We start from the raw sequence: 167475 nt of genomic DNA on the forward strand, positions 1-167475 counted from the left end.
TGCGGAGTTGCTCAGCCATGGGCGCGTACTGATCTTGTTCCAGAGCCTGGCGCAGGTCGCCGAGGGCGAGCTCGAAGGCGGCGTCCCGGCAGGTGTGGTCGAGCATCAGGCAGCGTTCGAGGGCTTCGCGGAGGCCGGCGCCGGGATGGTGGGCGTCGAGGACGCCGAGGAGGCGGGGCAGGCGGGTGGCCATGGCCTCGGGAAGTGCAGCTGGGTCCTCGGTTGCTTCGTCCATGGCACCGAGGAGGCGTGCGGCCTTGGTGACGCCGGCCAAGGTGAGCTGGACGAGACAGTCCGCAGCTTCCACCCCGATGAGGGCCGCAGCGAGGTCGTCACCGGCGTCCTGGGCCTGCTGGAGGCGGGCGAGCAGCACGCGTGTCAGTGGAGTGCCGAGTTCACGTGCCAGGGCCGGGCGGCTGGCGAGGGCGTCGGTGGCGCTGGCCATGGCCGTGTGGTTGTTGTTGGTCCGCAGGCCGTCGAGGACGGCGTCGTACAGCGGTTTGCACGCTTCCGTGCCGAAGGCTTCGAAGTGGTGCGCGGTCGCCTGGATGAGGTGGGCCAGGAAAGGGCCTTGGGCGAGGTGGTCCGCGGCGGCGAGTACGGCGTCGAAGCCGCCGAGGTCCTCCACTGTCGGGCCGGCGCGCAGTTGGGGGCGGGAGGCGTGCGCGGCCCACTGGGCCAGGCGCTCGTCGATGACGTGCACGATGCCCTCCGCCTCTCTCGTCGTTGCTGGATAGTCCTGGTGGCCTGGCCTAGAAGAGATGGCGTTTGTCAGGACCGGTCACGGTACGGTCCTCGGGGTAGAACTCCCAAACCGCGTCGTCGATCGACGTGATCACGATCTGGATGCCGGGGTCGTCTGCCGCGGTCTCGTAGAGGGTCTTGATGCACTGGCGCGCGTTCTCGTGGGATAGCTCCTCGGCTGTGGGCGCGTCGATGAGCAGCAGACCGGGGTGGGACATGATGCCCCGTTTACGGCCGACTTTGATCATGCCGACGATGGCCGCGATACGCATACGCAGGCGGTCGGTAGGGCTGAATGCTTCAAAGGGGTGCTTTTTGCCGGTCTTGCGGGCGTTGAGGTGTCCCGCCAGGTTGAGGTCGACGCTGGTCAGGTTGGCCACGCCCAGGTCGTGGGCGATGGCGACGATCTCACTGTTCAGGTCGGCGAACAGGGCCTTGCTGTGGTCGGCGACCACAGTCGACAACACCTCGGCGGCCGCCTTCAAGATGGCGTCGCTGTCGTCGGTGTCGTCCTCGGTGTCCGACGGGCTCGTCGTTGCGGTGACGTAGTCACCGACCACCTCCGGCAATCCGGTCCCGTTGCCGGTGGCGACTGCCAGAGCGCCGCGCAGCTGGTAGACGTCCTCCCGGGCGGATTCGAGGCGGGTGTACCAGTTGCCGGAGCGTGCCGCGGTAAGGCGGGCGTTCACCAGGTCGTACGCGGCACGGCTGTTGTCGCAGGCGACGCTGGCCGTCTCGACAGCCAGCCGGGCAGTGTCTTCAGCCGTGCGGGAGGCGTTCACCCGGTCCTCCAGTCGGCTGAGCAGCGCTGCCCGCGCCTCTGGGTCGTCCTCCACCTCCGGCAGAGGGCTCGCGCACACCGAGCACCGGTGTTCGCTCTCTTCCGCGGTACGCCGGGCGTCATCAATCTCGTGGTCGCAGCGCGGGCAGGCCTCCGGCTCCAGCGCTCCCAGAAGGGCTCGGGCCGCACGGCTTTGCTGGGCCCGGCGGACGGCTCGTTCGTCCTTGAGACGAGCCTTGTGCGCGAGGGCGTGGCTTTCTTCAGCCTCCTGGAGAGCCGCCTGGTCGTGGGCGAGCCGTCGTGCGGCGGCATCGACGTCGGCGAGCAGGCCCGTCAGGTCAGGCTGGCCCGCTTCCAAGGTCGCCGCCTTCTCCTCGGCAGCCCTGAGCGCCTGGCGCAGCGGCTCGGTCTGCTGCTCGCGGGCCTTGGTATCCTCGCGTGCCCGGCGCTGAACGCGGTTGCTCTCCTGGGTGTCCTTCTTGCGGGCCGTGTTGAGCTGGGTCAGCTCGGACGCGTAGGGGACGTCGAGGAAGAGCTGCATCAGCTTCACGGGGAGCTGGTTGTACGACGTTGGGCCCAGCAGGGTGCTGGAGTTCCCTGCGTTTAGCGCAATGGCATAGAAGTAGCTCGCCCAGCCGTGCACCTGCTCCGTGCTGTCGCGGTTGCCGTCGGCGTCTTTCGGAGCGCCCGCCTCGGCGGCCCACAGGGACAGCGGTCGCAGTCCCAAGCGATCGAGCATGAAGCGGTCGATGAGCTCCTTGACGCCGCCGGGCTCCGCAGTGGCCGCCACGCGTACGCCGGGACCGGTCTCCTGGGAGCCGTCGAGGGCTGTGAGGTGCTCGAGGGTGTCGGCGCTCAGGAGCCGGCAGCTGGGGCGCTCGGGTTTGTCGAAGGTCAGGCGGATGGAGGCGACGACGCCGGCGACCTCGATATCCGCACGGATGTAGGAGAACCAGTCCACTGTCTCCGACCGGCGGAAGGGCTTGAAGCCGTCCCCCCGCAGGGCGTAGCTCAGCGCCCACAGAAGGCTCGACTTGCCGGCATTGTTCAGGGTGCTGGCGATGGCCCACGGGCCCGGCCCCAGCGTCATGTCGACGGTGAAGGGGCCGTCGTTGTCGTCCGTATCGGTTTTGATGCCCTCGCAGTACAGCCGATGCACGACCAGGTGCCGGCGCGCGGGCAGCGGGCTGGTCAACTGGATGCCGTGGGCAGACAGAACGCCACGGGCCCTCTCCACGTCAGCGGACGGCACGCGGGCGGCGATCTGCTCGTACAGCTCACCGTCGGACGGCACGGGCAAAGGCTTTGTGGTCACGCGGCGTCCCCCTGCTCTGTTTCGGCGCGCAGCCGGGCCAGGCGCGCGCGGGCCCGGTCGGCGATCGACGGGATGAACTCGTTCAGCGGGGTCTCGGCGTAGTCGCGCTGCAAGTACTGCCGTTTACGCAGCGCCAGGGCGGAGTGCCCTGTGGCCTCGGCGAGCGCCCGGACGAGGCGGGCGCGCTCGGTGTACCAGGCGAGGACCGGGAACTGCTCTGTCGCCCGTTCGGCGAGCTCGCGGCCCTTGGCCGTGAGGTAGTAGTTGTCCTGCAGCACCCGCTTGGCGGTGCGCCGCGGCACGACCACCACCAGCCGCGGGACAGCCAGGATGCTCATCGCCAGGTCGATGTACTCGAATGCTCCGAACAGGTAGCGCAGCATGGGGATTGCGCAGATCTCCGGCTCGTCCGAATCCAGGATGCTGCCGGCCAGCTCCAGGTTGATGGGCTCCTTCTCGCGCTCGTAGTCGTTGAGAAGCTCATCGGCCAGGTAGTCCGGGTTGCGGAGCCAGAAGTCGAGCTTCTGCAGGCGGCCCTCAGCGCGCAGCACGGCCACCGCATCCTTCGGTGCGGCCTGCTGCTCTGCTTCGTTCAACGGATCGGATACCGCCGCGATGAGCAGCAGAAGCCGAATTGCGTCGGAGAAGCGATCCCCCTCGTCATCATCCACTCACACACCGTAATGACTCGCGGCGTGGTTGATCAATGCCTCTGCACAGGCCGCTCAGGGCGTGTAGACGGCGCTTCGGATGGCCTGGTCGACTCGTCGGTCGTCCGCCAGTTCGTGAAGGTGCCGTGCTCCTTCCGGTTGGGCGCGCAGCGCGGAAGCAACGACGTTCGCGGCCTGCCCCGTGAGCTCGCGCATCCAGTCCTTGATGTCGTCCTGCGGTTTCCACCGGTCGAATCGACCGTCCCAGTCGCACATGCCCTGAACGGCCGTGTCGAGCAGGGCCCACTTCTTCTCGCGTCCTGCGAGGCGGGCGACATCGAGTAGCCACCACACGGCTCGGTCAGCCTCCTGCCAGGTGGGCCAGTCGTCGGCGGCCGCATGCCGAGTGAGGGCCTGGACCACGGCGGCCGTCTGGTCGGCGTTGTCGAGCAAGGCTTTCCTGGCGGTCGTGACCTTCAACTTGGTGAGGACGTCCAGGTACAGCTCGTAGGAGTCGGGCTGGTCGGCGGCGAGGGTGAGCAGCTGGGAGGCCGCGACGGTGTCGTTCGTCTTGTCGGCGGCCTCCAGCAGGCGCTGGGCGCGCACGATGGGCAGTTCGCTTCCGGCATCCGTCTCGCGGTCGACTAGATCGAGGAAGGCACGCATGTCCTGGGGGCGGCGGTTGGGATCAAGCTGGGTGGCCTGGCGTACGACGCCGTACCACGGTCCCGGTTCGGGAAGCAGGGGCCTGTTGGTCTGGGGCCAGATCCCGGTGAGAATCCAGCCGATGAGCTGGCCGACGCTGTAAATGTCGCTGGCGGGAGTCACATCGTGGCCGTCGATGAACTGTTCCGGTGCCGCGAAACCGTCGGTGCCGATACCTGTGGTGGTCAACAGGCCGGCTGTGCTCGTCTGTCCTCGGGGGCGGCGCACGATCCCCCAGTCCGCGACCACCCAACGCCCGTCCAGGAGCAGGATGTTGCCAGGCTTGATATCACGGTGAATCCAGTCGTGCTGGTGCGCATCGGCCAGGCCGGCGGCGACGGCCTCCACCATGGCTCGCAGCTGGCCCGGCTCCTGCAGCTCGAGACGTCTGTCCTCGACGTTGTCGTCGGCCTTCGGTATGACGAACCATTCGTAGCCGGGATCGAAATCGAGCACGGGCATGACGTGGGGGTTGGCGCCCAGCCGCTGGGCGATCTCCACTTCGCGGTGCATACGTCGGATTCCGCGCTGCTTGAACAAGCCCTTGCGTCGCTTCAGCATGCCAACAGGCCGAATACACGCCCAACGAAGATCAAGAGGAGTGCAGGAGGTCATCACCCATGATCATGAAAGATCGAGGCTAACGTTCATCGCAGCACAAATATTTACCCGCAGCCCAATTGTAGTAGTGAGGCGTGAGCAACATCTGGTTGCATTGAGGGCAAATAGCCCGAGTGCTCGGATTGACCCGAATTACCGAGGTGGTGTCATTGAGTTCCAGAATCGCTTTGATCGCCTCCATTCCGTGTTCATGAATGCCCTGTTGTATGAACTCGAATGCGCCATACATGGCTCCACAGGAGCATTGAATATTATTGGAGTAGAGATCTCCAATGTCTTTCACGTGGAGCTCAGACTCAATCCTTTCTTTTTCTCTTTCCGAGACAAGCTCTATTCCTACCTCGGCGATTCTCCTGGGGGTCCAGTACCAGCGCAGTATGGCCTGACCTTGCGTCCGAGAAACATAAAAAGTCACAGACCTTCCGCTCCTGATCGCCTCCTGAACCATAGCTATGATGCTACTGTCGTCGCCCGATATTACCGCCTTTTTGCCGGCGACAACGGATTCGATGTCAATCAGTGCGGACTTTGGATCGGACGGGTGTGCGGTAGAGAGATTTGTGGTCATTTGGCGATTCCTCCATCTCCTGTGAGGTCGCTTTTCCCGTCGGAGTCGCACCGATTTCGGTTTGACGACCGCTCTCTTGCCTATTGAGGAAGGCCTGCATCGAGACCCGCTCCCTGCCCATAGCGTGAGCTTGGCCTGCTTCGCTCGCACGCGGGGATGGTCCGTCGAGTGGCAACATCACTAGGAGACATGATGAGTCGGTGCCGCGCACGCGGGGATGGTCCTTCCGCGTAACGCCTCTTGGATGTTGGGGGTAAGTCGGGCCCCGCGCGCGGGGATGGTTACGTTCTCGACCCGATGTGGCACGGTATCCAAGGGTCGGCCCCGCGTACGCGGGGATGGTATATCCCCGGAGACGTACCGCCCGACCCCGGCTCAGACATGGAAATCGTAATCAAGCCTACTGACGTCGCGTATGAGACATTACCGACGCCATCCTGTTCGCTCGGGATCTTACCGAGGAAGCCCCAGCGGGCTGGCCGCGGCGTCGCCGGGCGGCTACAGCCGCGGTTGGGTGAACAAGCCCCTGCTCGGTCTCGACCAGGATTCCGCGCTCCGTCAGCCGCTTTAGCTTCAGTCGGGTGTTGTTGATGTTGCTGGGCGCGATCTCCATGTCCATCGCCTCGCACGGCCTCTAAAAATGTACGGAGTCCCACGCCACGGACTGGACTAGCGGCGTCGACACGATATCGATGAGTAGTTGGGAAAAATCCTCGTCCGACTCCCCCTTGCGCCACTGGCCGTACAGCCCCAGCAGCCCACGCCCCCGATCCTCCACCCTGCTGATTCCCCCTCGTCTCCCAAGCGTGTGCCCCGCACGGCCGCATCACCGACCGGCCATGCTTTGTGAGCCTACGGCCCGTGATGGTTGCGACGCCTTGAAATAGCTAGCGCTCGCTGACCCCATTCAGGGCATGGGCGTGCGTATGACGGGCTCGAGGAGCCGGGTCACGTCCGGGGGAGCCACCGTCCAATCGGATTCCCATGCGTACTTTTGCATGATGTCCACCAGGTGCTGCCGGTCTTCCCCGGAAGGCGACGCCTCTTCGAGGTACACGACGAGGTAGGTCAGCAGAGTGTCGTAGCGCGCTTCCAAGGTTTCCAGTGCGGTGGCCACGGCCTGGGCGGATGGCCGACCGAAGACCTTGAACCAGGCACGGAACCAGGGTGCCAGAGGCTCGTCGTCGATCCCGCAGGCCCGCAGAAAGGCGACGTACTGCCGGAAGTCTCGGGGGACGGTACGGCCGGTGGTGATGGCATGAACGGTGCTGCGCGGCAGCCGCCTGGAGGACTGCTCCATCCTCCGCGACTCCGGGCGGCCCTCGTATGCCCAGGCGTCGCGCAGGGCGCCGCTGAGATCGGCGACGTCTCTGACGAACTGCGGCTTGGGCCGGACAGTGGACCGGCGGGAGTCCTGCTTGGCCTGCGCCACTGCCTTCACGGCCTCCCAGTAGCAGAGCTCGGTGATCACGGACGGTCTGCCCCCCGTGCACGCCCCCACATACGCGAGCATCACCGGGCGAGCAGGCAGGATTCTGCCGCTGGCCGCCCGCTTGAGATGGGCGGCCGAGTAGTTGGTCCGTACGGCGAGTTCATCGTAGGAGGGAAGGCCCGCCGTACGTCGGAGCTGGCGCAGGTGCTCGGCGAGCATGCCGAGGGCGGGCACGGTGTGGTCGACCGGCGTTTCCGGACGTGCCATGATCGTCCGCCTGTCAGTTGCCGGAGCCGGGTGTCAGCGCGGCCTTCAGCACGCGCCGCAACAGGCCGCGTCCCCCGCCGCCGCGCGGGAAGCCGACGGCGAGCAGCACGGCGACGCCGATCGCGCCGGCGGCAGCCAGCAGCGTGACGGAGTCGTGCATGCTCATGCCCGCGGCCAGGCGCAGCACGACGGCGGCCGCGACGAAGCCGAGGAGCACCAGGGCCTGCGGCATGCCGAAGCGGGCCGGTACCGCCGGGCTCGGCGACGTCGCACCGTCGGAGATGGGATTGGACGCGGACGTCTCGGCGTTCTTCTGGGGCATGAGGGCCTCCTGAGTCAAGGGGGCGGCCGCGGCGGCGGCGCCCTTGCTGCTGACATGGCGAATCTGGGGGATCGCAGGGCAGTTGGCGTGCCGCCCCGGGCGCGATCGCGATTCGGGTGGTCCGTGCAGCCTCGGAACTGATGGCGAACAGTCCGGTGCAGTGGCGTGGGGACCGCCATGAATCAGACTGCCGTAACTGGAGCGCCTTCACGGACGCCTCTGGCCTTGGCTCAGCATCCGTCTACGTCTTGGCGGGGACTCTGACCTGCTGCTTCGTCCATGTGGCAAGGGTTGGCTCCAACTTCGTCCCCGCTAGCAGCAGGACGGGCGCCTAGATGTGGACGCATCATGGACAGCGTTGCTCGGGCGGCCGGACGGTCCCGCGAGCGCAGCCCCTGAATTGCTGCTGACACGTCAATCCGGGGATTCATCGGGCCGCGATTGGCGCGCGGCCAGAGAGATTGGGCCGGTGGCCGCCGCCTGGCAGCGGCGCTCACCGGCCCTCGTCGTCTCCGGAACGGACCGGGGTCCGGGTTCTGTTCTACGGCGAGCCGCCTCGCCGTTGGGCACACCCGCTCGCTGAACACCCGCCTGCTGCAGGCAGCAGTTCGATTGCTCAGCGTGTGCTGTTACCTGAGTTCGACGGAGTACAAGGCACCGGGAAACTCCCATCCGTCGGTGCCTTCGCCGATGTCCGCCACGATGATGTCGTCGACGAAGTGGTCTTCGAACTGGTCATCGGTGAGCTCGCCGGCCAGCCAGAGTTCCTCGATCTCGTCCCAGTTGCCCCGGCTGCCGTCGATACGCAGAGGTGCCGCCCGCCGGTTGCCACGCTCGCGTTCGTCGTCGCCCGTCTTGACGATGCCGCTGATCTCGAACTGGCCCCTCTTGACGTGGTCGGGGATCGGTTCGGCGGGGACGACGGCGGCGTTCTCGTAGGCGGTGTGGATGAGGTCCCGGTAGCTGCGGCGGATGTTGTACTCGGGGTCCGACAGCCAGTTGATCAGGGTCTTGGTAGTCACGTGGAGACCGGCGTCCTCCAGGGCCTGGTAGCCGCGATGTGTTGCGGTCAGCTGACTGAGCTGGGCGTGCCAGTGTTTGGCGGTGTAGGAGGACAGCCGGTGACGGGGGGTGACTTGGGAGCGCAGGAGGTCGTTGAGGGCGGCGCCCAGGGAGTCTCCGTGACCTGTGGGCCCGGCCATCAGTTGTCACCTTCGGGGATGATCTCGCCGGGTTGGACGAACTTGGCCTTCACTTCGCCGAAGCCGGTGCCGATCCGGTACGTGGCGGGCGGGGTGCCGTCAGGCGTCCAGAAGACGGCCGCGTCGACGTTGCGCAGCGCGAGGAGCGTGTGGCCTTCCTGGACCGCCCTGAAGGCCACCGACCAGTGACGGACGGATGCCTCGGCGACCATGCTCATGCGCCAGTCGGGCCGCCAGAACGGCGACCGCTGTTCTGCGCGCTTGGGCCACAGCAGGCGCAGCGCAATGGACAGCCGGGTCTTGTACGCCTTGTAGGGGTCGCCGCCGGCCTGGACGAGCTCGGTCCGTGCTTTGCGGGTGGCTTCGTAGAAGGGCTTGAAGAGCGACTCGTTGGCTTTCCCGGTCCAGGAGTCGTGGATGGTCGGCGCGGTGGCGAGGTGGCCTTCGCGGACGAGTTTCTCGAGCTGCTTGATGTGCGGGGTGGTGACCCACACGCGGCCCTGCTTGTCGGACCGCTCGATGAGCCGCCCCAGGGGGTGCGGCATGTCGGTGCGGGGCCACTGCGGGATGTCGATGAGGTAGATGCCGGCCTGGGTCTTGTCGAAAGCGTCGAGGGGGCCGGTGTGCAGGAGCTTGTTCGGGGCGAGGGGAACGGCCGAACAGGCGGACGGGTAGCTGCCGTTACGGTCGATCAGGCACAGCACGCCCTCGCCGAAGGAGTCGGGCACGTCGAGTTGGTCGCGCCGGACGCGCTTGCCGTTCGCCTTGATGTGGGGAACGCGGGTGAGGGTGACGTCGGGGTGGACCCAGCGAGGCTCTGGGGATCGCTGCTGGCCGACTTCAAGCGGCTTGGTGCGCTGCCGTCCGCGCACAAGCGGGGCTACCAGTTGGAGGCTCTGCTGGAGCAGTTGTTCAGGCAGGCGCACTTCCGGGTCGAGCGCAACCCGTCCGTCGCCAAACCGCGGCAGACGGACCTGATGGCCCGCTACGGCGACACCTGGTACGTGATCGAGGCGAAGTGGCTCAACGGGCCGGCCGACGTCGACGTCTTCGACGGGATCCGGTCACGGATGGACCGGGCCGCCTCCTCTGCCGTCATCGGCGTCATCATCAGCGTGAACGGCTTCACCAACGATGCGGTGGAAGACCTGCGGGTGCGTCGGGACAAGGGGCCGATCCTGCTGCTCGGCGAAGAGGAGCTGACGCGGGTCCTGAGCACGCCGAGGTCGCTGGTCAACCTCCTGCAGGTGAAGCGGGAGGAGCTGATCACCCACGGCCGCGTGCACCTGGCCGCTGCCCCGAAGCCCCGGCGGCGTCGTCGGCCGGCGGCAGGCCTGCCGGGTGCCGAGGTGCGGCTGCTCGACGCCGACCTGCAGCTGCTGCCGTACGTCACATCCGGGGGCGGGTTCGGCGAGTTCGTCTTCGTGCAGGAGCTACCCGACGTGGACTGGGCGTTCGGCAGTGGCAGCGGCGTATGCCTCGACGCCGCGGTCAGCCCGTTCAACGAGGACGGCATCGTCGAGCTGCTGTACGGGCTGGACTCGATGGGGTGGACCAGTGCCGAGCCGCGCTGGAACATCCAGCAGTCCGGCGCGAACTGGCACGGCGTCGGTGCCCGGGAGTTCGTTGAGGCGCTGCGTGGCTGGAAGAAGCGCGAAGAGAGCCTGGACAACGCGCATCACACCGAGCAGGTCACCTACTTCGACACGTGCCCGGGGGGAGGCTTCTACACCCTGACCGCGAGCATCGCCGCCCACCACTTCCGATCCGTCTACGCCTGTCATCTGTCGTTCCAGTTGCCTGGCGTCCCCGTGGACCTCCAGCCGATCCGGCACCTCTTCGAGCAGTTCGACGCGGCGGCGTTCAGCTACTTCCGTCCGCTGAGCAGTCCGGCAGTCATTCGGCATCACCCCGAGGAACCGGTTCCGCTGGAGGTCGTCGGTTACGTCGTTTCGCACAGCGACCTCGAATTGGAGGAGGCGCATTCCGACGACGCGCCAACGGAGTGGGTCACTGGCCTTGTCGTGAGAAATCCGCACCGCGACAAGGACGGTAGGTCGACCTCGGAAGAGTGGCCGGGCCGAGTAGAAGAAAGCGAACTGCTCGTCTGTGCCCTGCGGTCGCACCACCCGCTCGACGATCCCAAGGCGGCGTACCACCTGTACTCGTGGGAATACGCGCGCACCTCTGAGGCGCTGGCCCTGCGGCCGGTGGCCGATTGGTAGCCGAGTCCGGAGCGCAGTGTGACGTCCTGGCGACGCCGCAGGCCCCGAGCGCAGGGTGAACAGGATCTCCAGCACGACTGCCGATCACGCCTCCGGTGCCGCTTGGGCGGTATAAGCGTCCTCGGCATGCCTGCGCGCCGGCTCCGCGAGGACCGCCTCCTTCACGAGGCCGAGGCCACCGGCGGCGATCCCCGCCGGATCTGCGATCTGTTCGGCCTGACCGTCGGCGCTGCCCTGCGGTACACCGCCACCGTCGACCAGGCTGGCCTCGTCGAATACAACCTTCGCAACGCTGGGCCACGTCCGAAGGCCCGAGTCGACGACAGCAGTTGAATGCCGACGAACCGTCGCCTGCACGTTCGAAACGGCTCCGCCATAGTGCGATACCGCAGGCCCGGCCCCACCCGAGTGGACTACTCCAGAAGGCCGTCACCCATATGGCTACTTATGGTTACGAATAGTTACTCTGAGTGCAGCCCCTTCGGAGGGACGACCATGAGACCAAAGCCGCCGCGAATACGCCCGGCCCGTGAAGTAGCCCTGACCACGGTGACCGGTTTGACGGCCAGCGCCATGATCTTCGCATCCAGCACCCCAGCCGTAGCCCAAACCCCCAGCCCTACCCCGTCGACGCTCGTAACCGCAGAGCCGCCGGTGACATTCACTCCCGAAGGCCCGTCGACGCCACCCCCGCCGGAAGAGCAGACAACACCGCCCCCCCCCGAGGAACACACGACGCCACCGGAAGAGCGCATCACGACCCCTCCGCCGCCGGAGGAACACACGACCCCTCCGCCGCCGTCGACGTTCGTGGCTCCGCCTCCGACGACGTCTCCGCCGCCGCACACCGTGGCTCCGCCCCAGCCGCCTCCGCCTTCAGCCGTCCCCCCGCCGTCTCAACCGCCCTCGGTGGCGCCCCCGCCGTCCACGCCGCCTTCTGTGGCACCGCCTAAGCCCTCGGCGCCAACCACCCCGACTCCCACAACGTGCACAACACACACGATCATGAGCGGTGACACACTGTGGGACATCGCTGGCAAGTACCTCGGCGATCCCACGAGGTGGACCGAGATCTACAACGCCAACCGGGAAGCGATCGAAGCAGCCGCTCGTGAACACCCCAGCCCTCCGGTGAACGGGACGAGTGACCACGGACACTGGATCTTCCCGGGGGTCCGCCTGCAGATTCCGGGCATGGCATGTCCCGCCCCCCAGACGCTCCCGTCCACTTCAGGCCTTCCCCTGGACTGCTCGAAGCCGTTGGTGATCGGCGTGCGAGGCTCTGGCGAACCCGCTGTGCAGAACCCCTACGACCTGAACCTGGGTCCCAACGCAGGCGCTATCGCGGAAGACCTTAAGGGCAAGGGCGCGCTGGTGTACGGGCTTCCCTACGCGGCGGCCCCTGTCGCTCCATTCGAGTCGCAACCCAACCAGAGCGAGTTCGAGAAGCAGGTCTGGCAGTACTGGCGCATGGCAGGAGCGACCGAGGGCAATACCGCGGAGGCTACAGCTAATCTCGTCTCGTGGGCGAAGAACTATGCTGACAGCCTGCGCGGAGGCGTAGAGCAACTGGAGGGTGACATCGTCACCCGGGCAACTGAGTGCTCCACCCAGAAGATCGTCCTCACGGGATACTCTCAGGGGGCCTGGGTGATCCGCATGGCCTTGGACGTGCTCTCGCGTCGCCCCGACTGGAACCGGATCAAGGACCGAATCTCAGGCATCGGGCTGCTCGCAGACCCGTTCAACGACTTCTTCGGGCCGAAGGTGCCTTCGGGCACAGGTCCAACGTTCACTGTCTGCGCGCCAGAGGACCCTGTGTGCAACAACCCGTTCACGACGCCTCACAGAGACCGATGCTTCCCCACCCTCACCATTCTCTGCCCCCATCTCCGATATGGAACAGAGACAACTGTTGGAACCAGCGGAAGAACCGGAACTCAGGCCATCGCTGACCTCCTGAGCAAAAAGCTGTAGACGGCCACGCTCCCACAGGTCGGGTTGCCGTGCCCCGGGCCAAGGGCTCCGACCTGTGGGAGCCGCGTGGGGACCCGAGCAAGAAAGACACTTCGACAGATCATCCAAAATGGCTCCATGGCGAAGCCGACGAACCCTTCGGCCCCTCAGCCGGCCTTCGTACTGCCGCCGCCGATGGACGAGGGCGTGACGGCTCCGCGGGTGCGCAACGCTGTCAGCGGGTCGAACTAGCATCCAGGGCATGAGCACTCCCGCCCCAGCAGCCGAGGACAAGCCGTTCAAGGCGAAGGACTTCCCGAAGGACCTGCTCGCCGCTCAGCTCCGGCTTGCCGACCTATACGCCGCGCTCCACGCCCACCAGGCCCGGCTTCCCTGGTCCCGGGAAGCGGACGACGGATGGCCGGATGAGCGGGAGCGGTGGCACCGTCGCGGGCGTCCGGCGACGACCGGTTGGGAGGCGGCCGACGCCGAGACGTACGACCGGCTGTGGGAGGACCTGCGCAAGGCGGCCGAGGCTGTCCAGGGACACGAGCACTGGAGGCTGTGCAAGCAGCACGGCGTCGAGGGCGCCGATCTGGTCGCCGCGCGGCAGGCCCTCAAGCAGGCCGAGGGCGCCGTGCTGGCGCCCAAGAAGGACGAACCCGCTCTCGACCAGGACGACGTCGAGCGGGCCGCCTGACACTCCCCCGGAGTCGCCCGGGAGGATGGTTGGGAAGGATTGCGCGGCGGGTCGGAAACTGACCCGCCGTGCTTGTGTTGCTCAACTACGCCACGAGGCGCAGCCACTCATCCGCGCGAGGCCATACCCGTGGGTTCATGGCTCCGCGAAGGTTGAGCCGGTCTGCGCACTTTCCCTCGATGGCGTTGAGCGCGTCGCCCGGGGTGTGATCTTCGAGGTGAAGTACTCGTACATGGGTGAAGACGGCTCGCTTGTGCGGGTTCCGCCGATGCTCACCCAGGCGCGCGCTGAGGTCGTCGTCGCGACTGGCCTGCCCGAGCCACCGGATGTGATTCTCGGCATCGGTGACCAGGTAGATACCGGTCACCACGCCTAGGTCGGTGAAGACCTCGTAGTCGTGGAAGGGGACTGGTGTCGCGTAGGCGGCCACCAGATAGCGGCCGGCCGCCAGGGGCAGCGCCCCCAGAGCCCGATGCGTGAGAACGGGGCCCACCGGAAGGGCCGTCGGCCCGGTCACCGACCGGCCTCCGCGTCGAAGAACACCGCGCATTCTGAGACAAAGTCCGCGGGGTCGCTGCCGCCGTGCTGAAGGACCTGCAGCACCGTTCCCAGCCCTCGTAGGTCCTTCCGGGCGGCGGCCAGGGCGTCACCGAGGACCTTGGTGACGGTGTCGGTGAGGTTGTCCGGCAGTGCGACAGCGCTAGCTTCGGTCGCGGCGTCGTCGAGCTCCTTGGCCGTGCTGAAGACGTCCGCGAAGGCCTTCACGAGTCCGTGCGTGACCGCCGCCTCGAAGGTGTCACGCGCTACGAGGAGCTTCTGCTCCGGCGTGGGGTCCGGCTGGCCCGGGTTGTCCGAGGGGCCCGGACGCGGCCCGCGACGGCGAGTGGAGGTCTTCGGGAAGGCCTCGTCGAACCAGGCGCGCGACGCGCGGGTGCCGTCCAGCGGCTGACCCTCCACATCCACTTGCCTGGGCTCGCTCCGGGTGTTCGCCGCGTGGGCGAGCTCCCGCATGAGACCGATGGTGCGCTTCGGCTGAACCTTCAGGGCGTCCCGCACGCTGATCATCGTCCGGCGGATACGCCGGGTTTCGGCCTCGTCGTCGACCTCGTGGGTCTGCGCTCCGACGGAACCGCGGTCGGCCTCGACAATCTTGTGTTCGGCGAGCCAGTGCATGCCTCGTGTGACGATGAAGGTCTCCAGAGCCTTCTCATCTCCTCGGTCAGCACTGGCGAGGAGGTCAGCCCAGGTTACGTCGGGCGCGTAGGTCGTGCCGTCCTTGATGCTGCTGGGCCGGAGAAGTCCGTCGAGGACACGGGGGTTCCACCGGTGGCTGTAACTGTCGCTGACCACTGCCGAGATCATGCGCATGCGGTTGTCCACATGGCGGCGGCCGGTCTGGCTGGGGGCAGGTTCTCCCAGGACCCTCCGGATGAGCTTGCGCCGCTGCGGCGAGTTCGGGAAGACGATGTCGTACAACGTGCGGTCCCGGCGGTCTCGGGCATCGACGAGGTCCTCGCCGGCCTTCGGCGCCGGATCCGGGGCTTCGCCTGCGAGCCACGCCCTTTCCGGCTCATCCAGTTCGCCGTAGTTCACGGCCTCGCGGAGGATTGCCCGGAGGTCGGACGCTGCCTTCTCGGCCAGCTTGTAGTCCAGGGGCGGGCGACGGTGATCGACCCGGTTGGGGTCGAACACCGAGTTGTGGAAGCCGTTGAGGTTCCCGGCGCCGACGATGATCTGGATCGGGACGGTGGCGACGTTCTGGGCACGCACGGCGATGGTGTGACCGGGGTGGTCCGGGTCGTCGAACGCGTCCTTCAGGAGGCTCGCGAAGATCGGGACCCAGTAGGTCGGATCCGCGGACCTGGGGTCGTCCGCCCGCGAGATGCCCATGTGCGCGTACGGGCGGAGTCCGAAGACGATGTCCCGGACCGAGAGTCCGAACAGGGCCAGCCGGGCCCTGGAACGGTTGGCGCCCTTGATTGCCGTTAGGTCGGGGACGGCACGAATGCGGCTGCCGGTGTCCGTCTGCTCGCTGATCTGCCGCACGAACGGGGCGTGCAGGGTGACTTCCTTCTGCCCGTAGATCTCGATGTCCTCGACGAGACGGTAGCCCCGGTCACCGTCGGCCGTGTTGAGGGATGTGTCCATCAGGTCCAGCAGACGCGCCTGCCGGTTGAGATCCACGGGATCGGTGGTGGTGAGGAACGGGGCTGGCCGCCCGGCCGTACGGCCGGTGGTCAGAGGGGGCAGGACGTGGTCCGGTCGCGCGTCCGGACGAAGAGGAGAGTGGAAGTCGCTGCGGATGCGTTCGTTGTACTCGCCCGGGCTGCCGGCGAACCCGTGGACCCGGACACTCAGGATCTTGAGCCCGCTGTCCTCCTGCAGCGTCTGAGGCTTCAGACGGTAAACGCCGTCCTGACGGTGCAGGTACTGCTTGGGCTGAGGCACGTACGAGGTGATGGCGTCGATCAGTGACCGGGGCAGGCGGGTGTCGGCCTCGAGCGCGTCGGCGAAGCGGTCGGTCCACTCCTTCTTGTCGGCGCCCGGGTAGGGATTGGCCCTCCCGGTCGACGAAGGAGTGATGTCCTCGTCGTCGAAATCGGACGAGGACGGGGTGGTGATGGTCACGAAGACCTCCGAAATGGCGATGCCAACACCTGGTTGACATGGTCCGGGCTGCCCAGCCGGTTGGTCCGGGCAGAACACAGGCCCGGACTCCGCAAGTTCTCGGAGACCTTCAGTTCCGCTCATCGCTCCGCGTCTGCGGCACGCGCGTCGGTTCCCGTCCGCGTTTTCACCCTTCGCCGCCCCGCCCCTCGGCCGCTGTGCAGCTTCGGGGACGGTATACGGACTCTCCCGGCCTGACGGCCACTGGGAGTCGGGGCTGAACCCGGCATTGAGCCTGAATATGTCCGCCCATGCTAGCGCCCGATGCGGCGCATCGGCGGGGTTCGCAGGGACCACGTCGGCGGGAGTGCGACCGGTGCTCCGTCGCGTACCTTCTCCCCTAACCGGTCGGTCTCTCAGGCGACTTGGAGGTGGGCTTCGGCAACTCGGTTTCGTCGATGTTCGATTCATCCGAGGCGCAGCCGGGTGACCGTAACTACGGCGTGCCGGGTCGTCCCGGCCAGGACCTCAACTACCAGCCCGGGAGCGGCGGTGGTGTAGGTCTCCCCCGCCCGGGTGCGTGCGCTTCGGGGTGGACCGCTGGCAGCGAAGTGCACCGCGACCTGGGCAGCGAGCGGAGCCTTCAGGGACTGAGTGAGCGCGATCCGGCCGCCCGGGAGACGGACCGCGAGTGCCCGCGGCCGCGCCGCCGACCCGGTGTAGCCCACGACATCGGCATCCACGGTTTCGGCATGCCTGATCTTCTTCCAGATCCGGCCCGCCTTGTAGACGGAGGTGGCCCGCTTGGCGACGATGCCCTCGACGCCCTGCTCCGGGAGTTGTTGGTACCAGGTCATGGCCACCGTGGGGTCGTCGGTCATCGGGACCAGCTGGAGCGGCGGCTGGACGTCGTACTCCTGCAGCAGGTCGACGAGCAGGGCCCTGCGGTCGTCGTACCGGCGTGCCCGGACGTCGCCGTGTTCGGGGTGGAGCAGGATGTCCCAGGCCACGAAGTGGGCGGGCAGGTCCTCGGAGAGACGGCGCGCCCGGGCCGGGGTGGACAGGGCGCGCGACTGCGCGGCCGCGAAGTCGATCCTTCCGTGGGCGTAGATCACGGCTTCGCCGTCAAGGACCACGCCCGGCGGGAGTATCTCGAAGGCTGCGAGGGCCAGGTCCCTCCACACCGCGGTGACGTCGCGCCCGGAGTGGGCCTGGAGCCGGACGGTGTCTTTCTCGCGCCAGACGACGGTCCGGTGGCCGTCGAGTTTCATCTCGTACCGCCAGCCCTCCCCGACTGGCAGGGGCGGGACGAGTTCGGCGAGGGCGACGTCGACGGGGAAGTCCACATCATCAGACTCCGGCCGCCGTGCCGCGCGTGCATGCGGACGGGTGCCAGCGGAGCAGGGGGATCAGCGCCTTCGTGACGCGTGTCCTGCGTGGCCAGCGCGGCACCGTAGGCGATTGATCAAGGTTTCGCTTGGCACGGTGCAGGGCATCGAGCGCGGCCATGCGGGCGCCTGGGGCACCAAGCCCTGGAAGAAGCCCGTCGCGGAGAAGAAACGGCCGAGCGGTGAGTGAGACCGCCCGGCCGCAGCGCACCAGAGCATGGAAAGGCGCTGTCGTGAGCCTAACGAACGAGACACCCGCGACCCGCCGCGCGGCGGTTGACCGCGCGCGAACAGCAACCGATATCCCGGCCCTCGACGGCAGGGGCAGGGGCTCAGTCTCTCTCACGGGGCAACCGGCGCGGGTGTTTTGGGGTTCGGTCAGGCGTGGCAGGACTACGACCGAGGCCGTGCCGGCGAGCTCCCGTGCGCCCGCTCGGCTGCTCTGACGCTTTCCTCCAGTGCTGCCATCAGGTCCAGAACCGGTGCGGGCTGCGCCGGCTCTACGAGCGCACCGCCGGTGATCTTCGCGTCTACGAGCTGTTCGAGGGCGTGGGCGTATTCGTCGTGGACGTCGCTGACGTTGATGCCGGTGAGTTCCCGGATCAGCAGCTCGGCCAGCTCGAGTTCCCGGTCGGTGACCGGGGTGGAGGGTGCGAGGTCTCCGGGATCGCGCAACTCGTCCTGCCACAGGAGTGTCTGGAGGATGAGCATGCCGTGGCGGGGGCGGAGGAGGGCGAGGCGTTCCCGGCTGCGCAGGGCGATCTTGGATATGGCGACGTAGCCGGTGCGGGCGAGTGCCTCGACGAGCAGGGCGTAAGGGCGGTCGGCGCCGGGTCCGGGGCCCGCGTAGTAGGGCCGGCCGTAGCTGATCGGGTCGATGTCCTCGAAGGGGACGAAGCCGAGCACGTCTATGGTGCGCCTGGTGGCTAGGGGCAGATGGGCCAGGTCCTCGTCCGTGATGGGCACCATGCGTCCGTCTGCCAGGGCGTAGCCTCTGCCGACTTGGTCGTAGGGGATCTCTCGGTTTTCGGCCTTGCAGAAGCGGCGGTGTTCGACGCGGCTGCCATCGGCGATGTGGATCTCGCGGAGGCGTACGGGGTGCTCCTCGGTGGCCGCGTACAGCCTGATCGGCAGGGCGACCAGTCCGAATTGGATCATCCCGGACCAGGTGGCCTTCATGCTTCCAGCGTCGTCTGTCGGCAGATGGTGCGCATCCCGGTTTGTGTTCGGCGTGGGGCAGCATCAATTCACTCTTTCGTACGCTTGTGCGATTCCGGGGTATGGTGGATACCTGGAGAGGACACAGGTCAGGGAGGGGCACGCGAAGGACGGGAGGTGTGAAGCCGTGGATTTACTCATCTGCGTGTGGCCTCCGGTTACAGCGCCCGCTACGGCGCCTCCCTCCCCGACGCCTTCGTGCAGCGCGCCGCCGAGCGTGGGATGACGACGCTCGCGCTGACCGACCGCGACACCGTCGCGGGCACGGTCCGCTTCGCCAAAGCCGCCACGGCCGCCGACATCCGCCCCGTCTTCGGTGTCGACGTCGCCGTCACCCCGCTCGCCCCGCCCGACCCGGCCGCCGGACGGCGGCGTACGCCAGTGCGTGGCGGCGCGCACGTGATCGAGCCGCCGCTGCGGATCACCCTGCTCGCGCAGAACGCGGCCGGGTGGGCACGGCTGTGCCGCCTGGTGTCCGCCGCGCACACCGAGGCCGACGGCGCGGCGCCGGTCGTGTCCTGGCCCGCCCTGCGCACGTACGCCGACCAGGACCTGGTGGTGCTGCTCGGCCCGGCATCCGAACCGGTGCGGGCCCTGTCCGCCGGCCGCCCCGACCTCGCCGAGCAGATGCTCGCGCCGTGGCGGGAGCTGGCCGGAGAGCAGCTGCGGCTGGAAGCCGTATACCTGGGACGGCAGGGCACCGGCGCGGGCTCACTGCGGCTGGCCGCGCGCACCGTGGGCCTGGCCGACCAGCTCGGCGTACGCACTGTGCTGACGAACGCGGTCCGCTACGCCGACCCCGACCAGCACCGGCTGGCCGACGTTCTCGACGCGGCCCGGCTGCTGCGGCCCGTCGACCGCCGTCACCTGGACGGCGGCGAACGCTGGCTGAAGGCCCCGGACGCCATGGCGGCGGCAGCCGACCGCATCGCCCGGGCCGTCGGCGATGACCCCGCCCGGGCCGTCCGTCTGCTGGCCGAGACGGCCGTGGCCCAGGTCGTCACGGACACCCGGGCGCTGGGGATCCGGGTCGCCGCGCGCGGCTCCGGCGCTGGCTCCATGGTCAACCACAGCCTCTTCGTCGCCACCGCCAACCCGCTCGAACACCGGCTCCTGTTCGAGCGGTTCCTCAGCGAGCGCCGTACGTCGTTGCCGGACATCGACCTCGACGTGGAGTCCGAGCGCCGCTTGGAGGTGTACGACGCGATCATCAAACGGTTCGGGAAGGAGCGGACCGCGGTCACCGGCATGCCCGAGACCTACCGGGCCCGGCACGCCCTGCGGTTCCCTGTCAAGTTCTGCGTGTTGAGGGTCAAGCGTCGCCCTGAAGCAGAAGTACCGCTGGGCCCCGGCGATTCGACTTGTTGGCGCTGCGGTATGACCTGATGGTGCTCGAACTGTGCCGGGCGTGCGTGGTACGAGCAGCTCCGTGCCAGGAACGCGAGAACGCCCCGCCCTCCAAGCGGGGCGGGGCGACTGAAAGGCACAAGACGCCTGTGAATCGGACTCATCCGATCAATATGAGTCAGAGCCGGGAAGTTACGGCGACACTCCTGGACCTCGGCGGCGAATGGCACTCTCATAGGAGGGGCTGAGCAAGGGACCGGGGGGCGATGCAGTGGGTCTGGAGCACGAGCGCGCCGGGGCGAGTGGGCAGCAGTCGGCGACGTCTCCCGAGGGCGAGCCTTCAGAGCCTACCGAGAACGCCTTAGCGCAGCAGACCAAACCGGATGAGCCTGGCGGCGGAGAGAGGTCCAGCGGTCATTCGTTCCAGGCGCTGGAAGGTGATGCATTCGCCGACTTCGACCGGCTCGTCTGTTCGCAGTGCGACTATGCGTGGCCCGTACTCGATGTCGGAGATCCCGAGCCGTTACCCGAGCGGTGCCCACGCGATGGTGCCTCTTTGACGTACCGGACAGCCGGGTGGCGTCCCGGTGCTGAGTGACTTCTGGAAGGGAGTGGGCGGAAAGCTCGCCGAGCGCTGGTTGACCGCGCTGTTCTCGCCAGCCTGCCTGTTCTGGCTGGCCGGGGTTGGCGCCTGGCTGCGGGGCGAGGGGTGGGGCACTGTCCAGAGGCTGGGCTGGTTGGGTGCAGCGAGGGTATGGACGGCCGGGCTTACGGATCTGCCCGTTCTGGTTCAGGGCATCGCTGTGGTGGGGTTGTTGCTGCTGCTCACCCTCTCGGGCCTGCTGCTGCGGTTCTTCTCCCGCCCGATCGTCCGCTGCCTGGAGGGGTACTGGCCTGTCATCGGCCCGCGCCGCTGGCTTCGGGAACGTCTTAGCCGACGCGCCGACGCCGATATCGTGCATCTGCGTCCCCTCGCCGCCCGCCCCGCAGCCTCCCTCGATGCCGAGGTGCTAGCGGAGCGTGTCCGGCTGGCCCGACGGGTGCGGTCGGTCCCGTTTGACCCGAAGCGGAGGATGCCAACCCGATTCGGCAACGTGCTGCGAGCCTCGGAAGACCGGGTGCGCGCTCACTACGGTCTGGATCCCGTCGTCTGCTGGCCCCGGCTGTGGCTACTGCTTCCGGACGCGGTCAAAGACGAGATGATCGCGATCCGCCGGTCAATGCACCTCACCACACAGGTATGGGTTTGCGCCGCTGTGTCATTGGTCTGGTCGGTGTGGACTCTCTGGGCGATTCCCCTGTCTCTGATCGCCGCCGCCACGACCTACTACGGCTTTCTGCTGTCCGCCGCCAGGGTGTATGCGGAACTCGTCGAGTCCTGCTTCGACCTTTACCGGCAGCAGCTTTACACCTCCTTGCGCTGGCCTCTTCCCGAGCACCCCCTCGCGGAGCACGACGCGGGCCAGCGTCTCACCACCTACATCTCCGCCGGATCCCGTAGGCCGGAGCCGACCTTCACCTCACCCGACAGCGCCCAATGACCTAGCCGAGAGTGATCGACCATGCTGACCGAGCTCTTCCGCCGAGCCATCCAGCTGCCGAATGACGCTGCCACGGACACGCTCGTGGAGGCATGGGAGGCGGTCATGACGCATCCCGACTTCCGTACTCTGCCGCCCACCGAGCGTTGGTCGACGCTGGCGGCCCTGGGTACAGCCCGCATGCAACGGCACGACCGGGACGGCCGTCTGGAAGATCTGGCGGGGGCGCTGACCTGTCTGGAGAGCGCGCTGAGGCTGGCCGGGATTCCCCCCGGCAAACGGGCCGTGGGGTACTTCAACCTCGCCCAGGGCCAGATGCGCCGGTACGACATGACCAACGATGCCGAAGACCTGCTCACGGCGGCACAGACCATGTGGTCCCTTGTGGACGACCCACCACCCGGCACCGCTTCCCGCGCGGTGTGCGACTGGGTATTGACGCTGATCGACGGGCACGCCGGCGAGCTGACAACTCCACTGCGACGGCTGCGCGTCACCGTGCTGGAGCGACTGCTGCAGGAACCGAACGATCCGAACTCCCCCCGCTATCGGCTGGCCCTGGCATCCACGCTCGTCACCCTGCTCCCGGTGAGTCCTGCGGCCACCCATCGGGCCCTGACGTTGCGCGCGGTACGGCTGGCATCGGAGAGCGAAAGCGGTCTTCCCGAAGGTCCGGAGCGCCGGACCGCGGGCGAACTGCTGGCGAAGCTACGGGCGCTGCAGGGCTGGGTCGAGGAGAACGCTCCCGAGGAGACCGCACCCGAGGAGCCCCGGCAGATGGACGCCTACGCCTTCCTCGCCGCCCTGGAAGGGATCCCCGACCGCGATGCACGAGTGGCCAGGATTCGCGAGGCGCGCGCCATGAACCCCTACGAAACCGACAGGAACGCTTGGGTGCTCCTGTCCGTAGCCTTGTCCGACGAGATCCTCTCGGTACACACCAACGGAAAGATCGTCACGGACGAGGCCATTGAAGCCCTGCAGGCCGTTCTGAACCTCCCCGAGACCACCGCGTACGGTGTCGGCCTGGAGGCAAGGTACAACCTCGGCATCGCCTACGCCCGGCGCCGGGGCGGGGACCCCGTGACCAACACGGAAGAGGCCGTGGCCCTCTTCGAACAGTGCCTGTCCGAGGTGCCTCCGGACCATCCCCTCTGTCCGAAGATCGCCAACTCCCTCGCTCAGTGTCTGCTCGACGGCGACGACCACACAGACCGACCCGGCGACATCGACCGCGCGATCGTCCTCTGCCGCACCGCACTCGACGCGATGTCGGCGGACGCCGACCGCACGGGGCGGGCGAGTCTGCTCAACACGCTGGCCCGACTCCTGCCCCGCCAGGCTGTCGGTGATCCGGAGCGGAACGTCGAAGAGGCGATCACCGCGGCCCACGAAGCTCTCGACCTAATCGATCCCATCACCGACGCCGTGCGCTGCGGGGACGTACACCACAATCTTGGGAATCTGTACCGGGACCGGGTCGCGGAGGGCCGCGAGGCGAACCTGTGGCGCGCCATCGAGTACTACCGCAAGTCCCTCACGGCCCAGCCCAGGGGTGACATGCCGCTGGACTGGGCCATGTCCCAGACGGCCCTTGGCGTGGCCTACAGCATGATGCGGGGCAGAGACGTCGAAGCCACCCAGCAGCTTGCGGTAAAGGCCTTCATGGACGCTCTCTCCGTCCTCACCCTCGAAGAGCACCCGATGCAGTGGGCCCACGCCGAATTCGGTCTCGGGGTCGCCCTGGGGAACGGCGAAGTGCGCGCCGAGCCGGACCTGGACCGCGCGATCGCCCACCTGACCTCCTGCCTCCAGGTGTTCACTGAGGAGGCCTCCCCCCGGCAATGGTCGCTGACGCACACATTCCTGGGGGTCATGCGGATGCAGACCTACGAGCCGGCGCAACTCGCCGCCGCAGTGGAACATTTCCGGTCTGCCCTGCGTGTGCTGACTGTCGAGAACAGTCCTCGGAACTGGGCGAACGTCCAGCTCAACCTGTCGCAGCTGGAGCCACCCCAGGACCGCACCGCTCACGAGAACACGATCAAGGCTCTCATCGAGTTCGGAGAACGCAATGAGGCATACAGGGCGTCCATCCTCTACCTGAGATTTCTCAGAGACGAGGAGGACTGGCAGACAGCGGCGGACGTGGGGGCACGGGCCGCGGAGCTGCACGAGAGTCTCTACCAAGAGGCGCTGCTCCGCCAGAGCCGACAGATGGAGCAGCGCGCGGCGGCACGGGACGTCCTGGAGATCGTCACCGTCATGAACAGGGCGGGTCGCACGATGGACGCAGTTCTCCTTCTGGAGCGGACCCGGGCCCGGGAACTGGGCGAGATCCTGCAGCAGGACCAGGACGCACTGCACAGGGCACGGGAAGCCGATCCCGACGCCTACAACGCCTACCGGGCGGCAAGTGACCAGCTCGCGAAGCTCGGGGCCGCCGAGCGGTCGGTGCCCGTCAACTTCGGCACGGACTACACCGAACGGATCCAGTTGACACTGGTACGGGCGATCACCAAGGCGCGCAAGCAGCGGGACGCCGCAATCGCTCAGCTCACCGGGGCCGCCGAGGTGCTGCGCCCGCCCGGCGTCGGTGAGCTGTCGGCTGCGTCGCCCCCGCACCGGCCCTTGGTCTACGCGTACCTGCACCGGCAGGCCGTGCATCTCTTGCTCGTCCGGCGCAGCGGCGAGGGCGGTCTCGACATCGACAGCCGTACAGCGGACGTGCCGGAGGCCCCCGGGGACAACGACGTGGTCGTCGCGCTCGAGAAGCTCACGGGCACTCTCGCGGCGTGGCTGCGCGCACTTGACGTCGAGCAGGTGACCCTGATCGGGTGTGGGCCCCTGGGCGACTTGCCGCTGCATGCCCTCCCCAACGACGACTGCTGCCTGCTGGACGAGTTCACGGTGTCCTTCGCACCGTCAGCGGCGGTGCTCGCCCGTCGGCCCGTCTCCCGGACCGTGGCCCCCGCCTTGGCCGCGGTCGGCAACCCCACGGACGATCTCCGCTTCGCCTCGGTCGAGGCCGCCGCCGTCGCCGCACTGGGCCCCTGGTCGCGGTGCGTGGTGCGGCACGGTGCGGCGGCGACCGCTTCCCTCTTCCTCAAGGAGGACCTGCCCGGTGCGACGCATGTGCACCTCGCGTGTCACGGTGTCTTCGATGCCCTCCGTCCATTGGAGTCGGCCTTTGTCCTCGCACAGGGCACCCAGATGACGCTCCACCGGATCATGGCGGACCACGCGTTCCAAGGCGTCCGTCTGGTTTTCGCGTCGGCCTGCCGTACGGCGTCCACCGACCAGTTCCTTCCGGACGAGGCCATCGGACTGGCCTCGGGGCTCCTCCAAGCTGGAGCGACGGAAGTGATCGCCTCGCTGTGGAACGTGAACGACTTGGCGACCATGCTCCTCGCGACCCGCTTCTACCAAGAACTGCCCTCTGGCGCCGCCCACGCCCTGCGCACGGCACAACTGTGGTTGCGGGACTCCACGGCCGAGCAGCTGTCCCAGTGGTGCACCGGCCTCCTCGACGTCGTACGGGATGAACCGGCCCGTGCCCGCCTGCGCGAGGCCGTCACCTTCCTCGACAGCCGTCCTCGGCAGACTCGCTGCTACGCGGAGTCCCGTTTCTGGGCCGCGTTCATTCACCTAGGCGCGGGCCTCGCATGATCCGCGCGCGTCCGCGGCATGTTGCTCAAAGACCTGCCCCGGCGGAGTGAGCGTTTACGTGACTCCAGTCACCACACACCTCATCCCGTCAGTAGAAAAGATCCCATCTAGCGGTTTTCGCGGCTCTCCATGGTATTCATCTTGATTCCTCTTTATACGAGAGCTTCGGAGGTCACCCGGGCTTGGGCGGTGTTTGCTGGACGGGAAGGACACGGACAACCGGGTTGGGGACAGAGTGCAGATCACGCAACTGTCGGTTTTCCAAGGTCAGCTGGTTGATCACCCGGACGAGCCCTTCGACGTCGGCGCGGAGTTGTTCGAGTTCGGCTTTGTCTTTCTCGCGGAGCTCCTTGAGCCGCACGACCTGCTTGCGCAGCCGGGCCTCGGCATCTGAAGGGTGCCCACGCTTTTTGACCTTGGCGTAGAACTCGTTCTTCAGGTCGAGGTGGCGCTGGGTGAGGGCGTTGCGGGGGACGCCGGCCTCGATGGCGAGGGCCACGATGGTCAGCGCCCCGTTGGAGTGCTCAGGGCGTCCGGCCAGGATGCGGTCCATCGCGGCGCGGATGCGGTCGCGTTCGTCGGGTGCTCCGCTCATGCGGTGGTGTCCTTCAAGGTGATCCGGGTGCGGTCGTGGGTGTCGGCGATGCCGCGGAGACGTCCGGCGTGGTCGCAGAGCCGCTCGCTGATCGGTTGCGGCGCGTGCGCGGCCTGTTTGACCAGCGCGTCGGCGCGGTCGCGGAGGCTTGCGGCGTGTTGATCGGTGCGGACGACGTTGCCGCAGCGGGGCACACAGTGATCGAGCCGTGGGGTGTCGCGGAGCCCGATGCGGTGGCATAGGGCCTGTTCCCGCTTGTAGTGGCACAGCAGGAGCGCCTGGGGATTGTCGAAGAGCAGGGCGTTGTCGTTGGCGAGGAGCCGCCGGGCGGTGGTGGCGTTGATGACGGCGCCTTCGAAGCGCGGGGCGCGAGCAGCAGCCTTGATAGCCCGCCGGGCGGCCGGGCCAGAGACACCGCCGCCGCCCTCCAAGTCCTCGTTCAGGTCCGCGACGGTGTCGGCCACCGCGCGGACGGTCTCGATGTCGATCAGCTCGTGGATGCCGTCGCGACTGCGTGCGGCGTATCCCTCGGAGACCAGCGCGGTACGCAGATGGCCGTACTGGATGGCCAGGGCGACCAGCCCGCCCGGACGGCGGGCAATGTGCCAGGCCAGGGTGCGGCGGAAACGCCGGGTGCCGATCGCACCGTGCGGGTCGGGCGGAATCACCTCTCCGGGCAGGCTGTGGCGGGTGGCTTCGTCGTTCGCCCAGGCGATGAAGTCTTCGATGCGGGTGCGCACGGCCGAGGAGCGCAGGGAGCCGGTGCTGGGGCCGGCCATGGCGCCGTGCACGGCGTGGCTGAACAGCAGTTCGCCGGGCGCGACCATGCGCTCCAGCACCCGGATGGCGGTGACGACCGGGGTGATGGCGACCCATGGGACGTCGCGTTCGCGGCCGGCGGAGTGGTGGTTGCCTCGGTCGTCGGTGGCGTTCTTGTACTCGTGTCCGTAGATCAAGTGCCGACTGGTGCAGCCTGACTCGTCGGGTTCCGGGTCGGGACAGCAGCCTCGGCGCAGCCCGAGCACTTCGCCCGGGCGCATCCCAGTGAGGTAGGCGATGACGATGAAGCACGCGGTGACCAGCAGCCGGATCAGCCCCGGGGTCTCGGCGAAGTCGAGGGCTTCGCGCCACGGGCGCCCCGCGATGCGGCCGGTGATGGGGGTGGGCAGTGGGCAGGGGCCACCAGGCCGTGGCGCTGAACGTACAGGGCGACCTGGTGGCGGGAGGCGCCGGTGATGCCGCCGACGTAGTACCGGGCGAAGCCGTACCCCTCGTGGCCCTTGAGTCGTACGGCGGGCAGCGGTGACCGGGCCGCGACCAGCGGATCCAGGTAGGCCTCCAGGGCGGACTGGCCCGCCGGGGTGCTTGGGATCGTACGGCCGGCCTCCGCCAGGCGCTTTGTATCGGCGAAGCTGGCGAGGATGTCCTCGGCGAAGTCGTCGACCATGCGCAGGGCCCAGACGAGCAGCGGACCCATGGTCTCCTCGGCCAGCACCTCGCTTGTGTTCTCCCCGCCGCCAGCAGAGGAGGCGGCGGGCAGGAAGTCGTCGGCCCCCAGCTCGTCCCACGGCGGCCGGGCGATGCCGGCCGGACGAGCGGAGAGCTGGTCGAACGCCCAGAGTCGGGTCAGACAACCGAGGATGTCCAGCACGCGGTCCCGGCTGGACCCGGCAGCGAGCAGGTGCTGGTCGTAGGCGTTCCAGACGGCGGTCGTGCACTGGGCGAGCGAGGCCAGCCCGCGCTCCTCCAGCCAGGCCGCTAGGTACATCCACTGCCGTACGGCCTCGGTGATGTCGCTCAGGCTGAGACGGGCGCGCAGCCGGCGTGCCCGTGCGGCCAGGAAGGTGGGCCGCAGCTCTCCATTGATCATGGTCCAGGCGGCGAGCCGGAGCTCGTCTCGGAAGGTGGCGGGACATTGGCGCCATCGGATGCTGGCCTTGTTGCTGCTGGGATTCTCCGTCAGCGCGGCCAGGGGCCAGGTCCAGTCCCGGTAGTGGCCGTTGATGTGCGCGTGCATGGGCAGGACGCGGTGCAGGAGAACGACAGGCGTGTCCGGCGTGGGCATCGGCAGGATGTAGAGGTCGTGGTGGGGTGCGGTGGTCACGCGTCGAGCACTCCGGTCAGCAGGGAGTTGATGAGGTCGCGGTCGGTGTCGGTGACGCGGCTCAAGGCCTGGGCCCAGACGGCGTCTCCAAGGCGGCGTTTGAGGTCTTCCAGACGGGCGTGGGCCTCGCCCCAGTCGGTTTCCCAGGCCGTCGGTAGCTGGGCCGAGCGCAGGTGGGACAGCGCCCGGTGTAGGTGGGCCAAGCGCGGGTGGTGGCCGGGGTGGATGCGGGCGTTGGCACAGCCCAGGCACGTCAGGAACGAGGCGCGGCAGGCCTGGCTCGGGCCGGTGATGGGGCTGTTCGCGAAGTCGTGGCAGTCGGCCGTCGCGCAGGCCGGGGACGCCAGGTGTGCCCGCTTCCTGGAGGGCCTGGTATCAGCGGACGTCCTCCTTGATGAGCAGCTCCAGGAGAAATCCGTCGGCACGATCAACAGCCATCTGCGGGTTGCCGGGGTCGAGTTGAGAGTGACCGGCAACGATGGCGGCTATCCGGTGTTCACAGTGGTGTCGACGCGACTGCTCGGCAACCGGCGGCCGAAGAACATCATTTTTGCCTCGTTCACCAAGCCGGACATCCGCTTCCGGTCCTCGGTGGACAACGACATCGAGATCGTTGGAGGGAGCCCGGACGACACCCTCGTCTATGACCGTGAGATCCCTATCGAGGGCCTGCGCTGGCGTGATCTGCATGTCTGGTGGCAGGACACCCGCAAGATCAGCAGTGAGGCCGAGGCCAGAGGGGGCCTCTACCAACGACTCCTCAAAAGCCTGCCGGACAACTCGGAAGGCCAGAAGAACCTCTTCATCGCCTACCACCAGATCCTCGGGCCTTCCCCCGGCGATCCCGCTCTCCTGCCCGAAGTGTGGCTGCACTGGGACCACAGGACCGTTCAAGAACGCGGCCCTGAGGCGTTGCTGCGCTCTCGCATGGACTTTCTCCTGCTGCTGCCTCACGGACAGCGCGTCGTCCTGGAGGTCGACGGATCACAGCACTACACCCGCGACCGCGGCCGCACTCCGGATACAGGCAAGTACGCGGACATGGTCGCCGCTGACCGAGATCTCAAGCTCAGGGGGTACGACGTTTTCCGCTTCGGCCACAACGAGCTCAAGCGTCTCGATGGCGCCCAGTCCCTTCTGCGGCAGTTCCTCCCGGACATGTTCCGCCGCTTCAGAGTGAGCAGCTGACGCTCTCGGAGCAGCGGAGGGTCCTGCATGGGCAAGCGCCCAGTCCGATACCCGCCGCGCTCCTCAGGCCAAAGGCAACTGACCGAGCGGCCGGCCGCGGTCGGTCTGCGCCTCCAGCAGAGCGGCCACGTCCGGGCTCCGCGTGAAGAAGGGACCGTCCCAGTACGCCGGGACCGCCACGGGTGTAAGGCGCACCTCGGTGCCGTGGACGCGCGCGGCGTCGAAGAGGGCCTGCAGCATCTCCACGCCCGCCAGGTCGAGCGCGCCAAGGCGGGCATGCCACGTCTGGGTCTCCGGATCGTACGAGGCGATCTGGCGGAGCCTGTCGAGTTGCTCCTGCCATTGAGAGTGGGCGGCTGGCGCTGTCCGGATGGTGGCCTCCAACACCCATGCGCTCTTGGGGGAGTTCGGCGAACTGGTCATGCAAGGGACGGTAGACGTCGCCACTGACAACTCGCCCAGTCGGGTGAATCCCCAGCCTGAACAGAACCCCAGCCGGGCACGAACACGTACTGACAGACGTGGACCCGATCCGAGAAGCACACCTGTGCGAACCCGGCCTGCTCGTCATCGACGTGGCGGGCTTCGACGATGACACCGTCCTCGCTTTCCAAGCCGCGATCGCCCGAACTTGGGGGACGGCGACCGCCGAGCGCACCACCCGGGCTCCCGGCCAGCCCGGGGTGCGGCTGCGGATGTACACCGACCTACGGCAGGTCCTCACGCAGACCTCCCCGCCGGAGCGGGTACTGGAGACCGGCAGAGAATGATGCCTGGTCCGTCACCACGGGGGGAGTGACGAACCAGGCCTCACGTCAACGGTGCCACACCCGTTTCTAACGCGCGCCCGCTCTGGGCTAAGTCGTCGCAGGAGGGCTCTCGGTGGAGTTGGTGTACTACTTGCGGGCCCGCAGAACGAGGACTGCGCCCGCGTAAGCAGGGGCGGCAGGAGTCGAACCTGCGGCATCCGGTTTTGGAGACCGGCGCTCTGACCTCTGAGCTACACCCCTTCGGTGGGTGACAGCTTGGCACGCCGAACAGGTGGATCTCCAAGGGATTTCCGTCTTCTCAGAGCACCCGCAGAACGCCGACGACCTTGCCGAGGATCTGCGCGTGGTCGCCCGGGATCGGCTCGTAGGCGGGGTTGCGGGGCATGAGCCACACTCTCCCGTCCTGTCGGCGCAGCACCTTGACGGTGGCCTCGTCCTCCAGGAGCGCGGCGACGTTCTACGGGGTTCCTGCAGGTGTGGTGTGACGTGGTGCGGGTGTCCCTCGTTGGTGCTTGGACGCTCGTACTCGCGGGGTGTGGCTCTGTGGCGGGTTGTTGCATGATCCGTCAGAGTACCGGAGTTTCACATGCGGGCTTTCTGTCCAGCCGCACGCTGCGGCACCTGACGAGGCAACTGGCCGCTCACCGGCGGGAGACCGTCCGGAGGGCCCGCGAGGAGACACGCGCCGCGGACCGGGCCATGCGCGAGGCCCGCCGCCGGGCCGAGGACACGGCCGCCCACGCCCGCAGAACCGCCCGACGCGCACACCATCCCGCCTGATACAGAGAACCGGAAGCAGGTCATCTGCCCCGTTGGGAAGGCGGCCTCCTGACATGAGACTCCTGGGCCCTTCAGTCGAAAGCGTGGACGATCATCTCGAAGATGGCGTGCACGCCGCTCCAGTCGCCACTGCTGTGCTGCCCTGATCGGGCCGCCTTCACCTTCTTGTCGAACGCCTTCAGCACCAGGACCTTGTGTGCAGGCGACAGCGACCCTTGGTGGCGCTGGACGGCGGGGATGAAGCGTCCGATGTGGACCGGGGCCAGCGCGCCGTCGACCGTCAGGACGTCTTCACCGAGGTACATCTCCAGGGATCCAGCGGTGCCGTTCACGTCGGTCAGTGCTACGGCGGAGGATGCCGGCTCGAAGATGGGGTAGCGGGCCAGCAGGGGCAGCTCCGGGTAGTGCAGCACCCGACAACCCGCCGGCAGCCTTTGTCTCTTCAGCTTGGCGAACGCCTCGTGCCCGCCTGCGTCGTTGTCGGCGATGGCCACGAAACGGTTGGCCACGCCGGCCGCGATGAACGCGTTCACCATGTTCGCGAGCGCCCCGACGCTGCCCTGGGGCTTCGTGTCCGTGCCCGTGTAATCGATGAAACGGACGAAGTCGACGAGGTGCGGGTGGGTGACGTGCATCGCCTCGGTGAGAACCCTGGAGTCGGTGCTTCCCTCCGTGAGCACGATCAGTGGGGCGTTGTCGGGCAAGGCCGCGATCTGCCGCTCACGCGTCGGACCGGCGATGGGCTGGTCCGTGTCCAGGCCTACACAGCAGCCGGTCAGCCCGCTCACGTCCAGCCCGACCCTCACCTGGTCGGAGGCCTGATCGAGAATCAGCCGTACGAGGTTGCGGTCCTCGACGAACCAGCGGAGTTCTTCGACGTCTGCGGCGGTATCGGTGACTTCCATCAGGTACGAGACGTACTCCTGACCTGTGGCGAACGAATCCTGCGGCCGGCGCGGTCCGATCGCCACGCGGATGGCCGCGAGGAGTTCGGCGGGTTCACGCGGGGGCCGGGCGAGGGTCTGGTACACCTGCTCACCTCGGGCCTCCTGTTCGCGGAGCCCGCTCTGATCGTCGTATGTCTTCCGCCATCGCTCGACGCCCTCCGCCAGGTCGGCGAGAGCGCGACGCGAGGTGAAACCCTGCACGTTCAGGCGCTGCCGCAGAGCGCTGGCGGTGGTGTAGTAGCCGAACGCGATCTCCTTCCCGTCCCAGTCGTCGTCCCACGTGTCGGCGGCGTCGGTGACGGCCAGCTCGCGGTCGTTCTCGGTGAAGAGCGCTGCCAGTTCCTCGTTGTAGTGATCGCGGGTGTAGAGGAACTGGTATTCGCCGACGACCAGGTAGGAGTGATGCCCCATCCCCGTAGGATCCCATCGCTTCGAGTACCGCGCGGCCTGTTTTCCAGCGGGAGCCGGGCCCGGCGGATGCAGTGGGTCTGGGCCGGACCTAGGCGGCTGCAAATGCGTCGACCAGCTGGCGCAGCGCAAGCAGCGCCGGCTGCGCGGCCGAGGTGTCGGTCAACTTAAGGACCGGCGCCGCCGGATCGAGTACCTCGACGAGGCGGCCGGCGCGGACGGGTTCGGAGGTCTCTCGCAGCGCGGCCGGAACGCAGATCCGCTCCAGTGGGTCCGGGCCAGTCCTCCGGCGAGCTCGAACTCTGCTTCGGCCGGGCGCCAGCTGCCGTCGGCATACGCCGCCAGGAGCGTGCGGGCGTCGCGTTCGAGTGCGCCGGTCATTGCGGTGGTCGTCACGTACGGCCCAAAGATCCGGGCGATGTCCGTTGACTGAACCGTCGCGCCTTCCTGCGGAGCCGGCCGGGCGGCCAGCTGGTTCAGGTGGCGAGCGTCAGTCTGTCGCCCAGTGGCGATGGGGCTCGAACCAGCCCCCGATCCGGGTACCAGGCCGCGTCACCGCGCAGAGCATCGCACCTGCGCCCCTGACTGAGGTGCCAAGGACCGTGGCGCCGTTACCTGATCGGGTGATAGCGCCACACCTGTTGCGCGCGGTAGCGTCCTCGCACTGCTGCTGAACTGCACCGATCCTCATCGGATCACACTGCACAACGGTTGACCCCGCTAGAAGCGACGATGTCCCCATGGTCGGCGCTGTCCTGCCGCCGTACGGTCACGATGTCGCCGTCGCAGATCGACGCGTCGATCATCGAATCGCCGGAGACCGTCAGCGCGAACAGATCGCCCTCGCCTACCACCTGGCGTTCTGTGTACGGTCGGCGTGTTGCTGTAGGTCGTGTTGCCGTACAGGGGGCGTGAGTTGTGGCCGAGTGGCAGCTGTTCTGGGTGGGTGATGGCGGTACGCCGGCTCCTGACTCCCGGCTTGGGCGCTGGAGCGACCTGGAGGCGCGTGAACAGTCCTTGGGACTGCGCGAGGGCATGCCGATCCTCGTCTCGCCGGACGGGCGGGTCGACCCTCGGCTGAGCGCGGTGCTCCGGCACCGCGACTTCATGCGCAAGGCAGAAGGCACTCGCGAGACCTACGCGCCATGCTTTCGGGTGTTCCTCACTTTCCTGTAGCACCGGGGCCGGAACTGGGATCAAGCCACGAGCGCGGACCTGGAGGACTGGGAGGACTGGCGCCAGAGGGGCGAGGGGAACCCGAGCTTGATCGTCGGCTCGACGTGGAAGAAGGAGCTTGCCGCCCTCCAATTGCTGTACGGCATCGCGAAGAAGCTGCGGTTCATCGCCGAGACGCCTGTGGTGATGCGCCCGATGTCGCTGCCGAACGGGATGGTCGTGGAGTCGCCTGAGCTCGCCCCGGGGGACGTGCGGAATTCGTGCGTGAAGTGGCTGACGCCGCGGGCCTTCCGGCTGTGGCGTGATGTTGGGCTGGCCGGGTTGCTGCCGGACGGGATAGAGCGGTCGGGGTGGCCGGGGCGCAACGACGGTCGGGACGTCGCGTTCGCGGATTTCGTGTACTCGTCCGGGCTGCGTCGTCGTGAGGCCGGCACGGTGCTCACTGTGGAGTTGCCGGAGCTGGGAGCGCGGTCGTACTACTCGGGCTGGGTGGGCAAGGCAGTCGCCAAGCGGGCCGGGCGCTTCTACTACGTCAGCCACGCGGCCCTGCAGTCGGTCGAGTTGTACCAGGTCTCCACCCGGCAGGCCGCGATCCGGCGCGCCCAGCGCGAGGGTTCGTACGAGCGCATTCCCGGGCTGCGGGTCGTCGAGGAGGTCGGGCGCAGCCGACGGGTGCGGTGGAGTGAGCCAGACGGCCGGTTACGCGAAGGACACCTGAACGAGCTGACGGCCGCGCAACGGATGCGGATGTTCGTGCGCGGCGAGGACGGGTTGGAGCCGGCGATCGTGTGGCTGACCGAGACGGGTATGCCGATGGCGTACCGCAGCTGGACGAAGACGTTCGAGCGGGCGAGCGACCGGTGCGCGGCCGCAGGGGTAAAGGTGTTCGCGACGCCGAAGATGCTGCGGCATTCCATGGCCTTGCGAGTGCTGGTGTCGCTCCACCATGCGCTGGACCGGCGCATGGGTCTGTCGCCGTCGCAGCGGCGCCTGTACGAGGACGCGTACGGCACCGTGTGGACGGTGGCGAAGGACCTGCTGGGGCACCGGTCGGAGGAGACAACGCGGGACATCTATCTGGAGCCGGTGCGCGGTCTGCAGGTGGAGACGCTACTCGAGGACGCGGACAACCCGCGCAACGGCGAGGCGCTGGCGCGGCTGGCCGAGCGCACCGGCCTGGTGCTGGACGTCGCGTGAGCCGGGGCAGTCGCGTCGTGCAGCCGGCGGCTGACTACCGGCGGCCGGAGCTGGTGGATGCCTCTGGACTGGTGGTGCGGGTAGTCGGTCAGGACGGCCGTGAATTGGGGACGTACGACTTCAGCAAGTGCCCGGGGCCCGAGCAGCTGAGGAAGGCGCTGGTGGCCGCGTTCGCCCGGTGTACGCGGGTGCGGTGGACGAGCGCGCGCAGCTGCAAGTCGTACGCCAATGACCTGAAGCTGTTCTTCAAGGAGATCGCGGCGCGTAAGCGGCCAGTTAGGACGATCGCGCAGCTCACCCCTCGAGTGTGGGAAGACTGGCTCGCGCCGAGCATGGGGCGGCGTCGTCTGTCGAGCGTGCTGCTGGAGGTGAACGGACTGCCGGCGGACACTCGGTATGCGTTGACGATGCGGCGCGTGGGATCGGGACACAAGCCGTCGCGGAAGCAGGGTTACACCAAGTCCGAGATCCGGCAGGTGCGGGACGCGGCCGCGCGGACGGTGCGAGCGGCGCGGCTGCGGATCGAGGGGAACGTCCGGGTTCTGGAACGGTGGCAGTCAGGTGACTTCGCCGCGGAGAATCCCGACGGGCGCTGGGGCGAGGTACTGGACCACGTCATCCGGCACGGAGATCTGCCGCGGCAGCCGTGCGGGCACGTCAAGGCGTGGGCGAAGCGGGAGTTGCAGGCCCGATTCGGTGCTAGGCATCTGCCGCAGGGACTGGACTCGTTGTTTCCTAGTCCGGCCGAGATCGGCGCCGCCGCAGTGCTGCTGATCTGCCACGAGGCGTGGAACTTGTCGGTTCTGCAGGAGATGACGGTGCCCCGGCAGTGGCCGAACGCCGACCAGGACAGTCCGGCGCCGGCGATCCACCGGGTGGACACTGACAAGCCGCGGCGGGGAGCGCGCCGGCGTCACAACAGCCACAACCTGGTCGACGCCGGTGAGCACACCGCTGGCTGGGTCATGCAGCAGGTCCTGGCGATGACCGACCCTGCGCGGAAAAGCGCCGCGCACTTGGGACGTCCTTCGGACGCGCTGCTAGTCACACGGCGCCAGCGGACCGGGAGCGAGCAGTCCAGGATCGGGGACGGGACGGTCTACCTCGGCGATCAGATCGCTTCCTGGGTGGCCGGCGAACAAGCGGCCGGCACCGGTCTCCCGCCGGACCTGACGGCCGTGCGGCTTCGGCACTCGGTTCAGGTCTTCATCGGGCCGCGCAACAACACCCAGCGCGTGCACGAGGACTTCTACCTGCGGCGCGATGAGACGGTCACCGAAGAGGCCAAGGACGTCATCGAGGTCGGGCTGACCAAGGCCGTCTCCGCGGCCTACGACCAGGTGCGCATGCGGTTCATCGCATCCGTCGACGGCGAGCCGGAAGCAGGGCATCTCGCGACTGCGGCGGGAGTCTCCACGGAGACAGCCGAGCAGGTCCTGGCCGGCGAACTGGACACCACGGTGGGCGCATGCGAGGACTTCGAGCACAGCCCGATGACACCGGATGGGCCGTGCACGGTGTCATTCCTGATGTGTTTCGCCTGCCCCAATGCGATCGCGACCGCCCGCCACTTGCCGCGCATCGTCTACCTGTTCCAGGCCCTGGAGCAACTGCGTGCGGCCGTCGATGCGGCTGTCTGGCGCGCCGACTGGGCGGGACACCACGCCCGCGTCGGTGACCTGGTCGGTCGGCACACCGACCCCTCCCGCTGGTCCGGGCTGCTGGCTACGCTCGGCGAGCGGGAGCGTGACCTTGTCGACCGGATGCTCGCCCGGAGGCTCGATTCATGACCACCAACCTCCGTCCGCGCCGGTTCCGCCTCGCCGATCCGGCCTGGGACGCGGTCGTCCTCCCTCTGCACCGGGTGCGGCCCGGTACGCCGGTCAGCTCGTTGCCGCGGCTGCGGGACAACATCTGGCAACTGTCCTACCTTGATCACCTGGACACTGCATCCAGCCTCACGTTCTCCTGGTGGGACGTGCCCGAGGAGCTGCGCGGGTCGCTGAAGAGGGTCGCCTTTGCCGTGCTGAACCTGTCTGCCCCGGCGGTGCTGCTGGAGCGAGGCGCTACCTCCACACGCCCGACGCTGTCGGCGTCCTCGGTGCTCAAGATGCTGCGAGCCTGGCGCGACTTCGCCCGCTGGCTCGACGAGGGCCAGGTGCACCGGCTGGAGGACGTGGATAGGGCCTTGCTGGAGGAGTACGGCCAGTTGGTCACCAGGCGGGTCCGGGGCGTGAGGCAGAACCGACGCGAACTGTACGAACTGACCCGGGCCTGGGCCTACGCTCCTTTCCTCCTCCCGTGTGACCGGCTGGTGATGCCGCCGTGGGAAGACGAAGGCGCCGCCATCACCGACTTCTTCGACACTGAGGACCTCGATGTTGGAGAGTGCGAGTCCGCGGTTATCCACCCGGCGACGATGTCGCCGCTGCTGGTATGGGCGCTGCGGATGGTCACCGACCTCGCGCCGGACATCCTCGCTGCCTACCGGGAGTGGCGGGGGCTGGACGCCAACGCCGCGGCCGCCACCACGCCAGAGGGATACGACCAGCTACGCGCCTACGTCCAGCAACTACATGCCTTCGGCCGGCCCTTCCCGACCTTCGCGGGACGGCAACGGGCCGCCATCCAACGGCGCTACGGTCGTCCACCGCTGGCTCGACGCTACGTGGCCGGCCTCCTGGGAATCTCCGTGGGCACCATCGACAACCTGGTGCACCGCGAGCCTGACCTGCTGCACGGGCTGGACTTCGGCGACGGCGCCCCGCTGGATGTGCCCGTCACTGCGCGGATCGGCGACCGCCCGTGGACAGCGGCCATCGACCACGCGGACGCGATCGGCCTGGCCGTCCACCTGGCGACCGCCGCAATGATCACCACCGCCTACCTGTCAGGTATGCGTCCAGCCGAGGTCCTCCACCTGCGGCGCGGCTGCGCGACGCAGGAGGAACGCGCGGACGGAACCATCCGCCATACCCTCACAGGACGGCATTTCAAGAACGTGCTCGGCCCGGACGGCCACACCGTCCCCGCCGGGGAAGTGCGCCCCGATCCCTGGGTCGTAACCGAGCTGGTGGCCCGCGCCGTGCACGTCCTGGAGGAACTCACCGACGACGAACTTCTACTGCCGCGCAGCCTTTCCGAGAACCCCCGGGACCGGGATGCAGGCCACCGCGGTGCCGCCGTCACCTCCCAAGTGGCCAACAACCGCATCCAGCTCTTCACCGCGTGGGCCAACCAGACGGCCACGCGTCTGGGCCGCCACCACGAGACGATCCCCCTGGACCCCGCCGGGCCAGTCACCATGCGCCGATTTCGACGCACCGTGGCCTGGTTCATCTACCGTCAGCCGGGCGGCCGGATCGCACTCGGTCTGCAATACGGGCACGTCGGCCGCACCCTGGCCACCGCCTACGGCGGCCGGACCAAACAGGACATGCTCAAGGTGCTCGACTTCGAGCGGCAGTTAGCGCTGGCTGACACCCTGGCCGAGGCCAGCGATCGCCTCGCCGACGGAGAAGGCATTAGTGGCCCAGCCGCCGATCGGTACGTGGCCGCCGCCCACGAGTTCGACGCCCATTACGCTGGCGGCTTTGCTACCCGCGCCCAGCTCCGCGCCCTGACCAAAAACCCGCGCCTGCAGATCTATGAGGACCCCGACGCGCTGCTGACCTGCAGTCACGACCCGTACAAGGCGTTGTGTGACCCGGACCGGGGCCACGGCAAGCCGCTGGGCACCCCGAGCTTCGACCGGTGTCACACCGCCTGCGGCAACATCTCCCGCACCGACACCCACATCGACCGCGCCCACCGGGAAGCCGAACGATTGCGGGCTGAGATCACCGACGGGCTGCACCCGGCGCCGCTGGCCAAGCGGCTCAGCCAGCGCATCGAGACCCTGGAGGCGATCATCCGCCAGCACCAGACCACCCGGCGCATCCCCCGGCAGACCTAGCCATGACCGCCCCCACCGACACGGACGCGGCCGCCGAGCAGCCGGCGGCGCAGATCGCCACCGTCGTCGGCGCTGCCATGGCCGCCTCCGGCACTGCGGGCGGGCGCAGCTCGGCCGACGCTGCGGAGATCCTCGCCATCACCGACGCCATGGTGCGGCTACTGATCGGCGTCCCCTTACGCTCGGACGGACAGCTCACCATCAAGTCCCTCGCCGAGGAAGCCGGGCTGAAGCGCAACAAGCTCACCCACAAGCACACCGGGCTGAAAGACCTCTTCTACGCACTCGTCCGTGCCCAGCACGGTCGCCCGCAGAACGTCGACGCCCTCCACGCGAAGCATGAAGAGCTCAAGGCCAAGGCTCAGGCGCTGCGCGAAGAGCGCGACCGCCTCGCTCTCCAGGTCCAGCAGTTCGTCCGCGTCGTGCAGGTCCTGGAGTTGGAGAACGAGCAGCTGCGGCAGTCCAGCACACACCCGGTCATCCGGCCCCTGACTCGACGCTGACCGGCCGCCGCCCACCCACGCGCGGCGGCCGCGTCAATCTCGGACACGGCTCGACAGCGCGAGGACCGCGCCCAGCCCTGTCTCTCGGGGAAGACCAAGGACTTGAAGACGTCAATATCCGCCGAGTGGAGGCAGACATCGCCGAAACACAGCTACGAACGCTCGCACCAGATGACCTGAACGGTCCGGGTCAGTGCTGCGTCGTATGATTCCTGACAGCATCAGCCACTTGCCGGGAGCCTAGGTAGTTCTTGGCGAGGTGGAAGTCGAAGGCGGCGATAACAGTGTGCCTGTCGACATCGACCCCTGAAAACGAGCGAGACACGCCGCCGGGCGGGATCGCGATCACGTCGCCAGGGTCGGCGAGGTTGACCCATCTCTGCGCACCGGGCGGGCGCCCGGGCACCCCTTGGCCAGCACTTGGCTCAAGCCGGGGGAAAACTGCATGGGGCATCGCCAGAGGCGAACCAATGGTGAGCAGCAGTTCGACAGCGAGGTCCTGCCGAGCCCACAAAGCCTCGTAGGCGACTACAGAACCCAAGGAGTGTGCGATGAGAATCTGTGGTCGATTCCGCTCTAGAGCCTCAACCACTCTTGCGCGGACTGCGGTGCGCGTCTCACTAACTGCCTCTCGGAGATACGAGGCGACCTCAGAGAAGAATTGGGCGACGAACCGCTCGGTTGCAGCCTTGCCCAGGTGTCGGGTTCTCGCAACCCATGTCACGGCCTGACGGATCGGCCACGTCCCCGGCCCAGCGGCAATTGCTTCAGGCGGATCCAGAGCATTGATCCACTCCCGCACGAGTTCAAGCTCGTACTCATCCAAATCATCCAAACTGGTGGCGGCACCTTGCGCTCCGGCTCGCTGCAACAAGTCCGCATAATAGGCGACTTCCACTTCCAACCCATAGCCCATCAGCCGCTTATCCAGCGCCGTGGACCAGACGCTTGACAGCGCCGTTGCTGCCTGAACCGGGTCCTCGCCTGGGCGGTAGTTCCACACGCCATGCACCCCCAATACTCGCATACTGCTACACGCCTCCAATGCGTTCCATTACGATGACTTCGAACCCGCACCCTACGGTCAAGGTGTCGCCTGGCCCGGTGGCTAGGGCGCTCACAGGCTTCGGCATGTACAGCACGTCCATGCACCGTCCGTCGTGCAAGTCCCAGATCCGTACAGTGCGGTCGATGCTGCCGGTAATGGCAACCGGGCGCCCATCGAGGGTGGCGCAGGTGATCGCAGTTACGGCTCTGGTGTGGCCGGTCAACGTCGCGTGGGCGGATCCACTGTAAAGCCCGTATACCGATGTCATCCCATTATTGAAGCCAATCACGGCCAGGGGCTCGTCATCGGCATCGACACAAGCGGCAGCGGTTACTGGCCCGAAGTTTTCTCCTTCTTCCGTCTGCAACGACCAAGACGCCCCAGTAGACATGTTCCAGACCAACAAGCCAGCGAGTGCCAGGGTTCCGTGTGCGGTGACGAGGCAGGCTAGCGGGGTAATCTCGGCATCAGGCCGTCCAATTTGGGGCCCCTGAAGCAACTTCTCACCGCTGGAAAGATCCCACATCGTGAGCGGTAGACCTGACTGGCTAGTCACCACGACTGACCGGTCGTCGTGGCTGGAAGTCGCTACTGCTGCTGCACCAACAAAGGGCGTGTGCCCGCCGAGTTCGCAAGTATTCTCCACGTCCCAGCGGCGCAGCCGTCCATCACTAACCGTGGCGATGATCGGGCTACCATGCAGGTAGCAGAACGCAACCTCGGTGAGGTTGCCCGTAAGTTGCCAGACTGTGTTTCCTTCGGCGACTCCAGCTAGCGGGGTGATGTGAACCGTTCCGTCGCCGCTGGCGCTGATCACTACCGGTTGACCTTCCGGACCTTGGGCAACAATCAGACCCACGATGTCGGAGCTGTGACCGATTTGAGGCTCGCCCTGTTGGTGGCCCAGAGCAAGGTCCCAGATCCTCACCCTGTTGTCTCCAATGCCGCCGACGGTGACAGCCACTGAACGTCCATCCATCTCGGAATGATCAACAGCGGTGATACCCGCCGGGTGTCGGGCGATGACCTCACCGACACGGCGCCCTGTTGTTGTGTCGAGAACATCCACAGATCCACTTTCGCGCGCGACCATCACAACGGGAAGCCGTCCGACTTCGGCACAATTGAGGGAAGTCACCTTGGCATTAGCGATTTCATACGAGTCTCGGATACTTGACCACTCACTCATACTTCCTCTTGCCGATGACAGGTGCCACAGCTGCACCTCACCGTCCCAGTGGCCAGTGAAGAGCTGCCCTTCTGCAGAGGCTTCTAGAGCCGTCACCTCGCCGGGGCCAGTATGAAGGATGTTTCCTGATACTGGGTTACCGATGTCCCAGATGCGGACAGTGTCGTCGCCGGCAGTGATGGCCGCTGGCCGATCGTTCAGCATCGTACAGACCAGTGCGGAAATGCCTCCTGTGTGACCCGTGGCGATGACTTGACTCGATGATTGGTTGCGGAGGTCCCGGATGCGGAGGGTGTTGTCGCCGGCGCCGCCAGCACTGATTGCCTTTGGTTGGTCTCCGAAAGTCATGCACGCTACCGCTGACACATTGCTCGAGTGAGCATCGTCCTCCCATCGCAAGGAAGCGACTGTTCGGCCTCCAATGTCGAGAAGGTCCCACAGACGAACGCTTCCGTCCCAGTGGCCTGTAACACAAAAAACCTGCGCACCGGTGTACGCCAAAGCAGCGGCTGAAACCTCCGGGCCTTCAAAGTCAAATTCTGCCTCAGAGGCGGTTTCCGTGGTTAAAATCCAGAGCTGGGTAGTTGGTCCCCCAAACGTCAGCACGAAAAGTTTGCCATCGGCCCCTGTGGTGCAGGCCGCTCCATGGATTTCACCCTCTGCGGAAGGTGTTTCCATCAGTAGGTTGCTGGTCACCTGTGAGCCGGTTGCCCACCGCACCTGCCAGTTGTCAGGCCGGTGGTCTTCGGAGAGAGCGCGGACCAACTCCACAGAGCCAAATCGAGCTGCATCGACGGCCAGGAGGGACCTGCGCGCGTGAGGGGGGAGTCTCCGGTGCAGTCCCAGGGAAGCGCGGAACACGGCTACGAAAAGTTGGGCTTGCTCGGAACGGGCATGGGCCAACACAGGGATGAGCGGTTCGGGCACAGCGCAGGTAAGGAAATGAGGGTCGGTGAGTAGTTCGTCGACGCGACCTGCGTCGAGAGCGTGCTGGATGGCATGGCGGAGGGTGTACTCGGGCGCCGTGTCCCAGCGAGGCCTGCCGGTTGGACCAGTGATTTCCTCCAGAAGCAGTTGAAATACCTCGTTTGCAGCAGGGATCATCATGACCTACTCGCCTCGTCAGAATCGGCGTTTGGGGGAGTCTTTGGATACTGGCGGAGATAGTCGGCCAGACCTTGATGAAAGAGCCTATACAAACCAGTGCCGTCCCGGTCGACGCTGCTACGCAGGTAGAACATCGCCTCTCCAATTAGGGGGGATCGCGACATCTCGATCGGCCCAGAGTGGAACTTTTCGGCCAGCTTGAATCCGAGCTCAAGCGGCATGCCCTCGCCTTTTGCGTGGGCGAACGCGGCAAGCAGCGGTCTAATTTCTGTTAGGGCGGACGGACGAGCTGCAAGATCCAGTTCCAACACCTTGGGCAACGTCCGGGGGACGGCGGCCCCCAGAGCTGCGGCTGCTTTGACATTGGCTGGAGCGGTTCGAGTACTGAGATAGCGGTAAAAAATTCCCGCAACCAAGAAGGCGCCCCACTCCTGACCTGCCACTTCAGTGAGCCGCGCGGCCGCGCTATTGGCGAGCGCTTCCCGTACTCCGCGCTGCTTCGCTGCGCTGTACCCATCGGTCGCCGCAAGCAACCGAAGCAGATATGCTCGCAAGTCGGCGCGTTGCTCCGCTAGGGGAACTCGGTCCAAGTCGATGAGGCGCTGGTTTTCAACGGCCAAGCTTCGTAGCGAGGCGAACTGTCCCCAGGGACGCATTCCGACGAAAAGTCGGCATGCATGTCCCCCGTCGCGCTTGCGTGCCAGGGCGAGTGGTTTTAGCAGGTCATTGGCGGTTACTTCCGGGGCGACAGCCTCGTCCAGGGCATCGATAACAATTGCAGGGGACTCCTCACCGCGTTCCGCAGAGGCTGCGACGGCGGCAATGAGAGTGTCGATTTCCCAGACAGCTGCTGGGGCCGTGAGTTTCAGCTGTTTAGCGATTCCCGTCATAATTTCGTCGATCGTACGCTGGCGCGCGTGGACTGCCGCCAGGACCTCGTTAACTGAAGGGAAGCTTTCGGGATCCTGGGCCAGAAGGTGCTCCCGCACGTTGGGTCTCGCCTCAGCCAACTCGGGATGGGCAGAGCACACCAATGCGCCCAGGACAGCGGACTTTCCTACACCTGGGCTACCCGTGACCACACATAGTCCCCCGCTAGTTGCATCATCGAGCCACGGTGCCAGTTTATGAAGTACGCTACGTCGGCCCACAAAATTCGTTCCAACGCGGTCGAGAAAGTGATGGGCGTCAGCTTCTTCAATGCCCTCAAGGTCGTAAAGGAAGGCGCGTACCGAGGGATCAACCTGCTGCAACTCGCGCAGACCAGGATTGTCGTCGTGCTTAGGGTTTGGGAAGAAAGGGAGCTCAGGCTCCTCCATGCTGGGATCCAATAGATTGGCTTGCACGTCCTGGGGCATACCACCCATCTCGTTCAGTCGACGCCCGATATGTTTGGCGACATTGGAGAACGCGACAAACGGGAGCGTAGGGTGCGTTCCTAGACCGTCACTCTGAAGTTTCTCCAAGACGGCAACCAAGGCCTGCGTGAATCTGCCGTCGTAGGCATCCTGGTCACGTCCAGACGCCGCAATTACCCAGCTGTAGGTATCCGAATCTGCCTGTTGCACTAGGAATGGAAGCCTTGCAGTTCGACCAGACCGGCAGAGGTCGATCGTGAATAGCGTATACCATTTCTTCTTCTGTGCCGTTGATACCCATTCAGAGACGTTAGTCCCAATACCGACGTTGGTACATGATGGGACTACATCGAGTCGCCCCGGATTTTGAGGGTCAATGTCTCCATGCGACATGACATGAACAATGCGAAACTTGCGGGAAATGGCAGAATCAACTGCCTCCTGCAGCTCACCTGCATCTGGGTCGGCGCACTCTTCCACTGTGTACCCACAAAGTCGCAATCGATCTTCAACCTGGAGTAGAAGCTCAGATACGAAGGGCAACTCCCTCCATGCTCGCGCCTCTGAAGATGGCTCTTGCCCCTCGGGCACCCGCGCCGAAAAATGACGCACGCCGATTACCAGAGCGTTTCTATTTTCCATCGAGAGCTCCTTCCTGAGCGAAGCATCTAAGGCAACAAGCATCGCCCAATGTCCGCTCTACTCCTAGGCGCCGCTTCGGTGATGGAGTAAGTAGTACCCGCAGCACGGTTGTCGAGGCCGGTTCTCGTGACACGCTTGCGGATGCTGTCTCACGGCAGGAGATTGCCGAGCGGGCGCCGGTATACGCCTCCGGAGTGACCGCGTACCGCTTGAACAATAGCTAACACAATGAGATGGATGTGCTCTGATGGCCGTGCCAGGGCGAAAGTTGAGCGTTCGATCCGGTGTGGGGATGCGCCAGGCATTCCCACTGGGTCCCGGTATGTAGAACGTACAAGATGCCGCACAGCACTTCGCGGTCGCGCAATGCCTTGCGGACCGGATACCGGAACCTGCGCTCACGCTGCGTCAGCAGCGGTTCGAGACGGTCCCACGGCTCATCCGAAACGATGCATGTGGCCAGCCAAGGGCGTTCGAACGGTTTCTAACGCTCTCCGGCAACACGCACGGAGTTGACACAGAACTGGCGGGGCAGGGTGTAGACGTCCTCGATCATCTCCTCGGCGAGCAGGGGTGCACCGGCGGAGATCCGGCCGACGAGCGGCACGTCGACGGGTGCCTCGCTCCTGCCGTCGAGGTCGGGGGCCCGCGAGGGCCGTACCCGGTAGGCGCGGGGACGGTGCGGGTCTCGGTAGAGCACGCCCTTGCGCTCGAGGGCCATCAGCTGGTGAGCGACCGAGGACGTGCTGGCGAGATGCACGGCCTGGCCGATCTCCCGCATCGATGGCGGGTAGCCCTGTCGGCGGACCGCCTCCGTGATGCACCGGACGATCGCCGCCTGGCGGCTCGTGAGCTCCCCCTCGGCAGTCCGGATGCCCGGAGGCATTCAACGCGGCCTGCTTCTCACGGGTGGGCAGCGATTCGTGGGCCGACTGGCCGGATGCCTCGGACATGGGTGTCACCCTCCGTGCCTGAGGACGAGGGGGACGAGGAACGCGGCCACCACCACGGCGGTCAGGAGTTGGGAGCACCACTGGCGCCCGTCCCGCGGCGGCCGAATCACAGGGACACCTCACCGGGCGGGACGACGGCCCGGACCGTCTTCGTACGGCCGTCCTGGGCGAGAAACCAGGTGACGTGCGCGTGCAGGAGGCGTACGTACTTCAGACCGCTGCCTCTCTCCCCCGCGATCGCGGCCTTGCTGTCGGGGAAGTGGGCGCTGGGGTCCTGCACGTCGACGAGGAGCACGTCGTTGCTGTCGACGGCCAGACGCACCGTCATCTGCGCACGCCCGGGGTCGGTCGGCTGCGCATGGACGACCGCGTTGTCTGCGAGCCGGGACAGAACCTCGATCGCCGTGACGATGTCGCCGGGCCACCCCAGCAGGGTCAGGCGCATGCGCGCATCGTCCCGGAGCCGGCGCAGGCTCACCGGGGCCATGGCGTAGGAGTGGGACCATTCCCGGTCGACAGGCGCGGTGAGGACGGACTCCGGGGCGCCGGAAGCCTGCTCGGCGGACGAACGCGCTATGTGGTGCGCGGCGTGGGGGTAGGCGGCGAATGCGGGCAGGCTCAGCAGCCACTCGCGCAGTGCTCTCTGCTCTGCCGGGGTGTTGGCCACCTCGTGCTCGGCCGGTGCGACCAGGCCGGCGGTCTCGCCGGTGGCCAGAAGCCGTTGGACGGTGCGCCAGCCTGTGCGCAGTCGGGCCGGGATGTGCAGCGGGGCCAGGTCGTATGCCTCATGCGCGACGGTCCATCCCTGCTGTTCGGCGAAGTCACGCAGGGCCGCGAGCGTCTGGGTGGCGATCCGGGAGTTGACGCTGGTCGTGTAGAGCACGACTTCGGCGCCGGCCGGGGCGCCCTCCGTGGTCGTCCGGGGCGGGCCGGAAGCGGTCGGTGTCGGATGCGTCATGCCGTCAGCTCCAGAGCCTTCGCGGTGATCGTTCGGCGCGGTGCAGCCGACGGCGGCCGGTCGCGGTGCGTGCGGTGCGCGGGGTAGGTCACGGGGTTACGCCTCCGGTGGCGGCCGTCTCGATTTCGGCCCAGATGACGGAGGTGCCGCTGTGCTGGACGCTGTGCCCGAAGCGGTCGGCGGTGCGCATCAGGAAGGCGAGCACGTCGAGGCGGACCGCTTCGCTGAGCGCGGCTGGCACCGGCGCCGAGACGCGCAGACCGGTGTCGTTGGCTTCGGTGCGGACGGCGTCCGGATCGTCGTCGTCCAGGGGTACGCCGAGCGCGGTGCTGAGCATGGAGGCGATCGCGGTGGCCCTGGTCGTCGGCGAGCTCACGGATCTCCCCTGTACACGCGTGATCACGTAACGTATATCTGATGCATTAGCTTGAACCTGATGCATTAACTTGTCAATCGAGAGCCGTGAACCGGCACCGAGAACAGCCGCCGACCAGTACGGAGTCCGCGCATGGGCAACGCCGAGCCGCCGCCGCACCAGGTGGTCGCAAGCGACCTGCGGCGTCGACTCGCGCAGGGCGAGTGGGAGGTGGGCGCGAGGCTTCCCTCCCGCGCACAGCTCGCCCAGCACTACGGCGTGGGCCCCAACGTGCTGCAGAAGGCCATGGAGCGCCTCATTGTCGAAGGGCTCCTCGAGGGCCGCGCGGGGTCAGGAACCTACGTGGCCCCGCCGCGCGAGCGGCGCCGGATGATCCGCTCCCGGCACCGCGAACGCCGCGGCGGCAGCCCCTTCCGCGCCGACATGTACGAGGTCGGCAGCAACGGAACCTGGGAGTCAGCCTCCGAGGCTCGCACGCCCGCCCCGGAGCGCATCGCCCGGCGCCTTGGCATCGAGCCCGGCGACCCGACCGTGCGCACGGCGTACGAGTTCCTCGCCGACGGCAAGCCCGCCCAGCTCTCCGTCAGTTGGGAGCCCATGGCCATCACCGGCGACACACCCATCCTGCTTCCCGAGATGGGCCCCCTCGCCGGCAAGGGCGTGGTCGAGCGGATGCGCTCCATCGGCGTCGACATCGAAACCTGGCTGGAGATCCCGCGGCCCGCCCGCGCTACCCCCGAGCAGGCCGACTTGCTCGGTCTCAGCGCCGGCGACCTGGTCCTGGCGATCGAGCGGACGTACTTCGCCAGCGACGGCCGCGCCGTGGAAACCGCCGACATCGTCGTCCCTGACCGCAGCTGGGAAGTGGCCTACGAGTTCGCCGTCGACCCGCCCACCGACGGGGCCCGGTAGCCATACGACTGTGCCCTCGGGTTCGCCTGCGGGCCGAGCTGGTGACAGGGCGGTGGTGAGCAGACGATCATGTGCGTGGTGATTGCTCGGTACCGATGGAGAAGAGGCCTCATGGACCGCGAATCTGACGACGTGGTGGCAGAGGCCGGCACAGCCGTGGGCACGGCCCAGGCACACCTGCCCTCTCCCAGCCTCACGGTCACGGCCGAGGTCGCCAAGGCGGTTGCGGAGGCACCTGAAGAGCCCGGAAATCTCACCAGACTCGAACTCACCAAACTGGGCCGTCGGCCGTACAACGCCGGGGAAGTCGTGCCTGCCTGGTGGAGGCTGAAGAGCACCCACGAGAGCGTCACCGGCCTGTTCGACACCCTCCACCTGGTCCGGAAGACCCGAGCGGCGCAGAACAACAAGAGCACACGCGGGCGCCTGCACTCCGATGCGCAGGATCTGCTGCGAGCCGCCATCGTCTTCACGTCTGCCGGACTCGACTCTGCCGTCCAGGCCCTGATCCATCACGCAGTGCCCGTACTGATCACCCAGCCGGGCACCCCCCGGGACAAGTACGAGGCCTTCATCGAGAACCAAACCAGAGCTGCGAACGTGGACAAGGAGTTCCTGACCGCCCTCAAGGAGCAGGACCCAGGTACTGCGTTGGTCGACCTCTACATCGCGAGCAAGACGAAGGCGAGCTTCCAGGGCAGCAACGATCTCCAAGGCCGCGCCGCCGGATCGTTGGGGATCACCAACCGGCAGATCCCGAAAGCGCGTTACACGGCCCTCGACGACTTCTTCACCGCCAGGAACGATGTCGCGCATCGGCTGGACATGGAGAACGTGAGTGAAAGCACCACGAAGCCGCCGAGGAATCTCCGCACCCAGCAGTACGTACTGGAGATGTGCGACCAAGCCCTGCTGCTGGTCCGCGACCTGATCAAGGGAACGGCAGTGAACCTGGCCGCCTGCAAGTGAGCGCCGCCGCTTCTCCGTACGAGCGGTTCCCGCAGACATGTCTGCGCGTCGCGCTGCAGGCGGCCCTGCCGCAGCGTAGAGGTGTCTGCGTGGACCCTGACTTCGACATGAGCCTCACGATCGCGATGGGCGAGCGGTTCGCCCATCCTGCGGAAGGGTGGCCGGCGAGCACCCGGTACGTACACCCCTATCTCGGCATCATCGTCCGCAGCGTCGGCCCGGAGCAGGCTGGCACGCCGAACGGCGCGACATCGCTCCGTACGAGCTGACGCAGTAGGCATGATCCTTCACGACGTACGCCGTCGGGGCAGGTGAGTTCTCAGGACAGGACGATGGGCCGCTTCGGGACGCGCCCTTCGGCGACGGCGACAACCAGATCAGCAAGGCCTACGGGGTAGACCGTCTCATCCGTGGCCCGCAATTCGGCGATGGTCCACCAGCGGTGCTCGCGGATGTTGTCGGGCTGTGTGGCGCGGGTCGGGTCAACGTCGTCCGCGGAGACCCGGATGAGGAAGTACTTCTCGACCTGGCGGACTTCGTGGCCGCCGACCAAGTGGTTCTTGCTCCGCTCCGCGAGCTGGGGTCCGAGCTCGACTGCCTTCTCGTCGACGCCGAGCTCTTCTCCCACTTCGCGGAGCATCGCTTCGCTGTAGTCCTCCCCCTCCTCCAGCGAGCCGCCGGGTGTCGCCCAGAAGCCGCCATTCTCGTCGTAGCCGAGCAGCAGGACGCGATCGTCGGCGTCGAGGAGGACGGCGCGGGCGGCTTCCCTCAGCGGCGGAGTGGAGGTCGTCATGCCCACCAGTGTGGCAGTCCCCGGAAGGGGGTCAGGACCGCTCGACGAGGTAGGAGCCGATACACGCCGCGTCCAGATCGCACGCCTGGAAGGTGGCGAGCGCGTGGGCGGGAGTCTCGACGATGGGCTCGCGGTCGTTGAAGGACGTGTTCAGGACGACGGGCACTCCCGTGAGCTGGTGGAAGTGCTCGATCAGCGCCCCGTAGGCGGGCGCAGCGGCCGGGTCGACGGTCTGGACACGAGCGGTGCCGTCGACATGCACGACTCCGGCGATCTTGTCGGCGTGGTCGGGGCGTACAGGCGGGGCGAGCAGCATGAACGGGCTGAGCACGTCGAGATCGAACCAGGCGCCGGCGTGGTCGGCGAGGACGCTCGGGGCGAATGGCCGGAACGGTTCGCGGTGCTTGATCCTTTCGTTCAGGGCGTGGGAGCTGGCTGTGGTGCGGGGGTCAGCGAGGATGCTGCGGGCGCCCAGTGCGCGGGGTCCGAGCTCGCTGCCGCCCTGGAACCAGCCGATGATCTTCCCGTCGGCGATCATCTGGGCGGCCGTGCGGGCGATGTCGCTCTCGCGCCGCCATGTGAACGGTGTCCGGCGGCGTTCGACCAGACCGGAGCGCGGATCGCGGCGCAGGGCCTGCTCGATCTCCTCGCTCGTGTAGTCGCGGCCGAAGTAGTCGCTGGACAGAGGCCGCCGGGGCAGGTCTCCGGTGAGCCGGTGCCAGGCATACAGGGCGCAGCCCAGGGCCTGACCGCGGTCGCTGGCGGCAGGCGGGGCGAAGTAGCCGGTGACCGTGTCCAGGCGGTGAAGCTTGTCGGCGGCGACGCAGTTGAGGGCCACGCCGCCGGCGAAGCACAGGTTGCCCAGCCCGGTCGCGGCGATGGTCTGCTCGGCGAGCGCGCACAGGGCACGCTCGGTCTCGGCCTGGACGTATGCCGCCGCGTTCTTTCCGAGCTCGTGCGCGCCGCGGCTGTCGTACGGGCCGAAGTCGAAGCCAGTCCGCTCGGCGAGATCGGCGACGCCGGAAGCGTGGGTACGGGTGAGGCGTCCGTAGACCTGGGTGTCGACGACATCGAAGAGCGGGGCGAGGTAGAGGGACGAGTCGCCGTACGAGGCGAGCGCCATGGTCTTGCCGGCCTCCTGCTCGTGCCAGCCCAGCCAGTTGGTGAACGCTTCGTACGTCGCGCCGATCCCGCCCGCGCGGGGCCGGGTGGACGGGTTGCCGCCCAGGCGTTCGATCCCGTCGGGGGTAGCCCGGTAGTAGGTCTCGGTGTCGTTGTTGTTGCCGCCTCCGTCGACGACCAGCACGGTCGCCTCCTCGTACGGGCTGAGGCAGTAGGCGGTGTAGGCGTGGCTGAGGTGGTGGTCGACAGGGAGGATCCGTTCGCCGTCGATGCCGAGGTGAGCGAGGCCGGTCTCGGTCCGGGCAGGCGGGGTCTTGCCGATGCCGCTGACCGCGACCAGGTCGATGTCGGCGAGGGTGAGGCCGGCGGCGCGCAGGCAGTACAGGAGCGAGGCTTCCCATCCGGGGCTGTAGCGGCTGCGGTTGAGGCGTTCCTCGCTGATCGCGACCATCACGGTGTCGGTGATCAGGGCGGCGCCGCCGTCGTGACCCACGTTGATCCCGACGACGCACGGCGTGCTGCTGCTCATCAGGCGGCCCTCCTGTCGTGGGCGGCGAGCGGGTTCCACAGCCGGGTGTGTCCGGCCGGGTCACGGTGCAGGGCGCCGAGTTGGCAGAGCTGGACGGTGCCACCGCGGTGCGCGATGGCCGGGGTGAAGGGGTGCCCGAAGGCTTCCAGCCCGCCGAGCTGGGTGTAGGCGTCGACGAACTGCTCGTCGACGGCCGGCCGCGCGGTGGGCGCGGGTGCGGAGGTGAGGCGCCGCGCGGTCTGGTCGAGGCCCGCGTCCGCGAGCACACCGGCGACTTGCGCGAGGACCGCCTCGCGGGTGGCGCCGTCGGTGTCGATGATCGCCGGTGGGATCGGGCACAGCGTGGGCGCGATGTCCGTGTAGAAGGTGTGGAGCCGCTCCAGGAGGCCTTCGTCGAACCACTGCTTCCACCTGGGGAGTTCGGCGACCTTGCCCCGGCGGGTGAGGCTCTGGTCGGGGCTGACCAGGAGGATCGCGGTGCGGACCGTCTCCGGGAGTTCGGGGGCGATGCGGCGGGCGTAGAAGTCGCGGGCCGTGCGATAGGGCAGGGAGTCCTCGGCCCGGGTCGCGTAGCAGTAGGCGAGGGCTCCGAGGTGATTGCGGTCGGAGATGATCAGACGGGTGTCCTGGTCGGCGGCAAGGCGCCGCATGGCGCGGGCCTTGGCGAGCTCATGCCGCAGGAACCACAGGGAGTGTCCGGCCGGGCTGGGGTGCACAGGCGCGGACAGGCCTGCGGCGAGACGCGCGTTCGGCTCGCTGAACCAGACGGTGTCGTCGCCCAGGGCGCACACCATGCGGGCGAGCAGGGAGGTCTTGCCCGCTCCGGGCGGGCCATCAAGGACCAGTACGGGGGCGTCGTGGGCCACGATCAGGTGTCCTTCCGTGTGCGGGTGCCGGGTCGGGCGAGGCCGGCCAGGGCGAGGGCGAGTTCCTCGACGCGCAGCGCGAGGTCGGCGCTGGTCGGCAGGTCGGCGGGGTGCTGCCCGGACAGGCGGGCGTCGACGGCGTTCCACATGGCGGCGAACGGGTCGTCGAAGCCGCTGGTGGTGCCGTCGGCAGTGGTGAGCTGGGTGGTGGCGGTCGGCTCGTAGGGGCGGGCGAAGTCGATGGTGGCGGCCTCGACGGTGTCGGCGAGGTGGATCTGTTCGCGGAAGACCCCGGCCGGGGTCGCGCTGATGACCAGGGTGAACGGCTCCCCCGCGGGCCCCTCCAGGAGCGCGTGGAGGGACTGCCCGGCCGGATCGAGGCGGCACGCGCTGGCGGTGATGCCGGGGACGGCCAGTACGAGTGCGGTCAGCAGGTGGTAGCCCTGCCACAGCAGGACCTGCAGCGCCGTCACCTGGTGCGCGTCCAGGTGCTCGGGAACGGGCTGGGGCGGGTCCTGGTCGAAGGTGTAAGGCGCGAATCCCGGCGGGAGCAGGCGGCGGCGCGTGGCTTCATCGACGCCGTCGGCTTTGACCAGCCAGCCTCCGGTGGGCTCCGGAACGTGGGCGAGGGCCGCGTGCACTGCCGGGTCGTGGGCGCGCATCGCGCCGACTTCCAGCAGGAGCCCCGCGTCCTTGGCCCGGGCTGCGAGCTTGCGGGTGCGGACGGCGTCCAGGCAGACCGGTTTCTCGGTGACGACCGCGACGCCGGCGTCGAGGGCCTCCTCGATGAGGGAGTCGTGCACGCCGGTGAGGATCACCAGCACGTCGGCGTCGGCCAGGAGGTCGCCGATGCGGGTCGCGGTGCGGGGCACGGCGAACCGCCTCTGCGCGGTGCGGGCCCGGGCAGGGTCGCGGTCGGCGACGGCGATCACGTCGAACGCGTCGGATGCCGTGAGCAGGGGGAGGTGGAGGCCGAAGGCGGCGGCGCCGCATCCGGCGACGGCGAGCCGCCACGGCCGCACGGTGGTGGGGGTCATCGGGGTGCCTCCGCGAGGGTGAAGCAGTGGGTGGCCGCGTGGTGGGACAGGCGGGCGATCTCTCCTGCGGGCAGTGCCCGCAGGTTGGGGTTGAACAGCTCCACGCTCACCGGCCCGGCGTATCCGGCCCGGGCCAGGGCGTCAGCGAAGGACGGCCAGGCCAGCGCGCCGTCGCCGGGGAAGAGGCGCTGGCTGTCGGTGAGTTCGCCGGCGGGACGGCCGGTGGGGGTGTCGGCGATCTGCACGTGCGTGATGCGACCGCCGAGCGCGGTGAGGTGGGCTGAGTCGGCGCCGGCGGCTGCCCAGTGGAAGGAGTCCACCAGCAGCCCCGCGGTGTCCGTACCGGATTCGTCGAGCAGTTCGGCGAGCTGGGGCAGGGTGCCTGCGACCGGGTGCGGGCCGTCCAGCTCGGGCGGCAGCCCGGTGCGGATGCTGACCGCCTCGACGGCGAGCCGCACGCCGTACGTGGCGGCCGCGGTGGCCAGGTGGGCGATCCGCTGCCGCGCGACGGCCCGCGCCTCGGCGGTGCCGAGCGGGGAGCGGGGGTTGAGGACGGTCGTGGCCACCGTGCAGCCCAGCGCGGCCATGGCCTTCAGCCGTTCGTCCAGACCGTTCAGGCAGGCCTCGTACGTGACCTCGTCGACCAGCAGCGGGGCGGGCAGGACGGGCCCGGCGGGCAGGATGCCGCTCGCGGCCGCCACGCTCACGCCCATCTCCACGAGCAGCTCGTGTAACGGCCCGGTGCCGTGGGCCTGGGCCTGCTGGATGGAGACCTCGACCGTGGGGAATCCGGCGCCCGCGGCCAGGGCGAGGAACTCCGGCAGCGGGAGGCCGGAGACGGTCGCCGGATTGAGGCAGGGCACGAACCGCGCGGCGTCGTCGATGGCGGCCGCGGTCATGCCGTGGCCAGCTTTCCGTCCAGCAGCTGCTCGCGCAGCATGCCCAGGTCCTCCATCACGTCGGCGATCACCTGCCGGACGCGTCCGGCACCGATGGGGTTGGGGCCGGAGGTCTGCACGATCGCCTGCCAGGGGTCCGTCAGGTCCCGGCCGGACTGGGAGACCAGTGCGACGGCGCAGTCCAGCCCGGTCTCCTCGTGCAGCCGGCGCGCGGCCTCGGCGGCAGCCAGGTTGTAGAGCTTGCCGACGTGGTAGACGGGGTTCTTGCCGGAGACGCCCTCGGCAGACCAGGGCCGCAGCATGCTGATCAGTCCGTTGGCGCGGTTGCCGCGGCCGACGACGCCTTCGTCACCGGACTCGATCGACGAGCCGGTCGCCGTCAGGTACAGCTCGGGACGGCTGTCGTCGTCGCGGGTGTTGATGGAGACCGTGACCTGATGCTCGGGCGCGATCCGGCCGGCGATGTCGGTGATCAGGTCGCGGGCCAGGGTGCGGCAGGAGATGTAGCTGTCCAGGTCGGGGATCTCTTGGGCGATCTGGGGCACGCACGCCGTCAGCTGGACGCGCGGGCCGTGCCGGACGACCATGAGCTTGATGTCCGTGCCGTAGTAGGGGTGTTCGGCGCGGAACGCCTCGCTCGTGAGCTGCTCCTCGATGCCGAGGGCGAGCTGCTCGCCGATGCCCAGCGGCCAGGAGGCGACCCCGGCTGAGGTGTCGTTGCTGAACAGTCGGTGGCGTTCGGCAAGGTCGTCCAGGTTGCGTGGGGCGAACCATCGCTGCCGGGAGGCTCCCCGCTGGGCGGTGGCCGGGTCGCTGACGGCTCCGGGGCTGGAGGCCTGCGTCAGTCGCGTCCGTACCTCCACCCACCGTTCGGCGTTGAGCAGCGGGAGCGCGCTCGCGAGGTAGTCGCGCGCGGCGGTGGTGACGATGTCGGTGACCGGGATGGCGTGGTCGCCGAGGGCGGCGGTGATGCGGCCGTTGACCAGGACCTGGACGGGCGCGGTGAGCTCGCCGTGTCCGAAGCGCACGTCGGCGGCCCCGCCGAGCAGGGACGTCTTGTCGGTGTTGTGGTGCAGGATCGCGCCGAACTCATCCAGGCAGTAGCGGCTGTAGGCGCGGGAGATGGCCTCGGCCACGCCGTCGGCGAGGGTGTCGGGGTGACCGGCGCCCTTGCGCTCGACGACCTCGACACCCAAGAGGGCGGAGGCGGCGGACAGGCCGGTGGTCGTGATCACTTCCATGCGAGGGACTCCTTCGTCGGGGCGTGCTGGGCAAGAGCTATGGGGCGGCAGCCGCGCAGCCGGAGCCGGCCGCGTTCGAGGTGGTAGGCGCCGATGCGGACCAGGTCGCGGGCGGCTTCGACCGCGCGGGAGCGGTCCAGGAAGGTCCACCCTGCGGCGAGGTTGATGACGGCGGCGTGCACGGCTTCGCGGTCGGCCTGGATCGCGGCGGGCTCCACCGTCACGCTCAGGTGCATTCGGGCGACGCACACGCCGTGCCCGGCGCCCTGGCGGACGAAGTAGCGGAGAGTCGTTTCCGGGCGGTAGACGGGGTGCGAGACGATGGCGGCCGGTTCGATGAGGGTCTGGTGGCCGGCCTGGCGGGCCCGGTCGATGAACTCGAGGTCCTCGCAGTCCCCCATCCACCGGCCCCGGCGCCCGAGGTCGGTGCGGAAGAGGCCGATGTCGAGCGCGGTCTGCCGGTCGAAGAGCAGATTGCAGCCGGTGACCCAGTACGGCCATACGGCCATCTCCCGGCCTTCGGGCCAGTCCACCGCGCCGTGGCACTCGCGTAGCGCCTTCGTCAGCGCGGTGACCTGGCCGCCCGGGTAGGTGACGTGGGTGCGGCCGCCGACGGCGAACACCTTCTCTTCCTCGATCGCGGTGACGAGGGCCTGCAGCCAGCCGGGTTCGGGGGTGATGTCGGGGTCGGTGATGGCGATGTACGTGCCGCGGGCCGCGCAGATGCCGCGGTTGCGGCCCGCGCTCAGCCCGGGGGTCGGCTCGTACAGCACCCGTACGGTGAACGGCCAGTCGCCGTCGCGGACCGCGTCCGCGATCGGCCGGACCGGCCCGGGCAGGTCGTTGTCCACGACGACCGCTTCCAACTGCGCGATCGGCAGCGTCTGCCGGGCCAGGGCGTCCAGCAGGTTCCGTACGTGCTGGGTGTTGCCTCGGGCGCTGACGACCACGGAGACCAGCGGCGATTTCGGATCGGGCATGGGCACTCCCTCCTCGCTCGGAGATCAGGGGGTTGCCGTTCATGTCACCGCCCGCACCCCACCGCCGGGAAGGAAAAGGCTGTTGCGGAGGTGTTGCGGACCGTGCGCCGAAGTTCTGCACAGCACGTGCCCGACTGGCTACCGTGACGGAGCATCAGGAAGTGCGTGTGGAGGGGGACCCACGATGTCCGACCAGCTGTTACCTCACCCGCTGGCCGCCTTGCGCGCCGAACTCGGGCTGACCGGCGAGGGGTACCTCGACCGCCTCGACGACGTGCACTTCGCCCTCGGCTACGGCCGGATGGCCAAGAGCCGGCAGAAGGTCTCCCGTTGGGAGAACGGCGTCAACTCCCCCGAGATGCCCGCCCGGTATGCCATGGCCCGTCTCCACGGCATCCCCCGCGAGGCCGTCACCGAGCTCGGCTGGCCGGATTTTCTGCTGCTCGCCTTCCCCGATGACCGTCCCGTTCTCGACAGCCCCTGGACCCTGGCGGGTACCGTGGCAGCAGTAGCCGCTGCCACCCGGGGAGGCTCCATGCAGGATCGACGGGGATTTCTCATCGCCAGTGGAGCCTCACTGACCGGCCTGGCGACGAGCTGGAGCCTCGCACTAACCGAACCGGCCGAAGCCGTACCCGATGTCCTGGCCGGCAGCACTCCCACGAGCCCCCGCCTCACTCGGGCGCTGCTGGACACCCTGGAGCAGCGCCTGGACGACCTGCGCCGGCTCGACGACGTCCTCGGTGGCGCCCGGCTTCGCCAGACAGCTGTCGCCGAGTACGACCTCCTTGAGGGGCTCGCCAAGCAGACCGGGCAGCACGGACCGCTCGAGCACCGGTTGCTGTCCCTGCTCGCAGAGTCCGCCCGTATGTGCGGCTGGCTCCAGTTCGACTCCGGACGACACGCCCGCGCCCAGCGCTTCTACGTCACCTCGCTGCGTGCGTCCGCGAGTGCCGGCGACCACCAGGTCGGCGCCAACACCCTTGCCTTCATGGCGATCCAGGTCTACTCCGAGGGGAACCCCCAAGACGCCGTCGCCCTGGTCCGCACAGCCCAGGACGCCACCGTGCGGCGCTCCACCCCGCGTGTGAAGTCGATGCTCCACGCCCGTGCCGCCCGGGCTCTGTCCAAGACGGGCGACCGTACCGGGTGCTGGCGGGAGCTGGACGCCGCACGGACTGAATACGCCCGCGGCCCTCACGACGACGACCCTTCGTGGTCGTACTGGCTCAACCCTGGCGAGATCGAGATGCTTGCTGGATCCTCCGCACTCGATCTCGACGACCCGCGTCGCGCCCTGACCCACTTCGAGCAGGCGCGCCATGTCCAGTACTCGGCCGACGGATACGCACGCGACCACGTCCTCTATCTCACCCGAACCGCCCGCGCCCATCTCCGGCTGGGTGACCTGGACGCCGCTTGCGCCGTTGCAACGGACGCCTTCACACAGAACGTCACCCTCAACTCCTCCCGTCCGTCGGACGCGCTCGATGACCTGCGAGACGAGTTGTCTTCTCACCGTCACGTCCGGGCTGTGCGGGACTTCCTGCAGCTGAGCGCATAGGGAGATCGTCGCGGGGGTGCCCGTCACATCGATCGAGGGACTGACCAGGCCCTCGCCGCTGCGGCACACTGGCGGCGTCGACGAGGAGACGTCGGCGCATATCGCGTGGGCGGAGAGCTTGTCGGCCGACGTACTGGAGGCCGAGATCGCCTTGTTGGAGGCTCATGAGGCCCGGGCCGCCCAGGACCTCGCCGACGTCACGTGGACGCTGGAGATGTTCCGGGACTTCTCCACTGCCCCACCCCCGTTCGATCTCGACTGACCCGCGAGTCGTTCCGTAGTCACTGGGTGTGGGAGCCCAAGAGGATCCCGACGAACGCGCCGGCCAGGAGGAAAGGGCCGAACGGGATCGTCGTCTTGCGCCCGGCGCGGCGCGCGAGGATGAGGCCGACGCCGTACACCGCGCCGAACAGGTACCCGGCGAAGGTGCCGATCAGCAGGATTCCCCAGCCGTACCAGCCCAGGACGGCCCCGAGCGCAGGTGCGAGTTTCACATCACCGAAGCCGAAGCCCCTGGGGTTGATCAGGAACAACACGAGGTAACAGGCCCCGAGCGTGAGAGAGCCGAGCAGTGCGGTGCGCCAACTGCCGCCGGCACCGGGCAGCAGTGCAGCCCCTCCGAGCCCGGCGAGCGCGGACGCCGAGAGCGGCAGGGTGACGACGTCGGGCAGCCGGTGCACCGCGAAGTCGACGGCGGCGAGCAGCACGGCAATCGGCGCGAGCAACAGCCACACGAACAGCTCGGGACGGCTGCCGGTGGCCACCGCCAGCACGGCGCAGACCACGGCCATCACCAGGGCGATGGTGGGCGTGCTCGGCCCAAATGTATCCCGGTCGGTGCAGCGGGCCCGCCCCAGCCACCCGTCCCCGATCCCGTCGAGAGGGTGCCCCGCCGGGCAGTCCGTTCGCCACGGCTGCTCCGGCGGCACGGAGAGCCGGTACGCGGCGCGCGGTATGAGCAGGCCCGTGCCAGCACCCCACAGGACGGCCATCGCGGTGATCCAGAACGTTTCCACCGGACGGAGCCTAAGCTCAGCTCCGTTCGGATGTTGCGGACGGTCCGCACCGTGAGGAGCACGTGCATGCTGTTGAAGCCCGGCACCACTTGTGAGCAGGCGATCAAGCTGCTGGAAAGCCTGACCCATCAGGGGCTCAACGACGTCCAGAACAGCGTCCCGCACTTCTTCGGGAATGCCGTGCCGAGCATGTCCCAGGAGGACTGGGAGCAGGCCGCCAACCGCGTGGTGCGCGAGTACGACCAGTGGACGCTGCGGGCCGCGGCCGAGCTCCTGGAGGCGTTCGCCGACCGGTCCGTGGCGGCCCGGCTGCGGGGCGAGCGGTACAACGCGATCGTGCACGGCCAGTTCACGCCCCAACGCTGGACGCTCCTGATCAACACTGAACTGAGCGAACTGCGCACCTACTTCATGGACCTGGCCAACGAACTCCGGCTCACCCTCGACCGGTTCACCGGCCACAGGGGGCGAACCGTCGTGCTCGACACCAACGACCTCCTGCACTACATGCGGTTCGACAAGATTCCCTGGCAGAAGCTCTTCGGCCGGGGCACCTCCGTGATGATCCCGCACGTCGTGATCGACGAGATCGACAAGAAGTCGTACGACACCCACGACACCGGTGTCCGGAAGCGGGCACGCGCCGTCTTCGCGCTCCTGGAACAGGTACTCACCCAGATCGAGACGGATAGCCGAGCAGTCGTCAACAACGGGGAGACCGTCATCGACGTTCTGCGGGACGAGCCCGGACACGTGCGGCTGCCGAACAACGACGACGAGATCGTCGCGCGCGCCTGCTATCTACAGCAGGCCATCGCCCCGGCCCCGGTCACGGTGGTCACCGGGGACAACGGGATGCGGGCCCGCGCTCTGTCCTGGGGGCTGAAGGCCCGCGTCCTGGACGAGAAGTACAAGATCGAGCGCCTGAGTGCCGCGGAGAAGGCGGACAACGAGCAGGCCATCACGTTCGCGGTGCCCGACGATGACAAGAAGAGGTAGACCCGGCTGCGGCCAAGGGCCTCAGCCGGTGGACCAGCCACGCAGCTGTGCGGCGACCTCCTGGACCCGGGCGCCCTTGTGCTTCGATCGCATGACGAGCGCGAGGGCCTCCTTCGGCTCGTAGTTCAGATACTGGCCGTTGGTGTTGAGGAAGGTCTCAGCGACCAGCCACGCGAAGAATTCGTTCTTCGCCTCCAGCGGCTCGTGGAGCGCAAGCGTCTCCATCATGGCCGCGGCCTTGAGCCAGTCACTCCCGTACACGTCGCGGCCCATGTAGTGGGCCTGGACCCGGGCGCAGGCGGCGTCCAGGACACCCAGGTCGAGACAGGCCGGGTCGCTCGGGAGGGTCTGCGCGATCTGCAGAAGCTCTTGCGGAGTGAGGAACCGGGTCACGCGGCGTTGCCGTGCTGCTGGCTCTCGTAAAGGTCGCGGCTGCTCATGGGCGCAGGGTCGGGCCAGGTGGCCGTGCCGGTGTCGGCTGCGCGGGTGTCCTGGGTGGCGAAGACGTCGGCGAGCTGCGGAACGCGGTCGCGGGTCTTACCGAGGGCCTTGACGAAGGGGTCGTCGGCGGCCGCGAGCGCCGCGTCGCGGACGAAGTCCTCGGGGGACTTGCCGAGGAGGTGAGCGGCCGCTGTGACGCGCTCATATTCCTCCGGCGCGAAAGGCGGCACCTGGGGTCCGTTCTGGTCCATACGAGCGACGGTACCAGCGGGTCCAGCCCCGGCCGAAGCCGTTCGGGCAAGAAGAAAGGGGCAGCGGCCGCGGGGACGGCGGGTGCCCCTTCTATGTCTCCAGCGAACGTACCAGGTGCTCGTTCGCTCAAGCGAGGTACGTGGTCACGGGCTGGTTCGCGCGGTCTCGGAGTAGGTGTCGAAGAAGCGGTCGCCCGTGAGCTTGTGGTGAGCGAGCTGCTCGGCGACGGCTTGCTCGTCGCCCCACCGCCCCAGGTCGCTGGCGAGCGCGACGGCGTACTGGACGACCGCCTGCGTCAGCAGCTCGTACTTGGCCGGCGTCACCACGCGCATACCCGGCTGCGGGGTGGCCTTGGCATCGCAGACGCGGGTGGGGTGCACCATGACGGGCAGGGCCTTCACCTCGGGGTTGTGCTTGTTGAGCCAGCGGACACTGCCCCCGAGCTGGTCCGCGTCCTTCTTGGCGATCGTGTCGGTGACGCACCCGGTCTTCAGCTCGATCACGGCCTGCCGCGCGGCCGACAGCGCCCAGAGATTGTCCGGGCCCGTGCCGTAGAGCTTCTCCGGCCGGGTGCTCACGAACCCGAGGTGGCGGCCCAGGCGCTCCCATGCCCGCTCGGCGTCATCGGAACGTTCCTCATCGCCCCACACCACCTCTTCCAGCAGTGCCTTCACGCCGAGGACCAGGTTGACACCGTCGCCGTACTCGGCGGACAGGAACCGAGCGGCCTCGCGGGCTTGCACGACCGCCGCCTTGATCTGCGCCGGCTCCACGCCGCCCGCGGATTTCAGGACGAACTGGTTCTCGTCCAACGCGCTGGCCAGGACCTTCTGGGCAGCGACGGGATCCGTCACGTGCAGGTAGGCGGCCTTTTGTTCCTGCAGCCAGCCCCGTAGCGGCTTGTCGTCGAGGTCGTTCACGGTCCGCTGGAGGCGATCGGCCGCCGCGGTAGTCCGTCCGGTTGCCGCCAGGTCAAACGCTTCACGCAGAGCGACGGCCTCCGGTCGTACCGTCCCGCGCGGGGCGTACCGCACCTCGGCCAGCGCCCGCCGGCTGCGCTCCGTCCACTGAGGCGCCCGAGCGAGGCAGGCACGCAGGGCCTGGCGCACGGAGTCCAGGCCCTCGCCCTTGATCTGCCGCGCGATGTCGCTGCTGAGCTTGAGCTGGGCCTGGGTGGCGGGCGAGAACAGGCTCAGATGACGCGGTTCGTGGATGGCGACACCGAGACTGGCACCGAGCAGCAGCACGGCGCAGTAGTCCTCGCTGTCGCGCACGCCGCGGCCCATGCCCTGCTCGATTCGCTGGACCTCCCGGGCCAGGCGGACCGAGCTGTCGGCCAGCGCGACCGCCTCACGCCGCTCCACCGCGTCCAGAGGACGCGGAATCCCGTCGAGGATCAGCAGACGGCAGGCGTCTCCGGGCAGGTCGACGCCGTCGTACTTGTTGACCAGGACCACCAGGCCGACGTGGCCCGCCTGCAGTTGCTTGACACCCACGGCGAGGTCGCCGACCCGGTAGGTGCGGTCGGCGTAGTTCTCCCAGGCCTTCGCAGCCTTCTCACTGGGCACCAGGACCACGACGTTGACCGGCTTGTCCTCGGCGACGCCGTCGCCGTCCCGGTCTCCGTCGGCGAACTGACGGGCCAGCTGCCGTACGGCCTCGGAGTCGAGTTCCCTGTTCAGCGCGACCGGCGCCAGGATCATCCGGTCTCCGAGGTCAGCCGCGCTGCCCGGAGTGACGGGCCGGGTGACGAGAGCGGGATCGGCATCAAGGTCGGTCACGAGGGCGCTGTCGTCGGAGAGCGTCGCGGTGAGGTAGACGCGCCGGCGCGCGCGCACGAAGGAGGGGATGCGGTCGATCGGCGGGCAGGAGGGCCTGATCTCCACCGACTTCGCTGTGGCCGTCGCGGTGCACAGGTGCAGCACTTCGGCGATCAGCGGCCACGCGAACTTGAAGTCGTCGTGGAACCGGTGGGGGTGGAGGACCTCCATGACCCGGGCCTTCTTGTCCGCCCACGCCCAGAATGGAATCGGCGCCAGCGCGGTGGGGTCCTTGGCCTGGAGCTCCGCCCACGCGTTTGCTGACTGGTGCTGCAGGTCTTCGGCGAACAGGTCCAGCAGCTTTTGGTACGCCTCGTGGCTTGCTGGCACCCGCAGCCGGAACTGGTCCTCCGCCGTTGCGAGGGCGGCGTGCGCGTCGTCGACGACGACGATCCCCAGATCGATCGGCTCGCGCCCGTCACCGACGACACCGAACACCGATTTGCCGTTGATCAGCTTGTAGTAGTTCGTCACCAGTACGGCCTGCGCGGCGAGGAACGCCGGATCCTGCGGGTCGTCCGTGGTGGCGATGCTGAGCCTCGCGGCCTCCTCGCGGACCTGTCGGACCAGGTACTTGTCCGGGGCCAGATACACAGCCTTGCCGATGCCCTCGTTCAGGGTGCTCTGTGCGATCAGCAGGCCGACGGCGGTCTTGCCGCCGCCGGTGTTCTGTTTGATCACAACATCGCGGTCATTCCGGCGGTGGTCGAACCACTCGTCCAGCACCTCGCCCTGCTCGTGGCGCAGATAGGCCCATGGACGGTTGGCCAGCCCCGCGTAGATGTCCCGGGGGCGCAGGATTGCCTCACTGTCTCCCGCGCCGATCCGGTCCCAATCCAGCGCCATTCCGGCACTCCTCCCCCACGCGGGCGGCTCGCCGCGCACCCAGACGCCACCATTCTCTCCCGGCCCACTGACCTGGCGCGGCCCGAATTCGATCAACGGCCGGTCGGAGTCAGGGTTTCCAGGTGCGCAGGAAGGAGGCGATCCGGTCGGCGGTGCAGCGGGGGTTGTTCAGCTCGTGGGCGAGTGCGGTGAGCTGTTCGCGGGTGGGGGTGACGGGAATGTTGCTGGCCTCGAGGTACATGACGGCGACGGCGCAGGCGACGGTGAGATTGGAGCGCTCCAGCCACCGGCAGCGGCCCAGGGTGTGCACCAGGGCGGCGGCGCGGGCGAACGCGCCGTCGTAGACGGGGGTGTCGAGGAGTTCGCCGCGGTGGCGGGCGACGGCGGCGATAGGCACGCCGTAATCGTCGGCGGCCGGGTCGCGGTGCCCGGCCCGTTCTGCTACTTCGAGGATCCAGGATTCGTCGACGTGCAGGATCACGCGGCGGCGCCCGGCTGCTGGTCGTACGGGGCGTCGAGCTGCCGCTCCAGGTCGTCGAGGAACGTGCCGTGCTCATCGATGAGCCGCTGGGCGGCCGTCATGCCGGCGGCGCGGGCGCCGGTGGTGTCCTCGATGATGAGCCGCTCCACGTACTTGTTGAAGTCCAGCCCGCGAGCGTGCGCTGCGCCCTTGCCGGCCGCGAGGACGTCCTCGTCTAGCCGGACCTGCGTCTGCTTCTTCGTGGAAGTCACACCCACATGGTAGCAGGGTGGTAGCAGGCGGGCCGGTGCACAGTGGCGCCGCGCGTGCCTGCAGATCCCGGCCGCCTGCTACGACGGAACTCGCCGGTCACGCGCTCGGATCGGTCCTCATTGAGTGAACGCCCCACCGAGCGGCGGCTCATCGCGCCTGGGCAGCCCTACGATGTCGCCGATGGCTTCCTACGCAAAAGACCCGCGCTGCATTGCCATGGCCGAGGCCGTGGTCCCGTTGCTGCGCCGCTCCTGTCCCGAGGGGGCCGGCGGCTACGGCGGCTCCTACCAGGTGAACCTGGACGACGAGGAGGCCGTCGGACTAGGCGGAGTCGAACTGATCAGGGCCGCGATGCGCAAGGCGGCCCGACAGCTCGACTGGAAGGTCGAGACGATCGGGTGGATAGGCACCCGCTTCGGCACGATGATCGCCATTCAGGACAGGCGGGAGGTTCCCGAGGAGTACCGGGCTGTGGTCGACGCGGCGATGTACGAGCGGATGAGTGCTGCGGTGGCCAAGGTGTCAGGCGAACCGGGCGAGGCTCCCATCCAGCGCGGCTCGGTCGCACTGATGACGCAGGAGTTCCGCGCGGCTGTCGCCGCGGCGAACGCCTGACCCGACACGTCCCGCAGGCCTTGCAGATTCCGGTCGGCGCGACGTCTCGCACACACGGTCTCCTCGGGCGGAGGTGAGCCGATGATGTACGGATGGCCTACATAGCTCCCCCCTCGTGGCCGCCACCGGATGGGTGGCCGCCACCGTCCGACGACTGGACACCGCCGACGGGTTGGAGGCCGGACGCGCGCCGACCCGTCCGTATTCCGCCTGACGGACACGGTGTGCTGCTGCCCGGGCCGCCCGACGCTGAGGGGCCCTCCTCGCTCGAACCACCGGCCGACGTCGCGGATGCACGCGACCGCCTCGTGGTACGGATGCTGGCCCTGTGGGCGCGATCCGTCCAGCGTGACGCACACAGCTACTACCAAGCCGCGAGCAAAGCCGTTTGGACGGACCGGGCGATCGACTACGGCGAGGAATGGTCACCCACTGAGGATGATCTCGCACGGGTGCTCGAGGACGTCTGGGTCCGGGGCTACCGGCTCGTCATGTCGGCATACCAGATGGAGCGCTGGTCGCGGGCCTACCAGGAGATCGCCGGCGGCAGCGAGCAATCGGACGATCAACTGAGGATGCTGCGCAACACCATCGAGCACCTCGACGAGGCATCCTTCACCGACCTCGTCGCACAGAGGGGCCCGCTCGATCCGAAGAACAAGAGGAAGAAGTGGTCCATCGACGAGCTGCCCGGCAAAGAACTCTTCCTCGGGTTCGATGCCGGCTTTACCGAGGCCGCGTTCGGCCTGGTCAACCTGCGGGACGTGACGACGCGAGCGCGACTGTACGCCCAGCTTGATGCGCCCGACGAGCCGTCGTTCGACGACTACGTGCCCGAGTCGTACGAGCCGGAAAGCGACTGAACCGCACCCCTGCCGAGTACTTGAAGACGGCAGGCTGCGACGAGCCTTCGGCAACTGCCGCGTTGTTCCCGGCTCGCGGGAACGAACCGGTCAACGGCCGGAGCCCCGCACGAGGCGGGGCTCCGGATGGGACGATGATCCAGTGTCCGGGGCTGTTAACGGCAGTCCCGGGCACGCTTTACTTCTGCTGGCTCCCGGGCCTGGCGCTGTTCTCTCGCAGCGTCAAGACCATAGGACGGGGCATCCTGGCACGGGTGGCGATCTCGCTGTCGCTGCGTCCCCAGCCGATCGCCGCGGTGACCAGCGTCATGCGCTCGGCGTGCTTCGGCTCCAGCTCGGCGTCCACGAGATCGGCCTCGCCCTCCAGCCATGCGATGTCTGCGCCGACCACGGCCAGGCGGTCCCACTCCAGGGCGCGCAGGTACTCCCGGTAGCCGGCGGCGGCCGCTTGCGTTCCGAGCAGGCGCCACCCGTGACGTGCGGCGCGGTCCTCCTCGTGGGCGGTCCAGGTTGCCAGTTCGGCGTCCGTGGTGGTGGAGGTGATCTCACCAGCGGCCAGGCGGTCGTGCTGGGCGTCCCAGTCTGCGAATTTCCGCGCCGGCCGGTGGTCTCCGTTCATGAGGACCGTGCGGTACCAGGCCCGCACGCCCAGCACCTGCAGGTTGATGCCGCTCCCGTCGTGGTGCGGGATCCCGAAAACCTTCTTGATCTCCTCGTGCCAACGGTCGTTGCAGCCGAGGAACCGGGTGACCCACTCGCAGCCCCTGGCGAGCTTGTCCAGGGGGTGGCGCAGCAGCTCCGGCTGGTACACCTGTGGGAAGCGGGTCACGATCACGCCGAAGTCGACCAGGTCGCTGTCCGCTTCGGGACCTGCGGCCTTCCGGTGGCGCGAGACGAGGCGCTGGATGGTGCGGCCGGCGCGGGCGGAGTCGGCGGACCAGTCGAGGTCTCCACCGCTGTCGAACAGGCCGTCCATCAGGTCCTGCGCGAGAGGGGTCAGCTCCTGAAGCAGTGTGTTGGCGGCCGCGACGTTCAGGTAGGGCAGTTCTTCGACGCCGGAGTCGACCGTCCAGGACAGTAACTGCGGTACCGGCCCGAACCACATGTGCGGACCGTTGGGCAAGAAGCCCGTTCCCGGGTACCAACGGCTCCACGTCTCGCGCGGCACGTCGGTGCTCGACTTCCAGGCCGGGTTCCACGGCTCCAGGTGTCGCGTGTTCTCGTGGAACCGCAGCTCACCGGTCCGGGTGTCGAGCAGCACCTTCTGGTATTGGCCCGGCGTCGAGCGCCCGTCGAGCGGCTCCGGCGAAACCACCTCCGTCACCGGCGAGACGCTGATCTGCGGCGCCGCGTACCGGGCCACTTCGACCTCCGGTACGGCCACGTCCTTGTTCGTCATTTCGGGTCTTCCTTCCTGTCATCGGAATACCTCCCAGAAGCTGGCTGCGCTGCGCCGGGAGGCTGATGGCGCACCACGAGGAGTGCGTGGATATGGATCAGCCCGGGGTTGGTTCCGCCGGGCTGGTCTCGTCAGGAGTCGTGAGTGATGCCGTCGAGGTCGAGCGCTCCGGTTTCTCCGGTCTCGCAGAACAGGGCGTCGTCGTGCCGGACACCTGTCGGCCACAGGCCCACGCCGGAACGTTCGCCGGTCACCACGCACCCGGCGTCACTCAGGAAGTACTGGAACCAGGCGCAGGGCCGCTCTTCCCGCACCACGGCGCCGATGACGGAACTCGTGTCGGTCCAGGGGGAGACGGCGCAGGAGCCCGTGGTCGTGGCGCCGTGCTCGTCGGTGATGGGCTTGACGGCCCCGATGCGTACCTGGACGCGCATGCAGACGGTGCACAGGCAGTGGGGACGGACGTAGCGGTCTGCGCCACTGCGACCGTGCACCGACCACACGGGCCAGTGATTGGTCCGCAGCCCCCAGCCCGCCTTCTTCTGCGCGCGCACAGTCCGGGCGCACGCCTGGCAGTTCCTCGGGATCCGGCCGTGCGCGGCGATCATCCGCTCGTACTCGTCCCGGGTGTCGGGCATCCAGAAGCTGGCGAGGTCACCGCCGAAGCCGGAACCCCAGGTGGGCTTGCCCTGGTGGGTGAGCGGCAGCAGCACCGGCTGCTCGGATGCCTGCAGTGCGAGCGGCAGCAGCGCCGCGGCGTCGGCCTCGCGCGGCCACACGCCCCCGGGCAGCGCGGCAGCCACTTGCGCGGCCGCGGCCTCCGCATCCGGTCGGGTGAGGTAACGGAAGCGGGTCGCGCGGTGCCCGCAGGGGGTGGAGATGTGCCAGCACTGGACGCTGCCGCCCTCGTAGGCGGGGTGCTGGCGCAGTCCCGGCGTCTCGCCGTGCCGCGGATACGACCAGCCGGTGTGCACGACAAGGCCACCGGGCTGGAGATAGCCGACGCCCGGCTTGACTTCCGCGTCTCCGGACAGCGCGGGGGCGAACTCGATCTTGAGCCCGCTGGCCGTGCGGCTCTCGGCGTTGGTGATTGGGTCGGTGCCCATGCAATCCCCCTCCAAGAAAGTGGCTTGCCACTTTTAAGGTAGCCCCTGGCCTTGAAAGTGGCAAGCCACTTGATGGAAGGTTCTCCGTATGAGTAGCCAGCACCGCGACCCACCCCTGACCGTGCGGCCACCCGCCCCACTCAAAGCGGACGCCCAGAAGGAACTGACCGATCGGGGCCGCGAGATGAAGGCCTTCGTCGTCGCCTGCCTCAACGCCCTGGTCGCCGACCCAGACAGCTTCCTGAACCTGCTCAACGAGCACTGGCCTGCGGAAACGCCCCGTGGGCGGCCCCGGAAATCGCCAGAACCGCAGCCGTCAGCTCCCCCCGAGGGCCAGCACCCCTGGGACGAAGACGCCCCGAGCGCCTTGGAGGCCCCCCACCCCTCGTGGGACGGTCGGGACGAAAGCGTGCCAAACGCCTTTGACGTCCTCAAGGAGACAGCTGAGGACTGACCGACCTGCAGGGGATCCGCACGGAGTTGCGGGGCTAACCCCCTGGCCCTCGAAAGTCGGTGCGGCTCGCCAACCGGCCAGCCGCACCGACACTTTGGAGGCCGTCCGTGTCCCCTGCCCCCGACAACCGCACCGCCCTCGCCGTCGCTCTCTTCGGCTCCGGTCTTGTGGTCCTCGTCGCCGTGCAAGCGCCCGCGCTCGTCCCTGCACTGTCCCTGGGCCTGGGCGCATGGGCCGCGCTGTACCTGTTCCTGCGGCTGTGACAGCCCACCGTTCACGACGGCCGGGGAGGATGCGCGGCAGAGGCGAGCCGACTGCGTGTCCTCTCCGGCCGGCCGGGCCAGCGCCTGCTTGTTGACAGGCGGGCTCCGGTGGGTGCCCACGACCGCCGGAAGCCGCTAGGAGTATCACTGTCAGTGGTGGCAGGCAGGATGACGGGCATGACGACACCAGTTGCGCAGATCGTGGATGCCGCTGCCTACGCGCAGGCGGTCGAGACCGTGGTGAAGGCCGCGGCCGCCTACTACGCGGACGGCACGTCCCCGCTGGACGATGACAGCTACGACCGGCTGGTGCGGGGCATCGCCGCGTGGGAGGCCGATCATCGCGATCAGGTGCGGCCTGATTCGCCGACCGGGAAGGTCGCCGGCGGTGCCGTGGAAGGCGACGTGCCGCACACGGTGCCCATGCTGAGCCTGGACAACGTGTTCTCGCCCGAGCAGTTCACGGCCTGGACGACCTCGCTGGCGCGCCGGATCGGACACGAGACGGAACGCTTCTGCGTCGAGCCGAAACTCGACGGACTCGCCATCGCCGCGCGCTACACCCGCGGGCGGTTGACCCGGTTGATCACGCGCGGCGACGGGACGGCCGGGGAGGACGTCTCGCACGCGATGGGAACCGTCGAAGGCCTGCCCGAAACGCTGTCCCAGCCGGTCAGCGTGGAGGTGCGCGGCGAAGTGCTCATGACGAACGCGCAGTTTGAGCACGCCAACGAGGTGCGTACCGCGCATGGCGGGCAGCCTTTCGCCAACCCCCGGGGCGCGGCCGCCGGCACCCTGCGGGCCAAGGACCGCGCCTACACGGTCCCGATGACGTTCTTCGGCTATGGCCTACTGCCGCTGCCCGACACCGACGACGCCCTGGCCGACCGGCTGGGCAGCCTCGCCCACAGTGAGCTGATGACGTTGGCCGCAGAGCTGGGAGTGAACACCACCGCCACGACAGCGGTACCCGGCATCACCGCAGCCACCACCGGCGAGGTCCTGAGCCGGGTGCAGGAGATCGCCGCGCTGCGCGCCGGGCTGCCGTTCGGGATCGACGGCATCGTCGTCAAGGCCGACCTGGCCGCCGATCAGCAGGCCGCCGGATCCGGGTCACGGGCGCCGCGGTGGGCGATCGCCTACAAGCTGCCCGCCGTCGAGAAGATCACCCTGCTGCTGGCAGTGGAGTGGAACGTGGGCCGCACTGGCATCATCGCCCCGCGTGGCGTTCTGGAGCCGGTCCAGATCGACGGCTCCACGATCACCTACGCCACGCTGCACAACCCGGCGGACATCACCCGCCGTGACCTTCGTCTGGGCGACCACGTGATGGTCCACCGCGCCGGTGACGTCATCCCGCGCATCGAGGCCCCCGTCGCCCACCTGCGCACCGGCGACGAGCAGCCGATCGTCTTCCCCGAGGTGTGCCCGCGGTGCGGCTCCGGCATCGACACCAGCCAGGAACGCTGGCGGTGCGAGCAGGGCCGCAACTGCCACCTGGTCGCCTCCCTCTCCTACGCCGCGGGCCGTGATCAGCTGGACATCGAAGGCCTGGGCGCCACCCGCATCGTCCAACTGGTCGAGGCCGGCCTGGTCACGGATCTCGCCGACTTGTTCACCTTGACCCGCAACCAGCTCCTCGGGCTGGAACGGATGGGCGAAACCAGCACGGACAATCTGCTGGCCGCGCTCGCCACGGCCAGGACACGGCCGTTGTCGCGGGTGCTGTGCGCGCTCGGCGTCCGTGGCACGGGCCGCTCCATGTCCCGCCGTATCGCCCGGCACTTCACCACCATGGACAACATCCGTGCCGCCGACGCGGACGCCCTGCAGCAGGTCGAGGGTATCGGCGCCGAGAAGGCACCCGCGATCGTCGCCGAACTCGCCGAACTCGTCGGGCTGATCGACAAACTCACAGCGGCCGGGGTGAACATGAGCGAACCCGGTGCCACTCCCCCATCCGTACTTGGTGAGGCCACGTCCGGGGTCGGCGAGGACCCTGGTGGTGTTCCGGCTGGCGGTCCGCTCGCCGGGATGACGGTGGTGGTCACCGGCACGATGACCGGACCGCTGGCGCAGCTCAGTCGCAACCAGATGAACGAACTCATTGAGCGGGCCGGGGGACGCTCCTCCTCCAGCGTGTCGAAGAAGACCGCCCTCGTGGTCGCCGGGGAAGGCGCCGGATCCAAGCGGGCCAAGGCCGAAGATCTCGGCATCCGCCTGGCCACCCCCGACGAATTCGCCGCCATGGTCGCCGACTACCTCAACTAAGCCTCCCCGTAGGAGTGTTCCCCAGCTCACACCGGGCCTCCGGGCTCTGCGGGAACAACCCAAGACGGTTGACCGTTCACCTACACGTGGCTCGCGGAGGGGACAGTGTCCCCGGGCCTCACCTATAGCCCTTGGGGACGATCGTCCGGCTGAAGCCCCATGGAGCCTTCCGCCGAGAGGCGACCGCCCTCCGCATGTCACCGCCTTACGGCCCCGGCTGGTCTCCCCCGTCCAGCCGGGGCTTTTGGGTGCTTACGGCGGCGCGCAGTCCTGTGTGACTTTCCGGCTGTGCGGGTGAGCCGAACAATGATCGCGGGACGGGACGCAGGCCGCCCGGCCCCATGAACACGCTACGAACGCAGCACTGACACTCTTGGTCTGCTTTTCCGTGTCGTGTCGGCTTGACCTGATATGGGGTGGTGTCTTTGGATCAGCGCGGGCCTGTGAACGCCCGGCCGCGCGACGGATGACGCCCCCGCAAGCTCCGTTGCCGAGGACCGGCCAGAAGTGTCACCACGCACGGCATCGGACGCACAACCACGCAGACACAGCGCCGATCGACGGGGGCCGGCCGGCGCGGGACAGGCATCAATGAGCCACCAGACAGCTCTGGCCGCGACTGAGGACCGCCGTCGCTGCACGGGCGAATCCCATCAATCTCTGCACCCGCTGGTCAGCTCCGCAGGAGAAGCGCTGGCCATCCCTGCAGCGCGCCATCCCGAGCAGGCGGAACTAGAAGCCGCCGTGTTCCTCGCCGCCTGCAAGATCGGCGGGGTTTCGCACGACCCCCTGGGGATCGTCAGCGTCCGGCCGGAACCAGAGCTGCTCGGCATTCGGATGCTGGCCGAACCGTACGTGATCCGGTACTGGGCTGACATGCTGCTTCCCCGCTCGGTCGCGGACGACAGCAGTGACCCCCACAACCTCGTCTCCGGTGTAGCCGGCCTCCGCTATCGTCGCGAGCACGGCGGCATCTGCCTGTACCGCCCGGCAACGCCGGCCCGCATCCTGCTCACCGGCTTCAACCCCCGATGGTGGGAGCGCGTCACCGACCTGCTGCGCAACGACTACCAGCTCCTGCAAGACCACGCGGACTGGACCCCGGACGAACGAGCGACCCACACCGCAGCCAGCGCCTTCCCAGTGAAACCGGCACCCATCTTCTCCCCCCTGCTGCGCCGTATCCGTGCCACCGCAGGACCGGGAGAGATCAACGCAACCGACGCATGGAGCTCCATGGGCGGCTTCCGGCTGGAGGCCACCGACGGCCCGCCCTGCCCTGAACTGATCCGCCTTCTAGGTGACGGGCCGACCGGGCTGGGCTGGGAAGTCGATCACAAGACGTGCACCTGCCTATGCGATCACATCCGCGGTGGCTGCAACATGGACTTCCGCGACCCGACCACGGGCTACTTCGTGTACTACTCGAACGGAAAGTGGGGCCGCACCAACGACGAGCGGCACCGCAGCTTCATGGCCAATGCGAACCGCGACGCCTTCACCCGCTGACCGCTGATGCCGGAGGAAAGGCGACATGCCTGGCCCAGACCTACCACCAGCTGAGGTCCCTATGGCCACGGAGGCACGACTGAGCCGGTGACCGACCGCAGCACAGAAGGTGCAGATCATTCACGGCGTGCTCGTTTTCACCGGTGACTTCGACGAACGCGACCTGGAGACGGCGCGGCGTACCTACCCGGGCCGTCATCCGGTGCTGAATGCCGACAGCGGCTTGGAGGTGCACCCCGCCGGAGTGGGTGCTCCGACGCCCCTGCGGGCACAGGAACGTGGGTGACCGGTCGATCGGCGGCGTGACCGGAACCGGCACCTCGTGCAGGGCTCAGCAGCCACAAATGTGAGTGCCCGCCCGTACCCGGAGCCGGGATCATGAGTGCATGAACGACGAGGACACCCCGGGCGCAGAAGACGGCGAAGAAGACTTCGACCAGGAACAGGAAGCGGAGCCGCGGCAGGGCGCCGGCGACATCGGCCTTTCCGGGCTCATGAAGTCCGCCAGGCAGACCGCGGCCTGGCTCAACTCCTACGACAAGCAGTTGGAACCGCTCCGCCGCCAACTCCGCATGCTCGAGTCCACCCGTCGCTCGATCGTGGAGGCCATGGGACCGGCCAACGCGGCGTATCAGGCTGCCCTGGACGCCCAGCGCCGGTATCGGGCGATCGCCGCGCCCGTCCTGGCTCTCCAAAGCGATCTCAGCGACATCTACGACTGGCACCGCCAGATCAACGACGTCGTGCGCAGCGTGTCGCTGCCCCGCAAACTGCTCGACCAACTCGCTGCGGCAGCGGCCCTTTTCCTGCCGGCGAACCTCAGCGGCCTCGACACCAAGGACCTCTTCGCGATCCCGGAGATGGGCGAGGACGACGGTCTGTCCCTCGCGTGGGCACCGCGGACCGAGATCGTCAAAGCTCTGCTCCCCCTCGGCACCCGCCCGGAGCGCTACGCCCTCCTGCTTGAGCGCCGCGAGGACGTTCTCGACGACGTTGACGCCAGCCTCCAGATCGTCACCCACCTCAAGCTCACCGGCATGGTCACCATGTTGAGCGCTGCTACCCGCACCGCGCGGGCCGGCTTCGACGAGGGCGCCCAGGCCCTGGCGGGCAACGTGCTCGAGACCGCGATGAAGAGGCACGGCAACGCCTGGATCCGGCGCTCCTTCCCGCAAGTGACGTACACGAAGAACGGACATCACGGCACCATCGGCAGTGCCCTGGACGATGCGGACGGCTGGGGCGACCTCACTCTGCTGCAGTTCAAGCACTACCTGGTGCTGGCGGGCATGAGGAACACCTTCGGGCCCGGCGCCACCCAGGACACCTTCAACCGCCACCTCGGAGCGCACGAGGCCTCGCCCGACACCTACCGTCCGGAGTTCGTGCTGCCGGCGATCCTCCTCGCCCACGCGCTGCTGCGTGCGCTGAACCAGGACCTCGAACGTCCCGACGACGAGGAGGACGACGCGTAGCTGCTCTTCATTGCCCTGCGCGAAGCTGGCCTTCGTCTCGGGGGACGCGTCCAGTCGCGCACCAGGACCACGATGCGCAGCGGCGGGTCCTAGGCGGCCTCGGAGTCGATCTCGTCGCGTGCCTGACATACCAGGTCCCACAGCTTCAGTGGAGAGGCGAGGTCGGCGTCCGCGGTCTCCGTGGCCCCGCCGTGGCGCATGTGACCGGTGTCGAGAAACGGCGGAACGCCCATCTCGTTGCGTAGCCGGTACAGCACCGCCTGCTCGACGTCGTAGGCGTCCGCGCCCAACTCGAAATACTGCGTCCGGATCACCAGGCAGCCATCACGCCGGTGATCGGCCAGCCGTGTGGTTCCCATGTTGGTGATCCCCACCTTCACCGCGCCCCAGCGCGGGTGATGCAGGACGTTCACGAGTGTGGGCAGCGCGTGCTTCGTGCCGAAGGGACGGCACAGGCGGCACCCTCCCGCGCCTTGGAGTGCCTTCGTGACCACGGTGTCGCAGGTGCTGCACTGCATGCGCCACACGGCCTGCAGTCGTCCCGGGTACGGCTCCAAGGCCTTGAAGCCCAGAACTGTCAGCCTCGCCACGGCCTGGTGAGGTTCGACGAGGGGACTGCCTGAACACTGGCGGCACACCCCGCGCCCGTACTTCGCCAGGTGGTGGACCGGGAAGACGACCCGCCCGCATGCGACGTGCCGACTCTTCCATCGTACGAGCGTCCCCGGGCACGGCTCCAACGGCTCCAGCCCTACCGCCCGCATCTCCGCCTCGGCCTGGAGCGAGACGTTGGCCCGGCGGGTCGCCGCCGCCACGACCTTCGAACACGCCAGGCACCCGCCGCCCCTCCGCCCTGTGGTGAAGCGGGGCTTGACCGTGTTGCCCGCAGGCACTGACACAGCCACCTAGGGCCAGAAGGGCCCCAGGCCGAAGACGTCGTCCGCGGCGGCTGACGCCCGACCCGAGTCCCGCATGATCCACCATGTAGAGTGGCATCACCGACGCGGGGTGGAGCAGCTCGGTAGCTCGCTGGGCTCATAACCCAGAGGTCGCAGGTTCAAATCCTGTCCCCGCTACCAGAAGTAGAAGGGGCCTGCGCTTGCGGGCCCCTTCTGCGTTGCCCCCGCCGAACGAGCAGCCGACATGTACTGGGCAGTGTCGTCGCGACCTGGTCTACCGCTCCGCGAGAGATGAACTGCTGGTACTGGGCTGGCCAGACTCGACCGTAACGAACGTGTCCACTCCCTGTCGGGCTCGACGCAGTGAGACGCCCAGTCCCTTCAGCGCCAGTTGGTAGCCGTCATCGCCGTCGCCGCAGCAGAGCTCGAGGCCTGGAAGCCACACCCGGAAGGGCTCCCCCTGCGCTGCTACGCGGTATCCGCGCTGGCGGTACCAGCGCATCACTCCGTACTCCCCGCGGGCGATCTTCGCCATTACCACGCGGCACCCCCGGTTTGCCAACCACCCCTCGGTCTCATCAAGGAGTGCACTGCCCACTCCTTGTCGGCGGACGTCGGCGTCGACGGCCAGCAAGTCAATCTCTGCCAGCATCCGGGCCAGAGCACGCAGCGCGGAACGTCCGTGCTCAGTGTGCTGGCGCATCAAGCGAACCGGGGGAGTGACGAAAGCCAGCCCGCATGGTCCACCTGCCGACTCCCTCTCGGCCACCACGGCTCGCGCTTGTCCGAACGGGGGTACAGAGAACTCGCCACCATAACGATCCACGATCGTTCCAAGCGGCTGGTCCTCCGGCTGCCGCAAGGAGGGGCGACCTCCTATGGCGATGTCTGACAGCCGGTTGAGATCCTTGCTCTCACCGCGGCGTGCGGTGCGAATGGCAAGCACCGAATGTTCTCTCATCATCTGCGATCAGGTCCGTCCCTTACGTGCTGCGGGCGTTCCGTACAACGACGAACCAACTGTTTTGGGCACACAACAGCCGTATTCCTGCCGCGGTTCCGTCCAGGGAAGAGCTGTCTGCGGTCGACCGACGGCCCCAGCGTCGTTATGGACGTGACATTCACCCCGGCCGGCCCTGAACGGGCAGGAAGCATCCTGGCCTCTGCCCGAGTAGGCCGGAGCGCCTTACTTCTCCGGCGATGTCCTTCAGGTTGGCAAGCCACGCCAGGTGTGCACTGCTGTACTCGCCGCTCTAGCCTCCTGGCCGCCGCTGTGCCCACCATCTGCCGCACTACGAGGTCAAGCTCGGCATGTCCGGGGTCACTGTCGGGATGCTCTGCGTTGTGCAGTTGTGGAGGGCAGGTCCCCCCAAAGACGTCGATGAAGGGCATCGGCTGCGCCCGCCATGTGCGCATGGTCGAGCGGTTCGGCTTGCGGGTCCAGGACGGTGGGGGGATGGTCACTGTGCCCTCGGCCGCGAATAATCAGACCATGGTCGGGAAAACGGCCGAGTACGGGCGTTCCGTAGCGCGCCAGTTGCTCTTCGACGGCCAAGTCGAATTCGTCCGGTGCGGCAGCTTCGCCGGACTCGGTGAGAAGCAGTAGCCCGTTCAGAGGGTGGGTGCATACCGACCGGCCTAGATGCTCCGACCGCCACAGGACGGCTGACTCGGTCGGTGTGAGCACCACACCATCGTTGGCATGTGTGGTTGTGCCCGTGGTCTTGCCGGGGAATGGGATGTGGCGCTGGAAGGGCCGGGCGTGATGCACGAGAATCCGTAGGTCGGCGGCCCACTTCGGGGACGCCACCTCCTGCATCCAGCCGTCGTACTTGCCGATCAGGAACACCTGGTCGAAGGTGCGACCGTGCTCAAGCGCGGCGCCGATCGCGTCGCTGGTATTGGGAACCATCATCGACCACAGCTGGCCAGGTGGGGGAGCGAGCCGCAGCCGTGTCCATCTGCTGACGGCCTTCGGCATTGAGGCCGTTACCCACTCTGGACGGCCCGGATCGCCGCGATGGAGACCCATGCTGCTTCCTTCCACGAGAAGGAGCCCTGTGCGTAGGCCACGGGCAGCCCAGGCGGCGGCGATGCGCTCGGCCACTCTGGCCAAGTGGTCCCGCCCCAAGCCGCCGGACGGCGCATCGACAAGCTGGACGACGCGCGAACGCTTCAGACCGTCTGCCTCCGTGCCGTGCTCTCCACGCCGGGGCCGGCTGACATTGCGGCCATCACCCACGACCGTCAACGACCGTGGACCAGGGATCGGGCTGGCCGGGGCCGCCGGTACACGACTGCTGCGAATCGTGAGCACGCCGCGACAGAAAGACCAGCGGGGTGCCATCCTCACTGTGCAGTCATCGGGCCCGCATGTGTGGTCCAGCAGGCGTAGCCCGCACCCCACGATGTGGTCCTCGAGTACCTCGATCAGCCGTTCCTCGTCGAATCCGCCACCTGTCACCTGGCGTTCGATCAACCAGTCGAGCCCGTGGTCGGCCATCTCGGTGCTCAGCCGTACACCCGCGTACCCGGTGAGGCTGTCCCACAGGCGTGGGCGTCGCAGCAGGGCGCTGCCCATTGTGCAAGAAACGATGAGCCGACGCAGCGGACTGCGGTCCACTGGCTCTCGGCGTCCAGGGCCTTGCTCATCATGCAGCGGATCCCACTGCACGACGTGACCGGATGCCGTGACCTGATCGGTGTGGGCGCCCAGCATCGCAGAAAGATCTTCCCTGTGCGGTCCGCTCACCCACACCGCCGGTGCGGGTGAGCGGTAGGACGCCTCGAATGCCCAAGGTCGAAGACCGAAGCGCAGACGCGCACCGTCCATCTGCGCGGTCAGTCCACGTACGCCACGCCACGGGCCCTTCTTCGTACGGCACGGCAGCAGTCCGAACAGGGACTGCACGTCCGCAGGCCGCTCTAGGCGCAGAACCAGCCCATCCTCCGTGGACTTGGCTTCCCTGACGCCGAACGGCCGTGTCTGACCATCCACGTTGCCGAGAGCGGAGACCAGTACCGCCTCCAGAAGGGCCTGCTCCCCTGAAGGCGACGGAACGAGCTGATCGAAGCGGTCGAGTCTGCTCAGACGGCGTCGAACGTCCTCCAAGGACTCACCGGTGAGCTCGCAGGCGGCGTTGCTGAGTTGATCCATGCAGTACATGCGTGTTCCTCCGAGAAGCCCCCCGACCTGGGCAACGAAGGCTCTCCACAAACAACTGCGGGATCCGGCAATGGGCTCAAGACGTTGGTTCTCTGACGATGCCGCGTGGTCGGGTCGAGCATCCAGAACTGGCCGCGTCCGAGGCCAGGCGCGAGAAAACTAGCCCGACGGCTCCATCAGTTCCACCCGCCACGCCGACAACGACCGCTGGCCCGCCGCCATGTCGCCACGAACATACGCTCGATCACTCCTCGCCGAGCGAGTGAACCGTACTCGGCACGCGGTAGAGATCCCCCACAGCCACCCGGCCATGCTCTATCAGCGGGACATGACAGACGTCCTACTTGACCGCAAAGCCAGGCTTGGCGGCACGGTCCCCACGCGGGTCTTCGAAGCGTCCTGGCGCGCCTGAACGGTGGTCACTTTGGTTCGGTGTCTTCGGCCTGGAAGGGCACAGCCCGGAACGGACCAGCAGAGCCGGCTACCACCGGCGCAGGTCCTTGGCGAGTTCGCGGTACCACTGGGTGCGGCGCGACCCGTACTCCTCGGGCTCCGGTCCCAGAGCGACGACCTGATCCGTGATCCCGTAGGTGACCCGGTAGGCCAGGACCTGAGTGGCGAGGTCCATCCACTCCTGCGTCTTGTTCGCCGGCGGCACGGCACCGAGCACGGTCACGAACCACACGGGCATCAGGGCGCGTTTGCGGATCGCGTCGGCCAGACGGCCGCGCAGCAGCCAGCTGAGCTTCTTCTCCGCCCTCTCGCCCTGCTCGATCAGCGTCGACTTCGCCTGCCGCAGCACATCGTCTTGAGCGAGGGCGGCCTCGGCGGCCTGGGCCGGGCCGGCCAGGCGCTGGGCCCGCTGTTCGTTGCTCTCCGCCACATTGCGGGCCATGCCGAAGTCCATGACGGCCTGCTTGAACTCGCGTGAGGTGCGCGGTGTGCTGGCCAGGATCCCGGCGGCTTCCACCACCTTCTCCCGGTGCTCGTCGCGCTGATCCAGAGCACCGTTGTACTCGCGGACCTTGAGGCGGTGGGCCTCGCGCTGGTGCCTGCTGAGCAGGCCGGAGCGCACATGCCAGCCGTGATCGGCAGCCCTGGCCAGCTTCTTCCACTCGGGGTCGATGGTATCGAGGTCGGCATGCGGGGCGCCGTTCGCGGCGAGAAGATGGGCTTCGAGCGTCTGGACGCGGCCGATCAGCCGCTTGAGGGACTGCTCGGTGTCCTGGACCTGGCCGCGCACGTCGTCGTCCAGCTCGTTGAGCTCACTGCGGACGGTGCTGAGGTCGTCCTGGACACTGCTGATGTCGCTGCGGATGTCGCGCAGCTCGTAGTCGAGGTCCTCAACGTCGCCCAGCTTGGAGCGCAGCGAGTAAAGCTCGCTCTCCACCGAACCGGTCCGCGTCTCCAGGCGACGGACCTGGTAGCCGTAGTCGTCGCTCACTGCCGCACCCCCTTCTTGCCCGCGTCCGTGCTGTCCATCGAGGCACCGGCGACGAACATCCAGCCCACGGCGACGGCGAAGAGGAACCACCGGCTAAGCACGCTCAGGCTGATGAGGGCCACCAGGAGCGCGACCACGTGCAGGGCGAGGGACGCGGCACGTCGGTCGCGATGCTGCTCGGCGTCGACCTTCTGGAAGCAGCCAGCCACCGTGCCCGCAAAGTGCGGGACCAGCAGAATCAGCCACCACCCCGAGCGGTCGAGGACGAAGACGAACGCGATCAGCACCGCGCCGACGACCGCCTGCCCACGCCAGGACCATGCCACGATGCGCTCACTGCGCCTGCGATCGGGCTCCGCCAGCCGCTCGGGGATCGTCTTCTCGAACTCGATGAGCTTGTCGGCCGCGTCGACCAGGTGGGCGTACTCCACCGCGAACTGGTCGTCGTCAGCGGAGCGCTTCAGCACTTCGGCCCGGTGCTTGCCGACGTTCTGCTGGAGCTGGGCGAACTGCTGGCCTAACTCCTGCTCGGTGTTTCCCACGGAGCTACCCCCACCCTCTGCATCGACGACTCGCTCGAACACTTCCCACGCCTCGGCCTGCGATCACCACACAAAGCCAGCCGACCGTACCGGCCGCTGTCGGCTTCGGCTACGCCTACGAGTTGAGGCTCGTTGTCTTCTTCCTCGCGATGTTCCCCAGGGGGAAGGCATTGCAGAGCGCGACGGAGAAGCAGGAGGAGGCCCTCGCCGACACGCTCGAGGCACTCGCCCACCTTCTCCTCACCACTCTAAAAAGGAGTCCTGCTGAGCTCTGTGCAGTAGAGTGGTTAGTGATCGTGTCGCATCGTTCAGAAGGAGACCCGCGTTGCCCACCGTGAGCCTGCACTTCGACTCGTCCCTGATCGCCAGCTTGGCCGCCGCGGGGCCGGAAGAGACCGTTCACATCACCCTGTCTCTCGACCTCGCGCCCCACGGGGCCCCAGAGGGTCCTGCCTCCGGTCCCGGACGTGCCGTGGCCCCGCAGGGACCGCTGGCTGAGCTGCTGTTGAAGGGGCTGCTGCAGGCCGGGGAAACGCTGTCCTTCCAGCAGCGGCGGGCGGGCCGGGAGGCAGTGGCGACGGTGACCGCTGACGGGCGGCTGATCGTCGAAGGTCAGGCGGTGCCGTACACCTCGCCGTCGAAGGCGGCCTCAGCTGTCACCGGGACGGCGTCGAACGGGTGGGTGTTGTGGCGGACCGCGGACGGCCGCACCCTCGATGCGCTGCGCCAGCAGCTGCAGCAGGACTCATCGACGGCTCGGGCCTAGGCCGGAGCCAGGGCTCCCCTACACCGCTTGTCACCAGTTCGTTCGTGGAGGAGTACGTGAGTGCGCCGCACCGCCCCCATCCCGCGCCGCCGCTGGCACAGCCGCCGGGCACGGGCCCGGCGGCGTCTGGTGTCGCAGTGCCCGCCGGTGATTGGTCCGAGGAGGTCCTGACCGGAACCGTCCTGCCCAGCGTCCTGGGCGGCGCAGTGCCGCAGCCGGAACCGGTGCGCCCGGTGGTGGTGTTCGTCGCCGGGCAGGCAGGCAGCGGCAAGACGCTGGTCGTCGACCTAGTGCACGCCGCGCTGGAGCGGCGAGGCGGTGCGGTGCGGGTGGACCGCGACGCCTACAAGAACATCCACCCCCACTACGCGGCCTTGCTCAGCGAGGACGTGCGGACCGCTGGGGTGCGGGTGCGGTCGGAGACCTACCGGTGGCAGGCCGAAGTGGAGGCTCGGGTGCGAGCCGGCCGGTATGACGCGGTGGTGGAGGCGCCTTTGCCCCACCCGCAAGAGTTCCTGGCCGGGATGGCCGCGTACCGGCAGGCGGGCTACCGCGTCGAGCTGGTGGCCCTGGCCGTACCCGAGGCGGTCAGCCAGCTCGGCATTTTGGACCGGTACCTGCGCCTCGCCGAGGAGGGCCGGGCCCGGTACGTCTCCTGGGACAACCACGACCAGTGCGCTGCCGCCCTGGTGGACACTCTCAGCATGGTGGAGGCCGCGCACCTGGCGGACCGGGTCTTCGTCGTCCGACGCTCCACGGAGACGGCGCTGGAGGCCGTGTACGACAACGAACTTACAGCCGGGCAATGGTGCCGCCCGGCGGGCGCGGCACGCGCGGTGCTCGCTGAGCGCAGGCGCCCGTGGGACGCCAGGGAGACGGGCCGGTTCCGCCGTCAGCTCGCCGACGCTGACCGGCGCCTGACCGATCCCCGACTGCCGGAGGACTGGACGCTGGCGGTCCGCCGCGACGCCGAACGCGCCGCTGCCCTGGCCGAGCCAGTCCGACGCACCGCCCAGCCGCGCCGGGAGCCTCCCGGGGTCGACTACCACCGGCTCTCCGCAGAGGAACACCGCTGGATCTTCGACGAGTTGATCGTTCCGCTGCTCGGACGGGTCACACCGCAGGACAGACCCGTCGCGGTGTACGTGATGGGCCAGCCCGGCGCCGGCAAGACCCGGGCCTCTCAGATGGTCCGACGCACCCTGCGCGACGGCCCCGCCCACATCACGGGTGACGACTTCAAATTCTCCCACCCGGACTACCTGCAGCTCTTGCGTGAGGAACCGCGCACGGCCTCCGCGCGGATCCGCGCCGACTACCGGGCCTGGCAGGCTCAGGCCGAAGCGTACGTGCGCGAGCGGCGCGGGGACGTGGTCATCGAGATCACCCCGGAAAACGCCGCCGCCTTCATCACCAGCGCGTCCCTGTACCGGCAGGCCGGATACCGGGTGGAGCTGCTGGTCCTGGCCGTGCGCGCAGCCGATTCCCGGCAGGGCACGGCCGTCCGCTACGCCACGGTGAGCCAGCGAGGCGTACCCGCACGGTTCACCACCGCCGCCGGGCACGACACTCACTTCGCCGTCCTCCCCGAGGTGGTGACGGCTGCCGAGCAGCTGTCCGTGGTCGACTCGGTCACGGTGATGCGTCGGGACGCCCACGTCCTCTACCGCAACAAACAAGACACCCAGGGACGGTGGGCACGGCGCCCCGCCGCCGCCTTCGCCCTGGTCGCGGAGCAGTCCCGCCCCTACACCACCGAGGAAGCCGCGCGGTTCTGTGCCGCCCAGCGCTGGCTGCGTTCCGCGATGCCGCAGTACCGCGACGAACTCATCGCGATCGGACGCCTGGCATACCCGTTAATGCCCCCGGCCCTGCAGCCGCACCGGCTCGACGCGCATGCCCCCGTGGCCGCGCTCCCCATGCCCGCCTAGATACGGCGTCTCACGACATTGGTCCACGAGTTCCTCGAACGTAAGCTGCTGCGGAACCGTGCCGAGTGGTGCCGGCGGCTGTCAGCGGCGTGCTGTAGCTTGATCGGTAGGCGCGGGGCCTGCGCGGTCGAGGTGCGACCGCTGGAGAGTCCAGGAGGACTCGTGCCCACAGGCCGCGTCAACGCCGCGAAGTTCATCGCTCGCCTTCTGCCAGAACCGCACGAGACGGATCTCGGCGGCGAACCCGCCCACCACCTACTGGCCACCACTCACGCCGACCGGGTATGCCCACCGTCAGGCCACAACATCGGCTGGCCGGACTGCTACGCCAGCGCGGACATGCTGCCTCTGACCCATAAAGCGGATCTGCTGCTTGAGCCGAACGGCAAACCAAGGTCGATTCCGGATCATCTGGTCGGCGAGGCACGTGAGCGGGCGGCGCGGGTCGGCCGCCAAGCGGCGTGGATCCGTCAGGAAGCTCACCGTCGCGGACTTGACTGACGCCGCCCGTCGTCCAGCGCCCGCCCCACCCCGGGGCGGGCGTTTGCGTGGTCAGTCCCCGTATTCGCGCACTGACCAGCCGTCTGGCACTTCGCGGACTTCGAAGCCTGGCGCGATGATCTGGTGCAGTGTTTCGCCGTCGGTCCAATCGTTGAGCGTGTCGGCGAGAGTGGTGATCAGCGGCTCGTCCACGTTGTCGAAGAGGATGACGGGCTCGACGGCCAGTTGTGCATCGGTTCGCCGCATGCCGTCGACGGGGGTGGCCCAGCCGACGATTGGCATCACCAGAATCACGCCGTCGTCGGGGCATTTGATCGCCACTCGCCACCCGTCCGGGGCGGCAGCAAAAGGGAACGGGACTGCGGTCATAACGGCAGACTCTAGCCTCGTGGTTCGGGCAGCTGCCCGGGCGTGACAGGTACGTTGGCGCCGCAGCTACGACTCGGGCTGCGCCTCGCTGGCTTCCAGCTCCTTCAGGCGTGCGGCATAGACAGCGGCGATGCGCGCGATCTCCTCAGGTCCGGCCTCCCTCAGCCGGCTCTGGTCCTCCACGCAGTCCTGACGCCGCGCCTTCAGTTCCTCCAGGCGCTGCTCGTCCCCAGAGCGCCGCGCGAGGAGGAGCTGCCGGCTGTACCAGGCGATGACGTTCCCCACGATCTCGTGCGCCATCTCGTACCCGACGTCGCCGCCGTCCGGGTCCCAAGCAGGTCCCGACGATGGTGAGCGTGGCGGTTCCGGGGAGGACGATGCAGGGTCGTGCACGGAGAACCACCTCGAGGCGCGTTGAGAACCGGACGGCGAAAAGATCATTGTCCGGCGTGGGCGGGAACCAGTCCATCACCGGCTCCTCTCGGCCTGCATATCCCGCCGGGGCTGCCGCCGGCCACCGCCCGCAGCATAAATTGGGAACGCAGGTGATCACTTCGGGGGGACACACCACATGACCGACCTTCGTGCGCTGTTCAGCTCCAATGATCCCGTGGGCAGCAACGAGGCGTTCACCAACCGCCAAGACCAGTGGGATCTCGTCGCCACCGCCATCGAGGAGCACCTGCGGCACATCGCCGCTCCGGCCTTCAACGTTGAGGACCTCGAGGCCCCTCGCAACAACGTGATCGTGTTTCACGGGGTGGGCGGCGTCGGCAAGTCGACCCTGCTGCGCAAACTCGAAGCCTCGCTCACTACAGCGGACCAGCGTCCCGTGCATTGGGGTGCCCCCGCCTGGGCGGGTGAGAAGATCCTGCCCGTCCGCATCGACCTGGCCCGCTCGGCATCGACCGGTTCGGACTTCGAGCGCGTCGTGCTGACGATCCGTCTGGCCCTGGCTGCCACCGTCGGCCGCCCCCTGCCCAGCTTCGACCTCGCACTGCGCCGCTACTGGGATGCCCAGCACCCCGGTGAGCCGCTGGAGGAGTACGTCCGGCGCACCGGCCTGGTGGGGAAGTTCGGGCAGATGCTGCCCGGGCAGCTGCAGGCCGCGGTCAGCGAGGCCATCGGCGCCCTGCAACTGCCCGGCCTGGTGGGCTCGGCGGCCGGGCAGGTCACCACTGCGCTCGTACAGGCCCTGCGGGAGCGCCGCGAACGGGCGCGGGCCCTCGCCGGCTGCGCCCGCACCGCCGCGCTGCTCGAGGCCGAACCCGACCTGGAAGCACTCTCCTTCTACCCGCATCTGCTGGCGTGGGAGATCAGCCGCCTGCCCGCGAAGAAGGCGGCCGTGCCGGTCCTCCTGCTGGACACCTTCGAGGACACCAGCGACCGCCACCGCGACACAGAGCGGCTCCTGCAACGCCTCGTGTGGCTCATGCCGAACTGCTTCTTCGTCATCAGCGGCCGCAACCGTCTGCAGTGGGCCGATACCGCCCTCCAGGGCCAGCTCGACTACACCGGCCCCGCCGCCTGGCCCGGCCTGACCCCCCAAGTGGGGCAGCCGGCATGCGCCGCCGGGCAGGGCGGCACTCGGCAGCATCTGATCGGGGACTTCTCCGAACAGGACTGCGACACCTACCTCGCCCACCGCCTCACCCAGGACGGCCAGCCGCTGATCAGCCCTGACATCCGCGCCGTCATCACCCAGCGTTCGCACGGCCTGCCGCTCCACCTCGACCTGGCCGTCGCCCGCTTCCTGGAGATCCGCCGCACCGGCCGCACCCCCACCCCGGCCGACTTCGACCACACCTTCCCCGCGCTCATCGCCCGCACCCTCTCCGACCTCACCGCCGACGAGCGCCACGTCCTGCGCAGCGCCAGCCTGCTCGATGCCTTCGACCTGGACCTGGCCACCCACGCCGCAGGCCTCACCCACCAAGCGGCGGCCCGCAGGCTCATCGAACGGCCCATGATCACCGAAGACCCCTACGCGATCTGGCCCTACCACCTCCACGGGGCCATCCGCACCGCACTGCGCACCGCCGACGACCACACCGAGGACCGCTGGACCCCCGCCGACTGGCACCGGGCCGCCGAACGCGCTCTCGCCGCCCTCGGCCAGCAGAGGCAGGACGGCCGCGCCGACGTCCCCGGCCGGACCCTCCTCGTCGCGTGCCTGCGCCAGGGCCTGCGCCTGGCCCGCGACCACCGTCTGGATGACCTCAGCTGGCTCACCGACGCCGCCTTCGCCTACACCGACGACTCCGTGTGGGAACCCCTCGCCCCGCCCACCCATGCTCTGGTCTCCGCGTCCGGCACCGGCCCGGATACGGGTCCGGACACGCCCGCAGACGCTCTGGCCGAACTCCTCGTCGCCATCGGCCGCCGCCAGCACGAACACCGCGAACGCACCGCTGAGCGCCTCACCGCCGTCCTGGGCACCGGCCTGCTGTCCGGCGAACTTGCCAAACTCGCCCTGTACTACCGGGCCAAAGCCCACAAGGACCTCGGCCGCACCGACGCCGCCGCGGACGGCATGCGCCAGGTCGCCGACGCCGGCGGCCGGCTCGCCGTGCGCGCCCGCCGCGGCCTGGCCAACCTCGCCCGCATCCGCGGCGACTTCCCCACCGCCCTCGCCGCCGTCCCCACCCTGGGCTGGAAAGGCCGCCACCACCGCGTCCTGGGCCACATCCGGTGGCCCCACGGCGACATCGACCGCGCCGCCGCCGCCTTCGAAGCCGCACGGACCGAGGCCGAACAGCACGACGCCCCGGGCGAGCGGGCCATCGCCCAGACCCACATTGCCCTGGTCACCGCCTTCGCCGACCCGGCCCGTGCCGACGACGAGCTCGCCCTCGCCCACCAGCTCCTGGCCCACCTCGACCAGCGCGCCACCACCCTCCTCGCCCACGTCGTCGGCCTCGTACGCGACGCCGGCACCGACCGCGACGTCACTGACCGCGCCGCCGTGCTGCGCACCGAGATCACCGTCGCCGGACTCGCCTGGCTCACCCCGCTCCTGGAAACCGCCCTCGCCTTCCACCACGCCGCACGCGGCGCACAGGACGACCTGGCGGCCACCCTCGACCGTCTGCACGAGGCGACCGCGAACGGCGACTTCGCCTACTACCGCCACATCGCAGCCGCCATGGGAGACCTGCCCCAGCCCGCCGGGCCCGCCATACGCTGGCTCGACGATGAACCCACCGTCCGTACCCGCTGGCGCGCCCTCGTCACCGCCCGCCAACAGCGTCTACACGGCACTCAGTAACGGCAGGTTCAGCCGCCGTCCTCGTCCTCGGCGTACGGCTCCGCAAGGCGCAGACCGAGGTCGTCGAGCCAATGCCGGACCCAGGCGCGCAGCTCGGCGATGTGGACAGGGCTCATGTCATACGCGGCGTATACTCGCGGTCGGAGGTGAAGTCGACCGCTTCGAGACGGCCGTGCAGTTCCTCCAGGTCGAACTCCTCATCGTGCTGCGCACCCAGACGCTCGAGTTCCCCGATGGTGTACAGCTCGCGGGCGCTGAAGACGTCGATGACGTCGCGGGGGAAGCCGCGGTCGTGCAGGGCACGGACCTTCAGCCCCACAGCGTCGTCCCGGGACAGCGTGGGCCCGGCATCCGTCTGCGCGGGAGGCCTGTGGAAGATCTCTTTGAGGATGTCCAGCTCGCAGGACGCGCCGGTTGCCGCGTCGGTGGCGAGCAGACGGGCCATGCGCGGGGCGACCTCGACGATGCGGATCACCCAGCCCTTGTCCTCAAGGCCGGCAGCAACGGCGCCGGTGATCTCGTTCATGCCCGCAGGAGCGTCGGTGGCCAGGTCCAGGTCCTGGCTGGTGCGGCTGACCAGCTCATGAGCCTGGATGGCATAGCCGCCGGCCAGCACCAGCCGGTAGGCATGACCGCTGTCCAGGGCATCACTGAGCAGGCGCCGGTGCAGGTCTGGAAGTCTCATGCCGCAGCGGCGGCCGCCACCAGCTCGGGAAAACGCTGCTCCCAGCAGGTGCGGACCGGCTTGCCCAAGGCGATCCGCAGCCGCGGCCAGTGCCTCACGAGCAGTTCGGCGTTGAGGTAGCTGGTGAGGTCCTCACGCAGGCCGTTCGTAAGCACGATGCGGTACAGGCCCAGCAGCAGCTTCTCGTCACTCACCTCGAAGTGTCTCAGCCCAGACCACGCCAGATGCAAAGGCAGCTCGACCGTCCCGGTCGCCGGGCCAGACAGCTCGTCGAGGCGTGCGGGGAGGCGCTCGGCCACATGAGCCCAGCGGGAAGCGGCGGCATGGTGCACGGTCACAGCTTCAGTATGGCCCCTCATAAGAGGACCCATCTCCAATCAGAGGAAGCCGATCATGCGCCAGCGCGTCCGGCCCGAGCCTGCCGCCACCCGGCAGTCGTCAGGATTCGGGCCATCCAGCTGCTCACGCTCTGTGTCAAGGTGATCAACCGTCGTGCCTGCGAGGCCCATGGAACGGGCTCGCGTCCGCGAATCGCGGACGCGAGCCCGAGGACGTCTCTGAGGCGGCCCGGTCTACCCGGCGCTGTGGGCAGGCTGCAGGCGGGCGAGCAGGCCGCGCGTGTCCTTCGCGGAGAACGCGGTCACATCGTCCTTGTCCGCGCCTTCGACGGCGATGTTCCACTCACCGTCGCCTGCCGCCGCCATGTGGATGGGCGGCTGCGCCAGAGCTGTCGGGACCATCCCCGCGCGCGGGGGAACAGTTGATGTCCCGGAGGAGGACCTCAAGCATGTCGGGACCATCCCCGCGTGCGCGGGAAGCAGCCCACCTACAACGAGACGCAGCTCGCCGCCGCGGGACCATCCCCGCGCGTGGGGAGCAGGTCACGTCTCCCCTCCACCTGGCGCGGCAGTCGGCGCAACGGATGCGTCCACTGCCGCGTTTTGGCTGTGGGTTCACTCTCACCCGGGTCGCTGGCTACGACGCTACCCCCGGACGCCGACGGCCACTCTTGGGCCAGACCATCGAGGAGCGGCTTCCGGTTCGACCACATCGTCAACACTGCCGCGCAGGGCGGCAGGTGCGTGGCTGCACCTGCACCCCTTACCCCACTCCCGAGGGGAACGGGCTGACCGACCACTCGGACAGTCCTTGTCCTCGCCCTGCAAAACCCACAGCCACACCTGCACCAAGCATCGGCGTTTCGGCCAACCTCAGCCCTTCGGGAAGCCCTACAGCACCGGGACCGTACCTTCGACGCCCCCAGATCCCGGGCTTCACCAGCGACCGGAATCGAGCGTGTTCGATTCGCTCCAAACCTCGTTGAGCCAGGCACCGCCGGACCATCCAGGCACGGCGCCAACCCCAAGGAGGGATGCAGGTGCCCCTGACCGCCGCCTCTGCCGAAAGCTCCGAAACGCCTCCTCCCCCACCGCCGGCCACCATCGTCTACGAGGGCAAGTTCGGGAAGAATCCGCTGGAAGAAGCCGACTTCCGCAAGATGTGCGCCCGTCTGCCCTCCGTGCTCAGCGACACCACACGGATGGCGTGGGCCGTCGACCCGCGCGGGGTCGTGCTGCTCCTCGCCTGCCAGATCCTTACCGGAACTGCGGCCGCCGTCGTCCTCGGATGCACCGCGAAGGCCATGACACACCTCCTCGGCGCCGGCACGGTGGCCGAACGCCTTGACGCCGCCCTCCCCGCCCTCGCGGTCGTTACGGCCGCGGCGGCGGTCGGCCGAATCAGCAGCGCTTTCGCCTCGTACGCCGACGGCCGGATCACCCCCCGCCTGGTCACCGAGGCCGACGTCGCCCTGGTCTCCGCCGTCTGCCGCGTGGAAGCCGCCGCCTACGGAAGGGACGGCTTCGCCGACCGGCAGGAAGCCGCCGAGGTCGGCGTCACCCGCACCACCATGATGGTCAAGGACGCCCAGCGGTTCATGTCCGCCCTCATCCGCATGATCGCCGCAGCCGGTGTGATCACCGCACTCCACTGGCTGATGCTCCCACTGCTCCTCCTCGCCGTGCTTCCCGCCGGCGCCGGGGCCGTGCTGTCCGCCCGCATCGACTACGAGACGCACTACGCCAACGTCGGCGACCGCAACGTCCGCGGCATGATGCGCTGGTGGGCCACCTACTCCCGCCACGGCGACGAGGTCCGCGCCAACGGGATGACGGGCTACCTCACCTACTGGTACCGATCCCTGTCCGAACGCATCGATCAGCGCACTCTGACCGCGGCGCCGCGGATGCTCCGTGTCGTCCTGGTGACGTCCTCCGTCGGCGGCTTGTTTCTCCTGCTTACCTGGGCGGCGCTCGCCTGGCTCGCCTCCACTGGCCGGGTCGGCCTACCGGTCGCCGCCACCGCCGTGGTCGGTGTCCAGACGGCACTCGCCGCCCTATCGCAGGTCGTCATCCACGGCGCCGCCCTGTTCCACACGTCCCTCTACCTCGCCGACATGCGGTCCTTCCTCGACGCCGCCGCCGAGCAGGCCCCCAAGCGCGGAGACCTGACCCTCCCGGAGCATGTGGACGAGATCCGTCTCGACGAGGTCGTCTACCAGTACCCCGGCAAGGACGAGCCCGCCGTGGGCGGCGTCTCTCTCACCCTGCGCCGCGGCGAGATCCTGGCCGTCGTCGGCGAGAACGGCTCGGGCAAGTCCACCCTCACCAAGCTCATCACCGGCATCCTGCTCGCGGACAAGGGCCGCGTCCTGTGGGACGGCATCGACCTCGCCGACGCCGACCCCGAGTCGGTGTGGAAACGCACCGCACTGGTCCCGCAGAACTTCGCCTGCTGGCCCCTGCGCGCCCGGGAGAACATCACGCTCGGCCAGCCTCGAACCTTTAACGACGGCCCCGTATGGGATGCCGTCGACGCCGTCGGCATGCGCGAGGCCATCGAGAAACTGCCCCACCAGCTCGACACGCTCCTTGCACGCGAGCTCTTCGGCGGCGCGGAGCTGTCCGGCGGCCAGTGGCAGCGCCTGGCCTGCGGGCGCGCTCTCTACCGGCGCACGCCCCTGCTCATCCTGGACGAGCCGACCTCTCAGATGGATCCCCGAGGCGAGCACCAGATCTTCCTGGAGATCAAGCGCATTGCGGCCGAGCGGATGACCATCGTGGTCACCCACCAGCTGGAGAACACCCGTCTCGCAGACAGGATCGTGGTCATGGAGCACGGCCGGATCATCGAGCAGGGCCGGTACGTAGACCTCGTCAACGCTGGTGGCCTCTTCGCCGAACTCGTGGCTCTTGCCCAGGACCGCTGACCTGTCCCCTCGCCGCACTCACGCCCAACATAGAATCGAGCGGCACGTGAACGACACCTGGAAGACGATCGCCCGCCTTGCCACCCGCCTGGAGCAGCATTCCATACTCCCCCGAGAACAGCGGATCCTCCTGCAGCTGCTCAAGATCCAGGAGGAGGCCGGCGAGGTTGCAGAGGCCGTGATCGGAGCGATGGGACAGAACCCTCGCAAGGGGCATTCCCATACCTGGGATGACGTCGAGGCGGAAGTATGCGACGTCATCGTGACCGGCATGGTGGCGTTGATGCGTATGAACCCGGATGCTCCCGACGTATTCGCCAGGCACATGAAACGCATCCGAGGGCGAGATTTGGGCGAGGCCGCCGAAAGCTCGCTCAGTGATCAAGGGTGATTCACCGCCCCCGCGGGTTGGTGCAACGCTCGTTCACAGTGCAGATGTGTCTGATGGCATCTGTGAGATGAGTCGTTCGCGAAGCTGGGCGATGTCAAATCCGAGGCGATCGGTGATTTCGGGTAGTTGGATGCGTGGGATGGTTGAGGCCAGTCGGATGGCGTCGTCGTCCCACGCGCACTCAAGTGCAGTGCCGGAGAGCAGGTGGCTTCTGGCCTGTGCTGCAGCGTCGGTGATGAGGGCATGCAGCCGATCCGCGTGAGGGGCCGGGGCGGGCGGCGGCGGCCATGACCGTGCGGCTGTCTCCGTACTGCGGGGCGGCACCTGGAGCAGGAGCATGCGGAGCTCCTTCACTCCCAGGCGACCGGCGCCGGCCCTGACAGCCGCCTCCGCCGCCACTTCGGCGGGCATGTGACGGTCCACGCACGCCGTTTACAGCAGCCGACAAAACACCTGGGGCTCCAGCGCCCCGAGATCCACGCGTGAACCCGGACGCGGCACGCCGGCCGACTGGGTTGGAGGAGGAGTCGCCATCATGAACCTTCGGGGAGACCAGCACGTCACCGTGCGAGCTGATGCGTTCGCGATCAGCCGCAAAGGTGCCTGACAGCACCGTCGTTGGCCTGCGACACGGTGTGTTGATCTCTCTGGAGTACCCGGACGTGTTCAAGCCCTGAGACAGGTTGACAGACGCTGTTGGCGACCGAACTGCCCGGACATGCCGTTGTGAGCGTCGCCCAGAGAAGTTGTTCTGGACCTTGTGGGACAGAGGATCAGCTGTAGATGTCTCGGCCCGGCGCGCACAGCGGGTCCTTCGGGGCGGCGTCGCGGCGGATGAAAATGGCGACTTCGCCGCCGTTAAGTGGGGTCACCGAGCAAAGCTGATAGTGCTGGCGTAGGACTTCCCGCTTGGTGATCTCGGCTGGAGTGTTGTCCTGGGGCTGGCCAGGGCGATCGCGTAGGACGTTGATCTTGCGGTGCCGGAGCATGCGCTGCCGGATCACGTCCGGGGACGCCTCGACTCCGTACAACGTGCCTGAGGCAGATGGCGTCTGCTGCAGCGCAATGTCGTCGAGCGGTCCGAAGACGGCAGGCCGGGCCAGGACCCATGCACGGCGGCGGGCTGGCTGGAACAGGACCGGTTCGGGGTGGCCTGCAAAGGTGGCGGTGAGCCCCCAGTAGCTTTCCACGGTGTCTGTGCGACTGGCCGGGAGGCGCATATGCCAGTACGAGGGGCCCAGAGCCGAGAAGATGACGAAGCCGGTGGCTGCTGTGGCATACAGGCGGCGCCGTCTGCGCGCTGGGTCTGCGTCGGCTCGGAGGATCAGCTGCCAGTGCCGTAGTGCTTGGCCGACGAGGAGCGCCAGTCCGCACATGCAATAAAGGACGTAGCGGTCGACGTACCACGGGTGCACGAGGGACACGGTGAGCAGGAAGCCGGCTGGGACGATCAGTAGCGGGATGCCCACGGCGTGAAGGGTCACTGCACGAGCTGAGTCACTACGGCGTCGGCGAACCGGCTCGCCCAAGGCGACTGTCGCTGCGGCAGGAAGAGCGAACCCCAGCCACTGTTGCGGGCCCGGCCGGCCAAGCCAATCCAGCTGCGCTGATGCCTGACCTGCACTGACGACGGCGAGCGGAGCCACGGCACAGCCGACGAGCGCTGCCACGGACAACCAGCGCGGCCCGAGGCGGCGCAGGCGTCCGCTGCTCCAGAGCGTTACGGCGTGCGCAAGGAGGACCAGCAAGGCGAACACGTGAAGCCACCCGGCCAGCAGGAGCAACCCACCGTACGCGGCCCACCAGCGTCGCCGGTTCTCCTGCAGCGCGCACACGAAGAACCAGGTCGCCCACACCACTGCTGCGCTCACCAATGCGTACGAGCGGGCCTCTTGCGCGTAGAACTGCACCTGTGGGACGCACAGGAAGGCAACCCCGGCCAAGAACCCGGTCGCCGGGTCACCCAGGCGGCTGCCGATGGCGTAGACCCCCAGAACGGCGATCAGCGTGCCGAGTGCCGACAGGACACGCAGTGTCAGAACGCCGTCGTCCCAGACAGCAAGCAATACGTGGGCGAAGAAGTAGTACAGGCCGTGGACAGCGTCGATGTTCTGTACCAAGTGCCACAGCTCGCTCAGGGAACGGTTTCCCACGGCATAACTGACGGTCTCATCTCGCCAGGAGGTTTCGTCACGGTCCAGCTTTCACACACTCACCAGCCCGTCCAGCAGGACAAGAAGGACCACGAGCAACGACCGATACCAGCGGTTCACCCGATCTCGATCGTGCACAGGATGCCGCAGGTCATACGTCCCCCGCATCTCCAGATGTCTGAGCGTCGCTGTCGCTGGGGCTCGCAGCCGAGACGTTAACGCCCCTAATGCCCCAGCCCGGCCGTGACGACCTCCACGTACACGAGCTCCCCCCACTACCAACCTCCCTCGCTCCGTTCCTGGTTGTGCTGAACAAGCTGCACCCAGAGGGAAAGTACCGGCTGCTAGTGCTCTGACCGTATAAATGCGGCGGGTTGGCGGCGTCGGTGCTCGGGCTGGCTGGACTCGGTGTGGGAGCAATGTGAGCGGTCGCTGAGCCGGTCGAACTGCGGCAGAGCAGGGCTGGCAGGTCACGCGCAGCTCGTTCGCCGACGTTGGGCAGCCGCCACGCCTCGCGAAGCGGATCGGGTTGGGAGAGGCCTGCAGGGTACGCGGCTCGGGGGTACGCCCACGGCATCCTCGCTATCGCCCAGCCGGCCATCACGACCGACAACGAGACGTACGGGCGCGTCGTGGAGCACCCTTACCTGCGCGGTGTGTTCCTGGCCTACCTGACCACAGTGCCCGAGACCGCCGCCTCGTAGCTCCTGCTCCTCGCCAGGCGCGTACGGAGTCAGGCGAGGAGCAGGGTCCAACGCCCGACGCAGGGCTGTCGTTCCCCGGACGGCCCTGCATCGGGTCCCGACACCATTTTTCTGGAGAACCGCGGAGGACTGTATGACCGCCGCACGACCGATCATCACCGAGGGACGGGCCGCGTCCTGCTACTTCCGAACCACGGTGGACCATGGGCACCGGAAGGCTCTCATTCAGGTTTGTGAGCCCTGCAACGAGAAGTGCGCGCACTGTTTCGTCTCGTACTGGCCACTCTGCTCAGGGCCTGAGTCGGTCTCGCTGCACGTCGAAACAGACCAGCCCCATCGATTCGGCCAGGGCTGCCGCGTAGGCCGATGCCTCCTCGGCCATGCTCCACCGCATCGGGAAGTAGATGAGCGGACCGCTGGCCTCGCCGATCAACGGGCCGGTCGACCAGGGAGAGGTGTCCTCCTCGTCCTCGGTGATGTCGCACCATCGCTGAAGAAGGGCGGTCACGTAGGCCGCGATGCGTTCGGTCGCAGGTTCCTCGACCTCGCTGTTGATGTAGCGGTCGTATAGGTCACTGAAGACCTGGCCAGCGGTCTTGTCATCCGCCGGCCGAACGCCTTCCCACACCGCCAGGTCGTAGCTCATGGCTGGAGCCTCTCACACGACGCTGACACACATCTGAGCCATTCAATAGCACGCGGTACAGCCATAAGAACGAGGTCTTATTGCCACGCCTCCTGCCGTGACGATCTCGGTCGGGGGAGTGCTGGTGCCCTGACAGGCGATTGTGTGCGAGTCTTTGTCCTGTCGTTAATGCGTCTGCCAGGTGGAGGGGTTTGTGGCAGTGGGAAGGGCCGCTCGTCGGGGGGAACGCACGGCGAGGGTCGAGGGGGCTGTCGGGAGGGACGCGGCTCCTGCGGCACTCGACCTGCTGGAGCTGGTCGAGTTTGCGTGGCATGACTGCTACGGCGATGTCACGCCGGGCAACGAGGTGGTTGAGGACATTTTGACGTGCTCGCAGGGTGATCTCGCGCAGATGATCCGATTCGCCCGGCTGGCTGTCGAGGACTGGCGGGATCTACGGGTGGCCGCCGATGACATCAGGTCCAGCGAAAGCGCTAAAAACTGACTCTCGCCTTGGCCCCATGACCGCTGTCGCGTACACGAGCGACGAACGCCTTCAGATCACGGATTCTTGAACAGCTTCTCAGCTTGTTCATTAACCTCTGAGGCTGTCGCGCTCGATGACGCTCTCGGGTCGTCTGGTCGTTTTCCCGACGTCGTAGCGGGCGGAGGGCCGCTTGTTCTTCGAGCCAAGTGGTCGTCCAGGGCCGGGGTGAGCCGGCCGGGCTCGGTCGGCCTCTCCCAGGGGGGACGAAGATCCGCTGCGGCCTCACGGGTGAGCCGGAGCTGGCTGTGGGCGGCGATCACGAGCCACGACCAGCGGTCTCTGACCTCGGGGGTGCGGAGCTTTGGCCGGGTCCAGCCCAAGGCTGCTTCATCAGCCGGAACGGGTGCTCCAGGCCGAACCTGCGCAGGAATGGGTGTGTAGGCGAACTCGACGTTGTTGGCCGCGGCCCAGTCACCGACTCGGGTGTCCTTCTTCGCGGTCAGGTGCGGGTAGAAGTTGTCGAGCACGATATGCGGATTTCTGACGGGTAGAGGCTGCGTAGGTAGCGGCAGAACTTTAGGAACCTCGTCCGGTGGCCCGATTCACATTATGTGAATCGGGCCAACCCGGGGGACACTCATTGCCATGCCACGTCGCGCCCGGAAGTCCGCTTCACCCACAAAGCCGCTGTTCAGAACGCCTCCCCGTATCGGCAAACTCGACACCGCAGCGACCATCGGCCAGTTGCGCCAGCTTCACGAAGACGCCGAAGATCCGCATGTTGAGCGGATGCCCGAGGACGAGGAGCTCTACCGGGCTCTCCTCTACCTGGAGACGCACGCCAGCGTTTTGAAGAACCAGCAGGCGCAGCGCACCGCCGCGATCCAACGAGTGACGCTGTGGCAATACCTCCGTGAACAGGCAGACATTCACCAGGGCAAGGCTGTCGCCGATGCGCGAGCAGCCGGAGTTGAGTGGGCGGACTTGATGCCGGCTCTCGCCGTCAACACGCCTAGTGCGGCCTACAACAAAGCGACGCGGATGCGTGCAGCCACGCTCTCCGCGGCCTCTCACGTTGAGCAAGCGGTACGTCGGACACCGGAAGCTGTCCTCGCAGCCGAGCGGCATCTCAAAGCCCGGGCCGCCGCCGAGCTTCGTGCTCAGGAGGAGGCTTCTCGTCGCCACGCACTTCTGGTTCCTGTAGCGCAACGGTTGCTGAAGTGCCGAACTGCGTTTGGTGATGATGAGGACGTTGACTTCTGGCTCGACCAGATTGAGGCGGTCCTTCCCGACTGCCACACTGCAACGCAGATGGTCAGCCTCGGCACCTACCTGGAAGCCCTCGTTCGCGCTCTGAGACAGATCGAGCGGCACACTGCGCAGCCAGTCGGCTCCACCGACGAAGCGCGACTCGCCTACGCGGCTGCAGCAGAACTGCTAGTCCGCTAACTGGAGCATGGCCGGCTCCATGGAAGGACCACTCCCCCGTCCCGAGGTGGGTTCTCGCACAGCCCGACCTCCTGTCACTAACCGTCTGCGGTGACCAGTGGGCCCGCAGCGACCTCGTATGGAGAGGGCTCAGGGCTCGCCTCTTCGGTCCGGCTCTTGTGCCAGTCGAGCGGTCTCACTCGCCTAGCGTTCCTGAGACCAAGCACTGGGTCCCGATCACGTCGAGGCGTCAAAAGCCGTGGGGCGCTGCTGAGTCCCTGACGGGGAGGTCTTTACATCGCTTGGTGTGGGACAACTGCTCGTAGGAGCAGGCACCGAGCCTGTCTGCGGTTCTGGCACTCTCGACAGGATCGGCGTCCTGCGGTCTTGTTACCGGCGCTGCCAGGCATCCTGAAGTTCTCGTTGACAGGCCGATGGCCCTGTCTCTCCCTGGTGAGAGCGACAAGGCCATTGGTGTTCAGCAGACGCAGGTGATTGCCCCGCAATCACGTTCACCTACGCGTGAACCCCAGTGCTTGAGTGACAAGGTAGTAGTCGTCGGTGGCGGACAAGGCGGTCTCCGGCTTGAGCTTCGACGGGTTCTCCGTCACCGGGTCATAGAAGCGCAGCACCTTCTGGGCCGCGTACGCTTCGGGGATTCGCGGGCTCCTGCGTACCGTGGGGAGAACGAGCTCCTCGTATGCTTCCTTGGCCTGCTGCTGGCTGTCGTCGTAGACGGCCCCCTGGTTGCGCGTGGTTGGGCAGTCGACGATGAGGATGTTTGCCAGTGCGGCCCGCGCCCCCATGACGGAGAATGTTTCGCTGATCTCGTCGATCTTCGCTTCCATGCGTGTCAGGGCGCGCAGTTCCTTCCAGCCCGGCTTCACGCATGCCACGACGTCATCTGCTGCGACGATCGCGTTGACGACGATCAGACCGAGGTTGCCCGGGCAGTCGATCAAGATCAGGTCGTAGGTGTCGCGGATCCGCTCGAGCTGGGTCTTAAGCCAGAACTCTCGGCCGGTCTTCGGAGCGAGCAGCTGTTCCGCCTCCTCGAGCGCGCTGGAGCCGAGTACGACGAAGAGGTTGGGGATGGGCTTGGTTCCGTCTTCACCGTAGGGGCCGGCCATTGCCTGTACGACGGCGTCCTCGATTTTCGCGGCCCCGGTGAGGACGTCGTAGAGGTTGGCCTGGTTGGGGATGTCGTCGGGGTTGTCGTAGCCGACCGCGGCAGACGCATCGCATTGTGCGTCAGCGTCGATCACGAGCGTGGTGAAGCCGAGGTCGGCTGCGCAGGCTCCGATGTTCACTGCAGATGTTGTCTTTCCGGCGCCGCCGCTCTGGTTTGTGAGGGCTAGAACGCGGGCGATTCGACTCGCGGTCTGAGTGGCGGTGCGGTTGCGGGACGAAGTCATGAGTGAGCCTCCACGAAGTGATTGCGGCGCAATCACTTGGCAGTGAGAGTTTGCGCGCGATATGTAACAGGGCGCACGAACGCAGATGCGGTGGGTCGACGGCCGTAGCGGCGGCCCACCCTCTGACGTTGCCGCCCGAGGTAGTGGTGTCGATGGCGCGAGTTGATTGCGCCGCAATCGGGGGCCTTCCAAGGACGATGCCGTGCGTCGGTAGTAGACCTCGGAGGCGATGCGATACCGGGGCGCAGGTTACAGGGGAAGGCGCTACAAAAACTAGTCGCCCCACCGCTCGGGGCTGGTGGGACGACTAGGGGGAGGTGTCAGGACGAGAGCAGCGCCTTCAAGTCCTCGATCTCTGACTCGTTCAGGAGGTCCATGATGCGGAGCGCCAGCTCCTCGACACTGCGTACTACGATCACGCCTCGCGGGTCCTCAGCAGTCGCTACGGAGGCACTTGCAACCTCGGCTTGCGGTGCGGGCGTCGGGGTGGCTGGCGTATCCGCGATGCGCTGAGGTGCTTCACGCTCGGGCGCCTTCGGTCCGGGTGTCATCGGCGTTGTTGTGTGCTGCGGAGGCTCGCTGGCGCGCGGCTCTGGCAGTGATGGGGGCGTCGGTTCTGCCGCGGTGATTGCGGCGCAATCATCAGCAGGCTCAGCCACGGGGAGTGCTTGTTGATCGGCTGGGAGCTTGCTGACCGTGGCTGCCTGTGCTGCGGTCAGCTCGCCGCGGACGAAGGCTTGCTGCAAGTCTGACCGCAGACGGGAGTAGACGGTTGCTGCCTCACGCACGGGCAGCATCAGGCGTGCGTCTGTACTGCCTGGTTCTTGGGCGGAGTCGAGGAGCTGCTGCTCCTTGAGCCAGTGGTCAATGACCGCTTTCTGCAAGTCGGGGATAAGACGCAGCAGTGCGACGCGGTGGGAGACGTAGGTCTGCGAGCAGCCGACGCGCTTGGCGAGTTCGCGCTGCGAGAGCTGCTTTCCTGCTTCGTCCTTCTCGTCGAGGGCCTCTTGGAACTCGACAGCCTCCTCGATGGGGTTGAGGCCCATCCGCTGGAGGTTTTCCTGGATGGCGGCGATGCGCAGGCTCGGTACCTCGCGGCGGACGAGGATCGGGACCTCTGGCAGGCCGGCCTTCAAGGCGGCGGCCAGTCGCCGGTGGCCGTGGTGGACGACGAAGAGGATCCCTTCGGCGACTCGTGCTTCAACGGCCTCTTTGTGCTGGGGGTATAGCTCTACGTAGACGTCGGGCGGGATGACGGTCATGGCCGTGTTCATGCCGTCGGTCCGCAGGGTGTCTGCGAGCTCGTCGATCTTCAGGAGCTTCTTGCGCCCGTTCTCGGGGCTGGGCATCAGTTGGTCGGGGCGCACCGTCGGCAGTCCCTGCGGCACAAGGCGAGCCTGCTGGGTGGCGGCCTTACGTGCTGCCCTTTCGGCGGCAAGGTCTCGCTTGAGGCCGGGTTTGTGAGGCATGGGCTTCTCCGTAGGGTGCTGGGACTGACGCGGACGCGAGCTTATCGGCCTGACAACTCGGGTCGGTGCTGTAGGGAGTGATTGCGCCGCAATCACTCCCCCGGTCGGTACGAGAAGAAGCAACTCGCGTGGAGTGTCAGGAAGATTCCTTCTGTGTGCAGATGACCATACCGTCTAGTTGATCTTCTGGTGTTGCTAGGAGAGTCAGCGCTGCGGTCGCCATCGTCTGATCACTTTTCGTTGACGATTTGCCGTAGGCGTCCGGCAAGTAGCCCCAACGCAGGACGGGTCGTGCGAGTGTGAGAGCTGCTCACGAAGAGATGACACGGCAAGGGAGTGGCAACAGACGTGACTGCGGTGGGGAACGGCGCGCGGCCGGTACTAACCCGGGCCCACCGGATCCTGATCGGGGTGGTCGTGGCCGGCGCCGTGATCATCGCCGGTATCGGCTTCGCCGGTTCGTACGCGGCCGTCCGTGAGCTGGCCATCAAGAAGGGCTTCGGGAATTTCTCCTACGTGTTCCCGATCGGCATCGACGCGGGCATCTGCGTCCTGCTGTCCCTGGACCTGCTGCTGACCTGGATCCGCATCCCCTTCCCGCTGCTGCGCCAGACGGCCTGGCTGCTGACGGTGGCGACGATCGCCTTCAACGGCGCCGCCGCCTGGCCGGACCCGCTGGGCGTGGGCATGCACGCGGTGATCCCGGTGCTGTTCGTGGTCGCGGTCGAGGCCGCTCGCCACGCGGTCGGCCGGATCGCCGACATCACGGCCGACAAGCACATGGAGGGCGTCCGGCTCACCCGCTGGCTGCTCTCCCCGCTCCCGACCTTCCTGCTCTGGCGCCGTATGAAGCTCTGGGAGCTCCGCTCCTACGACCAGGTGATCAAGCTGGAGCAGGAACGTCTCGTCTACCAGGCCCGCCTCCGCTCCCGCTTCGGCCGCGCCTGGCGCCGCAAGGCCCCGGTCGAGTCCCTGATGCCCCTGCGCCTGGCCCGCTACGGCGTCCCCCTCGCGGAAACGGCCCCCGCGGGCCTGGCGGCAGCAGGTATTGACGACCCGCCCATCCAGTTCACTGTCGAACGGGCTTCGGTGCCGGCGCAGCGGCAGAGCCCCATACCCGAGGCCACCGCCAAGCAGGAGAAGGAGCCTGCGCAGCTGAGTGACGCCGAGCCTCAGCCGATGCAGCAGGCGCCAGCCGCAGACCCCGGCCCATCGCACCGGCCAGACGGGGGAAACGAAGGGCGCGTCCACCATCTCGCCGACGCCTACCAGGCCTGGCTCGCTGCCTTTGGATTCGAACCCACGAGCGCGCAATTCGCTCGCTGGCTCCAAGATCAGTACGGCATCGCCACCGCTGCCGGCGGGCCGCTGTTGGACGAGCAACTGGAGCCGCTGCTGCAGGTCCTCAAGCGGCGTCAAGCGGCCTCCGCCGGAGAAGAAGCTGAAACCGGTGCCGAAGACGGTCACCGCTCGGACGACGAACTGACGTGGGGCGACTACTTCTACAACGCCTGGCTCATGTACGCCCAAGAGCACGGTTCTTCTCCCGATGCTGCCGCGCTTGCCCGATACGTCTACGAGCGCGACGGCATCACAGGCGCCACCGGCCAGCCCGTCACCGCAGCCGAGATGCAGACCTATGTTGCCGCATTCGAAGACCGCGAGTACGGCATCGCCGGACCGGACGCCGCTCAGTCTGCCGAGGACGAGGCCGACATTGATCCCAGTGATCAACTGGGGACCGGGCCCGGGCCGGATCCGGAGGCTGAGCAAGAGACCGCGGCCGTCGGCGCCCATGCGGCCAAGGAGCAGCGTGGCCCCAGGATCGACGCCAAGGTCGACGAGCAGCCCTCGCCTCAGGACCCCGCCGGGGGAGGTGGCCTTACCGTCGTCGACCGCTACTACCTCGCATGGATGGAGTATCAGGCTCAGCACGGCGACGAACCTGCCCCTGATGAGCTGTCCGCCTTCCTCGCGAAGAAGGGGATGCTCGGCCGAGGAGGCAAGCCCGTCAGCCCCTCTACGCTGCGCCGCTACCCGCTCCAGTTCCGCACCTACAACGTCTGGGCGGAGCACCGCGTGCGCACCGAAGCGCCTTCGCCCGACGCCGTTGCGCAGGACTGCGCAGCCCGCGGGATCACCGCTCAGTACAACAAGCCACTCACGTCAGTCCAGATCACTGAGCAGATTGAAGACTTCGAGCGGCGCTGGCACGCGCTCACCCGGTATCACGCCGTTGCGCAGCAGTAGAGAGCAGCCGGACCGAATCCGAACCCGGTCAGCCCCAAGCAGGATGCGCAATCGGTAAAACCCCTGATCAGGCACCCAATGCGCAGCCAGATTGATCACTGCGCAGGACCTGCGAACCCTGCGGGCGGCCTGCGCACTGCGCACCTGCTCGATACGCATCTCCGCCTCAGAACCGGCCAGGAGAACTCAATGCGAGCAGTGTGCGCATCGGCCCTGACATCACGCTCACCGAACTCGCCTTGCCGGTGCTCGATGCGCACTCCGCGATCCGCGAGCATGTCGGAACGAGCGGAGCCGTGGACCAGGCCGTCTACCACCGCCGCGCACTCCTGCACCTGCACGGTGAGGGCCAAGTGGTCGGGCTCGGTCAGAGCCTTGCCGCCTGGGCCCTGGCGAGCGCCTGGCGCGGCATGCCTCTCTACCCCTTGCGCGGCCCCGTCGTCCTCACCGGCCGTATGGAAAGCGGGGGAGTGGCAGCCCTACGACGACCTGGTGCAGCGCCCACGCCGTCACGCAGGCCGTCCGCGAGACCATGGTGGGGTGGCAGACATGGCCTCCCGCATCGAACGAAGCCGCCGCCAACGCGTTCCTCACTTACGCCGTACGCGACGTCACCACTCCCCGATATCCGATCGCCGTAGCTGCCTTGGAACCTGTTTCCGCCCCGCAGGTCGGCGCCGGACATCAGGACTGGCAGGGCGAGGCACCATTCGCTGAGCGGTCACGGTGACGGATATGCGAACGGGATGCAGTGGTGCCTGGTGCGTCTGGGAGCAGGCTGTATTGGTGGCCGACAGGCGTTTCCCTACGGCGTAGCGAAAGAGGTTGGAGCGGCTGTCGGGATGAGCACCGTTCGCAGTCGACTCGCCACTGGCTCGCGCAACGACCAGAGCACCACGGTGAATGATCGTCTGCGCCTGCTGCCTGTCCGGAGGGCACCACCGGCTGCTGTCCCGGGGACAGACGACCACGTCCAGGACGTCGGCCATGCTCGCCAGCGTTCCCGTCATGAGCTCTCGTGGACGTGACCGTGCGTCCTGCTTACTCCTCTTCTGGACGCTTCGGGCAGCAGCACTTGTACTTCGCGCACATGACAGCGCCGAAGCGCCCGACCTCGAAGGCGTACTCAACGCGGGCTTGCCGTCCTTCTTCGTGAGGCCGACGCGCGCGGCGTTCATGCGGATGTGCCGGAACTTCTCGGAGATGACCATCTGACCGTTGTACGTCGGGTGCTCGGGGCTGCCGGACGAGATCGGGATGGTCTTGATCGTCTTGCCGTTCCGAACCACGGTCATGTGCTTCCTCCCGGCGTCGACCGTGCTGATCTGGCTCCGGCCGACCTTGAACGTGACCGTCTTCTGGGTGCCGTTGCCGGTACGGAACGACCACTGCTGTTTGCCCGTATCGGCGTCCAGCACGTGCAGAGCATCCTGTATCACACCGGCGTAGATCAGCCCGCCGACCGCCGTCAGGGAGCGCAGCGCGTGTGGCGTGCGGATCTTCCAACGCTCCCTGCCGGTGGTGGTGTCGACCCTGTTCTCGTCGTCCCACCGCATGCCACCCAGCACCAGCATGCCGCCAACCAGCGTGGGAAGGGTGGGGTCCAGCGAGCCGTCGACCACAAACGTCCAGCGCCGTTTGCCCGTGGCCGCGTCCACCGCGTACACGGTGTCGCCGGCGCAGGAAGCGTCACCGTCGGAACCGATGTCGGCGGACCACCGCTGTGTCCCGGTGGCGGCGTCCAGCGCCCGCACACGTCCACCCTCGGCGAGGGCGTAGACCAGGCCGCTCACCACGGTCGGTGGCCCGGTGATGTCTGCGGGGAGGGAGACGGTCCACCTCAATGCCGCCTTGCCCCCATGGCCGGACAGCGGGTTGCTGTCCGTGTCGTACCTCTCGGCCACCGCCGCGATCGCCGTGCTGACTCCTGCGGCGGCGGTGACACCGGCGACGGCGAGCAGGAGGTGCCGACGGGTGGGCCGGAAGGGGGCGGAGGCGGACGCCGCGGCTGGCCTGAGCGTCACCGTGGCGGTGGTCTCGGGCGGCTCGGACGGGGTGGGTTGCTCGGTCAGCTCGAAGGGGGTGGACGGAACGGACTCCGGCTGCGGCGCGGACTCGGGCGGCGCCGGAACCGCAGCCGGTGACGCGGGGGCGGGCACGGGGCCGACAGCCGGGTGCGCAGCTCGCGGGCGACGGGGGTGGGCAGCCAGTCCGTGTCGGCGAGGGAGAGGGCGCTCACCGGGTCGTCCCCGTCGAGGCCGGTCAGCTGCTCCAGCAGTTCGGGCAGGGCGGGGCGCAGGGCCGCCTCCTTTGCCAGGCAGGACTTGACCAGGTCCCGCAGGACGGGGGGGCATGCTGAAGTGGCGTAGCTCGCTGCCGGTGGCGCTGGTGGCTGCGCTCGTCTGGACCGTGCTGCGGTGGCTCTTCTTTGTCCGGACAGGCTGAGTAGGGCAAAACGTGGTGTATAGGGCTGGTGCCTTCGCCGTTACGGTAGACCGTACGCGGTTGGACCCAAGTAACAACACCAAGCTCCAGGCCGGGTCGCTGCCTGGTACCGCGCCCGGCGGCCGAGGGCCTGATCACCCCCGTCCCTCTCGGGCGCCGGATCCCTGTGCTTGCCGCATCGTCAGAGCACCGTCCGGCGGCCGACTACTCCGGCATCGAGGTCGACGATGACGACGAGGGCCAACAGCGACTCGGCCCCGCTGCTGAATATGTAATCACTCGTTGTGTGGGGCGCGGAAGGTGCGCCGGTAGCCCTGAGGTGTGATTCCCAGCCGTCGGACGAAATGGTGGCGCAGGTTCTCGACAGTACCGAAGCCGCTGCGCCGCGCGATAGCGGTGATCGGGTCGTCGGTTGTCTCCAGGTGGTGCTGGACGAGCAGGACACGCTGTCCTGTCAGCCATTGCAGCGGGGTGGTTCCGGCTTCCTGCTGGAAGCGGCGGGCGAAGGTGCGTGGCGACAGGTGGGCGCGGCGGGCCATTGCCTCGACGGTCAGGTTCTGGTCGAGGTTGGCCTCGATCCAGGTCAGGACGGGGCTCAGTGAGCCGGTGCCCTCCCGGGGCTGGGGGCGTTCGCGGTACTGGCGCTGGCCGCCTTCCCGGTGCGGGGGTGCGACCATGCGGCGGGCGATGGCGTTGGCCACGGCACTGCCGTGCTCCTTGCGGATCAGGTGGAGGCAGGTGTCGACGCCGGCGGCGGTGCCGGCCCCGGTGATGATCGGGTCCTCGTCGACATAGAGCACGTCCGACTCGACCCGGGCCTGCGGGTGGCGGCGGGCGAGTTCCTCGGTGTACTGCCAGTGGGTGGTACAGCGCCGGCCGTCCAGCAGGCCGGCCTGGCCGAGGAGGAAGGCACCGGTGCAGATGCTCAGGACGCGGGCGCCGCGCTCGACGGCGGCACGCAGTTCCTCGGCAAGGCGGTCGGACTGGCGTACGCGCAGGTCGTAGGCCGGGACACAGATGAGGTCCGCGGTGGCAAGCCGCTCCGGGCCGTGCGAGGCACGCACTTCGAAACCGTGCCGCGTGGGCACGTCCTGGCCGGTGGCGGAGACGAGGGCGAAGTCGTAGCGGGGCAGCGCGTCGCCGCTGCGGTCGATACCGAAGACCTCGCAGAAGACGCCCAGCTCGAAGGCGTGTGCGCCCTCGAGGACGATGACGGCGACATCGCGGAGCATCAGATGGTCCCTTCGCGGTCGAGGACGATGGCAGGAATTCCAGTGTACTCGTCGTTTCTGCCACTCCTGTGGGGCAGCTGGCACTGGAAGGCTCACAGCCGTACGCCAACCACCCAGAAAGCCGGGCCTTGCCATGACTGCACACGAACTCGCCCAGGTGAACATCGCTCGCCTCAAGTTTCCGCTGGACTCAGTGGAATTGAAGCCCTTCGTGGACGCGCTCGACCCGGTCAACGCGGTCGCCGACGAGGCCGACGGATTCATCTGGCGGCTCAAGAGCGCTTACGGTGATGACGCCAGCGACCTGCGGGTATTCGACGACGACTGGATGCTGGTGAACATGTCGGTGTGGCGGGACGTGAACGCTCTGACCGCGTTCATGTATCAAGGGCGGCACCGCGAAATGATGTCCCGCCGTTATGAGTTCTTCGAACGGGTCGACGAGGCGATGGCCACGATGTGGTGGGTCCCGGTCGGCCACCGCCCGACGGTGGAGGAGGCCGAACAGCGCCTCCTTCACCTGCGCGAGCAGGGCCCCACGCCGTACGCCTTCACCCTCCCTACGAGGTTCCCGGCGGGGACCTCGACACCGGTTGTCAGGACAGCCTCATAAGCGTCCGTAGGAAGCCTTCGGACGGGCCTGGCAGAACTGGGAGAAAGTATCCGGCTACGCGGACCAGAGGCCTGGGTGCGCCTGCCGTATCAGGGTGAGCGTCTGGCGGAAGGCGGTCAACCGGCTCACGGCCCACCGCCGCCACGGCATACCCGATGGGATCCCCGATCAGCCCTGACTACGTGGCGATCGTCGCCGCGCTGCGGCGCATCCCTTACGAGCAAGGGCGGGCGATCGTGCTGCATCACCTGGTCGGGTTGTCCGTCGAGGAGATCGCACGTGAAACCGACGTCGCGCCGGGAGCGGTCAGGGTCCAGCTGTCGCGCTGGCGCAAGACGATGGCGCCCTTATGCGTCCGACTTCGCGGGTGACCGCCTGGGCGGCGACCCTCGGCCCATCCGGTTTGCGGTCGGTGGTCGCGGCACCCGGCATTGCTCCCGCTGTCGCGACCGACACCCTCGTCTCCACCGACCAGAAGGTGGACCACCATGGTGAGGCTCGGTCACGCGCACAGCTGCGTGCTGGTCCTGCTCGGGGTGCGGCTCAACGGCACGAAGGAGCTGATCGCGCTGGCCGAGGGCCTGCGGGAGTCCACCGAGTCGTGGGCCAACGGCTGGTCGAGTCCGCTCAGGAACGCTGGCGTGCCATCACCGGAGCCTCCCTTGTTGCTCTGGTCCGCTCCGGCGCCAGGTTCACGAATGGCGTCCTGGTCGAGCGCGAGGAAGCCTCCGCAGCGTGAGCAGCAGGGCCTATGCTGCCGGGATGATCAAGCCCATTGAACTCGTCATATTCGACTGCGACGGCGTGTTGGTCGACAGCGAGCGCATCGCCGCTCGTGTCCAGGTGGCCCTCGGAGCCGAGCTGGGTTGGCCGTTGACCGAGGACGAGGTCGTGGACAGGTTCATCGGGCGCTCGCACGCCGCCATCCACGAGCAGGTCGCCGCTCAGCTCGGCCCGGACACGGCCGCGGTCTGGTCGCAGAGGTTCGAGCAGCTCCATCGGGAGGCGGTCGACGCTGAGCTTGCCCCCGTCGATGGCTTGCCGGAAGCACTCGACGCGCTCACCCTGCCGACGTGCGTCGCCTCCAGCGGCTCCCACGACAAGATGCGGCACACCCTCGGCCGCACCGGGCTCTACGAACATTTCGCAGGCCGCATCTTCAGTTCCACCGAAGTCTCTCGCGGCAAGCCCGCCCCGGACCTCTTCTTGCACGCCGCTCAGCAGATGGGCGTTGACCCCGAAGCCTGCGTGGTGGTCGAGGACAGCCAGCCCGGCGTCCACGCTGCTCGCGCCGCCGGCATGCGAGCCTTCGGCTACGCTGGCGGACTCACTTCGGCCGAACGCCTCGAAGGCCGCGACACCACCGTCTTCTACGACATGCGAGAGCTGCCGACCCTCATCGCCGAGCGGCAGCCGCCTCTCCATCAGGTGCCGTCCACCCACGAGATTTGACAATGGCTCAGCGGAAGGCCGGATAAGTGCTGCCGCGGACAGCACGTGGCAGGCGACTCCTCTTGCACGGTGCCAAGGATGGGGCCGTCACTGGCTGGGCTCGCTTCGCGTGCGGCACCGTCGAGTTCTGCAGGCAGTGGACAGCAACAGCGGTGCCGAGTCTCGGGTGGTTACTGCCGTGACGATTCAAAGAGCGGAAGCGTGGCTGGCCAGAGTGGGAGGTGACGGTACCTCCGCTCGCCGGCAGGTAGCTGCGCCACTGTGGAAGTTGCTGTTCGGTGGTGCAGGTGAGTGGTGGGTAGGCAGTCGGTTGAAGCAGATTGTCAACGTGCGGTGCCGACCGCCTGTGTGCCGTCGCATCGAACCGTGTGCGGACACGTGCAGCGTCGGGTGTGCTCTTAAATAAGAGGAGCGCCCGCCTTCACCTCTCTGACCTGGGACTTTGCGAGAGTGGTAGTGCTCCAGAGAGCACATTTGAGGCTCCGGGATGTCAATGCGGCGGACACATCTGACGCCAAAACTCAAGCTGTAGTTGATTTTTTCGGGAGTTTCCAGGGCGGGAAACGCTGCAGGTCACGGGCCTGCAGCGAGCTTGCGAGCGCGCCCGCCGACGAGGTCGGGCCCGTGGGAAATGTGCCGCGATAGGGACACAGGAAATCAACCAGGGCTTGATTCGCGGTGCGTGTCGACCAGAAAAATCAAGCTGTAGTTGACTCTCTGATCGCCTCGGAGCTGTGTGGGCCTTCAGTGCTGCCTCTCGGCGCGCCGATGCGTCAAAAGACAAGCCGTGCTTGATTTTTGGGCTAGTCTCTGGATCGCCTGAGTATCAAGGGAGGTCCTGTGACATCTGATCCACCAGCACGTCGACAGCCCCGAGCTGTCCCTGACGCCGCATCGGGGGACGCGGGCTTCGACGACCTGCTCCAGGTCCTCGGAGAGCAACTTGGCGAAGCTACCCAGAGCGCTGATCCCCGCGGCCGCCGCAAGCTGAAGAACGTCACGTTCGAGTACGAGCCCGACCGCACGGCCGTCCACGACATGGCCGGAGACGCCGGCTATAGCCTGGCCTCGAACTGGTTCACCCAGCTCCTGGCCCAGCTTGCTGTAGCCAACTCCATCACCAAGTCTCAGCTGTGTGTGTTCCTCTACGTCGCTGGCGGCCAGCAACGTGGTACGGGCATCGCCCAGTACACGCAGCAGGAGATCACTGACGGCCTCAACCAGCTCGCTGCCAGGGAGGACGGCAAGCGCATCACCCGTTCCACGGTCAATCGCGCTATCAAGGCCCTGGTCGGCTACAAGTGGGTAGAGCAGCTCGGCAACGGTCTGATCCAGCTGAACGTACGCCTGTGGTTCCACGGCAACAGCACTGCCCAGCACGCTGTCCTCGAGCAGATCGCCGTCCAGCACGGCCGCGATCCCGAGGCCTTCCCCCACGCCATCGGACCCGACATCCGCCAAGAGGAGCTGGACCTCGACCTTACGCAGAACCCGCACTATGGAACGGGAAGGCGTACAGGGTGATACCCATTTACCAACCGCTCTGCTGGCCCGTACGAGGAAGGGATACTGATGGCTGAGGTCATGTCGCCGGTCGTGTCCGAACGCATCTGGGCCCTGCCCGTTTCCGGGGCCACGGTCAAGCTCCTGCAGTACCTGCTGTACCGCTCCGACTTCGGCGGCCGTCTCCCCGTGCGGCAGAAGGACATGGCCACCGAGTACGGCGTCACCCCGCAGGCCATCAGCAATCTCATCGCCCCTCTGTGCGAGCTGAACATCGTCCTGCGCCCGAAGAACGAGGACGGCAGCCGCGGCAGGGGCAACTCCTACCGCCTTCACCCCCTGGCCGCGAAGTACGCCAGCCACCACGACATGGAAGCCGCCTTCCGGGCCGCCATCGCCAGCATCAAAGCCGGCGACCTGCCCAACCTCAAACTGCCGGCCTACCGCGCGGTCCCGCCTGCCGTAGGCGGCCAGCCCAAGCTCCAGGTCGCCTAACCGCGGCACAAAAACAGGGCCCCACCGAAGCATCGGTGGGGCCCTGCGCCTGAGTAAGAGGTCGTGCGAGCACTATACCCAGCTACCGCCACCTCAGCGCGTCGAAGCAGCCAGCGACGACCGCAAGCCGCCGTAACCGCAGAAACGGTCCCCGGCCGTGTGACAGGCGGCTTCGACGCGGGCCGGGTCAGCCGTGGTAGGTGATGTAGCCGTTGCCATCAGGGTCGGAGCCGGCGCTGGTGTAGGAGTGGGTGTCGGCGTGGGCGCCCGACGCCTTGTACAGGTAGATGGTGTCCTTATCGTTGTTCCAGATGAAGTTGCAGTTCTGGCGGTAGACGACGTTGTTGGCGTCGGAGTCGGTGCCGTGACCGCCGCGGAGCTTCACATAGTCGCCGGGCTGCAGGTAGTGGTTGGCGGGGAAGGTGAAACGGTTACCGGCGGCGTCCTTGACGACGTAGCCCTTGAGATTGACGGTCGTGCTGCTCGAGTAGTTCTTGATCGTCAGGTACTCGTCCTTGGTGTTGCCGCCGCTGCACCGGTTGGAGTCCGGGCCGGGCGCGTTGTACTGCACGCCCTTGACCTTCAGGGCGGAGCTGTACTCGGTGGCGTGCGCCGGTGCGGCGGCGAGCACGGCGGTCAGGGCGGCGGTGGCGACGGCCGCCAGAGCGTAGCGGGTACGCATGAGGAATCCCCCCTCAGTGGTGCGAATGGAGCGCCAGGAGCTTACACAGATGTCGACCGCAAGGTGACGGTGCTGTGCAGACAGGGTGTAGGGCAGGTGGCCGGATCACGTGCGGGATACGTATCCAGCACCCGGTGGCTCGCATGCGTCGCGGCGGTGTCCACCGCTGCCCCCTGGACGGCCGTCCCCGTGATCGCTGGGAGGTGACACTGATTGCCAGGACCCGGCAGCACGCCAAACCCTCGCGGGTGGCAAGCTGCCGTGTCAGGGGCGCGATGTCGAACGTCCTAGCGAAGGCGTATGAGCAATGCGTCACACCCTGATCGCGCGCCTCAGCAGACCGCCTCATACGCTGCCGTCATGGCATCTACTCCTGTTTCTCCTGCTCAGGCACTCGCCGCCCTGCTCGCCGGCAACCAGCGCTTCGTTTCTGGGGCCCCACAGCACCCCAACCAGGACGCAGAGCGGCGGGCCGAACTCGCCCCGGCCCAGAAGCCCTTCGCGGTCCTGCTGGGCTGCTCCGACTCACGCCTGGCCGCTGAGATCATCTTCGACCAGGGCCTGGGCGACTTGTTCGTGGTACGGACCGCCGGCCACGTCTTGGGCCCGGAAGTCCTTGGCAGCATCGAGTACGGCACGAGCGTCCTTGACTGCCGCCTCGTCGTCGTCCTCGGACACGACTCCTGCGGCGCCGTCGCAGCCGCCCGCGCCGCCGTCGAAGACGGGCTGCCGGCCGCCGGATACGTCCGCGACGTCGTCGAACGCGTCACCCCCAGCGTGCTCGCGGCCCGCGCCGCCGGCCTCACCGCGGACAGCGACTTCATCGACGCCCACATACAGCACACTGCGGACCTGCTCCTTGACCGCTCCCGCGTCCTGGCCAACCAGGTAGCCTCCGGCCAGACTGGCGTCGTCGGCCTCGCCTACCAGCTTGCGGAAGGCAGCGCTCGGATCGTCACCGCCCACGGCATCCCCACGGCAGCGACCACCGCACACACCGCTTGATCACCCGCACGGCTGAAACCGGCCGCAGTGTCACCCAAGGGCGCGGGGCATCGCGCGCGCCGCGCGCCCTTGCCCCGTCACGGCGGAGGCGGGCAGGTCGCGCCTCCGTGAGAGCCGCCTCCGGTCCGGCAAGTTGGCGGGCGTCCCTGTTCCGAACGAGCGCGGCCACTGCCTGGGCGCGGCTCGGGTAGGAGTTGCGTTGCCCCAGTCGCCTTGTGCACGGGCTCGCCGGAATGGGAGCGCATGGGCGTGGGCTGGCCGCACAGCGTGCAGGGGAGGTCCTGCCAGCGGTCGAAGTGCTGGCCGTGGCGCCAGACGAGAAGTTCGCCAGGAGCCGGGATCAGGCCCGGCTCGAACGGCTGCTTCTCCTTCTTGCGTCCGGTGCCGGTCACGGCCGGAAGTCGGGCAGCTGCTGGAACACCTGCGCCAGTAGGTCCAGTGTCGGCTTCCAGGCCGGAAGCGCGCCCGTGGCAGGCACGGGCAGGGCGAGCTCTTGGACGTCCTCGAGGACCAGGTGGTGCGCGCCGCGCTCCGCCCAGAGGCTAGTGCACCGAAACCCCGGGGAATTGCGTCCGATGCACGATTCGGAGTCGTCCGAGCTGGGGATCTGCGGCATCAAGTTACCTCCTGTAAGGGCTGGTAGCGGGCTTCTGACCTGCACTCTTGCTAGACATCGTTCATTTGATGCATGATTCGCGCACCTAGCGGGAGAGGGGTGCGTGACAACGACCGACCTGAGTGAGGGCTCCGCCCGGCTAGTGCTGCTGAACGGCGTGACGCTGCTGCACCCCGAAGACGCCGTGTTCGAGGCGATGTTGGAGGGCTGGACGCGTCAGCAGCGCGGAGGTCGGCGTCTGCAGCCGAAGACGATCAACGACCGGCTGCGCGTGGTGCGGCAGTTCAACGACTTCGCCGAGGCGTATCCGTGGAACTGGTCGGCCGCCGTCATGGACGAGTGGACGACGTACCTGATGGCGGAGCTCCACCGTGCGGAGTCGACGATCCGCGGCTATCAGACGGCCGTGCGCCTGTTCTGCGACTACATCACCTCGCCGCACTACCAGTGGCCGCAGGAGTGTGAACTGCGGTTCGGCACGCACCCGGTACAGATCTGCCACGAGTGGAACACCGCTGCCCATCTCGTTGACTACGAGGGGGAGGCGAGCCGGCGGCCGATGACGCGGGAGGAGATCCAGCTCTTTCTCGACTACGCCGACGCTCAGGTCGACCGCGCTATCAAGCTCGGCCGGAAGGGGGCGCTTGCCGCCTACCGGGATGCCACGGTCTACAAGGTCATCTACGGGTGGGGGCTGCGGTGCACGGAGGCGTCGAAGCTCGATCTCGCCGACTGGTACCGCAATTCCAAGGCCCCGGAACTGGGCCGGTTCGGATCCCTCCACGTCCGGTACGGCAAGAGGTCGAAGGGTTCGCCGCCGAAGCGACGGACGGTCCTCAGCGTCATGCCCTGGGCCGTGGACGCGGTTGGCGACTACGTCGCCAACATCCGTCCCCGCTACCGGGCTTCAGCCGGAGCGGCCTTGTGGCCGACCGAGCGCGGCGGTCGGCTTCAGGCCCGGGAGATTGAGGACCGCTTCGCCGAGTACCGCGATGCTCTCGGCCTAGATTCCGATCTTGTGCCGCACTGCCTGCGGCACAGCCACGTCACCCACCAGATTGAGGACGGCGCGGACCCGGCGTTCGTCCAGCGGCAGGTGGGGCACCGCTTTGCCTCGACAACCGCGCTCTACACCGGCGTGAGCAGCGACTTCATGAACACGATGATGCGCAAGGTCTTGGACAAGGCCCTGCACAACGGCCAGTAGGGAGACGACGTGACAGTAGACCTGGACTACCGGTGGCATCTGCGGGAGGTGATGGCCACCCGCGGCATGTACTCCACCACCGACCTTCGCCCGCTGCTGGCCGAGCGAGGAATCGACCTGTCGCCCAGCCAGGTCTACCGGCTGGTCGTGGAACGTCCCGAGCGCTTGAGCCTGAAGACACTCATGGCCCTGCTCGACATCCTTGGTTGCTCGATGGACGACCTCATCGAACCGGTGACCGTCCGAGCCTCCGGCCGCAAGACGGCAACCGCGGGCAGCGCAGACAGCGCACCAGCGGGACCAGCCGCAGGGGTTGGAGAGTTCCGGCCCAAGCGCGCCCGTATCGTCCCCACCGAGGAGTAGTCCGTGGACGTGTCTCTGCCACGGCACGCGGTCGAGCCGGAATCCGTGATCGCAGAAGTGGTCCGCACCATCGAGCCAGACCTTGACCAGGACCTGGTGGAGACGGTGGTCGCCGACACCTTTCGCTACGGCCCGCAGCGCAGGCAGCTCGCCTCGCTGCTCCAGCAGGACCCCTCCTGGCTGACGGGCGGGCGGGCGGAGTCCCCTAAGGTCGTGGAACGGTTCGTCCGTGCCCTGCGCAAGCGCGGTGCTCAGCACGTCCAGCCACCGCGTTGCGGAATGTGCGGACAGCCCCGGCGTCTGAGGGGCAAGGCTGCGGGCAGTGACGCTCGGATCTGCGGACGATGCGCAGACCGCCAGTGGCACCGTGCCAATCCGTGCGCCATCTGCGGCCGGCCGGAAGTATGCACGCGTGACCGCCAGGGACGCCCGCGTTGCCGGTTCCACCCACCGGATGGCGGCGCCGATCCGGTGGAGTCGATGTGCCGACTGATCCAGCAGGTGAGCCCCGCGATGTCCGACGAGGCCATCGCCGATTCCGTTCACACCGTTGAACCGGTCAGAGCCAGACAGCGGCAACTTCTGTGGGCCCTGGAGGGCATTCCCGACCTGTTGACCGGCCAGGGCGCATACGGCCCCGCGAAGACCCTGCCGCTGATCGAAGCCCTCCAACAGCGCGGCGCCGCGAACCTGGTGGTCCCGCCGTGCCCGCAGTGCGGGCGGAACGTTCCTCTCTCTAACGTTCGTGACGGGATCCGCTGCTGCTACGACTGCCGCAGGGCCTTGGACGCGGAGCCGTGCCACCGCTGCGGACGCACACGTCCGGTGATGGGCCGTACCCACGACGGCCGTCCTCTGTGCGACTCCTGCCGGTACCACAACCCCGTTACTCACCAGGTGTGTTCGAGGTGCGGGGAGCGTCGGTACATCCAGGCCCGGGACGGCGACCAGCTGCTGTGCGAACGCTGCCACCAGCTCCCGACTACCGGTCTGCTCCGACTGCGGCGAGGAGCGCCCCTGCATCCACGCCGCCACCGACGCGCCCTTGTGTGATTCGTGCAAGAGGAAGAGACGCAAGCGCGAGGTGTGTGTCGTCTGCCGACGTGAGCACATCGTCAGCTACCGAATGGCGGATGGAGACCCGATGTGCACCGGGTGCGGTGCCACGCCTCAGCCGTGCGCCGTGTGCGGACGAGTCATGCGCATCCACGTCCGCACGCCGAACGGCGACGGACTGTGCGGAACCTGCTGGAACAAGCACCCGGCAAAACGCCAACCCTGCCGCGAATGCGGTACGACTACGCGGCTCCACCACCGTGGTCTGTGCCCTGGATGCGCAGTGCGCCACCGACTCCACGAGATGCTCAGCGTCGACGGCCGCATGCGTCCCGATCTTGAGCCCGTGTTCCACGCCTTGTTGCAGCAGCAGCCCGTCAGTCTGTTGGCCTGGCTCACCCGCCGACCGGGCCGTGCAACCATCCTGCACGCTCTTGCCGCCGGTCACGGACCCGTCACCCACAACACGCTGGATCAGCTCCGCCCGCCCAAGGTCGTCGAGAACCTCCGCATGCACCTCGTCGTCGGCGGGGCCCTGCCGCCACGCGACGAGCGGCTCTCTACCTTCGAGCGCTGGCTGCCGGGCAAGATCGCAGAGGTCGAAGAGCCAGAGAGCCGCAAGGTGCTGCACGCGTACGCCACCTGGCATCTGCTGCGCCGGTTGCGCACCGTCTCGCGACGCCGCCGTGTGACCCACGGACAGGTCCACGGTGCCCGCGCCTACGTCACGCAGGCGATTCAACTGCTCAACTGGCTCAGCAGTCAGAACATCCCGCTCAGCGCATGCTCCCAGGACCTCATCGACGCCTGGCTGGACGAGAACCCCGCCCGCGGGCCGCGCGTGCAGGGTTTCCTCGTCTGGACCACCCGTAAGGGTCACACCCGGCAGCTGGGCGTGCCCCTCGGCACTCCCGTTTTCACCGGCCAACTCATCGCCCAAGACGTGCGCTGGAGCCTGGTCAGTCGCCTCATCCACGACGAGGAGATCCCGATCGTGGACAAGACCACGGGCCTGCTCGCTTTGCTGTTCGCACAGCAGCCCCACCGCATCGCAGAACTCACTACCGACGATGTACACGTCACCGCCGACGCGGTGGCACTCCGGCTCGGAAGCATCCCAGCCCAGATGCCCCCGCCCCTGGACGAACTCCTGCGCGCCCTCCACGCCGACGCCATGGCGGCCGCCACTGCGGCCGAGCGCTGGTTGTTCCCCGGCCGATACCCGGGCCGGCCCCTCAGCCGCAGCCAGGTGATGCGCAGACTGCACGCCGTCGGTGTCCGGCCGCGGATGGCACGGAGCACCGCGCTGGTCGAGCTGGCCTCTGAACTACCTGCCGTGGTCGTCAGTCGCCTGCTCGGCATCCATCAGAACACCGCCGACGCCTGGCGGCATATCGCTGGGCTGGACAACGCCTACGCAGCGGTCCTGACCTGTCGATAGCCAAATGGCCCCGCAGGAGGAGTTGGCCTCAGGGGAGCGACCAAACAGGAGCCTGCCCTGGCGCCCGAAACATCCGGCACAAGGCTGTACAGCACGGTCATCAGTTATCAGCGTTTTGACAAATGTTCCCATCGAAGTACGGCGTGTCCGTCTACAGATAGATTGGCGGTATGGGGCGGTCGCGTGCTGAGCGGATTGCGGAACTGGCGGGCGAGCAGCGGTTCGAGGAGGCACTTGCGGAGGCTCTGGAGCTGGCTCGTGAGGAGGAGAACCCGGTCACACTTGGGCAGGTCGGGTTCCTTTTCGAACAGCTCGGCCGTTGGGCTCAGGCCGAGGACTGGCTGCGGCGGGCACTGAACGACGACCCTGGCTACATCACGCGCTACCTCCCGGTGGCGCTCTACTCCCATACTTCGATGTCGGCCGATTTGCATCACATGCTCGGCAGGGTGCTCCAGCGGCAGGGGAAGGCGGAAGAAGCCAAGCTGCACTACCACCTGGCCAAGCGGTCTGACCCGACGGTGGAGCTCGACCCCCTCTATTTAGAGATCATGAGCACAGCGGATCTGGAGGACCATCCCGGCTACGACCGGGTGCAGCCACAGCCGCCGGCCGGGGACGCCGAGTTCGTCGAGTACCTCCTGACGCTGGGTTCGCCGGAGGAGGTTCGGCAGGCTGTGGTGCATGCACCGTTCGAGGAGGTCGGGCAGACGATCGCGCTTGTCGCCGAGGCCCTGCAACGGCAGGGGAGATTCTTTGTTGCAGCTCGGCTGCGGGTGATTCTGGATGTCATAGCGGGCGATCCGGTGGCGGTCGACGCTGAATGGGAGACGTTACAAGCAGAGCACATCCGACAGCTGCTCGACCTCGCGGAGATGCGGCAGGACCAATCACTAAACGCTGAGGAGGCGGCAGAATTGGCCGCCGGGGTCGTGGTGCCGCCCGAGGAGACAGACAGACTGATCCAGCTGGTCTGGCGGTTCATACGCAACGACGCCCCAACAGGCTTGGTGATCGCGGTCACGGTGCGCTCCGCGCTGGCCGCTGCAGGGCGGGATCCGCACGCCGCCATGCTCGTCGGCCGCGCGCAGTTTGGCGCTGGGCATCTGGGGAGGGCCGCTGGGACGCTTGGCGCAGCCGTCGAGGAGTTGCCAGATGGCGACCCCTGGCTTGACGAAGCGCTCCTGTCACTGGTGGTCGTCCATGAGCGGCTCGGCAACGACGCAGAGGCCGCCGCGATGATGCAAAGACTGGAGTCCTTCCCATCCGCAGACTTCGGCACCTCCGACTCGGACCGCCACATGGACTGGGCCGAGCAACTCATAGCGGACGACTGCACTAACGAAGCACTTTCCCTGCTCGCCGATCTATTCCCTTCACCCGGAAGCAGCGCATCTGTCAGGAAATGGGTACTGATTGGCAACGCACATGCCGCGCGGGGTGATAACGAGCAGGTCGCCAATGCCTGGCAAACAGCCCTGTTCATGGCCCGGCTCTCCAGCGGGCTGGCCGACCAGTGGCCAATCCTGATGGGACTCGGCCGGGTCAGCCTGGCCGCCGGCGACCGGACTGCGGCCCGAGAGTACTTCGAGGCTGCCCTAGAGCAGTCTCGCCACGACCCGGAACGTCAAGGTCAAACCCTGCTCAATCTCGGCCACCTCCAAGTCGACGACGACCCTAATACAGCCATCGGGACCATCACACGAGGCCTCGGCATGCTCCCCGACGATGACTCGGTCGGCGACGAGGAGACTGCGCCCCGCCGGCCGTCTGTGTGGCAGCGCTTGAAACAGGGACGGCGACGCAAAGAACGCATCAGCTCCGCAGCTGCAATAGCCGAGTTCGAACGGGTCCACCGTCTTCTCCCTGAGTTCGGCCATGCCCACCCAGACGACCCCTTCATCGACGCAGAGATCCTCGGATTCCTCGACATCGTCGACGAACTCCTGCCGGTGATCGACTCACCAAGCAGACGCGCATTCGCGGCCCTCGTCGCGGCGGACCTTGCCGACCATGTAGGGGACCTCGCCTTCGGCATCGAGCTGGCAGAGCGAGCCCTGGCAATCGCTACGGAAGAGCTCAGCGATCCGAGCATCGAACTGGCCGCCCGAGCAATCCTCGGTCGGCTGGTCAGACTCAACGGGGACTTCGAAACAGCGCGCGCCCACTTCGAACGTGGTGCGGTCTGCGCCCGGGCAGTGCACGACCTCGATGGCGAAGCCGACATCCGCAGCCGACTGGCGATCACCCTGCGCCAGCTCGATCTCCCCGACCTGGCAGTCGAGCACTACACGTTCGTCATAGACGTCGCCGAACGCTGCGGCAACCTAGCCACCGCCGCACTCAACCGGCTCAACCTGGCGCAGTCCCTGATCCTGCTTGCCCGACCGGAGGCAGCGGTCCCGGAGATGGAGCAGGCCATCCGTGGCTTCCTCGAAGTCGGCATGGAGGACCTCGCCGCGTTCGCTATACGTGTATCAGCCGTCCTGCTGCGTGGCCGGACGTTCGCCGAGGACGTCCGGGAAACCCTGGCCGGGCTTGAACCCACAGTGACCTCGGAGTTCGCGAGCAATGAATGGACCTTCGAGCATCTCCACCTAGCCCTGACCCTCGTCAATCGTGGTGAGCACGAGGCCGCTCGCGGCACCCTCGCAGACATGACTGCAAGCCTGGAGCGGGCCGCCAGCGCGGAGATCACCATCATCGGCCTGGTCGAGTCCGCCCGGATTCTCGCCGAGAGGTACCCGACGGACGCCTGGGAGCTGGCGGAACGTGCACTTACAGCAGCACTGAACCGCACGTCCCAGCAACGGCTGATCACCGACTGCCGCATGGTCCTACTCGACATCGCACTCGCCCAGAACTGGGACGAGCGAGCCGCTCCACTCATTCCCGCGCTGCTCGCCGACTGGAAGGAGCTGCGCAGCAAGCTCTCCTTCGACGTCATGCGGATCGCGCTGGCCGATCACATGACCGCGCATCTCCACTCGGCGATCGGCCGTCTCCTCCAGCGAGGCCGAACCGCTCAGGCCTTTCAGCTTTGGGACGCTATGCAGGCCCCGGCGTTCGGCGACCTGCTCGACTTGGTACGGCCCGAAGGGACAACCGGACCAGATATTGCCGATGTCACCGACCTCGCTGGCGTGCTGGCCCTCGGTGAGATCAGTGGGCAGATCTTCTGCTTCGCGCACCGGCCCCCTTTCAGGGAAGCACCCAGTGCTGTCCCCACTGGGATGTCCGCCATCGACCTGGACAAACTTCTGCGCGTGTTTCGCCGCGAGGTCCACCTCTTCCAAGGCCACGGATCGCAGTCATGGATTCGGCTGTCCCAACCGCTCCTCGCCGCCGTTGCACCGCGGCTGCCGGACCAGGGAGTCATGGTCGTGGTGTTGGACTCCGCTTTGCAGGAGTTGCCCGTCCATGCCGTGCCCCTGCCCGGCGGCGGGACACTCGCCAGCCGGTTCAACGTGGTGCACACACCCAGCCTCACCGGGTTCACGGCGCTGCGCGGGCGATCGCGAGCTCATCCGGAGGACGCGTGGCCAAGGCTGTTGACAATCGGTGTCGCCTTCCCCGACGAGGCGCGGGCCCTGGCGATCGCGCACGGCGGGCGCTGCCTGTCGGGACGGACGCTGCCCAAGGATGAAATCAATCAGTCGATGAACAGCGCCGATGTCGTGCACTTCGCCTGCCACGGCTTCTTCGACGCCCAACGCCCGCTCGATTCAGGCCTATTGCTGACAACCCGGTCCAGCGCGCCCGATCGTAACCGGATCCTGTCGCTGCGAGACCTCGTCAATTGGCGGATCACTAACGGTCTGGTCGTACTCAGCGCCTGCGAGACAGGCCTCGGCCATCCCTCACCCACCGATTACCTCGGTCTGGCCCGCGGGGTGCTGGCGGCGGGCGCAGCGGCCGTCCTTGTCTCCCTCTGGAAGATCGACGACTCTGCCACGCAACGATTCATGCTCGACTTCTACCAAGATCTGTGGCGCACAGCAGGTGACGGGCACCTCGATCTGGCGGGCGCCCTCAGTCGAACCCAGCGCTCCTGGGCCAAAAAACGCCCAGCACAGGAGTGGGCGGCGTTCCGGCTGGTGGGCTGCCCGAAGCTGTCCGACGGAAGGAACGCATGAGTAACGAAGAGATCATTGAGCTGGAGCCGATTGATCAGACCGCCCTGCGCTCGGGTGAGGGCACCAGTGTCTGGGAGACCGTCCGCGGCCGGCGCAACCGTATCTCGATTGGCCACCAGCCCCTCACCGATCCCGCCGGACGTCTCGACGCTGCGACCTTGACTGACCTCGAGCGCGCCTACCCATCCCCAGCGCACACGCTTTCCCTCCTCCCGCTGTCCCTCACGCTACTCCCGGACCGGGATTGCCGTTTCGTCTCCGCCGACCTCATCATGATCGCCGAGGAAGCACCGAACGAAGCTCTCTTCGTCCGGCTGGATCCGGCCGAACGCGCCTCCACAATCGAGGTGACCACGGCGAAGGCGGCGTTCGGCGGCTCCCTGACCGATCCGCTGTTCTCCGCGGTGAGCGCCGAGCTAACGCCCCGCACGGAGGAATCCAAGCTCACCAAGACCGAGGTGGCCCTCGAGAGTTTCGGGACCGGCACCTCTGAAGCAGGCTGGCGTCTCACTGTGACCAGCGCCCGCGAAATCCCTCTGACCACAGATGGTCTGCTGGCAGTCCTGGCACGTTCCCGGGCCCATTCCGGCGCCGTCCGACTGAACGTGGTGGCCGAGATCGAGGTCCGTACATCCGGCGACCGCTGGCTCACTTGGATCTTCAAACGCCATGACCCACCCTCGGTCACCCAGACCATCACACTCAGCTGACCTCGCGAGAAGCTCCCGGCCATCCGGCTTCGCCGCATCCGTGCCGGGCTCCGCGGATAGGTGTTCTAGCTAGTCGACCTTCGGGCCCACGGCGAAGACGACCCGGCTGTTCCTGCGGTCGGGGTAAATGGCGCACTGTGGCGAGGCGCCCGACTGGTGTGGCGTCGCCGGGGCTGGACGGGATGGAGGACGGCATACGTGTTCCGCACGTCGCCGTAGCGCTCGGAGCCTCTGCGAACTGTTCAGTGACCACGCCGTGCCGCACTGTCGGGCCCCGCCTTGTCCGGGATATCAGAGGCCCATTCCCCGGGTTCTGATAGCCGGACCTACCGACAGCGGGACCCCGGTCGAAGTGGCAGCCGGTGAGGCGGGCGACGCCGATGACCGCGCCCAGGTGCAGTTCGCGGCCGCGGATCGCGGTGGCGACCAGCGGTTCGCGCAGCACGGCGGGCTCCGGCTTCTTCTTTCCGGCGTGGATCAAGACCCAGCCTTTCCACGGCCAGTGCACGGGCCTGTTCTCCGGGCTTTTCCCGGCGAGGATGCAGGTCGCCCAGGGCTGGCGGTTCGTGATGCCGCGGATCCAGTCGCCCTGGGGCAGGGTGGCGATGCTCATGCGGCTCGCCCCCACGCCGCCGTGCCTGGGCGGCCCGCGCGCCGGCCGTTGATGGAGGGCACGATCGCGTGCTCCTGGGTGGCGAGGTGCGCGCGACCGGAGTGCTTGCCGTCGTAGAGCGCGGCGTCGGCGACCCGCTGCAGCACGTTCAGGTCCCGGGTGCTGATCGCGTCCGGGGTCGCTGCGCCGACCGACGCGGCGACGTCGACGGTGCGGCCGTCGTCCAGGGTGACTGGGGTGTGCAGCATGCGGAGCAGCTGCTCGAAGCGGCGGCCGCGGGCATCGGCGCGCAGCTCCAGGACGACGGCGAACTCGTCTCCCCCGAGGCGGCCGGCCACGCCGTGCGGGCCCACCCACGCGGTGATCCGGGCGCCGGTTGCGGCGAGGACGGCGTCCCCGGCGGGGTGCCCGAACGTGTCGTTGATGGCCTTGAAGTGGTCGAGGTCGACCAGGACCACAGCCGCGCGGTCGCCGTGGCGGGCGAGGATCCGGCGGGCCCGGGCCGTGTAGGCGTCGCGGCGCAGGAGACCGGTCAGCGGGTCTTTGCGGGCTGCGGCGAGCCTGCGGTGCAGCGTGTAGACGTGGACGGTCCAGCCGGTCAACGGCACGGCGGCGGTGGTCAGTAGCAGGGTGCGCTGTCCTATCCGGGCATGCGCGGGTAAGGCGGAGGCCATACTGGGGTTTCCCTCTCGTCTCGTACGGGATGGGTGACCCGGGCAGGCGACTGGTTTGGACGCCTTGCGCCTGCCCCGGGGCGGATCTACAGGGCGAGGCCGGCGGCCAGCGCGGTCAGGATCAGGTCGATCGCACGCTGCAACAGCACGTACTTCCGTACGGTGATCACGGACAGGATGCGGATGCGGGCGGCGCGGGTGTCGCCGCTCATGCTGGCAAGGACCGCGTCGTCGTCCATCAGGCGTGCCCAGTACGGGAACGACGCGCGGTCGGCTCCGCTGAGGTGGGGCCGGACAACCAGTAGTAGCAGCACGGCCGCCACGGCCAGGGCGAGGAGGGCGGCCGCGCCGAACACCATCGTCAGGAACGGCAGATGGTCGTCGACGGTGGAGCCGAATCCGGCGAGGACGGCCCCGACGAACGCCAGTAACAGGCTGGACTTGCTGTCGGTTCGGGTGATCTTCCCGTCGGTGTCACGGACGGCGTCGTCCAGGGCCTGGTCCAGGGTGTACGACGTCGGGGTCCCGGTGTCGGGCAGGGTCGTCATGGGCGGGGTGTCCTTTCAGGTCAGGCGGCCAGGCGGTGCGCGGCCGCGGGCAGGGTGTAGGTGGTCGGGTCGGCGGGCGTGCCGTCGTAGCACTCCAGGCACATGCCGAGCGTCCGGAGCGGAAGGCAGTGGTGATAGCGCCGGCCACAGGGGCCGGGGCACGTCTGGCGGGCCGCCATCGCCCGGTCCAGCGCCCACTCCTGCGCGAGCGTCGCCGTCCTCTTGGGCACGGCCAGGTCGACGCTGAACAGCCAGGCCCGGGTCGGGTGAACGCAGGCCCATTGCGGCCGGTACGAGCACCACTTACAGCGCAGGACGGCAACCGGGTCGTGCCCGCCGGGGCTGAGACCGAGGTCCCGAAGCTGGCGCCGGGTGACGAGACCCTCCGGGACAGCGCTCCGGTCGTGCTCGGAAACCAGCGGGTTCGAGGGATCTGGACGGTGCTCCGGCGAGAACCCGCTGGTGGTGTGGTGGTCCTGGGAGGGAGTACCGCGCGGGTTCGCCTTCGCCGTCTGGGACAAGATGGGGCCTCCGATCTTGAGGGGGCGTTGGGATGGGTTACGACCTGCAAGCAGTGATCGCCGAAGGGGAGGCGCTGCGGGGTGTGGCGCGGGCCCTGCCTGCCGCTCGGCTGGCGTCGATCGGACAGGGCCTGTCGCTGATGCCGATGACGGACGCCCTGTTCGATTCCGTCGCAGACGGCAGCGGCGTAGGCGCGTTGGGGTTCTGGCGGTTGCCAGGAGGGTTCGAGAAGGCCCTCGCTGCCTGGTCAGCCGGTGGGCCGGTGGCCTACGTGGAAGCTGAGTACTTCGGCGGCGTGGGCGAGCAGCGGGCTGCCGTGTGGGATGGCGGCACCATCGTGCTGGGCCCGCTCCATGTGGGGGAGGGCCAGCCCTTCCCGCGAGCTGGCAGTCCGATCTCTCAATCGCTGCGGCAGTTGGGCGTAGTGGCAAGCGCCGGCGAGGACGAGTTCTCAGCTGTGGGGTTGGACCGGCATCGACACGGCGAGGCGTGGATTGACTGACGTGCGACTTCCGGATTCGCGCGCTCACGGGCAAGTTCCCGGCTCAGCTGGCGGAATCTGCCCGTGAGTGCGAGAACCTCGTGCGCTCGCTGATTCGCCCGGTGCAGGGTGCTCACCTGCGTACTTGCACGGATGCGACCGCGGTACGTCTCGAGGAACCCGCGTGAACTCCAGTTGGGAGGCGGGTCGCCTCACGCGGTATCCGCTGCCTAGTTTCGCGGCGGCGGCGCTTCCTGACGCGGGGCATCACCGCGTCCAGGCGAGGGGCAGCCGCACTGGGCGTGCGGGGTAGCGGGTGCCGGGGCGCGGCGGGCGGGGCCGGCCGATCCGGCGGCGCGGGCGCGGGGTGAGCACGAGGTGTCCTCCAGACGTCGGGGGCGCAGCAAGGGTGTGCGCCCTGCCGTCGCGGGTGCGATGGCAGGGCGCGGGGCAGTGGCCTGTGGCCGGGCTGCCTGGCCCGCATCCGGCCGCGTGGGTTCGGGTGCGAGGCAGGAGGTCCGGAGGCGGGCTTAGAGGCCGTGGGCGTCGGCGAGGCGGGCGGCCTGGTCGACCATGCGGATCGGGGCCCGGCCTGTGCCGTGTGCGTCGTTGAAGGACGGCACAGAGTCGACGTCACCGAACTCTCTGCGGATCGTGTCCAGGAGCACGGCGGCCGCGTCGGCTTCCAGGCCGCGGTCGCCGCGGGCCTCGATCCGGATGGCTCCGAGCATGCAGCGCGCGCCGTCTTCGTCGACCAGGGCGTCCTTGCACCAGCCGCCGGTGATCAGGCGGTGGTGGGCGCGCTTCAGGAGCGCTGCGACCGGCGTCGGGTACAGGTCCGGCAGCGGCTGGGGCTCGATGCTGACGGGAGCGACGGGGGCGGTGACGACGTCGGCTAGGTCGACGGGCTCGGTGGGGATGTGCGCGGTGTTGACCTCGTAGGCGAGGGCGGCTTCGTCCAGCCGTACGGTCATCGCCGCGTCGACGAGCGCCAGATGGTCCTCGAGGGACAGCTCCGCCGGCAGTGCGGCGGTCTGGGTGAGGTGCTCTGTGGTGGGGGAGGGGGCGGGGCGGGTCATCGGGGCTCCTACGAGGAACGCCGAAGGGCGCCGCCGGGATGGTTCCGGCGGCGCCCTTCGGCGTTGTGCAGCAGGTGAGTTGGGGCTGGCATGCGGGTAGTCACCGCACCTGCGCCCCGGGCATCCTCGATCCGACAGGCACGGGGAAGGGGATCGGGTGGAGTTCGTCTTCGAGTGCGGATGGTGCGGCGGTGAAAACTTCTTCGTGGGCAAGCAGGTCGGCTTCTGGGTCGACAAGTGGGAGGTGCCCTCGGAGTGGGACTGCCGCTTCTGCGACGGACTCAACTACACGCCCGACCCGCCTTGGACAGAGGCGTAGTCAGAAGCTGGAGATCAGTCCGGCGAGCGAGGCGAGGCCGCTGTTGATGATGGGGGCCAGGCCGGTGGCGGCGAGGGTGAAGCCGAACAGGCTGCAGGCCAGCGCGGAGCCTGCACGGACGTATCCGCCCTTGAGCAGGACGAAGACGATGATGCCCAGCAGCACGGCGGCGGAGATGGAGAGGGCCACGGCGGGTGGTGCTCCTTCGCGGGGGTCGGGTGGGGCCGGCCGTGCTCGGGCGGGCCGGTCCCGGGGATGGGTGGGTGTGGTCAGGCGTCGGTGAGGCTCTTGATGGCCTCCAGCGCCTGGCGGGGAGAGGTGACCTGATCGGAGCGGCGACCGTCGCCCTTGGGGCCGCGCCCGCCTCCGCCCTTGCCGCCGCCTCCGCCGCCGCGCCGGCGGGACCGGCCCTGGCCCTCGTCGTCCTCGTCGGGTTCGGGCCAGAACTCGCCGGGTCGCGCGGGCTCGTTCCAGTCGAACCACAGGCCGCGCTTCTCCAGCTCGCTGATCTCGTAGTCGGTGAGCCGGTTGACCTCGTCGGGGAACAGCTCGGAGAGGTCGGTATCGAAGTCCGCGTACAGCGACCGCATGAGGACGGCGCGACCGTTGTCGAGGACGATGACCGCGACGCCGCCCGTGGAGACGCCGTTCTCCGGGTCGGCCTCGCCCTTGATGGCCCGCTCGATCGCGGAGCCTTCGCTGCGAGAGTAGCGGGCCGGGATGGTCGGCACGTCGTAGGCGTTCTCCATGGTGCCCTCCGCCGCCTTGCGGGTGGCGCCGGGCGAGCCCATGTTGAAGATGACCGGGCGGCTGTTCTGCCGCAGGTTGTCCTTCATCTCGGTGGAGAACCCGTTGTGCGCGAACGGCGACTGGCCCGCCGGGTTGAAGCCGATGCCGTACTTCAGGCCGGTGACCGTGAGGTCCTCGCCGTCCTTCTGGATGAACTCGCCGAAGTCCCCGTCCTGCGCCGCGGTCATGAACTCATCCGCGTACACGTTCAGCTGCCGGTACGGGCAGCGCGAGTCGCCCGGCTTGTAGTCGTGCGGCTGGCCGTCGTGCGGCCAGGGCATCTCTGCCCTGATCTCGCAGAGTGCCTTCGCTGCGCGCAGCTGGCGGGCCATCCACAGGGCGTTGGAGCCCTGCCGGTCGATGTACCGGCCCAGCGTGGTCGTCTTCTCGTCTTTGCGGACGGTGGACAGCCACACCACCTGGCCGTCCAGGGACTGGGCGGCCATGTTGATCGCGAAGTACTGCGTCTTGCCCGACCGGCTGACCCCGAGGGTGAGGCCGTGGGCCGGGGCGTTCTTGTCGTGCTGGTACACCATGGTCTTCACCGGCTGGCCGGTGATGGTGAACCCGCACACGTACATGCCCTTGTCGTCCGGGGTGAGCAGCTCGCGGGTGGCGGGGAAGATCGCGCTGAGCGGCGGGGTGTCGAACGCGCTGATCAGGAACTCGTTGCCGTCGATGAGGACGAACACGCAGGAGTCGTCCTCGGGCAGGTTTAGCGCGCGGCAGACCTTGGCCAGGTCGATGCGCGGAGTGTCGGTGGAGTCGGTCATCTTCGCCCGGTAGAAGGTCACCCCGCGTTCGTCGTCGCGGGTCTTGTGGACCAGCTCGGAGCCGGGGGCGCCGCCCTTGGGTCCGCCGACCCGGTCCGTCCAGCGCTCCTGTGGGGTCGGCTTGGTGCGGCGGCGCTGGTTGGCGTCGGGGGTGATGCGCGCCTCCATCCAGCCGGGCCCGCCCTGACGGCCGGGCTGGATGGCGACCTCAGCCAGGACGACGTCGCCAGAGTGCACGCCGAACGGGGCGGCGACCGCAGCCTCCGACAGGCCGGTGATCGGCCGTCCGGTCTCCGAGGCGCGCAGCAGGATCGTCATGTCGTGCTGCATGCCGGGGTGCCGGGTGGCCTTGACGATGTGCGTGCGGCCGGGCATCCCGGCCTGCTCCCACAGCACCCGCGCGTCGCGGGTGAGCAGGTCGGCTCCGTCGTCCGGCCGTGCCGGGGACGGCTCCGGGGCTTCGGCGGGTGCCGGCTGCGGGGCCGGGGCCGCGACGGCGGGGCGGTGACGGCGGCGGGTGTGCCGGGAGAACGGCATCACCAGGTAGCCGGCCGCCGCCCATCCGGCGGCAAGCAGCCCGTCCAGCCAGTACGGGCCGGAGCCGGTGGTGTGCCCGGCGGCGACGTCGACTGCGGCGGCCAGGACAAGCGGGGACCAGCGCAGGATCTTGCGTCCGGCCCCGGGCTCATCGCTCTTGGCTGCGAGGAACCAGCCGCCGATCCCGGCCGCGCCGGCCAGTTGCACAACCTGGTTGACGGGGCTGTCGGGGCAGAGGTTCGGGGCCACGGCCAGCACAGGCGCGGCGAGGGTGTAGGCGAGGCGTTCGAGCACGACACTGCGCGGCGTGGTCACCGGTGTCACTCCTTGGGGAACGGCCGCGGGCGGCCCCGCGAGGTGTGCGGGGCCGCCCGTGGCGGGGTGGGTTGCGGGGGCTTAGCGGGTGAGGAAGCCCGGCCTGGGGGTGCGCTCGCGGCGGTTGGAGCGGATGTCGTCCAGCGCGCCGTAGAGCTTGGAGTGGGTGTGCTTGGTCTCGTAGGTGAGGTCGGCGGCCTCCCGCGCGGTGTCGTGCAGCTTGCGGACCTGGATGGCGGCGCCGCCCAGGGCGAGCGCCACGTTGTTGGTCAGTTCCACGAACTTCCCGTCGAGTTCGGCGTTGGCGATGTCGCGGGCCACCCCTTCGGTGCGGGTGGCGTTGGCCTGCATGCTGCGCCGCAGGGACTCGAGTTCGAGGGCGGCGTCGTCCATGGCCTTGCCGAGCTTGTCCAGCTTGGCCTGGACGGCCTTGTAGCGGTTGTCGCCGTCGGCCGGCGCGGGCGCGCCGCCGCTGGTGCTGGGGGCAAGGTCGCTCATCGGCGAGGTCCTTCCGGCTTCTAGTCGTGGTGGGCGGCGGCCGACGCGTACGTGAGGCCCGCGTCTTCCTTGGCGGCCATGTCCTGGCCGTAGACGCGGGCGACCATGGCGGCCGCGAGCTTGGCGGCCTCGTAGGCGATCGCGCACTCCTGGGCGCAGCGTTCGGCCTGGAGTTTCATGCGGGCCGCGGCGTCGGCGAGGTCCGCGACCATGTCGGTGACGGTCGTGGTGACGTTGTGGTCGCCGACCAGGTCGGCGGCCATGTCCCGCAGGGCGTCGGCGACCTTGCCGAGCGCTTCGGCGAGGGCTTCGGCCCGCTCCTGGTCCAGGCCGGCCTGAATGGCGATGCGTGCCATCTCCATCAGGTACTCGTCGAACGTGATGTCCGTGCGGTGCTGAGTGGCCAGGCCGCTCTGCCCGGACGGCCTGCTGACCTCCGCGCTGCTCACGCTGCTCCCTTCGGTGCTGGTGGGTCGGCTGCTGGTGGGCGGGCGGCCGGCGACAGGCCGCTCGGTCTCGCCGGGTGCGTCGGTCGTGTCCGGACGGCTGGTGCCGGGGCGCTTGACGACCCCCCGCCTGGCGCGCGGTTGCCTGGGTGCGCGGGGCAGGCCGGCGCGGCGGGCGGCATGCCAGCCGAACGGGTCGCTCTCGTCGTCGACGATCACTGCGTCCGGGATGTCCTTGCTGGTGTCCGACTGCGGGGTGGGACGGTGCGGGCGGCCGTCGGGCCACTCCACCGTCGGGACGGATTCATCCGGCTCGAACAGGCTCTCCCACGGCTCCCGGCGTCGCTTACCGCGGCGGGTGCGCCGGCGCCGGAACCGGCGCCGCTTCGTCGAGCCGTCAGACGGCCCGTCACCGGCCTTGGATGCCTTGCCCGGCTCGTCCGCCGGGGCGTCCTTTGCGTCGCTGGGGGCCTCGTCAGTGCCGTCCTTGGCGGTCTTCTCGCCCTTGCCGTCGGTGCCCTTGTCCTTGGCGTCCTTGTCCTTGGTCAGGGTCACCTTCTCCGCGCCGGCCTTGCCGTCCTTCGCGTCCTTGGCGTCGGCGCGGCGCTTATCGAAGCGGCGCTGGGCTTCCTCCGCGACGGCCTGGCCCAAGGTGGTGCGGCCGGGGTCGGCCGGCGCCGCGGCTTCCCGCTTCGCCTTGCGCGCCGCCTTCCGCTCCTGCCGCTTCGCGCGGCGGTCCTCCCACGCCTGCTGCCGGTTGGCGCGGGCCTGGTCACGGTCCTTGGACCGGTCGGCGATGCCAGCGGCGTGCTCGGCGCTGCGCCTCGCCTGCCGGGCGGTCTGCCGGGCCCCGGCGCGCTCCTGGCGGCCGCGGGCCCGCTCGGCACGGGCGCTGGAGGCAGGGCCGTGTTGGCCCCGGCCGCCGTCGCCCTTCGAGCTGCCAGAGCCCGTCTGGGAGCCTTTCGAGCCCCCGGACGGCCCGTTACGCCCGGAGCCGCTTGCACGGCCGCCAGAGGACCGGTCATAGCCCTTCCCGCCGCCCCCGGTCGACCCGGACCCCGAACGCCCGACGCTCCCACCGGAGTTGGAGCCCCGCGACCCGGGCCCCTTGGAGCCGGGACCCGAGTTGTTGCGGGAAGGACCGCCGCCGCTGCCGCCCCCGCCGCGCGAGGACCCGCCGCCGGCCTTCGAGCGGCCCTTGTCCGTGCCCAGGCCTGAGCTGGACGACTTCATGCGGTCGGCGTCGGACTTTCCACGCGCCGCCGCTTTGTCGCCCTTCGCTTTCATCATCGTGGCGTGGAGCTTTCCGTTCTGCTCCATCATCGCGACTTCCTGCGCGGTCCGGCCCTCCAGCAGCGCGGCCTTCCGCGCTATTTCAGCCTCACGGAAAGGCGCTTCGCTTTCATGATTAGCCCGCGCCCTTTCCAGCCGGAATTCGAGCCAGTCACCGAGACGGTCAGCGAGAGAACGAGGCTGGACGTATTCACCTTCCTCGTATCCTCCGTCCTCTTCTTCGGTTTCCGGTGCCGTAATTCCGTCCGAGTGCAGTGCCGTCGCCGGGTCCGGAGCAGCCGGAATCGGCGGCAGTTCCATCGTGGTCTCTTTCGGCGACTCCGGCGGCGCGGGGGAAATGTCCTCCGGCTCCGGAATGGTGTCGGCGTAGTCCGGGATCGGCGGTGGCACGTACGAGGAATCACCGCTCCAGGGGCCGCGGACCAAGGTCCCGCTGCCGTCCTCGTCGGACACGGTGCGCCTCCCTCCTGGGACTTGACAGAGCGTGAGGACTTGTGTGCACGCGTGTGCACGTGCACGTGTGCACGCTTTACGCGCGCGAGGCCCCGCCGCAGCCCGGCGGGGCCTTCGCTGGTGACGTTCAGTGACGCGGGGGGTGCTTCGCCACGACCTGCTCCGCGTACTGCAGGAGGTCGTTCCAGATCCGTCCGTTTCCCTGCGCTCGCTGGTCCATCGCCGTGATGAACAGGCGGCAGATCAGCGCGAATCCCGCGTAGACGTCGCCGCGACCGGCTTTGACGTCCTTGGCGATTCGGGATCGTGCCAGGCGGAGCCAGAATTCCATCTGCCCCGCCTCGCCGCGAGATTCGCGGGCTTTGTCCGCCTCTTCCTTCAGCCAGTTCCTGCGCCGTTCGATGGAGCGTTCAGCGCTGCTGAGGGGGCGGTTCACGCCGACTCCCTGTTACCCAGGTCGTAAATCGACGTGGGACTACCATAGCCGGGATTCTGACTCTGCGCACCCCGCTGCTGGGGCTTTCCCGGGGCGGCCTGGAGCTGCGGATTCTTCTTCCGCCGCTTCTCCAGTTCCTTTTCTTTTCGCTTCTGCGGGAGTTCCTTCACCTCGTCGGTGAAGGCGTTGCGCTTGTAAGCGGTCTTTTCCAGCCCTTCGGTCAGGCCGTTGACGTGCTTGAGCACGTCCTTGAGGGCCTTTTCGACGGGCAGGGCGCGCAGCCGGGCGTGGTACCAGCGGTCGCCGTCCACGTGCGTGCCCCGGCAGTGCACGCGGGTCTCGATGGCGAGGGTCTCCAGGTTCTTGCCGATGTCCAGCAGGACCCGCTGGATGTCGGCCAGGTACCGGGCAGTTGCCTCGGGGCTCTGCGCAACGTCGCGCAGAGGTGCGTGATTCGGGTCGTTGCTGGTCACGGTGAGATTTCCTCCTGGTGTACTCGGTGTGCTGTCGACTGGCTTCCGGCAGTCGCGGTGAGGGCCAGCCCAATTTGGGTGGGCTGGCCCTCACCGGTGTATGCCGGACAGGTGGCTCAGGAGCGGTAACCGTCGGCGAGCAACGCGACGGCCTCCTGGCGGTACTCAGAGGCGGTGCCGGGGGAGGTGACCGCCAGCTCGCGCTGGATGTCGGCGAGCAGCAGACGGTCGGCGTCACCGCCGGCCGCAAGGATCATCCGGGCGACCCTTCGCACCGCGCGCTCACGCGGCTTGAGCTTCGCGGCGTCCTCGGCTTCGACCGCACGCCGCTCGATTTCGGCAGCAGCCCGCCGCGTTTCGGCAGCAGCCCGCTCGGCTTCGGCGGCCTCCTTCTTGGCACGCGCGGCATCGGCGAGAGCCACCTCCTGGAGGCGCTCCTCCTCAGCCTTCTTGCGGTTGGCTTCGGCGGCGGCCCGCTGCGTTTCGGCGGTGGCCTTCTCTGTTTCAGCAGTACGCCGGTTCGCTTCGGCAGCGGCCTTGCGGGCTTCGGCGATGGTCTGGGTCTCGATCGCGTGTGCCTCCGCCGCGGCTACCCGGTCGGCCTCCGCCGTGAGCTTCCGCTTCTCGGCTGCCTGGCGCTCCAGCTCCGCCGCCTGGAGGTCCGCGGCGGCCTTGGCCTCGCGCTCGTCGGCCTCCTTGCGCTCCGCCTCAGCCTGGCGGGCGCGGGCTTCGGCGATGACGGCCGTCTCCAGCGCCGCCTCCTCGAGCGCAGCGGCCCGCTCTGCGGCGCTGACCTGGGCTCGGGCGTGGGCTCGGGCCTGGCCGGTCTGGCCGTCGACCTCCGCACGGACTGCCTCCACCTTGCCCTTGGCGCGCAGGCGCTCGGCTTCGGACGCGGCCTTGGCGACCTCGCTGCGTGTCTCCGCGTCCAGGCGCCGCCGCTCGGCTTCCTCCTCACGCTCCTGGGCTGCCTGTTCCTGCTCATCGGGCATGGCCAGGGCCTGGTCAACGGTGTAGCCGTAGGGGGCCATCTTCATCGGCAGCAGCTCGTCTTCGCTGGCCTGGGAGATGTCGCCCTTGTACTTGCGTTTGAGCCACTGCTCGTAGGCGATGAGCTGCTGGTCGCGGCGGATCATCTCCGGGTAGGAGGTGACGCCCCACAGCCGCATCCGGCGGAAGATCCGGGCTGTCGCGACCGGGGCAAGGATCCACCGCAGCCACGGGATCGAGTCGCGTTCTTCCTGCTCAGGCCGGACAACGCGGTCGATCGCGGTGCGCCCAAGTTCGACGACCGTGATGAAGAGGACCGGAACGACGCCGTGGGCGCCGGCGGCGACGTAGTCGAGCAGCTTCCAGGCCCCTTCCGGGGCGCCGGAGGCGGCGTTGAGGACGACGGTGGCGGCCGTCAGCAGCCACACCGGGTAGCGGATCCAGCTGATGGGGCGCTTGAGCCAGGCCATCAGCAGGTCGACCGCGATCATCACCATGATGCCGACGTCGACGCCCACCGCGAACAATTCGCCCTTGCCCAGCGAGCCGAAGCGGAGCTCGGTGAAGGCGAAGTCCGCGACGTGCTCGAAGGACAGGTACAGGCCGATGCCCGCGAGAGCGAGCGCGGCGATGACGATCGCTGCCGCCGTCCACTTCTGGGTGCCGGTCAGCTTCGCCGGGGAGGCATCTGTTCCGGTTCCGCTTTCCGTCTCCGAAACGGACTCCGGCGCATCCGAAACAGTGCCGGGCGTCCGCGAAACCGGCTGAGGCGTTCCCGAAACGACGGCCGGTGACGCCGTCTCGGGGTCGGGGCCAGCCGCGGTTCGCGGCCAGTCGGTCAACGTCATGGGGGCCTCCGGAAGGCATCGTTCAGGGCGTGCGCGAAACGGCGGGGACCGCTCCCGAAACGCAGGCGACTGCTGCCGAAACGGCGGTCGGCGTCGTCGAAGCGGCCGGGTAGCAGCGGCACGGGGCGTACGGGGTCGTGGTCAGTGCGGTCACGCGGGGATCAGGGCGGCGACAGCCGGGGTGGCCCGGTGCGGGGCGACGGTGCGCCCGTCGGGCAGCAGATCGCCGGTGTCGTCGAAGACCAGGACGCCGTTGCATAACAGGCTCCAGCCCTGTTCGGGGTGGGCGGCCACGGTGCGGGCCGCTTCCCGGTCGGCGCTGGTCGCTGCGGGGCAGCGGGGGGTGTGGCGGCACAGCGAGGACGGCTGACGGGTGGGGGCAGAGCGCATGGGACTCTCCAGTGATCCAGTCGGTTCTCAAGATTCGGGGGTGCCTCGCCCTCGCCCGTACCGGCAGGGGGCCGGTACGGGCGAGGGAGGCCACCGGCAGAGGTGGCGATGCCGGTGCGGGGCGACGGCTCAGCGGCAGGCGTCGCAGACGCCGCCATCCCAGTCAGGGAAGGTGCCGCCGCAAGACGAGCACTGACCGCTGTTCTTCGCGGTCGGCTCCAAGGCCGCGTCGGCCGCCGCGAGGCGGGCGCGCATCTCCGCGACGGTGCGCGGCGCGCGCCGGTGCGCGGGGATCGCGGCGTCCTGGCGGCGGACGACATCGAGGAGGTGGGCGCCCAAGCGCCGGTTGGCATCCGGGCCTGCCGGGGCGGGCCGGGGGCGTGGCATGCTGTCGATCACAGGGCCTCCTATTCAGGTCCTGTACTGGCGGCCTCGGAAGGTCAGAGCTCCGGGGCCGCCGCCCTTTGGCTGGCCGGACGGCCAGCCACGGCTCCGTCTCCCGCCCCGTGATGCTCTGGTGGGGTGGGAGACGGACCGTGGCGGATCGTCAGGCTGCCGGGGCGTAGGCCGGCCTGCCCTCGCGGATCAGGTAGTCGGCATCGGTCCACACCGAGCCGACCGCGAACGGGATCCCTTCGGGGCGCAGGGTGTCGCGGACGATGACCGCCCACCGGGCGCTGTCGCGGCGCAGCAGCTGCGCGGCCTCGCGCGGGTCGGTGACCAGCGCCAGGACCTCGAAACGGCCGTCCACGTTCTGGTAGATCGTGCCGGGACGGCGGGGCCTGACCTCGTCGTCGACGGTGCGGGGCAGGGTGACGATGGCGGGGGCGATCATGCTGCGGCTCCGATCAGGCGGGCGAGGTGAGCGATGGCGCGGGCGTCGGTGTAGTCGGTGGCCTCCTCGCGCCGGACGGGCGCCAGCCGGTAATGGTCAACCGCCCGGCGGCGGACCCGCATTACGAGGAAACCGGCCGGGCAGCGCAGTTCGTTGCCGCGCAGCAGGTGCTGCCAGGTGTCGAGCCACACCTCCTGGGCGATGTCGTCGGCCAGGTCCTGGTCGGCAGGGCGCAGCGCGCGGGCCGCGGCTGCCGTGACCATCGGCGCGTGCTCGCGGTACAGGCTGTCGAGCAGCTCGCGGACGGCGGTGTCGTCGTGCCGCGCGGTCTGCTGCGGGTGGGGCCGGCCACCGCCGGGCTGGGGCTGGCGGCCGTCACGCTCGTGGGGCTTCGGCCGTAACGGCAACTTGGGCTTCGCGTCCATGGCGGGCGCTGTCATGCTGGGCATCAGTGGGTCGTCCTCTCCAGAAGGTTGACCTGCGAAAGGACCCCCAGGGCGGCAACCCTGGGGGTCCATCGCGTGAGTGCGTCCTGCGCACTCCGCTGACCACCGGCCCGCAGTGAGGCGGGACGGTCGACGGCGGGCAGCGCAGGCTGCTGGAGTTGTCAGGCCTGAGCAACCGCGGCCCTGACCTTCCCGATCGCTCCGGGTGGCCGGGGCCGCGGGTGGTGTTCGGGTGTTCAGCGCGTCGGGCGCTGAGGATGGAGCGGGGTGAGGGGAACAGCGGGGCTATCCGTCGGCGCATCACCGGCGGGCCGCTGCGCGCGCCGGGTGTCGGTGGCACGTACCGCCGGGGCCGTCGACGCCCATGTGAGTTCCCGTACGAGCCAGGGAGCCCGGCCGTCTCGCCCGGCTTTCTGGATCGGTGTCGCCATGTGGGTGAGCGCAGGGGCGGGCGCGGGGAGCGGCTTGTGGTGCTGGCGGGCGGAGCGGCGGCCGGTCGCCGTGCTGTCGGCGGCCAGCATTGCCTCGCCCCACTGGTCGACGTTGTCGACGACGACTAACTGGTTGCTGCCCGGGCAGCTCTCGTGCTTCTGCCCCTCGGCGACCTGGTCGCTGTGGCAGTGCTCGCGGATCTTGAGTGTCGTGTCGCCCATCAGCCGCCGCCAAGTGCGGCAGTCGGGGCACACGATGGAGCGGATCTCGTCCTCGCGGAGGTTGATGTCCTGAGGGGCAATCATGCTGAGGAGCAGCGGGGCGCGGCCGTTGGTGCGTTTGGTACGGACGCGGCCGGGACGCTTGCGGGCTGCCATCTGACGGTCTCCTTCTCACAGGCGGGGTGCTGCTCTCTCTGCCGCGCCAGGCCGGCCTAGGCCGGGTGGTCCTGACGGACAGACAGCGCAACAACGCTGTTCAGGGGTGATGCAGGTGGAGCTATTCGGTACAGGTGCCGTCGACCAGGGGAGCGAGGCTCACCACACTTGCCGCCGTCCACGAAGGGCGGTGACTCCTGCTGTTTCACTGCGGTACTCACAACCTCGTTAACGAGGTACGCTCCTAGTAGAGCGAGACCTCGTTAGTGATGTCAAGTACTGCGCTAACGAGGTACCCCTCGCCGCTCAACCTTCCGGCGGATCAAGGCGCCCCTTCCGGTGCCTCGATAGTCAGCGGCCATAGGATCGCTAACGAGGAAGGGAGAGGCATGACGAGTGAGACGGGCCCGCAGCGGCCGAAGTACCAGCGGATCGCCGACGACCTGAAAGCGGCGATCGAGTCGGGCCAGTACGGCCCTGGCGATCGCCTGCCTGGCGAGTCGGCCCTGGCTGAGCAGTACAGCGTCGCCGTGCTGACTGCACGACAGGCGCTGAAGATTCTGCGGACCGAGGGACTTGTTGAGACGAAGCGAGGGGCTGGCGCCCGCGTCCTTTCGTTCCGTCCGATCCGTCGTCATGGCATTCAGCGGCTGGCGCGCGCGCAGTGGGGTGCAGGCAAGTCCATCTGGTCCGCCGACGAGGAAAGGCCCGTGACGATCGATGTTCGCGTCGACACCACCACGGCGCCGGATCACATCGCGCGCATGCTCGATCTCCACGAGGACCAACCCGTCTGTGCTCGCACGCGGCGCTTCGTTTTGGACGAGCGTCCCGTCATGCTCGCCACTTCGTACCTGCCGTTCCAACTCGTCAACGGCACCGCCATTACCCGCGTCGACACTGGGGAGGGTGGCACCTACGCCCGCCTCGCAGAGATCGGCCACGCACCAGCCCATTTCAGAGAGGAGATCCGCTGCCGCCTTCCCACGGCTGAAGAAGCCGAAGGCCTTGAGATGCCCCTGGAGCGCCCAGTGATCAAGCTCTGTCGTACGGCCTTCGATGCCGACGGTCGTGCAGTCGAGGTGAACGAGATGACGCTCGACAGCGCGGCGTACGTCTTGGACTACGCATTCGACGCCTGAGCGCCCCAACTCACCCACTCCAGTTCCTAACTGACAGCTCGTCTTGTGGGGGCCATCACACCGTCTGCCACTGCCGTGCAACATCACAAAGGCTTGTCGAAGCCCGTACGCAGCTCCATTCACCGGTTTTCAACATCCACGTACACATGGCATTTGCGGGCCTGGCTCTAGGCTCACGGCCATGACGATCACGGAGGGTCACAGGGTGGGGAAGCACCGAGCGGGCTGGCGGCCGGACAAGCTCCGCGAGCAACGCGAGGCTCACGGACTGACCTTGGAGAAGGCCGGTGAGCGCCTCCGTCAGGTCGCTGAGCAGGCCAAACTCAAGGGCATCCCCGCCGCAAATCCGCAGACTCTCTGGCAGCACGAGCAGGGCGAGGTCTATCCCGGCCCCCACTACCGACGCGCTTACTGCCTCCTGTACCGGGCCACCGAGCCAGACCTGGGCTTCCGCACTGCCCTGCCTGGCGAGGAGACGTCCTTCAAGCTCACCCCGATGGACGACCGTCTCAACGGCTCGCATGTCTTGGCGGTTGAGCGAGCCATTCACCGCATCGCGCCGGGCTCCGACGAAGCCGACCACTTCGACCTGCAGCAGCGGATCATCGACGCGTGGAAGCGCCGACACACCGGCGGTGACCCCCACCGTCCCGTACTGATCTTGGTCGGTGGTTTCGCAGGCAGTGGTAAGACCGAGCTCGCCCGCTTCTTCGTCCAGCTCACCGGCTGGCCGCTACTCGACAAGGACCCGCTCACCCGCCCGCTCGTGGAACGCCTCCTGGTCGCGCTGGGCGGCGACGCGAACGACCGGCACACCGAGCTCTACCGCGAGAAGGTCCGGCCCGTGGAGTACGACTGCCTGATGCAGTCGGCCATGGCCAACATCAAGTGCGGCATCTCAACGGTGTTGACCGCGCCGTTCATCTCCGAAATAACTGACCCGGACTGGATGCAGCGCCTAACCAACCGTGCAGGCTCGATGGGTGTCGACGTCTTCCCGGTGTGGGTTCGCTGCGACGAAGAGTCGATGCGCGAGTACATCGGATTCCGCTCAGCGGCCCGGGATGCGTGGAAGCTCCAGCGGTGGGACGAGTACATGGCCACGATCGACCTCGACCTGCGCCCGGCGGTGCCCCACCTGGTCGTCGACAACCGGCTGGGGACCGCGGTGACGCTCGCGGACCAGGCCCGGCAGGCGATGGGGGTGATGTACGCGTGACGGAGAAGCAGGGCGTGATCCTCTACGGCCCCCCGGCCTCGGGTAAGGACACCGTCACCGCCGCGCTCAGCGAACTCGACTCCAGGTACGCGCAGTTCGCGCGGCTCAAGGTCGGAACGGGCAAGGCCGCCGGCTACCGGATGGGCACAGCGGAGCAGCTGCGCGAGCTGGAAGCCGCGGGTGACGTCGTCTACGCGAACGCCCGGTACGGCAACACGTACGCGATCGACCGGCCCGGCGTCGACGCCGCGTTCGCGGCCGGTGTGCCCGTGGTGCACCTCGGGCAGGTCGACGGCATCCGAGCGCTGATCGACGGCTACCCGGCCGACTGGTCGGCGGTGCTGCTCTGGTGCCCGCGCGAGGTCACCGAGCAGCGGTCGGCGGGGCGCGGCGACAGCGATACTGCGGCACGCCTGGCGGCGTGGGACGCGACCAGCGAGGACCTGGTCGTGCACCCGAGCATGGTCTGGGACCTGACCGTGGACACCACGGCGTCGGCTCCGCAAGACGCGGCGCGGCTCATCGACCAGTTGCTGGCGCAGCGGGCGGGAGCGGCGACGGCATGAGCGCAGGCTACGGCTGGGCGAGTCGGTCCAGGGCGTCGGTGAGCGTGAGTTCGTCGTCGTCCTTGGCGTCGTTCCACCGTGCCAGCGTGGACGCGGCCGCGCGCAGCATCTCCGGCGGAAGGCCGGCGGCCGCGAGTGCGTCGGCAGCTTCCTCCAGCTCCGGGCCCCAGCGCCAAGCGCGGGCCGCAGTCTTAGCGACGTACTGCGGCTCCGACAGATACGAGTCGGTGCGCTTCGAGGCGACCTCGATGAGCTCCTGGTCGACGCCGTGCTCACGAGCCATGCCGACAGCGAGCGCCACCAGCACGCGGCTGGTCTTCTGGAAAGAGGCGTACGCCAGCTTCAGCGCGGATGCCTTTCCGATTTCCGTGCCCAGCACCGCCGTTCGGACGGCGGTGCCCGCGAACAGCGCCTCGATGCGCTCGGTCGTGTCGGCCGGCCCGGACAGGTACAAGGTCGGAGCCTTGCTGCCGACCGGCGGGGAGCCGACGACACCGCCGTCCACAACGGTTGTGCCGTGTTCATGCAACGCGGCGATCCGCCGCACCCGCTCAGGGCTGATTGCGTTCGCCTCCAAGTACACCCCGGCGAAACGGTGCCCGGCGACGTCGCGGGCCAGGTCCTCGGCCGCGGCCGGCGGGCAGAGACTGATGACGATGTCGCTGCGGTCGAGCAGCTCGGCCAGCGTGGCCACGGGCGTCAGCCCGAACTGGGCGGCGCGCGTCGCGGACGCAGGGCTGCGCCCAGCTTCGCACCACAGGACCTCGGCCGAGTTGGTTGCGGCGCAGGCGGCGACGGCGGCGCCCATGCTGCCGGGGTGGAGGATGCCGACGGTCGGCTGGTCCACTGTGCTACTCCGTCTCTGCCAGCAGGATGGTGATGGCGTCGGTGATGTCATCGACGACGTGGTGCGCGGCGGGGAGCCCGTCGGGCCAGGGGCGTCCTCGCAGCCAGATAGTGCGCAGGCCGGCCTGGTGGCCGCCGCCGATATCTCCGGTTGGGTTGTCGCCGACCATCCAGCCGCCGTCCGCGAGGCTGACGCCGCACCGGGTGGCCCCGAGTTCGAAGAGGCGCCGGTCCGGCTTGCGGATCTCCAGGTCGCCCGAGGCGGCGACGCCGTCGACCAGGGAGGCGAGGCCGGTTCCGGCGAGTTTGGCGCGCTGGATGTCGCCGGCCCCGTTGGTGATGACGCCGATCGTCCACGCGGCCGCGCGCAGGCGGGCCAGGCCCTCGAGGACCTCGGGGCGGCAGGTGACGGCGGCCGCCATGAGGTCGACGTACTCCTGCCACAGGTCCGCGGCCGACGCTTCCAATCCGAAGGCTTCGCGCAGCCGGGCGAAGTCGCCGGCGGTCGCGCGGTCGGCCAGCTCGGTGCGCAGCCACTGTTCGGCATCTGGGGAGAGTGCCCGGGAGCGGCACAGGCAGGTCAACGCGTCGCTGAGCGCCGACTGCCGGTCGGCCAGCGTGCCGTCCAGGTCGAAGAGGGCAAGGCGCATGCCGTTGACCTTAGCTTGGCGGTCTTCGTGCAACATGCGCTCAACTCCTCTGCCAACAGTCAAGATTTATGTATAGTTTCGGATCACGTGAGGAGAGGGGGATCAGTGTCTGAGCTACTCGATGCGGTCGACGCTCTGCTCGTGCGACCAGACGCCATGCCACCGCCGGAGATTCGTGCACGGCTGCGTAAGGCTGACGGGCTCACCCAGGAAGAGGTCGCCGCTGTCTTCGGTGTCACGCGGGTCGCGTTCAACAGGTGGGAGGTCGGGGCGGCAAAGCCGCGTCGTCGTCACCTGGAGGCGTACGTCCGTCTGCTGAGAGGGTGGGCTGCCAAGCATCCCGCCGCAGCCGACGGTTTCGAGTTCGCGGAGGCCAGTTGATCATGTGCAGCCCAATCCACCCCCCGTAAACGCGAAGCGGCCCCTGTCGCCACAACAGGAGCCGCTTCCAAGTCCGACTCGCTCGCCTGATCAAAAGCTTCGAGTCGTGAGCAGCGAGGTGACCTCGTCTGCCCGGTGATGCCCGTGGGCCATAAGCCCGCGTGGTCACCTATACCCAGAGTATGCGCAAGAGATTGCGCAACGCCACTACTCCGGGGTTCTACTAGGTCACATGCGCTGGTCACGGCTCCCCTATCTGGGGAGATGACCCACTTGCACAGCAAGTACATCCCAGTCACTCGGGATGCGTCCACGATCGACTTCGTACGGATCGGACTCGGGGAAGCGAAGCGCCCCGCCACCTGGACCGTCATGCCTGGCGGTTCCGACGGCAGGACAGTCCAGCTTCCGTGGGCCGACGGGCTGCTGACGGGATCGTCCCGGATGGCGGTGCCGCATGAGCACTGATGACTTCGGCTCCAGCTATCTGGAGCGTGCCTGGGAGGCGCCAGAAGAGGTCATCCTGCGGCGGGAGCTGGTGCGAACGCCTGGCCTCCAGCCGGAGGACCTGGGGGTCCTCGCCGAGCTCCTGCTGCGGGACCCGCGCCTGCCGTCGACTATGGAAGCGATCCGGGCTGACCTTCAGGCCCGCGGCTGGAAGATGGGCAAGGACCGCTACAACGGCATCGCGAAGCGGCTAACGACCGCCGGCCACCTCGCCCGCGTTCCGGTCTTCGACGAAGTGACTCAACGCCCTACGTGGGTCACCAGGGTGTACCGGAACCCAGCGAACAACACTCAGTACATCGACCTGGGCATCACGGCAACAGAGCAGGTCAGGCCCGAAGTGCGGGAAACCCGCGATTGCCAGACCTCCGGATCGCGGAAAGCCCGCGTTTCGCCAGGTCAGAGCCGAATCGCGGAAAACTCGCAGTCCGGAGCCGAATCGAGGAAAACCCGCGATCTGGAAACCCGCGTTTCGCAAGGTCAGAGCCGAAATGCGGAAAACCCGCAGTCCCCTCCGTCCCCCCCACACCCCCCGGAGGAGGAGGATTTCTCCTCCCCCAACCCCCGCACCGACCCCTCGAGGGAGCTCCCGTCACAGAGGGAGCACCAGGAGACGAAGCGGCCGGCGGAGTTCTCAGCGGAGGAGCTTCAGGAGGCGGCTGCGTTCCTGCAGGGCATGCAGCGGTGGCAGGCAGGTGCGGCGACGGCCAGGCGCTGCGCGCCGCGGCTGCTGCGGACGATGCGTGCGCAGGGCTGGCCGGAGCTGGCGGAGATGGACGACGTGCAGCGGGCATTGCTGGAGACAGAGATCCTGAAGAACACCGGTGGTGCGGTGTCTTGGACGAAATGCCTGCCGGGGTGGGTCGACGACCTGCGGGTGTACTCCCGGGTTCGGCCCAGACCCCGCCAGGAGAAGTCCTCGGACCGGTGTCGCAAGCCCGGCCACGGCGGAGGCGCGTTCCCCGCGGGCGACTGCCCGGAGTGCGTCCGGCAGTCCCGGCCGCGCCGTGACGGCGCCTCGCGGGTTGACACGGCCGCGCTCATCAGCCTGCTGCACGGCAAGCAAGCTGAGCCCGGCCGCCCGTCCTCGTGATCTGACCTGCTCGAAAATGCTGGCGCCCGAGGCCTGGTTTGACCTCCCTGCCCCGGGCGCGACGGACCCTGAAGGAGATCCGTGACCGCCACCGTATCCACGGCCACTGCCAGCCTGCCGCGTCAATCCGAGCCGCGGGACGAGCTGGACCGCACCCCGCCGCACGACCTTGCTGCCGAGCAGTCAGTGCTGGGCGGCATGCTGCTGTCGAAGGACGCTATCGGCGAGGTGTCCGAGATCCTGACCGGCCGTGACTTCTACCGCCCGGCCCACGAGATGATCTACGCCGCCGTGCTGGACGTGTACGCGGCCGGGGAGCCCGCCGACCCGATCACGGTCGCGGCGGAACTGACCAAGCGCGGCGAGATCAGCAAGACGGGCGGGGCCTCCTACCTGCACACCCTGGTCCAGGCCGTGCCGACCGCCGCCAACGCCGAGTTCTACGCCGAGATCGTCCGCGAGCGCGCGGTGCTGCGCCGCCTGACAGAGGCCGGCACCCGCATAGCGCATCTCGGCTATGCGGGCGAGGGCGAGCTGGACGAGATCGTCAACAGCGCGCAGGCCGAGATGTTCGCTGTCACCGAGGAACGCGCGGCCAGTGAGCCGGGCAACGGCATCGCCGCGATCGTCGAGCGTGTCGTGGACAGCGTCGGCTCCCGTGCCGAGGGCGAGATCACGGGCGTGCCGACCGGCTTCATTGACCTGGACTCGCTGACCAAGGGCTGGCAGCCCGGCCAGCTCATCGTGCTCGCCGGGCGCCCGGCCATGGGCAAGTCCACCGTGGCCCTGGACTTCGTCCGCGCGGCCGCCATTCAGCACGGCCGCAGCGCGGCGGTCTTCTCCCTCGAGATGAGCGAGGACGAGATCGGCATGCGCGTGCTGTCCGCGGAGGCGCGGGTGGCCCTGCACCACCTGCGCGGCGGCACCGTTACCGACGACGACTGGGCACGCATCGGCCGGCGCTTGCCCGCGATCGGTGAGGCCCGCCTGCACGTCGACGACTCACCTGGCCTGAGCATGGCGGACATCCGCACCCGCAGCCGCCGCATCGCCAGCCGGGAGGGCCTGGACCTGATCGTGGTGGACTACCTCCAGCTCGTTACCCCCGCCAGCCGCCGCGGCTCCTCCCGGCAAGAGGACGTCGCCGCGATCTCCCGGCACCTGAAGCTACTGGCCAAGGACCTGCGCGTGCCGGTCATCGCCCTCTCGCAGCTCAACCGCGGCTCCGAACAGCGCGAGAACAAGCGGCCGGTGGTGTCCGACCTGCGCGAGTCCGGCGCGATCGAGAACGACGCGGACATGGTGATCCTGCTGCACCGCGAAGACGCCTACGAGGAAGGATCTCCCCGTTCCGGCGAGGCCGACCTGATCATCGGCAAGCACCGCAACGGACCCACCGCCACGATCACCGTGGCCTTCCAGGGCCACTACTCCCGCTTTGTGGACATGGCCCTGACCTGAACGCCCCAGCAGCCTTAGGGGGCGCCCTGGCTGCCCCGCTCGCAGCCGATCACCTGGTCCGATGTCAAAGTCTCGCCGGACCGGCTGATCGGCCGTCAGGGGGCAGTACAGCCGCTCTTGAAGGGAGTGCCTTCGGCAGGTCTGGTCGCCGACCACGCCTTGCCCAGAGCCACGGCTTTCCGCAACGCGTGCAGGGAAGACGAGCAGGAGTGGGCGGCCGCGCTGGAGGAGTCCCGCCGGACGTTCTCCCTCGCCGCGTTGTACGCGGTCGTCCAGGTCTGGCAGGCCCGTGTCGCCTCCGCCCCGGCGGTCGATTCGTTCTTCGCCTCCGGCCAGGATGAGACCGGGTTCGTGGACCTGGAGGAGATCCGGAGCAGGCGCCGGTGAGCGGACAGCAGCCGTATGCGGTCCGGCTGTCGCCGCCCGCCGCCAAGGTGCTTGCCGGACTCCCGGAGCACGCGGAGCAGATGGTCTGGGACGTCCTGGACGCCGCAGCCGGAAACCCCTGGGGCTTCCCGCAGTGGGACATCGGCGGACCCGGAGGGCGAGGACGTGCGCATCGCGTCCGTCGGCCATACGTCGGTCATCTTCTTCGCGAACCGCGCGATGCGGCACCTGTCCGTCCTGGACATCGTCTGGCTCGGATAGTGACGCGAATAGCGGTTGCTGAGTCTGAATGCCTGCTCCGTAGCGGGAACTTGGAAGGGGTGCGTACCGCGCCCCACGCTCTGCGGGATCTTTCGCCACTCGCAGCGGCTGGCGATAAAGTATGGACGATCCCACGGACATTGATAAAGAAAAGTAAAGTGGTCGAAACGCTGCAGGCCAGGAAGTGTCCTCCCCACGCCCGTGGGGGTGATCCGCTGACCATTCCGCCCTACGTCACCCTGCAGGGGTCCTCCCCACGCCCGTGGGGGTGATCCGCCCACCCAGCACCTCGACCTCGACCAGATCGAGTCCTCCCCACGCCCGTGGGGGTGATCCGGACCAGGTCCGCCTTGGCCGGCTGAAGGGCAAGTCCTCCCCACGCACCTGGGGGTGATCCGACGATCGACCAGTCCCCGGACACCTCCACCCAGTCCTCCCCACGCACGTGGGGGCGATCCGCGGATGGCATCGACGTCGACGCCGGGGCTGCGTCCTCCCCAGGCGCGTGGGGGGTGATCCGAACACCAACGCCGCGGCATGCACCGTCACTCTGTCTTCCTCACGTCTGTGAGGGTGATCCGCTGCGCAGCCGTCCCGAGGACGCCATGCCGGAGTCCTCCCCACGCCCGTGGGGGTGATTCGGACGCGATCGGTAGGGCGTTCGGCAAGATCGAGTCTTCTCCGCGCCGTGGGGGTGATCCAGACGACCCGGTCCTGAAGCGGATGCAGCTCACCTTCTCCCCACGCGCGTGGGGGTGATCCGATGACCGGTGGTGCGATCGGCCTGAACACCACGTCTTCCCCACGCCTGTGGAGGTGATTCGAACGACATCACCGACTGGCAGATGTCCACGCCGTCCTCCCCACGCACTTGGGGTGATCCGCCGGTGTGGGCGATGGCGTCGGCGGTGGCGGGCCCTCCCCACGTACGTGGGGGTGATCCGATGGCTGGCGACTTCCAAGCCGAGACGATGGTGTCCTCCCCACGCCCGTGGGGGTGATCCGTACCACCTGGGCATGCTCCGGGAGACTGGGCTGTCCTCCCCACGCGTGTGGGGGTAATTCGATCTGATGGGGAACGCCGGGCGACTGAACGCGGGCCTCCCCACGCAGGTGGGGGTGATCCGCGGATCCAGGTCCGGTTCTTCTGCATCGCCAGGCCCTCCCCACGCGAGTGAGGGTGATCCTTCGTCGAGCCAGTGCAGGACGTAGACCCCGTCGTCCTCCCCACGCACGTGGGGGTGATCCGATGACGTACAAGGACGAGCGGCTCACCGAGTTGTCTTCCTCACGCCTGTGGGGGTGATCCGAAGTGCGCCTCGATCTGCAGGGCCACGTAGCCGTCCTCCCGACGGATGTGAGGGTGATCCGAAAAAGGCCGTCATCAATGAGCTCGTCCGCGCTGTCCTCCCCACGCGTGTGGGGGTGATCCGATTCCGGTCGGTGGGTACGAGCGTATCCGTCGGTCCTCGCCACGCAGGTGAGGGTGATCCGCCGTCCTGCTGCTCGAAGGCCAAGCGGGCGATGTCCTCCCCACGCACGTGGGGGTGATCCGTACGAGATCCACGTTCACGAGGCACGGACTGAGTCCTCCCCACGCACGTGGGGGTGATCCGGCCGTGGGGCTCGTAGCGTGAGTCTTGTGGACGTCCTCCCCGCGCCCGTGGGGGTGATCCGCGGTACAAGGTCAAGAAGGCCGACATCTGGTCGTCCTGCCCACGCCCGTGGGGGTGGTCCGCTCAGCCACCTGCTTCTCGTCGCGCACGCGCTGTCTTCCCCACGCTCGTGGGGGTGCTCCGTCGGCGAATCCCAGGTGGCCAACTCCGATTCGGTCCTCCCCACGCATGTGGGGGTGATCCGTCCACCCAGAGGCGCTCGTACCCGTCCGGGCCGTCCTCCCTACGCCTGTGGGGGTGATCCGGGGACCACAGTCCGCGCCGGGCCGCCAGGCCAGTCTTCCCCATGTACGTGAGGGTGATCCGCAGTACGAACGCCGCCTGGACGAGAAGACCGCGTCATCCCCGCGCACGTGGGGGTGGTCCTGTCAGCAGGGACACGTCGTAGAGGTCGGGGTTGTCCTCCCCACGCACGTGGGGGTGATCCGATCCCGGGCCGCATCACGGCGGACGATTCGAGGTCCTCCCCACGCCCGTGGGGGTGATCTGCGGATCACGGAGAAGCTGAAGAAGACCGGCGAGTCCTCCCCACGCCCGTGGGGGTGATCCGCGAGTTGTAGTCATCTCAGACCTGCAGGTCCCGTCCTCCTCACGCACGTGGGGGTGATCTGTGCACGCTGTGGCGGGCCATGTGCGGGTCCTCCCCACGCATGTGGGGGTGATCCGAAGGGCGGCGACCCGAAGAAGCTGGCCGGCGAGTCCTCCCCACGCCTGTGGGGGTGGTCCGCTCGCTGAGAAACACCTTCACCGAGGCAAAGTCGTCTTCCCGACGCACGTGGGGGCGATCCGATGGCATGGCAACGCTGCACGGGACCGCCGCGTGCTCCCCACGTATGTGGGGGTGATCCGGTGCGCGAACTGATCGCCGCCCACCAGCAGTAGTCTTCGCCATGCCCGTGGGGGTGATCCGCAGTCTTACTACGCCGGCTCGGGCCCGATCTGGTCCTCCCCACGCACGTGGGGATGATCCGAACATCATCCGGCCCTGTGCCATGACTGCGTCTTCTCCCCACACACGTGGGGGTGATCCGTCTTCGGTTCTGGCCACGCCCGTCCAGGCGAGCTTCCCCACGCATGGGGGGATCCGTGGCTCGGCCGAACCGACGGCACGAACAACCGGTCCCTCCCCACGCCGGTGGGGGTGATCCGTCGTCAAGCCAGCGCAGGACGTAGACCCCGTCGTCCTCCCCACGCCGGTGGGGGTGATCCGTAGGGCGCATCGGCCCACAGTCGGACGTCAGAGTACTCCCCACGCACGTGGGGGTGATCTCGTCTCCTGGCAGGTGGCGTATCGCAGCTGCGGGTGGGTTGTCGTACCTGCTGGTTAGGCTCCCTTGCGGTATGCCACAAGGGAGGGGCGCGGGGTGTCTGGCGACCGGTTGGAGTGCCGTATCTGGGCCAAGAGCAAGGGTCTGCCGGGTGGGGGGCACTATCCACTGATCTGTCACCTGGTGGATACGGCTGTCATGGCGGATGTTCTGTGGGACGCGTATCTGTCGCGGGCGCAGCGCCGGTTGATCGCTCGGGCTCTGGGCGTGGACGAGGCGGCGGCCCGGCGAGTGGTGGCGTTCTGGGCGGGGTTGCATGACATCGGTAAGGCGGTGCCGTCGTGGCAGGCCGCGCGCGGTGACCTGCTGGCGGCGTTGACGGCGGATGGTTTCCCCGGCGTGGACGCTGCGGAGGCTGCGGCACTGGGCCGGCATGAGGCGTCGTCGCAGTTGCTGGTGCCCGAGCTGCTGCACGGGGTCGGCTGGTCGTTGGAGGGGCAGCGGGACCGCGTGGCCGGCGTGGTGGCGTCCATGGTGCTGGGTGGGCATCACGGCAGATTCGGTGAGCCGTGCGCTCCGCGTGCCGTGGCCGATCCCGTGGCCGCGTTTCCCGGACTGGGCAACGGCGGCTGGCGGCAGCAGCGGGAATCGATGGCCCAGGTGCTCGCAGCCGTTACCGGTGCTCCGGCCATCGCCAGGACCGGTGAGCGGATTCCGGCTGGGGTGATCACGGTGGTGTCCGGTCTGGTGGTGCTGGCTGACTGGCTGGTGTCGCAGGAAGATCACCTGGCTGCGCGGGTCGGTGGCTCGGGGAGCGTGGTGGACACGGCGGCCGTGCACGCGTGGGCGGCCGGCTCCCGCGAGCACGCGGTTCGTCTGCTCGAGGATGCCGGGCTGACCGCGCCTGAACTCCCGCAGAGTGCAGCGTCGTTCACCGAGATGTTCTCCTACCTGCCGATCCGTGCGCCGAATCAGTTGCAGGCCAGCATTGCCGAGTATCTTCCGGGCATGCTGGCTGGGGGTCCGGGGCTGCTGCTGGTCACCGCGCCCACGGGGGACGGGAAGACCGAGGCAGCCCTGTACGGGGCTGGGCTGCTGGGACGGGCGTGTGGGACGCACGGCGTGTACGTGGCCCTGCCGACGATGGCGACCACCGACCAGATGCACGGCCGGTTGAAGAGCTGGGCGGAACACAATCTTCCCAGCGCGGTCACCAGGTTGCACGGGTCGGCGTGGATGCACGACGACCAGGCCGACGACGATCCCGAGGCGCGCGTCGTCCATGGCGAGGACGGCGTGTCGACCGAGGCGACGCGCTGGCTGCGCCAGTCCAACCGGCACGGACTGCTCGCCCACGTCAACGTGGGCACCATCGACCAGGCGCTGCTGTCCGTGCTGCCGCTGCGGTACACGCAGTTGCGGCACCTGCCCCTGTCCGGGAAGACGCTGGTGATTGACGAGGCCCACTCGTACGACGCGTTCACCCACGGTCTGCTGCTGCGGCTGATCGAGTGGTGCGGGGCGTGGCAGGTGCCCGTGGTGCTTTTGTCGGCGACGCTGACCGGTGACACGGCGGCCGGGCTGGTCAACGCCTACCGGGCCGGGGCCGGACATCGGCGGCCCGCCGCCATCTCCCCTTCGTATCCGGGCTGGTCGTTCACCGACCACGCGACCGGCATCGTGCACACCCCCGCCACGCCGGTCGGCACCGATCGAGGCCGGGATCTGACCGTCAAGATGGTCACCACCCGCGGATCCCGTCACCGGCACCGCACCATCCTGGGAGAACTCGCCCCGCTCCTGCGGGACGGCGGATGCGCGGCCGTCATCTGTACGACCGTCCCGCACGCTCAGGACACCTATCGGCAGCTGGCCGCAGCACTCGGCAGCGACGTCGACATGCACCTGCTGCACGCCCGGCTGCCGGCCCACCAGCGCAAGGCCTACACCGAGTGCCTTGAGACCGCGTTCGGCCGCGTCAATAAGCCCTCCACACGGCGCCCGACACGAGGGATCGTCGTCGCCACCCAGGTCATCGAACAGTCACTCGACCTCGACCTGGACCTGATCATCAGTGACCTGGCTCCGCTCGCCCTGCTCCTGCAGCGAGCCGGCCGTGCCCACCGCCATGGCCCGGACGCCTGGCGTGAAGCCGGACTGACCCGCCCCGCATGGGCAGGCACGGACCCCACCATGACCGTCCTCACTCCCGCCGACAGCAACGGCCAACCGAACTTCGCGCCGCCGACGTGGGGCAGCGTCTACCCGCCATCGCTGCTCCAGCGCACGTGGGAACTACTCGATCGCCACCCCGGCACGATCAACATCCCCGGCGACGTCCAAAAGCTGGTGAACGCCGTCTACGACCCAGCGTTCGCCAGCACCGACCCCGACACCCTGATGGTTACCGACCGCGACCGCATCAACGACGACGCGATGTTGGATGCCCTCGCAGACCTTGCGATGATCCCGGGACCCGGCCGAGTCCACACCGGCAATCTCCACCGGTTGACAGAGTCGAATGCCGACCCGGATCTGATCACCACCAGGCTCGGCGCCAACAGCATCGCCCTGATCCCCACGTTCCACGACCTGGCCGGGGAGATCTGGCTGGATCCCGGCCACACCGTCCGCCTCCCGGTCGCCGCGCCCGGTGCCCGAGGCCGGCTCACCAAAGCCCAGATCCGCACCCTCATGAGCTACGCCGTTCTGATGCGCGCCGGATCTTGGCTCACCCAACTCACCACCGGCCAGCAAGCCCACCCGGACTGGATGGCTGAGCCCCGGCTGCGTGACCTCGTACGCCTTCCTCACTACCAGACCCCGACCGGTCACCAGCCACAGCCCATCGGCCGCCGACGACTACGGCTCGACCCCGTTCTCGGTATCGTCGACGAGGCACGCTGAGCACGACACACGGCCAAGCGGAGATGATCTGACCAGTCTGATCCCCACGCAGGTGGGGGTGGTCCGTACGGCGATGACCACCCGTACGTGATGGCCAAGTCCTCCCTACGTGTGTGGGGGTGATCCGTCTTCGCCGCGCAGCGCCCGGTAGTGATCCCCACGTGGGTGGGGCCTGCAGCAACGCCCCTCCTGCCCTGTGCGGAGGGGCGTTGTCAGTGGGGGGTTGTAGCGTGCGATTTGATGACAACGACAGATGATGAGCCGCCAACGCCATGCCGTGGCCTGGACGTTGAGGTCGATCCGTGGGTTCCGGTGACCATGGTCGACGGATCACGCGCCGTGTACGGGTTGCGGGGTCTTCTGGCCGATGCCCACCGGATCGAGTCACTGGCGGTGGGGTCGCCGCCGGCGGAGTGCGTGCTGCTGCGCCTCCTGTATGCGTTCGGGCTGCGGGTATCCGGGCTGGAGGAGATGAGCGGCCCGGACCGGTATGAGCTGCTGGAGCAGAGCCGGTTCGATCCGGGCCTGGTGGACGGGTACTTCGCCCGGTACGCGGGCCGGTTCGCCTTGTTCGATCCGGTGCGGCCGTGGATGCAGGAGCCGCGGCTGCCGTCGCAGATGGATACCGTGGTGAAGTCCGGGCGACGGGTGGGGCAGGTCGACCGGCGGACGAGTGGTATCGGCAAGCTGGTGGTCAGCAGAGCGTCGGCGTCTTCGTCAGCGTGGTTCGGCGCTTTCCATGACGGGGCGCCGGTTCCGGTGCCGGCGGCCGACGCTGTGCTGCACCTGCTGACGTGGCTGTGGTGGGGGCAGGGCGGCCCGCAAGGACCCGCGCGGACGACAGCGGGGCACAGCGGGCGGCATGCGGCGGTCGGGCCGCTGCGGGGGCTGGTGTCGTATCACCCGACGGGCCGGACCCTGTACGAAACGATCATACTCGGCATCCCCGACACCGAGCTGACCGACCCGCGCCGGGATCTCGCCCCGTGGGAGGCGGATGAGCTGCCGGACCCGGGCGGGCATCTGCCGGGTGTGGCGGGGCCGGTGTCGCTGCTGACGGGCCGCGCCCAGCATGCGCTGCTGCTGGTGCCGTCCGAGGACCGGCAGGCGGCCCAGGACGTGTATGTGGCGTGGGCGTGGCCGTCCGCGCTGCCGCCGGTGATGGACCCGTACCTGAACTGGCTGGAAGGGTCCAAGGGCCAGCAGTATCCGCAGCGGGCCAAAGTCGGTCGGGCGCTTTTCCGTGACTTGGACGGGCTGCTGCTGCACCGGCCGCCGGGCAGCGCCAGGCGCAGGCCGCTGATCATGGACGCGATTCACGATGCTCCCGTAGAGGTGCTGGATCACGTGGGGGTGGCCGCGTACGGGTTCGAGCAGGACCGGGAGCGGGCCGGTGGCGAGCGGGGCTGGTACCGGGCGGTGACGCCTGCGGTGCTGCGGCTGATTCGCGACGAGGAGACAGCGAACGCCGGCAGGCTCGCGGCGGTGCGGGAGCGTGCGGAGCTGTGTGCTGACCGGCTGGTGTGGGCGGTCGATTCGGTGTGGCAGGAGACCGCGGTTCCAGCCGGCGGGGAGCGCGCGGACCGGTCGCCGCTGGGTGAGCGGGCGCTGGCCGCGTACTGGCCGCTGGCTGAGTCGGCGTTCTGGCTGCTGCTGGAGCAGCGGGCCTGGGACAAGGCAGTGGCAGTGTTCGGGCAGCTGGCGGTCGGCGTCTACGACCAGCTGACCGGGGAGATCACCGACGGTCACGAGCCGCGGACGGTGCGGGCCATGGTCCGTCACCGGGGCAAGGTCGCCTCCACCCTGCCGAGGAAGGACACGGCCGCAACGACGGCCGCGACAGATGGGGAGGCAGTGTGAGTACGCCGGTGGATACGACGTTCAGTGGGCGGCGGCTGGCTGCTGCGGACCGGTTCGTGGAACGGATCACCGCGGCATGCCGTCGCGACGCCGGGGCGGGGCAGGCGTTGCGGTCGGCGCTGGGCCGTACCCCGGTGGAGGCGGTACGCGCGCACCGGTACGTGGCGGCCCGGCTGCCGGACGAACCGGCACCGGATCTGGAGTGGGCGCACTACACGGTGGCAGCCCTGATTGCCCAGTACGAGCCGACCGCCCGCCCCGCGAAAGACCGGCCACACCCTGCGGACACAGACGACCAGACGATGGACGGCGACGACACCGGGCAGCCCAGGACACGGCAGGAACGGCTGCGCACCGGCTGTATCGGCGCAGTTTTGGGGCGGCTGGACGCCGACGCCGCCAAAGGCAGCGACAACCCCGAAGGCCCTCGCGCGCCACGCCTGCACGCACTGATGCGAGAGGACCTGCCCGGGCTGCACGCGGCACTGCCCGGCGTGATGCGGCTGGCCTGCACGAACGGCCGCCTGCCGGACTGGGCGGTACTCCTGCACGACCTGGCCGACTGGGAACGCGACAGCCAGCGCGACGCGACAGTGCTGCGTTGGTCCAGCTCCTACTACAAGGCCCTCACCACCGGCAGCAAACCGGGCGCCGGCGACAAGAACGAGAGCGAGAACTGACCATGGTGTTCCTGTGCCTGCACGCGGTGCAGACCATCCCGTACTCCAACCTGAACCGCGACGACCTCGGCGCACCGAAGACGCTGACCTTCGGCGGCTCCACCAGGATCAGACTGTCGTCGCAGGCCCTCGGGCGCCCGCTGCGCGATTACGTCGAGGACACCACTGGCATCCACGCGGTCCGCACCCGGCGGATCGGCCAGCAGGTCACCGCGCAGCTACGCGAGCGCGGCTGGAGCGAGGAGCTCGCCGCGGCCGCCGGTCAGCTGGTGCTGGACGCGACCGGCTTCAAGCTCGACAAGAACGGCACGAAAAGCCTGCTGTTCGTGCCGTCGGCGACGGCCGCGCAGATCGCAGACCTGTGCGTCGAACACCAGGACGCCATCGAAGAGACCCTGGCCAAGGGCAAGACCGACAAGAAGCTGATCAGCACCCTCGGTACCGGCGTGCGGGAGCTGATCGGTCGCCGCAACGGATCGATCGCCCTGTTCGGGCGGATGCTGTCCGAACTGCCCGGAGCCGGAGTCGATGCGAGCCGCCAGATGGCCCACGGGTTCACCACCCACACCGCCCGCAGGCAGCCCGACTTCTTTGTGGCGGTCGACGACGTCACCCACGACAGCGAGGAGACGGGCAGCGGACACATGAACCACCACGAGTTCATGTCGGGAGTGTTCTACCGGTACGCGGTCCTGGACCTGCCCGAGCTGCTTGCCGAAGACGGCCTGGACGGTGACACCGACACCGCCCGTTCCCTCGTCGACGCGTTCGTGGCCGGCTTCATCCGCGTACTGCCCCAGGCCAAGAAGAACGTCACCGCCCCGCATACCATCCCTGACCTGGTCCACATGTCGGTGCGTACCGACCAGCCGATCAACTATGCCGGAGCGTTCGAGAAGCCGGTGGCAGCCGAGCAGGGCGGCGGCTGGGCCCGCCCGTCCCGGACCGCACTCGACCGGTACGCCACGGCGATCAACCGCCTGATGGGCGCCGACAACGTCACGTTCTCCGGCTACGCATCGATCGCCGACGACGAGAAGCTGACCGGCCTCGGCCACCAGCTCGACTCCTACAAGGCTCTGTCCCAGGGCGCGGTCGACGCCCTGTTCAAAGCCCACACCACCGCCCTCTAGGGGAGCTCCCGCCCACAACGTGGAGCCGATCCGCCGACAAGCCGCGACCCCGGACCACTTGGTGCGGTCATCCCCACGCCCGTGGGGGCCCATCCTCGAAGGAGCCTTCTTGCCTGGCATCTTGATGCACCTCTCCGGACCGTTGCAGTCCTTCGGAGAGCACAGCAATTTCACCGACCGCGATACCCACGTCCGGCCCACCAGGTCCGCGTTGATCGGAATGCTGGCAGCCGCCCAGGGCCGCCGCCGCGACGCGGACCTGTCCGACCTACGCACCCTGCGCTTCACGATCCGCACCGACCGGTCCGGGGTGAGGACGGTGGACTTCCACACCGTGGGCGGGGGCCTGCCCAAGGACCGGTCCGTGCCGTCCGCCAACGGTGACCGTAAGGGCGAAGGTAAGGCAACGGTCGTCACGCATCGCCACTACCTGGCCGACGCCGCGTTCACCATCGCGGTCGATGGCGACCCCACCTTGATCAACACCGTCACCACGACGCTACAGGCCCCCCGCTGGCCCCTTTACCTGGGACGCCGGGCCTGTCCTCCTGCCGGTCCCTTGCTGATCGCCACCGGCCTGGAAGACGCCGCTGCCGCACTGGCGTCGTTTCCGCTGCACCGGCGCCGCCCTGCCGGCACGAACACGGTCACGGTCGACATCGCCCACGACCAGCCGCCCACCAACGGGCACCCAGCACGGCACCGGCTGCGGGATGACCCCGAGTCGTTCGACGACTACCACCGCAGCTGGAACGTCCGCACCGAGTACGTCACCACCCTCACCCTGCCCGCCGACCTCTGCGCCGGCCTCGGCACCGACTGGATCAACGCCCTCGCTACCGCCCAGGGACTGGAGGCCACCGCATGACCACTGCCACAGCGCCAACCACCACGGGCACAGCCTGGCTGACCCAGCTCCGCCTCAACACCCGCAACCGGGCAGTCCTCACGGACCTCGGTGACGCAAACGCCATGCACCGCACCCTGATGCGGCTACTCCCTGACGACCTCGGCGAAAGTCCCCGCGCCCAAGGTCGTCTGCTCTACCGCGTGGAGGAGTCGGACACCGGGATCACCGCTCTGGTGCAGACCGGTGCCCGACCGCTCACCAACCGGATAGACCCTAACTACGCCCACACTGTCACCAAGGACCTCAGCCCCCTCCTGGACCGGCTCACCGTCGGGCGGCCGGTCCAGTACCGAATCGCCGCCAACCCAGTCGTCCAGTACGGCACCCTCACGGACCGGAAGAAGGCCCAGGAGCGATTGGGCCTGGACCGGCTACCCGCCGCCCGCCGTGTCCTGTCCGGCAACGCCGCAGACGACTGGTGGCACACCCGCGCCGCCCGCAACGGCCTGGACGTTCACACCATTGTTCGGAACAGCAGCACGTCCAATGACGTCACCCGTCCAAGCGGCACCGGCCGTACCAGGCACCGGCACGCCATCACCGTGTTCGAAGGAGACGCCACGATCACAGACCCTGAAGCACTACGCGTCGCTATCCTCACCGGCATCGGACGCGCACGCGCCTTCGGTGCCGGCCTCCTCAGCCTTGCTCCCGCGTAACGCAGTAGTCGGGCGTGGCCTGTTTGAGGCTGTCACACCTGAGCCGAATGACGAGAAGGACTTTGTTCGTTGCGCGGGTCGGCAGTTTCTTGGCATGCCAAGCCGACCGATCGACGGAATCCGCTGGCGAGTCTGAGCGCGTGTTCTTTAATGGGCTCTGTTGAAGGGGTAGGTACCGCGTCCGACAGCCTGCGGGATCCTCCCCCACTAGCAGCGGCTGGCACTAAGGTATGCACCATTGACAAAGAAAAAGCATAGCGGTCGCAACGCTGCAGGTCAGAAAGTGTCCTCCCCACGCATGTGGCGGTGATCCGCTGCTGGTGCCGCCCGCACTGCCAGCGATCGCGTACTCCCCAGGCATGTGGGGGTGATCCGCCGATGCCCCAGCAGGTCTTACCGATGCCGAGGTCCTCCCCACGCATGTGGGGGTGATCCGAACATTCCGGTGGGGTTCAGGACCGCCGATCCCGGCGCTCCAGCGTGCAGGGCGACGTCCTGGGCGATGCGCTACTGGAGCGGACCAACCGGATCCATGACCTGGAAGTCCGCCTGTCACAGCTGGAGGCGGACTGGAAAGCCGAGCGCGGCCGCGCGGACGAACTCGCTGCCGCGCACCCCAACGTCTCCCAGCTCCTCGAGGAGCGCGATCTGCTCCAGCAGCAGGTCACCAGGCTGGGGGCAGAACTGCGGAACATGCAGGACGAGAAAGCCGCCGCCGAAGAACGCTGTAGCCTGCTCGAACGGCAACTCGAAACGCTGGAAAGCCCCAAGGCGTTGCCTGCCGGGCCGGACATAGCCATGCCGAAGATCCTGGTACCGCGGTACTCGGCACGCTGGACCAGGAGCTGGTCACCGTGTCATCTGGGCGAGAGGCACTGAAAGCCCTGCTGGACCATGACGACTTCGCCGTCATCATCATGGACGTACAGATGCCCGAGATGGACGGCTATGAGACAGCTGCCCAGATCAAGCGCCGTCACCGCAACCGGGACGTCTCGATCATCTGTAACCCACTTCGTCGACCACGATCAGCGGGATCCGTCCCAGCCGGGTCAACTCGTCGCTCAGACGCCCTGCTTGATGGGCCTCGGCGAGACGGATGACCCACTGGGCGGCGGTGCCGAAGGCGATCCGGTGGCCGGCCTGACAGGCCCGGATGCCGAGCCCGGTGGCGAGGTGGGTCTTGCCGGTGCCGGGCGGCCCCAGGAAGATCACATTCTCCTTTCCGGCGACGAAGTCCAGCGTCCCCAGATGAGCGATGACCTCGCGTTTCACGGACCGCTGGTGGTCGAAGTCGAAGTCCTCCAGCGATTTGCGGGAGGGGAATCGGGCCGCCCGGATGCGTCCCTCGGCGCCGTGGGAGTCGCGGGCGGACGGCACCATCAGCGCGCGCACCCGCAGCGCGTGCGGAGAAGAAGGTCACCGAGCAGCTGGTCAACGCGTTCAAGAAGGTGTCGGGCAAGGAGCACATCCTCTTCAAGCTCGCCGAGGCGTCGATCGGCGAGCCGGAGGGCACGGTCCGCGAGGTCGTCTATCCGGCGGTGTCGGGCGGTGAGCAGACGCTGCGGGAGCTGGTGTACGAGTTCAAGACCCGTGGCCCGGTCTGCCGGCGCACAGTGCAGACGACGCTGAAGGCGTCGTACACCAACCACTACCGGCGCGGGCTGATCAAGCTGCTGGACGTGCTGGAGTTCCGTTCGTCCAACCACACGCACCGGCCGGTGATCGAGGCGCTGGCGCTGGTGGCCCGGTACGCGGCGGCGGGCAACACCACGTACTACCCGCTGGGCGAGACCGTGCCCGTGCACAAGGCGATGGGCGGGGACTGGGCCGAGGTCGTCCACCGCACCGACAAACGCGGCCGGCGCCGGGTGGTGCGGATGGTCTACGAGGTCGTTGCCTTCCAGGCCCTGCGCGACCAGCTCAAGTGCAAGGAGATCTGGGTGGTCGGCGCCGACAAGTGGCGCAACCCTGACGAGGATCTGCCCCAGGACTTCGCTGAGCGGCGTGAGGAGAACTACCGCGAGCTGCGCAAGCCGCTGGACGCGGCCGACTTCATCAACGAGCTGCGCGAGCAGATGACCACCGAACTGACGCTGCTGAACGATGGGATGCCGCGCTTGAGCTGGCTGGACATCGCCGAGCGGAAGTCCGGGGCGGTCCGGCTGACCCCGGCCGAGGCCCAGCCCGAGCCGCGCAACCTGCGCAGGATCAAGAGCGAGGTACAGCACCGGTGGGGCATCGTGCCGCTCATCGACATGCTCAAAGAGGCCGTCCTGCGCACCGGCTGCCTGGACGCGGTCACCTCGGTCTCCGGCGGCGGCTCCCTCTCGACGGAGGTCCTGGCCGAGCGGCTGCTGCTGGTGATCTACGCCTACGGCACGAACACCGGGATCAAGGCCGTCGCCTCTGGCGGCCACGGCCACACCGAGGACGAACTGCGCTACGTCCGGCGCCGGTACCTGTCCGCGGAGGCCGCCCGTGCCATCGCCATCCAGATAGCGAACGCCACCTTCGCCGCCCGCAGCACCGAGCTGTGGGGCCAGGGCTCGACCGCGGTCGCCTCCGACTCCACCCACGTGCGGGCCTACGACCAGAACCTGTTCACCGAGTGGCACTCGCGCTACGGCGGCCGAGGGGTGCTCATCTACTAGCACGTGGAGAAGAAGTCCCTGGCCATCCACTCCCAGCTGATCAACTGCACCGCCTCCGAGGTCGCCGCGATGGTCGAGGGCGCGATGCGGCACGGCACCACCATGGACGTCGAGGCCAACTACACGGACAGTCATGGCTAGTCGGAAATCGGGTTCGGCATCACGCGGCTGCTGAACTTCGACCTGCTGCCGCGTCAAGCGGATCAACAAGGTGAAGCTGTACCGGCCGGTGGCCGGCGAGCCGGACGCCTACCCGCGGCTGACCCCGGCGCTGACCCGCCCGATCCGCTGGGAACTCATCGCCCAGCAGTACGATCAGATGATCAAGTACGCGACCGCGATCCGCACGCGGACCGCGTCGACCGAGGCGATCCTACGCCGCTTCACCCGCAACGCCTCCCATCCCACCTACGCGGCGATGCTGGAAGTGGGCCGTGCGCAGAAGACCATCTTTGTGGCCCGTTACCTGCGGCTTCGGGATCTTCAGCGGGAGATCGAGGAGGGCCTGAACGTGATGGAGTCCTCCAACGGCGCCAACTCCGTGATCGCCTACGGCAAGGGCGGGGAGATCGCCTCGAACCGGCGCGACGAGCAGGAGATGTTCGTCCTGTGCCTGCGAATCTTGCAGTCGGCCCTGGTCTTCGTGAACACCCTGATGCTCCAGGACATCCTCGGCGAACCGGAATGGACGGACCTCCTCACCCCCGCCGACCGGCGCGGCCTGACCCCGCTGTTCTGGTCCCACGTCCGCCCGTACGGAGAGGTCAACCTCGACATGGACAGCCGCCTGGAGCTTGCGGCTGGTGTGCCCGGACCTCGCACACCGGCGGACGACGTCGCACACGCAGTTCCAGAGAGACGGTGAGTCGAGCCATTTCTGCCGACGCCGAATTGCGAGTGAGGGCAGCGCCCAGCACGTCTACGCCGAAGGGCGGGGTGCTCACCGCGACACCGTGCGGAACCGAGAGCGCTTCGGAAGCGTGATATCTCAACGACGCTACGTGACGCTATTTGCAGCGCTAACGTGCCAGTAGGCCGATCAGGGGGTAGGGGATGCTGGAGCACGCTTTGGTGGTGCTGGCGGAGGCGGGCGGTACGGCGGTCGTGCAGGCTGCCGGGACTGACATGTGGACGGGGCTGCGGCAGGCCATGGCGCGCTGGTTCGGCCGAGGGGACAGCCAGCGCGAGCAGGCGGAGCTGGAAAGGCTGGACCAGACGGCGGGTGAGCTGGATGTCGCAAGGACGACCGTGACCGAGCGTGTGCGTATCCGTCAGGAAGCAACGTGGCAGGCACGCATCGAGTCCCTGCTGGAAAGTCTGGACGCTAGCGAGCGCGCTCAGGCTGCCGAGGACTTGCGTGTCCTGCTGGCCCAGCACACGGGCCAAGGGCCAGTCTCGGCAGGTCAGGGCGGATTGGCCGTCGGCGGCTCGGTGAACATACACGCCGATGGGGGTTCAGTCGGGGCTGGAGTCTTGCACGGGGGCGTTCACATCGACCGCCCTCAGGTGCCGGATCCGTCCCAGGGCTGAACGGACCGGCTACCCCCAGCCCGCCCTGGACGGCGTCGGCCGGTCTGGCCGCTCACGCCAAGGATGGCAGCGTCGCCATCGGATATGTCGCCAACGTTGCTTACCATGCGGCACCCCGATCTGCGGTCATCTGGCCACGCCAAATCGGCGCCATGCCGAAGGAACCCGCCGTCTTTCAGACCACTGCCGCCACGGAACGATTGGAACAGGCGGTGACGGAGGGAGCCGACGCAGTGCCGAACCAGGTCCTGACTGGCATGGGCGGAGTCGGCAAGACACAGCTCGCCGCCTACCAAGCCCGAGCCCTGTGGAAGGCCGGGCAACTGGACCTGCTGGTGTGGATTACCGCAGCCACCCGCACCGCTGTGGTTAACGGTTACGCCCAGGCCGCATCCGAACTCCTCGGCTGTGACCGCGCCGCCCCGGACCAAGCCGCAGCCTTGTTCCTTGCCTGGCTGGAACCGAAGCCCGGCATGGACAAGTGCCGCTGGATGATTGTGTTGGATGACCTGGCCGATCCGGATGACCTTCGCCAACTGTGGCCGCCGACGAGTCCCCACGGCCGGACCGTTTTGACCACCCGCCGCAGGGATGCAGCCCTGGCAGGCGCGGGCTGGCGTCAAGTGCCTGTGGAACTGTTCACCCCCGCTGAGGCCGTCGCCTACCTCAACGCCACGCTCACCGCACACGACCGTCGCGACGACCCCGATCAGCTCGCCGCCCTCGCCGAAGACGTCGATCACTTGCCGCTCGCCCTGTCTCAGAGTGCCGCCTACCTCATCGATTCCGGTCTGGACTGTGCTTCCTACCGTCGGCTGCTGGCCGACCGCACGGTGACTCTTGATGGCGCACCTGCCCGACCGGCTCCGTGATGACCAGACCACCCGGGTCACATCCGCATGGTCTCTGTGTCTCGATCGCGCCGACGAGCTGCGTCCCGTCGGCCTGGCCCGCCCCATGCTGCATCTGATCGCGATGCTCAACCCCAACGGAATCCCAGAAGCTGTTCTCACCAGCGAGTCCGCTCGTCGGCATCTCACCACCCATTCCGTCGGCTACACCCGGCTCTTGTCAAGGCGATTGCGCTCACGATCGCCACTGAGCAACGTCTCGGAGCAACAAGCCCGGGAGGCCCTGCGTGCCTTGCACCGGCTCGGCCTCATCAACCACGACCCCGAGAACCCCCACGAAACCGTTCGCGTACACCGGCTCGTGCAGCGAGCCGTACGCGAGACTCTCACTCCCCGCCGGCGTGACCTTCTTGCGTGCACCGCCGCTGACACGCTCATGGCCGTCTGGCCCGACAGCTACTTCGATACCGTGCTAGCCCAGGCTCTGCGTGCCAACACCGCAGCCCTCACTACCCACGCCGAACATGCACTCCACAAGGACGGCACGCACCAAGTTCTATTCGAGGCTGGCAACAGCCTAGGAGCGAGCGGACAAGAGGCCGCCGAAGTCGCCTATTTCCGCCAGCTTGCCAACGCCTGCCGCAAGCGCGCTGACAGGCTCGAAGCTCGCCATTCTCTGGCCTGGTGCCGCGGCTGGACAGGAGACGCCGCCACGGCCGCGGCAGACTTCAAGAAACTGCGCCGCTCCAAGATCTGGGCCCGAGGCTTCACGCATCCCGCCACGCTCGGTGCCTGGCACGCTCTGGCCACATTCCGTGGCCGCGCAGGAGACGCCTCCGGAGCCGCGAAGTCCTTCAGGAGGCTGCTATGGGTCCGGAGATGGAAGTTGGGATCCGACCACCCCGATACCCTAAGCAGCCGACACAGCCTCGCGTGGTGGACTGGCAAGGCGGGAGACCCAGCCAGCGCGGTGGCCATGTTCACCCGACTGGTAATCGACCGCGAAAAGGCGCTGGGCGCCGACACCTACGACGCCCTCGAATCGAGGTACGCACTTGCTTGGTGGACTGGCAAGGCAGGAGATCCCGACGCTGCCGTAGAAGCCATGAAGGGCCTACTAAGCCGATTCGAACGGATCGCGGATTCCGACCACCCGGACCTTCTTGACCTCCGATACGGCCTGGCTCGGTGGCAGGGCGAGGCTGGGGACGCTGGCGGGGCCGCGGAAGCTCTCACCTTGCTGGCTCGTGACCAGGAACGCGTACTGGGTCCCGAAGCCCCTGACACGCTCAGAACTCTGCGTGAACTTGCCCGGTGGCGAGGTGAGGCCGAGCTAACGGGCGCTCAAGAATCGAACGATTAATGAGCAAGATCAATTAGCGGGGGTTCGCGTCCGGGCCGACGCCGGGATCATGCTCGTAAAACGGTGTCAGAAAGTCGACGTGCTCAAGAACTTGAGTGGCACCCTATTCTGTACGATCCCGCGGGTGCAGACACCCTCCGACGACACCGCCGATCTCCTCACCCCCGTCCCCGCTGTACGGACCGGCGCCTTCGTGGGGTACGCCCGTGTATCGACGAAGGGACAGTTGCTCGACCGGCAGATCCACGCACTCACCGAAGCGGGCTGCATCCGGATCTTCGCCGACAAGAAGTCCGGCAAGAACGCCGAGCGCGAGGAACTGTGGAAGGCGCTCGACTACCTCCGCGAGGGAGACAACATCGTCGTCCCGTCCCTGGACCGGCTCGGTCGCTCGATCCAGGACCTCATCGCGATCGTCTCCGACCTACGCAAGCGCGGCGTCGGATTCACCTCGCTGCACGAGGCACTCGACACCACCATGCCGGGCGGGCGCCTGGTGTTCCGCGTGTTCGCCGCGCTGGCGGAGTTCATCCGGGAACTCATCGTGCAGGGCACCAACGAGGGGCTGGACGCCGCCCGCGCCCGGGGCGCCCGGCTGGGTCGTCCGCCGGCCATGACCGAGGAACAGGTGCGTCACGCCCGGGATCTGCTCACCCGCCCGGGGAACACCGTCACGTCCATCGCGAAGCTCTTGGGCGTCAGCAGGAACACGATCTACAAGTACGTGCCCGAGCTGAAGGGAGGGCGAGTCGCGGCTGCGCGTCCACGCGCGGGGCCGGGACATCGCCGTCGACCACTGTTTTCGGATCGGCCCGGACAGCTTGCGCTGTCCGGGCCGATCCTTGTCTTAAGTCGATGATGCCGAGACCTGCCTCGGGCCGCCTCGTGCGCTCACAAGCCGTCTTAAGACTTCGGCTGCCCGGCAAAGGCGTCACCCGGCATGGCCTTTCGGTGGTGAGCCGGCTTCGGCCTCGAAAAGCTCAGCGATTTGGGCGAGTTGACTGGCACTGTCCTTGAGCAGGCTCCAGTTGTGCTCCTGGGCTGCTTGGAGGCACTGCGTGAGGTGAGCGCGTAGCGCGGCGTGCGCGTCGACGAGATCCCCTTGTTCCGTCACTTGCTGGTCGGTGCCGGCCGGCAGTAGTTCTGCAGATGCTGGCTCCCGGCGTGCTGCTCGACGCTGTTCGGCCGCGCGGATGGATTCCCGGAAGCGTTCCACTTCGCGTAGCCCTGCGGCACGCGCGGCCTGGCCGCCGGGAGAGATGGTCTTCGCCGGCCGGCCTTTGGACTTCTTGCCCTTCGGCCCGCCATGATCCCCGCTCGTCAGCTGGACGCGCTTGGGTGAACCGTCCCGACGTTGCCTTCGCCCGCTGGTCATCCCTACACGCTACCCACGCCCGATGCAGGCAGAACCCGGGGTGCAGGAGCAGCTCCGGCCGGAGCTGCCGATGCGCCGGGTTCAGGTGGCCGTGGCGCCCTGGCCGCGCCGGATGCGGCCGAGGAGGTCACGGTGGTAGGCGGCGAGGCCTCCTTGTGGGATGGGGGCGGGGCTGCCGGTGAGGGTGTACCACTCGTCGGCGCCGGTGTACTGGACCGCGACGTGTGCGCTGTGCCTGTCGTCGGTGAGGGTGGTGTGGACGGTGAGGTCGCCGGTGATGATGCCGACTTCGTCGGTCATCGCCCCGCCCGGGCCGGCGGTGACGGTGCTGGTGTACGTATCGGTGTCTGGGCTGGTGTTCATGCGGGGCAGGTATCCAGCATCTCGTCCAGCTTGCTCTTCTCCGGCTCGGTGATGTTCAACTCGTATACGTATTTCACGTGAGTCCAGGCACGCGCGTGGGTGCACCAGTAGGAGCGCAGCGGCGGTGCCCACTGGTCGGGGGACTGGTCGCCCTTCTGCCGGTTCGAGCTCGCGGACACGGCGATCAGCTGCGGGTTGGTGAGGTCGTTGGCGAACTGGCGGCGCTTGGCGGTGGTCCACTCATCGGCTCCGGAGCGCCATCCGTTGGCCAGGGGAACGACGTGGTCGATGTCGACCTCGGTGGACGGCCTGGTGGAGACCTTCCCGTCGTAGGCGCTGTACCAGGTCCCGGAGACGGCCCGGCACTGTTCGTCCTGGACCACGTCCTGGCCGTCACGGGCGAGGACGGTCTCGCGGGTGTCGCAGGCGCCGTACTGGGTGATCCAGTGGGGGAACTTCGCGCGTGAGTAGCCGGTCATCGGATGCGGGGCGGCGACGGTGAGTTCACCGAGTTCCTTGCGGACGACATCGGCCGGCGGCGGCTCGGGAAGATCCCGGCGCACGCTCGGGGCACCGGCCATGTGCAAGGCGGGCACTGCGGACGCGGCCGCAGCCGCGGGAGCGGAGCTGAGGGGGGTGAGCAGCGCAGCGACCGCCGCGGTGACCAGGGCAAGCTTCGTGTGGAACAGATGCATGCGCTCATCTCTCTCGATCGGCAATGAAGCTGATCAAGACAGGTAGCGGTCCTGGCGCGCCGGTGCGGGCGTACCGTCAGCGGCATCACTCGGATGGCGGGTGGGTGTTCACCGGAGAAACGAACCATCAACGGCCCCCTGCTTGAGGCGACTGCTCGCCCGCGGGGGAAGAGATGGCGTCACTCACTTCCGAGCTCCATCGGTTCGCAGCCTCGGGCGTCAGCTGTACATGCGACCCACAACGGTCCCGGTAAATCCAAGGCCATGGCATCGCTTTGAGTGATACACGCTGCGTGTCTGCGGTGCGTGCGGTGCGAAAAAGGGGTAACCATCCACGGCACGCGGCGCGCATATGCCCCTCATCCCTTGGAAGTAACTCATATTTTGTGTGCTTGTAGGGCTGATGTAAGAGCATCCGGTGGCCAGGAGGTTGAGAACGATGGTTCCCCTGCTTCTGGTTCTTCTGCTGGCTCTGATCCTCTTCGGTGCGGGCTTCGCACTGAAGGCACTGTGGTGGATCGCAGTGATCGTGCTCATCGTGTGGCTGCTCGGCTTCGTCGTCCGGTCCGCGGACAGCGGAGGCCGCAAGGGCCGCTGGTACCGCTGGTAGACCAACGACACCCAGCGCGAGGAGCGCGCCACCGCGAGCAAGGAGTGGGCCCGGCCGACACGGCCGGGCCCACTCGCGTTAAGGAGAAGCGCCCTTGCGGCGGTTGGGAGGGATCGGGCTTATCGGACGCACCGCAGGGTACGTGAGTCATGCACCGGCCCCGCAGACACAGCAGTGGAACCCTGCTCCTCCTATCTGCGCGGCCGGTGCGTCGGAATGCATCTCATTCGGCCGGGTGGCCAGGCCACGCAGTTCGGCCCTGGCAGCTATGTCCACAACACGCCCTCCATCCCGACCGGCGCCACGTCAGCCACTCACGCACGATGTCAGCCTCGATGGCCGACAAGCCCAGCACCCACGGGGCCGACAGCCAGCGGCCGACGAACGTGGACTCGAGCGCAACCCTGCGCCGTCGAATTATCTACGGCACCACCCGCCCGTTCCCGCTGTACCGCCACATCGAAGACCCAGGCGAGGCGCCCACCGAGCCGGTCGCCGACCTGGTCCTGCGGCCGGGCGACATCCTGTACGTGCCGCGCCGCGTGTGGCACGCGGTCTCCGCCGACCAGGGCACCCGCTCCCTGCACGTCACCTGCGGACTGCAGACCCACACGGCAACCGACCTGACGACGTGGGTGTCCGAGCAACTGCTCACGCACGAGGACTGGCGGCGCGACCTGCCACTGCTCGCCGCGCCGGACGTCCAGGCCGCCGTGGACCAGATGAGCTGTCGGTGCGCGTCGACCAGCCGGTCCTGTCCGGCGACCCGATCCTCCAGCACGACCTCCAGCTGCCGGACTCCTGGTGGGCCGACCTGGCTAAGGCGCTGGAGAAAGTGTCGGCGACTGTCACTGACCGCATCGCCGTGCGTCAGCAGTACATGGACCGGGCGATCCCCGAGTTCGTCGGCATTCCGGCCCCGGCCGTGACCTGCTGGACGACTGCCCATGCCGACGTGCACTGGGCGAATCTCACCGAGCCCCTGCGACTTTTGGACTGGGAGGGCTGGGGGCCGGCTCCGGAGGGGTTCGACGCCGCCACGCTCTACGCCTACTCGCTGCTCCAGCCGGACGTCGCCGCCCGCCTCCGTGCCGCCTTCCCCGTCCTGGGCAGCCCGGCCGGCCTCGCCGCCGAAGCGACCGTGTGCGCGCAGCTGCTCCAGACGGTCGCCCGCGGCGACAACCTGGTCCTCGAAGACCAGCTCCGGACCTGGGCCGGGGAACTCCGCCACCGCTGACCGAGCCCCCCAACGCGCGGCTGCGGTCTTTCCCGGATGCGGAGGGATCCGCGGCCGCCGACGCTGGAAGCATGAGCGCCACCGCCACCTGGTCGGGCACGATCGCCTTCGGGATGGTCGTGATCCCCGTCCAGCTGTACGCGGCCACTGAAGCGCACACGGTACGGCTCCATGAGATCCACACCGCCGACGGCAGCCGCGTTCAGCACCGCCGCTTCTGTGCTGCGGAGGATCGCGAGATCCCGTACTCCGAGGTAGGGCGGGGCGTCGCCCTCCGGGACGGCCGCCTGCTGCGTCGTCGGCGGCGGGCCCGTCGGCCTCTTCTCGGCGTTCCTGCTCGCGCGTCGCGGACACCGCGTACAGCTCTTCGAGGCGCGGCCGGACCCGCGCTACGAGGGGGTTAAGCCCGGCAAGTCGATCAACGTCACGCTCTCAGAGCGGGGGCTCGCCGCGCTGCGCGTCCTCGACCTGGAGGCGCAGGTGCTGGATAAGCTGTGCACGCCGCTGCACGGGCGCGTCGTGCACACCGCCGATCGCACAGCCAGATGCCCTACGGCCGACCTCTGCAAGCCGCGTCCCGGGCCGCTCTGACGAGGTTCCTGGCCGACGCGGCCGACCAGGAACCCAACGTCCGCCTGTTCTTCGGGCAGCGTTGCGCGAAGCTGGAGCCCGCCACCGCGACCGTCACCGTCGTCGATCAGCAGACGCGGCAGCGCCGCGAGGTGACCGCCGACATGGTCGTCGGCGCCGACGGAGCATCCTCAACCGTCCGGCAGCAGATGCAGAGGGGCCAGCTCGCCGACTTCAGCGTTCATCATGTTCCGTGGCGCTACAAGGAGTTCACCGTCACGGCAGAAGCCGCTGAGGCGGGAGTTCTTGCCGAAAACGCGTTTCACGCCTGGCCAGGGGGCCAGCTCATGATGTTCGCCATCCCGAACGCCGACAGGTCGTTCAACGCGGTGATCGTACTGCCCGCGGTCGGCGAGGACAGCTTCGAGAGCATCACCACGCCGGCCGCAGTGGACGAGTTCCTCCGGTGCCACTTCAACGGCGTCGCTCCGTTCATGCCGGACGCAGCGCAGGAGTTCCTGCGCGGCTCACCGTCCGGGTTCGCCACGGTCAGGACCTCGCCATGGCGGTTCGCGAACAAGGTGGTGCTCATCGGCGACTCAGCTCGTGCCGTGGTGCCCTTCTACGGGCAGGGCATGAACGCGGGTCTCGAGGACGCCGAGTGCATCGTGACGCATTCCGGGGACTGCGGCCTGGCGTTCGCGGCCTACCAGGGACACCGCAAGCCGCATCTGGATGTGCTGGCGGACCTCTCCATGAAGAATTTCGACACGCTGCGTGAAGGGGCGCGCCGCCCCCACGTGCTCGCCCGCCGAGAGGCAATCGAGCTGCTCCACCGCATCCTCGGCCAGCGCGTCATGTCGCTCTCCTACGCAGTGCAGCACACCACCCTCCCGTACGCAGACTGCCAACGCATGGCCGAGCGCGTCCACCGTCTGGCGCGCCTGTGCGGCCTGGATCTCGTCGTGGGGGTGCTGGCGCTGCGGCACGTCAGCAGCGGCTGGCTGAGGCGCGTGCGGTCGGGGCGCAAGTGATGACCAGCCTCGCGGGGGAATGCGGTGGCTGCTTCGTCTCGGGCGGATGGCAGCCGCCGCACCAGTAGCCGTATCGCAGATGCGCTCGTAGTCCGGGTGACCGAGGTGCGATTAGCGCGGCGGGGGCCCGGGCCCGACCTGCGCGTCCCGGGCTTAGATACCCGCCGTGTACGCGAGGGAGAAAATTCATCCGCCCGGGCGTCCCGCCGCGGCACTGCTCGCGCCGTCATGGTCGGTGGTGAGCGCGGCCCGACCATGGGTCTGGCCGTGGCGCGCTCATCAGTTCTTCAGGGCCTGACCGTTCCAAATCGTGCTCTCCCTGCCCTGGCCGCCCCTTGACTCACTGGCTGTTCTCGATCACGAGGGCAGACGCTCCACCGTGGCCACCGACGAGTGGATCATTGCCATGGGGACGTAGGCGTGCCGTCCGGGTCCAAGCCGTATGGCCATCGCTTCCTGAAAGCCTCTTCCAGCTGGTGGTAGAACGAAAGTGTGGCGTCGCCAGCGTCGGCGACCTGCCGGTAGACGGTTTCGGCGCCCTCCTGGTCCCCGGCCTCCTCCCGCATCACCGCCAGGCGGCGCAGGGCCTCGGTGTCTCCGGCGTCGGCGGCCTGTCGGGCCAGGATTTCGGCGCCCTCCTGGTCCCCGGCCTCCTCCCGCATCACCGCCAGGCGGCGCAGGGCGCCAGTGTCACCGGCGTCAACCGCCTGCCGAGCCAGGGCTTCGGCGCCCTCCTGGTCCCCGGCCTCCTCCCGCATCACCGCCAGGCGGCGCAGGGCGCCAGTGTCACCGGCGTCAACCGCCTGCCGAGCCAGGG

151 protein-coding genes, 2 tRNA genes, 11 pseudogenes and 1 CRISPR repeat array (1 of these 165 running past the window's edge) are annotated in these 167475 nt (G+C 68.1%); of the genes and pseudogenes, 76 read left to right on the forward strand and 88 right to left on the reverse strand.

Features of this window, described 5'->3' with window-relative positions; translation table 11 throughout:
* The 9 genes from ACZ7L0_RS27060 to ACZ7L0_RS27100 all read right to left on the reverse strand — a co-directional run.
* A protein-coding gene (locus tag ACZ7L0_RS27060; protein ID WP_471245168.1) for a hypothetical protein crosses the window boundary here: on the reverse strand, positions 1-703 show its 5' end (the start). Its footprint begins 1346 nt before the window's first position; only the first 703 of its 2049 coding nucleotides appear in the window; its start codon is at positions 701-703; the stop codon falls past the left edge of the window.
* Positions 704-752: 49 nt separating this feature from the next.
* Positions 753-2819, reverse strand: a complete 2067-nt coding sequence (locus tag ACZ7L0_RS27065) for a hypothetical protein (protein WP_471245169.1) — start codon at positions 2817-2819, stop codon at positions 753-755.
* Between the two features lie 17 nt (positions 2820-2836).
* On the reverse strand, positions 2837-3511 hold the full coding sequence (locus ACZ7L0_RS27070) for a hypothetical protein (protein ID WP_471245170.1): 675 nt from the start codon (positions 3509-3511) through the stop codon (positions 2837-2839).
* A 54-nt stretch (positions 3512-3565) separates the two neighbouring features.
* A complete protein-coding gene (locus ACZ7L0_RS27075) occupies positions 3566-4756 on the reverse strand; it encodes a protein kinase domain-containing protein (protein ID WP_471245171.1) in 1191 nt (396 codons plus the stop codon).
* 79 nt (positions 4757-4835) lie between these two features.
* On the reverse strand, positions 4836-5384 hold the full coding sequence (locus ACZ7L0_RS27080; protein ID WP_471245172.1) for a hypothetical protein: 549 nt from the start codon (positions 5382-5384) through the stop codon (positions 4836-4838).
* Positions 5385-6291: 907 nt separating this feature from the next.
* A complete protein-coding gene (locus tag ACZ7L0_RS27085) occupies positions 6292-7083 on the reverse strand; it encodes a helix-turn-helix domain-containing protein (protein WP_471245173.1) in 792 nt (263 codons plus the stop codon).
* Positions 7084-7096: 13 nt separating this feature from the next.
* Positions 7097-7405, reverse strand: coding sequence for a hypothetical protein (locus ACZ7L0_RS27090; protein WP_471245174.1), 309 nt, complete (start codon positions 7403-7405; stop codon positions 7097-7099).
* 629 nt (positions 7406-8034) lie between these two features.
* Entirely contained in the window at positions 8035-8607 is a 573-nt protein-coding gene (locus tag ACZ7L0_RS27095; RefSeq protein ID WP_471245175.1) for a hypothetical protein, read from the reverse strand.
* Positions 8607-9335 (reverse strand): hypothetical protein, encoded by a 729-nt coding sequence (locus ACZ7L0_RS27100; RefSeq protein WP_471245176.1) that lies wholly within the window; start codon positions 9333-9335, stop codon positions 8607-8609. Before ACZ7L0_RS27100 ends, ACZ7L0_RS27095 begins: the two co-directional genes overlap by 1 nt.
* 6 nt (positions 9336-9341) lie before the next feature.
* Here ACZ7L0_RS27100 and ACZ7L0_RS27105 point away from each other — a divergent pair, with 6 nt between their 5' ends.
* Positions 9342-10832: a restriction endonuclease gene (locus ACZ7L0_RS27105; protein ID WP_471245177.1), complete on the forward strand. Its 1491-nt coding sequence runs from the start codon at positions 9342-9344 to the stop codon at positions 10830-10832.
* A gap of 84 nt (positions 10833-10916) precedes the next feature.
* Here ACZ7L0_RS27105 and ACZ7L0_RS27110 read toward each other — a convergent pair whose 3' ends face one another.
* On the reverse strand, positions 10917-11189 hold the full coding sequence (locus tag ACZ7L0_RS27110) for a hypothetical protein (protein WP_471245178.1): 273 nt from the start codon (positions 11187-11189) through the stop codon (positions 10917-10919).
* Positions 11190-11837: 648 nt separating this feature from the next.
* Here ACZ7L0_RS27110 and ACZ7L0_RS27115 point away from each other — a divergent pair.
* Positions 11838-12809: a cutinase family protein gene (locus ACZ7L0_RS27115; protein WP_471245179.1), complete on the forward strand. Its 972-nt coding sequence runs from the start codon at positions 11838-11840 to the stop codon at positions 12807-12809.
* A gap of 241 nt (positions 12810-13050) precedes the next feature.
* The gene (locus ACZ7L0_RS27120; protein ID WP_471245180.1) at positions 13051-13488 is read left to right on the forward strand and encodes a hypothetical protein; all 438 of its coding nucleotides are present in this window, start codon (positions 13051-13053) and stop codon (positions 13486-13488) included.
* Between the two features lie 85 nt (positions 13489-13573).
* Here ACZ7L0_RS27120 and ACZ7L0_RS27125 read toward each other — a convergent pair whose 3' ends face one another.
* The 4 genes from ACZ7L0_RS27125 to ku all read right to left on the reverse strand — a co-directional run bounded on the left by ACZ7L0_RS27125 (position 13574) and on the right by ku (position 18662).
* Entirely contained in the window at positions 13574-14005 is a 432-nt protein-coding gene (locus ACZ7L0_RS27125; protein WP_471245181.1) for a hypothetical protein, read from the reverse strand.
* The gene (locus ACZ7L0_RS27130) at positions 14002-16116 is read right to left on the reverse strand and encodes a hypothetical protein (protein ID WP_471245182.1); all 2115 of its coding nucleotides are present in this window, start codon (positions 16114-16116) and stop codon (positions 14002-14004) included. Before ACZ7L0_RS27130 ends, ACZ7L0_RS27125 begins: the two co-directional genes overlap by 4 nt.
* A gap of 446 nt (positions 16117-16562) precedes the next feature.
* Entirely contained in the window at positions 16563-17441 is an 879-nt protein-coding gene (locus tag ACZ7L0_RS27135; protein ID WP_471245183.1) for an ATP-dependent DNA ligase, read from the reverse strand.
* 435 nt (positions 17442-17876) lie between these two features.
* The gene (gene ku / locus ACZ7L0_RS27140; protein ID WP_471245184.1) at positions 17877-18662 is read right to left on the reverse strand and encodes a non-homologous end joining protein Ku; all 786 of its coding nucleotides are present in this window, start codon (positions 18660-18662) and stop codon (positions 17877-17879) included.
* Positions 18663-18848: 186 nt separating this feature from the next.
* On the opposite strand from ku, the pseudogene ACZ7L0_RS27145 reads away from it, so the two are divergent.
* The 3 genes and pseudogenes from ACZ7L0_RS27145 to ACZ7L0_RS27155 form a co-directional block, all read left to right on the forward strand.
* Positions 18849-19985 (forward strand): annotated as a pseudogene (locus tag ACZ7L0_RS27145) (PHP domain-containing protein); the annotation flags it as partial.
* Between the two features lie 650 nt (positions 19986-20635).
* Complete coding sequence (locus tag ACZ7L0_RS27150; protein WP_471245185.1) at positions 20636-21589, forward strand: hypothetical protein; 954 nt, start codon at positions 20636-20638, stop codon at positions 21587-21589.
* A 21-nt stretch (positions 21590-21610) separates the two neighbouring features.
* Positions 21611-25258: a CHAT domain-containing protein gene (locus ACZ7L0_RS27155; protein WP_471245186.1), complete on the forward strand. Its 3648-nt coding sequence runs from the start codon at positions 21611-21613 to the stop codon at positions 25256-25258.
* A 172-nt stretch (positions 25259-25430) separates the two neighbouring features.
* Here ACZ7L0_RS27155 and ACZ7L0_RS27160 read toward each other — a convergent pair whose 3' ends face one another.
* From ACZ7L0_RS27160 to ACZ7L0_RS27175, 4 genes are all read right to left on the reverse strand, one after another.
* Positions 25431-25853, reverse strand: coding sequence for a hypothetical protein (locus ACZ7L0_RS27160; RefSeq protein ID WP_471245187.1), 423 nt, complete (start codon positions 25851-25853; stop codon positions 25431-25433).
* A complete protein-coding gene (locus ACZ7L0_RS27165) occupies positions 25850-26809 on the reverse strand; it encodes a hypothetical protein (protein ID WP_471245188.1) in 960 nt (319 codons plus the stop codon). The genes ACZ7L0_RS27160 and ACZ7L0_RS27165 overlap by 4 nt, the downstream gene beginning before the upstream one ends.
* A gap of 134 nt (positions 26810-26943) precedes the next feature.
* Positions 26944-27957, reverse strand: a complete 1014-nt coding sequence (locus ACZ7L0_RS27170) for a hypothetical protein (RefSeq protein ID WP_471245189.1) — start codon at positions 27955-27957, stop codon at positions 26944-26946.
* Positions 27954-28160, reverse strand: a complete 207-nt coding sequence (locus ACZ7L0_RS27175; protein ID WP_471245190.1) for a hypothetical protein — start codon at positions 28158-28160, stop codon at positions 27954-27956. The genes ACZ7L0_RS27170 and ACZ7L0_RS27175 overlap by 4 nt, the downstream gene beginning before the upstream one ends.
* 31 nt (positions 28161-28191) lie before the next feature.
* Between ACZ7L0_RS27175 and ACZ7L0_RS27180 the strand changes: the two genes are divergently transcribed.
* A complete protein-coding gene (locus tag ACZ7L0_RS27180) occupies positions 28192-29145 on the forward strand; it encodes an AbiJ-related protein (protein WP_471245191.1) in 954 nt (317 codons plus the stop codon).
* A gap of 63 nt (positions 29146-29208) precedes the next feature.
* Here ACZ7L0_RS27180 and ACZ7L0_RS27185 read toward each other — a convergent pair whose 3' ends face one another.
* Positions 29209-29568, reverse strand: a complete 360-nt coding sequence (locus tag ACZ7L0_RS27185; RefSeq protein ID WP_145882032.1) for a hypothetical protein — start codon at positions 29566-29568, stop codon at positions 29209-29211.
* A 98-nt stretch (positions 29569-29666) separates the two neighbouring features.
* Between ACZ7L0_RS27185 and ACZ7L0_RS27190 the strand changes: the two genes are divergently transcribed.
* On the forward strand, positions 29667-29915 hold the full coding sequence (locus ACZ7L0_RS27190; protein WP_471245192.1) for a DUF6207 family protein: 249 nt from the start codon (positions 29667-29669) through the stop codon (positions 29913-29915).
* 167 nt (positions 29916-30082) lie between these two features.
* On the opposite strand, the gene ACZ7L0_RS27195 is transcribed toward ACZ7L0_RS27190, so the two are convergent.
* The 4 genes and pseudogenes from ACZ7L0_RS27195 to ACZ7L0_RS27210 all read right to left on the reverse strand — a co-directional run.
* Positions 30083-30155: transfer RNA gene (locus ACZ7L0_RS27195), tRNA-Trp, on the reverse strand.
* A gap of 58 nt (positions 30156-30213) precedes the next feature.
* Positions 30214-30369, reverse strand: a pseudogene (locus ACZ7L0_RS27200) (LexA family protein); the annotation flags it as partial.
* A gap of 397 nt (positions 30370-30766) precedes the next feature.
* On the reverse strand, positions 30767-32053 hold the full coding sequence (locus ACZ7L0_RS27205; protein WP_471245193.1) for a HEPN/Toprim-associated domain-containing protein: 1287 nt from the start codon (positions 32051-32053) through the stop codon (positions 30767-30769).
* 719 nt (positions 32054-32772) lie between these two features.
* A pseudogene (locus ACZ7L0_RS27210) lies at positions 32773-33087 on the reverse strand (LexA family protein); the annotation flags it as partial.
* Between ACZ7L0_RS27210 and ACZ7L0_RS27215 the strand changes: the two are divergent.
* From ACZ7L0_RS27215 to ACZ7L0_RS27235, 5 genes are all read left to right on the forward strand, one after another.
* The gene (locus ACZ7L0_RS27215) at positions 32969-33226 is read left to right on the forward strand and encodes a hypothetical protein (RefSeq protein WP_471245346.1); all 258 of its coding nucleotides are present in this window, start codon (positions 32969-32971) and stop codon (positions 33224-33226) included. The pseudogene ACZ7L0_RS27210 and the gene ACZ7L0_RS27215 sit on opposite strands and share 119 nt — an antisense overlap.
* Before the next feature lie 87 nt (positions 33227-33313).
* Positions 33314-34423 (forward strand): site-specific integrase, encoded by a 1110-nt coding sequence (locus tag ACZ7L0_RS27220; RefSeq protein ID WP_471245194.1) that lies wholly within the window; start codon positions 33314-33316, stop codon positions 34421-34423.
* Positions 34420-36213: a hypothetical protein gene (locus tag ACZ7L0_RS27225; RefSeq protein WP_471245195.1), complete on the forward strand. Its 1794-nt coding sequence runs from the start codon at positions 34420-34422 to the stop codon at positions 36211-36213. The genes ACZ7L0_RS27220 and ACZ7L0_RS27225 overlap by 4 nt, the downstream gene beginning before the upstream one ends.
* 74 nt (positions 36214-36287) lie before the next feature.
* Complete coding sequence (locus tag ACZ7L0_RS27230; RefSeq protein WP_471245196.1) at positions 36288-38378, forward strand: hypothetical protein; 2091 nt, start codon at positions 36288-36290, stop codon at positions 38376-38378.
* A 2-nt stretch (positions 38379-38380) separates the two neighbouring features.
* Positions 38381-38881, forward strand: coding sequence for a hypothetical protein (locus ACZ7L0_RS27235; protein ID WP_471245197.1), 501 nt, complete (start codon positions 38381-38383; stop codon positions 38879-38881).
* 190 nt (positions 38882-39071) lie between these two features.
* Here the strand turns inward: ACZ7L0_RS27235 and ACZ7L0_RS27240 are convergent, their stop codons facing one another.
* The 7 genes and pseudogenes from ACZ7L0_RS27240 to ACZ7L0_RS27270 all read right to left on the reverse strand — a co-directional run bounded on the left by ACZ7L0_RS27240 (position 39072) and on the right by ACZ7L0_RS27270 (position 46512).
* Entirely contained in the window at positions 39072-39884 is an 813-nt protein-coding gene (locus ACZ7L0_RS27240) for a hypothetical protein (protein WP_471245198.1), read from the reverse strand.
* A gap of 28 nt (positions 39885-39912) precedes the next feature.
* Positions 39913-41814 carry a WD40 repeat domain-containing protein gene (locus tag ACZ7L0_RS27245; RefSeq protein ID WP_471245199.1) on the reverse strand — a complete coding sequence of 634 codons (1902 nt, stop codon included), beginning with the start codon at positions 41812-41814 and terminating at the stop codon, positions 39913-39915.
* Between the two features lie 407 nt (positions 41815-42221).
* Positions 42222-44225, reverse strand: a complete 2004-nt coding sequence (locus tag ACZ7L0_RS27250; RefSeq protein ID WP_471245200.1) for an AAA family ATPase — start codon at positions 44223-44225, stop codon at positions 42222-42224.
* A gap of 220 nt (positions 44226-44445) precedes the next feature.
* Positions 44446-44688: a transposase gene (locus tag ACZ7L0_RS27255; RefSeq protein WP_471245334.1), complete on the reverse strand. Its 243-nt coding sequence runs from the start codon at positions 44686-44688 to the stop codon at positions 44446-44448.
* 60 nt (positions 44689-44748) lie between these two features.
* Positions 44749-45111: pseudogene (locus ACZ7L0_RS27260) on the reverse strand (LexA family protein); the annotation flags it as partial.
* 173 nt (positions 45112-45284) lie between these two features.
* On the reverse strand, positions 45285-46136 hold the full coding sequence (locus tag ACZ7L0_RS27265; protein WP_471245201.1) for an ATP-binding protein: 852 nt from the start codon (positions 46134-46136) through the stop codon (positions 45285-45287).
* An 88-nt stretch (positions 46137-46224) separates the two neighbouring features.
* On the reverse strand, positions 46225-46512 hold the full coding sequence (locus tag ACZ7L0_RS27270; RefSeq protein ID WP_471245202.1) for a hypothetical protein: 288 nt from the start codon (positions 46510-46512) through the stop codon (positions 46225-46227).
* 132 nt (positions 46513-46644) lie between these two features.
* Between ACZ7L0_RS27270 and ACZ7L0_RS27275 the strand changes: the two genes are divergently transcribed.
* The 3 genes from ACZ7L0_RS27275 (at position 46645) to ACZ7L0_RS27285 (ending at position 48662) form a co-directional block, all read left to right on the forward strand.
* Positions 46645-47424, forward strand: a complete 780-nt coding sequence (locus ACZ7L0_RS27275; protein WP_471245203.1) for a GntR family transcriptional regulator — start codon at positions 46645-46647, stop codon at positions 47422-47424.
* A 111-nt stretch (positions 47425-47535) separates the two neighbouring features.
* Entirely contained in the window at positions 47536-48393 is an 858-nt protein-coding gene (locus ACZ7L0_RS27280; protein WP_471245204.1) for a hypothetical protein, read from the forward strand.
* 89 nt (positions 48394-48482) lie between these two features.
* Positions 48483-48662 (forward strand): hypothetical protein, encoded by a 180-nt coding sequence (locus ACZ7L0_RS27285; protein ID WP_471245205.1) that lies wholly within the window; start codon positions 48483-48485, stop codon positions 48660-48662.
* A 50-nt stretch (positions 48663-48712) separates the two neighbouring features.
* Here the strand turns inward: ACZ7L0_RS27285 and ACZ7L0_RS27290 are convergent, their stop codons facing one another.
* The 7 genes from ACZ7L0_RS27290 to ACZ7L0_RS27320 are packed head-to-tail and all read right to left on the reverse strand — an operon-like array spanning position 48713 to position 55860.
* On the reverse strand, positions 48713-49186 hold the full coding sequence (locus ACZ7L0_RS27290) for an NUDIX hydrolase (RefSeq protein WP_471245206.1): 474 nt from the start codon (positions 49184-49186) through the stop codon (positions 48713-48715).
* A gap of 31 nt (positions 49187-49217) precedes the next feature.
* Positions 49218-50837, reverse strand: coding sequence for a carbamoyltransferase family protein (locus ACZ7L0_RS27295; protein WP_471245207.1), 1620 nt, complete (start codon positions 50835-50837; stop codon positions 49218-49220).
* Positions 50837-51703, reverse strand: coding sequence for an AAA family ATPase (locus ACZ7L0_RS27300; RefSeq protein ID WP_471245208.1), 867 nt, complete (start codon positions 51701-51703; stop codon positions 50837-50839). Before ACZ7L0_RS27300 ends, ACZ7L0_RS27295 begins: the two co-directional genes overlap by 1 nt.
* Positions 51704-51705: 2 nt before the next feature.
* A complete protein-coding gene (locus ACZ7L0_RS27305; protein WP_471245209.1) occupies positions 51706-52740 on the reverse strand; it encodes a Gfo/Idh/MocA family protein in 1035 nt (344 codons plus the stop codon).
* Entirely contained in the window at positions 52737-53639 is a 903-nt protein-coding gene (locus ACZ7L0_RS27310; protein WP_471245210.1) for a sugar phosphate isomerase/epimerase family protein, read from the reverse strand. Before ACZ7L0_RS27310 ends, ACZ7L0_RS27305 begins: the two co-directional genes overlap by 4 nt.
* Entirely contained in the window at positions 53636-54880 is a 1245-nt protein-coding gene (locus ACZ7L0_RS27315) for a methionine adenosyltransferase (protein WP_471245211.1), read from the reverse strand. Before ACZ7L0_RS27315 ends, ACZ7L0_RS27310 begins: the two co-directional genes overlap by 4 nt.
* The gene (locus ACZ7L0_RS27320; protein ID WP_471245212.1) at positions 54871-55860 is read right to left on the reverse strand and encodes a glycosyltransferase family 2 protein; all 990 of its coding nucleotides are present in this window, start codon (positions 55858-55860) and stop codon (positions 54871-54873) included. Before ACZ7L0_RS27320 ends, ACZ7L0_RS27315 begins: the two co-directional genes overlap by 10 nt.
* A gap of 184 nt (positions 55861-56044) precedes the next feature.
* Here ACZ7L0_RS27320 and ACZ7L0_RS27325 point away from each other — a divergent pair, with 184 nt between their 5' ends.
* Complete coding sequence (locus ACZ7L0_RS27325; RefSeq protein ID WP_471245213.1) at positions 56045-57424, forward strand: transcriptional regulator; 1380 nt, start codon at positions 56045-56047, stop codon at positions 57422-57424.
* A gap of 16 nt (positions 57425-57440) precedes the next feature.
* Complete coding sequence (locus tag ACZ7L0_RS27330) at positions 57441-57686, forward strand: hypothetical protein (RefSeq protein ID WP_471245214.1); 246 nt, start codon at positions 57441-57443, stop codon at positions 57684-57686.
* Between the two features lie 19 nt (positions 57687-57705).
* On the opposite strand, the gene ACZ7L0_RS27335 is transcribed toward ACZ7L0_RS27330, so the two are convergent.
* A complete protein-coding gene (locus ACZ7L0_RS27335; protein WP_471245335.1) occupies positions 57706-58416 on the reverse strand; it encodes a prepilin peptidase in 711 nt (236 codons plus the stop codon).
* A 90-nt stretch (positions 58417-58506) separates the two neighbouring features.
* On the opposite strand from ACZ7L0_RS27335, the gene ACZ7L0_RS27340 reads away from it, so the two are divergent.
* A complete protein-coding gene (locus tag ACZ7L0_RS27340) occupies positions 58507-59439 on the forward strand; it encodes a PIN domain-containing protein (RefSeq protein WP_471245215.1) in 933 nt (310 codons plus the stop codon).
* A 21-nt stretch (positions 59440-59460) separates the two neighbouring features.
* On the opposite strand, the gene ACZ7L0_RS27345 is transcribed toward ACZ7L0_RS27340, so the two are convergent.
* The 5 genes from ACZ7L0_RS27345 to ACZ7L0_RS27365 all read right to left on the reverse strand — a co-directional run bounded on the left by ACZ7L0_RS27345 (position 59461) and on the right by ACZ7L0_RS27365 (position 63530).
* Entirely contained in the window at positions 59461-59832 is a 372-nt protein-coding gene (locus ACZ7L0_RS27345; RefSeq protein ID WP_471245216.1) for a fic family toxin-antitoxin system, toxin component, read from the reverse strand.
* Positions 59829-60131, reverse strand: coding sequence for a hypothetical protein (locus tag ACZ7L0_RS27350; protein WP_471245217.1), 303 nt, complete (start codon positions 60129-60131; stop codon positions 59829-59831). The genes ACZ7L0_RS27345 and ACZ7L0_RS27350 overlap by 4 nt, the downstream gene beginning before the upstream one ends.
* 144 nt (positions 60132-60275) lie before the next feature.
* Positions 60276-62798 (reverse strand): DEAD/DEAH box helicase, encoded by a 2523-nt coding sequence (locus ACZ7L0_RS27355; RefSeq protein ID WP_471245218.1) that lies wholly within the window; start codon positions 62796-62798, stop codon positions 60276-60278.
* A 109-nt stretch (positions 62799-62907) separates the two neighbouring features.
* Positions 62908-63279, reverse strand: coding sequence for a fic family toxin-antitoxin system, toxin component (locus ACZ7L0_RS27360; RefSeq protein WP_471245219.1), 372 nt, complete (start codon positions 63277-63279; stop codon positions 62908-62910).
* Positions 63276-63530, reverse strand: coding sequence for a type II toxin-antitoxin system CcdA family antitoxin (locus ACZ7L0_RS27365; RefSeq protein WP_471245220.1), 255 nt, complete (start codon positions 63528-63530; stop codon positions 63276-63278). The genes ACZ7L0_RS27360 and ACZ7L0_RS27365 overlap by 4 nt, the downstream gene beginning before the upstream one ends.
* 181 nt (positions 63531-63711) lie before the next feature.
* Here ACZ7L0_RS27365 and ACZ7L0_RS27370 point away from each other — a divergent pair, with 181 nt between their 5' ends.
* Both ACZ7L0_RS27370 and ACZ7L0_RS27375 read left to right on the forward strand, forming a co-directional pair.
* Positions 63712-64146: a hypothetical protein gene (locus ACZ7L0_RS27370; protein ID WP_471245221.1), complete on the forward strand. Its 435-nt coding sequence runs from the start codon at positions 63712-63714 to the stop codon at positions 64144-64146.
* Between the two features lie 224 nt (positions 64147-64370).
* Entirely contained in the window at positions 64371-65009 is a 639-nt protein-coding gene (locus ACZ7L0_RS27375; RefSeq protein WP_471245222.1) for a hypothetical protein, read from the forward strand.
* A gap of 178 nt (positions 65010-65187) precedes the next feature.
* On the opposite strand, the gene ACZ7L0_RS27380 is transcribed toward ACZ7L0_RS27375, so the two are convergent.
* Together ACZ7L0_RS27380 and ACZ7L0_RS27385 are read right to left on the reverse strand one after the other, a co-directional pair.
* Positions 65188-66408 (reverse strand): hypothetical protein, encoded by a 1221-nt coding sequence (locus ACZ7L0_RS27380; RefSeq protein WP_471245223.1) that lies wholly within the window; start codon positions 66406-66408, stop codon positions 65188-65190.
* 131 nt (positions 66409-66539) lie between these two features.
* The gene (locus tag ACZ7L0_RS27385; protein WP_471245224.1) at positions 66540-67514 is read right to left on the reverse strand and encodes a hypothetical protein; all 975 of its coding nucleotides are present in this window, start codon (positions 67512-67514) and stop codon (positions 66540-66542) included.
* 88 nt (positions 67515-67602) lie between these two features.
* Here ACZ7L0_RS27385 and ACZ7L0_RS27390 point away from each other — a divergent pair, with 88 nt between their 5' ends.
* The 6 genes from ACZ7L0_RS27390 (at position 67603) to ACZ7L0_RS27415 (ending at position 73486) form a co-directional block, all read left to right on the forward strand.
* Positions 67603-67968 carry a hypothetical protein gene (locus ACZ7L0_RS27390; RefSeq protein ID WP_471245225.1) on the forward strand — a complete coding sequence of 122 codons (366 nt, stop codon included), beginning with the start codon at positions 67603-67605 and terminating at the stop codon, positions 67966-67968.
* Positions 67969-68075: 107 nt separating this feature from the next.
* On the forward strand, positions 68076-68231 hold the full coding sequence (locus tag ACZ7L0_RS27395; RefSeq protein WP_471245226.1) for a hypothetical protein: 156 nt from the start codon (positions 68076-68078) through the stop codon (positions 68229-68231).
* Positions 68232-68408: 177 nt separating this feature from the next.
* On the forward strand, positions 68409-70502 hold the full coding sequence (gene ligA, locus ACZ7L0_RS27400) for an NAD-dependent DNA ligase LigA (protein WP_471245227.1): 2094 nt from the start codon (positions 68409-68411) through the stop codon (positions 70500-70502).
* Positions 70503-71093: 591 nt separating this feature from the next.
* Positions 71094-72011 carry a hypothetical protein gene (locus tag ACZ7L0_RS27405; protein WP_471245228.1) on the forward strand — a complete coding sequence of 306 codons (918 nt, stop codon included), beginning with the start codon at positions 71094-71096 and terminating at the stop codon, positions 72009-72011.
* A 127-nt stretch (positions 72012-72138) separates the two neighbouring features.
* Positions 72139-72297: a hypothetical protein gene (locus tag ACZ7L0_RS27410; RefSeq protein ID WP_471245229.1), complete on the forward strand. Its 159-nt coding sequence runs from the start codon at positions 72139-72141 to the stop codon at positions 72295-72297.
* Positions 72298-72397: 100 nt separating this feature from the next.
* The gene (locus ACZ7L0_RS27415; RefSeq protein WP_471245230.1) at positions 72398-73486 is read left to right on the forward strand and encodes a hypothetical protein; all 1089 of its coding nucleotides are present in this window, start codon (positions 72398-72400) and stop codon (positions 73484-73486) included.
* Between the two features lie 89 nt (positions 73487-73575).
* Here the strand turns inward: ACZ7L0_RS27415 and ACZ7L0_RS27420 are convergent, their stop codons facing one another.
* On the reverse strand, positions 73576-74004 hold the full coding sequence (locus tag ACZ7L0_RS27420) for a hypothetical protein (RefSeq protein ID WP_471245231.1): 429 nt from the start codon (positions 74002-74004) through the stop codon (positions 73576-73578).
* A 484-nt stretch (positions 74005-74488) separates the two neighbouring features.
* Between ACZ7L0_RS27420 and ACZ7L0_RS27425 the strand changes: the two genes are divergently transcribed.
* Positions 74489-74565: transfer RNA gene (locus tag ACZ7L0_RS27425), tRNA-Met, on the forward strand.
* Positions 74566-74659: 94 nt separating this feature from the next.
* Here ACZ7L0_RS27425 and ACZ7L0_RS27430 read toward each other — a convergent pair.
* The 4 genes from ACZ7L0_RS27430 to ACZ7L0_RS27445 form a co-directional block, all read right to left on the reverse strand.
* Positions 74660-75349 (reverse strand): GNAT family N-acetyltransferase, encoded by a 690-nt coding sequence (locus ACZ7L0_RS27430; protein WP_471245232.1) that lies wholly within the window; start codon positions 75347-75349, stop codon positions 74660-74662.
* A 357-nt stretch (positions 75350-75706) separates the two neighbouring features.
* Positions 75707-77542, reverse strand: coding sequence for a hypothetical protein (locus tag ACZ7L0_RS27435; RefSeq protein ID WP_471245233.1), 1836 nt, complete (start codon positions 77540-77542; stop codon positions 75707-75709).
* A 490-nt stretch (positions 77543-78032) separates the two neighbouring features.
* Positions 78033-78995 (reverse strand): hypothetical protein, encoded by a 963-nt coding sequence (locus ACZ7L0_RS27440; RefSeq protein WP_471245234.1) that lies wholly within the window; start codon positions 78993-78995, stop codon positions 78033-78035.
* Positions 78992-79537, reverse strand: coding sequence for a hypothetical protein (locus ACZ7L0_RS27445; RefSeq protein ID WP_471245235.1), 546 nt, complete (start codon positions 79535-79537; stop codon positions 78992-78994). The genes ACZ7L0_RS27440 and ACZ7L0_RS27445 overlap by 4 nt, the downstream gene beginning before the upstream one ends.
* A gap of 334 nt (positions 79538-79871) precedes the next feature.
* Between ACZ7L0_RS27445 and ACZ7L0_RS27450 the strand changes: the two genes are divergently transcribed.
* The 3 genes from ACZ7L0_RS27450 (at position 79872) to ACZ7L0_RS27460 (ending at position 82735) form a co-directional block, all read left to right on the forward strand.
* A complete protein-coding gene (locus ACZ7L0_RS27450) occupies positions 79872-80303 on the forward strand; it encodes a DUF4357 domain-containing protein (RefSeq protein ID WP_471245336.1) in 432 nt (143 codons plus the stop codon).
* 137 nt (positions 80304-80440) lie between these two features.
* Complete coding sequence (locus tag ACZ7L0_RS27455; protein WP_471245236.1) at positions 80441-82234, forward strand: zeta toxin family protein; 1794 nt, start codon at positions 80441-80443, stop codon at positions 82232-82234.
* Positions 82235-82396: 162 nt separating this feature from the next.
* Positions 82397-82735, forward strand: coding sequence for a hypothetical protein (locus tag ACZ7L0_RS27460; protein ID WP_471245237.1), 339 nt, complete (start codon positions 82397-82399; stop codon positions 82733-82735).
* A gap of 51 nt (positions 82736-82786) precedes the next feature.
* On the opposite strand, the gene ACZ7L0_RS27465 is transcribed toward ACZ7L0_RS27460, so the two are convergent.
* Entirely contained in the window at positions 82787-83104 is a 318-nt protein-coding gene (locus ACZ7L0_RS27465; protein ID WP_390849012.1) for a hypothetical protein, read from the reverse strand.
* 66 nt (positions 83105-83170) lie between these two features.
* Positions 83171-83404: a hypothetical protein gene (locus ACZ7L0_RS27470; protein WP_471245238.1), complete on the reverse strand. Its 234-nt coding sequence runs from the start codon at positions 83402-83404 to the stop codon at positions 83171-83173.
* 271 nt (positions 83405-83675) lie between these two features.
* On the opposite strand from ACZ7L0_RS27470, the gene ACZ7L0_RS27475 reads away from it, so the two are divergent.
* Positions 83676-86372: an ATP/GTP-binding protein gene (locus tag ACZ7L0_RS27475; RefSeq protein WP_471245239.1), complete on the forward strand. Its 2697-nt coding sequence runs from the start codon at positions 83676-83678 to the stop codon at positions 86370-86372.
* 112 nt (positions 86373-86484) lie between these two features.
* On the opposite strand, the gene ACZ7L0_RS27480 is transcribed toward ACZ7L0_RS27475, so the two are convergent.
* From ACZ7L0_RS27480 to ACZ7L0_RS27490, 3 genes are all read right to left on the reverse strand, one after another.
* Complete coding sequence (locus ACZ7L0_RS27480) at positions 86485-87057, reverse strand: nucleotidyl transferase AbiEii/AbiGii toxin family protein (RefSeq protein WP_471245240.1); 573 nt, start codon at positions 87055-87057, stop codon at positions 86485-86487.
* Positions 87054-87395, reverse strand: coding sequence for a hypothetical protein (locus ACZ7L0_RS27485; RefSeq protein WP_471245241.1), 342 nt, complete (start codon positions 87393-87395; stop codon positions 87054-87056). The genes ACZ7L0_RS27480 and ACZ7L0_RS27485 overlap by 4 nt, the downstream gene beginning before the upstream one ends.
* 234 nt (positions 87396-87629) lie before the next feature.
* Complete coding sequence (locus ACZ7L0_RS27490; RefSeq protein WP_471245242.1) at positions 87630-87797, reverse strand: hypothetical protein; 168 nt, start codon at positions 87795-87797, stop codon at positions 87630-87632.
* Positions 87798-88441: 644 nt separating this feature from the next.
* Here ACZ7L0_RS27490 and ACZ7L0_RS27495 point away from each other — a divergent pair.
* Together ACZ7L0_RS27495 and ACZ7L0_RS27500 are read left to right on the forward strand one after the other, a co-directional pair.
* Complete coding sequence (locus ACZ7L0_RS27495) at positions 88442-90325, forward strand: ATP-binding cassette domain-containing protein (RefSeq protein WP_471245337.1); 1884 nt, start codon at positions 88442-88444, stop codon at positions 90323-90325.
* Between the two features lie 46 nt (positions 90326-90371).
* Positions 90372-90716, forward strand: a complete 345-nt coding sequence (locus tag ACZ7L0_RS27500; protein WP_471245243.1) for a MazG-like family protein — start codon at positions 90372-90374, stop codon at positions 90714-90716.
* A 773-nt stretch (positions 90717-91489) separates the two neighbouring features.
* Here ACZ7L0_RS27500 and ACZ7L0_RS27505 read toward each other — a convergent pair.
* Entirely contained in the window at positions 91490-92869 is a 1380-nt protein-coding gene (locus ACZ7L0_RS27505; protein ID WP_471245244.1) for a glycosyltransferase family 39 protein, read from the reverse strand.
* Between the two features lie 993 nt (positions 92870-93862).
* Positions 93863-94219 carry a hypothetical protein gene (locus ACZ7L0_RS27510; protein WP_471245245.1) on the reverse strand — a complete coding sequence of 119 codons (357 nt, stop codon included), beginning with the start codon at positions 94217-94219 and terminating at the stop codon, positions 93863-93865.
* Between the two features lie 193 nt (positions 94220-94412).
* Here ACZ7L0_RS27510 and ACZ7L0_RS27515 point away from each other — a divergent pair, with 193 nt between their 5' ends.
* Positions 94413-94703, forward strand: coding sequence for a hypothetical protein (locus tag ACZ7L0_RS27515; RefSeq protein ID WP_471245246.1), 291 nt, complete (start codon positions 94413-94415; stop codon positions 94701-94703).
* A 90-nt stretch (positions 94704-94793) separates the two neighbouring features.
* Here the strand turns inward: ACZ7L0_RS27515 and ACZ7L0_RS27520 are convergent.
* Both ACZ7L0_RS27520 and ACZ7L0_RS27525 read right to left on the reverse strand, forming a co-directional pair.
* Positions 94794-95115, reverse strand: a pseudogene (locus tag ACZ7L0_RS27520) (NF041680 family putative transposase); the annotation flags it as partial.
* 1 nt (position 95116) lies between these two features.
* A pseudogene (locus tag ACZ7L0_RS27525) lies at positions 95117-95277 on the reverse strand (IS630 family transposase); the annotation flags it as partial.
* A 53-nt stretch (positions 95278-95330) separates the two neighbouring features.
* Between ACZ7L0_RS27525 and ACZ7L0_RS27530 the strand changes: the two are divergent.
* Positions 95331-96134, forward strand: coding sequence for a hypothetical protein (locus ACZ7L0_RS27530; protein ID WP_471245247.1), 804 nt, complete (start codon positions 95331-95333; stop codon positions 96132-96134).
* A gap of 491 nt (positions 96135-96625) precedes the next feature.
* Here the strand turns inward: ACZ7L0_RS27530 and ACZ7L0_RS27535 are convergent, their stop codons facing one another.
* Positions 96626-97528, reverse strand: a complete 903-nt coding sequence (locus ACZ7L0_RS27535; RefSeq protein WP_471245248.1) for a ParA family protein — start codon at positions 97526-97528, stop codon at positions 96626-96628.
* Between the two features lie 320 nt (positions 97529-97848).
* On the reverse strand, positions 97849-98997 hold the full coding sequence (locus ACZ7L0_RS27540; protein WP_471245249.1) for a ParB/RepB/Spo0J family partition protein: 1149 nt from the start codon (positions 98995-98997) through the stop codon (positions 97849-97851).
* A 411-nt stretch (positions 98998-99408) separates the two neighbouring features.
* Between ACZ7L0_RS27540 and ACZ7L0_RS27545 the strand changes: the two genes are divergently transcribed.
* Positions 99409-101247, forward strand: coding sequence for a DUF2637 domain-containing protein (locus ACZ7L0_RS27545; protein WP_471245338.1), 1839 nt, complete (start codon positions 99409-99411; stop codon positions 101245-101247).
* Between the two features lie 611 nt (positions 101248-101858).
* On the opposite strand, the gene ACZ7L0_RS27550 is transcribed toward ACZ7L0_RS27545, so the two are convergent.
* The 3 genes from ACZ7L0_RS27550 to ACZ7L0_RS27560 form a co-directional block, all read right to left on the reverse strand.
* Entirely contained in the window at positions 101859-103151 is a 1293-nt protein-coding gene (locus tag ACZ7L0_RS27550) for an outer membrane protein assembly factor BamB family protein (protein ID WP_471245250.1), read from the reverse strand.
* Positions 103152-103315: 164 nt separating this feature from the next.
* A complete protein-coding gene (locus ACZ7L0_RS27555; RefSeq protein WP_471245251.1) occupies positions 103316-103486 on the reverse strand; it encodes a hypothetical protein in 171 nt (56 codons plus the stop codon).
* A gap of 481 nt (positions 103487-103967) precedes the next feature.
* Positions 103968-104924, reverse strand: coding sequence for a GlxA family transcriptional regulator (locus tag ACZ7L0_RS27560; RefSeq protein WP_471245252.1), 957 nt, complete (start codon positions 104922-104924; stop codon positions 103968-103970).
* Positions 104925-105057: 133 nt separating this feature from the next.
* Here ACZ7L0_RS27560 and ACZ7L0_RS27565 point away from each other — a divergent pair, with 133 nt between their 5' ends.
* The 5 genes from ACZ7L0_RS27565 to ACZ7L0_RS27585 all read left to right on the forward strand — a co-directional run bounded on the left by ACZ7L0_RS27565 (position 105058) and on the right by ACZ7L0_RS27585 (position 108987).
* Positions 105058-105537, forward strand: a complete 480-nt coding sequence (locus ACZ7L0_RS27565) for a DUF3291 domain-containing protein (RefSeq protein ID WP_471245253.1) — start codon at positions 105058-105060, stop codon at positions 105535-105537.
* A 182-nt stretch (positions 105538-105719) separates the two neighbouring features.
* On the forward strand, positions 105720-105908 hold the full coding sequence (locus ACZ7L0_RS27570) for a sigma factor-like helix-turn-helix DNA-binding protein (RefSeq protein WP_471245254.1): 189 nt from the start codon (positions 105720-105722) through the stop codon (positions 105906-105908).
* Positions 105909-106299: 391 nt separating this feature from the next.
* Positions 106300-106989, forward strand: a complete 690-nt coding sequence (locus tag ACZ7L0_RS27575) for an HAD family hydrolase (protein ID WP_471245255.1) — start codon at positions 106300-106302, stop codon at positions 106987-106989.
* A gap of 840 nt (positions 106990-107829) precedes the next feature.
* A complete protein-coding gene (locus ACZ7L0_RS27580) occupies positions 107830-108513 on the forward strand; it encodes a hypothetical protein (protein ID WP_471245256.1) in 684 nt (227 codons plus the stop codon).
* 48 nt (positions 108514-108561) lie between these two features.
* Positions 108562-108987, forward strand: coding sequence for a hypothetical protein (locus ACZ7L0_RS27585; protein WP_471245257.1), 426 nt, complete (start codon positions 108562-108564; stop codon positions 108985-108987).
* Between the two features lie 187 nt (positions 108988-109174).
* On the opposite strand, the gene ACZ7L0_RS27590 is transcribed toward ACZ7L0_RS27585, so the two are convergent.
* Positions 109175-109669, reverse strand: a complete 495-nt coding sequence (locus ACZ7L0_RS27590) for a lamin tail domain-containing protein (protein WP_471245258.1) — start codon at positions 109667-109669, stop codon at positions 109175-109177.
* A 360-nt stretch (positions 109670-110029) separates the two neighbouring features.
* On the opposite strand from ACZ7L0_RS27590, the gene ACZ7L0_RS27595 reads away from it, so the two are divergent.
* The 6 genes from ACZ7L0_RS27595 to ACZ7L0_RS27620 all read left to right on the forward strand — a co-directional run bounded on the left by ACZ7L0_RS27595 (position 110030) and on the right by ACZ7L0_RS27620 (position 120203).
* Positions 110030-110674 (forward strand): carbonic anhydrase, encoded by a 645-nt coding sequence (locus ACZ7L0_RS27595; RefSeq protein ID WP_471245259.1) that lies wholly within the window; start codon positions 110030-110032, stop codon positions 110672-110674.
* Positions 110675-111393: 719 nt separating this feature from the next.
* On the forward strand, positions 111394-112497 hold the full coding sequence (locus tag ACZ7L0_RS27600) for a tyrosine-type recombinase/integrase (protein ID WP_471245260.1): 1104 nt from the start codon (positions 111394-111396) through the stop codon (positions 112495-112497).
* Between the two features lie 9 nt (positions 112498-112506).
* Positions 112507-112860 (forward strand): helix-turn-helix domain-containing protein, encoded by a 354-nt coding sequence (locus ACZ7L0_RS27605; RefSeq protein WP_471245261.1) that lies wholly within the window; start codon positions 112507-112509, stop codon positions 112858-112860.
* A 1360-nt stretch (positions 112861-114220) separates the two neighbouring features.
* Positions 114221-115357 (forward strand): hypothetical protein, encoded by a 1137-nt coding sequence (locus ACZ7L0_RS27610; protein ID WP_471245262.1) that lies wholly within the window; start codon positions 114221-114223, stop codon positions 115355-115357.
* A 170-nt stretch (positions 115358-115527) separates the two neighbouring features.
* On the forward strand, positions 115528-119493 hold the full coding sequence (locus tag ACZ7L0_RS27615) for a CHAT domain-containing protein (protein ID WP_471245263.1): 3966 nt from the start codon (positions 115528-115530) through the stop codon (positions 119491-119493).
* Positions 119490-120203, forward strand: coding sequence for a hypothetical protein (locus ACZ7L0_RS27620; RefSeq protein WP_471245264.1), 714 nt, complete (start codon positions 119490-119492; stop codon positions 120201-120203). The genes ACZ7L0_RS27615 and ACZ7L0_RS27620 overlap by 4 nt, the downstream gene beginning before the upstream one ends.
* Before the next feature lie 609 nt (positions 120204-120812).
* Here the strand turns inward: ACZ7L0_RS27620 and ACZ7L0_RS27625 are convergent.
* The 3 genes from ACZ7L0_RS27625 to ACZ7L0_RS27635 form a co-directional block, all read right to left on the reverse strand.
* Positions 120813-121490, reverse strand: coding sequence for a GGDEF domain-containing protein (locus tag ACZ7L0_RS27625; protein WP_471245265.1), 678 nt, complete (start codon positions 121488-121490; stop codon positions 120813-120815).
* Positions 121491-121576: 86 nt separating this feature from the next.
* Complete coding sequence (locus ACZ7L0_RS27630) at positions 121577-122038, reverse strand: Pycsar system effector family protein (RefSeq protein ID WP_471245266.1); 462 nt, start codon at positions 122036-122038, stop codon at positions 121577-121579.
* A 20-nt stretch (positions 122039-122058) separates the two neighbouring features.
* Positions 122059-122457 carry an RRQRL motif-containing zinc-binding protein gene (locus tag ACZ7L0_RS27635; protein ID WP_471245339.1) on the reverse strand — a complete coding sequence of 133 codons (399 nt, stop codon included), beginning with the start codon at positions 122455-122457 and terminating at the stop codon, positions 122059-122061.
* Positions 122458-122591: 134 nt separating this feature from the next.
* Between ACZ7L0_RS27635 and ACZ7L0_RS27640 the strand changes: the two genes are divergently transcribed.
* A complete protein-coding gene (locus ACZ7L0_RS27640) occupies positions 122592-123062 on the forward strand; it encodes a hypothetical protein (RefSeq protein WP_471245267.1) in 471 nt (156 codons plus the stop codon).
* A 509-nt stretch (positions 123063-123571) separates the two neighbouring features.
* Here the strand turns inward: ACZ7L0_RS27640 and ACZ7L0_RS27645 are convergent.
* Entirely contained in the window at positions 123572-124120 is a 549-nt protein-coding gene (locus tag ACZ7L0_RS27645) for a DUF6197 family protein (protein WP_471245268.1), read from the reverse strand.
* Between the two features lie 157 nt (positions 124121-124277).
* Here ACZ7L0_RS27645 and ACZ7L0_RS27650 point away from each other — a divergent pair, with 157 nt between their 5' ends.
* Complete coding sequence (locus ACZ7L0_RS27650; protein ID WP_199812944.1) at positions 124278-124439, forward strand: hypothetical protein; 162 nt, start codon at positions 124278-124280, stop codon at positions 124437-124439.
* Here ACZ7L0_RS27650 and ACZ7L0_RS27655 read toward each other — a convergent pair whose 3' ends face one another.
* From ACZ7L0_RS27655 to ACZ7L0_RS27710, 12 genes are all read right to left on the reverse strand, one after another.
* Complete coding sequence (locus ACZ7L0_RS27655; protein WP_361455986.1) at positions 124440-124628, reverse strand: hypothetical protein; 189 nt, start codon at positions 124626-124628, stop codon at positions 124440-124442.
* Between the two features lie 80 nt (positions 124629-124708).
* On the reverse strand, positions 124709-126853 hold the full coding sequence (locus ACZ7L0_RS27660; RefSeq protein ID WP_471245269.1) for a chromosome segregation protein ParM: 2145 nt from the start codon (positions 126851-126853) through the stop codon (positions 124709-124711).
* 81 nt (positions 126854-126934) lie between these two features.
* Complete coding sequence (locus ACZ7L0_RS27665) at positions 126935-127351, reverse strand: conjugal transfer protein TraB (protein ID WP_471245270.1); 417 nt, start codon at positions 127349-127351, stop codon at positions 126935-126937.
* A 20-nt stretch (positions 127352-127371) separates the two neighbouring features.
* Positions 127372-129120, reverse strand: a complete 1749-nt coding sequence (locus ACZ7L0_RS27670; protein WP_471245271.1) for an ATP/GTP-binding protein — start codon at positions 129118-129120, stop codon at positions 127372-127374.
* 550 nt (positions 129121-129670) lie between these two features.
* Positions 129671-129979 (reverse strand): hypothetical protein, encoded by a 309-nt coding sequence (locus tag ACZ7L0_RS27675; protein WP_471245272.1) that lies wholly within the window; start codon positions 129977-129979, stop codon positions 129671-129673.
* Positions 129976-130452: a hypothetical protein gene (locus tag ACZ7L0_RS27680; RefSeq protein ID WP_471245273.1), complete on the reverse strand. Its 477-nt coding sequence runs from the start codon at positions 130450-130452 to the stop codon at positions 129976-129978. The genes ACZ7L0_RS27675 and ACZ7L0_RS27680 overlap by 4 nt, the downstream gene beginning before the upstream one ends.
* 116 nt (positions 130453-130568) lie before the next feature.
* Complete coding sequence (locus ACZ7L0_RS27685; RefSeq protein WP_471245274.1) at positions 130569-132290, reverse strand: DUF2637 domain-containing protein; 1722 nt, start codon at positions 132288-132290, stop codon at positions 130569-130571.
* Positions 132291-132440: 150 nt separating this feature from the next.
* The gene (locus ACZ7L0_RS27690; RefSeq protein WP_471245340.1) at positions 132441-132647 is read right to left on the reverse strand and encodes a DUF5999 family protein; all 207 of its coding nucleotides are present in this window, start codon (positions 132645-132647) and stop codon (positions 132441-132443) included.
* Between the two features lie 162 nt (positions 132648-132809).
* On the reverse strand, positions 132810-133079 hold the full coding sequence (locus tag ACZ7L0_RS27695) for a hypothetical protein (RefSeq protein ID WP_471245275.1): 270 nt from the start codon (positions 133077-133079) through the stop codon (positions 132810-132812).
* 148 nt (positions 133080-133227) lie between these two features.
* Complete coding sequence (locus ACZ7L0_RS27700; protein WP_471245276.1) at positions 133228-133515, reverse strand: hypothetical protein; 288 nt, start codon at positions 133513-133515, stop codon at positions 133228-133230.
* A complete protein-coding gene (locus tag ACZ7L0_RS27705; protein WP_471245277.1) occupies positions 133512-133964 on the reverse strand; it encodes a sigma factor in 453 nt (150 codons plus the stop codon). Before ACZ7L0_RS27705 ends, ACZ7L0_RS27700 begins: the two co-directional genes overlap by 4 nt.
* 233 nt (positions 133965-134197) lie before the next feature.
* A complete protein-coding gene (locus ACZ7L0_RS27710; RefSeq protein WP_471245278.1) occupies positions 134198-134770 on the reverse strand; it encodes a hypothetical protein in 573 nt (190 codons plus the stop codon).
* 389 nt (positions 134771-135159) lie between these two features.
* Between ACZ7L0_RS27710 and ACZ7L0_RS27715 the strand changes: the two genes are divergently transcribed.
* From ACZ7L0_RS27715 to ACZ7L0_RS27725, 3 genes are all read left to right on the forward strand, one after another.
* On the forward strand, positions 135160-135912 hold the full coding sequence (locus tag ACZ7L0_RS27715; RefSeq protein WP_471245279.1) for a GntR family transcriptional regulator: 753 nt from the start codon (positions 135160-135162) through the stop codon (positions 135910-135912).
* Positions 135913-136093: 181 nt separating this feature from the next.
* A complete protein-coding gene (locus ACZ7L0_RS27720) occupies positions 136094-137131 on the forward strand; it encodes an AAA family ATPase (RefSeq protein ID WP_471245280.1) in 1038 nt (345 codons plus the stop codon).
* Positions 137128-137697, forward strand: coding sequence for a phosphotransferase-like protein (locus ACZ7L0_RS27725; protein WP_471245281.1), 570 nt, complete (start codon positions 137128-137130; stop codon positions 137695-137697). Before ACZ7L0_RS27720 ends, ACZ7L0_RS27725 begins: the two co-directional genes overlap by 4 nt.
* A gap of 7 nt (positions 137698-137704) precedes the next feature.
* On the opposite strand, the gene ACZ7L0_RS27730 is transcribed toward ACZ7L0_RS27725, so the two are convergent.
* Together ACZ7L0_RS27730 and ACZ7L0_RS27735 are read right to left on the reverse strand one after the other, a co-directional pair.
* Positions 137705-138544 carry an NAD(P)-dependent oxidoreductase gene (locus ACZ7L0_RS27730; RefSeq protein ID WP_471245282.1) on the reverse strand — a complete coding sequence of 280 codons (840 nt, stop codon included), beginning with the start codon at positions 138542-138544 and terminating at the stop codon, positions 137705-137707.
* A gap of 4 nt (positions 138545-138548) precedes the next feature.
* Positions 138549-139193, reverse strand: coding sequence for an HAD family hydrolase (locus tag ACZ7L0_RS27735; RefSeq protein ID WP_471245341.1), 645 nt, complete (start codon positions 139191-139193; stop codon positions 138549-138551).
* Positions 139194-139298: 105 nt separating this feature from the next.
* Here ACZ7L0_RS27735 and ACZ7L0_RS27740 point away from each other — a divergent pair, with 105 nt between their 5' ends.
* The 11 genes and pseudogenes from ACZ7L0_RS27740 to ACZ7L0_RS27790 form a co-directional block, all read left to right on the forward strand.
* A complete protein-coding gene (locus ACZ7L0_RS27740) occupies positions 139299-139574 on the forward strand; it encodes a helix-turn-helix domain-containing protein (RefSeq protein ID WP_467794632.1) in 276 nt (91 codons plus the stop codon).
* Positions 139575-140031: 457 nt separating this feature from the next.
* Positions 140032-141174, forward strand: coding sequence for a hypothetical protein (locus ACZ7L0_RS27745; RefSeq protein ID WP_471245283.1), 1143 nt, complete (start codon positions 140032-140034; stop codon positions 141172-141174).
* 114 nt (positions 141175-141288) lie between these two features.
* Positions 141289-142635: a replicative DNA helicase gene (gene dnaB, locus ACZ7L0_RS27750; protein WP_471245342.1), complete on the forward strand. Its 1347-nt coding sequence runs from the start codon at positions 141289-141291 to the stop codon at positions 142633-142635.
* A gap of 126 nt (positions 142636-142761) precedes the next feature.
* The gene (locus tag ACZ7L0_RS27755; RefSeq protein WP_471245284.1) at positions 142762-143022 is read left to right on the forward strand and encodes a DUF6247 family protein; all 261 of its coding nucleotides are present in this window, start codon (positions 142762-142764) and stop codon (positions 143020-143022) included.
* 449 nt (positions 143023-143471) lie between these two features.
* Positions 143472-143744: direct repeats of the CRISPR family, unit length 28 nt.
* 2579 nt (positions 143745-146323) lie between these two features.
* Positions 146324-149134 carry a CRISPR-associated helicase Cas3' gene (gene cas3, locus ACZ7L0_RS27760; RefSeq protein ID WP_471245285.1) on the forward strand — a complete coding sequence of 937 codons (2811 nt, stop codon included), beginning with the start codon at positions 146324-146326 and terminating at the stop codon, positions 149132-149134.
* A gap of 240 nt (positions 149135-149374) precedes the next feature.
* The gene (gene casA, locus ACZ7L0_RS27765) at positions 149375-150994 is read left to right on the forward strand and encodes a type I-E CRISPR-associated protein Cse1/CasA (protein ID WP_471245286.1); all 1620 of its coding nucleotides are present in this window, start codon (positions 149375-149377) and stop codon (positions 150992-150994) included.
* The gene (gene casB / locus ACZ7L0_RS27770) at positions 150991-151674 is read left to right on the forward strand and encodes a type I-E CRISPR-associated protein Cse2/CasB (RefSeq protein WP_471245287.1); all 684 of its coding nucleotides are present in this window, start codon (positions 150991-150993) and stop codon (positions 151672-151674) included. Before casA ends, casB begins: the two co-directional genes overlap by 4 nt.
* A gap of 2 nt (positions 151675-151676) precedes the next feature.
* Positions 151677-152807, forward strand: coding sequence for a type I-E CRISPR-associated protein Cas7/Cse4/CasC (gene cas7e, locus ACZ7L0_RS27775; RefSeq protein ID WP_471245288.1), 1131 nt, complete (start codon positions 151677-151679; stop codon positions 152805-152807).
* A gap of 109 nt (positions 152808-152916) precedes the next feature.
* On the forward strand, positions 152917-153675 hold the full coding sequence (gene cas5e / locus ACZ7L0_RS27780; protein ID WP_471245289.1) for a type I-E CRISPR-associated protein Cas5/CasD: 759 nt from the start codon (positions 152917-152919) through the stop codon (positions 153673-153675).
* The gene (gene cas6e / locus ACZ7L0_RS27785; RefSeq protein WP_471245290.1) at positions 153672-154376 is read left to right on the forward strand and encodes a type I-E CRISPR-associated protein Cas6/Cse3/CasE; all 705 of its coding nucleotides are present in this window, start codon (positions 153672-153674) and stop codon (positions 154374-154376) included. Before cas5e ends, cas6e begins: the two co-directional genes overlap by 4 nt.
* A 456-nt stretch (positions 154377-154832) precedes the next feature.
* A pseudogene (locus tag ACZ7L0_RS27790) lies at positions 154833-155380 on the forward strand (response regulator); the annotation flags it as partial.
* Here ACZ7L0_RS27790 and ACZ7L0_RS27795 read toward each other — a convergent pair.
* Positions 155376-155759 carry an ATP-binding protein gene (locus ACZ7L0_RS27795; RefSeq protein WP_471245343.1) on the reverse strand — a complete coding sequence of 128 codons (384 nt, stop codon included), beginning with the start codon at positions 155757-155759 and terminating at the stop codon, positions 155376-155378. The pseudogene ACZ7L0_RS27790 and the gene ACZ7L0_RS27795 sit on opposite strands and share 5 nt — an antisense overlap.
* A 497-nt stretch (positions 155760-156256) precedes the next feature.
* Between ACZ7L0_RS27795 and ACZ7L0_RS27800 the strand changes: the two are divergent.
* From ACZ7L0_RS27800 to ACZ7L0_RS27825, 6 genes and pseudogenes are all read left to right on the forward strand, one after another.
* Positions 156257-157171 (forward strand): annotated as a pseudogene (locus tag ACZ7L0_RS27800) (Tn3 family transposase).
* Between the two features lie 70 nt (positions 157172-157241).
* Positions 157242-157895: a Tn3 family transposase gene (locus ACZ7L0_RS27805; RefSeq protein WP_471245291.1), complete on the forward strand. Its 654-nt coding sequence runs from the start codon at positions 157242-157244 to the stop codon at positions 157893-157895.
* Positions 157896-158083: 188 nt separating this feature from the next.
* Positions 158084-158560 (forward strand): hypothetical protein, encoded by a 477-nt coding sequence (locus tag ACZ7L0_RS27810; protein WP_471245292.1) that lies wholly within the window; start codon positions 158084-158086, stop codon positions 158558-158560.
* 152 nt (positions 158561-158712) lie between these two features.
* The gene (locus tag ACZ7L0_RS27815) at positions 158713-159432 is read left to right on the forward strand and encodes an NB-ARC domain-containing protein (protein ID WP_471245293.1); all 720 of its coding nucleotides are present in this window, start codon (positions 158713-158715) and stop codon (positions 159430-159432) included.
* Positions 159404-160774 carry a DUF7779 domain-containing protein gene (locus ACZ7L0_RS27820; RefSeq protein ID WP_471245294.1) on the forward strand — a complete coding sequence of 457 codons (1371 nt, stop codon included), beginning with the start codon at positions 159404-159406 and terminating at the stop codon, positions 160772-160774. The genes ACZ7L0_RS27815 and ACZ7L0_RS27820 overlap by 29 nt, the downstream gene beginning before the upstream one ends.
* 79 nt (positions 160775-160853) lie before the next feature.
* Complete coding sequence (locus tag ACZ7L0_RS27825; protein ID WP_471245295.1) at positions 160854-161633, forward strand: recombinase family protein; 780 nt, start codon at positions 160854-160856, stop codon at positions 161631-161633.
* A 72-nt stretch (positions 161634-161705) separates the two neighbouring features.
* Here the strand turns inward: ACZ7L0_RS27825 and ACZ7L0_RS27830 are convergent, their stop codons facing one another.
* The 3 genes from ACZ7L0_RS27830 to ACZ7L0_RS27840 form a co-directional block, all read right to left on the reverse strand.
* Positions 161706-162149: a hypothetical protein gene (locus tag ACZ7L0_RS27830; RefSeq protein ID WP_471245296.1), complete on the reverse strand. Its 444-nt coding sequence runs from the start codon at positions 162147-162149 to the stop codon at positions 161706-161708.
* An 81-nt stretch (positions 162150-162230) separates the two neighbouring features.
* Positions 162231-162512, reverse strand: coding sequence for a hypothetical protein (locus ACZ7L0_RS27835; protein WP_471245297.1), 282 nt, complete (start codon positions 162510-162512; stop codon positions 162231-162233).
* Positions 162509-163207, reverse strand: a complete 699-nt coding sequence (locus ACZ7L0_RS27840; protein ID WP_471245298.1) for an HNH endonuclease family protein — start codon at positions 163205-163207, stop codon at positions 162509-162511. The genes ACZ7L0_RS27835 and ACZ7L0_RS27840 overlap by 4 nt, the downstream gene beginning before the upstream one ends.
* A 439-nt stretch (positions 163208-163646) precedes the next feature.
* Between ACZ7L0_RS27840 and ACZ7L0_RS27845 the strand changes: the two genes are divergently transcribed.
* The 6 genes and pseudogenes from ACZ7L0_RS27845 (at position 163647) to ACZ7L0_RS27870 (ending at position 166658) form a co-directional block, all read left to right on the forward strand.
* Positions 163647-163817, forward strand: coding sequence for a DUF5670 family protein (locus tag ACZ7L0_RS27845; RefSeq protein WP_037661814.1), 171 nt, complete (start codon positions 163647-163649; stop codon positions 163815-163817).
* A 335-nt stretch (positions 163818-164152) separates the two neighbouring features.
* Positions 164153-164383, forward strand: a pseudogene (locus ACZ7L0_RS27850) (JmjC domain-containing protein); the annotation flags it as partial.
* Positions 164384-164550: 167 nt separating this feature from the next.
* Positions 164551-165054 (forward strand): hypothetical protein, encoded by a 504-nt coding sequence (locus tag ACZ7L0_RS27855; protein ID WP_471245347.1) that lies wholly within the window; start codon positions 164551-164553, stop codon positions 165052-165054.
* 113 nt (positions 165055-165167) lie between these two features.
* Positions 165168-165458, forward strand: a complete 291-nt coding sequence (locus ACZ7L0_RS27860) for a Ku protein (protein ID WP_471245344.1) — start codon at positions 165168-165170, stop codon at positions 165456-165458.
* Positions 165355-165645, forward strand: a pseudogene (locus ACZ7L0_RS27865) (FAD-dependent oxidoreductase); the annotation flags it as partial. The gene ACZ7L0_RS27860 and the pseudogene ACZ7L0_RS27865, both read left to right, overlap by 104 nt.
* Entirely contained in the window at positions 165600-166658 is a 1059-nt protein-coding gene (locus tag ACZ7L0_RS27870; protein WP_471245299.1) for an FAD-dependent oxidoreductase, read from the forward strand. The pseudogene ACZ7L0_RS27865 and the gene ACZ7L0_RS27870, both read left to right, overlap by 46 nt.
* A gap of 398 nt (positions 166659-167056) precedes the next feature.
* Here ACZ7L0_RS27870 and ACZ7L0_RS27875 read toward each other — a convergent pair.
* Positions 167057-167475: pseudogene (locus tag ACZ7L0_RS27875) on the reverse strand (hypothetical protein); the annotation flags it as partial.

It is taken from the genome of Streptomyces sp. NPDC039424 (genome assembly GCF_055639495.1).

Coding starts and splice junctions, on each gene's coding strand:
- ACZ7L0_RS27415 (WP_471245230.1), top strand. CDS start 72,398: ATGAACGACGAGGACACCCCGGGCGCAGAAGACGGCGAAGAAGACTTC.
- ACZ7L0_RS27280 (WP_471245204.1), top strand. CDS start 47,536: ATGGACCGCGAATCTGACGACGTGGTGGCAGAGGCCGGCACAGCCGTG.
- ACZ7L0_RS27250 (WP_471245200.1), bottom strand. CDS start 44,225: ATGGAAAATAGAAACGCTCTGGTAATCGGCGTGCGTCATTTTTCGGCG.
- ACZ7L0_RS27185 (WP_145882032.1), bottom strand. CDS start 29,568: ATGACCAGTTCGCCGAACTCCCCCAAGAGCGCATGGGTGTTGGAGGCC.
- ACZ7L0_RS27610 (WP_471245262.1), top strand. CDS start 114,221: ATGCTCAGCGTCGACGGCCGCATGCGTCCCGATCTTGAGCCCGTGTTC.
- ACZ7L0_RS27820 (WP_471245294.1), top strand. CDS start 159,404: ATGGCGCACCTGCCCGACCGGCTCCGTGATGACCAGACCACCCGGGTC.
- ACZ7L0_RS27235 (WP_471245197.1), top strand. CDS start 38,381: ATGACCGCCCCCACCGACACGGACGCGGCCGCCGAGCAGCCGGCGGCG.
- ACZ7L0_RS27430 (WP_471245232.1), bottom strand. CDS start 75,349: ATGATGAGAGAACATTCGGTGCTTGCCATTCGCACCGCACGCCGCGGT.
- ACZ7L0_RS27470 (WP_471245238.1), bottom strand. CDS start 83,404: ATGGCGCACGAGATCGTGGGGAACGTCATCGCCTGGTACAGCCGGCAG.
- ACZ7L0_RS27490 (WP_471245242.1), bottom strand. CDS start 87,797: ATGGTCCCGACAGCTCTGGCGCAGCCGCCCATCCACATGGCGGCGGCA.
- ACZ7L0_RS27320 (WP_471245212.1), bottom strand. CDS start 55,860: ATGCCCGATCCGAAATCGCCGCTGGTCTCCGTGGTCGTCAGCGCCCGA.
- ACZ7L0_RS27665 (WP_471245270.1), bottom strand. CDS start 127,351: ATGAGCGACCTTGCCCCCAGCACCAGCGGCGGCGCGCCCGCGCCGGCC.
- ACZ7L0_RS27810 (WP_471245292.1), top strand. CDS start 158,084: ATGCTGGAGCACGCTTTGGTGGTGCTGGCGGAGGCGGGCGGTACGGCG.
- ACZ7L0_RS27435 (WP_471245233.1), bottom strand. CDS start 77,542: ATGGATCAACTCAGCAACGCCGCCTGCGAGCTCACCGGTGAGTCCTTG.
- ACZ7L0_RS27295 (WP_471245207.1), bottom strand. CDS start 50,837: ATGAGCAGCAGCACGCCGTGCGTCGTCGGGATCAACGTGGGTCACGAC.
- ACZ7L0_RS27815 (WP_471245293.1), top strand. CDS start 158,713: ATGCCGAAGGAACCCGCCGTCTTTCAGACCACTGCCGCCACGGAACGA.
- ACZ7L0_RS27595 (WP_471245259.1), top strand. CDS start 110,030: ATGGCATCTACTCCTGTTTCTCCTGCTCAGGCACTCGCCGCCCTGCTC.
- ACZ7L0_RS27685 (WP_471245274.1), bottom strand. CDS start 132,290: ATGACGTTGACCGACTGGCCGCGAACCGCGGCTGGCCCCGACCCCGAG.
- ACZ7L0_RS27325 (WP_471245213.1), top strand. CDS start 56,045: ATGTCCGACCAGCTGTTACCTCACCCGCTGGCCGCCTTGCGCGCCGAA.
- ACZ7L0_RS27540 (WP_471245249.1), bottom strand. CDS start 98,997: ATGCCTCACAAACCCGGCCTCAAGCGAGACCTTGCCGCCGAAAGGGCA.
- ACZ7L0_RS27575 (WP_471245255.1), top strand. CDS start 106,300: ATGATCAAGCCCATTGAACTCGTCATATTCGACTGCGACGGCGTGTTG.
- cas7e (WP_471245288.1), top strand. CDS start 151,677: ATGGTGTTCCTGTGCCTGCACGCGGTGCAGACCATCCCGTACTCCAAC.
- ACZ7L0_RS27585 (WP_471245257.1), top strand. CDS start 108,562: ATGGCTGAGGTCATGTCGCCGGTCGTGTCCGAACGCATCTGGGCCCTG.
- ACZ7L0_RS27530 (WP_471245247.1), top strand. CDS start 95,331: ATGCCACGTCGCGCCCGGAAGTCCGCTTCACCCACAAAGCCGCTGTTC.
- ACZ7L0_RS27160 (WP_471245187.1), bottom strand. CDS start 25,853: ATGAGCGGAGCACCCGACGAACGCGACCGCATCCGCGCCGCGATGGAC.
- ACZ7L0_RS27615 (WP_471245263.1), top strand. CDS start 115,528: ATGGGGCGGTCGCGTGCTGAGCGGATTGCGGAACTGGCGGGCGAGCAG.
- ACZ7L0_RS27590 (WP_471245258.1), bottom strand. CDS start 109,669: ATGCGTACCCGCTACGCTCTGGCGGCCGTCGCCACCGCCGCCCTGACC.
- cas6e (WP_471245290.1), top strand. CDS start 153,672: ATGACCACTGCCACAGCGCCAACCACCACGGGCACAGCCTGGCTGACC.
- ACZ7L0_RS27335 (WP_471245335.1), bottom strand. CDS start 58,416: ATGGCCGTCCTGTGGGGTGCTGGCACGGGCCTGCTCATACCGCGCGCC.
- ACZ7L0_RS27475 (WP_471245239.1), top strand. CDS start 83,676: ATGACCGACCTTCGTGCGCTGTTCAGCTCCAATGATCCCGTGGGCAGC.
- ACZ7L0_RS27640 (WP_471245267.1), top strand. CDS start 122,592: ATGGGTTACGACCTGCAAGCAGTGATCGCCGAAGGGGAGGCGCTGCGG.
- ACZ7L0_RS27380 (WP_471245223.1), bottom strand. CDS start 66,408: ATGACGAACAAGGACGTGGCCGTACCGGAGGTCGAAGTGGCCCGGTAC.
- ACZ7L0_RS27355 (WP_471245218.1), bottom strand. CDS start 62,798: ATGGCGCTGGATTGGGACCGGATCGGCGCGGGAGACAGTGAGGCAATC.
- ACZ7L0_RS27620 (WP_471245264.1), top strand. CDS start 119,490: ATGAGTAACGAAGAGATCATTGAGCTGGAGCCGATTGATCAGACCGCC.
- ACZ7L0_RS27310 (WP_471245210.1), bottom strand. CDS start 53,639: ATGACCGCGGCCGCCATCGACGACGCCGCGCGGTTCGTGCCCTGCCTC.
- ACZ7L0_RS27290 (WP_471245206.1), bottom strand. CDS start 49,186: ATGACGACCTCCACTCCGCCGCTGAGGGAAGCCGCCCGCGCCGTCCTC.
- ACZ7L0_RS27405 (WP_471245228.1), top strand. CDS start 71,094: ATGAGCCACCAGACAGCTCTGGCCGCGACTGAGGACCGCCGTCGCTGC.
- ACZ7L0_RS27845 (WP_037661814.1), top strand. CDS start 163,647: ATGGTTCCCCTGCTTCTGGTTCTTCTGCTGGCTCTGATCCTCTTCGGT.
- ACZ7L0_RS27370 (WP_471245221.1), top strand. CDS start 63,712: ATGGCTTCCTACGCAAAAGACCCGCGCTGCATTGCCATGGCCGAGGCC.
- ACZ7L0_RS27120 (WP_471245180.1), top strand. CDS start 13,051: ATGAGCACTCCCGCCCCAGCAGCCGAGGACAAGCCGTTCAAGGCGAAG.
- ACZ7L0_RS27115 (WP_471245179.1), top strand. CDS start 11,838: ATGAGCGGTGACACACTGTGGGACATCGCTGGCAAGTACCTCGGCGAT.
- ACZ7L0_RS27275 (WP_471245203.1), top strand. CDS start 46,645: ATGGGCAACGCCGAGCCGCCGCCGCACCAGGTGGTCGCAAGCGACCTG.
- ACZ7L0_RS27080 (WP_471245172.1), bottom strand. CDS start 5,384: ATGACCACAAATCTCTCTACCGCACACCCGTCCGATCCAAAGTCCGCA.
- ACZ7L0_RS27720 (WP_471245280.1), top strand. CDS start 136,094: ATGACGATCACGGAGGGTCACAGGGTGGGGAAGCACCGAGCGGGCTGG.
- ACZ7L0_RS27420 (WP_471245231.1), bottom strand. CDS start 74,004: ATGCAGTGCAGCACCTGCGACACCGTGGTCACGAAGGCACTCCAAGGC.
- ACZ7L0_RS27670 (WP_471245271.1), bottom strand. CDS start 129,120: ATGATGGAGCAGAACGGAAAGCTCCACGCCACGATGATGAAAGCGAAG.
- ACZ7L0_RS27715 (WP_471245279.1), top strand. CDS start 135,160: ATGACGAGTGAGACGGGCCCGCAGCGGCCGAAGTACCAGCGGATCGCC.
- ACZ7L0_RS27735 (WP_471245341.1), bottom strand. CDS start 139,193: ATGCGCCTTGCCCTCTTCGACCTGGACGGCACGCTGGCCGACCGGCAG.
- ACZ7L0_RS27090 (WP_471245174.1), bottom strand. CDS start 7,405: ATGCCCCAGAAGAACGCCGAGACGTCCGCGTCCAATCCCATCTCCGAC.
- ACZ7L0_RS27625 (WP_471245265.1), bottom strand. CDS start 121,490: ATGGCCTCCGCCTTACCCGCGCATGCCCGGATAGGACAGCGCACCCTG.
- casA (WP_471245286.1), top strand. CDS start 149,375: ATGACAACGACAGATGATGAGCCGCCAACGCCATGCCGTGGCCTGGAC.
- ACZ7L0_RS27315 (WP_471245211.1), bottom strand. CDS start 54,880: ATGGAAGTGATCACGACCACCGGCCTGTCCGCCGCCTCCGCCCTCTTG.
- ACZ7L0_RS27700 (WP_471245276.1), bottom strand. CDS start 133,515: ATGATCGCCCCCGCCATCGTCACCCTGCCCCGCACCGTCGACGACGAG.
- ACZ7L0_RS27710 (WP_471245278.1), bottom strand. CDS start 134,770: ATGGCAGCCCGCAAGCGTCCCGGCCGCGTCCGTACCAAACGCACCAAC.
- ACZ7L0_RS27510 (WP_471245245.1), bottom strand. CDS start 94,219: ATGAGCTACGACCTGGCGGTGTGGGAAGGCGTTCGGCCGGCGGATGAC.
- ACZ7L0_RS27860 (WP_471245344.1), top strand. CDS start 165,168: ATGGTCGTGATCCCCGTCCAGCTGTACGCGGCCACTGAAGCGCACACG.
- ACZ7L0_RS27350 (WP_471245217.1), bottom strand. CDS start 60,131: ATGGACCAGAACGGACCCCAGGTGCCGCCTTTCGCGCCGGAGGAATAT.
- ACZ7L0_RS27480 (WP_471245240.1), bottom strand. CDS start 87,057: ATGAGACTTCCAGACCTGCACCGGCGCCTGCTCAGTGATGCCCTGGAC.
- ACZ7L0_RS27745 (WP_471245283.1), top strand. CDS start 140,032: ATGAGCACTGATGACTTCGGCTCCAGCTATCTGGAGCGTGCCTGGGAG.
- ACZ7L0_RS27870 (WP_471245299.1), top strand. CDS start 165,600: ATGCCCTACGGCCGACCTCTGCAAGCCGCGTCCCGGGCCGCTCTGACG.
- ACZ7L0_RS27155 (WP_471245186.1), top strand. CDS start 21,611: ATGCTGACCGAGCTCTTCCGCCGAGCCATCCAGCTGCCGAATGACGCT.
- ACZ7L0_RS27075 (WP_471245171.1), bottom strand. CDS start 4,756: ATGCTGAAGCGACGCAAGGGCTTGTTCAAGCAGCGCGGAATCCGACGT.
- ACZ7L0_RS27835 (WP_471245297.1), bottom strand. CDS start 162,512: ATGAACACCAGCCCAGACACCGATACGTACACCAGCACCGTCACCGCC.
- ACZ7L0_RS27830 (WP_471245296.1), bottom strand. CDS start 162,149: ATGACCAGCGGGCGAAGGCAACGTCGGGACGGTTCACCCAAGCGCGTC.
- ACZ7L0_RS27390 (WP_471245225.1), top strand. CDS start 67,603: ATGAGTAGCCAGCACCGCGACCCACCCCTGACCGTGCGGCCACCCGCC.
- ACZ7L0_RS27565 (WP_471245253.1), top strand. CDS start 105,058: ATGACTGCACACGAACTCGCCCAGGTGAACATCGCTCGCCTCAAGTTT.
- ACZ7L0_RS27840 (WP_471245298.1), bottom strand. CDS start 163,207: ATGCATCTGTTCCACACGAAGCTTGCCCTGGTCACCGCGGCGGTCGCT.
- ACZ7L0_RS27705 (WP_471245277.1), bottom strand. CDS start 133,964: ATGCCCAGCATGACAGCGCCCGCCATGGACGCGAAGCCCAAGTTGCCG.
- ACZ7L0_RS27095 (WP_471245175.1), bottom strand. CDS start 8,607: ATGGCCGGGCCCACAGGTCACGGAGACTCCCTGGGCGCCGCCCTCAAC.
- ACZ7L0_RS27645 (WP_471245268.1), bottom strand. CDS start 124,120: ATGACCCGCCCCGCCCCCTCCCCCACCACAGAGCACCTCACCCAGACC.
- ACZ7L0_RS27265 (WP_471245201.1), bottom strand. CDS start 46,136: ATGACGCATCCGACACCGACCGCTTCCGGCCCGCCCCGGACGACCACG.
- ACZ7L0_RS27085 (WP_471245173.1), bottom strand. CDS start 7,083: ATGGCACGTCCGGAAACGCCGGTCGACCACACCGTGCCCGCCCTCGGC.
- ACZ7L0_RS27305 (WP_471245209.1), bottom strand. CDS start 52,740: ATGACCCCCACCACCGTGCGGCCGTGGCGGCTCGCCGTCGCCGGATGC.
- ACZ7L0_RS27205 (WP_471245193.1), bottom strand. CDS start 32,053: ATGGGGCATCACTCCTACCTGGTCGTCGGCGAATACCAGTTCCTCTAC.
- ACZ7L0_RS27340 (WP_471245215.1), top strand. CDS start 58,507: ATGCTGTTGAAGCCCGGCACCACTTGTGAGCAGGCGATCAAGCTGCTG.
- ku (WP_471245184.1), bottom strand. CDS start 18,662: ATGAAGGCCACCTGGTCCGGGATGATCCAATTCGGACTGGTCGCCCTG.
- ACZ7L0_RS27465 (WP_390849012.1), bottom strand. CDS start 83,104: ATGACCGCAGTCCCGTTCCCTTTTGCTGCCGCCCCGGACGGGTGGCGA.
- ACZ7L0_RS27795 (WP_471245343.1), bottom strand. CDS start 155,759: ATGGTGCCGTCCGCCCGCGACTCCCACGGCGCCGAGGGACGCATCCGG.
- ACZ7L0_RS27630 (WP_471245266.1), bottom strand. CDS start 122,038: ATGACGACCCTGCCCGACACCGGGACCCCGACGTCGTACACCCTGGAC.
- ACZ7L0_RS27560 (WP_471245252.1), bottom strand. CDS start 104,924: ATGCTCCGCGATGTCGCCGTCATCGTCCTCGAGGGCGCACACGCCTTC.
- ligA (WP_471245227.1), top strand. CDS start 68,409: ATGACGACACCAGTTGCGCAGATCGTGGATGCCGCTGCCTACGCGCAG.
- ACZ7L0_RS27535 (WP_471245248.1), bottom strand. CDS start 97,528: ATGACTTCGTCCCGCAACCGCACCGCCACTCAGACCGCGAGTCGAATC.
- ACZ7L0_RS27385 (WP_471245224.1), bottom strand. CDS start 67,514: ATGGGCACCGACCCAATCACCAACGCCGAGAGCCGCACGGCCAGCGGG.